This is a genomic window from Oceanicaulis alexandrii DSM 11625, assembly GCF_000420265.1.
Lineage (GTDB): Bacteria > Pseudomonadota > Alphaproteobacteria > Caulobacterales > Maricaulaceae > Oceanicaulis > Oceanicaulis alexandrii.
This window is the reverse complement of sequence record NZ_ATUP01000002.1, coordinates 172,919-369,029: the sequence shown is the minus strand read 5'-3', so window position 1 is coordinate 369,029 and position 196,111 is coordinate 172,919. Positions and strand designations below refer to the sequence as shown.

The following is a 196,111-nucleotide window of genomic DNA, read 5'->3' as shown; positions in this document are numbered from 1 at the left end:
ACAGCAATCGGTGCAGATCGTTTCAGTCCGCCTTGGCCAGATCTTCCAGATGCAGTTCCGCCTTGCGTCCATAGCGATTATCTTCGGCTTTCAGTTTGCCCGCCACGTGCCACAGCCCGTCCGGACCATTCAGCAGCGCCTGCCCCATCGGACCGTCAGCGGTGCGGAAGCTGATCCCGGTCAGACGCCCGCCGCCCGGCGATTCAAAGGTGAAACGCACATGATCGGTCCCGACCCGTTGCGCGTAACTGCGCCGCAAGGATGAGAACGCGAATCGCGGTTCGGGATTGCCGGCCCCATAGGGCGCAGCAGCGGACAGGGCCTCGCAGAACTCAAAACTGACAGCGGAGGGGCTGACGACGGCGTCCACCTGATAGGTGCGCGCTTCATCCGCCCTCGCCCATTCATCCTTGAGTGTTTCAGAGAGAAATTCAGTCAGCTCACCGATTCGCGACGCCTGGATCGTCAGGCCGCAGGCCATGGCGTGACCGCCGCCCGCTTCCAGCAGTCCCGCTTCACGCGCCGCTGCAACCGCGCCGCCCAGATTGACCCCGGCGCAGGATCGGCCGGAGCCTTTCCCAAGACCGGTTTCAGGATCAATGCCGATGACGATGGCGGGACGGTTGAAGCGTTCCTTGATCCGGCCCGCCACAATGCCGATGACGCCGGGATGCCAGTGATCGCCGGACGCGACGAGGATAGACGTGTCATCTGCAATGGATTGCGCTTCGACCTGGGTCTGCGCCTGCTCCAGGACATCGGATTCAATGGCCCGGCGTTCCGCATTGAGGGCATCCAGAGTCTGGGCGATATGAGCGGCTTCCGCTGGATCGGTCGTCATCATCAGGCGCGCGCCGAGATCAGACTGCCCCACGCGACCACCCGCATTGATGCGCGGCCCCAGCAGGAAACCCGCATGATAGGGCGAGGCCGGCCCTGTAACGCCCGCAGCGGCCGCCAAGGCCGCCATGCCGGGACGCGTCCACGCGCTCATCACTTTCAGTCCCTGGGTGACGATCGCCCGGTTCACACCCGTCAGCGGCACCACGTCACAGATCGTTCCAAGCGCGGCCAGGTCGGCAAAATCGAGAATATTGGGTTCAGCTTGATCCTTGAAAGCGCCGCGTTTGCGCCCTTCCCGGTTTAGCGCCGCCAGCAGCACGAACGTCACGCCCGCCGCCGCCAGATGCCCGCATCCGGACGCATCGCCCGGCTGATTGGGGTTCACCAGCGCATCCGCCGGGGGGATCTCGCCGTCCATCAGGTGGTGATCAATCACCACAACGGGCAGATCCATCTTGTGCGCCGCCGTCAACGGCCCGACGGACGCCGCCCCGCAATCGAGCGTGATGACCAGTCGAGCGCCTTGTTCTTTGAGATGTTTCAGCGCCGGAGCGTTCGGGCCATAGCCTTCCTCAATCCGGTCTGGCACGTAGATGATGGGTTCTGCGCCCAAAGCCCGCAGCCAGCCGCCCAGCTGAGCGGCGGAGGTGGCGCCGTCCACGTCATAATCTGCGAACAGCGCGATCCGATCGCCCGCCTCGACAGCGTCCCAGATGCGCACCGCGGCTTCGTCCATGCCTTTCAGGCTGGTCGGATCGGGAAAGCTGTCGCGGAGTTTGGGGGCGAGGAAGGCCGGGGCGGCGTCTGCGGTCAGTCCGCGCGCCGCCATCAGCCGCGCCAGAGCGTCAGAGACGCCCGTAGCGCGGGTGATCGCTTGTATGGCTGCGTCGTCAGCCGCTTTCAACCGCCAGGTCCGCCCGGCCAGAGACTGGCGGACGCCAAAAAGCGGCTCGGCGGACATCGGGCTCAAGACTGATGCGGCCGCCGGGTGGTGATGACGCGGCGCATCCCGGAAGCGGACGAGAAGACGAGAGATTGTGTCTCCACATACCCGGGGCCGAAGGTGACGCCGGAGACCATTTCGCCATGGGTCACGCCCGTGGCGATGAACAGGCAATCCTGAGACGCCAGCTCTTTGAGATCATATTTGCGATCGAGATCAGCGATCCCGACGCGTTTCGCGCGTTCACGTTCGTCGTCCGTTCGGAAGTACAAACGCCCTTGCATCTGACCGCCCAGGCATTTCAGGGCCGCTGCGCTCAAGACGCCTTCAGGCGCGCCGCCGCGACCGATATAAATGTCCGCCTCGCCGTCAGGATCGGCAGCGTTGATGCAACCCGCCACATCACCATCCGTAATGAAGTTGATGCGCGCGCCGGTCGAGCGGATCGACTCGATGATGTCTTCATGGCGTTCGCGATCCAGCACGCATGCGGTCATGTCAGACGGAGCGACGCCCTTGGCTTTCGCCAACGCTTTGACATTGTCCGCCGGGCTGGCGTCCAGATCGATGACGCCTTCAGGATAGCCCGCGCCGATGGCGATCTTGTCCATATAGGTATCTGGCGCGTTCAAGAGGCCGCCTCGCGGAGCCAGCGCCAGAACGGCCAGAGCGTTCGCCATGCCTTTCGCGGTCAGGCTTGTGCCTTCGAGCGGATCCAGGGCGATGTCGATTTCAGGCCCCTCGCCCGTTCCCACTTCCTCGCCGATATACAGCATGGGCGCTTCGTCGCGCTCGCCTTCGCCGATGACGATACGGCCTTTCATCTCGGTCGCATTCAACCCGGTGCGCATGGCGTCCACAGCGGCCTGGTCGGCGGCGATCTTGTCGCCTCGTCCCACAAGGGCGGAGGCGGCGATAGCGGCCATTTCAGCCGCATTCAGCGCGCCGGTGACAAGACGATCGAGGGCGAAACCATCGGACATGGGGAGTCTTCCTTCAGGCAATCCGGAGTAAATCGGTGTTTATTGCGGCGGTTGGGTGCGGGCGCGCTGTTCAGCGGCGTAACGTTCAGAATCAGGGTCGGGACCGCGCAGCGCCTGGCCGGCCTCCAGGACAGCGAGACCGCTTTGCAGCACATCGGCTTCGTGCAGGTGCAAATCGGTGCGTTCATCCTCGGACAGGCGCAGCGTCGGCACGAAAACAGGCGCAGCATGGGCCGGTTGCGCCGCCAAAGCGTCATCGGTCCAGCGAGGATCCTGGTGGGCTGGCGCCATCATGCAGCCGGTGAGCAGCATGGATGACAGAAGAAGAAATGCTTTTTTCAGTGTCATGGCCTTCCAGCGACCTCCTGACCGGTGGACGCGGTCGTGGCTTTCTATACGCTTTGTCCCGTGGCTGTCACCCACTGTAAGGAGTCCGGGCGAATGACAACGCGCAAATCATCTTCCAAGTCCTCTGACGGATCGCAAGCCGAACCGAAAAAGACATCGACTCCGAAAGCGTCCGTCTCGAAGGCGAAAAAGCCGACGACCAAGCGGGCTCCCAAAGCCTCTGCGGCGAAAGCCAAGAGCAAGACTTCAGCCGATGCTCCGAAACCGCCGCAGCCCGATCAGCAGGACGAACTCCTGAGCCATATGCCTCAAGCGTATCTGGAGAAGCTGGACGAAATTTCTCGCAATGTGCTCAAGGCCTCCTTGAGCGGTCAGAAGCTCCTGAGTGAGCGCGTGCGCCGGTCGCTGGAAGGCGATCCGTCCATGATGCCTCAGGCCGACCCGCTTCACGCCAATCCAGAGGTGCTGAACACCTGGGAGCATATCCTGTCTGACCCTGAATTGCTCATGCAGTCCCAGGCAGACCTCTATGCCGGGTATCTGGATCTGTGGTCGAACGCCACACGCCGGATGATGAGCGGTGAAGCGTCGGATCCGGTGATCACGCCTGACCCCGCTGACAAGCGCTGGAAATCTGACGCCTGGCGCGATCATCCGCTGTTTGACGCCATGAAGCAGTCCTATCTGCTCAATCAGAGATTTCTGATGGGTCTGGTGGAAGGCGCCAAAGGGGTTGATGAAGCGACCAAACGCAAGGTCCAGTTTCTCACCCAGCAATTGGTGGACGCCCTCGCCCCGACCAATTTCGCCCTCACCAACCCCGAGGTGCTGGAAGAAATCGTCAAGACAAAGGGCGAAAACCTGACGCGCGGCCTGATGCGTCTGGTGGAAGACCTGGAACGCGGCGACGGCCGCCTGGCGCTCAGCCAGACCGACATGACGGGCTTTGAAGTCGGCAAGGACCTCGCCACGACGCCTGGCCAGGTGGTTTATCGCAACCGGGTGATGGAACTGATCCAGTACGAACCGGTGACGGAGCAGGTTCGCAAGCGACCCTTGCTGATCGCCCCGCCGTGGATCAACAAGTTCTACATTCTCGATCTGCGCCCGCAGAGCTCGATGATCCGTTGGCTGACCGAACAGGGCTTCACGGTTTTCCTGATTTCCTGGGTGAACCCTGATGCGTCCATGAAGGACGTGACGTTCCAGGACTACATCAAAGAAGGCTTGTTTCAGTCGCTCGAAGTGATTGAAGAGGTGACCGGAGAACATCAGGTCGACACGGTCGGGTATTGCATCGGCGGCACCATGCTGGGGACGGCGCTGGCCTGGATGGCGGTCGAGCACGATGACCGCATCGCTTCCGCGACCTTCTTCGCCGCCCAGCATGACTTCAAGCTCGCCGGTGACTTGCTCGTCTTCGCGGATGAAGAATGGATCGCTGAAATCTCACGCCTGATGGACGCTCAGGGCGGCGTTCTGGACGGCCGCACCATGGCGGACACCTTCAACATGCTGCGTTCGAACGATCTTGTGTGGTCGTTCGTGATCAAGAATTATCTCTTGGGCCGAGAGCCGCAAGCCTTTGATCTTCTATACTGGAACGCCGATCAAACCCGCATGCCCAAGGCGCTGCATCTGTTTTATCTGAATGCGTTCTATCGCCAGAACTTGCTCGCGGAGGGCAAGCTGGAGCTGGACGGTCATCTGCTGAACATGAAAGACGTCCAGATCCCGATCTTCATGCAGGCGAGCCAGAAAGACCATATCGCTCCGGCCGACAGCGTGTACCGATCGGCCCGCCTGTTTGGCGGACCGGTTGAATACATGATGGCGGGCTCAGGCCATATCGCCGGCGTGGTGAACCATCCCGACGCCCAGAAATATCAGCACTGGATCAACACCAAGCTGCCTGAAACGCGCGAAGACTGGATGAAGGATGCAGTCGAGTATCCCGGCTCCTGGTGGCCGCACTGGCGAGACTGGCTGCTGGCGCTCAGTGATGAACAGGTTCCCGCCCGGCAACCGGGAGGCGGCGTCAGAGAACCGCTCTGCCCGGCGCCGGGGGAGTACGTGAAGGTTCGAAGCTAGAGCAAAGGCTTGCGGGCGATGACAAACACCGTCGGCGCTTTCGCCGGACGGTGGGTATAGGTGATGTCAAACCCCGCCTGCCGCATTTCGTCGATCAGCCGTGTTTGGCGGAAAATCTGAAAATCTGGCCAGCCGCCAAACAGACGCATGATCGGCTTGATCAGCGCCAGAAACCACATGCCGTCTCCCAGACAGGCCGTGCTGGTGATGAACACCCCGCCCGGCTTGAGCAGATCATAGCTCTGCGTCATCACCTCGCGCCTGTTTGGCAGGAGGTGCAGGACGTTTAGGCCCAGGACGACGTCAAAGCTCTCATTGGGTTCAGCCAGGTCTGCAACGTCGATGGCTTGAAAGCGCACATTCTCCACACCGGCCTCCGCCGCCCGCTCATGAGCGATCTCGATCATCCCGTCAGATAAATCTGTCGCGATGATCTCTTTCACGAAGGGCGCATGAAGCAGCGCGGTGGAGCCGGTTCCGCATCCAAACTCAAGCACGCGCGAGTCTGGCGTGAAGCATTCGCGCGTCTTTTCGAGCTTGTGCTGGTAGGTCGCTTCATCGGCGATGGGATCTGCGGCGTATTTGCGCGCAATGCGGTCCCAGAAGGCTTTGTCGTTCGACATGGGGAGGTCCTGACCGTCTTTATTTTTGTCTTTGTCGTTCGATACCCCGCGCCAGACTATTTGGATATTGTGTAAATAAGCGCATCTGATATACGCAAAACGATGAAGTGGTCAGCGCTCGATTTTGACTGGAACCAGGTTCGGGCCTTTGTCGCTACGGCGCGGGAAGGCTCGTTCTCCGCCGCCTCCAGAGCCTTGGGGCTTACGCAACCCACATTGTCGCGGCAAGTCAGCGGTCTGGAAGCGCGTCTGGGCGTCACCTTGTTTGAGCGCGGCAAACGCTCAATGGCGCTGACCCAGGCCGGAACCGCCATGCTGGAGCCGGCAGAACGGATGCTTGAGGGCGCTTTTGCGCTCTCGCTCGCCGCCGATGGTCACGCGTCCACCTTGAAAGGCGTAGTGACGGTGACCGCCACCAGCCTCTACGCCATGCAGTATCTGCCCCCTGTCGTGGCGCAATTGCGCACGCTGGCGCCGGACCTGCAACTGGATCTGATCGCCTCCAACTCGGTTCAGGATTTACGGCGTCGCGAGGCTGATATCGCCATTCGTCATGTGCGTCCCGAACAGGACGACCTGATAGGAAAGCTGGTCAGCGAGCACTCAGCGGGCTTGTACGCCTCTCCATCCTATCTCGACCGGATGGGGCGTCCGGATACGCTTGCAGACCTTTCAGATCATCATTTCATCGGTTTTGACGACGCGGATCGCTCGTTTGAGTATTATGAGGACATCGGGATTTCGGTGCCCAAAGACCGCATGCAGGTCCGCAGCGGCTATGGTGAAGTGCTGGTGTCCCTGACACGAGAAGGGCTTGGCGTTTGCATTCTGCCTTGCGGGTCATATTGCGAGGGTCTTGAGCGCGTCCTGCCTGATCAGGTGCGCATCAACTTCCCGGTGTGGCTGGTCACGCATCGGGAATTGCAAACCAATCCACGCATCCGGCTGGTTTTCGACCATCTGGCCCGGGCGCTCAAACAGCCTGACGATGAAACGCCAGCGTCACATACCTGGCCTAAGATGCGCTGATTTCATATTTAGCCTGACACTGGTTCGGGAGCCGTCCATGTCTCTGTCACGCCGTCGCTTTCTCGCAAACGCCGCCGCCGTCAGCACGGCGTTCAGCGCCCTGCCGCTTCTGAGCGCTCGCGCTCAGGCCCAAAACACGAGCGGCTATATCAACCAGGTTGAGGGCTATGGCGCGTTACAGGCCGACCCCAACGGCCTGTTCGACCTTCCGGCCGGGTTTGACTATGTGACCCTGTCTGAAACCGGTGAGACCATGGATGACGGCCTGATCGTACCGGGCGACCATGATGGCACGGCGTGTTTTCCAGGCCTTGAAGACGGTCAGGTCATTCTGGTCCGCAACCACGAGCTCTCCCCCGACCAGTTTGATGAGTCGCCCTTCGGCCCGGATGCCGCCGGTCTCTCCCGGATCGACGCCAGCAAGCTCTATGATCATGAAGCGGGCGGCCTGACGCATCTGGGCGGGACCACCACGATCCATGTGGATCTGGCCACACGCCGCGTCGTTCGCCAGTTCCTGTCGCTGGGCGGCACGGAACGTAATTGCGCTGGCGGACCGACGCCCTGGGGCAGCTGGATCACGTGCGAGGAAAGCCTGACGCAAGCCGGCGACGGGTCTGGCCGACGTGATCACGGCTACGCGTTTGAGGTGCCCTCACAAGCCATGGGCCTCGTCAACGCTGAACCGCTGACCGCCATGGGCCGCTTCAACCGTGAAGCCTGCGCCATCGATCCGCGCACCAATATCGTCTACCAGACCGAGGACGCCCGCCCCTCGCTGATCACTCGCTTCCTCCCAGAGGTGGCTGAGGAGTTGCACCGTGGCGGACGTCTGCAGGCGCTGGCCATCACAGGCCGTCCGGGCCTGAACACCCATAATTGGGACGCCAATGCGCAAACAGTCGATGTTGGTGAGACCTTGTCGTGCGAATGGATTGATGTGGATGGCGTCGACAACCCGCACAATGATCTCGCCAGCCGCCTTGTGGAGGCCGGCGCTGCGAATTTCACCCGCGGTGAAGGCATGTGGTTCGGCGATGGCGAAGGCTTTTTCTGCTGCACCGATGGCGGACCTGAGCATATCGGCCAGATCTGGCGCTATCGCCCCTCACCCTCCGAAGGACAATCGGGCGAAACCGATCAGCCCGGTGAGCTGACCTTGCTGGTCCAGACGACGGACCAGCGCATTCTGGAAAAATGCGACAACATTACTGTCGCCCCCTGGGGCGATCTGGTGGTGGTTGAAGATGGCCGCAACGAACAGTTCATTCGTGGCGTCACGCCCGATGGCCGCGTCTATACGATCGGCCGCAACGCCGCCTCTGACGCCGAAGGCGATTACAGTGAGATCACCGGTCCCTGCTTCTCGCCCGACGGCTCAACCCTGTTCTTCAACGTGCAAAATGGTCCGGGGCGGACTTTCGCGGTCAAAGGGCCGTGGGAGACGCGGTCCCTGATGGACGTCTGATCGGGGCGACGCACCCGACGAGACGGGCGGCGCGACATCAGCGTCGCCCGTTTTGATGTGGGCTCAGTAAAGCGTGATGCGGTGCAGTTCGCGGCGATAGCCTTCATAGCCGCCGGTCGCCTTGTGAACGACGCTGCGGTTGTCCCACATCACCAGCATGTCTTTCTCCCACTTTTGGGCGAAGACGAATTCCTCGCGTGACTGCCAGGCGTTGAGCTCCAGGATCAGATCAAGGGCGGTCTTGTCGTCCACGCCCTCAAACCCGATCAGATAACCGATTCCGCTGAGAAAACCGCGTCTCCCAGTTTCGGGATGAATGGGCGCGAGCGGGTGGGTGTAACGAATGTGGGCCGCCTCTTCAGACGGACGGATGTCCATGGCGCCGTTTTTCGTCACATCGCCATACGCGCCTTGCAGCGAATAGCCCATCACCGGGGAATGGATCGCCTTGAGATCAGCGAACCGCGCACGCATTTCTTCGTGCATGGCGTCGAAGGACAGATGCTGGTTGGAAAACAACGTGTCGCCGCCCATGGGCGGAATATCGAGACTGTAGAGCACCGTGCCCTTGGGCGGATGCTCCAGAAAGCTCCAGTCTGAATGCCAGTGCTCGGCGAAGATCGGGTTGGTGTCCGTGGCTTCGCGTTTAACCGCAGCGATATGGGTCCGGCCCGGAATAGGGTTGAAATACGGGTCCTCGCCAAACCGGCCGAACTGAAGCGAAAACGCCTCAAGCTGGTCATCGTCGAGTTTCTGATCGGGAAAGGCCAGCACGTGATGATCCAGCCAGGCCTGATGCACGTCAGCGATCTGGAACTCAGACAGGGGTTTGGACAGGTCCAGTCCGCGAATGCTGGCGCCGCACGCCCCGCCGCTGGGGATGATGTCAATCATGATGGCTCTCCCTGATCATTTTTCTTTGATCAGAGCATGAGCGTCGAAGATCGCAAACCCCTCACTGTCGGCTAACGAAAAAGGGCGGCCCAAACGAGCCGCCCTTCCCCAAAGTCGATTTGAAAACCGTCTTAGCGCTTCGAGAACTGGAAGCTACGACGGGCTTTCTTACGGCCGTATTTCTTACGCTCAACCACACGGGAGTCGCGGGTGAGGAAGCCGCCAGCCTTGAGCACGCCGCGCAGGGAGGGCTCAAAATAGGTCAGCGCACGGGAGATGCCGTGACGAACCGCGCCGGCTTGACCGGACAGGCCGCCGCCTTTGACCGTGCAATACACGTCAAATGCGTCAACGCGTTCAGCCGTTTCAAACGGTTGAGCGATCAGCATGCGCAGAACCGGACGTGCGAAATACACTTCCTGTTCGCGGCCATTGACGATGATCTTGCCGGAGCCCGGCTTGATCCAAACGCGCGCCGTGGCGTCTTTACGACGACCGGTCGCGTAAGCGCGGCCGAATTCGTCGATTTTCGGCTCAGCGAGCACTTGCTCTTCCGGAGCTTCCGGAACGATTTCGGAGCCTGCATCCTGCAAAGCAGACTTCAGGTCTTCCAGGGAACGAGCTTCATCAGCCATGGTCATTAGCCCCGCGCGTTCTTGGTGTTCATGGACTTGAAGTCGATGACTTCAGGATTTTGTGCTTCGTGCGGATGCTCCGCGCCAGCATACACGCGCAGTTTGGTGAACTGCCCTCGCGCCAGGGAGCTATCCTTGGGAAGCATACGCTTGACGGCCATCTCGACCACGCGCTCAGGGAAACGGCCTTCCAGCACTTTACGCGGAGAGGTTTCCTTGATGCCGCCCGGGTGACCGGTGTGGCGATAGTAGCGCTTGTCTTGGAATTTACGGCCCGTGAACACCACCTTGTCAGCGTTGATGACGATCACATGATCGCCGGTGTCAACGTGCGGGGTGAACTCGGGACGGTGCTTACCGCGGAGACGCGTGGCGATGTACGCTGCCAGGCGGCCAACAATGGCGCCCTCTGCGTCGATCACGACCCACTTTTTCTCAACGTCCGCGGGCTTGGCGGTAAAGGTCTTCATCGCTCTGCCTTGGTGTCCGTTCGCCATGACAGGGCCCATCCCCGTCACGAAGGTGAGCGGCTTCTACGCGGGCCAAACAGTCGCGTCAACACCTGTTGTGAAGTTCGCTGTATTTCAGACACTTACGAATACGGTATTGGGCTACCTCATCATTTGGTCCTCACGAACTTCTGACAGGCTGCACGCGTCATGTGACGGCGTCCAGGATTGAATATAGTGTGCGCTCACACACAATTTCGCCTGTTCATCGCAGAGGCCGATCATGACCGTACGCCGCTCCCGCCTACTCCTTACCGCAGCTCTCGCCGGCGGACTGTTCTGGATGGCGGGATGTGAAGCGCCGGACCCGGAAGGTGATGGCGTCGCCCCTTCTCAGCAAACGCGCAGCGCCATGGTCACCGGCGCTTTTGACTCCGCTGGCCGTGCTGAATCGCTCCTGTTTCTTCCCAATGCGGATGCGCCCTGGACGGGCTTGCTGGCGGCGTCGCTGACAGGCGGCGGCTTTGACATCTTCAATGTTGACGGCCAGGTGCTGATCAGCGCTGGCGGTCCGGAACTGCGCGGCCTGGCGGGCGTGCCTGACTTTGCGTTACGCGGCGAGACCTTTCCGATGCTGTTCGGCGTCGATGATCTGGGTGTGTTGCGCAGCTTTGTCGTCGTGCGTGAAACCCGTGAAGTGATCGAGTTGCCGCTTGAGACCGAAGCGACGCTCTCACCTGCTGCTGGCGTCTGTCTTTATGATCAGGGCATCGGCTATGTGGAGCTGGCGCTGTTGGGCGAAGACGCGTCCGCGCAGCTCGTGCGTATTCGGGATGCTGGCGGCGAGGGGCTGACCCTTGAAAGCCGAGACGCCCGAGCCCTGCCCTTCCCGGCCCGATCTTGTGCAGCGGCCAACGAGGACATTCTGGTCGCCGGACCGACCGCCGGGCTCTCGCGCGTGTCTCCCAGCGGTGAACAATCCGCCTTCGCCTCCGGCCTCTCGGTGTCGGATGTGGCTTATACTGAATTGCTGGGACGCCCTGTCGCCCTGATCGCTTCATCACAGACCGGTCTTGTGTCGGTCTATGACGCCCGCACGCTGGATCTGATCACAGACGTGCAGTTTGAAGACGGCTTCAGCGCGCCGGCCTTTGTCAGGCCCACAGCGCTCGCGATCACCGAAAACAATTATGGCGGCATGGCGTTTTCGAGCGGCATCCTGGCGACTTATGACGCGGCGGATTCGCAGATCAAGCTGGTCGCTCGCGAGGTTCTGTCACGGACTGTGGTGAACCCTGAGGACGCCTAGCGCGTCGCTTCGGACTCTACCGGAACCGCACCCCGCGCCGCCGTCCAGGCCAGCCCGCCGCTGGCGAGGAACAGGATGATCGCGCCCGCCTGGTGCATCAGCGACAGCGAGAGCGGCGCGACATGGATCAGGGTGACGATGCCCAGAACCACCTGAACGATCAGGGCTGCGGCCACGACATGCCCCATGCGCTTGAGTTCAGGCGCCGGGCTTTTGATCACTGTCCAGCACAGCCATAACCCGCCCGCCAGCAAGATATAAGCAAACCAGCGATGCTGGAATTGCACAGCCGGACGGCTTTCAAAAATCGCCTGCCAGAACGGCATGCCGCTGAGATAATCGTCGGGGATCAGTTGGCCCTGAAAGCCTGGCCAGGTGTTGAAGATCCGGCCCGCATCGAGCCCCGCGACGAAGGCGCCGAGCGCGATCTGCACCAGCACTGCGGCCCAGAACACCCAGGACCAACGAAACAGCCGGGATCGGGTCAGCGCTTGCGCCTGGCCGTATCGCAACTCCAGTGCGGTCCAGAGCGTCAGCCCCAGAATGACGAAGGCCATGCTCAGATGGGTCGCCAGCCGGTACTGGCTGACGTCAAGCCGGTCCACCAGCCCAGAGGACACCATCCACCAGCCGATAGCCCCCTGAAGCCCGCCCAGGCCGAACAGCACCCAGAGGCGCGGCAACAGACGGCGCGGCGCCTGACGGGTCGCCAGAAAGAACACGAAGGGTGCGAAATAAACGAGACCCAGCGTTCGCCCCAGCTGGCGATGCCCCCACTCCCACCAGTAGATGAACTGAAACTCGGCCATGCTCATGCCGCGGTTCTGTTCCTGGTATTCGGGGATCTGGCGATATTTTTCGAGTTCGGATTCCCAGCCTGCTTCCGTCAGCGGCGGCAGCGCGCCGGTGACCGGTCGCCATTCCGTGATCGACAGGCCCGAATCTGTCAGACGAGTCGCCCCGCCCACAACGATCATGGCGCAAACAAACAGCCCCACCACCACAAGCCACCAGAACATGCCGCGATGCGTGTCGGCGGCGGTGAAAGGCTTGGGCAGAGCGTGCGCAGTCATGTCAGATCCTGATCGAACCAGTCGTCTGCCTAGCTACATATCTGACAGGCGGCCGGGGGCAAGGCGCCCGTGCGGCGAATGGTCAGTGCATGAGGCGTTCGATCAGGACTGGCCAGAAACTGCTTAGCGCCTTACCTTTCTATCAAACGCAAGGGAGGAGCGCATCATGTCGCTTGAGAATTTCCGCAAGGAAACAAAAGATTGGCTCCAGGCCAACTGTCCTGAGAGCATGCGCCAGCCGATCCGGTCCGAAGCCGACATCTGCTGGGGCGGCCGCAATTGGACCTTCGCCAGCGATGATCAGAAACTCTGGCTTGAGCGCATGGCCGAACGCGGCTGGACCGTGCCGACCTGGCCGACCGAATATGGCGGCGGCGGTCTGAGCAAGGACGAAGCCTTCGTGCTGAAAGAGGAATTGAAGGCGATCAACGCCCGTTCGCCGCTCGACAGCTTCGGAATCTGGATGCTTGGCCCGGCGCTTCTGAAATACGGCACGCACGAGCAAAAGCTGAAATTCCTGCCGCCGATCGCCCGCGGTGAAATCCGCTGGTGCCAGGGCTATTCAGAGCCGGGCGCGGGCTCTGATCTGGTCTCCCTGCGGACCAAGGGCGTGCTGGATGGCGACCATTACACCGTCAACGGCCAGAAAGTCTGGACCTCATACGCCGACCAGTCTGACTGGATTTTCGCCTTGGTTCGCACCGAAGCGGATGCGCCGAAATATAACGGCATCTCCTTCCTTCTGATCGACATGGACCAGCCCGGCGTGACCACCAAGCCGATCAAGCTGATCTCGGGCAAGTCGCCCTTCTGCGAGACCTTCTTTGATGACGCCAAGGCTCTGGTGGAGAACCGCGTCGGCGATGCCGGCCAGGGGTGGGAGATCGCCAAATACCTGCTCAGCCACGAACGCGCCGGCATCGTGTCTGAAGCCGCTTTTGGCGGACTGAACCCGGTCAGTGCGGCGCATCAGTCCGGTGAAGTCGAGGCGGACGGCAAAATGTCTGACCCGATCCTGCGCGGCGATGTGGCGCGTCTGACCATTGATGGTCTGGCGTTTGAAGCCACCATGCGCCGGGTCAAGGAAGAAGCCGACCATGGCGAAGGCGTGGGCGCACGCGCGTCCTTGCTCAAATATATGGGCACCGAGCTGAACAAGCGCCGCAATGAGCTGAACATGTCGGCTCTGGGCTCTGACGGCCTGCTTTGGGAAGGCGAGAAAGAGAGCGATGGCGATCCGGCGCGCTCCTGGCTGCGCTCGCGCGCCAACTCCATCGAGGGCGGCACAAGCGAGATCAACCTCAACATCGTCGCCAAGCGCGTATTGAACCTGCCGGGCGCGTAAGCCGCGTCTTTCAGAGTAAGGAATTAATCGATGAGCTTTGTTCTCAACGAAGACGAACAGATGCTGCGCGATTCAGCGCGCGCTTTCCTTGGCGAATCCTCGCCCGTGACCGCCCTTCGCGCCTTGCGTGACGAGAGGAGCCCGACCGGCTTCTCGGCAGAGCTGTGGTCGTCCTTTGCGGAAATGGGCTGGAGCGGCGTTCTGGTCAGCGAAGACCATGGCGGCGTGGATATGGGCTATGCCGCTGCAGGCCTGGTGCTTGAGGAGATGGGCCGCACCCTCGCCTCATCGCCTTTCCTGTCCACGTCGGTTCTGGCGGCCACCGCCTTTAACCTGGCGGGCACGGATGCGCAGAAATCAAGCTGGCTTCCCAAAATCGCCGCCGGTGATACCGTCATTGCGATCGCACTGGACGAACGCGCCCGGCACAATCCCGACCATATCGAGACGCGCGCGAAGAAAGACGGCAACGGCTTTGTTCTGTCAGGCAAAAAGCGATTCGTGAATGAAGGCGCCGGCGCGGATATGCTGATCGTCGTCGCCCGTACGGATGACGACCAGATTGGCTTTTTCCTGGTGGATCCCAAAGCGAACGGCGTCAGCCGCACCGACCGCCGGACACTGGACAGCCATGTGCCTGCCGATTTCGACTTTGACGACGTGAAGCTTGATGGTGACGCCTATCTGTCGGGCGCTGAAGATGCGGACGCGGCTTATCGTCGTCTGCTGGACGCCGGCCGGGCTTGCCAGGCGGCGGAATCCCTGGGCGTCGCCGAACAGGCGTTTGATGACACCATCGCCTATATCTCTGAACGCGAGCAGTTCGGCGTGCCGATCTCAAGCTTTCAGGGCCTGCAGCATCGCGCCGCCCATCTTCTGGGCGAGCTGGAACTGACGCGTTCGCTGGTGCGCCGGGCGCTCACCACGCTCGACACCCAGCCCAGCCAGGCGCCGCTCTGGTGCGTGGCGGCGAAGGCCAAGGCGACGCAAGTGTCACGTCTCGCCGCCGCCGAAGGCATTCAGATGCACGGCGGCGTCGGCATGACCGACGAGTACGATATCGGCCTGTACTACAAGCGTGCGCAAGCGGCTGGCGAATTCATGGGCGATGACGCCTTTAACGCTGGCGAAGTGGCGCGGATGAGCGGCTACTAGGACGCCGCTTGTCTCCAGATCAAGGCGGGGCCGTTTTGCGGCTCCGCCTTTTTTGTTCACGCGGGATCAGAATCTGTCGCCGACTCGGTCTGATCCTGGGCGGCGTCCGTCGCCATTTCGTACAACTGCTTCATTTCGCCCGCCAGCAAGATCGGCGAGGCGTCGATGTCCTCAGCGTCCATCAGCTCCGCCACTCGCTGGACAGAGGCGATCAGCATATGCTGCTCCCAGCTGGGCAGCTGGCGGAACGCGCGCAGAAAGCCTGCCTGCAGGAGTTCCGGCGCAGTGTCGGCCTTTTCGAGCCCCGCTGATGTGAGACCCACCATCACGACCCGGCGGTCGTTTTCGCTACGGCGACGAACAACCCATCCATGATTTTCCAACCGGTCGAGAATGGACGTGATCGTCGCCTGGCTCAACGACACAGCCCGCGCAATCGCGCTTGGGGCCATTTCGCCATCCTTGCGCAAGGCCTGGATGACGACGAGCTGCGGTGCCGTGAGCCCCGAGCTTTTCACCAGGCGTTTGGAGTGAATATCAATCGCGCGCGTAATCCGGCGCAAGGCGATCAGGATTTCATCATAATCAGTCATCGAACCCATCATGAACTTGCGCGAACGCGAGACGACTGCGTCGGCTTACCATGAGTTTGTTCAGAAAGGGAAATGGTCGGAACGGCGAGATTCGAACTCGCGACCCCTGGTCCCCCAGACCAGTGCGCTAACCGGGCTGCGCCACGTTCCGACGTTTCAGTCTCCGAACAGGTCCCGGCGTTCGGAGAGGAGAGACGTATAAGGGCCAAAAAGCGGACAGGCAACCATTCAGCGCGGTCTGTGGCAGACCTGATGCAGCCTTGTGGCGGCGCTGCGCTCAGGCCGTCTTCTCAAGCACTTCAGAGAGCCGCGCCCTCGCCTGCTCCAGACGTGACAGCGCGCTTCGCGCCAAGTCGATCTGACCGCCAGACAAACGCGTCGCGTGTGGCTGCTCCGCACTTTGAAGCGTCACCGGCCTATCATCCGACGGGGCCGCAGCTTCTGTAGCTGCCGGTGAGGCTTTGACATCCAGAGCAGGGTCCGGGCTGGGCGTGCTGGCGTCCGCCAGGGCCGCGACCGACGCGACGCCATGCTCGCGCAGATACTTCTGCGCGCCCTTGATGGTGTATCCGTCATCGTAAAGCAGCCGGCGCAGGCCTTTGAGGAGCTGAACGTCCTGGCGGCGATACATGCGCCGACCACCCGCACGCTTGACCGGTTTGAGCTGGGCGAACTTGCTCTCCCAAAATCGCAAGACGTGAGGGGGCAGCCCCGCCTCCTCCCCGGCTTCGGATATGGTCCGGTAAGCGTCTGGCGATTTGTCGCTCATGGCGTGTCCTATTTGGACAGGGCGGCGTCGACCCGGTCCTTGAGCACCTGGGAGGGTTTGAAGACCAGAACCCGGCGCGGTTCGATCGGCACTTCTTCGCCAGTTTTCGGATTGCGTCCGACACGTCCGGTCTTGTCGCGCAACAGGAATGACCCGAAGGACGACAGCTTGACCGATTCTCCGCCCACAAGCTTGTCGGAGATCATGTCGAGAACGGCTTCCACCAACTCCGCGCTTTCGTGTCGGGACAAGCCGACTTCGCGATGGACGGCATCTGACAGATCTGCGCGCGTGACAGTCTTCGAACCCATGTTGGCCCCCGTTTTAATGTCTGCGATGAAGACGTTACGTCGCAAACCGCTCACTGGTCAACGTTAACCATAGGTCGCACAATGAACGCGCTTAATAACGCACTAACGCGGCGCCCCAGGTGAAGCCTCCGCCAAGCGCTTCCATCAGCACCGTATCGCCGCGTTTGATGCGGCCATCCTTGACCGCGGCGTCAAAGGCGAGCGGGATGGACGCAGCGGAGGTGTTGCCGTGTTCAGCGACGGTGGAGATCACCTGTTCCACTGAAATCCCAAGCTTTTTCGCGACGCCGAGCAGAATGCGCTGATTGGCCTGGTGCGGCACCACCCAGTCAATATCCGCAATGTCGACGCCGGTCTGCGCGCACAAGGTGGTCATGGCGTCCGAGATTTTCGTCACGGCGTGGCGGAACACCTGATTGCCCTGCATGCGCAAATGGCCGACCGTTTTTGTCGCAGAGGGACCGCCATCGACGTAAAGCAGGTCGCAATACTCGCCATCCGAACGAAGATGGGTTTTCAGAACGCCCTTATACTCTTCAGGCTCACCCTCTTCGGCCGTCAGAACCATGGCGCCCGCGCCATCCCCGAAGAGGACGCACGTGGTGCGGTCGGTCCAGTCGAGAATGCGCGAGAATGTCTCGGCGCCGATGACCAGAGCGCATTTTGCCTGGCCGGTGCGAATGAAATTGTCCGCCGTCGCCAGCGCGTAGAGGAAGCCCGAACAGACGGCGTGAACGTCAAAGGCGAAGCCGTTCTTCACGCCGAGCTTGTGCTGAATAATGGTGGCGGTGGCGGGAAAGGTCAGATCGGGCGTGGCCGTGGCCACGATGATCAGATCCACATCCTCCAAAGCCAATCCGGCATGGTCAACCGCCCTGCGTGCGGCGGCTTCGCCCAGGTCAGAAGTCCGTTCGCCATCACCGGCGATATGGCGCTTGTTGATTCCCGTGCGCTCGCGAATCCACTCGTCGCTGGTTTCGACAATCGCTTCCATACCCTTGTTGGTCAGGACTTTCTCAGGCAGGTACGAACCGATCCCGGCGATGCGTGAATAGGTCAAGCCGTTTCCCCCTCGGAAACATTATCCGTTTGCAACTCGGACAGTCTTTCAAGATTGCGTTCGATCTCGGACAGGAACCGGCTGTCCGCCATTTCCAGCGCAATGCGCAAGGACGTGGCGAAGCCGAGCGCGTCCGTGCCGCCATGACTTTTCACCACAACGCCGTTCAGCCCCAGAAACACGCCGCCATTGACGTTGCGCGGATCCATCTTGGCGCGCAGCTGGCCTAACGCGCCCAGGCTCAACAGGCCGGTGGCGATCTTGGCGATGAGAGAGCTGGTCAGCGCTTCGCGCAGCCAGCCGCCCACAAGCCGCGCCGTCCCCTCGGCGGTCTTCAGCGCCACATTGCCTGTGAAGCCGTCGGTGACGACCACATTGGTGGTGCCGGCGGAAATATCATCGCCCTCGATGAAGCCGCGATAATCAAGATCGAGCTCGGCCTGGCGGATCAGGGCGTCCGCATCGCGGATCGTCTGATCACCCTTGAGCTCTTCCTGGCCCACATTGAGCAAGCCGACTGTCGGGTTCTTCTCACCGTGAACAGCACGATGAAACGCTTCGCCCAGAACGGCGAATTCGACGAGTTGAGACGGCGAACAATCCACGTTCGCACCCACATCCAGCACGGTGGAAAAGCCTTGCGGCGCGGGCCAGCTTGCAGCGATGGCGGGACGGTGCACGCCCTTTTTCATGCGCAGGATGACCTTGGAGATCGCCATAAGCGCGCCAGTGTTTCCAGCTGAGACTGCGACCTGGGCCTCGCCCTCCTTCACCGACAGGACGGCGTTCCACATGGAAGAGCCGCGTGCGCGCCGAACCGCTTCGGACGGTTTGGCGGACATATCCACTTCGGTGTCGGAATGGCGGATGTCGCACACCTCGGCCAGGCCTTCATGCCGGGCGAGCAAGGGCTTTATTTGCGCTTCGTCGCCATGAAGGATGAACCGAACCGCACGCTTGCGGCCTTTGAGAAAATGCGCGACGCCGTCAACGACGATTTCCGGCGCATCATCGCCGCCCATGGCGTCGATAGAAAGGACCAGCGCTGAGCTCATAGACAATCCGTCTTAAAATAATTTGTGCGCCGGCAGGCGGCCGACGGCGGGCGAACCTTACCCATTGACCCTCTCATTGCAAGCGACGCACGCCGCAGCTCAAGCCTGAGCAAACTGCGGCGCTTCGCCGGCCAACAGCGCTTCTATCGGTTGCGCGTCGAGTGTCTTGACGCTCTTCAAAGCATATTCCGCAAGGCGTGCGCAAACGTCGGGATTCGGCTCGCTCTCTTCCAGCATGTTGCGTTCAAAGGCCTCGGAGAGCGCTGCTAGGTCCCCGTCCGCGAGCGGCGTCTCATAGGCTTTCGCGCGCCCGTAGAACGCCTCTCCCATTTCCTTGATTTTCTTGCCGACGCTCAGATCTCCGGTGCCCATTTCGCGCAAGGCGGCGTCCATGTCGTCAAACATGACGTCAAACACGCGTTGCGACAGGTCACGGCCGAGATCCCCGCCCTCGCGCAGGCGACGCATCAGCAACACCGCATGCAGGACGATCATGTCATAGCGACCGTCCACGCTGTCCTCCACGCCGTCAGCGCCGTAAAACGCCGGACGCCGCGCTGAGCGCACGAGGGAATCATAAAGACTGCGAGCGATTTGCTTGCCGCGATCTTTCCTGAACAAACGACTGAACATGTATTAACAGGCTCCCCTCACTGAGCGCTTGCAGCTATGGTTCCATCCGGTTACGTCAAGGCGATAGTCCAGCGCAAGCTGGCTGACCACTGACGTTTACGTCTCGAACGCTATCAATGGAGCCCTTATGCGCCTCAGCCGAGTGATCCTCGCCGCCACCGTCGCCCTCAGCGCGACGCTGGTTACGGCCTGCAATCCGACCCTGCGCAGCCATGGCTTCCGCTATCCCGATGGCGAAGTGCCTGAACTGACCGTGGGCGTGGACAGCCAGTCCACCGTGCTCGCCACGCTGGGCAATCCGTCCACTCGCGGCACGTTCGAGCAAGACACCTGGTATTATATCTCTGCAACACGTGAATATCTCGCCTATCTGCGTCCCGACACCCGCGAACGCCGGATCATCGCCGTGCGCTTTGACGAAGACGGCACGGTCAGCGCCGTGGACGAGTTCGGCATGGAAGACGGCCGGGTCGTGGCTTTTGTAGATCGCGAAACCCCGACTCGCGGACGCGAGCTGACCATTCTTGAACAGCTTCTGGGCAATGTGGGGCGTCTGCCGAGCGAACAGTTCGGCGGCGAGCAGAACCTGCCCGGCGGCGCGGGCGGCCCGCGTCCGGGCGGCTAGACGCGTCCATCATCCGAATACAAAAACCCCCGACGCTCGGCGCCGGGGGTTTTCTTTTACCCGGTGGGCGGGACTACAGCCCCGCCAGCACCGCCAGCATGAGCAAGGCCACGATATTGGTGATCTTGATCATCGGGTTCACCGCAGGTCCTGCCGTGTCCTTGTAGGGATCGCCCACCGTATCGCCCGTCACAGCGGCCTTGTGGGCTTCTGAGCCCTTGCCGCCATGATGGCCGTCCTCGATGTATTTCTTGGCGTTGTCCCAAGCCCCGCCGCCGGCGGTCATGGAGATCGCCACATAGAGGCCGGTCACGATCACGCCGAGCAACATGGCCCCGACGCTGGCCAGCGCTTCGGCTCGTCCGGCGATGAAGTTCACCACGATGAACAGCACGATCGGGCTGAGCACCGGCAAAAGCGAGGGAATGATCATCTCCCGGATCGCCGCCTTGGTCAGAAGGTCGACCGCGCGGCCGTAATCAGGCTTCACCTCGCCTTTCATGATGCCGGGGTTTTCGCGGAACTGACGCCGCACCTCCTCGACCACCGCCTGGGCGGCGCGTCCCACGGCCGTCATCGACATGCCGCCGAACAGGAAGGGCAAGAGCCCGCCAAAGAGCAGCCCGACGACCACATAAGGATTGGAGAGCGAGAAGTTCACGCTCAGGCCCGCAAAGAAGGGATAGGTCTCAGGATTTGACGCGAAATACGCCAGATCCTCGGTATAGGCGGCGAAGAGCACCAGAGCGCCCAGCCCCGCCGATCCGATGGCGTAGCCCTTGGTGACGGCCTTGGTGGTGTTGCCGACCGCATCCAGCATGTCGGTGGTGTCGCGCACCGCGCCTTCCAGCCCCGCCATCTCGGCGATGCCGCCGGCGTTGTCGGTCACCGGTCCGAACGCATCCAGCGCCACAACCATGCCCGCCAGCGCCAGCATGGTCGTCACCGCGATTGCGATGCCGAACAGCCCTGCCAGGTTGAAGGTCAGCATGATGGCGCCGATGATCACCAGCGCCGGCAGCGCCGTGGCCTCCATGGAGACGGCGAGCCCCTGGATGACGTTCGCGCCATGGCCGGACTCAGACGCCTTGGCCACGGACTTCACCGGGCCATAGTTCACGCCGGTATAGTATTCCGTTATCCAGACGATCAGGCCCGTGACCGCCAAACCGGTCAGGCCGCAATAAAACAGCGACATGGCCGTGATCGATAGCCCGTTCGCGCTTTCAACGACGCCGTCAAATCCCAGGACGAAGTGCGTGGCGATCGCCAGGCCTGCCGCTGAAAAGATCGCAGCGGCGAAAAACCCTTTGTAGAGCGCGCCCATGACATTGGTTGAGCCCTTGCCGAGACGCACAAAGAACGCGCCCAGGATCGACGCGACCATGCACACGCCGCCAATCGCCAAGGGATAGATCATCATGGCGTCCAGCGTGATCGCGCCCGCCGCATCGCGGAAGTAGATCGAGGCGAGCACCATGGTGGCCACAATCGTCACGGCGTAGGTCTCAAACAGATCCGCCGCCATGCCGGCGCAGTCGCCAACATTATCGCCCACATTATCGGCGATGGTCGCGGCGTTGCGCGGGTCATCCTCGGGGATGCCGGCTTCCACCTTGCCGACCATGTCCCCGCCCACATCGGCGCCCTTGGTGAAGATGCCGCCGCCCAGACGCGCGAAGATCGAGATCAGCGAGGCCCCGAAACCGAGGGCCACCAGCCCGTCAATAATCTGTCTGGGCTCCTCGGCCGAACCGAATGACGTCCCTTGCGTGAGCCACAGATAGTACCCGGTGACCGCCAGTAGCGCCAAACCCGCCACCAGCATCCCGGTGATCGCACCGGCGCGGAAGGCCATGGAGAGCCCCGCCTGAAGCGAGTCCATCGACGCTTGCGTGGTCCGCACATTCGCCCGGACAGACACCAGCATGCCGATGAAACCGGCTGCGCCCGATAACAACGCCCCGATCAGGAAACCCAAGGCGACGACCGGGCCGAGCAAAAACCCGACCAGAATCAAAATCGCCGCCCCAACGGCGGCGATCGTCATGTATTGGCGTTTGAGATAGGCGTTCGCGCCTTCCTGGATGGCGCTGGCGATTTCCTGCATGCGCTCCGAACCCGCGCTCGCCGCGAGAATGGAGCGAATCTGAACCGCACCGTAGAGAACCGCAAGTCCCCCGCAGGCTAAGGAAATCCATAGCCAGATATATACTGATTGCATGACACCCTCCCCGAGCGTCTAAAGGCTTCTTGCAACGCCGCATCGAGTTCTTGGAAGCCTCCAAGACATGGGCGGCTATTGCTTTGACAAAGAAAGCCTAGTCCCGGTTTTCAGGGAGATGCAACAGTAAAGAGAAATGCTGCGGTGCAGCTATATTCTCAAATCAGCGCAGAGGGCGAACGTCAGAGCCTAGAAGATCAAGACGCTCAATCTGCGTCGGATCCACAACTTCACCGATCGCCGCATACAGAATCTGGCGCGTGGATTCGCGGTCGATCTCACCGGCGTCATCCATCATGAACGGATGGCGATGGGCGGATCGGACCATGGTGTCGACCAGGAAGTGCAAGTCTTCGATAAAGCGGGTCGCACTCACGCCGCGCGCCAGACAAATACGTGGCGTTACAAACGCATAGCCATACAAATGGTGGTGAGATTCAATCGGCACCACGATCGAGGGCACGTCCACCCTACGCGGGCAGGTTTCGTCTTCGCCGAACTCCGCCATGAGCGCCTGAGTGGCCTCTTCAACAGAGTTGTAAAGCGGCAAATCCGTGGACGCCACGGCGCCAGGCCCGCTGGAGCCGCCGCCTCCACCGCCTCCTCCGCCACCGCCGCCCGCGGCGAACGCAGGCGTGGAGAGCAGAAAAGCGGTGCAGAGTGCGTATGCGAAATACCGAATCATAAATCCTGCTTAGCAGGCAAGACTCAAAAATGCGTAAACCCAAAAGACGAAGGCGCGATGGGCGCCCCATCCGCTCGAACGATCAGATCGCCGTCTGAGTCGCGTCTGGAAGTGACCTCGCCCATGCATGTCACTGCGACGCCGAGACGGCTAGCCGCGGCGATGAAGTCTGGCGCGGCATCCACCGACACGGTCAGCACCAGCTCATAATCATCACCGCTCGAAGCCAGCTCCAGCAAGGCCTGTGACCGGTCCGGCTGTTGCGCCAGCCAATGGCGCGCAGAGTCCGAGAGAGGGATCGCATCCAGATTCAGCTCGACCGTGCAGCAAGATGCGTCCGCGATGTGCCGGGCGTCGGCCAGTAAACCATCAGAAACATCAATCGCGGCATGCGCATACTGGCGAACAAGCCCTGACAACGCACATCGCGGCTCAGGCAGGGTGAACCGCTGGGCCAGAAATGTCGCATCCGCGTCCGGGGGCGCATAGCCGCCCTGTCTCGCCTTCAGGCCGAGACCCGCATCGCCAATGGTTCCTGTCACCAGAACCTGATCCCCTGGCTGCGCGCCACTGCGCCGGACCGCCTGCCCTATCGGGACCGCGCCAAAGGCGGTGATGGAGATCATCCAAGGTCCGGGCGCGCTGGTGGTGTCGCCCCCGGCCAGATGGACGCCGAAACTGTCCTGATCCAGAGCCAACCCGTCCGCAAAGCCGCTCATGCGCGCTTCGCGTCCAGCCTCAGGCCAGACCACGCATGCCATATAGGCATGCGGATCAGCGCCCATGGAGGCCAGATCAGACAGGTTTGCGCGCAGCGCCTTTCGGGCGGCCAGCGCAGGATCTTCGTCATGTGGAAAATGGCGGCCTTCGATCAGCGTATCCGCCGTCACCGCCCACTCACACCCTTCTGGCGGCGTCAGAATAGCGCCGTCATCTGTCAGCGCGGCGGCGCCAGGCAATCCAAGACTGAGCGGGGCGAGCCGCGTTCGTATGTAGTCAAACTCGCCCGATCCGCTCATATCAATCAGGCGTCACGCACCTGTTTGGACAGGGCGTCCAGCGTCGCGTTGACGAAGCCCGATTCCGAGCCGTCAAAGAAGGCGTGCGCGACATCGACATATTCGTTGATGACGACGGCGGCCGGCACATCCTTGCGCGCGACCAGCTCATAGCCGCCTGCCCGCAAGATCGCGCGCACAGTGGCGTCCAGACGTGAGAGTTTCCAGCCTTCCTTCAGAACGCCGGACACGCGCTTGTCCACATCGGACTGGTGCGAAATGATGCCTGTCACGAGGTCTTCAAAGAACACTTCATCGGTTTCGACAAAATCTCCCGGCTCGCCTTCATAGCCGAACCGGTGATCGCGAAATTCCTTCACGACCGCCGCGGCGCCGGAGCCGGACGTCTCCATCTGGTAGAGCGCCTGCACAGCGCTCAGGCGCGCCGCGCGGCGCAGCCGGGCGCGTCGGTCCGATGACGCTTCCTGTGCCTTGTCGCTCATCAGGCCGCCCCGAATTTCTTCTTGAGGCTCAACAGCGCCAACGCGGCGTTCGCCGCATCACCGCCCTTGTTTTTCTCATGCACATTGGCGCGCACGCGAGCCTGTTTGATGTTTTCGACCGTCAGGATGCCATTGCCGACCGGAACGCCCTTGAGCGTCAGATCCATCAATCCGCGCGCAGATTCCCCGCAGACATAATCAAAATGGCTGGTTTCACCGCGGATGACGCAGCCCAGAGCCACGTAGGCGTCATAGGGGGCCTTACCCAGCTCGGACAGCGCGATCACAGCTGGAATCTCCAGTGCGCCAGGCACTTCAACGACGTCTGCCGTCACACCCGCCGCGTCACAGGCGCCCTGAGCGCCGGAAACCAGCTGCTCGGTGATGTCTTCGTAAAAAGGCGCTGCGATCAGCAGCACTCGGGTTTCAGCGCTCACAAGCGCCTCCTTTAATCAATTTCGCGTTGCTCGACGACTTCAAGACCATAGCCGTCCAGCCCCACAATGTTTTGCGGCGCAGTGGACAAGAGGATCATCTTGCGCACGCCCAGATCCAGCAATATTTGCGCGCCCAGACCATATTCACGCAAGCGGCGTTCTTCACGTGTATCGGGCGGGTCAGACGGCGCAGCGCCAAAACGCTCTGTGATCGCTGCTCGATTGGTCTCACGGATGAACACCATGGCCGCCGGGCCATCATGTTCGGACAGCGCTTTCACACCCTTATCCACCAGACCCGTGCGCCCGCCAAGCGCGCCCAACACGTCATCAGCGAAGCTGACCTTGTGCATGCGCACCAGAGCCGGCGCATCGGCGGTGATTTCGCCTTTATGCAGAGCCACATGCTCCACATTGTCCACCAGGGAGCGAAACACCGTCAGCTTGAACGGGCCGCCCGCTTCAGTGGACACTTCCGTGTCCATGCGGCGCTCGACGAAACGGTCATGCTGGCGGCGATAGGCGATCAGATCGGCGATCGCGCCGATCTTCATATTATGCTCTTTGGCGAACTCGATAAGGTCGGGCAGACGGGCCATAGTCCCGTCATCCTTCATGATCTCACAGATCACGCCAGCGGGATTCACCCCGGCCAGACGGGCGATGTCCACTGCGGCTTCCGTATGGCCGGCGCGCACCAGCACGCCGCCATCGCGCGCCACCAGCGGGAAGACGTGACCCGGCGACACCACGTCTTCCGAGCCTTTGGAGGGGTCGATGGCCGTGGCGACCGTCAACGCCCGGTCATGAGCGGAGATGCCGGTGGAGATGCCTTCGCGCGCTTCGATCGACACCGTGAAATTGGTGGAGTGTCGCGACTGATTGCGCTGGCTCATAAAGGGCAGCTGCAGGGTTTTCGCACGGTCCTGGGTCATCGACAGGCAGATCAGGCCGCGGCCATAGCGCGCCATGAAATTGATGACGTCCGGCGTGGCGAACTGGGCGGGGATGATCAGATCCCCTTCGTTCTCACGGTCCTCGGCGTCCACCAGGATAAACATGCGGCCATTGCGGGCCTCGTCGATGATCTCTTCCACCGGCGACAGCGCGGATTGGGGGGCGGCTTCGCTCACGACTGGACCTCATTATTCGCGGCGCCGTCTGCACGGGCCTCCATTAGACGGGCGGCGTAGCGCGCCATGACGTCAACCTCAAGGTTGACGCGCGTTCCCGCCTGCAAAGATCCCAAAGTTGTGACCTCTGCGGTATGGGGAATGATCATCAGCTCGAACGTGTCGCCCTCGACCCGGTTCACGGTCAGCGAAACGCCGTCCACCGTGATCGAGCCCTTGTAGGCGATGAAGGCGCTCAGATCTGTAGGGGCTTTTACGATAAAGCGGATCCAGCCGTCTTCGTCTGATCGGGAGACCACACGCCCGACGCCGTCCACATGGCCTTGCACGATATGGCCGCCCAGCTCGTCGCCGACTTTCAAGGCGCGCTCAAGATTGACCACATCTCCCGCTGTCCACTCACCGAGCGTGGTTTTGGAAAGCGTTTCAGGTGAGACGTCGAGATCATATTCAGCCCCCTCGCCTACAGCACGTCGCGCCACAACGGTCAGGCAGACCCCGGCATGAGCGATAGACGCCCCAAGGTCGATCGAGGACGCGGGATACGGGCTCGAGATCGTCATCCGGCGCACATCGCCCTCAGACACAGATACGATCCGCCCGAGAGCAGAGACTAGGCCGGTAAACATGGGATCATCCCCGTTGATAGGTTTCCCAAAGATCCGCGCCACAAGCGCGAACAGATGTGCGTTGGAATGTGGGCGCTAGGCTGAGTTCCTCAAGGCCAAGCCCTGCAATACAGGCTCGCCCCTCCGCTCCGATCAGCATGGGCGCGCGGAACCATTCGATATGCGTGACGAGCCCGGAGCGGATCGCCGAGCCTGCGATCTCAGCCCCGGCTTCGATCATGAGGCTTTGAACGCCTCGCTCCAGGAGTGTTTGCAGAACGGCTTTGAAACAGACGTGTCCGAACGCGTCCGCCTCCGTCTGGATCAGCTCAGCTGCGCCTAGACCGATCGAAGCCTCTGCAACATGAAACACCCAGACCGGCGCTCCGGTGAGCATGGCCGCATCGGCAGGCATGCGAAGATGAGAATCAAGCACCACGCGTCGGGGCTGGTCCCCACTCGCAACGCCGTCCGGACGCGCTGTCAGTTGTGGATCATCGGCGAGCACGGTCCCGATCCCGGTCAGGATGGCGTCATGCTCCGCGCGTATGCGATGGACTTGCCCGCGGGCCTCAGGGCCTGTGATCCATTTGGATTGGCCGTTCGCCAATGCGATCCGGCCATCAAGGCTGGTGGCGAGTTTCAGCGTCACGCGCAGGGTTTGCGCCGCGGTCATTGATCTGCGTCCAGATCATCCTCATGCCCGAGTTTTTCGCCCTTGATGAATTCCGAGAAGTCATCAACTTCCTGAAAGTCTTTATAGACTGAGGCGTAGCGCACATAGGCGACGGTATCGAGATTGCGCAATCCATCCATCACCAGCTCGCCGATAACGCTGGCGGGCACGTCTGGATCACCCAGGCTTTCGAGACGCCGGACAATGCCGGAAATCATCTGCTCGACCCGTTCGCGCTCAATGGCGCGTTTCTGGGTCGCCAACAACACCGACCTCGCCATCTTGTCACGATCAAACGCTTCGCGCTTGTTGTCGGACTTGAGCACATGAAGATCGCGCAGCTGCACGCGCTCGAACGTGGTGAAACGGCCGCCGCACGCCGGGCAATGACGACGGCGTCGGATCGCCTGGCTGTCTTCAGCCGGGCGGGAATCCTTCACCTGAGAATCAGGGTTGGCGCAAAACGGACACCGCATGCGCGTATCCTAGCCGAGCGCGGGGTAGATCGGGAAGCGTTCGCACAGCGCGACCACTTCATCACGCACTCGCGCCTCGACCTCGGCGTCACCTTCACGATTGACCGCCAACGCATCCAGCACTTCCGCCATCATCTCGCCCACGCGGCGGAACTCAGCGGCGCCGAAGCCTCGCGTAGTCCCCGCCGGCGCGCCGACGCGCAGGCCCGAGGTTACGGTCGGCTTCTCGGGATCAAACGGCACGCCGTTCTTGTTGCAGGTCATATGCGCGCGTTCGAGCGCGGCTTCGGAAATGTCGCCCGTCAGGGATTTGGGGCGCAGATCCACCAGTGCGAGATGGCTGTCGGTGCCGCCAGAGACAATGTCATAGCCAGCTTCCACCAGCGCGCCAGACATGGCGCGGCAGTTCTCGATCACGGATGCGGCGTAGGCCTTGAACTCGGGGCGCAGCGCTTCGCCGAACGCGACCGCCTTGGCGGCGATCACATGCATCAAGGGTCCGCCCTGAAGGCCCGGGAAGACGGCGGAGTTGAACTTTTTGCCCAAAGCTTCATCGCGGCTGATGATCATGCCGCCGCGCGGGCCGCGCAGGGTCTTGTGCGTGGTGGTGGTGCACACATCGGCCAGCGGAACCGGATTGGGATAAACTCCGCCAGCGACAAGACCCGCAAAGTGCGCCATGTCCACAAGCAGATAAGCGCCGACCTCGTCAGCAATGTCGCGGAACGCCTGAAAATCAATCTCGCGCGGATACGCGGACCCGCCCGCGATGATCATCTGAGGCTGGACCTCTTTGGCCTGCTCGCGCAGCTTGTCATAATCGATCAGCGCATTGTCTTCGCGCACGCCATAGGCGTGGGCTTCGAACCATTTGCCAGACAGGTTCGGGCGAGCGCCGTGGGTCAGGTGCCCCCCCGATGACAGGTCCAGTCCCAGAATTTTATCGCCCGGCTTCAGAAGCGCCAGGAACACCGCCTGGTTGGCCTGGCTGCCTGAATTGGGCTGGACGTTGGCGTACGCGGCGCCGAACAATTGCTTGGCGCGCTCGATCGCAAGCTCTTCTGCTATGTCGACGAATTCGCACCCGCCATAATAGCGCCGGCCCGGATAGCCTTCGGCGTATTTATTGGTCAGCGGCGAGCCCTGCGCTTCCAGAACAGCGCGCGAGACGATGTTCTCGGACGCGATCAGTTCGATCTGCGTCTGCTGACGATGAATTTCCTTGCTGATCGCCGAGGCGAGCTGAGGATCGGCGTCAGCCAGCGACTGGGCAAAGAAAGAGGTGTTCTGGGCGGTCGATTGAACGTCAGCCATCTCGCTCGCACTCCATATAGCGGATCTTGATAGCTACATACGGCTGGATGGGGTCGTGGACAAGGCGCTGATCAGACGTAAATTCATCCGATTGCATCAACAAAGTTTGTTACGTGCATTCAGCAACCTTAAAAAATCTATGGTATCTGCAGATTCTTCAATTCAATACTTGTAGAGCGAATACACTATCATTAAACACAAGACATCTCGTTTTCAGACGCAAACGCCATAATGTTGCGCAAGGATCAGAATATGACTGAAGAGACACTGCTGCCCGTCGATAATGAAGAACTGATGCGGATGACCACTGACATCATCGCATCTTTTCTCTCGCACAACTCTGTGCCGGCGGAAAGCGTCCCGGATATGATCAAATCGGTCTACGCCACCATGAAAGAAATTTCGGGTGAGCCGGCCAAGCCTGAGCCCAAAGCGAAACCGGCTGTGCCTGTCTCTCGTTCGGTCAGCGATGATTACATCGTCTGCCTGGAAGACGGCAAAAAACTGAAAATGCTCAAGCGCTATCTGCGCTCGCAATACGACATGTCGCCGGAAGACTATCGCCGCAAATGGGGCCTGCCGGCTGACTATCCGATGGTGGCGCCGAATTATTCCAAGCGTCGCTCGGAGTTCGCCAAAGAAATCGGTCTGGGCCGCGGCGCTCGCAAGAAATAAGCGCTAGCCCGAACGCCTGCCTATACAATCACGCCCCGACCGCCTGGTCGGGGCGTTTTTGATTCTGGCGTCACGCCCTCTTGCGTCAGACGGCGCATCAGCTTGCGCGCGGCGAGACGCTGCAAATCATCCTGACGGGTTTTGATGGGGCCGAAGACGACCACTTCTATGCCGGTTTCGACATCAACCGCCGCCACCCGGACAGAATCGCCCACGGAAACAAACTCAAAGATAAACTCACGATCCTGACCGGGATCGCCAGACATTATGCGACCTTGAGGCCGACATGCTTGGCGTAGACGGTTTTCACCGCATCCAGCAGCTCGTCCATCATGACGTCGTCATGCATGGGGGTTGGGGTCAAACGCATCCGCTCGGTGCCTTTGGGCACTGTGGGATAGTTGATCGGCTGAACATAGATGCCGTGAACGTCTAGCAGCTCATCGGTCATCCGCTTGCAGAGCACCGGATCTCCCACATGGACGGGCACGATATGGGTGACGGAGTCGAGCACCGGAATGCCTGCCTCATGAAAGCGCGCTTTCAAGGTGGCGGCGCGTTCCTGATGTTGCTCGCGCAGATGATAAGCACTCTTGAGATATTCGACGCTGGCGCGAGCGCCCGCCGCAAGAGCGGGCGCCAATGAGGTGGTGAAGATGAAACCCGGCGCCCAGGATCGGATGGCGTCAACGATCACTTCATCCGCAGCGATATAGCCGCCCATGACGCCGAACGCCTTGCCCAGAGTGCCTTCAATAATGTCGAACCGGTCCAGCAATCCGTCACGCTCGGCGATGCCGGCGCCGCGCAGGCCGTAAAGACCGACCGCGTGCACTTCATCAAGATAAGTCAGAGCGTTGTACTTGTCCGCCAGATCGCAAACGGCTTCGAGCGGACCAATATCGCCGTCCATAGAGTAGACGGATTCAAGCGCGATCAGCTTGGGTGCGTCTTTCGGCGCGGCTTTCAGAAGCTCTTCCAGATGCGCAACGTCATTGTGCCGCCAGACATGCTTCTCGCATTTCGCGCCCTTCACGCCCTCGATCATTGAGGCGTGGTTGAGCTCGTCAGAGAAGATGATCAGGCCGGGCAGTATCTTGCCCAGGGTGGCGAGCGTCGCCTGGTTGGCGATATAGCCCGAGGTAAACAGCAGCGCGCTTTCCTTGTCATGCAGATCAGCGAGGCTGGCTTCGAGCTCCACATGATAGTGAGTCGTGCCGGAGATATTGCGCGTACCGCCTGCGCCAGCGCCCACATCTTCGATCGCTTGTTTCATCGCGCCGGTGACGCACGGGCTTTGCCCCATGCCCAGATAGTCATTGGAGCACCAAACCACCACATCCCGCGTGTCGCCTTCATCGGTGCGCAGGCGGGCCCGAGGGAACTGCCCCTTTACGCGACGCAGATTGGCGAACACACGATAACGGCCCTCGGCACGGACGCGAGCGACGGAGGCTTTGAAAGCGCTGCGGTAATCCATTGTTCTTGCACTCGCATTTCAGCGCGAGCGGCTCTCCCTAAAGGTCAGCATGTCATCAGCACAATGACATAGGATTCTGAGCTTGTCTTATCACCGGTCAGGGACCAAAGGTCGCGGTTTAACTGCTAGCGCCTCGCAAACTCAAGTGTGCTTTTACTTCATCTCTCCAGCGAGCCATTTGATCACGCCTGAGAAGTCCATCTCCTCACCGCCCTGCTCGACAAAAGCGTCATAAATGGTCTGCGCTTTTTCGCCCATGGGCGTGTTCACGCCAGCCGTTTTCGATGTCTGCATGGCAAGGTTTAAATCTTTAAGCATCATCGGCGCAGCGAAGCCGGGCTTGTAATCACGGTTCGAGGGCGCGGTCGGGACCGGTCCCGGCACCGGGCAGTAGCTGGTCAGTGACCAGTTCTGGCCTGACGCCTTGGAGGCGATGTCAAAGAAGTTCTGCGGATCAAGACCCAGCTTGATCGCCAGGTTCATGGCTTCGCATGTGCCGATCATATGAATGCCAAGCAGCATATTGTTGCAGATCTTCGCCGCCTGCCCTGCGCCGGCTTCGCCGGCGCGAATCACCGCCTTGCCCATATTCGACAGGATCGGTTCGGCCTTTGTGAAAGCGCCTTCAGGACCGCCGACCATGAAAGTCAGCGTGCCACCCTCGGCCGCCGCCACACCGCCAGACACAGGCGCGTCTACAAACGCGAAGCCCGCCTCTGCGGCCTTTTCTGCGACAGCGCGTGCGCTGTCCACGTCAATGGTGGAGCAATCAATCAGCACCGCATCCTTGCGCGCCAATGAGAGCACCCCGCCTTCATCCATATAGACGCCGCGCACATGCGGGCCGGCCGGCAGCATGGTCACCACGGCGTCAGCGCCGGTGACAGCATGGGTGAGATCGGAGGCCGCAGTCGCGCCCTTGTCGACCAACGCTGCCACAGCGTCAGCGTTCAGATCAAATGCGCGCACGTCATGGCCAGCCTTCACGAGGTTGGCCGCCATGCCTGAGCCCATATTGCCAAGGCCGATAAATGCAACAACCGCCATGCGGTCCTCCCTTGTCTTCACTAGGGCGAGCGGTTGATCCGCTCTGCCCGGTGTTCCTAATCGAGGAACGTCATTTCCATGTCCGCCGCAAGGGGCTCGAAATATGCCGCGACATCTGCATCAGAGATCGACGCCGACCAGTTCGGCGCATTGTCCTTGTCGATAATGACCGCGCGAACGCCTTCGTAAAAATCCGAGCCGTCTTTGAGAAGGCGGCTCGAAACCCGAAGGTCCTGGACCATGACGTCGCGCAGTGACAGCTCCGCGCCCTTGCGCAGCGCCGCCAGCGTCACCTTCACCGCGGTCGGCGACTTGGACGAGAGGATTTTCAACACAGCCTTCGACCAGGCGTCATCGGCAGCTTCAAGCCGGTTGATGATCGCCTCCACATCATCGCCTTCAAACGCTGCATCGATCAGCGGCTGGACCATGCCCAGATCGGACTGGCCCGGATCACCGGCGAACTTTTCAAGGATGGCGTCGACCTTTTCGCCGTCGTCATCCAGCGTTTCGGTTTCCAGCGCTTCGATAAGGGCGGGATGGGAGTCAGTCGGCACATAATGGGTGGCGACGCCGGCGGCGATGCAGTCCGCCGTTTTCAGGCGGGCGCCGGTCAGGCCCATCCAGACCCCCAGCTCCCCCATGAGGCGGGGCAGGAAATAAGCTCCGCCCACATCGGGGTGAAAGCCGATCCCGGTCTCCGGCATGGCGAACATCGTCCGGTCGCCCGCGACGCGGAACTCGCCATGAATGGAGACGCCGACGCCGCCGCCCATGGTGATGCCGTCGATCAGCGCCACGTAAGGCTTGGGGTATTCCGCGATCAGGGTGTTGAGCTGATATTCGTCACGCCAGAAGGTCCAGGCGCGGTCATCGCCCGCCTGGCCGCTTTCCGCCAGCATGCGAATGTCGCCGCCTGCACAGAAGCCTTTCTCGCCTGCGCCGTCCACGACCACGGCCTTCACGCTGTCATCATTGCGCCAAGCCTGCAGGGCTTCGACCATGGCGGTGACCATGTCCTGATTGAGCGCATTGAGCGCCTTGGGGCGGTTCAGTGTAATGCGACCCACCGAGCCAGCTTTGCGAGTGATGACGTCTTCAGTCATGAGAGGCTTCTCCGGACGGAACTGTGCTCATAGTCCTGCTGAAATGGCAGGGCCAATTGATACTCTTTGTAGGCGCAATCGAGCCTGACGATAACGCGACCTAGCGCAGCACGTCCTTGGCGATGATCACACGCATGATTTCATTGGTGCCTTCAAGGATCTGGTGAACCCGCAAGTCACGCACGATGCGCTCCAGCGGATAATCCTTCAGATACCCGTAGCCGCCATGGATCTGCAATGCGTCATTGGCGATCTTGAACCCCATATCGGTCGAGAACCGCTTGGCCATGGCGCAGTATTTCGCCGCTTGGGGATCCTTGCGATCCACAGCGTCCGCTGCGCGCAACAGCATCATGCGAGAGGCGTCGAGCTCGGTGACCATGTCCGCCAGCTTGAACTGGGTGGCCTGAAAGTCCGCGATATGACGGCCGAACTGGCTGCGTTCCTTGGCGTAGTCGATGGCGAGATCCACCGCTTCCGCAGCGCCGCCCAGCGAACAGGCGCCGATATTGATGCGGCCGCCATTCAGCCCTTGCATCGCAAAGCCGAAGCCCTGGCCTTCTTCGCCTATGCGGTTTTCAACCGGCACGCGGCAGTCTTCAAAGGTGACGACGCGGGTGGGCTGGGAATTCCAGCCCATCTTGCGCTCGTTTGCGCCAAAGCTGAGGCCGGGCGTGTCTTTCTCGACAATGATGGTTGAGATGCCCTTGGGGCCGTCTTCGCCGGTGCGGCACATCACGGCGTAAAGATCGCTGGTTCCCGCGCCGGAAATGAAGGCTTTCGAACCGTTCAGGACGTAATGGTCGCCATCGCGCACAGCCTTGGTGCGCAGATTGGCGGCGTCCGACCCCGCGCCCGGTTCGGTCAGGCAGTAAGATGCGATCGTGTTCATCGCGGTCAGGTCCGGCAGCCAGCGCTGGCGCTGCTCTTCGCTGCCCCAGCTGTCGATCATCCAGCTGACCATGTTGTGGATGGAGATGAAGGCCGCTGTGGACACGCAACCGCGCGAGAGCTGTTCAAAGATCAGCGCTGCGTCGACCCGGCTCATGCCCGATCCGCCCACATCATCGCGGGTGTAGATGCCCGCAAAACCCATCGCCGCGCTTTCCTTCAGCACGTCGACGGGGAAGTGTTTGGTCTCGTCCCACTCCGCCGCATGGGGCTTGAGACGGTCGTCCGCAAATTTGCGTGCGGCGTCTTGTATCAGCGCTTGCTCTTCTGTCAGCTCGAAATGCACGGGGAAACCTCCTAAACAGACCGGGTTGGACCGGTTCCGACCGCATGAAACGCGATGTGTTCTGATTTGCTGCAAGCGAGATAGACCAAGATGGCCGCTTTTCCCACCACCCGTATGCGCCGAATGCGCGCCAATGACTGGTCGCGCCGCCTGATGCGCGAGAACACATTGACGCCCAACGACCTGATCTGGACCCTGGTCGTCTCCGACACAGCCAATCCCACAGAGCCCGTCGCCTCCATGCCGGGCGTGGAGCGTCTCAGCGTCAAGGCCGCTGCCGACGCCGCCCGGCGGGCCCGCGATCTGGGCATTCCCGCCATCGCTGTCTTCCCGCATCTGGACCCGTCGCTCAAAGACGAGAACGGGCGCGAGGCGGACAATCCTGACGGTCTTGTGGCGCAAGCGATCAAGGCGATGAAAGACGCCGCGCCAGAGGTGGGAATCATTTGTGATGTCGCCCTCGACCCGTTCACCGATCACGGCCATGACGGGCTGATGGAGGACGGCGTCATCCTCAATGACGCAACCGTAGAGCGCCTGTGCAGCCAGGCGCTGATGCAGGCCGCGTCAGGCTGCGATGTGGTCGCGCCGTCCGACATGATGGACGGGCGAATCGGCGCGATCCGCGACGCGCTCGATTCCGAAGGCTTTCAGGACACGCTGATCATGTCCTACGCGGCGAAATACGCCTCGGCGTTCTACGGCCCCTATCGCGACGCGATCGGCAGCGCCAAGGCGCTGCAGGGCGACAAGAAGACCTATCAGATGGATCCCGCCAACACAGATGAGGCGATCCGCGAAGTCGCGCTCGACATCGACGAGGGCGCGGACATGATCATGGTCAAACCCGGCCTGCCCTATCTCGACATTGTCGCTCGCCTGAAAGCGACGTTTGAAATGCCCACTTATGCGTTTCAGGTGTCGGGCGAATACGCGATGATCCAGGCCGCCGCGCAGAACGGCTGGATTGATGGCGAACGCGCCATGATGGAAAGCCTGCTGGCGTTCAAACGCGCCGGCGCTGACGGCATTCTCACCTATTTTGCTCCCAAGGCGGCGGAACTGCTCAATGACTAAACGCCTCGAAACCCTCGCCGCCCAGGCCCTGCACCAGACGGACCTCGAAACTGGTGCGGTCATCCCGCCCATCCATCCCGCCACGACTTTCATGCGCGACGAGAAAAACGCGCTCGTCGGCGACATGGATTATCGTCGCCCCAAAGGACCAACCGAAGTGCAGGCCGCGAAGGTGCTGGCGGCGCTCGAAGGCGCGTCGGATGCGCGGCTGTTCAGCTCCGGCCTCGCCGCCATCGCAGCGATTCTGGATACGCTGCAGATTGGCGCACACGTGGTCGCCCAAACCGAGATGTATTATGGCGCGAAGAAACTGCTCCATCATCTCGCCGCCAAAGGGCTGATCTCCCTCACCTTCTTTGAACCCCATGACAAAGCAGGTTTGAAAAAGGCCGTGCAATCAGGGAAGACGGAGCTGGTCTGGATCGAGACGCCCGCCAATCCCAGCTGGGCGGTCGTTGATGTGGCGCATGCAGCCGAAATCGCCCACGGTGCCGGCGCGATTCTGGCGGTGGACGGCACTTGCTCTCCGCCCTGCACCACGCGCGCGATTGATCTGGGCGCAGACCTCGTCATGCATTCGGCGACCAAATATCTCAACGGTCATTCTGATGTTCTGATGGGCGCCGTGGTGACGAAGTCCCAGGACGAACGCTGGGAGAAGCTCTGCGCGGGTCACAGCCTGACAGGCGCGGTTCCAAGCGCGTTCGACAGCTGGTTGATGATGCGCGGCCTGCGCACGCTCTTCGTTCGCTTTGAACGTCAGAGCGCGAACGCCCTCAAAGTCGCCGAGGCTATGAACGCCCATGACGCGGTCAGCCATGTGCTCTACCCGGGACTGGAAGATCATACCGGTCATGCCGTCGCGGCCCGTCAGATGACGAACGGATTCGGCGGCCTGCTGTCTATCCGGCTCAAGGGCGGCCCGGAAGCGGCGCGCAAACTCTGCGCGTCAACCAAGGTGTTCTTGCAAGCCACCTCCATTGGCGGTGTGGAAAGCCTGATCGAGCACAGAAAGCCCATTGAAGGCCCCAGCAGCCCGACGCCGGATAATCTGGTGCGACTGTCTTGTGGGATCGAAGCGGCGGACGACCTGATCGATGATCTCAGCCTTGCTCTGGACCGCGTCGGAAATTAAACTCTGGGGCGAATACAATCGCCTGAGATCGCCTATGTATCGCTGTCCGCACTGTCGAGAACCCTTAGGCGCAACCGCCCTGCTCAACATGAATCCCAACACGCTGTCCGTCTGTAAGCATTGCGGACAGCGTTATGGATGGGACGTATCGGGCTCGATGATGCTGCTGATGATCTTCATGGTCATCGCCAGCGTCATCGCACTGCTGATGACGATCTCGATCATGCCTGTCGTGATGGCGAGCCTCGCTATCCCGATCCTCATCGGAGTGTGCGGCTATCTCGCCTTGTGCGCTTTCCGCCCTGTCGCGCGTTAGTCCACGCGGCCGATCGGCGGGATCGACCATTTGAAGATGATCGCGCAGCCACGCAATATGAACGCCGCCAGCGCCGCGCCAACCGCCGCCGAGCCTGTGGGCACGCCGAACTCCAACGCAGCCACGTACACTGCCGCCCCGAATAAGGCCGCCAGGGCATAAACGTCCGCTCGCAAGATCAGCGGCACGTCATTGACGATGATATCGCGGACCAGACCGCCAAAGGCGGCGCTCATGACGCCGGTGACCAGCGCAATCGACCAGTGCGCTCCAGCCATCAAACCCGCCTGCGCGCCCAGCACGCAGAACACGGCAAGGCCTAGGCTGTCAGCCCAGATCAGGGCGCGATAGCGCGCGCCTTCCTCGCCGCGCACCAGTTCAGAGCCGTAATATCCGATCACGCCGCCTGCGAGCGCCAGGATCAGATAATGCGGCGCATCAATCCAGTAGACAGGAAGACGTCCAAGCAGAACATCGCGCAGCGTGCCGCCGCCCATGCCGGTGACCGCACCGATCACGGCAGCGCCGAACGGATCAAGATGCTTGCGCGCCGACAGAATGCCGCCTGACAGGGCGAAGACAAAGATGCCGATATAATTGAGGATGATGAAGACGAGCGTGACGTTCACAATTGCACGCCCTCACCACCCGTGGCGGCGAAATGGGCGGCGAGCGCCGACAACACCAGGATCATGATGATCCACACCCCGGCGTTCACATAGACCGAGCGCTTGGCCGAGCGTCGTTCCAGCCAGGTCCGCGGTCGCACGCCCTTGAAGTAATAGACCATCAGCGCGCTCAAATTGACCGCCACCACATTGATCGACAGCAAAAGCGTCGCCCGCCCCGCCAGATCCCAGGACCCGCTGCCGGCCAGAAGCCCCGCCGCAGACGCGGGCGGCAAGAGAGCCACCGCCACCATCACGCCCACAAGCGCCGCCGGCAAACCCGTGGCGATAGAGAGCGCCGCCGCGGCTCCGGCCGCCAGCGCAAGGGCGGCGGAGTCGGGCCCCACCACGGTTCGGCTCATCAATTCATTGGAATAGAGGTTCGGTTCATAGAACAGGCCGACCAGAAAGCTCAAAGCCAAACCAAGCGCCAGCCCCGCCACAGCGGTTCTGGCCGCTTTCAGCATCAAGGGCAAATCACCCAAAGCCGAACCGAAGGAGAACGCCAGGATCGGCCCAAGAAGCGGCGCGATCACCATGGCGCCGATGACGGCCGCCACATTGTCAGCCGACAGGCCAAAAACGACCACGACGGTTGAGAGCGCAGTCAGCATCAGGAAATCAGAGTTGATCTCCGCGCCTTTGGCGATGTCCTGGAACATCTCTTCACGCAAAGCCAGGCGACGTTTGACACGCGTCGCTTCATCCGGGTCTTCGTCAATGCGCGGCACGCTGGCTTCAATGGGAATAACGACCAGACGCCAGTTTTGTTCGCCTTCCATAATCGCCTGAACGGCGTCGATGGCCTTCTGGCCGTCGCCGTCGCGAAACGTCAGCCGCAACAAACGTTTGCCCTGAGCGTCCGGCTCGGTCAGGCGATGGTCCAGAGGCTCGGTCTTCAGCGTCGCCTTGAGGATCGGCTGAACCTTGTCTCCATCGGGCAGCGTAACTTCGATCAGACGCATCGCGCTCAGGTCCGATCCGCGTTCTCAAGCCGGGCGATCAGGCTGGACGTGTCCCAGCGACCGCCGCCCATGGCTTCGATCTCGGCGTAGAACTGGTCGACCAACGCTGCCGCGGGCAAGCGCGCGCCATTATTGCGCGCTTCATCCAGCGCTATGCGAAGATCCTTGCGCATCCAGTTGACAGCAAACCCGAAATCAAACTCGCCATCGACCATGGTTCGCCAGCGGTTTTCCATTTGCCAGCTTTGCGCCGCGCCTTTGGAGACGGCAGAAATCACCGTCTCGGGATCAAGTCCGGCGCTCTTGGCGAAGTGCAGCCCCTCGGCCAGCCCCTGCACCAGGCCTGCAATGCAGATCTGGTTGACCATCTTGGTCAATTGTCCGGCGCCGGCCGGCCCGGCATGCACCATGGCCTTGGCGTACGCGTCCATGATCGGCTCGGCTTTGGCGAAAACACTGTCATCACCGCCGCACATGATCGACAGCTGACCATTTTCCGCGCCGGCCTGACCGCCAGACACCGGCGCGTCCAGAAAGCCGATCTGCGAGGCCTTGGCTGTCTCATGAAGCTCGCGCGCCAAAGCCGCTGACGCCGTCGTGTGATCCACCAGCACCGCGCCCGCCTTCATGGCGGGAAGCGCGATCTCGGCGACCGCGCGCACATCCGGGTCATCGCCCAGGCACATCAGGACACAATCGGCGTCCGCCACGGCGTCGGCGATGCCGTGGCTAGCCTGTCCCTGATACTGCTCAGCCCAGGTCTTCGCCTTGGCGGCGGTTCGGTTCCAGACCCTGACCGTGTGACCGGCTTTTGACAAATGCCCGGCCATGGGAAACCCCATCACGCCCAGACCCAAAAACGCGACATTCGCCATATCATGCTCCCCCAAGGCCGCTTCCAGCCAACTGCTCGTCCAGACTGCGCGTCTTCTCCGCCACCACATCGCCGGTGTGCTTGGTGGCGACCGGCTCGACCAGCATCACCCAGCATTCTTCTTCCGCTACCGGATTATGCCTGACGCCCTTCGGCACGACGTGCATGTCGCCTTCAGACAAGGTGACTGAGCCGTCCTCATATTGCATTTCGAGCCGCCCCTTCACGATAAAGAAGAACTCATCTTCATCCGCATGATCATGCCAGACAAACTCGCCCTTGAGCTTGGCCAGTTTGACGTACTGGTCATTGACCCGAGCGACGACCCGCGGCGACCAGTACTCGGAAATCTGGCCAAATTCAGCCTGCAGGCGTTTGACGTCCGCAATCATGTCCGCTGCTCCTCAAATTTTCGAATAGCCTGAGCGCACAAAGACCAGCGCTTCTGCGTCCCTGGGGCGATCCGCGTTCAGAACTTCCCCGAGAATGATCTCATGATCGCCGCCAGCAAAGACCTGATGCCGGCGACATTCAAACCGGGCGATCGCGTCTTCGAGCAAAGGCGCGCCATTGCTGGCGGGCGTCCAGCGTCCGCCATTGGCCTCCAGATCGTCTGAGCGCGCGCACGCTGTCGACAGCTCCGCCTGGTCCGCCGCCAGGATATTCACGGCGAAATCCTGCGCGTTCAGGAAGCGGTCATAGCGATGACTATCCTTGGCCAGCGACCATAAAATAAGAGGGGGATCGAGAGAGACCGACGAAAAGGAATTGATCGTCATCGCTCGCGCAGATCCGCCGTCCATGACCGTGATCAGGGCCACGCCTGTGGGGAATCGTCCCAGGCAATCGCGAAATTCGCGCTCAAAAAGTGACAAAATTCGCTCCTGATTCGTTTTGACAACGCAGATTTAACCCTGTTGCTCCAGAGTGTCCGCCACAAAAGCCGAAGGTGGATGGATATGAGTTCGGATCAACCGATCGTCATCAAGAAAGTCAAGAAGGGCGGCGGCCATGGGCACCATGGCGGCGCCTGGAAAGTCGCCTATGCCGATTTCGTGACGGCCATGATGGCGTTTTTTCTCATGATGTGGCTGATCAATAACACAGAACCTGAACAGCGACAGGGGATCGCGGACTATTTCGCACCTGCCAGCGTCAGCCGCACCACCTCCGGCTCCGGCGGCGTTCTGGGCGGCACCAGCTTTGGCGATGACGGCGCACGCGGCTCCGGTTCTTCCTCTGTCGTCGAACGCCTCGCGCCCCGCTCTGAACAGGATGTGTCTCGCGAACAGGAAGCCGATGAAGCGTCCGGCGCTGCCGGGGGCCAGCCGCAAGCCTCGACCGACGCACTCGCCAGCGCCCTCGCCCGTCGTGAAGCGGCGGAGTTCGCCAGCGCCGAGCAGTCCCTGCGTCAGGCCCTGCAAGACATGCCCGAGCTCGCAGAATTGTCGCGCCACGTCCTGATTGAAGAAACGCCTGAAGGCCTGCGCATCCAGCTGATCGACCAGGAAGGTCGTCCGATGTTTGAACCGGGCGCAATCGAACCCAACAGCCGGGCCCGCGTCTTGCTTCGGACGATCTCGGAGATTGTTCTGCGCTTGCCGAACCGCATCACCCTGTCCGGTCATACGGACGCCAGCCCGGCGCCGGTGGGCGGCCCGTCCAACTGGGAACTCTCAGCGGCCCGCGCCAACGCCGCGCTGAACATCATGGCGAACGCCGGCGTTCCAGATCACCGGATCGCGGAAGTCCGCGGCAAAGCCGGCGCTGAGCCGCTTTTTCCCGATGATCCCTATCTGCCAGGCAATCGCCGTCTGTCGATCACCTTGCTGCGTGAAGCGCCCGCCGTACCGCCCGGCCACTCGCTCTAGCCGAACGCAGAGGCGCTTCTAAAAGAGTCTCTGCGTACAGCGCTTCACGCTCGCATCACGCCGCAAAGGCGTTAATCTGCTCACTTTGGCGCGAATCCGCGCGGGGCATGAGTGACGGGCATGGACGACCTCTCCGTACTATCGGACTGGCGAATGTGGGCGGTTCTCGTCGGTGTTTGCGGGGCCATCGTTTTCTATTGCTGGGAAAAGTTCGCCCTCGAACTGGTCTCGGTGGTGATCCTGTGCGCGGCTTTGGTCTTCTTCGAGCTGTTCGGCGCCGAGGATGCGCCCACAGCAGCGGCTCTGCTGGCCGGATTCGCCAATCCAGCGCTGTTGACGATCATGGCGCTGCTGGTTGTGGGCCAGGGCATTTTCCATACCGGTGCGCTGGACGGCCCGACCCGCACCTTGCTGTCCATGTTCGACGTCCGGCCCAAGCTGACCATCGTGACGCTGTTCGCGCTGGTGTTCGGCGTCTCCGCCTTCATCAACAATACGCCCGTTGTGGTGATGTTCATTCCCATTCTGGGCGCCGTGGCGGCCCGGATGGGCGGCTCGGCTTCAGTGTTCATGATGCCGCTGAGCTTTGTGTGCATCTTCGCCGGCATGACGACGCTGATCGGCTCGTCCACCAATCTTCTGGTGGCTGACAGTCTGCTCGCGAGTACGGGTGAAACGCTGGGGTTTTTCCAACCGGCCAAAATGGGCGCCATGCTCTCGGTCGTTGGCATGATCTATATCGCCTTCATCATGCCCAAGCTGCTGCCTGAGCGTGAAGAATCTGAAGATGACAAGGCGGGCTCTCCAGGCAAGCAATATATCGCCCAAATCGAAGTGACGGCGGGTCATCCGCTGGTCGGGGCCAAGCCGGTGGCGGGCATGTTCACTGAGCTTGGCGACATCACCGTGCGGATGGTTCAGCGCAATGAAGACGCCTTCCTGCCGCCCTTTGACTCCATCGAGCTCAAACAAGGTGATCTGATCATCATCGCCGCCACTCGCAAGAAACTGACAGAGCTGTTGTCCAGCCGTGCGGAATTCGTCGAAGGCGTGCTGCGCTCCGCAGGTCCGGCGGATCTGCCCACGCGTGGCGAACGCCTGGCGTTGACCGAAGCTGTGGTCTCGCCAGGCTCGCGTCTGATTGGACGAACCGTGCGCCAGATCGGGTTCCGTCATGCCGTCGGCGCCATTGTTCTCGGTGTGCAGCGACGCTCGCGCATGATCCGCGCCAAGCTGGGGGAAATCCGTCTGGAGGCGGGCGATGTCTTGCTGCTGTTCGGGGGTGCTGACGCCATGCGCCGCCTGCGGGCGGACCGCGACGTTCTGTTGATGGATTGGGCGACCTCTGACCTGCCCGATATCCGCAAGGCCTCCATAGCGCGATTGATTCTGGGCGGTGTGGTCCTGGCCGCCTCCACAGGCGTATTGCCAATCGTCGCCGCATCACTGATTGGCGCTGCGGCCATGATCGGCGCCGGGTGTCTCAATGTTCGTCAGGCGGCGCGCGCATTTGACCTCAAACTCTATCTGCTGATCGGGTCAGCCTTTGCGCTGGGCACGGCGATGGAGGCCACGGGCGGCGCGACTGTGCTGGCCATGGGCGTTGTGCATGTCTTCTCGCCTCTGGGCACGACAGCGCTGGTCTCGGCCCTGTTCTTCCTGGTGATGGTGCTGACCAATGTGCTGTCCAATAACGCCACCGCCATTCTGTTCACGCCCATCGCTGTGACGGCGGCCAATTCAGTCGGCGCGGATCCAACCTTGTTCGCCCTGACCGTGCTGTTCGCCGCCAACACCTGTTTTGCAACGCCGATCGGCTATCAGACCAATCTTCTGGTCATGGGACCTGGCAAATACCGGTTTGCGGACTTCATCCGCGCCGGCGCGCCCCTCGCCGTTCTGATATGGCTTGCCTTCACCGTTTTGGTGGGCATCAGTTTCGCCCTGGCCTAGCTCAGGTTAGGATGACCGGACTTTAGCGTTTGAGAGGATGCTCGTGACTCGCCCGTTTGCGACCCGTCAATTGCCCTTCTTCCTGACGGCTCCCACTGCCTGCCCCTATCTGGAAGGCCGGATGGAGCGGAAGATCTTCACGCGCGTTGATGGCGACCAGACGGCGCATCTGAACAATATTCTCACTCATGCCGGCTTCAGACGGTCTCAATCCATTCTGTATCGTCCCGCGTGTGAGATGTGCTCGGCGTGCAAATCCGCTCGCATCCCGGTGTCTGAATTCAAACCCTCGCGCACACAGCGCCGCGTTCAGAAGCGAAACGCCGATCTGTTGCGCCTGCCCCGACCTGCTGAAGCTATGCCCGAACAATTCGCGCTGCTCAGCCGGTATCTCAACGCCCGCCACGGCGATGGCGATATGGCCGGCATGGATTTCTTCGACTTCGCGTCCATGATCGAAGACGGGGCCGAGCACACCGAGCTGGTCGAATATCGTGACGCACGCGGCCAGCTGATCGCCTGCGTCCTGGTGGACCGACTGATTGACGGCTTTTCTCTAGTGTACAGTTTTTTCGCGCCCGACCGCGCCAAGGACAGCCTCGGCGCTTTCATCATCCTCGATCACATCGAACGCGCACGCGCCGAAAATTTGCCGTTTGTCTATCTGGGATACTGGGTGCAAGGCAGTCCGAAAATGGACTACAAGGCTCATTATAAACCACTTGAAGTGCTTGAACCTGAAGGCTGGCGACCTTTGCAGCCAGCCTCTGACGCACAAGAGTGATCAAAGCTGACATCACGGACAAGAGCTGAGCCATAATCAGTCTGTCCGGCCTGGGGAGGAATAGATGGATCGTCGCACATTTTTGTCCGGCGCCGCGGTGGTCGCCGCTGGCGCCGCATCGGCCTGTTCACAAGATACTGGTGCAGAAACCGCGCCTGCCGCACCGGCGGTGAACCGTAACCGCACGCGCCGCCTGCGCATGGTCACCACCTGGCCCACAGGGTTTCCGGGTCTTGGCTCTGCCGCCGAGCGCACGGCGCAATTCATCACCGAGATGACCGGCGGCGCGCTTGAAGTCGAAGTCTATGGCGCAGGTGAAATCGTCGGCGCGTTTGAAGTCTTTGACGCGGTCTCCAATGGCGTCGCGGACATGTATCACGGCGCTGAATATTACTGGCAGGGCCGCTCGCCCGCTTTCAACTTCTTCTGCGCCGTGCCTCTAGGCATGACCGCCCATGAAATCATGGCGTGGGTGGAATATGGCGGCGGTCAGCAATTGTGGGAGGAACTCTCCGGTCAGTTCGGCCTGATCGCCTTCCAGGCCGGCAATTCTGGCCATCAGATGGGCGGCTGGTTCAAGCGTGAAGTGAACACGTTGGAGGATTTCCGAGGCCTGCGCATGCGCATTCCGGGCCTGGGCGGCTCTGTCCTGCGCGAGCTGGGCGGCGCGGCGGTGGCCCTGTCAGGCGGCGAGATCTACCAGTCGCTTCAATCCGGCGCAATCGACGCGACCGAATGGGTCGGTCCCTGGAACGATCTCGCCTTCGGCTTCTATCGTGAAGCGCCTTATTATTACGGTCCGGGCTTTCATGAGCCGGGCTCGTCTCTGGCGGTCGGTCTTAATCGCGGCGTCTGGGATTCCCTGCCCGCAGATCAGCAAGCAGTCGTGCGCGCCGCCGCCCGTGCGGCGAACAATCAGTCGCTTGCTGAATTCACCTATCAGAACGGTCTCGCCCTGCGCACGCTGACCGGCGAGCATGGCGTTCAGTTGCGCGAGTTCTCGGACGACATCTGGCGGGAAGTGGGACGCATTTCCGAAGCCGTGGTCGCCGACACCGCCAATGCGGATCCCCTGAGCCGCCGGGTCTATGAAAGCTATCGCGACGCACGGCGTCTGGGTCGGGACTGGGCCAATGTGTCTGAAGCGCCCTATTACCAGAAACGTGAAATGGTGCTTGGCCGCTAGATCATGAAACTCGCAGATCGCCTTCTGCTCGCCGTGATCGCCGTCACGGCTGCGCTGCTTGTCGCCGACGCCCTGTCAGGGGGCGCGGTCGGCGCTGTGATGGATGGTCATATCAGCGCTGTCGCTGCGATCATTGGACGTTTTCTGGGCTGGATCGGATGGGCGATAAGCCCGTTCCTGTTCATCGCCCTGTTGAGCGCGCTCTATGGACGGGTCATGGGCCTGCCAACGCCTGTTTCCAAGCTGTTGCGTCGGGTGATCATGGTCCTGGACGCCATCTCCGTCACGATTGGCGACATGGTGCGATGGGCGGCGCTGGCGCTTGTGCTGGTGACCGGGCTGATCGTGGTGCAGCGCTACGTGTTCGGCGTCTCGCTGACCAAGCTGCAGGAAAGCGTGATCTATCTGCACGCGATCCTCTTCCTGCTGTCGAGCGCGGCGACGCTCTATAATGGCGGGCATGTCCGGGTGGATATCGTCTATTCCAAACTCTCTGATCAAGGCAAAGCCTGGACTGACCTTCTGGGCGTCTATCTCGCCCTCATCCCCATGTGCTGGCTGATCCTGATCACTGCGGAGAGCTATGTGGGGGGCGCCTGGCGAATCCTCGAACGATCCCGCGAAAGTGACGGCCTGCCGCTGGTCTTCTTGCTGAAAACCGCCATTCCCGTCTTCGCTGTCATGATGATCGGCCAGGGGTTCGCCATGGCCTCGCGCGCCGCGCTGACCCTGTCAGGCGAAACGCCGCCGCCATCAGGCCACGATAATGCAGAACATGAGCTATAGAGACTAAATGATGGATTTAATTGTTAGTCTCCTGCCTTTCGCCATGTTTGCGGCGGCCTTTGTCGCCTTGCTGCGCGGCTTTCCGGTGGCGTTCACACTGGCGGGTGTCGGGCTCGCCTTCGCTCTCATCGGACTGGCGCTGGGCCTGTTTGATCCCTTCCATCTGCGCGCTTTCCCGCAGCGGATCTACGGCAACATCATGGAGATGGACAAAGCCATTCTGGTGGCGGTCCCGCTCTTTGTCTTCATGGGCGTGATGCTGGAAAAGTCCCGCATCGCCGAGCAATTGCTCGACGCCATGGGCTCGCTGTTCGGCACATTGCGCGGCGGTCTGGGAATCTCGGTCGTCATCGTCGGAGCGCTGCTGGCCGCGTCCACCGGCATCGTCGGCGCGACCGTGGTGACCATGGGATTACTGTCCCTGCCCACCATGCTCAAGCGCGGGTATTCGCCCTCGCTCGCCGCCGGCTCCATCGCGGCGGCTGGGACGCTGGGTCAGATCATACCGCCCTCCATCGTGCTGGTGTTGCTGGGTGACCAGCTGTCATCCGCCTATGCCGAGGCGCAACGGGCGCAGGGCATTTTCTCGCCTGACATCGTCTCTGTCGGCGACTTGTTCGCCGGCGCACTGATCCCCGGCCTGCTGCTGGTGGCGGTGTATATTCTCTATCAGGTCGGCGTCGCGATCTTACGTCCAAGCGCCTCGCCCGCGATTCCGCCAGAGGAAATCCATGCAGACTGGGGCAAGCTGCTGGGCGCGCTCATTCCCCCGCTCATCCTGATCATCGCCGTGCTCGGCTCGATCCTGGGCGGGCTCGCCACGCCCACCGAAGCGGCGGGCGTAGGGGCGCTGGGCGCGATCTTGCTGGCGGGCTATCGCAATAGCGGCGGTCAGGACAATCCGGCCTTCGGGCAAACCGTGATCGTCATCGGCTCGCTCACGCTGTTCATCTTGCTGTTGTCCCCCTTGGCGTTTGATCTGCGGGCGGGCGACAACCCGCTGGAGATGGGGCTCGCCTATGGGCTTTCCGCGGTCTCCGCCCTGGGCGTTATGATCGCCTGCATCCGCCTCTTCAGAACCGGCGTTCTGGATGAGGTCATGCGCTCCACAGCACAGATCTCGGCCATGGTCTTTGTCATTCTGATCGGCGCCAGCCTGTTCGCCCTGGTCTTCCGCGAGCTGGGCGGCGATCACACGGTGCGCGCTGCGCTCGAGGCCGCCCCCGGCGGCGCGACAGGCGCGCTGATCGTGGTGATGATCGTGATGTTCCTTCTGGGATTCTTCCTCGACTTCATCGAGATCACCTTCGTGGTCGTGCCCATTGTCGCGCCTGTCCTGTTCATGATGGGGGTCGACCCGGTCTGGCTGGGCGTGATGATGGCGCTGAACCTTCAGACCAGCTTCCTGACGCCGCCCTTCGGCTTCGCGCTGTTCTATCTGCGCGGCGTCGCGCCCCCCAGCCTGACCTCGGGCGCGATCTATCGGGGCGCTGCGCCTTTCGTCATAATTCAGCTCCTGATGATCGCTATGGTCGCACTGATGCCATGGTTGGCGACCGCGCTTCCGGGACTGCTGTATGACTGATCAGAATGATACCGACACATCCTCCAAGGGCAGCAATTTTTCCGCCCTGATGTCTGATCGCGAAGCCCTGCAGCGCCTGTTCATCGTGGTGCTTGCGCTCGGCATTTCGGTCATCTTCATCTGGATGATCCGCGGCTTTCTCAGCCCGCTCTTCATGGCGGCTGTGTTTGCGATGTTCCTGCATCCCGTCCACCGCTTCATGAGACGCGTTCTGTTCGGCTCCAGCTCCGCAGCCGCCGGCGTGGTGTTGCTCCTGGCTGTGGTGGTCGTGCTGATCCCGCTGGCCGCCATCCTGGTGATTGTCGCCGATCAAGCCGTGCAGGTGACCGGTGCGGTCGCGCCCTGGCTGCAAGAGCAGATCGCCGCGATCCGTGAAGGCGGTCTTGAAGCCCTGCCCGCCTGGCTGCCCTTCCGCGAAAGCCTCGCGCCCTACCAGCAAGACATCACCAGTCAGGCCGCGCAGTTTGCGTCGAACGCCGGTGGTTGGTTGGTGGACGCCTTGCGCCGGGCGACCTCGGGCACATTCGGCGCCTTTCTCAATCTGGTGGTGATGCTGTTCGCCTTGTTCTTCTTTCTGACCCAGGGGCCCCGCCTCGCAAGTCAGGGGCTGAAACTCATGCCCATGCCGTCTGAAGATCGCGACCTGCTGGTGGAGCGGGCCATGTCCACCATCCGCGCCACAGTGAAAGGCACCTTCGTCATCGCCATCATTCAAGGTGTTCTGACCGGCGCCGCGCTGGCGCTGGCGGAGGTTCCGGGCGCCTTGTTCCTGGCGACGCTCACCGCGGTCCTGTCGGTCATTCCCGGCATCGGCCCGCCGCTTGTCTGGGGGCCGGCGGGTCTGTGGCTGATCGCCAGCGGCCAGTATCTGGAAGGCGGCTTATTGATCGCCTGGGGCGCGCTGGTGGTGGGTTTGATCGACAACCTCTTGCGTCCGCGTCTTGTGGGGCAGGACGCCAAACTCCCCGATCTGATGATCCTGATCTCGACCCTGGGCGGGCTGACGCTGTTTGGCGCGGTCGGGCTGATCGTCGGGCCGATGATCGCGGCGCTCTTCGCCTCGGTCTGGTATCTCTACGCCCAGTCCTATGCGCCCTTGCTGAATGAGGATCACCCCGAAGACCGCGTCGAACCCGATAGTGACTAGACAGACGGGATCGAGGTTTCACGCTGGCGGCGACGCCCGCCCGCATAGGTCTCCAGCGCCTCAATGCGTTTCTCGATCGGCGGATGGGTGGCGAAAAGACCGGCGAAGCTGACCTTGGTCTCATTCTCGATAAACATCTGACGCACCTCTTCGGGCGCGTCCTTGATCTCGCTACGGCCAGAGATTTTCTCCAGCGCCGAAATCATCGCGTCGGGATTTTTCGTCAGCTCCACCGCGCCGGCGTCGGCCATATATTCGCGCGACCGTGACAGCGCAAAGCGGATCACAAACGCCAAAGCATAAGTCACCGCCACGATCAGCGCCGCCACCAGCAAGATCACGCCCGCATTGCCCGATCGTCCGCGTCGTCCGCCGCCTGCGCGCGCCAGCGAGCCATGAAACAGGCCGCGCGCCGCAATCTCCACGGTGAAGGAGATGATCCCAACAAAAATCACCGCGATCACCAAGAGCCGGACATCGCGGTTGATCACATGGCTTAGTTCGTGGGCCAGCACCGCTTCCAGCTCTTGCGCGTTCAGCGTGTTCATCAGGCCGCGCGTAACGGTGATGACGGCTTTCTTTTCGCTCAGCCCGGACGCATAGGCGTTCAGCGCATCGGTCTCGATGATCCGCAAGGACGGCATCGGCATGCCGCGCGAAATCGTCAGGTTTTCAAGAAGATTATAAAGCTCGGGCTCATCAGCGCGGCTGACTTTGCGCGCGCCGGTCGCCGCATCAATCATCGCCTGATGGCCGAGCCAGGCGATGACGAACCAGACCGCCACGCCGATCATCACGAACGGAAAAGCGCGCAAGGTCAGATCCAGCGCCGGCCCCATCGCGCCGGCAGAGGCGCCGGCTTTCACAGGGGCGTCCGCATACCCGCTCCACACCAGAGCGCCCGCGAAGACGATGCCCAGAACAAGAACCGGGAACCCGGCCAGCAGCGCGATGGATTTGAGATTATTGTTCCAGATATGGGTGCGCAGGCCGGCGGCGGCGATCATGATGCGCCCTCCTCCAGCCTGCGCATGGCCCTAGAACTTTACGGACGGGCCGGCGTTGACAGCGGCGCGTTCATTGGCGGCGACTTCAAAGAAGTCCGCCTCGTTAAAGCCAAAGGAATTGGCCAGGATGACCGCCGGGAATTGCTCGCGGGCGGTGTTGTATTCGCTGACCGCATTGTTGAAGAAGCGGCGGGCGGCCGCGATCTTGTTCTCAAGATCAGCCAGTTCGTTCTGCAGCGACAGGAAGTTCTCGTTCGCCTTCAGATCGGGATAGCTTTCAGACAAGGCGAACAGCTGGCGCAGCGCGCCGGACAGCACGTTTTCGGCGGCGGCCAGATCCTTGACCGAGCTGGCGTCCACGGCCTGCTGACGCGCTTTCACGACGCTTTCCAGCGTCTCTTTCTCATGGCTGGCATAGCCTTTGACGGTCTCAACCAGGTTCGGCACCAGATCATGGCGCTGCTTGAGCTGGACGTCGATATCACCCCACGCCTGACGGGTGGTTTGCCGAAGCGCCACCAGCCGGTTGTAGATCGTCATGACGAACAGGCCGATCAGAACGATCACACCGAAAGTAATCAGCAATTCCATGAAACGCTCCTTGATGGCGCTGAAGGGAAACCGGGTAAAGCCTTACTCCGATTGCGGGAGAACGCCAAGTGACAGCGCGGCGAAGGGCTTACGCCTCTTCGCTAGTGGTTACCGACCGCCAAAGCTCTTATTGGCGAAGCCGCGCGGGGCGAGTTTGCCGGCGCTGGCGCGCTTGCCTTCATAATAGCGCCAATCCTCGACCAGATGACGACGGCCGGCCGGATCGACGCGCACCAGGCCCTCTTCGGCGTTAAAGATGCTGATATCGGCCACATCGCCGGACTTGCCGCCGAGCAGGCGCACGCCCTTGCCGCGGACCATTTCGGGGATCTCGTCGGCGTTGAAGACCAGAAGCTTCTTGTTCTCGCCCAGCACCGCGATCCGGTCGCCCGCAACGGGCAGCGCCATCATGGCTTTGTGCCCGTCGATCACATTGAGCACCTGACGCCCTGCGCGCTTGATGGCGGGCAGGTCTTTTTCCGCCACAACAAAGCCATGACCCGAGGTCGAGGCGAGCAGCAGCTTGCGGTCCGCCTTGTATTTGAACAGAGCGACGGGTTCCGCGCTCTCATCCATATCAATGAGCAAGCGCACCGGTTCGCCAAAGCCGCGCCCGCCGGGAAGCTTGGACGCGTCGAGCGTATAAACGCGCCCATCTGTGGTGAGCATCAGGATCTTGTCGGTGGTCTCCGCTTTCAGCGAGAACAACGTCTCGTCGCCATCCTTGTGCTTGATCCCGGTCACATCGTCGGTGTGGCCCTTCAGCGCCCGGATCCAGCCCATGCGCGAGAGAACGATCGTGATCGGTTCGCGCGGGATCAGCGCTTCTTCCACCATGTCGGCGAAGTCTGCGTCCGGCGCGTCGGCGAAAGTCGTGCGGCGCTTGCCCAGCGGCGTGTTCGGGCCGAAGCGCTTTTTGACGTCAGCGACTTCGCTGTCGACTTTTTTCCATTGCAGGTCTTCATCGCCGATCAGGGCGGTCAGCTCATCACGCTCGCCTTCAAGACGGGTCTGTTCGTCGCGGATCTCCATCTCTTCAAGCTTGCGCAAGCTGCGCAGACGCATGTTGAGAATGGCTTCGGCCTGACGGTCGGTCAGCGAGAAGGTCGAGATCAGCTGGTCCTTGGGATGGTCCTCGAACCGGATGATGCGGATCACTTCATCCAGATTGAGATAGGCGACCATGAAGCCCGACAGGACTTCCAGCCGGTCCTCCACCTGCTCCAGTCGGCGGGTGGCGCGACGCACCACCACTTCGCGGCGGTGGTTGAGCCAGATCTGCAGCGCTTCTTTCAGCCCCACCACGCGCGGCGCGCCGGTCGGGTCGAGCACGTTGAGGTTCAGCGCGAAACGGATTTCGAGGTCGGTCAGCTTGAAGACGGATTCCATCAGCAAGGCCGGATCAATCGTCCGCGATTTCGGCTCCAGGATCAGGCGCACATCTTCCGCGCTTTCATCCATCACATCGGCCAGCAGCGGCAGCTTCTTCTGGTCAAGAAGCGAGGCGATGCGCTCGATCAGCTTGGCTTTCTGCACGAGATACGGGATTTCGGTGACCACGATCTGCCATTGACCGCGGCCCAGCTCCTCAACCTCCCAGCGGGCGCGCAGGCGGAAGCCGCCCCGGCCCGTCTCATAGGCGTCGAGGATGTTTTCGCGCGTCTCCACGCATACGCCGCCCGTGGGGAAGTCCGGGCCTTGCACGTAATTGAGCAGGGTTTCAGTGGCGGCGCCGGGCGTCTTGATCAGATGGCGTGCGGCGTCGCACAGCTCAGCGGCGTTATGGGGCGGGATATTGGTCGCCATGCCCACGGCGATGCCCGCCGAGCCATTGGCCAGCAGGTTTGGAAAGGCGGCGGGCAGAACCAGCGGTTCGCGGTCTTCGCCGTCATAGGTCTCGCGAAAATCGACCGTGCCGTCATCGTAATCCTGCAAGATCAGCTGGGCGGCTTCGGTCAGGCGCGCTTCGGTGTATCGCATGGCCGCGGCGCCGTCGCCGTCCACATTGCCGAAATTGCCCTGGCCTTCGACCAGCGGATAGCGCGAAGAGAAATCCTGCGCGAGACGCACCAGCGCTTCATAGACCGCCTGATCGCCATGCGGGTGAAAACGGCCGATCACGTCGCCGACCACACGCGCGCATTTCTTGAAGGCGGTGTCCGGCGCCAGTTTGAGAAGGCGCATGGCGTAGAGCAAGCGCCGGTGAACCGGCTTCAGGCCGTCGCGCGCATCGGGCAGCGCCCGCTGGGTGATGGTGGACAGGGCGTAGGCGAGATAACGCGAGGAGAGCGCGTCATTGAAGCTCTCATCAAAGATACGGCCGCCATCGCCCGGAAATTGCTCGCCCATCCAGATCCCCTCAGGTCACCTTGGTGATTCGATTGGGACCCAGTATGGAGCGGATCGCCTTGTCAGGGCAGGCCATGACGCAGGCTTTTCAACAGTTGAGCCGCAAGAGGTTACAGACGTCCTTCGCCCGCCAGCCGCTCGATCATGCGGGTTCGCGCGTCCGGCAGCATGCGGTCTGTCGGCCAGAGCACGCGGCGCTCGATGAAATGGGCGGTGAGTTTCAATCCCGCGCCCACATCGCCTTCTGAGATCGCGCCGCCACCCTTCATGAAATCGGGCAAAGCCAACATGCGGTCCTTATAGGGCGCGCCCGCCTCTGCGCTGACCGCCCGGCCCGATTTCGGGCTGACATAAACGAGATCGGTTTCAACGCCCGTGGCTGCGCAACGGCGCAAGTCCAGGCCGTATCCAAGATCAGACAGCAGCCCCGCCTCCCACCGCACATAAAGCGCGGGCCAGACATCGGGGTCCTCCAGCGCGGCGATCAGCACTTCAAAGGCGTTCGCGACCGCCGGATGCTCTTCGCGCTCCGGCAGACACAGGGACGCCATCGCGCAGGCGGCGTTGAGGCCTGACAGAGCCAAGGGATCATCCATGACGACGCCGGCTGACAGGTCTTCACCCTCGACCTGAAACCCGCCCAGATGGCTTTCAAGCCGGGCGCGCCAGACGGCCCGCACGCGGTTTCCCGGTTGAAGGATGGGGCGCATGGCGCGGGAGCGCCCGCCGCGCACCAGTCCGGCATGACGCCCATGCTCCGCCGTCAGAACCTCGATCACCGCGCTCGTCTCTCCATGAGGGCGAACGGCGACGATACGGCCTGAGGCGGTCCACTCCATCAGGCGTCGAAATCAAGTCCGAGCGCGTTGAAGCGGGCGCGCTCATCACCCCAGTTCGGACGAATCTTGACGAACAGGAACAGATGCACCTTGCGGCCCAGTTGTTCTTCCAGATCGGTGCGCGCGGCGGTGGACACCCATTTGATGGTCTGTCCGCCCTTGCCCAGGATCATCGGCTTGTGCGCTTCTCGCTCCACATAAACCGTCTGCTCGATCCGAACCGAACCGTCACGCTGGTCCTTCCAGCCTTCTGTCTCCACCGTCAGGGCGTAGGGCAGCTCGTCATGAACGCGCAGATAGAGTTTTTCGCGCGTCACTTCGGCGGCGAGCATGCGCTCAGACAAATCCGCGATCTGGTCTTCAGGATACAGATACGGGCTTTCGGGCATCAAGGTGACCAGGAAGTCCGCCAGATCCTTGATCCGGTCGCCATTGCTGGCGCTGATCATGAAGACGTCGCTGTAAACGCCTGTTTCAAATAGCTTTTGAGACAGGGACAGCAATTCGTCACGCTTGATGAGGTCAATCTTGTTGAGCACCAGAACCGCCTTGAGGTCATGGGCTTTCAGGCCATCGATCACGCGCTCCACATCTTCCACCGTGCGGCGCGCCTTGCTCAGCTGGGCGGCGGCGTCGACCACATGCACGATAGCGTCCGCGTCATCGGCGCCTTCCCAGGCGCTGGCGACCATGGCCCGGTCAAGCCGGCGGCGCGGCGCAAAGACGCCAGGCGTATCCACCAGCACCAGCTGGGCGACGCCATGCATCATGACGCCGCGGACCTGAAAGCGCGTGGTTTGCACCTTGGGGGTGACGATGGAGACCTTGCGGCCCACCAGAGCGTTCACAAGGGTGGATTTGCCAGCGTTCGGCGCGCCGATAATGGCGACAAAGCCTGCACGCGTGGCGTTCTGATCAGCCATCTACGGCCTCCCGTTTAAGCATTTCCGAGGCCGCAGCGCGCTGGGCGTCCTGTTTGGACCCGCCCTCGCCGCGCGCCGGCGCGACACCGTCGAGCCGGACTTCAATTTCAAACATAGGCCGGTGGTCCGGCCCCTTGCGCGCCACAGTCTCATAAATGGGGACGCCATAGCCTTTTTGCGCCGCCCATTCCTGAAGCTGGGATTTGGCGTCCTTGGGGCGGCGGGTCAGTTTATCAAACTCGTCCGCCCAGAACGTCGTGAAGAACATGCGCGCAGCCTCGAGACCGCCATCCAGATAGAGCGCGCCGATCACTGCTTCGCACGCATCCGCGATGATGGATTCCTTCTCGCGTCCGCCCAGACGTTCCTCGGCGGCGGAGAGGCGCAGCCCCTCACCCAGATCACACCGGCGCGCCGCGCGAGCGCAGGCGGACTTGTTCACCACCGCGTTCAAACGCTGGGCCAACCCGCCTTCTTCCAGGTTTGGGAAGGTTTCATAGAGCTTCTGGCTCGCCATCAGGCCCAGAACCCGATCCCCGAGAAACTCCAGGCGTTCATTGGACGACGCCCGCGACCGGCCATCACCGTGCGACGCATGGGTCAGCGCGCGCTCGAGAAGCTCCCGGTCCTTGAACCGGTAGTCGATGCGCGCTTCAAAATCTTTGATCCGATCACTCATGATACGGGGCTTCATTCTCTCAACTGGACCTTGGGTCAACCGCTTCAATCACTACGAAAGCCTGCGCATAGGGCGGCTCATCGCTCATGGTGAGGTGAATGCGTGCGTCCTGCCCGTCAGAACACAGGGCGTCGAGCTGGCTTCTCGCCGCGCCGTAAAGATCAATGCTTGGCTTGCCGCCTTTCAGGTTCATCACCTCGATATCGGTGAAGCTGACCCCGCGCCACAAGCCGCCGCCCAGAGCCTTGGCGCAGGCCTCTTTCGCTGCAAACCGTTTTGCATACGTGTTTATTCGCCCTGGTCTGGCTTCCGCTCGCGCCTGCTCGGCGGGGGTGAAGATCCGGTCCAGAAACCGGCGCTCGAACCGGTTAATCGCCCGCTCGATGCGGCGAATATCGGTCAGGTCTGATCCAATCCCCAGGATCACCGGGCGCGCTCCGCCTGCGCTTCATCCATCAAGGCGCGCATGTGTTTCACGGCCGTGTCGAGACCTGTAAAAATCGCCTCACCGATCAGGAAGTGACCGATATTCAGTTCAGCAATCTCCGAAATGGCGGCGATCGGCTTCACATTGTAAAAGGTCAGGCCATGACCGGCATGGGGCTCGAGCCCGCGTTTGCGCGCCTCGACAGCCGCCAGACGAATACGCTCCAGCTCAGAGGACGCCGCGTCCGCGCCGCCTTCCAGCCACAACTCCGCATAACGCCCGGTATGCAGCTCGATCACCGGCGCCCCCAGCACTTCCGCCACCGCGATCTGGACCGGGTCGGGCTCGATGAATAGCGAAACGCGACAGCCCGCATCCGCCAGTCGCCGCACCATGGGCGCGATCTGGTTATGCAGGCCCGCCACGTCCAGCCCGCCCTCGGTGGTGCGTTCCTCGCGCTTTTCTGGAACGATGCAGGCGGCGTGCGGTTTGAACGCCACCGCGATCTCGGTCATTTCCTCGGTCGCGGCCATTTCAAGATTGATCGGCAGGTCCGAGGCTTCGCGCACCTTTTGCAGATCTGCGTCCTGGATATGACGCCGGTCTTCACGCAGATGGATCGTCAATCCGTCCGCTCCCGCTGCATGGGCCATCGCCGCGGCCCGCGCCGGATCAGGATGAACGCCGCCGCGGGCGTTCCGAATGGTCGCCACATGGTCGATATTCAGTCCCAGGCGCTGGCGCGGCTGTGTCATCAGGCCAGCCCCCGGCTGCCCGGCTTGATCGCAGGAATGCGTTCCAGCTCTTCAGGCAGCGCGTCAGCGGGATAGGCGGGAAAGTTCACTGTGGCGAGCGCCACGAGCGGCACGCCCACATCGGCCTTGCCGCCGGAGCGATCCACGAGACAGCCCTCAGCGACGACTTTTGCGCCGGATTTCTCAATCGCGGTGATGCATTCGCGCGAGCTCAGACCAGTCGTGACGATGTCTTCAATCACCAAGACCCGGTCGGCGGCGGTCAACTCGAACCCGCGACGCAGAGCGAACTCGCCGTTCTCGCGCTCCACGAACATGAAGGGCAAGTGCATGTGACGGCTGGTTTCATAGCCGGGAATGATCCCGCCCATGGCCGGCGAGACGATGGCGGTGAACGGGCCATGACCTGCCGCCTTCAGAGCGTCCGCCAACGCCTTGCACAGGCGTTCGGTGCGCGCCGCATCGCGAAACACCAGCGCCTTTTGCAAAAAGACCGGACTGCGCAGCCCGGACGAGAGAATGAAATGACCTTCAAGAAGCGCACCCGCTTCCTTGAACTCCGCCAGCACGTCCTCGGTGGTCATGCGGTCTCCTTTAACGCAGGGTCTTCGGTGAAACGCGCGCGCTCCGCCGACACCACCCGGTCGCTGGTTTTCAGCGCCGAGACAATATTGGACAGATGTCGCGCATCGAACACCTCGACATCAAACGCCATCTCGAAAAAGTCACGCGTGCGCGACAGTGTTTTCACATCCGTGATGTTGCCGCGCGCATCGCCGACCACGCCAGCGATCTCGGCGAGCACGCCCGGTTCATTGCGGATGGTGGCGTGGATGCGGCCTATGGAGACGCCCCGCGTATCCGCTTCCGGCGTCCATTTGAGATCAATCCAGTTGGCCAGGCTGGCGTCGTCTTCGAATTCGGCGAGCCGTTCGCAGTCAATCACATGGACCACGACGCCGCGCCCCGGCTGCATCACGCCCACAATCCTGTCGCCCGGCATGGGCGAGCAACATTCGGCGAAATGAAGCGAGACGCCCGGCGTCAGGCCGCGCCCGTGAACAAAGAGCGAGCCTTTGCCATCCTCGATCCGCTCGCGATCAGACAGCGTATCGCCGTCATATTCGCGCTGACCTGGAAAGACCGCATCCAGCATTTCAGACGAGCTGACGGTGCCGCGCCCCAAGGCGATCATCAGGGCCTCGACATCGTCCAGCTCCAGCCGTTTGAGCGCGTCGCCCAGAGCGCTGTCGCGGAATTCCTTGCCCTCACGCGCGAAGGCGTGTTCGGCGATGACACGGCCGATCCGGGCGAATTCTTCACTTTCAGATTCGCGGATCAGCTTGCGGATCGCCGCCCGGGCGCGGCCTGTGCTGACCATATCCTCCCAGCCTGCAGGCGGATGGCGTTCGCCGCCTTTGACGATCTCGATGACATCGCCATTGCCCAGGCGGGTGCGCAAGGGACGTTCGCGGCCATTGATCCGGGCGCCAATGGCTGAATAGCCAAGCTCGGTATGCACTGCGAACGCGAAATCAAGCGGCGTCGCGCCATTGGGCAGAGCGATCAGCTGGCCCTTGGGCGTGAAGCAGTAGACCTGGTCTGAGAACATCTCGAGCTTGGCGTGTTCGAGAAATTCGTCCGGATCGCCGCCCTGCTCCAGAATTTCGACGAAGGGCCGCAAACGGTCCAGCGGATCGCCGCCCGCCTCGCGCGCCGCCTTTGGATCATAGGCGTAACCGTCGTCAGTCTTGTAGCGCCAGTGCGCCGCGACGCCGGTATCCGCCACAAGCTCCATCTCTTCGGTGCGGATCTGCAGTTCTATGCGGATATTGCCCGGACCGATGATGGTGGTGTGAAGCGAGCGGTAATTGTTGGGCTTGGGCGTGGAAATATAATCGTGAAACCGCTCAGGCACGCAGCGCCAGGTCCGATGGACGACGCCCAGTGCGGCGTAGCAGGCCTCAGCGTCCTCAGTCAGGATGCGGAAGGCGTAAATGTCGGCGATATCATCAAACGAAACGCCCTTCTTCTCCAGCTTGCGCCAGATCGAATAGGGCCGCTTTTCCCGCCCGAAGACACGACAGTCGATCCCGGCTTCGGTCAACCGTTCCGAGAGTGTCGAGGATACGATGGCGACAGCGTCCGCACGGGTTTCGCGTAGCTCGGTCAGACGCCGGGTGACGGATTCATAGGCCGCTGGATTGACGTTCTGGAAAGAGAGGTTTTCGAGCTCTACGCAAACCCGGTTCACCCCGATCCGCCGCGCCAAAGGCGCATAGATCTCAAGCGTTTCCCGCGCGACCCGCTCACGTTTCTCGGGCTTGGGCACATAATGCAACGTACGCATATTGTGCAGCCGGTCACACAGCTTCACCAGAAGGACGCGAACGTCGCGGGTGATGGCCACGACCAGTTTTTGCAGGTTTTCCGCTTGTTTGGTGCGCTTGGAGCCCAGCTCCATCTGCCCCAGCTTGGTGACCCCGTCCACCAGCTGGGCGACGTCCGCGCCGAACAGGCGCTCGATATCGTCGAGCGTCGCAGGCGTGTCCTCAACCGTGTCGTGCAACAAGCCGGTGCAGATCGTCGCCACGTCCAGACGCAACTCGGCCAGCAACATGGCGACGGCGACGACATGGGAATAGTAAGGATGGCCGGATTGCCGCGACTGCCCTTCATGGCTGTCGCGAGCAAACTCATAGGCGCGCCGGATCAGGTCCGCGTCAGCTTGCGGGTAATAGGCCTGAACGCGCGCGATTAGGTCGTCGGCGCTCGGGATCGCGTCGGCGGAAGCGAGCGCAGACGGGGACGCCAGCGCACTCATGCGAGTTAGAGTCGGCCGTCAGCAGGGCCGTCACGGTCAGACTGCAACGCCTTGAGCATGGCGGTCTCGTCCATTTCAGGCGCAGGCAAGGCCGGAGCGGCGGGCGCTTCGGTTTGCGGCACGCGCTCTTCAATGCCGCCGTCTTCATCATCAGACGGGATGACGCGCTGCAGGCCGGAGACCAGGCTTTCACCCAGCGTATCGAGATCCAGCTTCTCGTCTGCAATCTCACGCAGAGCGACGACCGGGTTCTTGTCGTTGTCACGATCAAGGGTCAGCTCGGCGCCGGCAGAGATGTTCCGAGCGCGGTGCGCGGCCAAAAGAACCAGACGGAACCGGTTGTCGACCTTGTCAATGCAATCTTCGACGGTAACGCGAGCCATGCCGGGGCGCTCCTTGAATACGTAAAACTTGAAAGACTGCTGATAGCTTATGTGGCGCCACGCTTCAACCTGTGCGTCGCAGCATGAAGCACACCCCCCGCAGGACGGCAGTCCTTGCGGTCAGTCCAGCTCAGCCTGCTCATCAGCGTGTCGATAAAGTCTCCGCTGACCGGGCAGCGCCAGTGTGGCGCAATTTCGCGCAGAGGCAAGAGCACAAAGGCGCGGTCATTGACGCGCGGGTGCGGCAACGCCAGATCGTTTCCAGTCTTTGGCGCCCGGACCCTTGTTTTGAAATCAATAAGGTCAAGATCAAGCGTGCGAGGCGCATTCCGAACGGATCGGACGCGTCCGCAGGCCGTTTCAACCTCATGCAGGATCTGCATCAGGGCCGTCGGATCTTCACCTTCCCAAGCAATCTGGGCGACGGCGTTCAAAAAAGGCGGTTGAGACGGATCAGGCCAGGCGGGCGTCCGCCAGGGCCGCGAACACGAAAGGACCGAAACCTCACGTTCAGAGAGCAGTTGCAGCGCATGCTGCAGGTTTTCAAAAGGCGTGTGACGACGATAAGGTCGATTGGCTCCCAGGGCGATGAATATGCCCCGCTGAGCCTCATTCAAACGAATAGATTGTTGGAAAGGCATAGGCATGACCTTCTACCCGAACGAAAAGCTCGGTTTGTTCATTGATGGCGCAAATTTGTATTCCGCCGCTAGAAACCTTGATTTTGACATTGATTACAAACGCCTGCTTGAAGAATTTCGCAAGCGCGGGCGTCTGATCCGGGCCAATTACTATACCGCCTTGATTGAAAGCGAAGAGTATACGCCCATCCGCCCCCTGATCGACTGGCTGGACTATAACGGCTTCAAGGTCATTACGAAGGCGGCCAAGGAATATACCGACGATTCAGGACGTCGCCGCATCAAGGGCGATATGGATGTGGACCTGGCCATCGATGTGATGGAAGCCGCCGACTATCTCGACCATATCGTCCTCTTTTCCGGCGATGGCGATTTTCGCAAAGTGGTCGAAGCAGTCCAGCGCAAGGGCGTTCGGGTCTCTGTCGTCTCGACCCTGAAATCCTCCCCGCCCATGGCGGCCGATGATCTACGCCGTCAGGCGGACACCTTTATCGAGCTGCGCGATCTGGGTCAGCTGGTGGGCCGTGAACGCCGCCAGCGCGAGTTTGACGACAGTGAAAACGGCGATGACGAGTAATCCGGTCCCGGCGGAGCCCGCGCCCGACTGCGCGCTCTGCCCTCGCCTGGTCCAATACCGGCTTGAAAACATCGCGGCAGAACCAGACTGGTTCAACGGCGCCGTGCCCAGCTTTGGCGATCAGAACGCGCGTCTTCTGATCGTCGGGCTGGCGCCCGGTCGCGGCGGAGCGAACCGCACCGCACGCCCCTTCACGGGCGATTGGGCGGGCGACTTGCTGTACCCGACGCTTGAGACGTTCGGCTTTTCCAAGGGACGCTTTGATCCTGACGGCCAGGATGATCTGAAGCTGGTGGACGCCATGATCACCAACGCCGTGCGGTGCGTGCCGCCGCAAAACAAGCCGATCGGCGCGGAAATGAACACTTGCCGCCCGTTCCTGACGGCCCGGATCAAAGCCCTGCCCCGACTGTCGACGCTGATCTGCCTCGGGCGCGTCTCACACGAGAACACGATCAAGGCGCTGGGCTATAAACAATCCGCGTTCACGTTCGGTCATGGCGCGCGTCATTATGTGGAGGGGCCGAACGGGCCTCTGTCCCTTTTCGACAGCTATCATTGCTCGCGTTACAACACGAACACGGGACGGCTGACAGAAGCCATGTTCCACAACGTGTTCCGCGCGGCACGGGCGCATCTGGACACATAACCCGAACGAGGACGCTTAAGCGGTCTCTGCGGCCTTGTGTGCGGAGCGCGGCGCTTCATTGCGGAACAGCGCCGTATGCTTGATCTTTCCACGCTTGTCGGCGCGCACCGCGCGCGCACTAACGCCGGGAAAGACATTGTTGCGCAAATCGGACGCCACGGCCCGGCCGTGGCCGAACGGCGCGATAAAGTTGAAAAACCACAGACGGTCGCCGCCCACCCAGTCCGACTGCATTTCAAGCTCACCGAACGGCGCCGCTTTCATGGTCGCGATGGCGGCCTCTTCATGTTCTTCATGAAGCCACATCCAGCACACGCACGCCAAGGGGGCGTTGTCGCCAGAGCGATAGATGCGAAACTGTTGTGTCGAAATAGCGGATTCAAAGCTCGACACGATATTGCCCAAGGGCATTTGCGCGTAATTTGACGCACGAGACGACAGCCAGAGCATCTGGCCCAGCGCCGTCATCGGATCGAGTGCATTGTCGGTCATAAAGGCCCGCTTGCGATAGTCATGATACGCGCAGCATCAACTGCACAGGAACAGACCGCCGCGAAAAGCACGAGGTTTACGCGGCGGCCTTATCAGCGAGCGTTAGCCGATGAACGGCAGCGCGCTCACCGTGTTGGCCAAATCGATTGATTTGGTCGACAGAACCGCCAGAGCCGCGGCGTCAAACGATGACACAGCGTCGGTCACATACTGAACCGAAGCAGACAGCTCTACGGGCAGCTCGACTGACGCGCCATCGTGGTTCGGTTTGATTCTCATCAAGACCATGGTCGTTCTCCTGAATTCTCCAGCCCACCAATGAGGGTAAAGCTCGATAAAAGTTGCGGGATTTCCGCACGCCACTTTGGATAGCGGCGCTCTTTTCACGGTATCGAAGCCGTGGAATATCGCTATGACTATCCGTGTACAGCGCGTCTCAAATCATCGACATATCGTCCCAAACAGGCGTGAAGGACGAGAATAGTGTTCCGATGACGCTAACTCGCCTTATAGAGGTATTTCAGGCAGCCCCTGACGTGAGCGCCAGAGGGCGAATTGTATGAGCACACTGGACCGGTCAATCTTTGACACCCGCAGCGTCGACCCTCAGGAGCGGTTCGCGGTCTGGCGTGACAGCATCAATGTGGTCTTCGACGCCAAAATCGATATGCGGATCACGCCGACCCGTTTTCATGCGCAGGTTGACGCCACAGCGCTGGGCCAGATCGTTCTGGGCCGCATCACATCAGAAACCCAGTCCTTTGAACGACCGCCACAGAAAATCCTCACCGACGGTCTGGACAGCTATATCGTGCAGGTCTTCACCAAGGGTCATTGTGAAGTCCAGGATGGCCGGACGGTGCGTCAGGTCCGATCCGGCGACATCTACATCATTGACGCCAGCGCGCCCCTACAAGCGGTCGATTACGGATTTCAGACCGTGTCCGCTGTTATCCCGCGCAATCTGCTCAGCCGCAGACTGGTCGCCGCGGACGGTCATCACCGCCGCGTCATCCCCAGGGAAACAGCGCTCGCCAAGTTGCTTTACGGGTTCATCCTGTCACTGGACGCCAATCGCGCCGATATGACCCTTGATGAAGGGCTGGCCTCGATCGAGCCGCTGCTGAGCCTGACCGAAAGCATCCTCAACGCCCGCTCCGAACAAGCATCCGTCAGTCTTGATGACGCCGCCATTGATTTTGCGGTCGTGAACGCCGTCCTGGATTTCATCGACGACAATCTTGGCGACCCCGCCTTGAGTCCGGAGATGATAGCGTCCGCTTTGGGGTTGTCCCGATCGCGGCTTTATCGCCTGTTTCACCATCTGGACGGCATTGCGAGCGAGATCCGGCGCCGCCGTTTGCGCAGAAGCTTGCATGATCTTCTGAACCCCGGTCAGCTCGGATTGCAGATAAGCGAAATCGCTTACCGATGGGGTTTCAGGTCAGATAGCGATTATATCCGAGCCTTTAAACGCCAGTACGGCCTGACGCCCGGTCAAGCCAAAGCCGCGCGCACAGCCGTCCTTTCATCAGAGCCGAAAGCCGAAACAGTCACCCAGCAGAGCTATGACGCCTGGATCCGCGCTTTCTCCAGATAGCTCTTGCCTAGCCGAAATTCTTCATCAGGCGGGATTTCTGGCGCTGCCAGTCGCGTTCTTTCTTGGTCTCGCGCTTGTCCACGGTCTTCTTGCCCTTGGCGAGCGCGATCTGAAGCTTGGCGATGCCGCGTTCGTTGAAATACATGCGCAAGGGCACAACCGTGCGGCCATCGCGCGCGACTGAACCTGCGATCTTGTTGATCTCTTTTTTCTTCAGCAGCAATTTGCGACGCCGACGCGGCGCATGGTTGAAGCGGTTGCCATGGTCGTAGGGCGGGATGTCAGCATTGATCAGATAGATCTCGTTATCTTCAGGACTGACATAGGATTCCGCGATATTGGCCTTGCCCGCACGCAGGGACTTCACCTCGGTGCCCAAGAGCTGGATGCCGGCTTCAAACGTGTCTTCCAGCTCATAGTCGAACCGGGCGCGCCGATTGACCGCCACTACGCCGTTATCGTCTTTTTTCTTGCTCATAGCAGACCACAGCCTTCCATCGCTGCGCGGACTTTCACCTTCACGGTGTCAGGGCACGCAACCAGCGGCAGGCGAACCTCCTCGTCACACAGGCCCAGAAGCGACAGCGCGTATTTGCTCGGCCCCGGACTCGGCGACGCGAACAGCGCCTCATGCAAGGGCTGCAGACGATCATTCAGCGTCCGAGCCTCTTCCCAGCGACCGTCCTGGCAGGCGCTCTGAAACCGGGCGCACAATTCCGGCGCCACATTGGAGGTCACAGAGATCGCGCCGTGTCCCCCATGGGCGTTATAGCCCAGAGCCGAAGCGTCCTCGCCAGACAGCTGGATGAAGTCTTCGCCAATCACATTGCGATGCCGCGTGACACGCTGAATGTCGCCCGTTGCGTCCTTCACGCCCATGATATTGGGATGGCGCGCCAACTCCGCCATGGTCTCCACTGAGATATCAACAATGGACCGGCCCGGAATATTGTAGACGATGATCGGCAGAGCGACGGCGTCCGCAATGGCGGTGAAATGGGCGATGATCCCGTCCTGGGACGGCTTGTTATAATACGGCGCCACGACCAGACCGGCGTCCGCGCCGATCCGCTTGGCGTGTTCCTGCAGCTCGATAGTCGCTGCTGTGGCGTTCACGCCGACCCCTGCGATCACAGGAACCCGTCCCGCAGCAATCTCCACGCACAGCTCGACGCTGCGCAGCCGCTCGGCATGGGTCAGGGTGGGCGTTTCCGCTGTCGTGCCCGCCGGAACAAGCGCAGCCGTTCCGGCCGCGATCTGACGCTCGATCAGGGCTGCGAAGGCTTTCTCGTCAACGGCGCCGTTCTTGAACGGAGTGACGAGCGCTGTCAGGGAGCCTTTGAACATGGGACGGACCTTCATCGGAACTTCAAATTCGGGCGCGGACCATACGCGCCGCACCGATTTGCGCCAAGTGCAGAGGACAATCATGGACAGCGGCTTGCACTTGGCTCACCCTGCTGTTTATCCGGCTCTTACATAGGACATACAGACGTGACCCTGGCCCGCGCCGCGCTGTTCCTGCTCGCCCTCTCCCTGCCGCTGTCTGCTGCGACGGCGCAAACGCCTGCACCGCGGCTGAAACCGCCCGTGCCCAACCATTCCATCTTGCTGTCAGACGCCGATTTTACGGCCTTCAGGCGCGGCATGCGCGCCGCCGATGATGACGATTGGGATGATGTGCGCGCCGCCATCATCACGCTGGACAATCCGGTCGCTGACCATGTCCTGCTGTGGCGGATCGCGGTCAGCGACGCCCGTGCGCCGTTTTCAGACCTTGATCGCGCCATTGACGAGCTTGAAGGCTGGCCGCGCCAGGCTTCAATTCGCCGAGAAGCGGAATGGAAGATCGAGGATTCCGGGCTCAGCCCGGCCCTGATCGTCGCCTGGTTTGAAGATCGCGAACCGGTCACCGGCGAGGGCCGCATCGCCTTGGGCGAATCCCTGATCGCGCTAGGGCGCGAGGATGAAGGCGCCGAGCAAATCCGCACCGCCTGGCGCACCCAGAGCCTGCGTCTGTCAAATCAACGCGATGTGCTGCGCGAGCATGGCGGGCTTCTGACCAATGACGATCACGCCGCCCGCGTCGACTTTCTGCTTTGGGCCGGTCAGCGCACCGCCGCCAGCCGCCTCCTGCCGGAGCTCTCCGCGGGGGAACGCCGCGTCGCGGAAGCGCGCATACGCCTTGCCAGCCGCTCCAGCGGCGTGGATGGCGCGGTTTCAGCTGTCCCTGACTCGCTGAGCGATACGCCGGGCCTGGTGTATGAGCGCGCCCGCTGGCGCCGCCGCAGGGGTCTGGACACTTCACTGGAGCTGCTGCTGGAACTGCCTGACAGCTATGACAATGACGCGGCGCTGGAATCCATGTGGACCGAGCGCAAGCTGATGATCCTGGACCTGATCCGGGACCGCGAATTCGAAACCGCTTATGAGCTCGCCGCCGCGAACGGCATGGAGCGCGGCGTTGAATTCGCTGACGCCGAATTCCTGGCGGGTTGGCTGGCGCTGACGAAACTCGATCAGCCCGGCGTCGCCTTCGCGCATTTTGAGCGGCTTGAAAGCGGCGTCACCACGCCCGTCTCCACCTCACGCGCGCTCTACTGGCAGGGCCGCGCCGCCGAGGCGTCCGGCGAACTGGAACTCGCCTCAGACCGCTTCACCGCGGCGGCCAGATACCCCACCGCCTATTACGGTCAGCTCGCCATCCTGGCGCTCGGGCCGGACGCAGCGGAGCTTGATCTGCCGCCTGACCCCGATCCCAGCGAAGAAGCGCGCGCCGCCTTCAACGCCCGGCCTGAAATTCAGGCCCTGCGTTTGCTCGCGGAAGTGAATGCGGACTATCTGTTCCGGGTCTTCATGTATCATTTTGACGATGAGATGCAGACGCCTGAAGAACAGGCCATGATCACTGACATTGCGCTGGAATACTTCCAGATCCGTCAGGCGGTCCGCGCTGCAAAAGCCGGGCGCCTGCAGGGTATGATCCTGGCGGAACGCGCCTACCCGCTGATCGACCTGCCGGACGCTGCGCCCATGGCGCCTGAAGCGGCCCTGACCTATTCCGTTATTCGTCAGGAGACCGAATTTGATCCCCAGGCCGTGTCCGGCGCCGGCGCGCGCGGTCTCATGCAGATGATGCCCGCCACCGCGCGCCAGACCGCGCGACAGCTGGATATGCCCTATAACTTCCAATGGCTGACTGATGACCCGGGGTACAACCTGACCCTGGGCATGGCCCACCTTCAGGAGGTGGTGACGGATTACGAAGGCTCTCTGGTGATGGCGCTCGCCGCCTATAACGCCGGCGGGCATCGGGTGCGGCGCTGGGTGAACAACTATGGCGATCCGCGCACCGATGACATCGACCCGATTGACTGGGTGGAGTCCATCCCGTTCTCGGAAACGCGCAATTACGTCCAGCGCATCATCGAGAACCTGCAGGTTTATCGCGCGCGTCTGAACAATGGCGAAGCCACGCCGCTTAACATCACACAGGATCTGTCGGGGCAGTTCTCGCGCGACCTTCCGCGGCCCTGCCCGATGATTTCGTCGCCGCCCTGCGGGAAGCTCAGGCTCTTGAGAGAGCGCTAGAAGAGGAGGCGGACGCCGCCGCCCCGGACGCGCCGGTCCTGACTGAGCCGAATGAAGATGCAGAAGGCGGCGCCGAAGGCCGTTAGAGCGCGCTGGACAGCGCTTGTTGAAAGACGGCGCTGTCCACATTCCCGCCCGTCAGCACGACGACTGTCGTTTTGCCCTTCGCATCGATCTTGCCCGACAGAAGCGCCGCCAAAGCCGCCGCTCCGCCCGGCTCAAGCACGAGCTTGAGCGTTTCAAATCCGAAACGCACCGCCTGCATCGCTTCCAGATCGCTCACAACCCCGACGCCTGCAAGGCGCGGCTGATTGATGGCGAACGTCAGATCCCCAGGCGTTTCCGTCAGTAACGCATCACAAAGCGACCCCGCCTTGCGGACATTGCCGACCTTGTGACCGCTCGCAAGCGACCGCGCGTGATCATCGAACTCTTCCGGCTCCGCGCCATAAACCGCAGTTTCAGGCGACAGCGCCTGCGCGGCCAGATTGATGCCGGCGATCAGGCCGCCGCCGCCCACACAGCAGATCAGCTGATCCGCGTGAACGCCGTCAGTCTTGAGCGTTTCAAAGATTTCCAGTCCGCACGTCCCCTGCCCGGCGATGACGTCGGGATGGTCGTAAGACGGAATCAGGGCCGCGCCGCTGGCGTCACACAGCGCCTGTGCGATCTCTTCGCGGCTTTCAGTCGCCCGGTCATAGGCGCGGATCTCGGCGCCGCGCGCCAGAACCCCCGCCTTTTTCACGTCTGGCGCATCTTCAGGCATCACGATGATCGCCTTGATCCCCAGGATGCGCGCGGCTTCTGCGACGCCCTGGGCGTGATTGCCGGACGAAAACGCCACCACGCCCTTGCGCGCTTGTGATTCGCTCAGCTTGGACAATGCGTTATAGGCGCCGCGAAACTTGAAGGTGCCGGTCCGCTGCAAGCATTCCGCTTTTAAAAGAATTCTCCCGCCCACTCTGTCATCCAGCGCCGCATTGGTCAGCAAGGGCGTGCGGACCGCCTGATCTTTCAAGCGTGCGGCGGCTGCACGGACATCATCGAAGTCAGGAAGCGGAGACGTCATGGCTGCAAAGCCTTTCGAACTTTTGTGCGGCTGCAAGAAACTGGTGCGAAAGGGATTGCGTACTGCGCTTCCGGGCCTTTTGATAGGCGTAACAACAAAACGAACCAGCGCTCGGCTCTGCTGAGCGTCAGGTTACAGGGGAGGACTGAGCCTTGCTACGCGGTCAGATGATGAACCGTCCGCTCATGATTGCGGACATTTTACACCATGCAGCTCTCAACCATGGCCAGCGCGAAATCGTGTCGCGCCTGCCCGATACGGGCGAAATTCACCGCTATGGCTATGCCGATTGCTATAAGCGGACCCAACAGCTCGCCAATGTCCTGACAGGACCGCTGAAGGTGAAACCGGGCGACCGGATCACCACCATCGCCTGGAACACCCACCGGCATATGGAGCTCTATTACGCCGTGTCCGGCATTGGCGCAGTCGTACACACCGCCAATCCGCGTCTCAGCCCCGAACAGCTCGCCTGGATCATTGATCACGCCAAGGCCAAGCACGTCTTCTTTGACGTGACCTTCGCGCCGCTGGTCGATGCGGTGGCCAAGCATTGCAAGACGGTCAAGCGCTGGATCGCCATGACAAGCGAAGCGACCAAGCCGCAGACCAAGACCAAGGTCGATATTTACGAGACCCTGCTTGCTAACGCGCATGATGAATTTGATTTCCCCGAGTTCGATGAGAACGCCGCCGCAGGGCTGTGCTACACCTCCGGCACCACGGGCGATCCCAAGGGCGCGCTCTATTCGCACCGCTCAACGGTGCTTCACGCCATGGCCTGCTGCAGCGTGGACGCGATCGGGGTCGGCGCTGACGGCGTGGTGATGCCGGTGGTGCCCATGTTCCACGTCAACGCCTGGGGCGTGCCCTACGCCGCCGCCATGGCGGGCGCGAAACTGGTCATGCCCGGCGCGCAGCTTGACGGTGAGAGCCTGCAGGGCCTGATCGAGGGCGAAGAGGTCAACCAGGTTCTGGGCGTGCCCACGGTCTGGCTGGGCCTGCTTCAGTATCTGCGCGATAGCGGCAAACGGATCGATTGCGTCCAGAAAGTGCTGATGGGCGGCTCGGCCATGCCCGAAGCGCTGATGCGCGCTTACGAAGATGAATACGGCGTCGAGATGCAGCAAGGCTGGGGCATGACCGAAATGAGCCCGCTGGGCACGGTCGGCAAGCTTCTGCCCAAGCATGAAGAGCTGACCGATGACGAGAAAGTCGGCATCAAGCTCAAGCAGGGCCGCCTCCTGTTTGGCGTGGAAATGCGCACCGTGGACGATGACGGCAATGTCCTGCCGCGCGACGGCCAGTCCGCCGGCCATATTCATGTGCGCGGCCCTTGGATCATCGACAGCTATTATCGCGGCGCAGGCCCGGACAGCTTCACCGATGACGGCTGGTTCAAGACCGGTGATGTGGGACATATCGATCAGGATGGCTATATGACCATCACGGACCGCTCCAAGGACGTGATCAAGTCCGGCGGCGAATGGGTCAGCTCGATTGATCTGGAAAACGCCGCCATGGGCCACCCCGATGTGGCGATGGCTGCAGCCGTGGGCATGCCCCACCCCAAATGGCAGGAGCGTCCGCTGCTGATCGTGCAGCCCAAGCCCAACACCACGCCGACGCCGGACTCCATCCGTGAGTATCTGTCGACGCGGGTTCCGAAATGGTGGCTGCCGGATGGCATCGAGTTCATCGACGAAATGCCCCTTGGCGCCACGGGCAAGATCCTCAAGACCAAGCTGCGCGAGATGTTCAAGGACTACACCTTCCCTGAATAAGTCGCGTGCTGACACAGCTTGCTTCTCAAAACCCCGGCGCAGCGCGCCGGGGTTTTTTGTCGCCACCTTACGAGATCGTCACTTGCGGATTGTCGCCACCCTCCCCACATTTATCGACAAACAATAAGGAGGTTGGTCATGGACATTATGATTCTGCTGGCGGTGCTGCATTTCCTGCCCACGCTGATCGCGCTGGTGCGCGGTCACCACAATGGATTTGCGATATTCCTGACCAATCTGCTGTTGGGCTGGACCGTCATCGGCTGGCTGATCGCCCTGATCTGGTCGTGCACAGCGGTTGAGCGACGTATTCGGGCTTAGCCAAGGCTTTGTGAACCCTGCGTTTACCAATCACTGGCTACCCGTAGACCCCTATTCGTATGGGGAAACTTTATGCTCAGTTTTGGACGCAAGGCCGTGTCGAACGTCGCGGATCATCAAGCCGTGGCATCACAAGACTACGCAGAAACGCAGTCTGTGTCCGCGAAGCTCGCTGAGGCTATCACCGCCATCAAGGTGGGGCGCGCTCCCGATCTGAGCGCCTTGCCTCACGAGGCGGCGGAGGCGCTGAACGACCTGCATCAGGAACTGAAACGCCGTAACGCCGCCGAGCTGGAGCGAACGGTGAACGCGTCCATGCAGGATTCCAACGCCATGGCGGCAGTCTCGCGCGCCACTGGCGAAGTCCGGAAAATGGATAAGCACGCCAGCGGCATGTCCAGTGCGGTGGAAGAACTGGACTTCTCCATTCATGAGATCAACAAGCTCGCCAGCCGCGGCGCAGACTCCCTGGGCGCGTGCGTTGAGCAGTCTCAATCCGGTCTTGAAGCGGTTCGGCTGACCCGCTCGGAAAGCGAACAGCTGGGCGGCGCGTTTGAAACGATTACCGGCCGGGTCACCGATCTGGAACAGGCGTCCCGCCAGATCGCCGAGATCGTGGACACGATCGCCGCTATCGCAGATCAGACCAACCTTTTGGCGCTGAACGCCACCATCGAAGCCGCTCGCGCCGGCGAAGCCGGCAAGGGCTTCGCCGTGGTGGCCGGCGAGGTGAAGGCGCTCTCAGGTCAAACCGCCAAAGCGACAGAAGACATTCGCCTGCGCATGGAGCATTTGCAGCGCCAGGTCACCGCCATCACCGAGGCCGTGTCACACTCTTCCAACTCCATTCACGCCGGTATTGACGCCGCCAACTCGTCCGAGCAAGCCGTCAACACGGTCACCGACAAGGTGCGTGAAAGCGCGCAGATCGTGTCCGACATCGCCCGCCTGATCGCAGAACAGTCCAAGGCGACCACCGATCTGTCGCAATCGGTCACCCAGATCGCAGACGGCGCAACAAAGGCGCGCGAGCGGGTCGAAAATGTGGTTGAGGCGAGCGCTGGCACCGAATCCACGATCGGCCAGACCCTCAGCGCGCTCAGCGACCGCCATATCGACAATTTCGTACTGCATTGCGCGAAGTCTGACCATTTGTTGTGGAAGAAACGCCTCAACAGCATGCTGGTAGGCGCGACCAAGCTGTCTGAAAGCGAGCTGTCCGACCACCGGTCATGCCGTCTGGGCAAATGGTATGAAAAGGCGCGCAGCCAGTATGGCTCCATCCCGGCCTTTATCGCGATTGAGCCCCCGCACGCTCGCGCCCACGAATGCGGCAAACGCGCCGCCCGTCTTTGCGCGCAAGGCGATCTCGACGGCGCCGAAGCCGCTGTGGAAGAGATGGAAGCCGCGTCGGAAGATGTGCTGACCGCGCTCGATCGCCTGATGGCGGATCTCAGCAAAAGCTAAGCAAGACAGCGCCAGCGATGCTGTTGCACCGCTGGCGCGTCTTCAGGCCTTATCGAAAATCACTGATCTCAGAGAGCGCTTTCTTCTCCAGCGCATGAAGCGGCACCTGAGCGCCATCCGCCGGATAGCCGCAGACGATCAGCATCATTGGCTTTTCGGTCGCCGGGCGCTCGCAGATCTCGGTCAGGAACCCCATGGGATTGGGCGTATGGGTCAGGGTGGCGAGGCCCGCCTGATGCAGGCTTGCGATCAGCAGCCCGCAGGCGATGCCGACGCTTTCAGAGACATAATAGTTCTTCCGGTCATCCCCCGGCTTCGGCCCGCCGCGACGCTGGGCGAAGACGGCGATGATCCACGGCGCGGTTTCCAGAAACGGCTTGCTGGCGTCGGTGCCCAGAGGCTCCAGAGCCTCAAGCCATTCCGCGCTGGCCTTGCCCTCATAGAAGGCGCGTTCTTCCGCTTCCGCCGCCTCACGCAATTTTGTCCGCAAGGGCCCCTGCCCCAGAACGGTAAAATGCCAGGGCTGGTGATTGGCGCCATTGGGCGCCGTGCCCGCAGTCAGGATCGACGTCTCGATGATCTCGCGCGGCACAGGCCGGTCGGAGAAATCGCGCACCGTGCGCCGCTGGCGCATGATCTCATAAAACGCATTCGCCCTGTCGCGCATCTCGGCTTCGGGCAGTTCGGAGAATTCAAGTTGGGTCACAGGATGGGTGGTCATGGGCGCATTCTGTGACAGAACGCGCCCTGACGCCATTCACGAAGTGACTACACCTGCGTCCAATCCAGGATCACCTTGCCCGCCTTGCCTGAGCGCATGGCGTCAAAACCGGTCTGGTATTCGGTCGCCGGCAGGCGGTGGGTAATGAGCTGGCTGACATCAAGGCCCGATTGCAGCATGGCCAGCATCTTGTGCCAGGTCTCGAACATTTCCCGGCCATAGATCCCCTTGAAGGTGATCGCGCGCATGATCAGGCTGCCCATGTCGAGATTGAACGGCTTGCCGGGCAGGCCCAGCATGGCGATCTTGCCGCCCATCACCATGTTCTCGACCATCTGGTTGAAGGCCGGTTCCGCGCCCGACATTTCAAGGCCCACATCAAAGCCTTCGGTCATCTTCAGACGGGCGCGCACATCGCGCAGATCGTCCTTGGTGGTGTTCACCGGCACAGCGGTCGGGCAGACCTTTTCCAAAAGCGCCAGGCGATCGGGGTTGATGTCGGTCACCGCGATATGACGCGCGCCGCAATGGCGCGCGACCGCAGCGGCCATGATGCCAATGGGTCCCGCGCCGGTGATCAGAACGTCTTCACCTACCAGATCAAAGGCCGTGGCGGTGTGAACGGCGTTGCCCAGCGGATCGAGGAAGGCCGCCTGCTCCATGGAGACGTCGTCAGGCAGCGGCACGGCGTTGAACGCGGGGATCACCAGATATTCGGCGAACGCGCCCGGCATGTTCACGCCCACGCCCTTGGTGTCGGGGTCCAGATGGAATCGCCCGGCGCGTACGGCGCGGGATTTCTCGCCCACCACATGGCCTTCGCCGGACACGCGCATGCCGACGGTCACCCGATGCACGTCGGAACCCACCGCCTCGATCACGCCGCCAAATTCATGGCCGACGACCATGGGCACGGGCACGTTTTTTTGCGCCCAAGCGTCCCAGTTATAGATATGCACGTCAGTGCCGCAGATGGCGGTGTTGTGCACGCGGATCAGGACGTCGTCCGGCCCGATCTCGGGCTTGTCGACATCTTGCAACCACAGGCCTTCTTCGGCTTTGGCTTTGACCAGGGCTTTCATACGGGGGCTCCCAATTGAGAGGTGGACGTCTCAACTCGCTTTGATCACGCCGCGCGTTGAAAGAAAAGAGCGCCCCTCACCGGGGATGCGTCTCACCCCTCATGACCATGCACGGGCGGTGGGATGATCCGGGCGATCAGGCCCGCATTGGGAAAGGGCGCGGTCAGCACGCGCCGCACCGGCGTCCACGCGACCCCGAGCAGCACCACGATCCCGCCCAGCACCAGCAGGGTCGTCGCCACCACGCCCGCGCCGTCCAGGCCCAGCTGGTTCACGAGCACGCCAAGCGCGACGCCCGTCGTCAGCAGGCCTGATACGATCAAGGCGCGTCGGTTGATCAGAAGAGAGACCAGGGCGAACACCGCAATGACCAGCAAGGTGACGACAGCGGCGCGCATGGCGGCGGCGTCTTCTCCCCCTTCGGGAAAATAGATCATGCCGACAAAGCTATCCTGCGGGTCGATCCGCACGCCATTGATCGCCATCGTCAGGGCGGCGGAGAGGAGAACCGGCGCAGCGAAAAAGTGGAGCCAGAACCCTGTGCCCGACAGGCGTGTGGTTCGGGCGGGATCGCGCGCATCAAAGACGATTCCGGCCAGAAACAGCCCAAGCCCCATCAACAGGCTGGCGAGCGGGTTGAAGACCATGAAGCTGTAAGGGTCGATCACCAGCCAGATGCTCGCGGCCAGCGCCGCGATCGCCACGCCCAGAAGCCCGCCTGAGAACGGCAAGCGGAAGCTGGCGTAATACAGACCGACCGCCACCACGAAGAACGCCCCGATCATCACCGGCCAGCTGCGCAACGCCCAGCCGAGCTCGTTCAGCATCGCGCTGACAGTCTCTTCTTGAAAAACGCTCAGATGGTCAAAGGCGACCGCTGGATCAACCTCTGTCAGAAGCGGCAGAATGAAGGAGGTATAGAGCCAGACCAACAGCCCCCCGAAGCAGACCACGAACACCGCGCATAACACGATCCCCGGCAGGATGCGGCGCTGCCGCCCCACCAGCAATGCCGACAATCCCCAGGCGATGAGAGCGATCAGCCCGAGAAGCCCAAGCGAGACGAGTTCGGACGCCACCCCGTCCCGATCCAGATCCAGGGAGTCGTGAAACTGGACCGCCCCCAGGATGAGACCGGCAAACAGGATCAACACGCCTATGGTGGTGAAGATGTCGTGGAAGTTGTTGAGAAAGGGCAGCATTTCATCGCCCGGGCGGGCGCTGCTGGCAGCGCTCTCATCAGCTCCGTTCGCTGCAGTGCGCGTTTCGGTCATGGCGTCCCCCTTGCCAGGATCATGGTATCAAGACAGACACTGGCACGGGTTCGCCTCAAAAGCATGTGAAACCCGGTTCACCCCGCAAAGCATCCAGCGCACGAGTTTACCGGCGCGCTGCGCTCACACCGATACCAGCCAAGCGGGATGCGGGCGCGGCAAGAGCGGCGCCCAAGAGGCTTTAGCGCCGCCTCGCCCCTCCCCGTTTAGCGCGCCTGCAAGCTGTCGCGTGCGATCACCTCGCCGCGCAGGACCACCGTCTCGATGTCCCGCCAGGCGGCGACGCTCTCAAAGGGGTCTGAGCCCAGCAGGACCAGATTGGCGACATAGCCCGGCGCAATCTGGCCATACTCCGCCTCGAGACCGAACTGAGCAGCGATCGTGAGCGTGCCTGAGCGGAAAATCTCCGCCGCGCTCATCCCCGCTTCCGCCATCGCCTCCATCTCAAGCAGCGTGCACAGACCGGGCTGATTGATGGCGGTCGGACTGCCAGGACAGTCGCTCGCCAGCATCACGGGATGGCCCTCACCGTGCAGATAGGCGAGCGCGCGTTGGCCGCGCTGCACGCCGAAGCCGAAAATGTCGGCGATCTCGTCTCTGGGCATATCGGCGGGAAAATCAGACGCCAGCTCATCAGCGAACCAGTCCGCCCCACCCTCACGATAGAACGTCATCAGGGAGGCAGGCGTGACCGGCGCGAGATCGGGATTGTCGAGCGTTCCGGGGCGCACATGATCGGCCAGCCCCGCCATCACGCGCAAGGTGGGCATATATCCGGTCTCACTCTCAATCACCCGATCCAGCGTCTCCACCACGGGCGGTTCGCCCTCGGGCCATTGCCAGTTCCACAAGCCGTGCGCCATGACGCCCACGCCGTGATCGAGCGCGATCTGATACATGTCGATGGCGTTGGCGTGGACCAGAACCGGCATATTGCGCGCTTGGGCTTCGGCCTTGATCGCGTCCAGGGTTTCATCGCTCATCAGCGGCCAGTCGCTGGCCGCGCCGAAACCGTCTTCCAGATAGATTTTCACACAGACAGCGCCGTCCGCCTGCATGCGCGCGATAACGGGCGCCGCCTCGTCCGGCGCAGCGATGTCATAGGGATAGGCGCTTGCAGGATGATCGCCGGACCGCTGGTTGATCGGATAGCCGTCATGCGGTCCGGGAACCTCGCCACAGCGCAGCAGATCAGGATGTTGGGGCTGATCGGTGAAACCCTCCCAGCCTGTCAGCGGGGCCGGATCGAGCACTTGCGTCACGCCATGATAGAGCAGGCTGCGCGGCTGCTGCGTCATATAGGCGGCGACAAGATCAGGATGATCGGTTGCTGGCGGCATGCCTGCAGCGCCCATGCCCGGCACGAAGGAGACATGGTGATGGCTGTCTGTCAGCCCGGGGGCGAGGAACCGGCCCTGCCCGTCCAGCACGGTGTCGCCTTCATGGACCTCTATGGGATTGGCGCTGACCTCGACGATCCGGCCGTCTGTGATGCGCACCCATCGCCCTTCAAGCGCTGCGTCCTGTTCCGGACTGGCGAGGGTGACGTTGCGTATGACGAGATCGTCCGTCGAGGCCGCCGCCAGAGCAGCCATTACGGTGAACGCGAGTGAGGTAAAAGACATGATGCAAACTCCCAGACTGTCGGGTCTTTACATCATGTCAAATCAACCTTGAACCCTGATCCATGTCAGGACTGGCTTAAATTTCGGTCAGACAACACCCAGCTCCTTGCCGACCTTGGTGAAGGCGGCGACGGCGCGGTCAAATAGATATGCAAAAACTTGAAGTACTGAAATAGATTCAGCATGAAAATTAAGATCGAAGTACATCTGAAAAATCGAGTTCAGGAGGCTCTTGCTCCGCTGCAGCATGCCAAAACTCAAGTGCATATTGTGACCAAATCTGAGAAAGGTCCTCTAGCCCCAATGATGTCCTGTAAAATGCACCATATGCGTTATCTGCAACAACAATTCCCTCATCAACAGCATCAATTAAATCACCATATGTCAGAGAATAATCCTCAGGAATGCGATATTTTCTACGATCAGCTGAATGTAAAAGAGAATGAGACAACCGCTCCGATCGATGCGCTCTCACGCGACCATACGCCTCAGATTTCGAAAAGTTTTCAACTCTTTCAATAGCTACTTTAACTTCAAGCATTGCGTTACGCTCTTGCGCTTTCGCTCCTTTTATCCGTTGGCGCAATGTTTCCGCGAAGCTCATCTGGCGGACGCCACTGTCTTCATAGATTGAGTATTCACCTGAAGCACCCCAGCGACGAGCATTCCTTATAAATAGCTTTACTAGAGTGGCATCATTTTTTAGCGCATGCGCCGAAAGGCGAAGTGACCTATCACGCTCTCGCATTGGTCTTTGAATGTTAATCGGAGCGAATAGGCGCGCTAATCCCGCAACCATTTCATTGGTCAAAGAATGAAGTAAAAACTGCGCAACATTTCCCTTATACGTTCCTGAAAAACTTTGGAAAGCCCCGCCCTTCAAGGTTGCTTGCGCGTAGATTGCTCGTGCCTGAACAATACGGATAATATCAATTTCTGTCCGCTTACCAGCCTCAAGAAAATACTCAGGGTACTTTTTTTCAAGGCGACCAGCGTCTCCCATCAGACAACACCAAGCTCTTTACCGACCTTGGTGAAGGCGGCGACGGCGCGGTCGATCATCTCGGGCGTATGCGCGGCGCTCATCTGGGTGCGGATGCGGGCCTTGCCCTTGGGCACCACCGGATAGAAGAAGCCGATCACGTAGACGCCCTCCTCCATCAGCTTGTCCGCCATTTTCTGGCTCAGGGCGGCGTCGCCCAGCATCACCGGAATGATCGGGTGTTCACCCGGCAGCAGATCAAAGCCGGCGTCGGTCATGCCGGCGCGGAAGCGCTTGGCGTTGTCAAACAGCCGGGCGCGCAGATCATCGCCCTCGCGCACCATCTCCAGCGCTTTCAGGCTGGCGCCTGCGATGGCCGGGGCCAGCGAGTTGGAGAACAGATAGGGGCGCGAGCGCTGGCGCAGAATGTCGATCACCGGCTTTTTCGCCGCCGTGAAGCCGCCCATGGCGCCGCCGAGCGCCTTGCCCAGCGTACCGGTGATGATGTCGATCCGCCCCATGACGCCGCAATGCTCGTGGGTGCCGCGGCCCTTCGCGCCCATGAAGCCATGGGCGTGGCAATCATCGACCATGGTCAGGGCGTCATACTTGTCCGCCAGATCGCAAATGGACTTCAGATCCGCGATATAGCCGTCCATGGAGAACACGCCGTCCGTGACGATCAGAATCGTGCGCGCGCCATCCTTGCGGGCCTGTTTGAGCTGGGCTTCCAGATCATTCATGTCCGAATTGGCGTAGCGATAGCGCTTGGCCTTGCACAGACGCACGCCGTCAATGATCGAGGCGTGGTTCAGCGCGTCGGAGATGATCGCGTCTTCCGGGCCCAGAAGCGGTTCGAACAGGCCGCCATTGGCGTCAAACGCCGCTGCGTAGAGAATGGCGTCTTCCTGGCCGGTGAAGTCGGCGATGGCCGCTTCAAGCTCTTTGTGGACCTCCTGCGCGCCGCAGATGAAGCGAACCGACGCCACGCCATAGCCGTAGCGATCAAGCGCAGTCTTGGCGGCGTCGATCAGCTCGGGGCGGTTGGCGAGGCCGAGATAGTTATTCGCGCAGAAATTCAGAACATGGCGCTCGGTCCCGTCTGTCCCGCGCACATCGATCTCGGAATACTGCTGCGAGGTGATGGTGCGCTCGCGCTTGTACAGCCCGTCCGCATCGATCTCGGCGAGGGTTTCAGTCAGGCGGTCATAAAAGCTCTGGGACATGGGGGTGGACTCCCTGAAGGTCGGAAACGGATAGGTCTGACTTAGCTCAGTGTGAGCGTCTTGCCCGGCGCAATGTCAGCCAGGCTCTGTTTGACATGGATCAGGGCGGGCTTGCCCGCGTTCAAAGCCTGATCCAGAGCGTCAGCGAAGTCTTCGGTCCTGTCGACGAAATAGCCCGCGCAGCCGCACGCTTCCGCCATCAGTTTGAAATCAGGATTGGAGAGATCCGTCCCGCTGACCCGGCCCGGATAGGCGCGCTCCTGGTGCATGCGGATGGTGCCATAGGCGCCATTGTCAAAGACACACACCACGATGTTCGCGCCATGCTGGACGGCCGTCGCCAGCTCCGGCGCCGCCATCATGAAATCGCCATCTCCGCACACCGCGATCACCGGACGATCCGGGCAATGCAGCTTCGCGGCGATCGCAGCCGGCAGGCCATAGCCCATGGCGCCCGAAGTCGGCGCGAGCTGGCTGGGGCAGCACCGGTGCACCCAATAGCGATGCAGCCAGGCCGCAAAATTGCCCGCACCATTGGTCATGATCGCCTGACCGCCGAGCTTGTCTGACGTTTCGCGCCAGATGATCGACGGGTTCACATCACCCGTCACCTCAACCGGTTCGATCCAGGCGTCATAGGCGGCGCGGCATTGCTTGACCCAGTCAGCGCGAGCGGCTGCGTTGCCAGACTTGGCCGCGGCGCTGATCGCACTCAGCGCAGGACCGGCCTGGGCGGTGACGGCCAGTTTCGGGCGATACACACGGCCCAGCTCTTCCCCGCCCGGATGAATGTGAACCAGACGATCCGCCACGCCTTCGGGAACGTCGAACAGATCATAGCTCTGCGTGGTCATCTCCCCCAGGCGCGGGCCGACCGCGACGATCAGGTCCGCTTCGCGCAAAGCCGTCACGACGGCCGGGCATGCGCCAATGCCCGCCTCACCGCCATAATGGGAATGAGCATTATCAAACAGGTGCTTGACGCGGAAACTTGTCAGGATGGGGCAATTGGCGCGAACCGCGAAATCATGCAGCGCCTCACGGTCTTCATCGCGCCAGCCCGGCCCGCCCACCATCATCACAGGGCGCTCGGCCGCGTCGATCATCGCGGCGATTTCATGCGCTGTCTCGGCGGAGACTTCGCTGCGCGCCGGAACCAAAGCCGCAGCCTCGGGCGCGTCAGCGATCTCGGTCAGCATATCTTCAGGCAAGCCCACGACGACCGGTCCAGGCCGCCCGTTCATGGCGAGCGCAAAGGCGCGCATCATCATTTCAGGCACACGAGCGGGATCGCGGATCTCGAACGCCGCCTTGGCGAGCCCCGCAAAGGCCTGCGCATAATCGAGCTCCTGAAACGCCTCACGCCCTTCATCCTCACGGCGGACCTGTCCGACCAGCAAGATCATCGGCGTTGAGTCCTGAAGCGCCGTGTGGACCCCGACAGCGGCCTGGGTGGCGCCGGGCCCCCGTGTCACGAAACAAATGCCCGGACGCCCGGTCAGCTTGCCATGGGCTTCAGCCATATTGGCGGCCCCGGCTTCGTGACGGCACTGGATAAAGGGAATATCCACTTCAACCAATGCATCAAGGGCCGCCAGATAACTCTCACCAGGAACACCATAAATTCGCTCAACGCCATTGGCGGACAAAGCGGCGATTAGGTGCTGGGCGCCAGTGCGTGAAGGCATGATCGGGTTCTCCGCAAGAGTGGACCCGATCTGCTAACGCGCACCGGCGGCGCCTGGCAAGCGTCAGGCGGCGCGAACGCCAGAGAGAAAGCGCTCGATGGTCGCCTTCAAACCTTGCGACTCACTGGCGACAGCCACGCTCGCCTGATCCAGATCGCTGGCGCCCTTGTTCGCCTGATCCGCACGCTGCTGGGCCTGGCTCACTTCAGTGCGCACTTCGCCGGTGGCGGCGGCGGCGTTTTGCGCTGAACTCGAGATTTCAGCGGCCGCGGCCCGCTGCTCTTCCATGGCGGCGGAAATGGCGGTGGCGATTTCATAGGTCTCGCCAATGACGGTTGCGATCTTCTCGATGGCGCTCACTGACGCATCCGTCGCGGACTGAATGCCTTTGATCTCCGAAGCGATGCTCTCGGTCGCATGGGCGGTCTGCTCGGCCAGCGCTTTCACTTCGCTGGCCACAACCGCAAACCCCTTGCCCGCCTCACCGGCGCGTGCGGCCTCGATGGTGGCGTTCAGCGCCAGAAGATTGGTCTGCTCGGTGACGCCGGCGATCAGCTGGACAATGCCGTCGATCTTCTGGGCGGCGTCCGCCAGTTTCTGCACGTCCTGACGTGTCGATTCCGCTTGCTCGACCGCGGATTTGGACACTTCAGAGGAACGCAAGGATTGCTGATTGATCTCGCTGATCGCGGCGGTCAGCTCTTCTGCGGCGGCGGCGACCACCTCGACGCTCTCCGCCGAAGTCTGGGCGGCCCCGTCCAAAGTGCGAGCGCCATCCGCGGTGGCGCCAGCGTTGGCTTTCATTCCCTGGGACGACGCACGGAGCTGCTCACCCGCGGCTTCAAACGCGGAGATGGCCTGTGACGCGCTTTGGTCAAACTCCGACACCAGCGCTTCGATCTGCTCGGCGCGCTTGAGTTGCGCCTCCTGAGCGGCATGCGCTTCCGCCTCCAGGCGTTCGCGCTCACGCGCGGAAACCTGAAGAATTTTCACGGACGCCGTCAATGTGGACACTTCCCGGCCGTAGGGCTCAGGCAATTCCGCCGCCGTATCACCTTGGGCCAGACGCTCCACTGCTCCACTCAGGCGCGCGACAGGCCCCTGGATGGATCGGTTGAGCACGTATGCTCCGGCAAACAAAATGGCGATCACAACACCGTTGCCAAGCGCCAGCACTCTGATGATCGACCAGATGCTGGCCTGAACATCGTCATAATAAACGCCGGCGCCAGTGATCAGCCCCCAAGGCTCAAACAACATCACGTAACTGCGTTTGGGCTCAGGAATGTCAGAGCCGGCGCGAGGCCAGCCGTAATCCACAAAACCCTGTCCTTCGGCGCGCGCCACCTGGGTCATCTCGCGAAACAGGAACAGCCCGTTGGGGTCCTGCGTATTGTATACGGACTGCCCATTCAGCTGGGGGCGCACTGCGTGCATGATCATCTGGTGATCAAAATCAATGACGAAGAAATAATTGTCGCCTTCAAAGCGCATGTCGCTGAGCGCCCGCATCGCAGCAGCCTGAGCCGCTTCCTGCGTCATCTCGCCCGCTTCTACTCTGGCGTGATAAGAACTGATCGTGCTTGTGGCGATCTCGACGATCTCAGAGAGCCCCTGATCGACCTCCTGAAGCATAGCGCGCCGCACTTGAAATGCACTGACGACCGTCAGCAACACCAGCATTACGGCCAGCGCGCCACCTGCCAAATACAGTTTTTGACCTATTGATGCATTCTTGAACATGGAGGCCACCCTGAATTGGAGAACTCTCCATAGGTGCCCGTGAGTCTCTTAAGCATGGTTATGCGAAAATTCTTGTTGAAAACTGCTTAGAAAGACCACCCAGCACTGACGCTGATGGTCCGTCCCTCCCCGGGGAAATAGCGATAGCGCCCAAATGCGAAGTCGGCCCGTTCCGCATAGCGTTCGTCGAGAAGATTTCGCACTCCGAGGCTGATCCGGGTCTGGTCATCAATGTCTTTGGAAAGACGCATGTGAAACAGATCATGGCCATCATAAACGGCTGTGTTTCCTGCATCGGCGTAGTATTCGCCCACATGCGCCCATTCGGTTTCCACGAGCACTGACTCGACAGGACGCCACAGCAGGCGAAGACTGGACAGCCATTCTGGCGCCGTGTCGATGCGCGCCCCTTCGCGGATGCGTTCAGAACCTGCGCCTGCCCCGCCATTGAAATCATATTCATGGACCGCCCAGCTGACCGCGCCCGAGAGCATCAGCGTGTCAGTGATAGACCAGCCGCCTTCAAGCTCCACACCCTGATGGCGAGTCTTCGCGCCAGTGACCGTGAGGCCGTCTGAGTCGCGCAAGATCACATTCTCCTTGCGCATGACATATCCGGTCAGCTCGACCTGCGCTGCGCCCCCAAGATCAAGGCGCAGACCCGTTTCCGCGCTATCCAGCGTTTCAGGCTCGATGCCTTCAACGCTTTGCCCCGGTTGCAACCGGTAAAGCTCGGCGGTCTGTGGCGCGCGCACGCCGCGCGCCACACGACCGAACAGCGACAGCGAGTCCGTCACGTCCAAGACCCAGCCCGCATGCGGCGCCAGCGTGTCAAAGCTGTCATCGCGATCCGGCAGACGCAGATAGCGCCCGACCTGACCCTCAGGCGCCCGATTTGAATACGCGTACCGGGTGTTCTCCCACCGCAATCCGGCGTCGAGCCTCAATCTGGACGTCAGCTGATGTTCACCCATGGCGAAGCCGGCGACGGTGCGCGATTGCACCGTGTAGTCATAATGAAGCCCCTGAACGAACGGCCCCACCGTCGGGCGGGTCTGGAACTCTCTGAGCGCGCCCTCGGTGAAGTCCGTATCCAGCCCCACCCGGATGACGCTGTCATCCAGCGTCCAGACCAGTGCGGACTGAAAGCCCAGCGAGTCATGGCCGCTGGTCTCCAGCGCTTCCGAAGGCAGGAAGTGCATGCGGAACTGCATGTCATTGCTGCGCGCGAACAGGGCCGCCTGGGCGCTGAGCGTCTCGGTGATCGGATGGTTCAGATGCAGGGCGGCGCGCAGGGCGTAGGCGTTGCGGAACGCTTCGGGATCTGCGTTGCGACGAGACGCGGCTTCATCCTTATAGGCCTCGAACCCGCCCACATAGGTCGCGGTTTCCTGCTCCAGATCAACGCCAGAGAGGCGCAAGGACCAATCAGTCTGCCCCATCCGCCCGTCCAGTCGGGCCTGAAGCACGCGCCGATCCAGCGACGCATCCTCGCGCCAGCCGTCTTCATGACGCAGGTTCACCCCCAGCCATCCTGCGCCGAACCCGGTCTCGCCCGCCAGGTTCAAGCGCGCTGCCGCCCGGCCATATGAGCCGGCTTCCAGCCGGACCGAGCGCTCCGCGTCCAGCGGGTCAGGCGTGATGATGTTCACGAGACCATGCAGGGCGTTCGAGCCATAAGCCGCAGACCCCGGCCCCCGCACCACCTCGATCCGGTCAGCAAGCCCGTCCGCGCCTTCAAACAGGCCGTTGATATTGGCGAAACCGGCGGCGCGCAGCGGCACGCCATCTTCAAGGTAAAGAAAGCTGCCAGCGCCCTGACCGCCCGTGAACATCGGAGACCGGATCGCCGTGAGGTGCTCCGCGCCATTGCCGCGATTGATATTGACGCCGGGCAAACGATTGAGCGCCTCGCTGACATGATGCGCGCCGACCCGATCAAGAGCCTCAGCCTCCAGAATTGCGGTGGCCAGTGTGCTCTGACGGCGCAGGGTTTCCGCACGCGCCCCCGTCACCACGACAACGTCTCGCACAGCGGGCGCATCCTGTGCGGATGCAGCATGACCGCCGCCGCACAGGCTCAGAAACCCGGTGGCGGAGCTGAGCAAGACATGGCGGAACAAGCGAGACATCAGAGCATTTCCTCAGGTGTTTTTCGCGTTCAAGACGCATATTTATCGGGCGGGATTACAAACATAGAGCGGCGATGTCATCCAGACATGCTTGACCGGAGCGTCGGCCTGCTTACCGTTACAAATTAACAACAATTTGGGGAGCTGCTTTAATGCTGCGCGCGCTTGCACTGTCTCTGGCCCTGGCTTTGCCCACGGCGGGAGCCGCTTCGGCCTATGATCCGAAACCGATCGCTGATCTGCTGGACTTCGACGTTCGATACGACGCCGCCATTCCAACACCTGAGAGTGTGTTGGGCTATCAGTCCGGCGAGATCATTTTCACCCCGGAGATGCACGCCGCCTATATCCGCGCGATCGCCGACGCCTCTGACCGGGTCAGCGTCGAGACCATCGGGCACAGCCATTTCGGCCGTCCCATCCTGCGCGTGACCACCACATCTCCCGCCAACCAGGCCCGGCTTGAAGACATCCGCGCGACCCAGCTGCGTCTCGGCGACGAGGGCGTCGCCGCCCCGGCGGAACACCCGGTGATCGTGCAGCTCACTCATGGCGTTCATGGCTCTGAGTCCTCAGGCTACGATTCTGCGCCTTTGATCCTCTATCATCTGGCCGCCGCGCAAGGCGCCGAGATCGAGGCCCTGCTGAACGAAACCGTCGTCCAGCAAATCGTCATGATCAATCCAGACGGCGCGAACCGTTTCGCCCAGTGGACCAACATGCACCACGCCAATGCGGCTGTGGCCGATCCGCAAAGCCGGGAACATTTCTATGAATGGCCCTGGGGGCGCACCAACCATTACTGGTTCGACCTCAACCGCCAATGGCTGCCTGTCACCCAGCCTGAATCGCGCGCGCTGGTGAGCACCACCCAGGACTGGCGCCCCAATGTGGCGGCCGACCTGCACGAGATGGGGTCAAACTCCACCTTCTTCATTTCGCCGGGCCCCCGCGAGGGCTTTCACCCGCTGCTGAGCCCGGCAGGCTTTGATCTCAATCTGACGATGAACGAGTCGATCAACGCGCACTTTGACGAGGCCGGCGAGGTCTATGTCAGCGAAGAGGTCTTTGACGACTTCTATCTGGGATATGGTTCGAGCTATCCGGGCCTGATCGGCTCCATCCCCTATCTGTTTGAACAGAGCTCGGTGCGCGGCCTTATTCAGGAAACCGAATACGGCATCCAGCGCTATGACGACAAAATCGCCCAGCAAGCGCGCACGGCCGTCGCCCTGATCCAGTCCGCCTACGCCAACCGCGACGCCCTGCACGCGCACATGCGTGACTTCTTCAATGAAAGCCGCCAGATGGCGAATTCAGACCCGGTGCGCGGCTATGTGTTCGGCTCGGCTGATCGTGGACGTCTGGCCGATTTCCTGCAGATGCTGGAAACCCACCGTCTGGAAGTCTACGAGCTGGCGCAGCCCTTCACCCATCAGGGCCAGGATTTCGAGCCGGGCGAAGCCTTCCTCATTCCCCTGCGCCAACAGCAATACCGACTGGTGCGCGGCCTGTTTGAAACCCGCGTGATCGAGGACAAGGTCGAGTTCTATGACGTGTCGGGCTGGACCCAGCCCCTCGCCTATGACCTCGATTACGCCGAATTGCGCGGTGGCCAGTACCGCAGCCAGATCGTCGGCGAGCGCGTCACAGGCTTTGACATGGCCGAAGCCGCGCCGGACGTTAGCGCCATCGGCTATGTGATGGAGTGGGACAGCTATTACGCCCCGCGCGCGCTCTATCGTTTGCTGGACGCCGGCGTGCGAGCCCGCGTCATTCCCGATGAGATCAGCGTTCAGACGACCGCCGGTGAAACCGAACTGGAGCGCGGCTCGCTGATGATCGAGCTGAGCCGTCAACCGGTCAGCGCCGAGGAGATCCACGCCCTGCTGGTCCGGGCTGCTGAAGAAGACGGCGTGAAGGTCCACGCCGTCACATCCAGCAGCACGTCGCGCGGGTCGGACCTGGGCGGTTTCCAACTGAGCAATGTGGAGCAGCCTGAAGTGCTCCTGGTCACGGGTCGCGGAATCAGCATGGGCGATGCGGGCGAGCTTTGGCATCTGCTCGATCATGACATGCACATGCCTGTCAGCATGATCGACCAGTCCGAACTCGGCGGCGCCGATCTCAGCCGCTACACCCATATCATCCTGCCCCATGGTCGTCTGAACCGGATGGGCGATGACATGCCGGAAACCCTGAACGCCTGGGTCCGCGACGGCGGCACGCTGATCGCCACACGCGGCGCGGCCCGCTGGGTGATCGATCAGGAGCTGACCAGCGCTGCGATCGCAGAGCTGGAAACGCCTGAAGCAGACGCCGCCCGGCCTGACAATTATGACGCCCTAGCGGTCTGGGATGCAGAGATGGAGATTTCGGGCGCGATTTTCCAAACCCGGATCGACACCACTCACCCGCTCGCCTTTGGGTATCGCGACGCCCAGCTGCCCAGCCATCGGATTGGCAGCATGGCGTTTGCGGGCGGCGACAACCCTCTCGCCCTGCCCGTGCGTTACGGCGCAGACGACCCGCTGCTCAGCGGCTACGCGTCAGAGGAAGTCCGCCGCGCCCTGTCGGGAACCGGCGCCGTCTTCGCCGAACGCCGCGGCTCGGGCTCGGTCATCCTCTTTGCGGATGATCCCTATTACCGCGCCTATTTCCGCGGACCGGCCAAGCTGATGATGAACGCGATCTTCTTCGGAAACGATTTCCGAAACCCCTCGCGCCGCACCAGCGACTAAGACATGAAAAGGCCCGGTCGAAAGACCGGGCCTTTTTTTACTCTACTGTTCGCGACTAGCCTTTCGCCGCGTGCCTTTGCGCCAGCAGCGCTGTCACGTCCGCCAGCGACAGGCCGCGCGCTTTCAGCGTCACCATCAGGTGGAAGATCAAGTCGGCGGCTTCGCCCAGAAGCGCGTCGTCATCCTCGGCGGCGGCGGCGAGCGCGGTCTCGACCCCCTCCTCGCCCACTTTCTGCGCGCATTTGAGCACGCCTTTGGACAGGAGTTTGGCGGTGTAGCTGCCTTCGGGATCCTCAGACGCGCGCGTATCGATCACGTACTGCAGCTGCCCCAGAAAGCCGATCTCCGGACCCGGCGCCTCGCCAAAACAGCTGTGGCTGCCCGTATGGCAGGTCGGACCGGCCGGGCGCGCGCGCACCAGAATGGCGTCTGAATCGCAATCGGTCGCCACCGAGACCAGTGACAAGGTGTTGCCGGAGCTTTCGCCCTTGGTCCAGAGCCGCTCCTTGGAGCGAGACCAGAAGGTCACAAGACCCCGGGTCTGGGTCTCATCGAGCGCCTTGGCGTTCATATAGCCCAGCATCAGCACTTCGCTCGTGTCGGCGTGCTGCACGATGGCGGGAGCGAGCCCTCCGCCCTTTTTCCAGTCGATCTGAAACAGGCTCATACGCGCATCTCCACACCTTCGCTCGACAGCCAGGACTTGAGTTCCGGAATGGCGATGACGGCTTTATGAAAGACGCTCGCCGCCAGGGCGCCGTCAACATTCGCCTGCTGGAAGACGTCACGGAAATGCTCACGCGCGCCCGCGCCGCCTGACGCGATCAGAGGGACCGGACACACCTCACGCGCAGCGGCGAGCTGGTCAATGTCATAACCTTCGCGCACGCCGTCCTGATCCATGCAATTGAGCACGATCTCGCCTGCGCCGCGGTCTACGACTTCGCGGATCCAGTCCAGCGTCTTGCGGTGCTCGGTGGAGGTCTTGGACGGATCGCCCGTATTCTTGTGGCAGCGCCACTCGCCGTCGATCACCCGGCTGTCGATGCCGACCACCACGCACTGCGAACCGAACTCCGTCGCCAGCGCGTCAATCAGATCGGGGTTTTCGAGCGCCGGGGTGTTGATGGAGATCTTGTCCGCGCCGCCAAACAGACGCGCCCGCGCATGTTCAAGCGAGCGGATGCCGCCTGCGACACAGAACGGAATGTCGATCTGGCGCGCCACGCGGCCCACCCATTCCGGCTCCACCGTGCGGCCCGACGGACTGGCGCTGATATCGTAGAAGACCAGCTCGTCCGCGCCTTCCTGGGCATAGCGACGCGCCAGCTCCTCGATCCCGCCCACATCTTCATGGTTCTGGAATTTCACGCCCTTCACCACACGGCCATCGCGCACGTCCAGGCAGGGAATAATACGGCGCGCTAGCATGCCAGCGCCTCCTCCAGCGTAAAGCGGCCTTCAAACAGCGCCCGCCCGATGATGACGCCGGACAGTTTGTTCGCCTTGAGCGCGCGGAGATCATCCAGCGACGAAACCCCGCCCGACGCCTGCCAGTTCATGTCAGGCCGGATCTGCGCCAGGTCTTCATAAAGCTCCAGGTTCGGACCTTCGAGCATGCCGTCGCGCGCCACATCGGTCGCCAGAGCGTGGCTCAGCCCCGCCAGTCGGTATTCAGACAGAAGATCGGCAAGCGGCGTGACTGACTGCTCGGTCCAGCCCTTGAGCGTGGGATAGGCGACGCCGTCCTCCGCGATCTTCACGTCAAACGCCGCGGCGATCTGTTCGGCGCCGTATTCCGCAATCCAGCCGATCACGGTCTGCGGATCGCTGACCGCCAGACTGCCGATCACCGCGCGGCTGGCGCCGGCGTTCAGAATGGCGTCCACATCCTCACGCGACCGCACGCCGCCGCCGGTCTGAACCTTCAGGCCCACACCCGCAATAGCGCGCACCAGATCCTGCTGACGCCGCGCGCCGTCACGCGCTCCGGACAGGTCCACCAGATGCAACCAGTCCGCGCCGGCGGATTTGAACTGCTCGGCGACGGCCACGGGGTTGTCGCCATACTCGGTCACAGCGTCGAAATCGCCCTTGGCCAGCCGCACTACGCGGCCGTCCAGAACATCGATGGCGGGATAAACGATCATGCCGCGCCCTTTATGAAATTGGTCAGGATTTGCGCGCCGGTTTTGGCCGAACGCTCGGGGTGGAACTGACAACCGGCCACATGGCCCTTGCGGGCGATGGCCGTGACTTCAGGCCCATAGTGTGTGGACGTGACCGTGTGCGCGCCGACAGGCGCGTAAAAGCCATGGACGAAATAGACGTGTGCGTCAGCCTCAACGCCTTCAAGCAAAGGCTCGTCCGCGCGGGTCTGGGACAGCGTGTTCCAGCCCATATGAGGCCACGGCCCGGCATCGCCCGGATCCAGGCGCTCAATGCGCCCCGGGATCAACCCCAGCATCTCGCAATCGCTTTCCTCTGAGTAATCAAAGAGCAATTGCATGCCCAAACACACCCCCAGCAGAGGCCTTTGATCGGTCTGCAGTGCTTTCGCCCAGCCGGTTTCGCGCAAGCGCTTCATGGCCGGTCCCGCCGCGCCCACGCCCGGCAGGATGATGCGATCGCAATCCTGAGCTTCGTCCGGCGTCTCCGTCAGGCGATAGCGCGCATCCAGACGCTCCAGCGCATATCGAACCGAGGCGATATTGGCGGTCGAGGTGTCGATAATCGCCGTGGTCATCACAGAACACCCTTGGTGGACGGCAAGGCGTCGCCCTCAATCCGGGACGCCATACGCAAGGCGCGACCAAAGGCCTTGAAACAGCTTTCGATCATGTGGTGGGCGTTTTCACCCTCCACTTTCACATGCAGCGCCGCTTTCAGGCTTTCCGCGATGGAGCGAAAGGCGTGCGAACACATTTCAACCGGGAAGTCGCCAACCCGTTCGCCGGGAATCTCGCCCTCAAACACTGCATAAGGCCGCCCGGAAAGGTCGATCCAGACGCCCGCGCGCGTTTCGTCCATCGGCACTTCAAACCCGAAGCGCCCAATCCCGCGCTTGTCGCCAAGCGCTTCCTTCAGCCCTTCGCCGAGCGCCAGGCAGACATCTTCGATGGTGTGGTGGGAGTCGACCTCGAGATCGCCTTCGCACGACACGCTCAGGGCCAGGCCGCCATGGCGGGCCACTTGTTCGAGCATGTGATCAAAAAAGGCGATGCCGGTATCAATCTCGGCGCCTTCGCGGTCCAGATTGATGTTCAATGTGATCGACGTTTCCTTGGTGACGCGGCGAACAGTGGCCGTGCGCCGCTGGCTGCGCAGACCCAGAAAATCGCGCAACTCACGCGCCGTCTGCGCGTCACGCACATGGCCCACCAGCCCTTCACCGTCTTCGGCCAGAACCAGGCCCAGACGGCTGAGGGTTTTAAGGTTGGTATGCTCGTAAACCAGACCGCGCGCCGTGACCTGCCCCACTTCACCCAGCTCTTCAGCCAGGGCCTGACCGATATCAGTCAGAATGGCGTCGCGTTCCTCGCGATCCTTGCGAGCGGCGAGACGGGCGCCAGGACTAAGCTGGCGCATACCCTCTTCGAGCAGACAACACGGCACCGCATTGAGCTTGGTGCGCAACAGCGCCGCCTGCTCTTCATCCATGGCCGACAAGACCGTGACAGGCGTCTGCAGGCCGCCGATCCGGTACAAGGTCAGACCGGGTTGCGCCGGCTCATCCAGAGCGATCACCCCGTCCGCGCCAAAATCGCTGACGAGCGTCAGATCACTGCTCCAGACCGCCTGGCGCGCTTCATCCGTGCTAGAGGCCAGAGACAGGTTCGCGGCCGGGATTTCCAGAAGGCTCGCCAAGCGTTCAAGCAACATGGCTTCACCCATGGCGCGCATGTCTTCAGGACGTTTGGAGAGGTCAAATACGCCGCTCATGGCTTCGTCTTTCTATTTCGACGCAGCGCCATTGCGAGGCGGTGCGCGTCCAGTCCTTCAAGCGCCGCCAGGCGTTCAACCACGGGCGCGATAGACTCAAGGCTCTCTTCACTCAGCTCCAGAAGCGTCGTCGTCTTCTGAAACATCTCCACCGTCACGCCGCCATAGGCGCGTGCAGCGCCAGCGGTTGGCAAGGCGTGGTTTGGCCCTGCGGCGTAATCACCCGCCGCCTCGGGCGTCCACGGCCCCAGAAAAATCGATCCGGCATGACGTATACGATCCGAAAAGGCGCGTGGATCTCGGGTCTGAACGATCAGGTGTTCACTGGCGTAGGCGTTGGCCGCCTCAACCGCTTCGTCTTCTGACGCGACGATGACCGCGCGAGAATTGGCCAACGCCGCCCGCGCCGTGTCCGCTCGCGGCAGCTGTTTGAGCAAGACATCGATTTGCGCATCCACCCGAGCGGCGAACTCTTCAGAGAACGCGACCAGCACCACTTGCGCCATGCGGTCGTGCTCGGCCTGGCTGAGCAGGTCGATGGCCACAAGCTCGGGATCGGCGGCGTCATCGGCCACCACCATGACTTCGCTCGGCCCCGCCGGCAAATCCGCCGCGGCCCCGTTCGGGCTTTGCGACAACAGCGCCTTTGCGGCGGCCACATAGGCATTGCCCGGACCGAAAATCTTGTCCGCTTTCGGCAGTCCGGCCACCCCGAGCCCAAGCGCCGCCACGCCGTGCGCGCCGCCAATGGCGTAGACTTCATCAACCCCAAGCAGCTTGGCTGCAGCCAGCACGGTCGGCTCGACGCCCTGCCCCTTACGCGGCGGCGCGATGACCGCGATGCGCGGCACGCCTGCGAGTTGCGCGGGGACCGCCAGCATGATCAAGGTGGAGACCAGCGGCGCCGTGCCGGCCGGCACATAAAGACCCGCCACATCGATCGGGGTCGCCCGACGGCTGGCCAGCGCGCCCGGCCAGGTTTCAATCTGGTAGTCGCGATAGCCCTGCTCGGCGTGAAACGCTCGCACAGCCTCAGCCGCCGCCAGAATGGCGTCACGGTCTTCTGCCGCCAGCGCTTGCTCCGCCTCGGCCAGCTCGCTTTCAGGAACTCGGAACCCCGCTTCAGGCGCCCAATCGTCCAGCGAGAGGGCGTAGTCCCGCACTGCGGCTTCACCGCGCGCCCGCACGGCGTCCAGAATGCCTTGCGCCACTGCGACTGCATCTGAACCAAGCGAGGGCCGCTCGAACAGGCGCTGACGCGTCTGCGCGTCTGACGTTTTCCAATCGATCCGGGTCAGCATGTCAGGCCATCATCTTTTCAATCGGCATAACCAGGATGGAGCGAGCGCCCGCAGCCTTGAGCTGCTCGAGCGTGGACCAGAACACGGCCTCTGTGCAGACGGCATGCACGGCGACCACATCATCGCGCCCGACCACGGGCGCCACGGTTGGCGCATCGGTGCCCGGCAGGATGGCGCGGACTTCCTCCAGCCGGTCCTTGGGGGCGTTCAGAAGGATGTATTTGGTCTGGCGAGACGCGATGACGCCCTTGAAACGTTCAATCAGGCGCTCGGCGGTCTCGGTGACGCCGTCCTTCTGCGCTCCCTTGCGGCGCACAAGAACCGCCTCGCTTTCCAGGACAGTCTCAAACGCGGCCAGGCCGTTGGCTTCAAGGGTGGCCCCCGTGGAGACCAGATCGCAGATCGCATCCGCGACGCCCATGCGCGGCGCGACTTCCACGCTGCCGCCCATTTCGACGATCTCGGCGTTGACGCCGCGTTCCTTGAGATAGGCCGCCGTCAAGGCCGGGTAACTGGTGGCGACGGTCTTGCCCTCAAGGTCGGCCGCCTTGGTGATCGCGCCATCTTTGGGAGCCGCCAGCTTCAACGTGCACCGGGCGAAACCCAGCTTCAGCGCAATCTCAAGATCCGCCATGCGGGCCGTCTTGTTTTGCGCCTCGTAAAGAACGTTTTCGCCCACAATGCCGTAGTCGCACGCGCCGGACGCGACAAAGCTGGGGATGTCGTCATCGCGGATCAGCATCAGGTCGATGGGCTGGTTTTCAGAGCGGCGCAGCAGATCGTCCCGGCCATAGGCCAGCTTCACGCCGGCGCGCTTGAGCAGGTCCAGCCCGCCCTCGGCCAAACGTCCCTTTTTCTGAACAGCCAGGGTCAAACGGTTCTCATTCATTGGCCTTGTTCCTTCAAACGGTCCAGCACGAGCCGGTATCCCTGATGATCTTCCTGACTGAGAAAACGCGCCACGCGCGTGACCGTGGTGGTGCTGACGCCGGTATCCGCGCTGATTTCGCGGTAGGATTTCTTCCCCTCCGACAACAGACGCGCCACACGCCAGCGTTCCGCCAACGCCTGCATCTCGCCTGGCGTCGTCAGGTCGCGCAGAAACCGGCGCATTTCCTCGCCATCTCGCAAGGTCAAAAGCGCCTCGCATAAGGCGCTGACGTCCTCGGGGCCGCCAACGCGGGTTTCAGACATGGGATCAGCCATCGTTCGCCTCCAACTCGGAAGGACGTTATAGCGTGTTAGCGTGATAAAACAATGGTGCGGATGCAGTGTCCGCTATTTGAAGAGAATACTCTGAAAATTCAGGCCTATGCGCTCCGCGCGCTGATAGAAAAATGCCGCCGCTTCCGGGCTTGGCGCCCGCTCTTCCAGGGTTTGACGGAACAAAGACAGCCAGATCGAGAAGTGGTCAGGTCGGATCTTGTCCAGATGCTTGTGGTGGGCCGGGATCGGCCGCCCGCCATATGTGCCCGCATTGAGCGCGATGGACGCCCAGAACTGCTTCATCGTCTTCAGGTGCCCTGTCCAGTCATCACCTATGGCGGCTTCAAACACTGGACCAAGATCCTCATCCGCCTGAACCCGCGCATAAAATGCGTCAACCAGGTCGGAAATGAACGCCTCGTCCACGCCCATGCTTTCGGCCTGGCGAGCAATGTCGGCCTGACGGGCGGAGGCGGTGCGAATGATGGGTTCGGTCATGGCGATCCTTCCGGAGCCTTTGTCCTGCATGCCTCCGCACGCTTAAACAAGCGCGCAAAGCGCGTCCAATCGTCCTGATGGCGCGGGAGCACACGTTTAATTCTTGAAATAAATAAGGATTGAAAAATCGCCCGTAAAAGTAGCGCCAAGACCAATGGACGATCATCTGTAAATTCAAAATCTGTATTTAGGCCCGCACTTCAGGATTATTGATTTTTTAATTTCACAGCCTTTTCTGCGTATAAGCTTGACCAGCACGCACACATTCCTATGTATTATTAGCAACCCCTATTTCGATCATTTAGAGCCGCTGGCAGCGGCAGGAGGACATGTGGCTTTTTCCAAACCGAATGCACGTCAAAATCGAATCGATCTTACGCACCTGGGCGCGTCCGGTGACATCGCGGTCCTCGCGGTTGACGGATTTGACGCCGGTGATCTGACCGATATCGCCGGTTCGGCCGAGCGCGCTGGATACCGGACCGTTATGATCAGCCCCAAGAAAGGCTTGATCACAGGTCGCCCTGAAGGTGGCGACGAAATGAATTTCGTGGTCGACGCCCAGCCGGGTGAAAAGACCGCCAGCGCGTTCACTGGCCTTGTCATTCCGGCAGGCGCCGCCAGCGTTGAACGGCTGCGCAATGACCAGGATGCGCGCCTTCTGATCGCAGACTTCCTGCGCGCCGGCGCCCCGGTTTGCGCTCTTGGCGAAGCCGTGGCTTTGGTCGCGGACATCGCGGAGACCACCACTCCGGACTCGGACGCCGTTCTGGCGCTGAAAGGCGACCTGTTCGCTGCTGACGGTGAAGATGCACGATCGGACGCCCGCAGCCTGTTCATCAAGGCGATGTCGATGACAGCCGCCGCCGCCTGATCGTTCAGGCGCTACCCTGGATACGCAAACGCCCCGGCCGTCGGCCGGGGCGTTTTTCGTTTTAGGGCGTCCGGTGAAGCCTAAGCCTCTTCCCAATCCCGGACGATGGTGCGAGCTGCGATGAGGAACAGCCCGCCAGCCACGAGATACAGCGTCGCGCCGATCATGATCGAATAGCGCAAGGCTTCCTCGCCGAAGCTCGGGGTCAGCAGCGTGGACAACTCACCAAGCGCATACACGCCTACGCCAATTCCGAGCAGATTGTTGATGAGCAGGAAGATCGCTGAAGCCATCGACCGCATGTTGGGCGGGACCAGATGCTGGAAGGCCGAGAGCGTCGGGCCAAGCCAGGCCAGGCCCAGACCGGTTGGGATCATGAACAGCAAGACAGCCAACAGCGCTGACGGGGCCAGCACACCGGCGACATAGAAGGGATAGGTGACGAAGAACGCCACCGCCGGCACGATCGCGTACATGCGCTTGGAGCCCTTGCCCATCAGATCGCCCAGAACGCCGCCCAGGATGATCCCCAGGCTGCCGCCGACGAACAGGATCGCGCCGAACAGCCAGCCTGTGGTGATGATGTCGAGCTGAAAACTGCGCGCGAAAAAGCTCGGGACCCAGAAGAAGACGCCATAGCCCATCATCGAGCTGCACGACGCGCCCAGGGTGAGGAACCAGAAACTGGGCTTTTTCGACAGAATGGCCAACACCTTGAAGATGCCGGGCTTCTCAGGCGCTTTGACAGGCTCGCCAGCAGCGGCGACGTTTTCAGCCAGCTCGGCCTCAACCGCTGGCCGTTGCGGCGCGTCCAGGCCGCCCCGCTTGGGCTCGCGCACGGTCAGTTTGAACAAAGGGGCGATCAGCAGACCCAGAATGCCCACGATAATGAAGGCCGCCCGCCAATCGAGATTATCGCCCATGGCGCCGCCGGCGATCTGCGCGCCTGCGATCACGCCGAAGGCGGAGCCGATGGGGATGCCCAGCGAATAGATGGCGAGCGCCCTCGCCCGGCTTTGCGGCGGGAAATAATCGGCGATCAGCGAATAGGACGGCGCCACGCCGCCCGCTTCGCCCACGCCAACCCCGACACGGGCCAGGAACAGCTGGGTAAAGTTTGTAGCGAGGCCGCACAACGCCGTGAATCCGGACCAGACGGACAGAGAAATCGTGATGATCCAGGTGCGCTTGGTGCGGTCAGCCAGCCAGGCGATCGGCACCCCTAGCGTGGAGTACAAGAGCGCAAAAGCTATGCCGCCCAGAAGACCGAGCTGGCGGTCCGACAAACCCAGCTCCTCCTGGATCGGAATGGCCAGAATGGAAATGATCTGACGGTCCAAGAAATTGAACGCGTAAACGATAAAGAGCATGGCCAGCACCCAGGCGCTATATTTCGCGCTGGGCGGGGTCTCTGGCAGGCCCGTCTCCGTCTCGGTCTGAGTGGTCATATCTCTCCCCTGGTCTTTTCTCAGTGTCTGCACGCCGGGTCGCACCCTTGCATACTGAAGGCGTAAACCATCACTTTGCAAAGAAAAAACGCCGCCAACCCGGAGAGGTTGACGGCGCTTTCTGATCAGACGCGATTAGTAGCGGTAGGTGACCGAGGCGGTCACTGTGCGCGGATCGCCGTAGAAGGCGGTCAGCGTGCCTTCTAGGCCCAGGGTCGGAACGAACGGGCCGCTATTGCTGGAATAGTCAACGAAGTCGTATCCGGCGACCTTGTAACGCTCGTCCGTCAGGTTGCGGCCGTACAGGCCCGCAGACCATGTGCCCTCATCTGACGTCCAGACGGCGCTGGCGTTCCACAATGTGTAGGCGTCCTGATCAATCAGCGGGCTCGCCAGCTCGAACTGCTGGGAGTCGCTGCGATAGGAGACCGTGCTCAGAAGGTTCAGCTCACCAGAGTAAACCGGCATGCTGTAGCCCAGCGACAGAGACGCAGTCGTGTCCGGCGTGTTCTGAATTGACGCCTGGTCAGAGATGTCCTGACCAAAGGCGTTGATGAACTGATCATACTCGCCGTCCAGCAGACCCACGGTCGCGTTCACGCTCATATAATCGCCGTCCACAAAGGCGTTGGTTTCCCAGCCGCCTGAGAGTTCGAACTCCACGCCGCGCAGGGTCGCTTCGCCGGCATTGGTGGTGACGCCGGTGAAGGTGTCGGCCACGCCGTCGCCATCGGTGTCCACACCGACCGAACCGGGGACTTGCACATCGGTGTAATCCATCTGGAACACGGCCAGGGAGTGACGCCAGCCATTGCCCCAATCCGCTTTCCAGCCCAGCTCGTAGCTGTCCACCTCTTCAGGGTCGAACTGCATGAACTGGAAGACTTCGCCGCTGGAGACGGAACCGTCGCCATCAAGATCCGGCGCAGCGCTGGTCTGACCGCGCGGGTCGAAGCCGCCGCCCTTGAAGCCCTGGGAATAGGTCGCATAGACGTTCTGGCCGTCTGCGAAGGACCAGGCCAGAGAGGCGCGCGGGGAGAAGTCGTCAAAATCCGCCGTGCCGTTGAAGTCAGACGTCACCGCAATCGGAATCGCGCTGCCGCCGAACAGGTCGGACGCGCCGCCGATGAAAGTGGTGCGGCGCACCACGGAAGAGCGCTGGTCTTCGGTGTAGCGGGCGCCCAGGGACAGCTCGAGCGTGTCAGTCAGGTCATAGGTGAAGTCTGCAAAGAACGACCAGGTTTCCGTCGACACATCACCAAACGTCTGAGCGTTCAGGCCCGGCAGGCCAATGATGGCGCCCGTGGTGGCCAGGATCACGTCAAAGCCCGTCGAAGCGTTCGCATCCAGATAATATGCGCCGATCACGCCGTTGACGCGCTCGCCGGAGAACAACATCTGGAATTCCTGGGAGAACTGGTCGTTCGTGTAGATCGCCGGCACATCCAGATCCGCCTCGGGCAGCGAATCAAAGTCGATGGGCGTGGTGCTTTCATCTTCACGATACGCGGTGATCGATTTGAGCGTGATGGAATCGTTGACCATCCATTCCGCCGTGATCGAGCCGCCATAGGCTTCAACAGACTGCTCGGGGAAGTCGAGACCGGCGCGCGTATCAAACTCGTCGTCCAGCACCGGATAGGTGAAGGCCGGGAATTGATCGGGGATCAGACGATGGCCCTGACGTGCATTGGACGCGTCATCGGTGTAATCGGCGGCGACGCGGACCTGGAAGTTTTCGGTGAGATCAAACTCGGCCGACACACGGCCAGCCCAGACCGATTTATTGTAGTTATCGATGCCGTTGTAGAGATTGTCGCCATACCCTTCGCGCGACAGGCGCGCCACGGCGCCGCCGACGCGCACCGTGTCGGTGAGCGGGGTGGAGGCGGAAGCGATGACGTCGAGCTGGTTATAGCTGCCCACATTGACGCGCACGCTGGCGGTCGGTTCGTCGGACAGGCCGCGCGTGACGTATTTGACGGCGCCGCCAATGGTGTTTCGGCCGTAAAGCGTGCCTTGCGGGCCGCGCAGAACCTCGATGCGTTCCACGTCGTAGATATCCAGAACCGACGCCTGAGGGCGGTTCAGATAGACGTCATCGAGATAGAGGCCGACGCCGGATTCGAACCCTGCGACCGGATCCTGCTGACCCACGCCGCGGATGAAGGCGCTCAGGGTGGTGTTCGTGCCGCGGGACACTTCCAGGGTCACGTTCGGGGTGACCTGACCCACAGCGGTGATGTCCTGAGCGCCAAGCGCGTCCAGCTGTTCACCCGAGAAGGCGGTGACGGAGACCGGCACATCGGTCAGGGTTTCCTCGCGGCGCCGCGCCGTGACCGTAACCACGTCGCGGATCGGATTGTCAGAAGCGCCGGCTTCCTGGGCGATGGCCGTGGCGGCGAAAGGCAGGGCGGACGCAGAAGCGAGCAATGCGGCCGCACTCAATACGGTGCGTGTCATAGTCATGGGGTTATCCCTCCCTGTGAACAGAAGCCTCTATGAGCTTTTGCATGAGGTAAATTCAACGTTGAATGAAAAGTCAAGAAGGATTAGGACTTCGGTCATAACAAACAGGAGGGCTGAGGCTTCCCAGACACAGGCCCGGACACAGGCAAAGTCTGGTCAATCCTAGTCTCCGGGCTCTAAAAGAGCGCATGGGAGGATCATCATCATGACTGACGCCGGAGGAACGCGCCGGGGCGAGCGCACCCGCACCCGCCTGCTCGACGCTGCAGAGAGCCTGTTCGCTGAAAAGGGCTTTCATGGCGTCACAGTGCGCGCCATCGCTCGCCAGGCGGATAGCGACCCGGCGCTTGTGGCCTATTATTTCGGCGGCAAGCGTGAACTGTTTGACGCCGTCTTGCTGCGTCGCGCGGAAGAGCTCAATACGATTCGCCTGGCGGAGCTGGAAGCGTGCGAGGCCAATGCCGGGCCTGAAGGTCCGACTCTTGAAGCTATCATTCACGCCTTCACCCACCCGCTTCTGGATCGCAGCGCCAATGGGGGCCCAGGCTGGAAAAGTTATTTCGCGCTGGTGGGCCAGGTCACCAACTCGCCTGAATGGGGCGTGGCGATCATGTCCAAATACTTTGACCCGATCGTGCGCCATTTTCTGGACGCGGTCAGACGCGCCCTCCCCGATGCGCCGGAAGAAGAGCTGTTCTGGAGCTATCACTTTCTGTCAGGCGCGCTGGTTCTGACCTTCGCAGACACCGGACGCGTGGACGCCTTGTCCGGCGGCTTGTGCAAATCCAGTGATCTGGAAGCGGTGACCGAGCGCATGCCTGAATTTCTGGCGGCCGGCTTCCAGCGTCTGGCGCAGCGTCAATCGAACAAGAAGCAGGAGGCCGAGACGGTTTCATGACCCCGTTTTCAGAGCATTTTTTCACCGCTCCCGATGGCGTTCGCACCTATTACCGCCGCTATCCGGCGCAAGGCGAGAGCGGCAAGACCCCGGTCATTTGCCTGCATGGCCTGACGCGCAACAGCCGTGATTTCGAGGATTTGGCGCCGATCATCGCCGATATGGGCCGCACGGTCGTGGCGGTGGATGTGCGCGGCCGCGGCCGGTCTGACTATGACGCCCAGATCGAAAACTATAATCCGGCCAAATATGTCGAGGATGTTCAGGGCATTCTGGATGAGCTGGGCTGGGACAAGGTGGTCTCCGTCGGAACCTCCATGGGCGGTTTGATGACGATGATCCTGTCCACCGTTCGCCCCGGCCTTCTGACCGGCGCGGTGATCAACGATATCGGCCCGGAGCTGGACCCGGTCGGCCTGACCCGCATCCAGGGCTATGTGGGCGGGGCCGGACGCTTCGCCAATTGGGAGGAAGCCGGCGAGGCCTTGCGCGCCATCAACGGCGTCGCCTTCCCGAACGAGACAGGCGCGGACTTCTGGATCGCCTTCGCCAAACGCACCTGCCGGTCCATCGATACGGGCGAGATCGTGCTCGATTACGACGCCAACATCTCCAAACCAGTGAAGGATGGCGATGTGGCGCCGCCAGACCTTTGGCCGTTCTTTGAGGGTTTGAAGGGCACGCCGCTCTTGCTGGTGCGCGGCGCCATTTCCGACCTTCTGGCCATGGAGTGTGTCAATGAAATGTCACATCGCCATGGCGACATGGAGCTGGCTCAGGTCCCCGATGTCGGCCATGCTCCCCTCTTGACCGAACCGGCCGCGCTGGAGCCGATCAAGGCCTTCCTGAGCCGTCTGGACTGAGGCATCTGAGAGATGACTGACATGCTGCTGCGTATTCTGGGCGGGCTGATCCTGCTGGCTGTTCTGGTGATCGCCTTTTTCGCCTGGACCTTGCGTCCGCTTGATATGGACGCCGTCAGCCAGCAATGGATGACGGAGCAGGACCGCTTCGTCACAGTGGATGGCGAAGACTGGCGCGTGCGCGAAAGCGGCCCTGAAGACGCGCCGACCCTGGTCCTGATCCACGGCTTCAGTCATTCCCTTGAAGCCTGGGACGCACTGGCGGCCGAGCTGGATACGACCTATCGCATCATCCGGTTCGACCTGCCCGGTCACGGATTAACCGGTCCACGCGCCGATAAGGCCTATTCGGTGACCGACACGGTCGCTCAGGTCAGCGCACTGCTTGACGAGATCGCCCCGGATCGGTTCGCCATTGGCGGCAACTCGCTGGGGGGATTGGTCGCCTGGCGCTATGCGGCGGAGCATGCAGATCGTGTGGATCATCTGGTTCTGATCGATCCGGGCGGCTATCCCAATCTCGGCGTGGCGGACGACCCCGCCCCGGTCCCCGATGCGGTGCGCGCGTATCTCTCTCTGGCGCCGGAAGCGGGCGTCGCCTACGCGACGTCTACCCTGTACGCCGATCCTTCACGCGTCTCGCCCGAACAGCTTGAACGCATCCGCGCCATGATGCGGGTCGAGGGCAATGGTCAGGCGCTGATCGAGCGGATCGAACAGTTCACCCTGCCTGATCCGAACCCCGACCTCGCCCGCATTGCTGCGCCGACCCTGATCGTATGGGGGAGCAATGATGCGATGATCCCGGCCACCCATGGTCCGCGCTTTGACGCCGCCATCCCCAATTCGCGGCTGGTGCTGATGCAGAACACCGGCCATGTGCCCATGGAGGAATGGCCCGTCGAGACCGCAGCGCTGGTGCGCGATTTCCTCAACGACTGATCTGGCGCTTCCTCCAAAAGAAAGGGCGCGCAATCTCTTGCGCGCCCTTTTTGTCTGGAGACTGAGTCCGTCAGCCTTTCAGAACCATCTGTCCGGTGGACGGCTCGATCTGGTAGTAGGCGAGCCCTGACGCTTTCCACGCGCCCATGCCGCCCGCCATGTGCGCCACGACATCAGATCCCGCCGCTGCACAGGCCTGAATCGCCTTGCCCGATCGACCGCCCGCCGCGCAATGGAGCACCAACTTGCGCCCCTGCCCGGTCGGCAGCGCCGCCGGATCAAACGTCGACAGCGGCAAGAGCAGAGCGCCCGGAATTCGCTCGTTTTCGTATTCACCGGGTTCGCGCACATCCACGAGGATGATTTCACCTGCTTTCAGGGCCTTATCGACCTGCTCCGGGGACCAGTTTTCCATTCTCAGCACTCCATAAAGCTCATGCGCGCTTTGCGCTCTGTCATTTATCAAGTTTGACAAGTTTGGAGACGCGGCTCAAGCGCGGCCCGCTGTCACATCTGGGTGAGACTAGTCTTCAAAGACGATTTCGGGCGCGGGCCGGTGCGCGCCTTCAAGCGCATGCAGCATGCCCGATGCAGCCCGGTGAAACGCCTTGGCCACCGGGCCGTCGCCAGACGCGACCAGCCGGCCTTCATCGCTGGCTTCACGCAATTCGGGGTGCAGCGGGATTTCGCCCAGGAACGGCACGCCCAGAAGTTCCGCTTCCGCTCGCGCGCCGCCACGGCCGAAAATCTCGGTTCCCTCGCCGCAGGACGGACACAGGAAAAAGCTCATATTCTCGACAATGCCGAGGATCGGGATCGCCGTGCGATCAAACAGCGCCACAGCCTTGCGCGCATCATCCAGCGCCAGGGTCTGCGGGGTGGAGACGATCACGACGCCTGAAATCGGCGCGCTCTGCGCGATGGCGAGCTGCGCATCGCCCGTGCCGGGCGGCATGTCGATGATCAGCACGTCCAGATCACCCCAGTTCACCTCGGTCAGGAACTGCCGGATCGCTCCGGTCACCATGGGGCCGCGCCAGACCACCGGATCGCGTTCGCCCACTAGGAACCCCATGGACACCAGCTTCACGCCATGCGCTTCCAGCGGCTCGATGCCGCCATCCGTCTTTTGCAGACCAGGCGCGCCGTTCAGGCCAAAAATGCGGGGGGCGCTCGGGCCATAGACGTCGGCGTCCATCAAGCCTACCGACAAGCCCATCTTCACGCAGGCCGCGGCCAGGTTGGCGGCCGTGGTGGATTTACCCACCCCGCCCTTGCCCGACGCCACAGCGATGACCGCCTTGGCCGGCGCTTTGGGAGACGCCGCTTCAGCTTTCGCCGGTTTCGGCGCTTTGGCGCTCAACGACGCCTCTATGATGACCCGCGCCCGTTCGATCTCGGGATGAGCGGTCAACGCCGCCTGGATGGCCTGCCGCAACGCGCCCGCATCTTCATCGGTCCCGCCGGGTTTGAGCACCAGCGTCGCCACGCCGTCGCACAAATCCGCGCCATCAATGCGGCCTGAGCGGTTCAAGGGCGCCCCGGTGGCCGGATCGGCGACGGGGGCGAGAGCGTTGAGCACGATTTCGTTCATGCAGCTGAGATAGGCGAGCCGACGCCCGAACGCAAAGCCAAGCGCTCTTATAGACAGCCCATTGCAGCATAAACTGCAGCTGAGAGGCGCGAGCGACTTGATCGCGCGGTGCAAGCCCGGCTACACCGGTTAGTGGAGACGTGGCCGAGTGGTCGAAGGCGCTCCCCTGCTAAGGGAGTATACCTCAAAAGGGTATCGAGGGTTCGAATCCCTTCGTCTCCGCCAGCCTTCTTGGGTCTGGCCCGAATAGAGCCAACTGATGCTGGCCCGCTCACCAGCCCCCCTCATCGCTTTTGATAATCCGTACACCGGCATGCCAGACACGCCGATTGAGGATCGCCCGCCATGTCCAATAGAGCGCCCTGCAAGCTCATGGCTCCGAGGATATCAGCGGACGTAAATCCTCTTTCAGCGCCTCCCCCAGCCGTCTCGCAAACGACCTGGACAGATGGTGCTTGTCCCAGGTGAAGGGCTCGCCCTCTGCGAAGAGCGGGCAATCATCGCCGTCACACAACGCATCCCGCTTGCTGACATAGATGACACCGTAAGACGCCGCCAACTGCGTGTTCTGGTCTTCATAGAGAAACCGGCTTCGGATTTGACCGCCCAAACTGTCCACACCTTCCAAGCCGTCCCGCTCCCTCAAGAGGTCTGGGAAGTTCGCAGTCAGATGAAAGTAATTGCCGAACCAGATGATTGGGACATCCGTGTTCGCAGTTAGAAACTGCAGATAAGGCTCAAGATCATCCGGACCGTACCAGTCGCCGAGATAGGTGATCACGACCATATCCACGCCTTGCAAGGAAGCGGGATCAAAACGCTCACGATTGATCGTTTCACATTGGGGCAAATCGGGATGAGTGGCGCTGACCAGTGCTCGAATATCCGGTGAAGGCGGGCAACCCGGAAGGGTCGATTGCATGAGATGCGCCCGCGGGAATACAACTTCCAGGGCATTCAATGCGTCCACCGTATGGCTGTCGCCAACGATCAGGATGTTCTGTCGTCCATCCTGAGGCGCGTCACACACCTCCCACCCCAAACGAACACAACGCTGACGCACACCATCGAACCGGGCGTTTCGACCAGATTCGATCTGGGCTTGCGTGTAGGCGTAGTGCGAACCGCCTGGCAGCTTCACTCGTCCATCCAAAATGACGATGGCGCCGTTGATGAAGAGCAACAGCCCCACCAGGAGGCCCGCGAGCGCCGTGAAGCGGTTCAGACTGACCCGTCTCGTATTCCGGAATGGCTTTTCAATCCAGAGATAGCTGAGGCCGGACAGAAGGACCGATCCGGCGATGAGACCGAGGGTCAAACCCAGGCTCAGCTCGCCGAAATGCACGCGCGCCAGGGCGAACATTGGAAAGTGCCAAAGATACAACGAATAGGAAGTGAGCCCGATCCAGACCATCGGCCGCAGACTCAACAGCGTCGTCACCAGGCCACCGGGCCGAGTGAACCAGATCAGCAGTGCGACACCCAGAACTGGAGCCAGCGTCAGGACGGACGGATGCGGCAAACCGTGATGGAAAAACAAGATCGGGCCGCAAACCAGAGACAAACCCAGCCATGGCAGGGTCGACTGCGACACTCGGTGCGATTGACGCCCATACCGCATCTCAAGGCTGGCCAGGATCGCGCCAGCCATCAATTCCCAAGCGCGCATGGGAAGTAGATAGAAATTCGCCTCCGGCGCATGCTGACTGCTCACTTGCGCCGCCAGCAAAGATGAGAGGAAGACCAGCCCGAGTGAGGGCAAGAGCAAGCTTTTACGCAGTTTCAGCACCAGTAGGACCAGCACCGGAAAAATGATGTAGAATTGCTCTTCAACCGACAGCGTCCAGGTGTGCAGCAACGGCTTTAGTCGAGAAGGTTCAGCGGTATAGGCGTCCTGTAGCCAAAACCAGATATTGGATGAAAAGAGCAGGCTTGTGATCGCTGAGCCGGCAAACTCTTTCAACGCACTCGCATGCAACATGGGCACGGCCGCCAGCGTGGTGGCGAGAAGCACCACGACAAGAGCTGGCAACAATCGACGCACCCGCCGCTCATAGAAGCGCAGGAAGCTAAATTCAGCCCCCGCAGCCTCTTTGAGTATGATCGATGTGATCAGATAGCCCGAGATGACGAAGAAGACATCAACGCCGAGGAACCCGCCACGAAAGAGCTGCCGGTCACCGATGAACAGTTCCGCGTGATAAAACACAACGGAAAGCACTGCGATTGTCCTCAGCCCGTCGATCTCCGGACGATACTTGATCATGGATGCCGCTCATCGCTCATTTATGGGCTGACCCTCATAGCCAAAACGATAGGAGCCGCGTCAGATCTGACGCGGCTCCTTGCTAAAGGCGTCAATACGAACCTAGCGTCTTTATCGAAGGCTGCGGGCGACCCCGTCAATCACTTCTGAAAGCGCCGTGATCCGGTGGGCGGCGACGCCGTCTTCAGACGCATCGGGCAAATCCCGACCCAGATCGCGCAGCTCACGCGCCAGTTGACGATCCCGTGCGTCCGCCTCGACAACCTGCGCCGCACGTCCCAACGCGTCATACAGGCTCGTCGCCTGCTCTGACGGCAGAGCCTCGTCACGCATCAGCTGGTCCAGATAGGCCAGGCCCACGACCGGATGGTCAGGCCAGCTGACCGGCAATTGCTGCTGCGGGTTGAAGGTGTCGCCCTGATCGGCCAGCGCCGCGGCGGCGATCTCGTTTTCGCTCAGTTGGTCACTGGGCAGCATCTCGAAGACATCAAGGCCGCGCACGATCTCGGTGCCGTAGATGCGGCCGTCATACCAATAGCTCGACCAGTATCCGCCCAGCACCATCACATCGGGATCGATCGGCCCGCGGTCAAAGAACGCGATCTCGTAGGCATTGGCGGGATCGGTGAAGTCGAGCACGGAAATCCCGCCCTGATACCAGGACTGCACGAAGATATCGCGGCCGGGAACCGGGACGATGGAGCCATTATGCGCGACGCAGTTCTCTTCTTCGGTCTGGGCGGAAGAGATCTTGTAGTAGCCTTCAAACTCAAGCTGGCCGTCATTGATAGCGTAGATCGCATTCGCGCCCCAATCCATGGGGTCTTGGGCGCGGCAACGCGGCCGTCCGCCGCCGCCCCATTCATCAGTGAACAGGATCTTGTCGCCCGCATTGCTGAAGGTGGCCGAGTGCCAGTAGGCGAAGCCCTGGTCGACCACGGCGTCAATGCGCTGCGGCGCACGCGGATCGCTGATGTCGAGCAAGATGCCATTGCCCGAGCACGCCCCCGCGGCGAGGTTCAGCGACGGGAAGACCGTAATGTCATGGCACTGGTCCGTGCGGCGCGTGGACTGGGTGCCCTCGCCATGATCGCCGCCGGTCCAGAGCCCGGCGATCCGGCCCGTCTCGTCATCAGCGAAGACGCGCGGGCTGTCCACAATGCTCGACGCGGCAGGATTGGCGACCGGGATTTCGATCACGTCGATGCTGAACAGCGCCGTTTCTTCATCACCCGGAAAACCCGCGACGCAGCCTGCCATCTCTTCTTCGTCACGAATCGAGCTGGTGCCGGAGTTGTAGACCACAATGGTGTTCTCATCGCTTGAGACCACCGAATGCGTGTGCGAGCCGCGGCAGGTCTGCACCTGGCCGACCTGACGCGGGGCGACCGGATTGCTGATGTCAAATATCCGCAAGCCCCGGAAACGCTCTTCGCTGACGTCTTCGCTCACGCCCTGACGACCGCAATCCACGCGCGCGCGGGTGTCCTGTACGGACACCAGAAGCAGATCGCCCACAATGGACACATCGCCCTGCCCGCCCGGACACACGACCGAGCTGATCAGAACGGGCGCGTCTTCGCCCAAGCGATACAGGTTGAAGCCGTGATAATTGCCGACCGCCATCAAATCGCCGGCGAAGGCCATATCCGTGTTCGAAAAGCTCAGAAACGGCGCGCGCTGACCAAAGCGACGCTCAACCTCTTCATCCGTTTCCTCCGGAGTGATTTCCGGCGGCAGGCCGACCGGGTTCTCGGCGTCGAAAAAGCCGGTGGGCTTGGGCAAGCTGGCCACCAGCTCCAGGTTCGAAATCGCTTCTCCGGCGTCACGGAAGCCCGCCGACAAGCCATTGCGCGGATCTTCGGACAGCGCCGCGAGCACAGCGCTCATCCGGCGGATTTCCGAGTTCTGTTCACTGCGGACATCATTGACGAAGTCAAACAAGACCGGGTCATAGGCCGAGCCCCGTTCGTCCAGCAGCGCATCCACCATCACGATTGCGCCGTCATGGTGAGCGATCATCAGCTCCAGGAACAGAGCGTCAAACTCTGTCCCGCTCGCCTGGGCCAATTCCTCCATCTGCTCTGGCGTCGCCATCCCCGCCATCATGGAGTGTCCGGCATGGCCGCCGCCATGATCCATGCCGTGATGCATCGCATGCGGATCATTGGCGGGATCGGGCGCGTCCTGGCCACGCTCTTCAAGCCAGCCTTGCATGAAGGCGATCTCGTCGGCCTGGCTGGCGTTGATGCGCCCGGCGACGGCGACAATGTCATCGGTGCTGGTGCGCTCTGCGACCAGGTCCGCCATCTGCACCGCCTGATAATGGTGCACGATCATGTCGCGCATGAACTGCACATCGGCCTCGGAAAAGCGGTTCGCGGCGATCTGTACGGCTTCGTCGGCGCTGATCTGGCGCACGTCTTCGCCCGGCGCGCCCGGCTGGACGATGGGCGCGTCTTGCGCAAAGGCGCCTGTCTGCGAAGCCAGTCCCGCCGCTAGAGCAATCGTGGCTGACTGAAGTCGCAATCGTGTGTTGAAGGTCATGGCGTTTCTCCCCGGTTCTATCGTCGACAGAGTAAGTGTCCGGCCCGGTTCGGCAAGGGATTCCGGTATGTTCAGACCTATTGCCGGTTGCCTCTCAGCGGGTTCGCCTGCGCGCTTACGTGGAAAGGCGAGCAACTTGCAGCTTCAGTGCGATGCGCTAGCTTCATCCCACACAACAGTGGGAGCGAGCCGATGCCAAAGTCTGACCCCGAGATCGCGCAAGGCGCGTTCAAGCTCTATGACGCGTACGCCCATGGCGCGATGTCGCGACGCGATTTCCTGGACGGGCTCAAAGCCTACGCCATTGGCGGACTGACGGTCAGCGTGCTCGCCGCCGCCCTGATGCCGAACTACGCCACGGCGCAACAGACCGAAGCCGGCGATTCGCGACTGGTGGAAGACGACGTGCTTTACGCTTCGCCGGACGGCGCTGGCGAGATGAGCGGTTATCTCGTCCGTCCAGCCGGCGCCGAAACGCCGCGCGGCGGCGTTCTGGTCATTCATGAGAACCGCGGTCTGAACCCGCATATCCGGGATGTGGCGAGGCGCGCCGCGCTGGCGGGATATGTCGCCTTCGCTCCGGACGCCCTGCATCCGCTGGGCGGTTATCCGGGCACGGATGACGAAGGCCGCACCCTGCAGCGCCAACGCGATGGACGAGAAATGCTTCAGGACTTCATCGCGGGCGCGCACTATCTGCGTGATCATCCCGCCTGCTCGGGCCAGGTGGCGGCGGTCGGATTTTGCTATGGTGGCGCAGTCGCCAATCAGCTCGCCGTGCGTCTGCACTGGCTGGCGGGATCCGTGCCGTTTTATGGCGGCTGGCCCGACCCTGAAAACGCTGAAGCCGTGCGCGTTCCGCTACAGATCCATCTCGCCGCGCTCGATGACCGGGTCAACGCCGGCTGGCCGGTCTGGCGTGATGCGCTGGATGCAGCCGACGCGCCCTATCAGGTCTTCATGTATGAGGGCGCCCAGCACGGCTTTCACAATGACACCACGGCGCGGTTTGACCCAGAGCAGGCCGAGCTGGCCTGGTCGCGCACCCTGGACTTTTTCGACCGGGTGCTGACCGCTTAGCTTTTCCGGCTCACACCATCCGGGTGTTCGATCCTCGCGTCGCTGCAGGCGACCTTTGGCCTTGGAACTCCGTTAGGCGCGCAATGGAGGCGCCCGCCCCTCAAAGCGCCTGTTTCGCCGCGATGATGCGGTCGGCCAGCGCCTCAAGCGCCGCCGCATCCAGTCGCTCTGTCTCAAATGACAGGGCGCTCGGGGTCAGGCGTTTGCGTCGGGCGCGGTCATAGGCCGGATCGTAATGCGCGGTCATCAGCTCGGCCGCCAGCTGCTCAGGCTGGCCTTGATGAGCCAGCTCGCGCCAGTGCGCGATCTGCTCCTTGGAGTGGAAGGGCGTGATGAGCTCCAGCGCCGCGCACGCCTGGTCGGGATCGTCGACGATATCGGCGTAGGCCGTGGCCAGAAACCGGGCGCGCTCGGCCAGAGGCGCTGCGATCTCAATCCGCGGCGCCTGCTTCATCCTCGTCCACAAGGGTGACGGCAGGCGAACCGACCCGATCCGCGCGGATTCCGCCTCCAGAAAGACCGGGCGGCTGAGGTCGACGCTTTCCAGCGCGCGCCAAAGCGCGGTCTCAAACGCTTTCTGGCTGGGCTGGGGCGCGTTCGCGAAACCTCCGAAGGCGGAACCGCGATGACGGGCCAGCCCTTCCAGATCCACCCCCTGCTCGCCCTTGTCCCGCAACACCTGCAACAAGGCGGTTTTCGCGGTGCCGGTCTGACCATCAATCAGGATCAGTTTCAGATCAGGAGAGGCCGCCTCGATCCCGGCCATCACGGCCCGCCGCCAGGTTTGATAGCCGCCCTCAAGCACCGCGACCGGCCAGCCGACCGCCGACAGGATCGTCGCCATGGAATTGGACCGCATGCCGCCGCGCCAGCAATAGACAAGCGGGCGAAAGCGTTTGGGCTTGTCGGCCAGCGCGGTCTCCAGATGCTTCGCCGCATTGCGCGCCACCAGCGCCGCACCCGCGCGCCGCGCCTCGAACGCAGACACCTGGACATAGGTCGTGCCGATCTCGGCGCGCTCGGCGTCGTCGAGCACGGGCATGTTCACCGCGCCCGGCAAATGGTCCTCGGCGTATTCGCCGGGCGAACGCACGTCGATGATCAGGTCAAAGCGCTGCAATGCGCCGGCGCTGACATCCTTCAGGGTCTCGTATCGCAACATGCGCGCCTTATAGTTCCGTTCTGATCAAGAATCGAACACAGCCGGGTGCGACCATGACCGAGACCTCCTCCGCCACAACGCCGTCCCTGACAAGCCTGGCTCGCGGGGGCGGCTGCGGCTGCAAGCTCGATCCCGCCTTTCTGGACCGCATCCTGGCGGATAGCCCGCCCCTGCCGCTGAACCCGGCCCTGCTTCTGGACGCCGCCACGCGCGATGACGCCGCCGTCTACAAGCTCAATGATGAGACGGCGCTGGTGGCGACGACGGACTTTTTCGCGCCCGTCGTTGATGACCCGTATGATTTCGGACGCATCGCAGCCACCAACGCCCTGTCAGACGTCTACGCCATGGGCGCCAAGCCGATCTTTTGCCTGGCGGTGCTGGGCATGCCGATCAATACGCTGCCGCCTGAAACCATCCGGCAGATTCTTGATGGCGGCCGCTCGGTCGCGGAAAGCGTCGGCGCGCCGGTCGCCGGCGGTCATTCCATTGACGCCGCCGAACCCTTCTACGGGCTTGTGGCGCTTGGTCTGGCGCATCCCGACCAGATCCTGACCAACGCCGGCGCCAAACCCGGCGACGTGCTGATCCTGGGCAAGCCGCTGGGCGTGGGCGTGTTCAGCGCCGCGCAGAAACGCGGGCTGCTGACGCCTGACGACTATGACGCCATGATCGCCACGACCACGCGGCTGAATACGCCCGGCTCCGATCTGGCGGGCATGACGGGCGTGCATGCGGTGACGGACGTCACCGGCTTTGGCCTGCTGGGTCATTTGTCGGAAATGTGCCGCGGTTCAAAACTCGCCGCCAGCATCGACCGCACCGCCCTGCCCGTCTTTGACGGCGCGCGGCGTCTGCTGGACCAGGGCGTGCGCACGGGCGCGTCAGGGCGCAACTGGGCGGCGGTTGAACGCTATGTCACCCAGACGCCTGACTGGTCAGACGCAGATCGCGACATGCTGTGCGATCCCCAGACCAGCGGCGGCCTGCTGGTCGCCTGCGCGCCGGACGCGGCGGCGGACGTGCTCGCGGTTTTCGAGCGCCATGGCCACAGCGCCGCCGTTCAGATCGGGCGCCTGGACGCCGGGAATCCGATGATCAGTTTTTCCGCCTGATCGGGTTTTCAGCGGTCTGCGACCTAGTTTCTCTCATCTGAGAGGATATCCGCATGACCGACAAAGCTGATGATCGCGGCTCCGCCGTCCCCAAAGGCCGTTTAAGTCGGCTGGGGCGCTTCGGACGTCTCGCCGCCGGCACGGCGGGGGAAGCGTTGGGCAACACGGTTCAGGCTCTGGCGAAAGGCGAGCGGCTGGACGCTTCGCGGCTGATCCTCACACCGTCAAACGCCAAACGCATGGCTGATGAGCTGGCGCATTTGCGCGGCGCCGCGATGAAAATGGGACAGATGCTGTCCATGGATTCCGGCGACCTGCTGCCGCCGGAGCTTACCGAGGTGCTGGCGCGGCTGCGCGAAAGCGCGCGGCCCATGCCGCCACACCAGCTCAAACGCGTGCTGACCCAGAACTGGGGACCAAACTGGCTCAGCCGGTTTAAGCGCTTCGAGCCGCGCCCCATGGCCGCCGCCTCCATCGGTCAGGTGCATCGCGCCCTCACCCAGGATGGCCGCGATCTGGCGATCAAGGTGCAGTATCCCGGCGTCCGAGGCAGCATAGACAGCGATGTGGACAACCTCGCCAGCCTCATCGCGCTGTCCGGGCTGGCGCCCAAGGGGCTCGACCTCAAGCCCATCCTTGAGGAAGTCAAACGCCAGCTCAGAGATGAGGCTGATTATGCGCGTGAGGGTAAAAAACTCTCCCAATTTCGGGACTGGCTCTCAGGGTCCGACAGCTTTGCAACGCCAGAACTGGCGTCCGATCTGACCACCGCGAACGTGCTGGCGATGAGCTATCTGCCCGGCGATCCGATCGAAACGCTGGTCGACGCCCTGCCCAGCGAGCGCAACCGGGTGATGGCTGAACTGGCGAATTTGACCTTGCGCGAAGTGTTTGAATTCGGCGCCATTCAGAGCGATCCCAATTTCGCCAATTATCGCTATCAACCCGACACGGGTCGGGTGGGTTTGCTGGATTTCGGCGCCGTGCAGGACATTCCCGAAGCGGTCCAATGCGCCGGACGGCGTTTGTTGAAAGCGGGACTGTCTGGCGACCGGGGCGGCCGCGAACAGGCGCTGACGGAGCTGGGCTATCTGTCAGACGAGACGCCGCCCGATCAGCGCGCTCTGGTGCTGGAGCTGACCGAGTTGGCGCTGACGCCGCTCTTCAGCGCTGAGCCGTATGATTTTGACGCGTCTGCCCTGGTCGAACCTCTGAGAGAGGGCGGATTCAGACTGCGCGCGATGGGGTACGCCCAGACGCCGGCGCCCATGGCGGTCTTCATCCAGCGCAAGGTCGCAGGACTGTATTTGCTCGGCGCGAAGCTCGACGCTCGCCTGGATATCCGAAGCGTCCTTTCAGGTCACATCTAACAAAATTTTTAGTCGGGTTTGCGCCCGGATCAGACCTAGTCTGCTTCAAGATTCATTCGTTGAAGAGTTTATGATGCGAGTTTTCCTGATCGCCGCGTCGGTGCTTGCGCTTGGCGCATCGGGCCTGTCCCCTCTTGCGCAGGCTCAGACGGCGCCCGACTTCACCCAAGCCTTTCGCGGCGCTATCGGCCAAATGCTCACCCATGACTATGAGCAGGCTCGCCTGCTTGCCGAGGAGGCTCAGGCTCTGGCGACCACTCCGTCCGAACGCTACCGCGCCCGCCATATCCTGACCGACATCAGCGCCCGTCTGGGCGATTGGCAGGCGACAGCGACCTATTCGGCCGAAGCCTACGCCATCATCATGGATGACCCCGCCTTGCAAGACGCGTTGATGCTCAACGCCGCCCACATGGCGGCGGAAGAAGCGCGCGCCGCTTACCAGCTCGATGACGCCGAACGTGTTGCGGACGCGAATGCCCGGATGATCCGTCATCACCCCCAGGCCGGCGACGGATGGCGAGCTGTCGCGCCGATGGGCGCCATCCATGTAGATGGCCTGTCATGTCCGTTGATGTCGCAAGGCTTTTTGCGCTTTGACCTTCTGGGCGCAGAGAACGCCCTGCCCGGCTGCGTGTACTGGAATCTGGACGATGTGGGCGTGCGCGTGCTGGACGGCGACGGCTTTGACGCCGAATTGTCCCGTCTGGAAGCGGCGAACGAGACAGTGTCAGAACTTGAGATGGCTCAGGCGCTGACACGTGTGGCGGACCGGGCGCGTTTACTTGATCTGAGGGCGCCGACGCCTGTCAGTGAGCCGCGACGCGCGCTGGTTCTCAGCGTCAATGACCAGTCGCGAACGCTGACTTTGGAATATCCCGCCTCAACGCCAGAGGGGGATCTGGAGCTCTTGACCGAACGGTTCGCGGCTCGCCCCTGAGCCCAAACAAACGGCGCCAGGCCAGAGCCTGACGCCGTTCCGGCCAGTGAGGGAACTGGCCGCCAGATCAATCAATCCGTGTCTAGTTCAGGCTGGTGCGCAGGCTGACGCCCCAGATGCGCGGCTCGTTGACGAAGCCGGTATTGTTGTTGAAATCGATGCCGCCAGCGAGGTTCTCCTCATCAGTGATGTTGCGCACGAACAGCGCCGCTTCCCAATCCCGGCCGTCGGCGTTTCCGGCATAGCCCAGACGTAGGCCGCCCTCGAAATTGCCGTCTGAATAGAACTCTTCGGATTCGTAGAGGAACAGATTGGTGCGGCCTTGCCAGAACCAGTCGGTGTAGACGAACCATTCCCCGCCCCACTGAGAGGGAATGTCATACCGCGCGGTCAGGCTGAGAATGTAGTCCGGCGCCTGCGGGAACGGGTTACCGTCCACTTCCACAAAGCCGTCGCCGTCGGCGTCCGGATCCGTGGGGGTGCACTGGCCCGATCCGCAAGGCCCGACTTCAAGGCCGGCATCCTGAAGCTCGGTTTCGTTCCAGCTGAATCCGGCGGTGAGCAGAAGATTCTCGCCCACCAGGAATTCTGAATCCACTTCAAAGCCATAGCCCACGCCCTGATCTGCGTTCACGAGCTGGACCAGATTGCCGGCGCCGCCCACGGCGGACAGCTGCAGGTCGGACACCTCGTAATAGAACGCGGTGGCGTTCACGCGCGCCCGGCCGTCGGCGAATTCGGATTTGAAACCCGCCTCGTAGGACGTCGAGGTTTCGCTCTCGGCTGTGGAGGGCGGCGAGAAAAAGGCGACGTCGCGCGCCTGGATGGTCGGGCCGCGGAAGCCGCGGGCCACGCGGCCAAACAGGGCGAAATCGTCATTGACGTCATAGAACGCCGACAGATCCCAGCTCACTTCCTCATCAGACACGCTGACCGGGTCAACCGGGAAGGCCGCCAGCGGGACGGTGAGATCTTTCTCGTCGCTCGTATAGCGCAGCCCGGCCGACAGGCGCAGATCATCGGTCACCTGATGGCTGAGCTGACCGAACACCGCCCAGAGCTGGTTCTCGTGACGCACGGTGGTGGTCGGCGGAAAACCGGACGGCGAAGAGGTCGTCACTTCAAACTCGGAGTCAAAATAGTATGCGCCGACCTGCCAGCTGGTGGCGTTGTCCGTGTCTGAGGCCAGACGGAATTCCTGGGTCACCTGCTTGAGATCATCCAGCGCGTCCTGGGTTTCAGACGGGAACGGAATAAAGCCTGGTCCGCTGAGATTGCCGCCGTCGATATCGCCGAGGCTGAACCCGTCCGCGTACTCATAGCCGGTGATCGAGGTCAGGGTCAGGCCGTCGAAATAGCCGTTCATCGTCAGGCTGGCGCCCAGGCCCTCATAGGCTTGGGGGTTGTTGGCCTGGGAATCGAAAAACACCGTATCGCGATCAAAATTCTCGTTCAGGTCGTTGGAGCCGGTGGTCAGGATATTGGCGCGGAAGACCGCGGACGTGCCTTCGAAATCCCGCGCATGCACGTTCAACAACGCGTCAAAGCGGTCGTTCGGCGTGAACAGGAGCTGCACCCGCGCCGCTTGCTCGTCAAAACCGCCAAGCGCATCACGCACGCCCAAGAACCCGTTGTCGATCCAGTCGTCACGATGCTGGCGCAGCACAGAGACACGCCCCGACAACACGCCGTCGATCAGCGCGCCGCCAACGGCGCCTTCCGCATTGGTCGTACCGAGCGAGCCGACGCTGACGCTGACATAGCCGTCAAGCTCCTGGCTCGGACGCACAGAGTCAAAACGCACCAGTCCCGCCGTTGTGTTGCGGCCGAACAGCGTGCCCTGCGGACCACGCGCCACTTCAACCTGCGCGATGTCAAACAGCGGGAAGCTTTTCAGGATGACGTTTTCCTGAACCACGCCGTCCATCAGGATGGAGACGGGCTGGGACGCGGCGAGATCGAAATCCGTATTGCCCAGGCCACGGATGTAGAACCGCGGCGCAACGCGTCCATTCGAGCTCTCGGCGTAAAGACTGGGCGCGCGCGCCGCGAGCTGAAGAATGTCCCCGCCGGCTTCAGTGATCGCATCCAGAGTCGGTTTGGGCGCCGTGGTCACGGACGCAGCCACGTCCTGCACGTTTTCTTCGCGCCGCGTCGCCGTGACGATGATGGTGTCAAGCCGGTCAGGCGCGGCTTCCGCCTCATTGGCCAGAGCGGCGGGCTGAGCGCTGGCCATCAGGGCGAGCACGCTCACGGAACAGGCGGTAAGGCGGGACAGGCGGGTCTTGAACTGGGGCACGAGTTCGACTCCGGAAGAGCGCCGCATGCTGGCGACGCATAGGGTGGAGATCCATCGCCCTCTCAATTGATCTGAAGGGCGGGCTCGTTCCGAGCGTGATACGGAAATTCGTCAGTATGGAAAGAAAAATATGACGCCAGAAGACACCGGGAGGCCTGAAGTGTGCACTTGCAGCAACAGTATTCATTTGATCTGTATACGGCGCTTCACGCTCAGCAGCGCCGCGCTGGGTCAGTCATCCAGATGCAAATCCAGCAACACGCGGTAGCGTCGGATATTGGCCACATAATGCACCGGCTCTCGACCGCGGGCGTAGCCGCGCGGCAAGGTCGTGTAGTATTCGGGGTCTGACAAGAGCGGCAGAACTTTCCGGATATCGCCCCAGCGATTTTTCTCCAGCGACTGACGCTCGGCGAGCCGGCGTGCGTCGTAAAGATGGCCCATGCCCACATTGTACGCAGACAGCGCCAGGAACAGCCGGTCGCGGCCTTGCACCTCTTCGGGCAAGCGCTCCATCAGATTAGCGAGATAGCGCGCGCCGCCCGCGATCGACTGAGCAGGATCGGTGCGGTCCTCCACCCCCAGCTCGTTGGCGGTGGGCAGGGTCAGCATCATGATGCCGCGCACCCCGGTCGCGCTGACCGCATCCGGGTCCCAATGGGATTCCTGATAGGCCTGAGCGGCGAGCCAGCGCCAGTCGATGCCGCTCTCCTCGGCCGCCGCTTCGAAATGAGGGCGCAAGGCCGGCAAACGCTCGTCAATGCGTCGAATGAAGCGAGCCGTGTCCACGTAATCAAACTGATGAGTCACCCCGAACCAGCGCTGATCCAGCCGCTCCAGAAAGCCGCCTTCGTGGCGCGCTTCGGACCAGCGGTTCAAGGGCTGCAACAACTCTGACCCCAGAGGCAGGACGAAAGCCAGCGAGCGTTCTTCGCTCAGCACAAGGGGTGTCAGCAACTCAGGAAACCGCAGCCGGGCATGAGCGACAATCGTGGAATCCGAAACCGTGCAATCCACCTGCTCAGCCTGCACCTGTTCCAACAAAGGCAAGGCGGAAGCGGCGTTCACCGTCCGCCATTCAATGCCGGGATGGTCAACTTTCAGCGCCTGCAGGGTCTCGATATAGCTTGAGCCTTCAAGCACCGCGATCTCGACATCCGCCATATCCTCGATCGTGCGGACCTGGGGGCCGCCGCGGCGACAGACCAGCTGCTCGGTGACGGTTTTATAGGCGGGGCCGAATGTGTTCGCCTCCTGGCGCGCCTCGGTTATCGTCACGCCGCCAGCCGCCAGATGGCCCTGGCCGGCCTCGATATTGGCCATCAGCTGGCCCAGATCGCGCTGGGGTTCGAAGCGAACGCTGACGCCCAGATCCTGCGCGAAGTTCTGGACCAGAGCGACCTCATAGCCCTCAGGCTCGCCATCCTCGTCCAGATGATAGGTGGTCGGGCTTTCAAGCGTGAGAACGATCAGCTCTCCACGCTCGCGGATCTCGTCCAGCGTTTCCACACCAGGCGGATCAGCGCGCCCACAGGACACGGCGCCGGCGAGCGCCAGCGCTGCGACGCACGCATTGCGTACGGATTTTGTCCACAACCCCATGGCGACAAAGATAGGCGCTCAAAGGCCGCATACCAAATCCGGCGACGATTACGGGCTCACAACCCGGTTGAGGGACCAGTCGTAGGCATATGAAACAATGCGAGTATCGCCATCCATGCGCTGCGCCAGACCGGGCTCGGCATATCTCAACACGTGGGCGATCACACCCGCATCGGAGCCGCCGAAATCCTCATTGAACCAGTCATAGATTCGCGAAACCACGAGCCCGTCTTCAGTGACCGTTACGCCGCGGGGATGGTTGATGTAGGCGCGGGCGCCCGCTTCAAGATCCGCATCCAAGCTATCGCTGCGCCAGGCGCGCGCCATCAGATTAGGACAACCGATAGAGGCGCAATTGACGGCGTAATGGACCAGAGGCGCGTCAAATTCCACGCGCATGATCCCATGTTCGATATCGTCCAGCGACAGCGCGCGGCCTTCCACCTCAACCCGGTTCACGCCCCAGGGACCGATAGACCAGGGGCGAGGCCGAATCTGACGAATGGAGTTTTCGGGCGCTTCATCCACGATCAGGCGCACCGTGACGGCGTTGTAGAGATTGGCCCAGAAGGCGAAGCGCGCATCATCGGTCAGAGCACTGACCTGCGTGGCCTCAAGGTCTTCGATATAGGCGGACAAGACTGCGCGATCGTCCGGGTTTGCGCGCAAACCGGCATAATCAAACCGGTTCACCCCGTCATCGCTTTCGACGACATAGGCGCCAAGCACCTGATCCCAAGGCGTGTGCAGATCGGTCTGGGCGTGTGAGAGGGGCATGCCGGCCAGGCTGGCGAGACAGGCGATTGCGATGATGAATGGTTTCATTCCACCCTCCTTGCGGCTGATCAGTAGACTAGACCCGCCATGACCGAAAACCAGTCACGCCCCGGTGAGAATCGGGCAAGCTCAACCGCTTGTGACCGCCTGTGAATGAAAGCCCGCCATGATCGAGCCTGAACGCGCACACTATGAGTTTGAAGATGGGATGATGGCGGCCTGGCGCTGGCCCAATCCCGGCGCGCCGATTTTGGTGTTCGCTCACGCCAACGGGTTTAACGGCGGGGCCTATCGCCAGATGCTGGGGAAAGTGGCCGATCGGTTCGAGATCATCGCGCCCGATCTGCGCGGCCATGGCCGCACCACCCTGCCCGCCGACCCCGCCACCCATAAAAGCTGGAACGTTTACGCCAAGGATCTTCTTGCGCTTTATGACCGGCTGGACCGCCGCCCGGCCTTGCTGGCCGGGCATTCCATGGGCGGATCGAGCACGCTGCTCGCCGCGGCGCAAATGCGGGACGCGCCGCCGCTGGCGCTGGTCGAGCCTGTGGTGTTGCCGCCCGCACTCTATCTGATGGCGCGCTCGCCGCTCTGGCCCTTCATGAAGGGGGCTGCGATCAAGCCTGCCGCAACGGCGCGCAAACGCTCGAACGGCTGGCCGGATCGCGATGCGGTGATCAGCCGGTATCAATCGCGCCCCACCTTCGCCCGCTGGTCGGACGGCGTGCTGGAGGACTATCTGGAAGACGGTCTTGTAGAGCTTGATGACGGCGTCAGACTGGCTTGCGACCCGAACTGGGAGGCCGCCAATTTCGAAGGCCAGGCCCATGACCTGCTCAGGGCGGCGCGCCGGATCGGCGACACAGTACAAGTGCTCAAGGCCAACAAGGGGTCCACGGTGATCAACGCCAGCGGCCTTGTCGCTCGCGGGGTGCGTCTGGAGTCTGTGGAGGGCGGCCATCTGATCCCGATGGAGGCTCCATCCATCGTTGCGAGCTGGCTCGGCAAGGCCGCAGAGAACGCCGGCCTCTGACACTCCACAACAAAAAGGCCGGGCGATGAGCCCGGCCTTTCATGCGTCTGGCGGATCGCCTAGCCCGCCTTGGCGCGGCTGGCTTTCTTGCGTTCGTGCTCGAGCAGGAAGCGCTTGCGGATGCGAATGCTTTCCGGCGTCACTTCCACCAGCTCATCGTCATTGATGAACTCGAGCGCGTATTCCAGCGTCACGCGGACCGGCGTGGTCAGGACCACCGCTTCATCGGTGCCCGAAGCGCGCATATTGGTCAGTTTCTTGCCCTTGAGCGGGTTCACGATCATGTCTTCGTCGCGGGCGTTCTGGCCAATGACCATGCCTTCATAGACTTCCACGCCATGACCGATGAACAGCTTGCCGCGCTCCTGGATGTTCCACAGGGCGAAGGCCAGCGCCTTGCCGGTCTCCATGGAGATGATCGCGCCCTTGGGACGCTGACCGACTTCGCCGGCCGAACGCGGGGCGTAGTGGTCAAAGGTGTGGAACATCAGGCCCGAGCCCTGGGTCAGGGTCAGGAATTCCGAGCGGAAACCGATCAGGCCGCGCGTCGGCGCGACATATTCCAGGCGCACCCGGCCATTGCCGTCCGGTTCCATATTCTTGAGGTCGGCCTTGCGCGACCCCAGGCGCTCCATGACGCCGCCCTGATGCTCTTCCTCGACATCGATGGTCAGCGCCTCATACGGCTCGCACATCTGACCGTCGATTTCGCGGTTGATCACCTGGGGACGTCCCACAGCCAGCTCGAAGCCTTCGCGGCGCATGGTTTCGATCAGCACTGACAGGTGCAGTTCGCCCCGGCCGGACACGAGGAATTTATCCGCGTCATCCTGTTGCTCGACCCGCAGCGCCACATTGTGGATCAGCTCACGGTCCAGACGTTCCTTGATCTGGCGCGAGGTGACGAACTTGCCTTCGCGGCCGGCGAACGGCGAATCGTTCACCTGGAAGATCATCGAGATCGTGGGCTCGTCCACCGTCAGCGGCGGCATCGCCTCCACATGCTCGGGATCACACAGCGTGTCGGAGATGTTGAGCGGGTCAATGCCGTTGAAGGTGATGATGTCGCCAGCGGCGGCCGTCTCACGCTCGACTTTCTCAAGACCGTGGAAGCCGAACACCTGCAGCACTTTCGCGCGGCGCTCCGTCCCGTCAGCGCCGACCACGACGACCTGCTGGTTCTTGCTCAGCTTGCCTCGGCGAATGCGGCCCAGGCCGATCACGCCGGTATAGCTGGAGTAATCCAGAGCCGAGACCTGCAGCTGAAGCGGGGCGTCCTGATCCACGTCCGGGTGCGCCACGCGATCCACAATGGCCTGGAACAGCGGGTTAAGATCACCGCCGCGCTGATCCACATCCAGACTCGCCCAGCCTTCCAGCGCCGAAGCGTAGACGACAGGGAAATCCATCTGCTCATCCGTTGCGCCCAGACGGTCAAACAGGTCAAACGTCTGGTCCACAACCCAGTCGGGACGCGCGCCGGGACGGTCGACCTTGTTGATCACCACGATGGGCTTCAGGCCCAGGGCCAGCGCCTTCTTGGTCACGAAGGTGGTTTGCGGCATGGGGCCGTCCACCGCATCGACCAGCAGAAGCACCGAATCCACCATGGACAGCACGCGCTCGACTTCGCCGCCGAAATCGGCGTGGCCGGGCGTGTCCACGATGTTGATGGCGTAGTCGTTCCAGGTCACCGCCGTGTTCTTGGCGAGAATGGTGATGCCGCGCTCTTTCTCCAGATCATTGGAGTCCATGACGCGTTCGACATTCGCGGCGCGTTCGTCGAACGTCCCTGATTGCCGGAGCAGCTTGTCCACAAGCGTGGTTTTGCCATGGTCGACGTGCGCCACGATGGCGATATTGCGAATGCGCTCAACGGGAGCGGTCATAGATCAGTCCTTAATCTCGCAGATCTCGATGTGTTCGCAGGTGCAAAACCTGCGCTCTTTGCGGCTCTCATACAGGGCGAAATTGAATTCGGCTAGCACTGGTCGCCGCAAGTTTTGCGGCCTAGGTTGCTGAACACTTCACCATCGAGACAAAGACGGGCCGATAAACGGCTCATGGGGAGACATTATGAAGAGCCTTTTGCGTGCGGGATTACTCGCGCTTGGCGCCGCACTGACCAGCTCTGCGGCCGTCGCAGAACCCATTTCCTTCTTCATGCCCGAAGACGTCAGCTATGACGCTTCCATCACGGCGCCTGAAGACAGTTTCGGCTATGAAGTCGGCGCTCGCCCCGTGCGTCACGCCGACATGGTCGCCTATCTGCGCGAGATCGCGGGCCAGTCTGACCGCATCTCGGTCGAGACGATCGGCTACACCCACGAACACCGCCCGATCCTGTTCTTCACCGTCACCTCGTCTGAGAACCAGCAGCGGATCGACTCGATTCGTGACGCGCATCTGGCGCGCATGCGCGGCGAAGACGCCCCGGCGGACACGCCGCTGGTCCTGTGGATCAATTTCGGCGTTCACGGCGCGGAATCCTCGGGCATGGACGCCGCCATTCCGGTTCTTTACCACTTCGCGGCCGCCAGCGAAGCCGATATCGGCGACACGCTCGACGATACGGTTTTGCTGTTCACCGCCGTGTTCAATCCCGACGGCCATTCGCGCCGGGTGAACCATGTGGAGACCTTCTTCTCCCAGGCGCAGAACACCGATCCCGCCGACATCATCCATAATCTGTGGGTGGAAGCGCGCACCAATCACTATTGGTTCGACCTGAACCGGCAGTGGCTGTTGCTGACCCAGCCTGAAGCCCAAGCCTGGATCGGCAAATGGCATGAATGGAAGCCGATGGTCTCGGCGGACTATCACGAAATGGGCTCATCCAGCCCGTTCTACTTCCACCCCGGTGAAGCGCTGCGTCGCAATCCGCTGATCCCGGAGCGGGCGCGCGATCTGACCTACCGGATCGCTCAGCAGCACACCACCGACTTCCTGGATCCCGAAGCGCGGCTCTACACCACCCAGGAAGGCTTTGATAATTTCTATATCGGCAAGGGCTCGACCTATCCCCAGATCAATGGATCCCTGGGCATTCTGTTCGAGATCGGCGCCGCGCGCGGCGGTGAAATCGAGACCGATCGCGGTCTTGTCACCCATGCCGACAATGTGCGCACCCAATTCCGCACCGCCCTGACCACAGTGGAAGGCGCGCGCAATATTCGCGACGAGCTGATCGAGTATCAGACCAGCTATTTTGCGGAATCCGCCCAGATGGCGAGCCGCGACAATCGCCGCGCCTATGTGTTCACCGCGGCCGGCGACCCTGAACGGGCGAACCGTTTCGTGCGTCTTCTGCGCATGCACGATATCGACGTCTACACGCTTGAGGGCGACGTACGCGCCGATGGCCGCACCTATGCAGCGGGCGAATCCTTTGTAGTGCCGATGAACCAGGACCAGCACCGGATGATCCGGGGCGTTTTTGACCAGGTCACCGAGTTCCCCGAAAACATCTTCTATGACGTCTCGGGCTGGACCCTGCCGCTGGCCTATGACCTTGAGTATTCCGCCCTGACCGGCGGTCTGCGCTCGGTCTCCATGTCAGATGAGCTGGCGGATGGCGCCTTTGAGGCCGCTCCCGCCCCGGATGTGGCGCCCTATGGCTATGCGCTGGAATGGTCGCACACCTTCGCCCCGCGCGCGCTGAACCGGATCCTGTCCGCCGAGCTGCTGGCGCGGACGGGTACGGAACCTGTGACCGCCGAAACCACGCGTGGCCGGGTTGAGCTGGGTCGTGGCGCGATCTTCATCCCCTATGCCCGTCAGGATATGAGCCGTGAAGACATTCACGCGCTGATGGAGACCATCGCGTCTGAGGATGGCGTCACCGTCCACGCCCTCACCTCGGGCCTGACCCCTAATGAAGGCGCGGATTTCGGCGCAGCGCGCGTGTTCCGTTCGGTTGAGACGCCCAAGGTGCTGCTGGCCTTCGATGACGGCCTGACGCGCTATGACTCGGGTGAGATGTGGTGGACCCTCGATTTCCGTCACAACATGGAAGTCACCCTTGTGCGCAAGGATGATCTCGGCGGCGTGGACTGGAGCGAATACACCCACCTCATTCTGGTCGGCGGCAATGCTCGCCTGTCAGACAGCATTCAGGAAGAGGTTGACGACTGGATCCGCGGCGATGGCGGCACGCTGATCGCCACTCGCCAGGCGGCCGTCTGGGCGCAGGAGGCCTTCTTTGACCGCAAGGCTGACGATGAGGACGAGGCGAACGGCTCAGAGGCCGACGCCGAAGCCATGACGCGTCTCAACGTCGCCGATATGGCGGTGCGTGAAGCCGAGCATATTATCGGCGGCGCGTTGTTTGAGACGGATCTCGACACGTCTCACCCGCTGGGCTTCGGCTTTGGGGATCGCACGCTGGCGGTTCAGCGCAACATCACCGACGTTCTGATCCGTCCCGAGGACGATCCCTATGCGGTGCCGCTGCAATACACCGACGATCCGCTCTTGAGCGGTTACGCGTCGCAGATGCGCCAGGACGAGATCGCAGGCACGCCTGCCGTCGTCGCCCAGCGTCTGGGCCGCGGCTCGGTGATCATGATGGCGGACAATCCCGTCTTCCGGGCCACCTTCCCCGGTTCGGAGCGTCTGCTGATGAACGCGATTTTCTTCTCCCCCATGATCGACCGCGCCCGCGGCGAATACGAAGAAGAGTAAGACGCTGGATCACTGACTGAGAGCGCCCCGCCAGCAATCTGGCGGGGCGCTTTTTTAATGGGCGCTCAGAACTGGCCGTGCCGGCCCTCGCCTTTTACGAAGCGGGTCGCGCCTTCCACCGTTTCACCGCTGGTCAGGGTTTTGATCCCGAGCCGAACCTCGTTGAGCATGGCGTCCGCTTCATCCAGTCCCCATTGCTCCAGCACGGACTGTCGGTCATGGCGCAGGCAGAGCTGGGGGAAAGCCGCAATCTGATCGGCAAGCTCAAGCGCCGTCTTGAGCGCCTGACCGGGCCCGGACACCCGGTTCGCCAAACCGATTGAGAGCGCTTCGCCTGACTCAACCGTGCGCCCCGTCAGAATCATGTCCATAGCGCGCGACTGACCGATCAGGCGTGGCAGGCGTACCGTGCCGCCATCAATCAACGGCACGCCGAAGCGTCGGCAATAGACGCCGAACACGGCGTCTTCGGCCATGACCCGCAGATCACACCACAGCGCCAGCTCCAGCCCGCCCGCGACCGCGTGGCCTTCAATCGCGGCGATGACTGGTTTGCTCAATCTGAGCCGAGAAGGCCCCATGGGGCCGTCGCCGGTCTCTTCGACCCGGTTGCGCCCCTCGCCCGTACTGACCGCTTTCAGATCCGCGCCGGCGCAGAACGTGCCGCCAGCCCCGGTGAGGATGGCGACGCTCAAGCTTTCGTCGGCGTCAAAACGCCGGAACGCCTCGGCCAGATGGTCAGCGGTGGGACCGTCCACGGCGTTGCGCCGATCCGGCCGGTTGATGGTGATGATGGCGACGGCGCCGCGCGTTTCGTACTGAACGCTCATGACTGTCCTCCCTGAATTCTCATCAGGGTCGGTCAGCACTGACGCACAGACAAGTCCTATTGGGCCGGCGCCTGAAGAGCGGAGTTTTCAAGCGTGTAAAAGCGCAAGGTCAGATCCCGCCCCTTCACCGCGTTATAGCCCTCAAGCGCGGCGAGCTGACGGACACCCGCGCCCTCGAGTCCGGCCTCGAAAGCGGCCTGCTCAGACTGGTCCACAACAGCGAGACCGCATTGCGGGTGCGCCAGCAGGAACGCCGCCGTTTCCGCGCCATCGCGCCCCAAGAGGACATCGGTGCTGAAATTGAAGACGTTGGACGGCTCGCGATAGCCTGCTGTGGCCACATTAAGCGTCTCACAGCCCGTGAAGGTCTCCGCGATGCGGGCGGCGTTATAGGACGGCCACAGCTTGTGGACGCCGGGAATGGCGACGCCAAAAGCGACCACATAGACCGACGCGCTGGCCACGCTGACCGCCAGAAGCCGCGTCAGATCAGGTTTGAACGCCAGCCAGACCAGGCTGATCACCGCCAGAGCGCCCATCACGGCCGTGACCTTGCTGGCGAGGCTGACGGGTTCGCCAAACTCGATCTGGCCGATCCAGGGCACCAGCCCCACGAGCGCGCCCACCACAATGGCCAGCGCTGCGATGACGCCAAACAGCGTCCATTGCTTCCAGCCGCTGAGCAGCGCCTTCGCGTTCACCAGACCCAGACCGATCAGAATGGCGATGGCCGGGAACATGGGCGAGACATAATGAGGCAGCTTGGTCTGGATCAACTCAAACACTAGCCAGGACGGCAAAATCCACACCAGAAGGAACTGGACCGCCGCCTCGCCGCGCCGCGCCCAGGCCGCCAGCCCTGCCAGCCCCAATAGCGCGGACGCCGGCCAGAGCGTCACCGGCATCAGCAAGGTATGATAGCCGAACGGGCCGCCATGGCTGTCGTCCGCCACGCCCACCTTGCCGAACAAGGCATGGCCCACCGCTTCCTGGAAAAAGCCCCAGTCGGTCTGGATATTGATCGCGATGAGCCAGGGCAGGAAGATCGCACAAGCCAGAAGAAGACCCGGCAAAGGCCTGATTTTAAGCAGAAGTTTCAGATCACGCTTCAGCGCGACAAACCCGATCAGGGTCAGCGCCGTGACCATGAAGATGATCGGCCCCTTGATGGCGATCGCAGCTCCGGTCCCCGCCCAAAGCACTGCAGGCCAGCCCCAGAACTTCGGCTTCGCCTCCTGCACTTTCAGCATCAGCATGGCCAACGCGACCTGGGCGAACATGCCCGCCGCCAGCAAGGCGGCGTCAGTCTTGGCGGTGCGCGCCTCGATCTGCATGGCGAGGCCGAGCCCCATCACGATCCCGGCTACCAGCCCCACCGATGGCGAGAACAATCGCGCGCCCAGCCAGGCGGTCAGCGCCACAGCGATCAGGGACCCGAAAAAACTGGGGAGGCGGTGCGCGCCAATGGGGGCGGTCTCACCGCCGAAAGGCTGGGTGGTGATCACCTGCAGCCAGTAAATGCCGCTGGGTTTGACGTGGCGCGGATCGTCCTGAAAGCGGATATCGACGAAGTCGCCGGTTTCCATCATCTGCCGGCTGGCCTGGGCGTAGCGCGCTTCATCGCGATCCATGGCCGGGATCGAGAACAATCCGGGGAAGTGCGCGATCACCGCCAGCAACATCACCACAATCCAGGCGCGGCGAGACAGCCCGCCGCTTTGGCCCGGCTCAGTCAGTGATGAAATAAAACCGGTCATGGTCAGCGATCTCCACCCCGAGCGCCCAGCAGCATGTGCGGATCCGGATAATGCGTACGACGCATCAGCCAGATGACGCCCAACAGGTCAAACAGACCCGCCGCCGCGCGGCCGAGATTGGTGTATTTGCTCTCGCCCGCCGCCCGCGGCCGGTTCACCACGGTGACATTGAGCGTTTCAAAGCCCAGATGCCCGGCCAGAGCGGGCAGATAGCGGTGAATGGCGTCAAAGAAGGGCATCACAAGGAACAGATCACGCGGCAGGATTTTCAGGCCGCAGGCCGTATCCGGACAGTCATCATTGAGGAGCGAGCGGCGCAGACCATTGGCGAAGCGCGACGCGAATTTGCGATTGGCCCCGTCCGTGCGGTTTTGCCGGCACCCGGCCACCACGCCCACCGTGTCCACGGTCGACAGATCAATCGCCTTGCTCATTTCCAGAACCGACCGCGGATCATCCTGTCCGTCGCCATCCATGGTCGCGACCCAGATCGCGCGCGCCGCCAGGAATCCTGTGCGCAGCCCGGCGCTTTTTCCGGAGCGGTTGGGATGACGGATGACGCGCACGCGCGGATCGGCCTCAGAGAGCGGGCCAAGCGCACCAGCGGTGTCATCATCGCTGCCGTCATCGACCACGATGATCTCAAAGCTCTCCAGCCCTTCAGAGAAGACCGAGATCGCCTCCTTGACCACCTCTTCGATGCTGGCCGCTTCGTTAAAGGCGGGAATGACGATGGACAGGGCTGGGATGCTCATGGACGCTCATCTGGCAAAGCCGACCGCAAGACGCGCGGTCTGATGCCAGCGGTTTAGCGCGATCCGCACAAGACGGGCAATCACAACCCGAAGCGCAGGCTGCGATCCGGCCCGATCAAACGCCGTAAAGCGCCGCGATCCGGTCAATCTTGCGAAACGCCTTGCCTGGCGCCCGCGCCAGCGGCCCCAGCGGCAAGGGCTCGGCCGTCTTCTCGATCCGTCCCGCCATCTGGCGGGTCCAGCCCACAAGCCCGGGCTGGGTTATGCAGCCGGTGGCGAGGCCTTCCTGAAACGAGCCCATGGCTTGTTTCTGACGCCCCTCGCCCGGTCCCATATGCACTTCATGCACGCCCGCTTCGGCGCCCGCTTTAAGCATTTCGATCAACAAGGCGTTGCCGGGCGTCAGTTTGACGAAGTCCGGGTCATAGGCCGGAAACCACGAATGCAGCACCTCAGGACCAATCAGGCCGAAGTGCACCGCCGCCAGACGGCCGTCGAGTTCCAGCGTGGACATCAGGCCTGCGCCCTCTGCGCGGTCCTGCCGCCAGAGTTGCTCCAGAAGATCGCGCACCCATTTCAGCGCAAACAGATCCGGAAAGCCGGACTCGCGATACTGCGCGGACTTCCACGCATACAGCGCCTCAAGCGTTTCGGGTCGGCGATCATCAAAGCGGAACGTCAGCGCGCCTTCCTTGGCGAGCTTCTTCGGCGCGCCGATGGCGCTGCGAAACGTATTGCCGCCCAGCTTCTTGCGGCTCGCCACATAGGCGTCAAAGCCCTCGGACACATCGATCACCCAACCGCCTTCAACGCTGTCGGCATGACGGCGGAAAGGCGCCTGCGCCGCAAGGCTGTCGCGGAAGTCGAACACCGCAATATTCGCCTGGGCCAGAACATGCGTCAGCGCGATGTCTTCATCGGGCGCGCAGATGATCCCATGGCAATCATTGACGACGCCGCCCGGGGCGCGAGCGTGACCCATCGGGCCTTTCTGGAAAGCGAAGAAGCCCGCAATGCGCGCGCTCTTGCGGATCACCGCAACACGGATATCGGGTCGCGCCGCCGAGATGGCGTCAAGATAGCCCAGCGTTTGATACGGACTTTTCAGGAGCGGATTGACCGCCGTCATGGCGCGCCAGGCGTTACGCTCGGTGGCGCTCAGCTCTTGAGGTGTTGTCACGTCCACGCTCAGCATCTGCATCCCGGTCCCCGTTTCATTCTGCGACAGTCCTGACAGACAAGACTGAACAAAGGCTTGGCGAACGCCCGATCTGGCCCGCTTCGGCACAAAATCACGCGCGTTTAGCCGTTTTTCAGTGTTGTGAGGCAAGCTTGGGACCGGTCGCGCTCTTGCATGGCGCGCCACATGCTGATCCGGATTCTGAACCGCCCATGTTGAACCGTCATCTTCTGGCTTACCTGCCGGTCTATCTGGCCCAGGCTCTTGTGGGCTTTGGCAGCGTGGTCGTGTTCACCCGACTGCTGACGCCGGACGCCTATGGCCAGTACATGCTGGTGCTGACGGGCTCGGCGCTGATCAGCACCCTGATCTTCACCTGGCTGGACGCCGCCGTGGCGCGTTATCACGCCCGCGCCAGCGCCCGCGGCCGGTTGGGCGGGCATTTGTTCACCGCCCTCACCCTGTTTGCACTGATCGCCGCGCCGGTCGCCATTCTGGGCGGCCTTCTCTTGCTGGCGCTCGACCTGCCGCCCGCATTGAAGACCGCCAGCGCTTATGCGCTCGCCTATCTGCTGTTGCGCGCCGGCGTCATGATCGCGCTCGAAACACGCCGCGCCGCCGGCGAAGCCTGGCGGTATTCGGCGCTTGAAACGTTCTCGCTGGCGGGCGGGTTCGCCTTTGGCGCCGCGTTGACGCTTTTGACCGATCTGGGTTCGGCGGGTCCGCTGGCCGGTCTCGCTCTGGCGTCGGGTCTGGCGCTGGTCTTTGACCTGCCCGCCCTGGCGCGCAAAGCCAAACGCGACCGCGCCCATAGCGTCCGCATCACCGCCTTTTTCGCCTATGGCGGACCCATCGCCTTTTCCTTGATCTTCGAACAGCTTCTGACCAGCGGCGACCGGTTCCTGATCGCCGCCTATCTGGGTGAAGCCGCCACCGGCGCCTATGCGGCGGGTTATGCGCTGGCGGACCGTTCGCTCAGCATCGTGTTCTTGTGGCTGGGCATGACAACCGGGCCCTTGCTGATCTCCGCGCTGGAACATGACGGCCGCAAGGCGGCGCAAGACGTCGCCCGCCGCACCGGCGCGCTGATGGGCGCCATCGGCTTTCCCGCCGCCGCCGGGCTGGCGCTCGTTTCGCCCGATCTGGCGCGGCTGATGATCGGGGAAGAGCTGGCCGAAAGCGCGGCCTCCATCGTGCCGCTGATCGCCTTGTCAGGGCTGATGAACGGCATCATGACCCACTACTTTCATACCGCCTACACGCTGGGCCGCCGCACCGGCTCCATGGCGTTCATCATGACCGGTTCCGCCGTGCTCAACCTGGCTCTGAACGCGCTCCTGATCCCGCTTCTGGGGCTATATGGCGCCGCCTGGGCGACCGTCGCCGCCTACGCCATCGCGCTTGTCGCCTGCGCCATTCACGGACGGAGCATTTTCCCCATGCCAATTCCGTTGCGCGAATGGAGCAAGGCCGCGCTCGCCACGGCGGGCATGGCCGTCGCTCTGGCCTACGCGCCCCCGACCGGATTGGTGATCACCGATCTCGCCGTGCACGTCGCATTTGGGGCGCTTATCTATGCTGTGATCTTGCTGGCGCTGGACGGGCTCGGTGCGCGACGTTGGCTGGGCGCGAGGATCGCAACCCGTCTGGGGCGGAGGGCTGCGGCATGACCGTTCAGGATCTCCAGATGACGCGCTCATCCGCCGCTGACACTCATGCGGTCGCCCTGTCGGTGCTGATCCCGTTTTATGGCGATGATCCCCGCCCCTTGCTTGAGGCTCTTAGCCGTCAGACGGATCTGCAAACCGAGATTATCCTGTTTGACGACGGTGTTCCGGACCCGGCCCTCTCTAACTGTGTGAAAAACGCCGTGCTGGGGTCCGAGGCTGCAATCAGGCTGATCACCAGCCCGAAAAATCTGGGTCGCTCTGCCGCCCGCAATCAGCTCGGCGACGCGGCCCAGGGCGCGTGGCTGCTGTTTCTGGACGCCGACATGGAGGTCGAGCCCGGATTTCTCGCGCGCTGGCGTCACCATCTCGCCGAGACAAGCTGTGACGCCCTGTTCGGCGGATATGCGCCAAGCACGCCCCGGTCTGCTCATGAAACAGTCCACGCCGCGCTCGCCCATGCGTCTGACGCGCCAGACGCGGCCACGCGATCGGCCTTGGGCGCGGCGGCGGTCTGCTCCTCAAATCTCGCAGTTCGCGCCAGCCTGTTCGCCCAATGCCGCTTTGACGAAGGCTATACAGGATGGGGCTGGGAAGATGTGGACTGGGCGCTCAGCGCGTCCAAACGCGGCGAACTGGGCCATGTGGACGCTCCCGCCGCCCATGGCGGCCTTCAGGACGTTTCAACCTTGCTCGACAAGTTTGACCGCGCGGGCGCCAATTTCGCGCGGCTCCTCATCCGTCATCCCGACTATGAGAGCCGTCCCGGCGCGCGGCTGGCCCGTAAAGTGCAAGCGACGGGATTGGCCAAGCTCGCCCGTCTAATGGGCAAGGCGCTGGCGAAAACCGCCTGGGCGCCGCTGAAGATCCGCGTTCTGGCGTTGAAACTCTACCGAGCGGGCGCCGCCGCCCGCGATCTGCCCAAGGGGCGCACATGACCCAGACTGATTATAATCCCGATGACGTCGTCTACCGCCCGCGCGGTGGATTAGCGGGCCGTGTTCAACAACAGATCGCCCGCCGACTGGGCGTGACGCCGCTCAGGATCAATCTCGACCGTCCTGTCGTCACCTTCACCTTTGACGATTTTCCGCGCTCCGCACTGGAGCTGGGCGCCGTGCGGCTGAAAGCACGTGGCTGGCGCGGAACATTCTATGTGAGCGGGGGGCTCGCAGGGATCACCAATCATCATGGCGAACTTTTTGATGCCGAGGACCTTCTGAGCCTCAAATCCGACGGTCATGAGATCGCCTGTCACGGCTACAGTCATCTCGATGCGTCGCGTCTGCCCGCGGAAGCCGTGGCGGCGGACGCCGCGCGCAATCGCGCCTATCTGAAGGCGGCCGGCCTTGATGACGCGCCGACAAGCTACGCTTTCGCCTATGGGGAAGCGACGCCGCACGCCAAGAAGCGTTTGCTTGAGACCTACTCAAGCCTGCGCGGCGTGCAACCCGGCATCAATCGCGGAGTCGCGGATCGCGGTCTGCTCAGATCCGTGCCGCTGGATGGCGGTGAGGAGGGACTGAAACGCGCCGTCGCCGCGGTCAAGGATGCGGCCCGCAATCCGGGCTGGCTTATCTTTTATGGCCACGACATCCAGAAACAGCCCTCTGAATGGGGCTGTACGCCGGAGTTTCTGGACGTAGTCCTGCACGCCGTCGAACAATCGGGCGCCCAGGTGATGACGCAATCAGACGCCCTCGCCGCGATCGAGGCGCGCGCATGAGCGTCGCCGTCCTGATCCCCACCTATCGGCGCAATGACGCGCTGGCGGACGCTGTGCGCAGCGTCTTTGCGCAAACCCGCCTGCCCGATGAAATCGTCATCGTCGACAATGACCCGCAGGCCGGCGCGCAAGAGGCCGTCAACCAGCTGGCTGACGGCGCTCCGGTGCGTTTGTCCTATGTGCATGAACCCAATCCGGGCGTCTCCAATGCCCGCAATACCGGGTTTGCACACACCCGGGCGCGTTTCATCGCCCAGCTGGATGATGACGAAACCGCCAGCCCGCACTGGCTCGCAAGCCTTCTGGACGCTCGCAAAACGCTGAATGCGCCCGTGGTGTTCGGCCCCGTCATCGCACAGCTGCCCGACCCGCTGACCCGCGGCGTCCGCGCCGCCTACACGCAGCGGCTCTATTCAAGGCTGGGCTCATCAGACACTCAAGTGATCGACAAGCCCCATGGCTGCGGCAACGCCCTGTTTGACCGCGAAGCGCTGGATCTGCCCTCGCCCGTCTTTGACCAGGCCGCCAATGAAATCGGCGGCGAGGACGACATGCTGTTTCAGAAACTGCAGGCTCAGAGCGTCCGCTTTGGCTGGGCGGCGCAAGCAGATGTCTATGAGCATGTTCAGGCCCCGCGGCAAAGCTGGGGCAAGCTTTTGCAACGCAGCTTCGCCTATGGTCAGGGGCCAACGCAAACCAGCGCGCAGAGCCCAGGCAACTGGGCGGGAGTCGCGTTCTGGATGGGCGTCGGCGCGGCGCAAGTGCTGGTCTTCGGCGCCTGTGCGCCGCTGGCCCGGCTGATCTCAGCGAAGGCTGCCGCCGAATGTCTGGACAAGGCCGCGCAGGGCCTGGGCAAGCTGATCTGGTTTGAAGCCTGCTCGCCGCGTCTGTACGGCGCAAACGCCTAGTCTTCCCGGCGGGCGCAGAGCTTGCTGAAGGTGAGGCAGAACAGCAGCCAGGTGAAGCCGTTCGTGGTCATGAAAATGCTTTCCGACATGCTGGTCAGCCCCCAGATCGCCATGCCGGGCAGCGCCCAATAGGTCTCGACGCCGGAAAACAGGCGTTTCAGAGACGCGCCCAGCCCCAGAAGATACACGCCGAACGCCAGAGCCGCCCCCGGAACGCCCAGGCCGAGCGCGATCTCCAGCCAGGAATTGTGCGCGGACGGCACCTCCCACTGGGTCGCCTGACGCACCCAGTAAACCGGACCTTCCTCTTCCAGCCAGAACACGCCCCAGCCAAACCCTGTCCAGGGTTTCTCGGCCACGGCGCCGATCAGCCCCGCCCAGATGTCCGTGCGGCCGGTCAGGGTCGGGTCGCGCCCGAGCGCTTCGAGAATGACGCCCGGCCCGATCGCGATCACAAGCGTCAGCGCAAACACGCCCGCCAAACCGCTGAACACCGCAAGCGCGGCCATAACGAAGCCCTGGCGCGCGAAATAGATCATCAGCGGCCCGCCAAAGCCGATCATGCAAGCCATCAACGCCGTCCTGGAGGTCGACATCAGCACCAGGAAGACCGCCAGGATCACCAGAGCGCCCCAATATCGAACCTCGGTGCGATACGGCGTCGTCAAAGCGGCCGCCATGCCGCCCATTGTGGCGATCGCCATCACCGCGCCCAGCCGGTTTTTCTGCTCCCACAGGCCCGCCCAGGCGCCAGGGTGGACCTCGCTCATCACGCCATAGGCAGGAAACGCCACGGCCATGATCAGAGAGCCGACCGCCAGCACGCCCAGCGACAGCGCCAGCAGGCGGATCAGGTCGGTCCAGCAATACCGGCTCGCCAGCCACATCCCGAACACCGCCGGCATCAGAACGCCCAAACCCCGCCGCAGGCTCAACCCGGCGTCCAGCGACCAGAAGGCTGAAATCATGGGCAAAGCAGCGAGGATCAGAAGCGGCCAGGCGCGCACCATCAGGCCGAGCACCGGCATCGGACGCACCACCACAAGGATCAAGGTCAGAAGATAGACCGGCGGCCAGATCAGCCGCAGGATCGGACTGCCCTCTTCATCCCCGCCAAAGATCAGCGAGAACAGGGCGCTTGAAAACATGAAGATCAGAAAGACCGCGAGCCCGGTCTCAAGCGCCAGCGCAAAGCGAAATCGCGGTAGGGATTCGCGCCAGCGATCCGCCAGCGCAAACGCGCTCACGCCCGCGCCGCTGTCCGGGCGCGGTTGACGACCACGCCCCAGACCTGCGCTCCCTGCGCTCGCAAGTGGTCGGCGGCGGCTTCCGTCGCCGCCCGACTATCGGTGCGCGCATCGGCGACCAGAATGACCCCGTCCATGTTCGGCGCGATCAGCGCGATCGCAGCGCTTTGATAGGACGCGTCAACGACGGTCAGGCCGGCGCTGTGGCGTGCGCGGTCCCAATAGTCAGGATTGTCGAGGAATGTCAGGCTGCGAACCTGTCCGGGCGCGCGTTCGAACCGGCTGACATAGATCGGCTGATCCTCGACCCGCCGCAGCGCCACACGCCCGGCATTGTCTGGAACCGTCCGCCAGAAGCGCCGCCCCGACAAAGCCCCGGAATACGCCTGCCCGTTCAGCCGGAAAGCGTCTGACTGGGGGTTGTTCTTGAAATCGAGATCATAGAGCCAGACCGGCTTGACGCCTTGCGCCACAGCGGCGCGCGCCAAACCCGCCGCAATGGTGGAAGCGCCGGCCGAGGCGCTGACGGGCGCGACCATGACGGCGCGCGAGCTCATCCCCTGCGGTGACAACCGCCGGGCCAGCCCCTCAAGTTCACGCTCGATGCTCATACGCGACGACCACGCCTGTTTACTCAACAGACAGATGTATGCGCGAATGGTTAACGGAGCGCTTCCGCGTCAGGGCGCGTCGCTGACCCGCGCCAGTACGGGCAAGGGCTTGCGACGAGGCGCGGTTTCAGCACGATGAGCTGTCTGTTGCGGCTCAGGGTCTTCATCGGGTTGCGGACGGTCTTCAGGCGGCACAGGGCGCTGCGGCGGCGTGTCATCACGCACCGCCGCGACATAACCGCGGATCAACCCCAGCAGCAGCGCGATCCCCCCCGCCAGCACGCCCACCGCCATCACGGCCAGCTTGCGTTTCGATTGCGCCTGCACCGGCGGCGTTGCGCGCGACACGATGCGAATGGCGTCCGCGCCGCCCGGCGGCATGTCGCGTCGCGCCATGGCGTCCGCCGCCTGCACCGAAAGCAGCTCCGCCGCCGTGGAGCGCGCCTGCACGGCTCGTGTCAGGCGCTCATACTCTGGCTGAAGCGCCCGCAAGCGCTCCACATCCGCGCGAGCGGCATTGAGCTGTGCCGCCAATGACGCGGCCAGCCGGGCTTGCCCGGCGGCGTTTGATTCTTGTTGCAGCCGCGATGATTCCAGCTCCTGCCAGATCGGGTTCACACCGGTCCGACGCTGGCCCTGGCCATTGGCGCGGCCCTCTCGCACGAACCGCTCCAGCGCCTCGATTTCACGCTCGACCGCTTGGACCGGCGGGGCGTCAGGCTGGTAACGCGCCAGCAAGTCCGCCTGACGCACCTGCAAATCCAGGAGCCGCCCCGTCACGGAGTTCTCGACATAAAGCTCAATCGTTTGCGGGATATTCGCCAACCGGTCTTCAAGCGCACGCGCCAGGGCGCGGGCCTGGGACGCATCCGCTTCCGCCGCCAGTTTGCGCCCCTGGAGATCGGCCAGCCGCCCCAGGGCGGAATTCATCTCGGTCTCAAAATCAGCGATGCCGTTCTCAGCCCGAAACGCCTGCAGGCTTTGCTGGGCGCTCAGCGCATCGCGCTCGGCGGCGTCGAGGCGGGCTTGCACTCCGCCCTCGAACCCGCCGGTCAGAAGCTCCACCCGATACCGCAAATAAGCGTCGACAATGGCGTTGACCGTATTGGCGGCCACGTCAGCGTCTTCATTCCTGAAGGTCGCGATCAGAAAACTCGCGTTCGGCGCACGGCTGACGCCGAACCCCTCGCCCAGGCTTTTCAGTTGTTCAGGATCTGCAAATCCTGTCAGCTCGATCAGCATGCGGCGACGCACTTCCTCGGACGCCAGAAGATCGGCTTCAGACTGCATGATCTGGTCAAACATGAATTCACCGCCGGCGCCGGCGGCGCCAGGCGTCAGGTCCTCGTCATCCATGATCACCAGCAAACGGCTGCCCGCCGTATAGGTCGGGGTCAGGCTCAGATACGCCATCACCGCCAGCGGGATGAAAACAATGAGCGTAATCAGGATGATGAACAGGCGCTGCGTCCATGCAATCGCGACCAGATCCACAAGATCCAGCTCGCGCCGCGCCCGCCTCTGGGCGGTGGAGTCAGAAGACATTGACGTCATAGGTGCATCTGGCGTGATTGCGCTTAATTTTTCCTTAGCCGCCGCCAATCATGGTGAAGATCTGATTAGGGGAGTCGCGAGCATGAATTCGCCAACACGACGGTCTGTCTTGTCCGGTCTGGGCGTTTTGATGCTGGGCGCGTGCGCGGGATCCCCGCGTCAAACGCCGCAAGCCGGCTTTGAACCGAACCGGTTTCAGAGCTGGGACGAGACCGCGCCCGCCTATCGCCTGTTTCCGGGCGACGAGGTGGAGGTGGTGGTCCACACGGCAGAAGAACTCAATCGCACCCTGCCCGTCGGTCCCGATGGCCGCGTCAGCCTGCCGTTGGCGGGATCGGTGATGGTGGCGCAGATGACGGGCCCCGAAGCGGCGCGCGCCATTGCGGATCGGTATGTGCGTGTTCTGCGTGACCCGATCGTGGAAGTGCGGCCCGTCAGCTATGGCGCGCAGCAGATCCTGGTGGGCGGCGAAGTGCGCAGCCCCGGCGTTTATGAGATGATCAGCGCACGCATGGGCGTGCTGGAAGCCCTGACTCTCGCCGGCGGCGCCAATAATCGCGCGCGGCTGCGTCAGGTGGTCGTTCTGCGCCGCGCGGAAAACGGCGGCGTCATGATGCGGACGGTCAATGTGCGTGACGCCCAACAAGGCGCGCCGGCGGACACCATTCCGCTCGCCCGGCATGACATCGTCTTCGCACCGCGCACTGCAATCGCTGAAATCAACGATTTTACAGAGCTTTACATTCGAAACATCCTGCCGCTCGACAACGCGTTCGCATACGCGTTGGCCGATCAGGTGTTCAATTCGAACTAAAGGGATGCAGACGGATCGAGCCTGTCGCTTCTGACGGCGATCATGGCTCGATCAGTCCTAGTGCCGCGTGGAGAGCCATTCGCGCGCTGCAGTCAGAGCCGCTGCGAGCTGATCGCCATCCATCTCGGCAGCGACTTCGCTGCGATAGTATTTTGCGGTGTCCGAGCCCATCAGAGAGGCCAGGTTGAACCATTTGTGCGCCTCAACGTAATCGATCACGCCGCACTGGCCGGTCGAATACAAAAGGCCCAGCTTGCACAGATCTTCGCCGGTCGGGTCCATCTTGACCGCATCGTGCACTTGCGCCGTTTCCACGTCAGTGAAAGCCATCTTCGTCTTCCCATCGTTGGCGGAGGGCCGGACTTTTCGTCCGTGTCGCCTCCACATCCCACCATGCACCCGAAGCCTTTTCGGTGGCCCGTTGTGCAAGATCAGAATGCGTGTGATGGGTGACCACAGGGTTAAAGAGTCTCAAGAATAACGCTGATTAACCCTTTAATTCCGTTAGACATTCCTACCCAAAATTAACCGGCTGACCTGTCCGTCGAAGCGTTCCAGCGCGCTCGGTGCGCCTCCGGATCGACGTAAGCGCCCTGAAATCAAAACGATTCCCAGAAGCATCAGCGCCAATCCCGCAAGCGCGGCCGCCAGGATGAGGTTCAGATCCTCGCCATCGGGCCAAAAATAATTTTCAGCGCGGTCCAGCACCGTCAGCTCGTCTCCAAGAAGCACGCTGGCGGCGAGCAAACGCCCCTCGCTGATCGCGCTGATCCGCACCAGCGTCTGGACCGCCTCAATCCCCGTCAACGCGTGTGACACCCGGATCGTGACCAGCGCGCCGTCCTGGCGGCGCACCTGATCATAAGCCGCGAACCAGTCTCGCCGGGCGGCGGCGTCATAGCCGGCGCGTGACGCAAACTCCGCCATGGCGCGCGTACACGCCAAGTGGCAGGCCTCAGGCTGGGCGTAATACTGATCGGCCTCAGCCAACACCGGCATCAGCGCGGTCAGAAGCCGCAAGTCACGCTCCGGCGCCGCCGGCCCCAACAACAGGGTTTCAATCCAGTCTCCGTCCAGTCGCCCGGCTGCACGCGCCGCCAGCGCCAGACGCACAGCAGGCGTTTCCAGCTCTCGATCAAATACAGACAAGGCCAAAGCCGTGCGCACCGGGTCTGCTGAGACAGGTGCGGGCCGCGCCCGGGCGCAGGCCGGCACAGTTTGGCCATACGACCGCGCAAGCGCGCATCCGAGCGCAACCACCTCTCGCGCATCGGGCAGAATGACCGGGTCGGTTGCCTGTGCTGAGGCGAGATCCGCGAACGCTGCAAGGTTCAGGGCCTGTGACCCGGGGCGAACGAACCAGTGCTCCGCCGCCTGCAGGCTGGCGCCATACAGGCGCTGTGCGCGAGCATAGCGCTGTTGCACGTCGCTGCTGCTTTCGATCAGCCAGACCGGATCAATTCCCTGTCGCTGCGCGTCTTCGCTGCGGGCGTCCAGAACGCCAGCGACGATCTGCTTGCGCCGCCAGGCCGGCATGGCGACCAGATCCACCTGCATCATGTCAGGGCGACGCTCATGACGCATGAGGTGAAGCGCCAGCGTCTCCTCTCCCATCATGGCGGGCAGGCTGGCGGCGAAGGACTGCGCGCGAAGAAGGTCAGGGCCGCCTGCAGGGCCGGGCCGCAAGGACTGAGCCAGCTCCGTATTCCAACGCGGAAGCACAGGCCCGGCGTCCTCAGAGCGCGCCGCATCATGAAACGCAGCGTCAAACTGATCGCGCACGCTCGGCGGAAATGACAACGCGCCATCAGGCGCCGCCTCCAACCCTCGATAGGCGAACCAGCCCGCAGCAATCAGCAGCGCCAGAAACAGGACGGGGCGCAAGGCCGCGAAAAGGCCGCGCCAGACCAGGTACACACTGGCCCGCACAGGCCCCGCCAACCAAGGCGAGCGGGCGCCATAGCGCTCGCTATAGGTGCGAGACCGGTTTGTCTGCGCCCACATTGGAAATCCCCCTGCCCCTCGCACCCAAAATAAGCGGGATGAAGGACAAGGGGAAGCCGAATTTACAAAGCGTTAAGACTTGGCGCGCTGACCAAACAGCACGGCGCGCGCCTTTTTCATGTCTTCGCTGTCTTCATCGAGGGGTTTGAACAGATCCTTGCCCACTCTCCGTCCGGTTTTCACCGCCTCGCGAGCGCCGACGCGCTCGACCCAGGCTTTCAGCCGCGGGAATTCGTCCAGATCCTGGCCCTGACCTTCTGGCAGGATCCAGGGCCAGGCGGCCATGTCGGCGATGGAATAAAAGTCGCCCGCCAGATAGTCGCGCCCCTCAAGCGCCCGCTCGATCACGCCATACAGACGGTGCACTTCATTGGTGTAGCGGTTCTTGCCGTATTCGAGCTTGCTTTCGTCGGGCTCGATCTTCTTGGCGTAGGTGCGGAAATGGTGCGCCTGGCCGCACATCGGACCCAGTCCGCCCATCTGCCAGAACAGCCATTCCTCGACCGCCGCCTGCTCACGCGGGTTCGAGCCATAGAACTGCCCCGTCTTGCGGGCGAGGTATTGCAAGATCGCGCCGCTCTCAAAGATCGAGATGGGTTCACCGTCAGGCCCGTCCGGATCAACAATGGCCGGCATGCGATTATTGGGACTGATCTTCAGAAAGTCCGGTTCGAACTGTTCGCCCAGGCCGATATTGACCGGCTTGATCTCATAGGGAAGGCCCATCTCCTCAAGCGCGATGGTCACTTTCCATCCGTTCGGGGTCGGCCAGTAATAGAGCTCGATCGGCTGGGTCATTCAGTTCTCCATGCCCTGTACAACAGCTTTGAACGACATATGTCGGCGTCTGCGACCATTCGTGCAAGACATTGCGGCTTCACGAGCTCGCGAGGGAAGGCTAAAGAGCGCGCCATGACCGATATCATTTTGACTGACCAGACCCTCGAACCGGTGTCGTTCACACTCGCCGGTAAGGATCCCGCAGCTTTCGCCCGCGCACTGGGCGCGAGTTTTCGTGAAACCGGCTTCGCCGTCATCAGCGACCATCCTGTCGATCAGGGTGTGATTGATCGCGCGCTGGAGGACGCCAAAGCGTTTTTCGCCCTGCCTGAAGCCGCCAAGCAAAGCTATGTGGTGGAAAACGGCGGCGGGCAGCGCGGCTATACGCCGTTCGGCACAGAGAACGCCAAGGGCATGGCGCAGAAGGACCTCAAGGAATTCTGGCACCATGGCCGGAACCTGCCCGATGGCCATCCCTATTCTGACGTCATGCCTCCCAATGTGCCGGTGAGCGACATTGCACGCTTTGACGACAGCGTGCAGGCGCTGTTCGCGGCGCTCGACGAGATGGGCGCTGTGCTGCTTCAGGCGCTGGCGAAAGATCTGGGGCTTGAAGAAAGTTGGTTCTCCAGAACCGTCAATGACGGCAACTCGATCCTGCGGCTACTGCACTATCCGCCGATCGACGGCGATCCGTCAGGCGTGCGCGCGGGCGCGCATGAAGACATCAACGTGATCACCTTGTTGCTGGGCGCGGAAGAAGCCGGTCTGCAGGTGAAGACCAAGACCGGCGCCTGGTTGCCGGTGCAGCCGCCCGAAGGCGCGCTGGTGGTCAATATCGGCGACATGCTGCAACGCCTGACCAACCATGTGTATCCGTCGACCACCCACCGCGTGGTAAACCCGTCCAAAGAGCGCATGGCGTTCTCGCGCTATTCCACGCCCTTCTTCCTGCACTTCAATCCTGATTTCCTGATCGAGACCCTGCCTGGCTGCATCAGCGACGACAATCCGAACCGGTATCCCGAACCGATGACCGCGCACGCCTACCTGCTCGAGCGTCTGCGTGAGATCGGACTGATGTAAGCGTCACCTTGACGTTACATTCCCGATACGCCATGTTACCTCAAGGTGACATGGCGTATCGGAGTCTTCCATGGACGAGCTTGAAAAGATCAATCTGCGCATGCGCGCCTTCCTGTTGTGCCAGGCCGCAGGCTTCTTCGCCTGGCAGGCGGCGGACGGCATTGGATCTTCGCACCAGACGCCTGACAGCTGGATGGGACCGGGCCTTGTGATCAGCGGAATCGGGTTCGGGCTCTGGCTGGTCACGATCATCTTGTATTTTGGCGACGCATTCCGCGCCTACAAGACCGTCGGCTATGACATCGTCAATGATGAGTGGGCGCGTGATGTCCGCCGCCGCGCCGCAGAAGCCGCGTTCTGGGTCATGACGGTCTCGACGGTGCTCGCCATGACGATCAATCAATTCGGTCTTGATGGTGGCCTTCTGCTCAAGGTCCTCACCGGCCTGTCGGTCTCCAGCTTCTTTGTCGCGGTCGTCCATTATGACCGCCGGGGCGAAACCGGGGCTGAAGAATGAATGACGCAGCGCTCGGCAACGCCATGAAGAGCCTGCGCGCCGAAGCCGGCCTGACCCAAGCCGAGCTGGCCTTGCAGGTGGGCGTGACGCGCAAGACGATCAACACGGTGGAGAACGGGGTTTTCATCCCCTCCGCCCTGCTGGCGCTGAAAATCGCCCGCGCCTTGGGGCAAAAGGTCGAAAATGTGTTCTGGATTCAAGACGAGTCCGACAACAGCTGAACACTGTATCGTGTGAACACATCCGCTTGAGCGCGATTGCTGCACGCCGGGCCCTGCCCTAGCTTCACAAGCAGCTCGCTCTTCTGACCTGGATACGCCTCATGCCCGACGCCTCAGCGCCGCTGATCAAATTCTCAGACCCCCTTGTCACCGCCAAGGGCGAAACCCGCGCCAGCGTGGGGTTTGATACGCTCAAGACGCTGTGGTTCAACACCGGCACGCTGTGCAATATCGAGTGCAAGAACTGCTACATCCTCAGCTCGCCCACCAATGATGCGCTGGTCTACCTGACCGAGGCGGACGTGGTCTCCTATCTCGATGAGATCGACGCGCTTGGCTTCGGCCCGATCGAGATCGGCTTTACGGGCGGAGAGCCCTTCATGAACCCGGAGATGATCCGGTTGATGGAGCTCTCGCTGAAACGCGGGCATGACGTTCTGGTCCTGACCAACGCCATGAAGCCGATGATGCGCCCGCGCGTGCAGGCTGGCCTTCTGGACCTTCAGGCGCGTTTCGGCGACCAGATTGAAATGCGGCTGAGCCTGGATCATTACACCCGCGCCTATCATGACGAAGAACGCGGCGCCGGCGGGTTTGACGCCACGCTGGAGGGTCTGAAATGGCTCTCAGATCACGGTTTCACCCTCAGCGCCGCCGGACGCTCATTGTGGAATGAGACCGACGCCGAAGCGCGGGACGGCTTCAAGGCGCTGTTTGATACAGTCGGCGCGGACATCCCGAGCGAGGATCCGTCCCGCCTGGTGATTTTCCCCGAGATGGACGAAAGCGGCGATCCGCCAGAGATCACGGTGGATTGCTGGGGCATTCTGAACAAGAATCCTGACGACATCATGTGCGCCAGCCAGCGCATGGTGATCCGCCGTCGGGGTGCGACGCGCGCCAGCGTCGTCGCCTGCACCCTGCTGCCCTATGAAGACGAATTCGAGCTGGCGCAAACGCTGGAAGACAGCCTCAAACCGGTGCGCCTGAACCATAAATACTGCGCCCAGTTCTGCGTTCTGGGCGGGGCGAGCTGCTCGGCCTAAGCGTCGTCTGACGGCTCGGCGCGATCCGGCAGGGCTTTCACGTGCAAATCCATCTGCGGGAACGGGATCTCGACGCCCTCTTCATGCAGACGCTCCCACAGGGCGAGATACACGTCCGAGCGCACATTCGCCTGCCCGTTCTGGGGATCGCTGATCCAGAAACGCAGATCGAAATTCACCGAAGAATCGCCAAACTCCATCACATTGCAGACCGGCTCGCGTTCCGAGACCACCCGGTTCACGGTCTTCGCGGCTTCGATGGCGAGGGTCTGCACCGCCTTAAGATCGCGCGTATTGTAAGACACGCCAAACGGCGCGTGCATGCGCACGATATGGTCGGATTTCGACCAGTTGGTGACGCCGTTATTGATGAAATGGTCGTTCGGCAACAGCATTTCGGTGCCGTCGCGCGTGCGGATCGACACATAGCGCGCCTGCATCCCCGTCACCCAGCCGAACTGGCCGTCCACCTCGATGGCGTCGCCGGGTTTGATGGATTTGTCCGCCAGAAGCGTGAAACCGGCGGCGAAGTTCGAGACCGTCTTTTGCAGGCCCAAACCGACGCCGATACCGACGGCGCCGGAGAAAATCGCCAGGGTGGCGAGATTGAAGCCCGTCATCTGCAGTGCGATCAGCAGCGCCAGGATCGGCAGGAGCACGCCCAGAACCTTCGAGATCAGCGCGCTGAGCGCCGGGGAAATCTCGTCGGACTTCTGCAATTGCTTGTCGAGCGTGCGCCCCGCAAAGCTCGCGATCGAGAACAGCAGACCGAAATAGATCATGGTCCGCAGAACATCGAACAGGCTCAGCGAGACCGGTTCGCCCTCGGACGTCTCGCCCAGCGGAATGGACAGCGCCTCAAGCTGCGCAATCACATCGTCCAGAAGACCAAACACATCCAGCGCCGCGATGGGCCAGATGATGTAGAAGGCCAGCCGGGACCAGAACTGCGAGCGGATGACCAGGGTCACCGCCCGGATCAACAGCCAGGCGCTCATCAGGCTGATCGCCGCGCTGACGATGGCGACCGGACGATCCAGCGCCCCCAGGCCGACCCGGATCATGGTCAGCACCAGATACAGCGCCAGCGGGGTCATCAGCGCCAGGGCCGCCGTCAGCAGCCGACGCCAGAGACCGGACTTGATCCGGGTTTTTGTGGCTTCGTGGACCAGATGACGCAAACGCGGCCCGAACAGCAGCGCCGGAATAAACGCCGCCAGGATCAATCCCAATTGCACGGCGTTGTCGACATTGAGCACAGAGACCTGCACCCAATCGAGCAAGGCTTCAGCGCGCGTGCGGATTTCATCGACCGGAACGATGTCAGACAGGGCGGATTCAGGCTGTTGGGTCATGCCGCCAAGGTTAGCGCGTTCGCATGACGTGTCACTAGAGCGCGTGCGGACAGCCGCGAACTTATCCGCCCCCTCCGGATCGTGAGCCATACTGCGTCTCGTTCCTTCCATGACGGGCGGCCGGCGCGTTCAGGCTGGGAGGGACGGGATGTCCCGAGCATAGAGCGTGTGACGCGCGCTCCATGCGAAAAGGCGGGCTCTTACCGGGCGGTCCAGGGCAGCGACGTCTGATGAGGCGGCGACTGCACCGGCGGCGCGACAGCGCAGAAGTCTCCGTGCGGTGGTCCCGACAAAACATCTCCAGCGCGGGAGCCGGGTTTGGCTCTCAAGACTGAACACCATCAACACAAACGGCCCGCTCCCGCGCGACCCGTCATTTGGTTCTCCCCTGCGTTTGCGCGCGGGGCTGTAGGCGCATGGGCCTCCGGATCAAGTCCGAAGGCCGAGAGGGTGAGGCTCTATCCTCTCGGTCCTCGGACTTGATCCGGGGACCCATTTTAAAGCCCAAACAAAAAACCCCGGAGCCTGGCTCCGGGGTTTTGATCTGGAAGACGATAGGCCTAACCCAGAAGTTTCTTGGCGAGGATTTCGTTGACGGCTTGCGGGTTCGCCTTGCCGCCCATTGCCTTCATCACCTGGCCCACGAACCAGCCCATGGTCTTGGGCTTGTCCTTGACCTTTTCGGCCTGTTCGGGGTTCGCCGCGATCAGGTCGTCGATGACTTTCTCGATGGCGCCGGTGTCGGTGACCTGTTTCATGCCGCGATCGTCAACGATCTTGGCCGGGTCGCCGCCTTCCGCCCAGACGATCTCGAACACGTCCTTGGCGATCTTGCCTGAAATGGTCTTGTCGCTGATTAGCGAGACGATGCCGCCCAGCTGTTCAGGGCTGATCGGGCTTTCGGTAATCCCGAGGCCCTCTTTGTTGAGACGGCCGAACAGCTCGTTATTCACCCAGTTGGCGGCGAGCTTGGGATCGCGACCTTCAAGCACCTTCTCGAAATAGTCCGCGCGATCCTTGTCGGCGGCCAGCACAGACGCATCGTATTCCGACAGGCCCAGCTCCTCGACAAAGCGCTTGCGCTTGTCGGCGGGCAGTTCGGGCAGGTTCGCCTTAAGATCGTCGATAAAGCTCTGCTCGAGCACCAGCGGCAGCAGGTCGGGATCAGGGAAATAGCGATAGTCATGCGCTTCTTCTTTCGAGCGCATGGAGCGGGTCACCCCGGCGTTGGCGTCAAACAGGCGCGTTTCCTGATCGATCGTGCCGCCCTCTTCCAGGATATCGACCTGACGCCGGGCCTCGTACTCGATGGCCTGCATTATGAAGCGCAGCGAATTGACGTTCTTGATCTCGCAGCGCGTGCCCAGATGCTCGAACGAGCCGGTCTCGATGAATTTTTCGTACTGGCCGGGGCGGCAGACCGACACGTTCACATCGGCGCGCATCTGGCCCTTTTCCATATCGCCGCCGCAGGTGTCGAGATAGCGCAGGATCGTGCGCAGGGTGCGCACATAGGCCGCCGCATCGGCGGGGGTGCGCAAATGCGGACGCGAGACGATCTCCATCAGCGCAACGCCGGACCGGTTCAGATCCACATAGGTCGCATTGGGATCAAGGTCGTGGATGGATTTACCGGCGTCCTGTTCCAGGTGCAGGCGTTCGATCCCCACGGTGAACAGCGAGCTGTCATCGCGTTCGCACTCGATCTCTCCTTCGCCCACGATCGGATGCGCGAACTGGCTGATCTGATAGCCCTGGGGCAAATCCGGATAGAAATAATTCTTCCGGTCAAAGCGCGAGAAATTATTGATCTGGGCGTTCAGACCCAGACCCGTGCGCACGGCTTGCGCGACGCAGGCCTCATTGATCACCGGCAACATGCCCGGCATGGCGGCGTCGACCAGGCTCACTTGCGTGTTGGGTTCCGCGCCAAAGGCCGTCGCCGCGCCGGAAAACAGTTTGGCGTTGGATTTGACCTGGGCGTGCACCTCAAGCCCCATGACGATTTCCCAATCGCCCGTGGCGCCGTTGATGACGTAGGTGTGCTCGCTGCTCATGGCGGTCTTCTCTATCTCAACTAACAAGGATCATCCTCACACAGGCGTGACGATGACGCTTCCGATTTTCTCTCCGGCTTCCACCCGTTTATGGGCGTCGGCGCACTCTTCCAAGGCGTAACAGCTGTCGATGCGCGGTTTCAGCGCGCCTTCAGACAGCGCACGGCTGACATCGGCCACTGCGCCCGCCCTTTGGGCCGGGGTCAGGGTGTAGACGAATACGCTGTGAAATCCGGCGTTCTTGAACATCAGATCGTAAAACGGCAGTTCGGGCGTCTTCTCGCCCTCGCTGCCATAGCTCGCGATCAGGCCGTGCGGACGGATCAGCGCGACCGACGCCGCCAGATTGCCGCCAAACTCGACCTCGACGATATGGTCCACGCCCTCGCCGTCTGTGGCGGCCTCGACCGCTTCGACCACGTCCTGGTGGCGGTAATTGATCACATCATCCGCGCCGGCCTCGAGCGCCGCTTCCGCCTTTTCAGGGCCAGAGGTCGTCGCGATGACAAAACGCGCGCCCATCCATTTCGCCAGCTGGATCGCCTGCAGCCCCACAGCCCCGGCGCCGCCGGTGACCAGCACCGTCTTGCCCTGCACCGGACCATTGGCCGTCAGCGCGCGATGGGCGGTCAAAGCCGGAATGCCCAGGCTCGCGCCGTCTTCAAAACTCACGGCGTCCGGCAACGCGCCGGTGAACTCGACAGGCACGACGCATATCTCGGCGCAGGTTCCGCCCGCGCGCTTGAACGCCGCGTTGAACACAAATACCCGCTCGCCGATGCGGGCCGGGTCGACGCCCTCGCCCACCGCCTTGATGACGCCCGCGCCGTCTGAATGCGGGATCTGCCGCGCGACGCTCATCGGGCCGCGAAGCCCGGCGCGCGATTTCACGTCTGACGGATTGACGCTGGACGCCTTGATGAACACCGCCACCTCGCCGGGGCCGGGCGCAGGTTCAGGGCGTTCGCCCAGCGTCAGAACGTCTTCGGCTGCGCCCTGATCCTCATACCAGATCGCGCGCATCAATCCGGCTCCCCATCCGGCTCGGGCGCGACGTCGGGCGGGTTTTTCGCCATCTCATCGAGCGAGCGTTTGAGCCGGGTGAAGAAAATGGTGTTCATCACCCCGATGCCGCCGGTCACCAGCAAAGTGATCCCCACCGCCATCTGCACGCCGCCCTCGCCCAGTCGCCCGGACGCGAGAAGCGCGCCGAAAATGGCGACCAGCCCGAAGCCGATCATGAGGAGGCGGGGAAGCGGCATCACCCCCACCACTTCTCCGGCTTCGCGGTGAAGCCTGCGGCCTGTTCCAGCGCGCCGCCGACGGCGAACATGGTTTCCTCGTCCAGCGCCTTGGTGATGACCTGAAGGCCCAGCGGCAGGCCAGATTTGTCGAGCCCCGCCGGAACGCTCATCGCCGGGATGCCGGCGATATTGGCGGTCACGGTGAAGATGTCGTTGAGATACATCTCGATCGGATCGGCGTCCGCTTTCGACCCAATGCCGAAAGCGGCGCTCGGCGTTGTGGGCGTCAGGATGGCGTCCACGCCCTCAAAGGCGGTATTGAAGTCTTCGAGGATTTTCCGGCGAACTTTCAGCGCCTTGAGGTAATAGGCGTCATAATAGCCCGCGCTCAGCACATAGGTGCCGATCAGGATGCGGCGCTGGACTTCATCACCAAAGCCCTGACCGCGCGTCTTCTCATAGGTGTCGGTCAGGTCGTCGCCCTCGACCCGCTGTCCGTAACGCATGCCGTCATAGCGCGCGAGGTTGGACGAGGCCTCCGCCGGCGCGATGATGTAGTACGCCGGCAGGGCGTATTTGGTCATCGGCAGGGAAATCTCGACGATCTCCGCGCCCTGCTCTTTCAGCCATTGGGCGCCCTTCTCCCAGAGCGCATCAATGTCGGACGGCATGCCGTCGACGCGATACTCTTTGGGGATGCCGATGCGCAGGCCCTTCACGCCGCGGCTGACCGCGGAGACCATGTCCGGCACAGGACCGGGATAGGAGGTGGAATCCTTGGGATCATGGCCTGACATCACTTGCGTGAGCAGCGCCGTGTCCTTCACCGTCTTGCCGAACGGACCGGGATGGTCGAGCGAGCTGGCGAACGCCACCACGCCCCAGCGCGAACAGCGGCCATAGGTGGGTTTCGCGCCCACAAGGCCGGTGAACGCCGCCGGCTGACGGATCGAGCCGCCGGTGTCGGTGCCGGTCGCGCCATAGGAAATGCCCGCGGCCAGCGCCGCGGCCGAGCCGCCCGAGCTGCCGCCCGGAACCAGCTTGTCGTCAGAGCCCTTGGCGCGCCAGGGGTTCACCACCGGGCCGGTGGCCGAAGTTTCGTTGGACGAGCCCATGGCGAATTCGTCCATGGAGGTCTTGCCGAAGAACACCGCGCCTGCATCCCAGAGGTTCTGGGTGACGGTGGATTCATAGCGCGGCTTGAAGCCCTTGAGGATGTTGGAGCTGGCGGTCGTCTCCACGCCATACACGCCGAACAGATCCTTGATCGCGATGGGCGCGCCGTCGAGGGCGCCCGCCTTGCCTGCAGCGCGGCGCGCGTCAGAGGCCTGCGCCATCTCACGCGCCTTGTCGCCGTCGATCGAGGTGAAGCAGTTGAGCGCGCCTTGCGCCGCTTCCGCCGCCTTCACGGTCGCGTCAGCGACTTCCACAGCCGAGAAGTCTTTCTTCTCAAGACCGTCGAGCACGTCAAACAGGGAGAGCTGGGTAAACTCGGTCATCGCGCTTACTCCACGCTCTTGGGCACCACGAAGAAGCCTTCTTCGGCTTTCGGGGCGTTGGCCAGAATGTCGTCGCGCTTGCCGCCATCGGTGATCTCGTCCGCGCGCAGGGGCAGCGGGGTCTGCACCGGGGTGGTCATCGGCTCGACGCCTGTGACGTCCACTTCATCAAGCTGCTCGACCCAGTCGAGAATGCCGTTGAGTTCATTGGTGAGCGAATCGAGACGGTCGCTCGGCTCGGCGATGCGGGCCAGACGCGCAATGCGCCGGACATCGTCTTGGGTCACAGACATGGGCAGGTCTCCGGATGGGAGGGCAAGACTAAGCGCTCTGCGTACCAACGCCGGTGCTGCGGCGCAAGATTGTGACGGAGTCAGCCTCTTCCAAAGACAGGCCGACCGGCCTAAACCGGGCGCATGTTGTTTCTAGAACCCGCGCTCCTTCCCAAAGGGCCGCTGATGGCGGTCGATCCCGGCACGAAAACGCTGGGCGTCGCCGTCTCCAACACCGACCGCACGCTGGTCACGCCGCTGACCACCATCCAGCGCGTCAAGTTCACCCCGGACGCCCAGGCGCTGCTGGCGCTCTATGACGAACGCAAATGCGCCGGTCTGATCGTGGGGCTGCCCTTGCACATGGATGGCGGGGATGGCCGCCGGGCGCAGTCCTCGCGCTCCTTCGTGACGAACCTTCTGCGCCTGCGCGATCTTCCGGTGTGCTTCCAGGATGAACGGCTGAGCACCTTCGCGGCGACCGAATCCCTGCTCGAGGCCGGCGTGAAACACGCCCAGCACAAGGATTTTGTGGACGCCCAGGCGGCGGCCGTGATTCTGGAAAGCGCCATCGCCCGGATCAATGAAGGGCTGAGCCAGCCTCTGCCCTCGCCGGACGATCCCTTGTCATGAATGCGGTCGCCAGCGCTCTGATCCCGATTTTTGGCGTCATCGTGCTGGGCTGGGCCCTGCGCCGGTCCGGTCTGGTGCGCAAGGAGCTCTGGCTGGGGGTCAACACGCTCAGCTACCAGGCGCTGCTGCCCGCCTTGCTGTTCTCGACCATTTCGCGCGCTGATTACGCCGGTCTGCCCGCCGGGCCCTTTCTGATCGCGGTCACCCTGGGCTTTCTGGTGATGGGCGTGATCTGCCTGGCGCTCAAACCCCTGCCCGTTGACGGCCCCGCCTATACCAGCCTGTTTCAGGGCGGGGTGCGCTGGAACGGATTTGTCCTGCTGGCGCTGGCCGCCTCAGCCTTCGGCACGGAAGGCGGCGCCCTCGCCGCTCTGGTCTTCGCACCCACCGTGCCTTTGATCAATGTGATGTGCGTGGTGGTGCTGACCCTGTGGGGCGCCAGCGACGTGAAACCTGACGCCCGGCGCGTGGCCATGCGCATCGTCACCAATCCGCTGATCATCGCCTGTCTTCTGGGCGCCCTGGCCAATGCGCTGGGCCTGTTTCAAACCGGCCCCGTCGCGGACACCGCCGCCCTGGCCGGACGCGCCGCCCTGCCGCTGATCCTGATGGCGATCGGGGCCGGGCTTGATTTCTCCGCCCTCAAGGCGCGCCCGCAATTGTTGTCGCTGTCGATCAGTCTCAAGCTGATCCTCGCTCCACTCGTCTTCATCGTGCTGGGACGGTTGTTCGGGGTGGAGGGCGTGCCCTTGATGCTGCTGGCGGCCATCGGTTCGACGCCGGGCGCGGCGGCGTCCTATGTGCTGGCGTCAGAACTGGGCGGGGATACGCGGCTGATGGCGGGCCATGTGACCGCGACCACGCTTCTGGCCTTTCTCGCCATGCCCTTCTGGATCTGGGTCGCCGGATTATGACGCAGATCATCCTGTCCGCCTTTCTGCCGGTCTTTATCGTCATCGCGCTCGGTTATGGCGTGCGCGCCAGCGGCTATATCCCGCGCGAACTGTGGCGGGGCGTGAATGCGCTGAACCATCGCCTGTTGCTGCCGAGTTTTCTCTTCACCCTGCTGGCGCAGGCGCGATTTGACGGCGGCGCTTCTCTGATGATCGGGGGCGTGTCCGCCCTGGGGTCCGCCATCATGATCGTTCTGGCCCTGGGATTGGGCCGTCTGGTCAGCAATTCCGGCCGGATCACCGCGCCGATGATCGCCTCCGCCGTCATGTGGAATATCGTCCTGACGCTGGCGCTCGCAGACCGGCTGCTGGGCGACGCCATCGCCAGCGCAGGCGCAGCCGTGTCGGCGACCGGCGTGATTATCGGCGCTGCGGCCTCAGTGGCGGGTTTCGCGCTGACTTCGGGGCGCGGCCTGAACGCAGCGCTGTCCAAAACCGCGCGCGATCCCGTGGTGCTCGCCTGCGTGCTGGGGCTCCTCGCCAATCTGTCCGGTCTGGGACGGGTCACGTTCCTCACAGCGCCCATCGAGATGATCGGCGCCGGCTCCATGGCGGTGATCCTTCTCTCCATGGGCGCCGGACTCGACTTCAAGACGCTCAAGGGCCGCATCAAGGTCCTGCTGTCCGCCGCCGTGCTGCGCACAGTCATCGGCCCGGTCGTGTATCTGGGACTGGCGCTCGGCTTTGGCCTGACCGGGGATCTGGCGGTGCTGATGGCGATTGCCGGCGCGGCCCCCGCCGCCGCGTTCATCTACGCCGTCGCCGCCGATTTTGACGGCGAGGCCGGACTGACCGCGGGCATGATCACCCTCACCGTTCTGACCAGCCTGATCACGCTTCCCGTTGCGGCCGCGATCGCCCTGTCGCTCTGACAGGCTCTGATTTCTGACACGGGCCAGCTTGCCCGAACCCGTGTGCGCGCCTATACCCCCGCGAACGCTTATCGGGAGACGCCTTCATGGAGCGCACAGGCTTCGCTTATGATTTCCCCCATGACAGCCTGTTGAGCGTCGGGGATCTCAACCCGCTCGACGTGCAGATGATTTTCGAGCGCGCCCGGCATCATTTCGACGCCGCGCGCCGCGGCGACAAACAGGGCGACACCCTCAAGGGCCTCACCCAGATCAATCTCTTCTTTGAGAACTCCACCCGGACGCTGGCGAGTTTCGAAATCGCCGCCAAGCGCCTCGGTGCGGACGTGGTGAACTTCGCGGCGGGCAGCGCCTCGATCTCCAAGGGCGAAAGTCTCGACGACACCGCCCTCACCCTCGCCGCCATGCGTCCCGACGTGCTGGTCGTGCGCCACAAATCAGCCGGCGCCGCCGCGCATTTCGCCCGCGTCACCGGCGTGCCGACGGTGAACGCCGGCGACGGCGCCCATGAACACCCCACCCAGGCCCTGCTGGACGCCTTCACCCTGACCCGGCGCTGGGGCGAGGTTGGCGGTCGCCGCATCCTGATCGTCGGCGACATCCTGCATTCTCGCGTCGCGCGCTCGAACGTGTCGCTTTTGAACCTTCTGAACGCCGAGGTGCGCCTGTGCGGCCCCGCCACCTTGTTGCCTGCGGACGCCGATCGCTGGGGCGTCACGGTGTTTCATGATCTTGAGGAAGCGCTTGAAGGCTGCGACGCGGTGATGGCGCTGCGCATCCAGAAAGAACGCATGACCGGCGGGCTGATCCCGTCGGACCGTGAATATGCGGCGCTCTGGGGGCTCAATGAAGCACGGCTCGAACGCGCCAGCCCTGATTGCCTGGTAATGCATCCCGGCCCGATGAATCGAGGCGTGGAGATCGACGGCGCGCTGGCGGATGATCCCGACCGCGCAGTCATCCTTGATCAGGTGGAAAGCGGCGTCGCCGTGCGCTCCGCCATTCTCGAACTGATCACCGGGCGCGCGCCCAACGGCGCCATCGCCGACATGCGCGCTCATGACATGGACGGGCTGGGAGACGGCGCATGATGCTCTTTGAAAACGCCCGCCTGATCGACCCCGCCACCGGGCGGGACGAATTGGGGTCTCTGCGCATTCGCGACGGCCTGATTATGGAGAGCGGCCCCGCGCTCACCGCGATGGACGATGAAGGTGTGATTGACCTCAAGGGCGCCGCTCTCGCCCCGGCGCTGATCGACATGCGCTGCACGGCCGATCCCGCCTCCACGGGGGCGCGGGGCGTTGACGCTGCAGCGCGCGCGGCGGCGGCGGGCGGCGTGGCGACGCTTGTGCTGTCCCCGGAGAGCGGTGACGGCTTCAAACGCCCTGAAGACATTGCGGCGGTGGACGCTGCGGCGCTGACGAGCGCGGTGCGCCTTTATGCAGCGGGGTTGTGCGTCAGCTCTCAAGAAGACATGGCGGAGATCGGCCTGATGCTGCGCGCCGGCGCGCTCTATCTGGGCGATGGCGGCCAGCCGATCCTCGACACGCGTCTGGCGCGCCGGGTGCTCGCCTACACGGCGGGCTTTGACGCCTGGGTCAGCCTGCGTCCCGAGGACGCCGGGCTCAGCCGCGGCACAATGGCGACGGAAAGCGATCTGTCCATGCGCCTGGGTCTGCTCTCGCGGCCTGCGCAATCAGAAGCCATGGCGCTGAAGCGCGATGCGGCGCTGGCCGCGCTCACCGGCGCCAGGCTGATCTTTGACCGGGTCACCACGCAAGATGCTCTGAAAGCGGCGGCGGACGCCCGCGCCAGCGGTCTGGAAGTCGCGGTGACCGCGCCGCTCACCCATCTCAGCTTCAACGACATGGACACCGGCGGGCTCGATCCGCGCTATCGGTTGGAGCCGCCCCTGCGCAGCGAAGCCGATCGTGAAGCGCTGATTACAGCCCTCGCCGAAGGCCGGATCGACGCCATCGTCTCGGACCATGTGGCCTGCACGAATGAGTCCAAAGCCCACCCCTTCCCCGAAGCCGCGCCCGGCTCGGCCAGCCTGGAAGCCTTGCTGCCGGTTCTGTGCACGCTGGTGCAGGACGGCCAGATGAGCCTTGCGGACGCGCTGCGTCCGGTCACTTGCGGCCCTGCGGACATTCTGGGGCTGGACCAGGGCCGACTGGAGGATGGCGCCCCCGCTGATCTGGTGGTGTTCAACCCCAACGCCCCCTTTGTTTATGGCCGCGGCCCCATGCAGTGCCGCGCCCCAAGCGCCTTCTCCGGCCGCCGATTGTTCGGCAAGGCCTTGATCACGATCGCGGAAGGCGCGATTATCTATCAACTGGAAGACGAGTAGTCATGTTTGATCCCTGGTTCGCGGCGGCGCTGGTCGTCGGCTATGTGTTCGGTTCGATCCCGTTCGGCCTGCTGCTGACCCGGCTGGCGGGGCTCGGGGATATTCGCGCCGTGGGGTCTGGCAATATCGGCGCGACCAATGTGCTGCGCACCGGACGCAAGGATCTGGCGCTCGCCACGTTGATACTGGATTCCGGCAAGGCCGGTTTCGCGTGTCTGTTGTTCACCGCCCTCGCCTCGCCCACAGCGGGTTTGATCGCCGGCGGCGCAGCATTTTTCGGCCATTGTTTCCCGGTCTGGCTGAAGTTTCAGGGCGGCAAGGGCGTCGCGACCTTCCTCGGCGTGCTGCTGGCGGCCTTCTGGCCGGTCGGCGTTCTGACCTGTCTGGTCTGGCTGGGCATGGCGCTCATGATGCGCATGTCCTCGCTCGCAGCGCTCACATCCGCCCTGGCCGCGCCAGTTCTGGCCTACGCCTTCGGCCAGGAGGCCGTTGCGGTGCTCGCGCTGTTCCTGGCCGTGCTGCTGTACTGGCGACACAAGGACAATATCGGCCGCATCCTCACAGGGGATGAACCCAAGATCGGGGCGAAGAAGGCGTGAAGCGACAGGCCCTCTCCCCGAAAGAGCGTGTGGACTGGCTTCGCCTGTCGCGCACATCGGGGGTCGGACCTGTCACCTTCGCCAAACTGATCGAACGGTTCGGGACCGCCTCGGACGCCATCGACAATCTCGCCGATCTGTCAAAACGCGGCGGACGCTCAAAGCCGCTGAAAGCCCTCTCTCGCGAGCAGGCCGAAGCCGAGCTTGAAGATCACGACCAGCTCGGCGCGCGTTTGCTGTGCGCGTGCGAGCCGGACTTCCCCGCTGACCTCGCCGCCATTGATCCGCCGCCGCCGGTCATCAGCGTCAAAGGCGAGCTGGACCTGAAAGACCGTCTGATCTGCGCCATGGTCGGCGCCCGCAACGCGTCTGCGGCGAGCTTGCGCTTTGCAGGCGATCTGGCGCGGGGTCTGGGCGAGCGGGGCGTGATCGTGGCGTCAGGACTGGCGCGCGGCATTGACGGCGCCGCCCATGCCGCCAGCCTTGAGACCGGAACCGTCGCCGTTCTGGCGGGCGGGCTGACCTCGATCTATCCGCCCGAGCACGAAGCGCTCTATCACGCCATCGCCGACCAGGGCCTTCTGGTGAGCGAAACGCCGCTGCGCTATTCCCCACAAGCGCGCGATTTTCCGCGCCGGAACCGGCTGATTTCAGGGCTCTCTCTGGGCGTTCTGGTGGTTGAGGCCGCCGAGCGCTCCGGCTCTCTGATCACGGCTCGTTACGGGCTGGAGCAAAATCGCGAAGTCATGGCCGTGCCCGGCTCTCCCATGGATCCGCGCGCCCGGGGCTCGAACCGCCTGCTGCAGGACGGCGCCGCGCTGGTGCAGGGGGTGGAGGATGTGCTGGCGGTGCTGTCCGGCGCGCGCCGCTCCAGCCTTCAGGAACCGGGCGGGTCGGAGTTTGAAGACGAATTTGACGATGCGGACGCGCTCAATGACGCTGTCGAGGATATCCGCGAACGCATCGCCGCCCTGCTGTCGCCCACGCCGGTCTCACGCGATGAACTGGCGCGCCTGACGCAATCGCCCGCCCGCGTGGTTCTGGCCGCCCTAGTGGAGCTGGAGCTGGCGGGCCGGTGCGAGATCTGGCCCAACGGCATGGTCTGCAGCGCCTATCAGCCCTGACGCGCCCTAATCGCGCGGGCTGCCGTCGGGATGTAAGGGAAACAGCGTATCCGCATCAACGCCCGGGGTCGCCTTGGGCGGGTTCTGCGTCAGATGTCTGCACTCTTGCTCGATCACATGCGCGGCGGTCGCCAGCATGACCGAGGAATTGTTCAGATCCGCCCGGTGCGCCACATGAGACAAGGCGGAGAGCATTTCGATGAGATAGCCCGCCGCTTCTTCGGTCTTGGCGGATTCGGGCTGCGTCTCGTCACTCTTGGATGAGTTTTGCGAGGGAGATTGGGTCATGCGCGCGCTTTGATTGCCCGTGAAACAACTTAATGGCGAGCCGTATACCTGTGCTCGCGCCAAGGCAAGCGGAAGCGCCATGTTGACAGGTTGGGGAACTAACCCCACCTTCCGCCGCCATTGTCCGGGCTTGCTTGACGCCGGTCGCCCCTGTCCTGATATCAGTGCTCCTATGAACGTCGTTGTCGTCGAATCCCCGGCCAAGGCCAAAACCATCAACAAATATCTGGGGAGCGATTACACCGTGCTCGCCAGTTTCGGCCATGTGCGCGACCTGCCGCCCAAGGATGGGTCGGTGCGCCCGGACGAAGACTTTGCGATGGACTGGACCATCGAAGGCAAGGCGAAAGAGCGCATCAAGGCCATTGCTGACGCGTTGAAAGACGCCGACACCCTGATCCTGGCCACTGACCCGGATCGCGAGGGTGAAGCGATTTCCTGGCACCTGCTCGAAGCGCTGCAAAAGCGCCGGGTGCTCAAGGACAAGCAAGTTCAGCGGGTAGCGTTCAACGCCATCACCAAAAAAGCTGTCACCGACGCCATCGCCAATCCGCGCGAGCTCGATATGGAGCTTGTGGAAGCGTATCTGGCGCGCCGGGCGCTCGACTATCTGGTGGGCTTCACCCTGTCGCCGGTGCTGTGGCGCAAGCTGCCCGGCGCCCGCTCTGCCGGCCGCGTGCAATCAGTCGCCCTGCGTCTGATCACCGAGCGCGAAACCGAGATCGAACGCTTCGTCACCCAGGAATACTGGTCGGTGGACGCGGATGTGCGCACCGACGGCGCCGATCAGCTGATCGCGTCGAAACTGACCCGGTTTGAAGGCGAGAAGATCACCCGCCTGACCATTGGCGAGGAAAAACGCGCGCGCGCCGCAGAAGCTGCGATCAAGGCGGCGGACTTCACCGTCGCCTCGGTCGAAGCCAAGCCGACCAAGCGCAATCCGCCGCCGCCCTTCACCACCTCGACGCTGCAGCAAGAGGCCGCGCGCAAGCTGGGCTTTGACGCCCAACGCACCATGCGCACCGCGCAGCGTCTGTATGAAGGCGTGGAGCTGGGCGGTGAGACGGTCGGTCTGATCACCTATATGCGGACCGACGGCGTCTCCATGGATATGGGCGCGATGATGCAGGCCCGCGACGTCATCGGCGAGCGTCATGGCGCCGACTTCGTGCCTGAAAAGCCGCGCTTTTACTCCTCCAAGGCCAAGAACGCCCAGGAAGCGCACGAAGCGATCCGCCCCACCAGCTTCACCCGCCACCCCGATGATCTGCGTCTCGACGCCGACCAGGCGCGGCTCTACGCCCTGATCTGGAAGCGCGCTGTGGCCAGCCAGATGGAAGCGGCGCGTCTTGAGCGCACCACCATCGACTTTGAAAACGCCGATCAGTCCCTCGCCCTGCGCGCCACGGGCTCGGTCGTCACCTTCCCCGGCTTCTTCGCGCTCTATCAGGAAGGCCGCGACGACGAGGAAGACGAAGGCGAAAACCGCCTGCCGCAAGTGACGCAAGGCGCCAAGGCCAAGGCCGAGAAGACGCTGGCCGAGCAGCATTTCACCCAGCCCCCGCCCCGCTTCACCGAGGCCTCGCTGGTCAAGAAGATGGAAGAGCTGGGCATTGGCCGCCCCTCGACCTACGCCTCGACCCTGTCAGTGCTGCGCGATCGCGACTATGTGCGCATGGAAGACAAGCGCTTCATCCCCGAAGACAAGGGCCGCGTGGTCATCGCCTTCCTGGAGAACTTCTTCCAGCGCTATGTCCAGTACGACTTCACCGCGTCGCTGGAAGACCAGCTCGACAAGGTGTCGGCGGGCGATCTGGAATACAAGCAGCTGCTGCGCGACTTCTGGAAGGATTTCCACGCCTCCATCGAGGACATCGCGGATCTGCGCATCGGCGATGTGATCGACGCCATGAACATCGCGCTGGCGCCGCTGATCTTCCCGCCGCGCGAAGACGGCTCGGATCCCAAGATCTGCCCCAAATGCAATGAGGGCGCGCTATCGCTGCGCCTGGGCAAGCATGGCGCCTTCGTGGGCTGCTCGAACTATCCTGACTGCCGCTATACGCGCCCGCTGGGCGGCGGCGATCTGGATGCGGTCGAGGGTGATGGCGAGCTGGGCGAGCATCCTGAAACCGGCGCGATGATCGTGCTGAAGGACGGCCGCTTCGGTCCCTATCTGGAAATGCAGGTCGAGGACGAGGACAAACCGCGCCGCGGCTCCATCCCCAAGGGCTGGAACCCGGCCGACGTGACGCTGGAAAAGGCGGTCGCGCTGATCGATCTGCCGCGCAAGGTGGGCGTCCACCCCGAAGACGGCGAGATCATCGAGGCCGGGATCGGCCGCTATGGTCCCTTCGTCAAGCACGGCAAGACCTATGCGAACCTGTCGAGCGCCGAAGAGGTGTTTGAAGTCGGGCTCAACCGCGCCGTGGACCTGATCGAACAGAAGAAGGCCAATCCGCGCGGTCGCGGCGGCGCTGCGGCGGCTCCGCTCAAGGAACTGGGCGAGCACCCGCAAGAAGGCGGCGCGATCAATGTGATGAGCGGCCGTTATGGTCCTTATGTGAAATTCGGCAAGATCAACGCCACCCTGCCCAAGGACATGACGCCTGAAACCGTCACCCTGGAGCAGGCGCTGGAGCTGATCGCCGCAAAAGCGGCTAAATCGCCTGCCAAGAAAGCGCCGGCGAAGAAAAAAGCGCCCGCCAAGAAAGCGGCGGCCAAAAAGCCAGCCGCGAAAAAGACCGACGGCGAGACCAAGACCGCCGCGAAGAAAGCGCCGGCGAAAAAACCTGCCGCCAAGAAACCCGCGACCAAAAGCACAAAGGCTAAATCTTGAACGACGATCCCTACGCCCAACACGGTTTCACCAAGGACGCCCTGCTAGAGGCGATCCGTCTGGGCGAAGGGCGCTTCACCAAGCGCGAGCTCGCCAAGGCTCTGAGACTGAAGGGGGATCAGCGTTCCGGCCTGAAACTCGCCCTGCGTGAGCTCGAAGATGGCGGCGAGATCCGCAAGAATGAGCAAAAAGCCTATGAGCTGGCCGACCAGCTGCCGACGGTGACCGTGGTCGAAGTGATCGACCGCGATGTGGACGGCGAGTTCATCTGCCAGCCCGTCAAACCCGAGCTGCAAGGGCCGAAGATCATCCTCAAGCCCGGTGAGCGCACGCGCGGCCCGGCGGCGGGGATTGGCGACAAGGTGCTGGCGCGCCTGACGCCCATGACCGATGAAGACGGCTATGAAGCCAGCGTCATCAAGAAACTCGGCCAGTCCGCACACAAGATACTCTGCGTGCTGCGCGACAACACCCGCGGCCCCGCCCGGCTGGTCCCGGTCGACCGTCGGTCGCGGCATGAACTGGTCCCTGCGCGCGGTGAAACCGGCAAGGCCGAAGACGGCGATCTGGTCGTGGTGCGCATCGCCTCTGAACGCCGGCATGGCTTGAAAACCGCCCTGATCGACGAGGTCATCGGCCGGGCGGACAGCGCCCGCGCCGGCTCGATCATCGCCATGGCTGAACATGGCGTGCCCGACGGCTTCCTCGACAGCGAGCTCAAACAGGTCGACGCCATCAAGCCCGTCACCATGGGTGATCGCGAAGACCTGCGCGACATCCCTCTGGTCACCATCGACCCGGTGGACGCCCGCGACCATGACGACGCCGTCTGGGCCGCGCCCGATGACGATCCAAAGAACAAGGATGGTTGGATCGTGATGGTCGCCATCGCTGACGTGGCCGCCTATGTCACCGCCGACAGCCCGCTCGACAAGGGCGCGCGCGCCCGCGGCGTCTCGGTGTATCTGCCTGACCGGGTCGTGCCGATGCTGCCCGAACGGCTGTCCAATGATCTGTGCTCGCTGCGCGAGGGCGAAGAGCGGCCGTGCCTGGCCGTCCGCATGGTCTTTGACCGCAACGGCAATCAGATCGGCCATCGCTTTATCCGCGGCTGGATGAAATCCGCCGCCAAGCTGGCCTATGAAGACGCTCAGGCCGCCATAGACGGCGCCGGGACCGGCAAGGCGGAAACGCTTCTGGAAGACGTGCTCAAGCCGCTCTGGGGCGCCTATGAGGTGCTGCGTCAGGCCCGCAAGCGCCGCGAACCGCTGGAAATCGATGCGCCCGAGCGCAAGGTGATCGTGGGCGAGGATGGCCGGGTTCAGGGCGTGCGCCTGCGCGAACGCTTTGATGCGCACAAGCTGATCGAAGAGATGATGATCCAGGCCAATGTCGCGGCGGCGACGGCGCTGGAAGCCAAGAACACGCCTCTGATCTATCGCATCCACGACGAGCCTGGCTCTGAGAAGCTCGACAATCTCGCCGATTTTCTACCCCATGTGGGCCTGAAATGGACCCGCGGCGAGCGCCCGACGGCGGCGCGTTTCAACACCCTGCTCAAAGCCTCCCAGCCCACAGACCACTATGAAACGGTCAATGAGGTGGTGCTCCGCAGCCAGTCGCAGGCCGTCTATGACACCGATAATATCGGGCACTTTGGCCTGAACCTCGCCAAATACGCGCACTTCACCTCGCCCATCCGGCGCTATGCCGACCTGACCGTGCACCGCGCGCTGATCCGCGCCTATAACCTCGGATCGGACGGGCAAAGCGATTCAGAACGCAGCCAGCTGCAACGCATCGCTGAAGACACCACCCAGAACGAACGCCGCGCCATGGCCGCCGAGCGCGATGCGACAGACCGTTTCATCGCCGCCTGGCTGGCGGACCGGGTCGGGACGGAATTCGCGGGCCGGATCACCGGCGTCACCCGCTTTGGCCTGTTCGTGCGCCTGCATGAAACCGGCGCGGACGGACTGTGCCCGGTCTCTCGCCTGGGGCAGGAATACTATGTCCATGACGAGGCGGCCCACGCCCTTGTGGGCCAAAGCTCGGGCGGGCGCTATCGGCTGGGCATGGCCGTGACGGTGCGTCTGGATGAAGCCACCCCCGTGACGGGCGGGCTGTTATTCGACATTCTTACGCCTCCTGAACCTGGAAAACCGCTAAAAGGTCACGGTCGACCGCGCGACAAATACGAGCGCCGCGGCTCCCCGCGCGCAAAGAAACACAATGCCCGACGCAAAAAACGATAAGAAGACGACGCCCAAGACCAGCCCCCGCCCCAAACTCGCCTCCTCGCTTCTCTTGCGCCGCAAACGCGCGAACGGAGAGATAGAGCTTCTGTTTGGTCGGCGCTCGACCGGGCATGTCTTCATGCCGAAAAAATACGTCTTTCCAGGCGGGCGCGTGGACCCCACGGACGGCTTTGCACCACTGGCTGAAGAGCTGAACGATAAAACACGGTCGGTGATGACGCGTGTTCTGACCGAACGCCGCGCGCGCGCCGCCGCCGCCGCCGCGCTGCGGGAAACGGCAGAAGAAACCGGATTGATCCTGGGTAAGCCCGCCGAAGACGCCTGTAAATTCAAAGCACCCTGGGCGCCCTTTGAAGCGGCTGGGGCCGCGCCGAACGCCGCGCCGCTGGAGGTGATCACGCGCGCCATCACGCCGCCCAAGCGCCCGCGCCGCTTTGACGCCTGGTTCTTCACCTGTGACGCTGAACATGTCCATGGCTCGACCGACCTGACCAGCAATGGCGAGCTGGAAGACCTCAAATGGGTCAGCCTTGACGACCGCGGCACGCTCGACCTGCCCATCGCCACCCAATATGTCATCGGCGAGCTGGAAACCTGGCTCAAGGACCCCGCACGCCCGATCCGCTTTCTCAAGAGCACACGAAGCGGACCGCAGGTGGAAACCCTATGAACGCGCGCCCGATCAACATGGCGGCGCTATTTCTGGCGGACCCGCATTCGCGTCAGATCGCCCTGGTGCGCACCGAGACCGGCTATCGCGCCCCGCAGGCTCGCCCCGTGCGCGGGGATGGCCTGGCGGCGTTCGGCGGTCCGGTGATCTCACGCAAGCGCCTGGGTGCGCCTGAAGCGCAGTCCGGCGCCTTCATGGACGCCGCGATCCGGGCCTTGTCAGAAGAGCTGGGGCAATTGCTGGCGCGCCCCCTGCATCCTGATGTGCGGCCGCCCATGAGCAATCCCTGGGCGCGGCTGGCGCGGCACCACCTGCAGCCGGACCGGGACTCGCTGACGTATCTGGGCCGTGCGCTGGATCCGGCGGACGCCAATATGCGCCGGCATGTGCGCGTGTTCACCGCGCCGGTCGCGCGGATCTCCAACTCGGTCAAACGCCGCAGCGGCGAGCGCGTGGCCTGGGTCAGCCCTGAAAAACTGCCTGATCTGTTGCAAGACCCGGCGCTGAATGTCTTTGGGGAAACCGCCCTCGCCTCTCTGGGCGGACGGCCCCGGCCTCTTTTGGTGTCATTCCGGGCGGGACACAGGCAGCAAGTCCGGCTATAGCCCGGTCGATGATCGCCAGCTTCCTTTCCTCTCCTGACAAAGCGCGGACGCGGTCCCTGATCGCCGCGATAAGCTGCGCCGCGCTCGCCGGGTGCGGGTTCGGCCTGTTGATGCCGCTCGTCGCGCTCAATCTGGAGGCCATGACCGGCTCCGCCGCCGTGGTGGGCGCAAACGCTGCAGCCGCAGCGCTCTCGACCCTTCTGGCGACGCCGCTCATCCCCGCGCTGATGGCGCGCACCGCGCCGCGCCAGACCGTGATCATCTGCGCGATGATCACGGCGGCGGGCTTTGTGCTGTTTCCCGCCATGCCCGACCCTGTGATCTGGTTCGTGCTGCGTTTTGTCATGGGCTTGTCAGTGACGATCATCTTCGTCGCCAGCGAGACCTGGATCAATCAGCTCGCCAAACCTGAAAGCCGCGCCAGCCTGCTCGCCGTCTACGCCACCGTGCTTGCGGGCGGATTCGGCTCGGGCGGCTTGCTGCTCTCGGTGCTGGGGTCGCAAGGCTGGACGCCCTGGATCGCGGGCGGCGTGATCTACGCGCTCGGCGCCCTGCCGATCATGATCTTGCGCGGCCCGCCCATCACACCGCCCTCCATGGAGGAATCCGGGCTCAAAGCCCTGCTGTCGGCGGCCAGGCTGGCGCCCCTGGCCTTGCTGGCGGGATTGGTGTTCGGAGGCCTTGAGACCAATGTCTTCGCGCTGATGCCGGTCTATGCCGAGCGAATCGGCATTGCAGAGCGCGGCGTCGGCCTGCTGGTCGCTATCGGCGCACTGGGCGCGATCGCCTTGCAGATCCCCCTGGGCAAGCTGGCGGACCGGACAGGCCGCGACCGCACCTTGTCGGGCGTCGCGCTCAGCGCGGTGATTCTGTCGGTCGCCATGGGGCTGGCGGGCGCGAATCTGTGGCTGCTGATCCCGATGGTGTTTTTCTTCGTGGGCGCCAGCAGCGCATTTTACACCATCGGTCTGGCGATGATCGGCGAGCGCGTGCAGCCCGGCGCCCTCGCCTCGGCGAACGCCGCCTTCATCTTCGCTTATGGTCTGGGCTCGCTTCTGGGACCGGCCCTGGGCGGCGTCTCCATGGACATTGCAGACCCCTGGGGCCTGATGGTCGCCTTCGCCGCCATGGCCGGACTGTACTTTACGCTGTCACTTGTGAGCAAAGGCCGTTCGAGGCATTGACAGCGTCGCGTGCGCGGGTATGTTCCGCGGCTCGCAGCGCCGGACCGTTTGTCTGGCGCGCCAAGTTTATGTGTACGGGTGCGCGACTATGGCCAAGCCGACTACCATCAAAATCCGCCTGAATTCGACGGCGGGCACGGGCTATTTCTACGTGACCAAGAAAAACGCCCGCACGATGACCGAGAAACTCGTACTGAAAAAGTACGACCCGGTCGCGCGCAAGCACGTCGAATTCAAAGAAGGCAAGATCAAGTAGGTCTGCGCCAAAGCGCGACTTGATCAAAGTCTGACTGGAATAAGAAAAGCCGCCTGTTTGTTCAGGCGGCTTTTCGTTTGGCCTCTATCACCCGGTTCCGGCCCGAGCGCTTGGCTTCATAGAGCGCCGTATCCGCGCGCTCGATCAGGGCTTCCACAGTGTCGTCCATGAAGGCTTCAGCGATGCCGGCGCTCATGGTCACGTCCACCACATCGCCCGTTTCCCGCAAGGTCACCGGCGTGGCGCAGACCGCCAGACGCGCACGCTCCATGGCGTCGGACGCATCCTTCGCGGTCGTGTTTGAAAACACCACCAGGAACTCCTCACCGCCATAACGGCCCGCCACGTCGATGGCGCGCAATTGCTCACCCAGACGCGTGCAGATCTCCTGCAGCACCTGATCGCCGGCGTTATGGCCCCAGGTGTCGTTGATGCGCTTGAAGTGGTCGATGTCGATAAGGCCCACCGCAAGCGGCTCATGGGAGGCGTTCAGCCCATCCAGCGCCTGACGCAGGCGAGACACCGTGTAGCGGCGGTTGAACAGGCCGGTCAGCGCATCCCGCACCGACATTTCAAGGCTTTCATCCAGACGGTCGCGCAGGGCGTCCGCATAGCGCTTGCGCTTGAGCTGGGTGGAGCTGCGCGCGGACAGCTCGCCGGGGTCCAGCGGCCGGCAAATCACATCATTCACGCCCAAATCGAGCGCGCGCACCATGGTGCGCTTGTCCATCTCGTCCACAACGCCCAGAAGCGGCACCTGGCGCGTATCCACATCCGAGCGGATGCGCGCGCACAGCCGCAAGCCGTCAAAGCGCGGAGCGCTGAGATCCACAATGATCAGGTCTGCATGTTCAGCCTGGGAGATCGCCAGTCGCGGATCGCCATAGCCTTGAGCGTCAACGGTGTCAGGCAAGGCCTTGACGATGCGCTGAGCGGCGTTCTGGTCCGCGGCGGCGACAATCACGCGCCCGCCGCCATTGGCCGGCTCGAAAGAGGACATTTCAACGCCGCTGCTTTCGCGCTGGCGCAACTCGTCCATGACGCTGGTCAGGCGCAATAGCGAGCGCACCCGGGCAAACAGGGCGACATCGTCCACAGGTTTGGTCAGAAATTCGTCAGCGCCGGCCTCAAGACCGCGAATCCGGTCCGAGCGCTGGTCCAGCGCCGTCACCATCACCACAGGGATATGCCGGGTCAGCGGGTCCGCTTTCAGCCGGCGACAGGTTTCGAACCCGTCCATGCGCGGCATCATCACATCCAGCAAGATCACGTCAGGCTTCTGGCTGCGGGCGAGTTCGAGACAGCTTGGCCCGTCCTCCGCCATCAGAACATCGAAATACTCGGCCGTCAGCCGCGCTTCCAGCAAACGCCGGTTCGTTTCGATGTCGTCGACAACCAGTATGCGTGCACTCACCGAAGGCTCCTTCTATTCGAGAAAATCCCGAACGGTTTTGATGAAGGACGCAACCGTGATGGGTTTGGACAGATACCCTTCGCATCCGCCTTCACGGATACGTTCCTCATCGCCTTTCATGGCGAAGGCCGTCACCGCGACCACAGGAATGGCGGACAGCTCGGTGTCGTTCTTGATCCACTTGGTGACATCAAGACCGGACACTTCAGGCAGCTGAATATCCATAAGGATCAGATCAGGCTTGTGCTCACGCGCCATATCCAGCGCCTTGAGGCCCTCACTGGTTTGCACGGTCTCATAGCCGTGCGCTTCGAGCAGATCACGAAATAACTTCATGTTCAGCTCGTTGTCTTCAACGATCAGAACTTTTTTGGACATGACCTGCAGCATTATAACCGCGCTTTCCCCAATTCGCTCCGCCGTCTTTGCAACGTGAGCGTTTTGACCATCCACAATGCATTTAACCCCAGTTTCCTTAATCAACAGTGAGTCCCCGCCTTCGCATGGCGATTAGAACAAGATATGAACGTTGAAAGCGGAGAAAAGAGGCGGTCCGTGTTGCGGTTAGGCGTGGATCTCGGCGGTACGAAAATCGAGGCCGCCCTGGTGGATGAGACAGGCGACTGCCTGATTCGGCTCCGCACGCCGACGCCTGCGGCCTATGACGCCAAGCTGGACGCGATTGCCGAACTGGTGGCGCAGGTCGAGCGCGAGGCAGACGTTCCATCTCCCTTGCCCGCAGGAGTCGGCCATCCCGGCTCGCTCAATCCGCGCACGGGCCTGATGCGCAACGCCAACTCCACCGCGCTCAATAGCCATCCGCTTGATCAGGACCTCGCCGCCCGGCTGCGACGCCCGGTGCGCTGCGCCAATGACGCCAATTGCTTTGCGCTGTCCGAAGCGCGCGACGGCGCCGGCGCAGGCTGTTCAAGCGTGTTCGGCGTCATCGCCGGCACTGGCGTGGGCGGCGGCCTGGTGGTCAACGGTGCGCTGATGACGGGCGCGGACGGCAATGCCGGCGAGTGGGGGCATACCGCCCTGCCCTGGCTCACCGCCGATGAACTGGCGGTCAGCCCGCAGTGCTATTGCGGTCAGACCAATTGCGTCGAGGCCTGGTGCTCGGGCCCGGCCCTGTCCGCTGATCATCGGCGAAACACAGGCGAGGATTTGAGCGCCCAGCAGATCGCAAACGCCTCCGCTGAAGGCGATGAGGCGTGTCAGGCAAGTCTTGAGCGCCACGCCCAGCGCTTCGCCCGCGCGCTGGCGAGCGTGGTCAATATCGTTGACCCGCAAATGATCGTTCTGGGCGGCGGCCTGTCGAACATGCCCGGCTTCGCCTCAAAACTTGAAACCTATCTTCAGCACTGGGCCTTCACCGACGAGCTGGTGACGCAGGTGCGCCCCGCCGTGCATGGCGACAGTTCAGGGGTACGCGGCGCGGCGTGGTTATGGCCATGACCGCGCTCGCCTCGTCTCAAAGCTATTGCCGCAGCTGTCTCAATCCCGCCGCGCCCGGCGCGCAATGCCGGCCATGCGGCGGCGGGCCGGTGCTCAGCCATCCAGAGCTTGACGCCCTGTCGATCGCCCATATCGACTGCGACGCGTTTTTCGCCTCGGTGGAAAAGCGCGACAATCCCGAGCTTGAGGACCAGCCCGTCATCATTGGCGGCGGCCAACGCGGCGTGGTGTCCACCGCCTGCTATATCGCGCGTCTGTATGGCGTCCGCTCGGCCATGCCGATGTTCAAGGCGCTGAAAGCCTGCCCCGACGCAGTGGTCGTCCGTCCCCGCATGGCGGTCTATGCCGCCGACGGCAAGCGCATCCGCGAAATGATGGAGGATGTCACCCCGCTGGTGGAGCCGCTGTCCATCGACGAAGCTTTTCTGGACCTGTCAGGGACTGAAAAACTCCACAATGCTTCCCCCGCGCTGACCTTGCTCAAGCTGCAACGGCGCATTCTCAACGAGGTGGGCGTCACGGTTTCAGTGGGGCTGAGCTTTAACAAGTTCCTCGCCAAGACCGCGTCTGATCTCGACAAACCCAACGGCTTCTCGGTGCTGGGCCGGCAGGACGCGACCGCCTTTCTGGCGCAGATGAAAGTGGGTGATGTCTATGGCGTCGGGCCGGTCCTGGGTAAAAAGCTCAACGCCGACGGGCTCTATACCTTGTCAGACGTGCTCAAACGCTCAGACGGCGATCTGGCGCGAAAATACGGCGAGTCCGGATTGCGCCTCGCCCGACTGGCGCGCGGAGAGGATACGCGCAAGGTCAGCCCGGCCCGTGAACGCAAATCGGTGTCGGCGGAGACCACGTTCAATGACGATGTGTCTGACAAGGCGGTTCTCAAAGACCGGCTCTGGCCGCTGTGCGTGAAGGTCGCCGACCGGATGAAAGCCCAGGGCGTAGCGGGGCGTGTGGTGACGCTGAAGATCAAGACCGACCGCTTCAAGACGATCACCCGGCGGCGCACCCTGACCGACGCAGCCCAGCTCGCGGACACGCTCTTTCGGCTCAGCGCTGACATGCTGGACAAGGAACCTGAAGGTGTGCGCTACCGCCTGATTGGCGCAGGCTATTCAGTGCTGGAAACCGCGATCGCGGATGCGGGTGATTTGCTGGATCCCAATGCGCTCAAACGCGCCGCGGCGGAACGCGCCATGGACGCAGCGCGGGCGAAATTCGGCGACGCCGCCATCATCAAGGGCCGCATGTTGAAAAAGGACCGCGATTAGTCTCGGCGTTGCGCCAGATCCGCATCCAGAGACAACCAGCGAAACACTTGCGGCCAGAACACATCCGCCATTTTCGAGCGGAACAAGCCGTCATGGCCCAGGGCGCCGAGCCCGGTATCCTCATGACGCACCAGCTTCATCTCGGTCGGCGCATTTTCATACCGCTCCAGCAGCCAGCGCACGGTCTGGGGATTGGCGATCGGGTCGTCATCGGGCGTCCAGGCGCGGACCGGAGCCGTAAAGCCTTCATAGCGCGAGGTCAGGCCCAGCTCGGCGATGGCGTCTCGGAAGCATTCAGGGTTCACCCCAAACTCGCGCCAGTCCGCAAACACACGCGGCGGCAGCGGTTCGCCCCGCCAGAGCACGCCCTTGGGAATATGCCCGCGCAGCAACAGATAAGCCGGGCCGAACAGGCGCCAGAACGCCCAGGCGAAATATTTCAGCGGCGCGGACTGATCCCCCCAGTATCCTGACGAGGCCGAGAGCATGGCCAGTCGGCGCACGGGCAGCGCCGGATCGACCAGGGCTGCGAACTGCCCGCCGATGGAATGGCCGACAATATCCAGAGGCAAGCCGGGAAAGGCCTGACAGGCGGCGTCGGCGGCGGCGGGAATGTCATAGACCGCCCAGTCGAGCATGCGGGCGGTTTCGCGCCTGGGATGGCAACGCGCGGAGTCTCCCTGTCCGCGATAGTCAAACGTCAGCACCGCCCAGCCGTTCTCTGCGGCGGCCTGGGCGAAAGGCGCATAAAAATCCCTGCGATAGCCCGTGGCCGGGTTCACCACCATGACGGCGCGCGGGTCGTCAGGCACGGTGAAACAGGCCGACAGCAATTTGCCGTCCGCCGTCCGCAACCGGACCGGTCTGAGACTTGTCATGCTGGCTGCGTCGCGCGCCATGTGTTCACCTTGTCGCCAATGCGCACCATGCAGGCCGGCCCCACTGAATTCAACCCGCCCGCCTCATTGCCAGACCGGGCCTCAAGCGCCTAACTGACAGTCTGATTTTCCCCAACGGAGCGCCCCACATGGCTGATATCGAATCCCGGCTGAAAGACCTGGGCCTGACCCTGCCTGAAGCCGCCGCCCCCGTGGCCAATTACGTCCCCTACGCCCAGAGCGGACAGACCGTGCATATTTCCGGACAGATCTCTCTGGGCCCGGACGGCCTCGTGACCGGACGGCTCGGCGACGGCGTCTCTCTGGAAGACGGCCAGGCGGCGGCGCGGCTGTGTGCGCTGAACCTGATCGCGCAGATCAAGGCGGCCTGCGGCGGCGATCTGGGGAAGGTCAAACGCATCGTCAAGCTGGGCGGTTTCGTGAACGCGCATCCTGACTTTTACGACATTCCCAAAGTCATCAATGGCGCGTCCGACCTGATGGTCGAGGTGTTCGGCGACGCCGGCCGGCACGCGCGATCCGCCGTGGGCGTCGCGGTCTTGCCGCTGAACGCAGCGGTCGAAGTGGACGCCGTCGTCGAGATCGCGTGATCGGGCTCGCAGATCAGTCCACCCCACCCTATATCCCGGCTCAGCTGAGTCGTCTGGACAGGGCATGACCGAGATTTCCGTGCGCATGATCAGCCGGATGGCGCAGATTGATCCCGGCCAATGGGATGCCTGCGCCAATCCGGCGGGTCAGCCTTATGACCCGTTTCTGAGCTGGGATTTTCTCGACGCGCTGGAAAGCTCCGGCAGCGCTGTTGAAGAGACCGGCTGGGGGCCGCGTCATCTGATCGCCGAAGATCAGGCCGGTCAGGTCATCGGCGTCCTGCCGCTCTATCTCAAAGGCCATTCCTACGGCGAATACGTCTTCGACCATGCCTGGGCGGATGCGCTGGAGCGGGCGGGCGGACAGTATTATCCCAAGCTGCTGACCGGCGTGCCGTTCACACCAGCGACAGGTCGGCGCGTTCTCTCAAATGATCCCGCTGTCCGACAGGCGCTGATCAACGCCGCCCGTCACGCCGCGCGAGAGCTGGGCGTCTCGAGCTGGCATGTGCTCTTCCCCGATCCGCAGACCCACTCTGAATTGACCGAAGCGGGTTTGCTCGCCCGGCAGGACATCCAGTTCATCTGGGAGGATGACGGGTATGGCGATTATGAGGGCTTCCTCGCCGCCCTCTCCTCTCGCAAGCGCAAGGCGCTGCGCAAGGAACGCAAGGCGGCGCAATCGGGCGTCGTGATCGAACCGCTCACCGGCGAGGCGCTGACCGAGCATCATTGGGACGTGTTCTTCGCCTGTTATCAGGACACGGGAGAGCGAAAATGGGGCACGCCCTATCTCAATCGTGAGTTCTTCGCACTGATCCACGAACGGATGGCGGACAAGGTCTTGCTGGTGATGGCGAAAGACGGCGACCAGTATATCGCCGCCGCCCTGAACTTCATCGGCTCTGACACGCTCTATGGCCGGTATTGGGGCGCGCTCGCCTTCTCAGACCAGCTTCATTTCGAGCTCTGTTATCATCAGGCGATCGACTATGCGCTGAGCTGCGGGCTCAAACGCGTCGAGGCCGGCGCCCAGGGCGGGCACAAGCTGGCGCGCGGCTACCGGCCCCAACTGGTCTATTCCGCCCATGACATCCTGCATGAAGGCCTGAGCGGCGCGGTGGACCGTTTCCTGCGCTCGGAACGCCGGGCGGTGGAGACGGAGCGTCTGGCGCTGGATGCGGAGTCTCCCTATCGCAAGGACGGTTAGCCCTTGGACCCGTTGAAGGTCTGGTCTAGGACTTCAGGGAATAAAGCTGAGCAGGAGCGCGATCCATGAGCCTTCACGGGACCTATGACGACCAGAACATCTTCGCCAAGATCCTGCGCGGGGAAGCGCCGTGCGTGAAGCTCTATGAAGACGAGCACGTGCTGTCCTTCATGGATATTTTCCCGCAAAGCAAAGGCCACACGCTGGTCATCCCCAAGGAAGCCGCGCGCAACCTGCTGGAAATGTCAGACGACGGCGCCGCCGAGGCGATCAAGCGCGTCAAAAAAGTCGCGAAAGCCGTTGAAAGCGCGCTCAAGCCTGACGGCGTCACCATCGCCCAGTTCAACGGCGCGCCGGCGGGCCAGACCGTCTACCACATCCATTTTCACATCATTCCCCGCTGGGAAGGCCAGGACATCGCCGGCCATGGCAGTGCCGGACAAGCGGATATGGATGAGCTGAACGCGCTGGCGGACAAGATCAAGGCCGCGCTCTAGGCCTTATTCGCACCACACGCCCGGCATGTCATAGGGACCATGCCGGGCGGCGGTCGCTCCCTCCGGGTCACGCTCCAGAATTTCAAACTGCGCCGTATCCACCGGCAGGATCGCATCGGCGTCTTCAAGCGGCTCATCACCCAGCCCGCCGCCGGTCCGCGGCCCCAGGACGCCGCTTTCATCCACCGTTTCATGGCCGCCGCTGCTCCAGCGCGGATCGAACGGATAGGTGCGCGCCATAACCTCGCCCTGACAATCATAGGCGATCCACTCAAGCCGGGAATGCGGCGCGCCCATATCGTCTTCGATATAAAAACGCCGACCGCCAAACGCCTCAACGTGCGCGGGCTCTTGCGTGAAATCGACCGCCACCACGCGGCCGGTCACCGCGCTCTGAGACACCGGATGAGCCAGCATGGCCGTCAGCACGCTTGCGGTCGTTAAGAGGCTCATCTGAATTCTCCCAGTCTGATCAGCGGTCAATCAATTCAGGATGCAAGCCATGCATAACCTTGGCTTCACGCTCAAGACCAATCGCCCTAGCGTGGAAAAAATTTTCCAATTGAGATTTGACGCATGACCTCCGCCTTCGCGTTCACCGCCAACTCGACCGCCGCGCTCTTTCCGCGCACCTTCAAGGCGTCCGTGGCTCGCCAGTTCACGCGTCCGCGGGTGAAACAGCAAACCGATCGCGGTCGCGACTGGCTGGAGAGCCTCGACAAGGCGACATTTGACGGGCCGCAAGGCGCCCAGCGGGTCTATCGCGGCGGCGACGGCCCGCTGGTGTTCTTCCAGCATGGCTGGGAGGCGGACAGCGCGGACCTTTCAACGTTGGGGCAAGCGGTGATGGAAGCCGGCTACTCGGTCGCCATGATCGACGGGCCGGCGCATGGCCAGAGCGAGGGCCGTAAAGCCCATATCCTGCTCTTCGCCGAAGGCCTTGGCGCGGCGGCCGCCCAGCTGGGCCAGCCTTACGCCATTCTGGCCCATTCCATGGGTCTGCCAGCGACCGTCCTCGCCAAGGCGCGCCACGGGCTGGATCCGGGCCGCGTGATCGGGCTGGGCGCGCCAGACGCCCTGCCCCGCAATGTGGAGTTCCAAAGCCAGGCGATGGGGCTGTCAAAGCGCGCCGTCCGCCTGATGCTGGAGTCCGTCAGCGAGCAATTTGGCGAACCGGCCGCCAATCTCGACATCACGCTGGATGCGCCGAATTTTGACACGCCCGCCCTGATCCTGCACGGCGCCAATGACCAGATCGCCCCGCCAGAAGCCGCCGAGCGCATCGCCGCCTCCTGGCCGGGCGCGCAATGGGACGTCTTTGACGGCATCGGCCATCGCGGCGTGTTGCGCGATCCGCGGGTGATCGAGCGGGTTCTGCCTTTTCTGTCTGCGGGTCAGAAGGACTGAAGCCGCCCGCCCTATCTCAGCAGCTCCAAAGCCCGTTCAAGCGCCAGATCCTCGCCGTTCGGGCCGCGCCTGTCCGCGCTGTCGAGCACGATGTCGGCGCGATAGGCTTCACGCGGCGTGCCGTCCACATGATACAGCGTTTCGGTCGGCAGCTTCACCGTCCAGCCGGTTTGCGGCAGGTCATAGTCGTAAATCGCCCCCAGTAGCCCTGCCATCGGTGCGGCGATCGTCACGGCGTCCGCGACGGCGTCGAGGCCCAGGGTCAAGCCTTCGCCCATGGACCCGGTCCAACGTCCCGCCAAAACCACGACCGGAACGCCCGCCAGGCTGTCGCCGCGCGGCAGGACCTCTTCGACCCATTGCCGGGCAACGCCGGTGTCGCGCTCGATCTGGGGCAAGGCATGACGCTGATAGGGTTTGGTCTCATCCACCAGGCGCCCCATCAGGGCGCGGGCGTAGAGCGTATCGCCGCCGCTCGGGGTGTCGCGCAGATCGATGATTAACCCATCCGGGCGTGGGCCGGACAAGGCCTCATCAATGGCGGCGATCAGCCCCTCATCGCCCAGCGAGTCGTTAAACCGCAGCACGCGCACGCCGTCACGATCTGTGACGTTGATCAGGGGGCGTTCCGGTGTCTCGACCTGATAGAGATTGGGCAAGGTCAGCGCTTGCGTCTGGCCCTCAGCGTCAAAAAAGACGAATTCGCGCGCCTGATCGCGCGGTCCCGCCGCGAGCACGCGGGCGGCGAAGCCTTTTGCGGCGTCAGTCTCGAAAGGGCCGCCACAGAGGCCTGTGACCGCCTCATCCAGGGATTGACCCGCGACAGAGGCGATCCGCCACCCCGGCTGCACACCCGCTGCCTGGGCGGGAGAACCGGCGCGCACATCTGTGACCACATAGGCGCCCTCGCGCACCTCGACCCAGAGATCATTATAGCTGGGCGTCAGCCCGTAAGAGCGCGGCGAAGAGACGCCCAGAATGGCGTGATGGTCTTGCAGCGCATTCACCGCGCATTCCGCAAAGCGTAACAGGCTGGCCGCATCGGTGACGCTGTCAGGGTCGACGCCCTGCGCGCCACGCGCCGGGTTTCGCCCGTCAAAGCGATGCGCATAGGCGTACTCAGTATCGATCAGCTCAAGCAGATGGATTGCGTCAGCGCGATAATCGGGCGTTTGCGCAGACGCGCTCGCCCCCAGAAAAAACGCGCCGCTGAGAACCAGCGGCGCGTTCAGAAGGCTTAAGCGCTTCACTTGACCGGCTCTTCGGTCTTTTTCTTTTTGCGCTTGGGTTTGGCGTCATTGAGACGGTCGCCCGGAATGATCTCGAAATCGAGACGTTCAGGATCCGCCGCATCCACATCGACCTTCACCACGCCGCCCTTTTTGAGCTGACCAAACAGGATCTCTTCCGCCAGCGGCTTCTTGATATGATCCTGGATGACCCGGCCCAGCGGACGGGCGCCGAACTTCTCGTCATAGCCGCGCTCGCCGAGCCAGCGATTGGCGGCCTCGGTCAGCTCGAACGTGACACCGCGATCGGCCAGTTGCGCCTCAAGCTGCAGGACGAACTTCTCGACCACGCGGCCGATCACATCGAGCTTGAGCCCCGCGAACGGAATGATGGCGTCCAGACGGTTGCGGAATTCCGGCGTGAACAGACGCTCGATGGCGGCCTGATCCTCGCCATCGCGCTTGCCGCGGCCAAAGCCGATGGCTTCCTTGGCGGCGTCGGCGGCGCCCGCGTTCGAGGTCATAATCAGGATGACGTTGCGGCAGTCCACGGACTTGCCGTTGGCGTCGGTCAGCTGACCATTATCCATCACCTGCAACAGGATGTTGAAGATATCCGGGTGCGCCTTCTCGATCTCATCAAGCAGCAGCACCGAGTGCGGATGCTGGTCGATAGCGTCCGTCAACTGGCCGCCCTGATCATAGCCCACATAGCCCGGAGGCGCGCCCAGAAGGCGGCTCACCGTGTGACGTTCCATGTATTCGGACATGTCAAAGCGCAGCAGCTCCACGCCCAGCGTGTCCGCCAGCTGTCGGGCCACTTCGGTCTTGCCCACCCCGGTCGGGCCGGAGAACAGGTAAGAGCCGATGGGCTTGTTGGGTTCACGCAAGCCGGCGCGCGCCAGCTTGATGGCGCTCGCCAGCTTCTCGATGGCGTCGTCCTGGCCAAACACCACGCGCTTCAATGAGGTTTCAAGATCGCGCAGCACGGACTCATCGGACTTGGAGACCGACTTCGGAGGGATGCGGGCGATTTTGGCGACCACCGCTTCGATCTCTTTGACGCCGATCGTTTTCTTGCGTTTGGACTGCGGCACCAGACGCATGGAGGCGCCCGCCTCGTCGATCACGTCGATCGCTTTATCGGGCAGTTTCCGGTCGCCGATATAGCGATCTGACAACTCAACGGCGGTTTTCAGCGCCTCGGCGGTGAAGCGAATATCGTGGAAATCCTCGAAATAAGGCTTCAAACCCGCCAGAATTTTGATGGCGTCAGGAACAGACGGCTCTTTCACGTCGATCTTCTGGAAGCGACGCGCCAGGGCGCGGTCTTTCTCGAAATGCTGACGGTATTCCTTGTAGGTGGTCGAGCCCATGCAGCGCAGGCCGCCTTGTTGAAGGGCCGGCTTCAAAAGATTGGACGCATCCATCGCGCCGCCAGACGTGGCGCCGGCGCCGATGACTGTGTGGATCTCGTCGATGAAGAGCACCGCGTTCGGGCGCGCTTCGAGCGCCTTGACCACCTGTTTGACGCGCTCTTCAAAGTCGCCGCGATAGCGGGTGCCCGCCAGCAGAGCGCCCATGTCGAGCGAATAGATCGTGGCTTCCGCCAGAACCTCAGGCACCTGGTGCTCGACGATCTTGCGCGCCAGACCTTCAGCGATGGCGGTCTTGCCAACGCCGGGATCGCCCACCAGAAGCGGGTTGTTCTTGCGGCGACGGCACAGAACCTGAATGCAGCGCTCGACTTCATGCTCACGCCCGATCAGCGGATCGACGCCGCCCTCGCGAGCCTTTTCGTTCAGATCCACACAATAAGCCGACAGCGCGTCATCCTTCTCCTCGGCGCCCTCGCCCAGCTCGGCGGCGTCCTCGTCCGCGCCCCTGGCGGGTCGCGCTTCGGATTCGCCGGGCTTCTTGGAGATGCCGTGGGAGATGTAATTGACCGCGTCATAGCGGGTCATGTCGCGTTCAGCGAGGAAATAGGCGGCGTGGCTTTCACGCTCGGCGAACAGCGCGACCAGCACGTTTGCGCCTGTCACTTCATCGCGACCGGAATTCTGGACGTGGATGACCGCGCGCTGGATGACGCGCTGGAAGCCGGCTGTGGGCTTGGCGTCCTCGCCATCGTCCACGATGAGACTCGCCAGTTCTTCGTCCACATACTCGTTGAGCGTGTCGCGAAGTTCGTCCACATCCACGTCGCAGGCGCGCATCACCGCGGACGCATCCACGTCTTCACACAGCGAGAGCAGCAGATGCTCCAGAGTTGCGTATTCGTGCTTGCGTTCGGTCGCGGCCGTCAGGGCGCGATGCAGGGAACGTTCGAGAGTGGGTGAGAAAGAGGGCAAGGCCTAATCCTTTTCCATCGTGCACTGTAACGGGTGCTGAGCACGGCGCGCAGCGTCTATGACCTGGGCCACCTTGGTTTCGGCGACCTCGTATGTGAAAACGCCACACACGCCGACTCCATGTTGGTGCACATGGAGCATGATGCGAGTCGCGTCTTCTTGCCCCTTGTGAAAAATACGCACCAGAACCTCGATGACGAACTCCATGGGGGTGTAGTCGTCATTGAGCAGCAAAACCTTGTACATCGACGGACGCTTGGTCCGAGCGCGCGGCTTTACTGTTACGCCGGTCTCCTGATCGGGCAGGTCTGGCTTGTTCGGCTCACTCATGGGCAGTCTGGCGTCTCGCTAGCGTTACGCCCCAGCTTGATCCGGTTTTTCAGCCGCGGCAATCAGTCTTGATATTAAATAAGCGCAGGAAGGTTACAGAGAACCCCCTCAACTGATCACAAGACAGTTCGCAGCCCAAATGTCCGTGGAAAGCGGACAAAAAAATGGTCCGACGCGGACGCCGGACCAGTCAGGGAGGACTTGGGGCCGGGCGACGCGTCGAGGCGACGCCCGGCGATAAGGTGCGCCTAGCGCTGGGACTGCATCAGTTCCAGGGCGGCGGAGAAGCGCTCGTTGATCGGCTTGAAGGAGTCCTTGAACAGGCTCGACATCAGGTCGGAACTCTTGTTCATCTCAGCCAGCAGAGCGTCCATGGACGACTTGGTGTAGTCGGACTGGATCTCGATCAGTTCCTGAACCGATTTCGCGCCAGCCATGGATTTGGCGGCGGTCATGCCGTCTTCCATGGTTTTCTTGGCGAAGGCCAGATTGGCGGCGTTCAGTTCTTCGATGGATTTGGCGGCGGTGGTGCTCGACGCGATCACGGCGTCCACGCTGTCCTTGTGGAACGCGCTGAATTCGTTCACCGCGTTCATGGACTTTTCAAAGCCGTCTTTCAGGGCTTCGTTGGACGCGGTGGTCATGGTTTCGATCGTGTCTTTGGCGGTGTTTTTCGTTGCGGTCATCGACTTGTCTCCAGAATATTTGCGCGGGGGCGAGGGTTTTCGGGCTTTGCTTTGACCCGTCGTCTTCTTGGCGGCCCGTTTCGCCGGCGCTTTTGCGACCGGTTTTGCGGGTTGAGCCGATTGCTTGGCCGGCTCGGCAGCAGCCACAGACTTCGCTTCCGATTGAGCCGCCTCGCCGGTTTTCGCTGTCTCAGCGTCCGTTTGAAGCGTCTCTGACGCAGTAGAATTCGGAGTCGCGTTCGCCATTTTGGGCTCCATGCGTTTCCTGTTGTGTTAGCAGGTGCAGCATATATGCCCCCTGAACAGCGCCCCGTCAAGCATTTATTGTGCGCTGCACAAAACGTCGCACCCCTGCACAGACAGAGAATCCGGCACAGTTAACGCTCGAGCAAGGGGTTAGCGGCGACACTGCCCCTATGGCACGCATTTTCCTCGTCTTGCTTTGCTTCAGCGCCGTCATCGCCCTCGCCCCCCGCGCCGAGGCGAGCGAGCGTTACGCCGCTTTCGTGGCGGATATGCAGACGGGTGAGATTCTGCACGCCCGGCGGGCGGATGCGTTACGGTATCCCGCCTCGCTGACCAAGATGATGACCCTCTACATGCTGTTTGACGCGCTGGAGCGCGGCGAGCTCGCCCTGGATGACCCGATCACTGCGTCGACTGAAGCCGCCAGCCGTCCGGCCTCCCGGCTGGGCCTGCAGGCGGGACAGACGCTGACCGTAGAAACCGCGATCCGCGCCCTGATCATCCAGAGCGCCAATGACGTGGCGGTCGCCGTGGCTGAACATCTGGAGGGCGACGAAGCCCAATTCGCCGCAGTGATGACAGCGCGCGCCCGAGAGCTGGGCATGGCGAACACCGTGTTTCGCAACGCATCAGGACTGCCCGATGCGCGACAGCAGACCACGGCGCGCGACATCGCCCGCCTGGCCTATGCGCTTCACCGTGATTTTCCTCAGTATTACGCGTACTTCAGCGAGACCCGGTTCCGATGGAACGGCGTCACCCATCGCACCCACAATACGCTGGTGGGCGACCAACCCGGCGTGGACGGCCTGAAAACCGGCTATATCCGCGCTTCAGGCTTCAATCTGGCCGCCAGCGCCGAGCGTGACGGTCATCGCATCATCGCTGTGGTGATGGGCGGGGCCTCCGCCTCTGTGCGCGACGCCCATGCGCGCGAGCTGATCGAAGCCGCGTATTCCGCTATCAACGCCCGCTCTGAGAGCCGGATGCTGGCGGCGTTGAACATGCCGCGGCTCAACCCCGTGCGGGAGCAGGAAATTCTGACGGCCGAACTCACCACGCTACCCGCCCAGACGGCGCAGGGCTCCGCGCCTGGCGTCCCGGCGGCGCGGGTCGAGCTTGAGCCGCTCGACGGTCTGCGCACCTTCAGCGCGCCTGAAACGCCTTCAGGCTGGGCTGTGCAAGTTGGCGCCTACACGTCACAAGCCGCCGCCTCCGCTCGCCTTGAAAGCGTTGCGATGATGGGACTGCATACCTTGCTGGGCGATGCGCAAGCGCGTGTGGAGCCGATGCAGCGCAATGGCCGCCAGCTCTGGCGGGCGCGCTATGCCGGCCTTGACGGCTCTCGCGCGCAATCCATCTGCCAGCGCCTGGAAGCGAGCGGGGAATCCTGTTTCGCCGTCCCCCCGGCCGCTTAATCGTCCAACAGAACGTCGCGCGCTTGCTGGACCTTGGCGGCGAGCGCATCTGTACCGCCCTGATCGGGATGGACCTTCTTCATCATGGCGCGGTGCGCCTTGCGGATTTCGGCTTCATCCGCGTCGGGGCCAACACCCAGAATGGCGCGCGCCTCCTCCATACTCATGCCAGTTCGCGAAGGCGCGGAGCCTGTGTTGCCATCGCCACCGCCCTGGCCCGGCTTCCCGCCGCGCATGGCGACGCCCAGAAAGCCCAGGGACGCCCCGATCAGCGGCACGCCCGCCACCGCCAGGCCGCGCACGGTCAGCAAGGCCCCCAGCACAACACCACCAATTCCCAGAACCCAACGCAGCAGCCGCGCCGCATCTTTCGACGGCAGGCGCGTCATCACCACGAGGAACACGATCGCCAGGGCCGCCAGCGCCAAAAGTCCGTAAAGGATCATCAATCGTCCTCAGATCACCATCAGAACGGAAACGGCTTTCCGCTCAGTCCGGGCAGTTTGAGCACGATCAGCAGCTCGCGCAATTCCTGGCGCGCGGCCACATGGCTCATGGTGAAGGTCATGGACGATCCCGCTTCGGTCAGATCCAGCAAGGTCAACCCGGCCGGAAACAGCTCGCGATAGATCACACGCTCGGAAAAGCCCGGCGCGAGGCGGAAACCGACGCGCTCTGACAGGGCTTTCAGACCTTTGCCCACACGGCGCTTGTTGCGGGAATCCAGATTGGAGATGCGGTTGCGCATGACCAGCCAGTCTATGGATTTGCGCTCGCGCATGGCTTTGCGCTTGCGGCATTCCCAGACCATTTCGGAATAGACGCTGGGGCGGCCCACTTCAAAGCTGTCGCCGTCAATCTCCGCCAGCAGGGCGAAGTCCACAAAGCTGTCATTGATGGGCGTGATCAGTGTGTCGGCGCTGGCATGGGCGAGCCGGGCGTAATGCGTGTCGCCGCCGGGTGAATCCACAATGATGAAGTCACAGCCGCGTCTGAGCTGGCCCAGGGTTTCCTCCCAGGCGGCCCGTTCTTCGGATTCCACATCATCAAGAGAGCGCGATTGAGAGATCGGCAAGCGCCCCTGGACCGGCATGGGCAGGGTGACGCCGCGGGCATCGGCCCACCGGCGGCGATTATCCAGATGTCGGGTCAGGCTGGCCTGGCGCAGGTCGAGATCGATCACGCCCACCGTTTGGCCCATGCGCATCAGAGCCACGGCCAGATGAATAGCGACGGTGGACTTGCCCGCGCCGCCCTTCTCATTTCCGACCACGATCACATGCGCGCCCTCAGCGGCGCGACCTGGTGACTCAACGGCGCCAGCAGACACGGTTACGACTCCCCAAACCCTTATTGCCTGCGGCGCTAGCACGCTCCGCAGATATTCGAAAGGTCTGTTATGGACCTAACCGGGCAGCGCTTCACCGGTAAAGTGCGTGGCCTGACACCAAAGCCCGGCCGCTTCCGCCTGCGCACACAGGGCCTGTGCTTCGGACCGGCTGTCAAAGGGCCCCGCTTTCAGGCGCAGGAACTCGCCCTGATCCAGTTGCACGCGCTCAACGCGCGGCTCTGTATCTGACAGGGACGGCAATTGCACGCCCAGTTGTCGCCAGCCGATCTCGGCGTTGCTCAACAGCCGGTAGGACGCCAGATGCGCCGCGTACAGAAGGCTTTGCGCGTCCTCAAGATCCGGCGCAGAGGCGAAAGACATCGGCGGGGTCGTCGTTTGGGGCGTCATGGATACGGTTTGCGGAGGAGTCAGCAGCGCGGCCCGCAAGGCCCCCATTTCGGCGCTGGCTGCCTCTACGCGGTCCGGATGACGGGCGGCTGTCTCTTCCAGAAGCTGCGCCAGTTCAAGCGCAGGCCGGGCGCGTCCCTCGATCGAGGGAGAGCCCATGCTGACACAGCCCGTCAGACCCAGCGTCGCTATCATGATCAAGACCAAGCGCATGCTTTATTCCCTAAACCGAGTCGCACGCTTGCGAGACTGCCACGGCTAAGGCTAGCGTGCAGCCGCTATTTTCGCCCAGGAGGCCGCCGTGACACACGGTCCCGAACTCGCCCTGCCCGCCGCCTATTCCATCGCCGCTGTCAGAGACCAGGTCCGTCAATGGCGTGCCGACGGTCTGCGCATCGGTTTCGTGCCGACCATGGGCGCCTTGCATGCAGGGCATCTTGCGCTTGTAAAGCAAGCGCTGGCCTCGGCGGATCGCGTTGTGGCGAGCGTGTTCGTCAACCCGACCCAGTTTGCGCCCGGCGAGGATTTTGACGCCTATCCGCGAACGCTGGAACAGGATGCGGACAAGCTGGCGGAAACGGGCGCCCATCTGCTCTACGCGCCGGATGCGCGTGAAATGTATCCTGAGGGGTTTGTCACCAGCGTTTCGCTGACCGGTCCGTCGCACGGCATGGAAAGCGTGTCGCGCCCGCATTTCTTCAACGGCGTCGCGACCGTGGTCTGCAAGCTGCTCAACCAGGTCCAGCCGGATGTGGCCGTGTTTGGGGAGAAGGACTACCAGCAGCTCATGGTGATCCGGCGCATGGTCACAGACCTCAATCTGCCCGTCGAGATCCAGGGCGGCGAGACCGTGCGCGAGGCCGACGGCCTCGCCCTCTCCTCGCGCAATGTCTATCTGAACGCCACCGAACGCGAACGCGCTGCGCGGCTGAATGTGATCTTGCGCGAATTCGCGGACGCGTTGTCGAGCGGTGCGAATGTGGCGGACGCCCAGCATCAGTCCCAACTCAAGGCGCAATCGGCGTTTGACGGCGTGGATTATGTGGTGGCGCGTGACGCCGACAGCCTGGAAGCCTTGCCCTCAGGTCCGATTGACCGGGATGCGCGCGTGCTGGCGGCGGTGCGCGTGGGCAAGACGCGCCTGATCGACAATCGCCCAGCTCCGAAAAAGTAGGCTACCAGGCGCCCAGCTCGATCAGCTTGAGACGTAGATCCTCAGGCAGGTCCTCGCCGCCCGCATGTTCTGTCAGGTCCGCAGGCGCATCTTCCGCTTTCAGATACCGCCAGCCCTGAAACGCGCGCCGGGGCGACGGCGCCGTACGCACCAGCTTGTTCTCAAGCCAGATATTGCAGCGCTTGATCCCTTCGGAATCGGTGAACTCTTCCAGATCGAGCACGGTCTGGCGCACCTGGATCACGCGTTTGATCACCCAGTACAGAGACCCGCCCGCCAGGATTTCATCCTTGCGTTTTGGCGTCATGCGCGTGGTGTGCTTTGTGGGCTGTCCGTCATGACGGTCGAGCCAGCCTTGCAGCTGCTCAACCGAGTCCACGCCCACGCACAATTTGACAAGATTCAGCGCCATACCGCCGAATTAGTGCGACTCCGCCGCCTCAACAACCGGTCCGCCTGCAGCCGGCGCAGCCCATTCAATGTCGAGAATCTCGATGGTCATGTTCTCGTCAAAGGACTGGAACGCCGCAGACCCGGCGATGTTGAAGTGCAAGCTCGCAAGCCGCGGGCCGTTCACCGCTTCGTCAAAGACGTAATCCTGCAGGAACTGGAAGCCGTCGATGCGAGCCGCGAAATTGGGCTTCACGCTCTCTTGGAGCCTGAGATGGAACGCCTGCACATGGCCGTTGGCCGCATTGACGTGAACTTCACCCTGCATCGCCTCGAGCATCCGCTGCTCGGTCCGGTCCGGCTCGCCCTCTGAGTCCGGCATGGCGAGCGGCACGAAGCCATAGATCAGGCGACCGTCTTCTTCACGCAGCAGGCTGACATCCTCGCCCATGATCCGGCGCAGCTCTTCAGGATCGAAATCCTCGGCGCTGAAGCCGCCCTCTTCGTCCGCGGTTTCATCTTCGTCGTCATCCAGAAGATCGTCCCACAGCTCCCGCTGGGCTTCATTGAGGGTGTCTTCCGGCGGCGCCAGCAGCGTGTAATCGCTGTCACCGGTCTCGGATTCGACCATACGCACCATGATGCGGTCGTTATTGACGCCAATGCGCATATCTATGCGCGCCGCCTCACGGTCATTGATCGGCGCGGAAAGCGCCTGCTCAAGCGGCTCAGGCAATTGGGCGAAGGCCGTGGCGGAAAACAACGCGGCGCAAGCGCCCAGCATCAGGCTGCGAACCATGGGGGCAAACCCTCTTCTCATCTCGGAAGCGACACTGTCGTCTTCCTAATGCGGCGAGACTAGGGCGGACACCTGACAAAACGCCTCGGGTCGCAGCGCCCGGGTCAGGCAGGGGCGCGATCGGTCAATCCTTCCTTGCGGGCCAGGTCCACGTCGAACGTGGTTTCGCTCTTGGGCGCCGGGCGCGCTTGGGCGCCGAACGCGCCCTGATACGCCTTGAAGGCTTTTGACAGCCCCAGCTTGGCGTAAGCCTGCACGCCGCGGGTCGAGGCTGTACGCGGGGTCCAGCCGGCCTGACGCATGACGCCATTGGCGTGATAGACGCCGTTTTGAAGCGTGGATTGCGGCGTCACCATCTCGACGGTGATCGACACGTTCAGCCCTTCAAGGTTCTCCACCCGGTGCGGCGAATGCAGCGGCCAGGACACGAATGCGCCCGGATCAAGGTCGATCTGGGCGGCCTGCGCGTCCCAGGACGGATCAAACGGCACGTCCTCGGTCTGGGTCTTGTGAAGGATCGCCTCCATGGACTGCTCATCCACGAACGGGGCGCGCGGCGGATAAATCCGGAAGCGCTTCTTACCCTTCACGTGCAGCAGCAGGGTCTCGGAGACGTCGGAATGGTAAAACACCTGGGCGCGCGGGCTGGAAATCAGAATGCCGCCATAGGCGCGCAGCGGGTTGAATCCCGGATTGAGACGCTTGAGCTGAGCGATCAGCGCCTCGAAAATGGGCTTGTAGATCGCGTCCGTATCCATGGCCTGGCGCAGATTGATCCACAGCTTGCCAGCGCGGACGGCGTCAATCAGCTCACGGCCTTTCAGATCGCCGCCCTCTCCCGCTCGCCAGCTTTCGCGGTCGGTCGGGTCATCGCCCATGGTGCAAATATCTGTCAGGTCTTTGGGATGACGGTTCAGAAGCGCGGCCAGCGCCAGCTCGCTGAAGGCCGGATCCATATGAAGCCGATGGCGTGCAGTGACGACGCCAGCACGGAAATCCTTCCGCTTGTCTTCATTCCAGTCGATCAAAACAGGGTCGGTCATCACAAGGCTCCGTCGCAATCTGGGACGCCTTGACGTCCCTGATCACAAGCCGTGCATCAGATGGGCCAACCCCTAACCTGACGGCGTTATTCGTCCGTGAGAGTCACCAGGATCGCGCCATCGCCGACCTGATCGCCCTCTGCGGCGTCCACGCTTTCCACCACGCCATCGCGCGGCGCAGACAGAGCGTGCTCCATCTTCATCGCTTCCAGCACGGCCAGGGTTTGCCCCTTTTTGACAGAGTCTCCGGCTTTGACCGGCACAGACAAGACCTTGCCGGGCATGGGCGCCTTGACCGCGCCGCCCGCCTCCAGCGCATCCGCCAGAGCCGCCGGGTTGAACAGGCTGATCAGATGCGTTTCACCCTGAGTGGCCACAAGCACGCCGCGATGGCGCGTCTCGACGCGCGCCGAAACAGTCCGGCCATCCAACCGGGCGTGCACCTGCTTATCGGTCAGGCACAGATCAGACAGCCCATGGCGCTGTTCGCCCAGCTGAGCGGTCACCCTGCCCCCCTCAGGCGACAGCGAAACAGGCAGACGTGTTTCATCAGCCTGAAACCCCAGCTCGATGACGGCGTCCGAGTTGGCGCGGAAACCGTCCGCGACAGCCCAGGGGTCCGTGTTCGAGGTGAATGCGCCCGCCCCGTCCGTCAGGCTCAAAGCGGCGGCGATATAGCTGAACGCCGGCGGCGATTTGGGGGCCAGCTCTTCCAGTCTCGCGTCGATGAAGCGGGTATCCACCTCGCCGGCGCGGAAATCGGCATGGGTCAGGGCCCGGCGCAGGAAGCCGGCATTGGTCTTGACCGGATAGACGCGCACTTGCGTATCCAGCACATCCACCAGACGGTCGATCGCGTCCTCGCGCGTGTCGGCGAAGGTGATCAGCTTGGCGATCATCGGATCATAATGCAGCGAGACTTCGCCGCCCTGACGCACGCCGGAATCGGTGCGCACGCCATTGGCGAGATCGGTGTCAGGCAGATCAAGATAGTCCAGCGGCCCGATGGAGGGCAGGAAACCGGTGGCGGGATCTTCGGCGTAGAGCCGCGCCTCCATCGCCCAGCCCTTGAGATGGATCTGGTCCTGTTCCGGCACTGAGCCGCCTGACGCGACGCGCAATTGCAGCTCCACCAGGTCGGTGCCGGTCACGGCTTCGGTCACCGGGTGTTCGACCTGAAGACGGGTGTTCATCTCCATGAAGTAGAACCCGTCTTCGCGCAGCGGACCGGAGCCGTCGACGATGAACTCCACCGTGCCGGCGCCGACATAATCCACAGCCTGAGCCGCGCGCACCGCGGCCGAACACATGGCCGCACGCACATTCGGCGTCATGCCCGGCGCAGGGGCTTCCTCGATGACTTTCTGGTGACGGCGCTGCAGCGAGCAATCGCGCTCGAAGAAATGCACCACCCGTCCGCGAGAATCGCCGAACACCTGCACCTCGATATGGCGCGGGCTGGAGATGAATTTCTCGATCAGCACCCGGTCATCGCCAAAACTCGAGGCCGCTTCGCGTTTGCAGCTTTCCAGCGCTTCCAGGAAAGCGTCCGACGCCTCCACTTTGCGCATGCCCTTGCCGCCGCCGCCGGCGACCGCCTTGATCAGCACCGGATAGCCGATCTGATCGGCCTGGGCCTTGAGATGGTCGGGGTCCTGCTCCGCGCCGTGATAGCCCGGCGTCACTGGCACGCCCGCCTTCTCCATCAGCGCCTTGGCGCGGTCTTTCAGACCCATCGCTTCGATGGCTTCCGGAGACGGCCCCACAAAGGTCACGCCCGCCTTGGCGCAGGCACGGGCGAAGTCAGCGTTCTCAGACAGAAAGCCATAGCCGGGATGAATCGCGTCAGCGCCCGTCTTTTTTGCGGCGGCGAGAATCAGGTCTGCTTTCAGATAGCTCTCCCGCGCCGGCGCAGGCCCCAAAAGGACCGCTTCGTCGGCCAGACGCACATGGGGCGCGTCCGCATCGGCTTCGGAATAGACCGCGACAGTGGCGACGCCCAGCTTGTGTGCGGTGCGCATCACGCGGCAGGCGATTTCGCCCCGATTGGCGATCAGAAGCTTTTTCATCATGGGCTGGCATCCATTGCGGTGAAAGCTGTTGGCGCGGTTTTGGGGCAAGCCGTGCCTGTGTGCAAGCTTAGCTCTGTTTATCAGGACGTTCGGCGCCCCGGGTCAGCACCACCAGAACAAAGCTGATTTGCATCAACAAGAACCAGCTGCCCAGCTTGGCCAGCGACACCATTGTCCACTGATGCTCCTGGCCCGGATAGCTCCAGGCGCGCGCATAGGTGCCGATATTCTCGGCGAACCAGATAAACAGCGCCACCAGCACCAGCCCCAGCAATAACGGCATGAACCGATGCTTTCGGTCCGGCCGGAACCAGATCACGCACGGCCCGTAGATCAGCGCGCTGGCGGCGAACAGCGCCCAGCGTACATCGATCACGTAATGATGGCTGAAGAAGTTGATGTAGATGGCGAGCGCCAGCACCGCCTGCGCCCAGACGGGCGGGAACCGGTCAAAGCGGAAATCGAAAATGCGCCAGACCCGGGTCATGTAGCTGCCGACGCTGGCGTACATGAAGCCCGAAAACAACGGCACGCCCCAGATGGCGAACAAAGCCTGATCCGCCCCGGGATAGACCCAGGAGCCCGCATGCACCTTGAAGACTTCCATCGCGGTGCCGACGACGTGAAAGACCGCGATGATGCGCACTTCCGCCCAGCTTTCGAGACGAAACGCAATCATGCCCAGCTGGATGGCCACCGCGCCCAGCGTGATGACGTCAAACCGGTGCAGCGGCGCGCTATCAGGGTAAAACAGATAGACGCCAAGGATGAGCGCCAGCATGAGACCGCCAAACAGGCAGGCCCAGCCCTGCTTGATCCCGAAGCTGAGAAACTCAAAGGCGGCGAGCGACCATGGCCCCCTCACCCAGCGGGCGCGCAAGGCCTCCCGCTCACGGTGAAACCAGGCTTCAAGCTCACGCAGGCTCAAGCGCGTCAGTCCGCCCAGAAGGGTTTGCGCTTTTCGAGGAAGGCGGCGAGGCCTTCGCGGCCTTCCTCGCTCACCCGGCGATCGGCGATCTGATGGGCGGTCTTGCGCAGAAGATCGTCGTTGATCTCGTGACCGGCGACCATGTCCACCAGGTCCTTGGCGTCGCGCACCGCGCCCGGCGCGGTCTGGAAGGCCAGCTTGCCCAGGTATTCCATCATGTCGTCAAGCTCGTCCGCGCTTTCGACCACATACTGGGCGAGGCCCATCTTGTGCGCGTATTCGCCGTCAAAGCCTTCGCCGGTCGCAAAAAGGGCGCGCGCATAGCGCGGACCGATGGCGCGCACCACAAACGGAGAGATCGTGGCGGGCGTCAGCCCCAGGCGGACTTCAGAGAAGCGGATCTTGGCGTCTTTCACCGCCACGGCCACATCACACGCCGCCATCAGGCCGGCGCCGCCGCCCATGGCCGCGCCCTGCACCAGCGCAATGGTGGTTTGGGGCAGATCGTAGAGGCGCTTGAGCATCCGCGCGAGGTTCAGCGCATCGGCCTGATTGTCGTCATGGGTCCAGTCGGCCGCGGCCTTCATCCATTCCAGATCCGCGCCGGCGGAAAAGCTCTTGCCCGCGCCGCGCAGGAACACCACGCGCACTTCATCGGTGTTGGCGCGCAAGGTTTCAAAGATGTCGGACAGGCGGGCGATGATGTCAGCGTTGAACGCATTGTGCTTGTCAGGACGGTTCAGCGTCACGATAGCCGCGCCGCCTGGGGTCACATCGAGCAGAACTTCATTTTCAGCAGCCATCAGACATCGCCTTTTTGTTATCGCCGGTGGAGTTCCCTGATTACAGCGCCGCGCGGTCTGGGCCAAGCCGTCAGCTCTGCGTCCAAATGACGACAGCCCGCCGCCGGGTCCGGCGACGGGCTGTTTTGACCGCAGAAAGCGGACGCGTTAGCGCGGCATTACGATGGACTTGATGATGAACAGCACCGTCAGGCCGACCAGATAGGCCGCGCCCAGAAAGGCGATGTATTGCCAGTACAGCATGTCCGTCACCGGCGGGATCGAGAAGGCGGCCCCGTCGCGCACCATGGGCAGCACCACATCAACGATCACATGCACGATCGCCGCCATCACCGTGAAGATCAGGATTGCAGCATATTCCTGCATCAGCAGGGCCATCACCAGCCCGATCACCCCCATTTGAACGCCCAGGAAGATCCAGTTGATGGATCCGCCGTCGCCATGAATGGAGTATTGCAGGCCGGCCATCAGCCAGGCCCAGACAGGCTCGATATAAGCCCAGATTTGATCGATAAATTCCATAGTCATCCCCTCGCCAGCCAGCCTGATACAGGCCGTCACTGAGTGAAGCGTGCCAAGAAGTTAACAAAAATCAAGCAAAACTCTTGTTGCAGCGCCCAAAAAGCGACACTGCAGACAGGAATCCTCAGGTTTTTTCAGCACACAGGGTTAACGCTTGAAGAGCAGACGTTTGATGATCGCAAAGATTGAAATGACCACCAGATACCCCACCAGCACGACGGCGGAGTAGCGCCAGTACGTGCCTTCCAGGATCGGCGGCAGACGCATGGCCGCTCCGTTGGCGATCACCGGGATCAGAACATCCACCGCCAGATGGATCACCGTGGCCGCCAGAACGATGACAGGCAAGCGCTTGAGATCAGGCAACACAAACGCCGCGATCAGAGCGATCAGCAGCCCCTGCACCGCGTTAATTTCGTTAAAGCCAGCGCGCATGAACGCCAGCACGTCGTTTAGAATGTCCATGATCGTCCCCCAGACCGAATAGAGCTTCAGGACGCCAGTCTGCCCAGCTTGCGCACGGCTTTGAGCATGCGCTCACGTCTTTGCGGGCTGGAGTCGACCAGACCGAAGACACTGTGACGGACGGGTCCGAATCCCGAGATCTTGAACATGCCGGATTCCAGCCCCTTTAGCGAGTGAGCGCCGAATAAAAGCTTATAGGCCGCTCCGGGCATGCCCATGGTCACGATCAGGCGCGCGGACTTGCCTTTCATCTTCTGGGTCGGCCAGCCGGCGCCTTCCTTGTTCTGATCGAGAAAGAAGCCGCCGCGAGCAAGATGCTCCAGCACCGTACGCGACTTGGCCGGCAGGCCGCCCAGCCAGAGCGGGAAGATCATCGTCACATGATCCGCGTCGCGCATTGCATCCCGCAGAGGGTTGAGCATCAGGTCTGGCGGGGTCAGAAAATCCTCCGCCCGGTCGAGCGCCGGCAACTCCAGCTCGCCCAGATTGAAGCGTGAAACCCGGCACCCCGTTTCCAGCGCCGCCTCTTCATAGGCGTCTGTCAGCGCCGAACAGAAGCGCTCCGGCGACGGATCGGGGTGGGCGTTGAGAAGGCAGACTTTGCGGATCATGGCTCTCTCCTCTGTTAAGGAGAGAATACCGCCATTCATTCCGCTCTTGCATGCGACACAGGGCCCGAGTCTGAGCACTTAACTCGCGGCGATTTCCACCCAGACCTCGTTGCGCCGGAACGGTCCCGGTATCCAGGGCGGATCATAAGACGCGTAGGTCGGCGCACTGAGCGGCTCAAGGCCGCGCTCTTGCAGATACGCGTCCAGCGCCTCGCGGCCCCTTTGGGCGCGGGCGTCGTTCATCATGCCGGAAAACTGATAGACGGCCAGGCGCCGCGCCGGTTGTTCGCGCAGGCTGACGTCATCATTCATGGGCTCGGGAAGCGTCTGCATGGTCCATTCAGGCGGCATGATGAAAGCCACTGTCCAGCGCCCCTCCGCGTCGGCTTCCGTGGTCACCGGCGCCGTCATGGCGATCTCCTGCCCCGAACGGGTGGAGGTGACCGGCGCGGTCATCGCGATCTCTTCGCGCGGCTGGTTATCGCCAAAGATATACCCGGCCAACGGACGGAAGCCGCGGCCGCTCGCCTGCCGGCGATCGCCCTCGACCACCACTTCAGCGATGATCTGGGGCGCGTAGTCGCGGATCTCTATGGGGCCATCGCGCTCCACCAGCGTATAGGCGGGTTCTTCAGCGGCCATGGCGGGACTCGCGATGAGCGCTGCAACCAGCCCGGTCAGGCAAGCGAAGAGACGCATGGTGAAGCTCCTTGTGTGTCATGGAGCTCTATACGCGACGCAATCCGGGCTGGATCAGAAGGGGGCAGTTTCCCAATCCTCTCGACCATGGCGAAGGCGCAAAATCAGGACTTCTGCTGGCGGGTCCACAAGATAAATCACGATGTGAGCGCCATGCGCATGACACCTAACAGGGGGGTCGATCTCTGTTCTTTCACGGGCGGCGAAGGGATGGGCCGCCAGAAAATCAAAAGCCTGTTCGAGTTCAGTCAGGTACCGATCAGCCTGTGCAGTCCCGAACTGGCGAATGCCGTCAAGATACAGCGCGATGATGTCGTCTTCAGCGGCGCGGCTGAGCCGATAGCCCATCGCCCCTTACTCGGCAGCGTTCAATTGGCTCAAGGCTGCGGCGCGCAACTCATCGAGAGTGCGTGAGCCCTCCCCGCTCTCCAGCGCTTCAGTCACCAGGGTCTGCATGTGATTAATCTTGGTATGCCTGTCCTGATCCCGACGGATCAGGTCGCGCACATAATCACTGGCGTTGCTGTAGCGCCCGTCCTCGGTTTGCGCTTCGACCCAGGCCTTCATCGCATCAGGCAGAGAGACATTCATCGTCGCCATGGCATGCTCCTTTTGACCAAAGCATGCCATAAATTGGCAAAGATTGCCAAACTACATCCGGAAAACGCCGAATTTCGTGTCCTCGACCGGGGCGTTGAGCGCGGCGGACAGGGCCAGGCTAACCACGCGGCGGGTGTCCTGGGGTTCGATCACGCCGTCATCCCAGATGCGGGCGGTGGAGTAATAGGGCGAGCCCTCTTCCTCGTACTTCTCACGGATCGGCTGCTTGAAGCTTTCCTCGGCTTCAGCGCTCCACTCTTCCCCGCGCAGCTCCATGCCGTCGCGCTTGACGGTGGCGAGCACGCTGGCGGCCTGTTCGCCGCCCATCACCGAGATGCGGGCATTGGGCCACATGAACAGGAAGCGCGGACCGAAGGCCCGGCCGCACATGCCGTAATTTCCCGCGCCATAGGAGCCGCCAATCACCACGGTGATTTTCGGCACTTTCGCGGTGGATACAGCCGTGACGAGCTTGGCGCCGTCCTTGGCGATGCCGCCCGCCTCGTATTTGGAGCCGACCATGAAGCCGGTGATGTTTTGCAGGAACAGAAGCGGGATCTTGCGCTGGCAGCACAGCTCGATGAAGTGCGCGCCCTTCAGCGCGCTTTCAGAGAACAACACGCCATTATTGGCGATGATGCCCACAGGCATGCCGTGAAGCCGGGCAAACCCGGTCACCAGCGTCTCGCCATAGAGCTTCTTGAACTCGTCAAACTCAGAACCGTCCACCAGGCGCGCGATCACTTCGCGCACGTCAAAGGGCTGACGGGTGTCGGCGGGAATGACGCCGCCCAGTTCTTTGGGGTCAAGGCGCGGATCGCGCGGGTCTTCCAGGAAAAGCTGTTTGGGTTTGACGGTGTTGAGCCCGGCGACGATACGGCGCGCGATCTGCAGCGCATGGTCATCATCCGCCGCGTAATGATCCACCACGCCGCTTTCGCGCGCGTGAACGTCGGCGCCGCCGAGATCTTCCGCCGAGATCACCTCACCCGTCGCCGCCTTCACCAGCGGCGGACCGCCCAGGAAGATCGTGCCCTGTTTACGCACGATGACGCTCTCATCCGACATGGCGGGCACATAGGCGCCGCCCGCGGTGCAGCTGCCCATGACGACAGCGATCTGGGGGATGCCTTCAGAGGACAGATTGGCCTGGTTGAAGAAGATGCGGCCGAAATGCTCCTTGTCGGGAAACACCTCCGCCTGATGAGGCAGGTTCGCGCCGCCGCTATCCACCAGATAGATGCACGGCAGGCGGTTTTCGCGCGCGATCTCCTGCGCCCGCAAATGCTTCTTCACCGTCATCGGATAGTAGGTGCCGCCCTTCACGGTGGCGTCATTACACACGATCACGCACTCGCGGCCCGACACCCGGCCAATGCCGGTGATCATGCCCGCGCCGTGCACATCGCCCTCATACATGCCGTGCGCGGCCAGTGCGCTCAGCTCCAGGAAGGGCGAGCCGGGATCGAGCAGGCGCTGCACCCGATCACGAGACAACAGCTTGCCGCGCTTGAGATGCTTTTCGCGCGCTCGCTCATTGCCGCCCTTGGCGGCTTCGGCGGTCTTCTCCCGCAACTCGGCGACCAGCGCGTCCATGGCCTGTGAGTTGGCCTTGAAGCTGTCTGAGGACGTGTCGAGCTGGGTGTGAAGTTCGGTCATGGCGCGATTTTTCCGTCTGGTGGAACAAGACTGACGCGCTGCTTAGCGCGCCGCGCCCCCCTCGCGCAACGCTTTGCATCCGATCGGGCGCCCCGTTGCATCATCCGGACATTAGAAGACTTCAAACTCTGGAAGGTTGTCATGCTTGCTACGCTTTCACTCGCCCTCTCCCTCCTCTCCTCCCCGGTTCAGACCGAATGGATTGAAACTGACGCCGCGCCCATCGAGGTGATGGTTCTGGGCAGTTATCACTTCACCGGCGGCGGTCAGGACCTGCACAACGCCCAGGTCGACGACCATCTGGCGCCTGAGCGCCAGGCCGAGATCGAGCAGGTGATCGAGGCGCTGGCCGGATTCGCGCCGACCAAGGTGATGGTCGAGCTCACCCCTGACTACGAAGACTCGTTCAACGCCGAATATCAGGCCTATCTGGCGGGCGAGCACGCTCTGACGGTCAACGAGCGCCAGCAACTGGGCATGCGTCTGGCCGCTCGACTGGGCCATGAACGCCTGTACGCCATTGATTGGGCGTCCGGTATGGATTTCGAGGGCATGATGACGGCGGCCGATGAGGCGGGCCAGACCCGGCTGCTGGGCGAATTCGGCAATTTCAACGCCGCCATGCCCGACGTGATGGCGCATATGGAGAGCGGCTCGGTCGCCGCGCGCTTGCGGGCGTCCAATGGTCCCTTCGTCCATGACTCCCACGGGCTTTACCTGACACTCGCGCAGATGGGCTCGGCGGACGCTCCCATCGGAGTTCAGGAAATGAGCACCTGGTGGACGCGCAATCTGGCGATCTTCGCCAACGCCGCCCGTCACGCCGAACCCGGCGATCGTCTCCTTCTGATCTACGGCGCTGGTCACAAGCATCTTCTGGAGCAATTCTTTGAAGATGCGCCCGGTTTCCGGGTGGTCGACCCGCTCGACGCGCTGCCGCAATAAGCAAGCGCGCGCAGCTGCAACGCTTGTTCACGCCTTAAGGGCTCGGCATGGTGTCTCCACGGAGGAGACACCATGACCGAGTACACCAGTTTCAAAGTCACACAGGACGGGCCGATCGCCCGCATCACCCTGAACCGGGCGGACAAGCGCAACACCATGACGCCCGCCTTCTGGGCGGAACTGCCCCATGCTGTGGGCGCCCTGTCTGACGCAGGCGAAACCCGCGTGTTGATCCTGGACGCGGAAGGCCCGGTGTTCACCGCCGGCATGGATATCTCGGTCTTCACCGATCCCAATGCGCTGAAAACCGACTCAGCCTCGATGCGCGAAGCCTTCATGACCGCTGCGACAGCGCTGCAAGACAGCTTCACGGCGTTTGAAAAAGCGCGCTTTCCGGTGATCGCCGCCATTCAGGGCCCGTGCGTGGGCGGCGGCGTCGACATGATCTGCGCGGCGGACATGCGCTATGGCACGCAAGACGCCTGGATGCGGATTGAAGAGACCAATATCGGCATGTTCGCCGATGTGGGCACGCTGCAACGCCTGCCGGGCCTGATCCCCGAAGGCGTGGCGCGGGAGCTGGCCTATACCGGTGAAACCCTGAGCGCTGAGCGCGCTGAAAAGCTGGGGCTGTACAATGAAGTCCTTGAAAGCCCTGAAGCGCTGAAGGCCCATGTGGACGCAGTGGCTGAAAAAATCGCCAGCAAGGCGCCGCTGACGATCTCCGGCGTCAAACGCTCCTTCCTCTATGCGCGCGATCACACCGTGGCTGACAGCCTCGAGCACGCCATGACGCTTCAGGCCTCGCTCTGGTGTCCTGAAGACATCATGGAGGCGATCACCGCCCGTGGTGAAAAGCGTGAGGGTCAGTTCCAGGCTTTGACGCCGGTCAGGCGCATGGGGCAGTCTTAACCCTAGGAGGGCTTGAAAGAAGGATCACGGACCATGGCTTTGGGACTGCGCTTTCTTCCATTTTTCAACCGCGTTGAAAAAGCCGCGCTGTCCGCTGTGGAGGCGGAGGTGGAATGGTTCTGCCTGCCCGCCGGCCAGACCCTGTTTGAAGAGGGCGAGGTCGCGGATTCCTTCTATCTGGTCCGCTCCGGCGCCCTCGCCGCCTTTCGCACCGGCGCCGACGCCCGTCCCGAACTGGTCGGGCATATCCGGGCCGGCGAGCCGATTGGCGAGATGGCGCTGGTCGAGGACCGCCCCCATTCAGCCAGCGTCTACGCCCTGCGCGATTCAGAGCTGGTGCGCCTGCCCAAGGCCGCTTTTGACAAGCTGACCAACAAGCATGCCTCGCTGATGCGCGAGCTGAGCAAGATGATGTTGTCGCGCATCCGGACCGGAGATTCCTATCGCCGGTCCGAGCCGCGCGTCTTCGCGCTGATCTCGACCTCGCCGACGATTGATCTCGAATATCGCAGCGATCTTCTGAAGACAGCGCTCAAGGAGATGGGCGTATCCGCGATCGCTTGCGGGCTTGAGTGCGCGGACTGGCCCGGCCCCAAACTCGATATTCTTGAGGCCGAGCATGACATCGTCATCCTTCAGGCCCGGCTGGGCGACACCAACTGGGCGCGTCGCGCCATGGCGCGGGCGGACCGCATCTGGATGCTGGCGCGCGCCGACGCCCGCCCCTCCATTCCGCTCATGCCCGACGATCCTTCGCCGGCCGCCAAACTGAAACTGATCGACGTGGTGATGGTGCACAATGAAGGCGTGCGCAAAGCCGCTGCGCCGTCCGAGTGGATCAGCGCGGCGGACGCCGCCCGGTGTTTTCACTGGCGCCAGCATAACGCCAGCGATGTCCGCCATATGGCGCGCACCATGGCGGGTAAATCGGTGGGACTGGTCCTGTCGGGCGGCGGTTCACGCGCCTATGCTCATGTAGGCGCGATCCGGGCCTTCAAAGAGGCCGGCGTGGAATTTGATTTCTTTGGCGGCGCCTCGATGGGTGGCATTATCGCGGCAGGCGCGGCCTTGGGCTGGGACAATGAAGAGCTGGAGGACCGGATGCGGCGCGCCTTTGTCGCCTCCAACCCGCTCAGCGACTGGGTGATGCCGGTGGTCAGCCTCACGCGCGGCAAGCGCGTGGACCGGCGTCTGAAAGAGCATTTCGGCGATGTGGATATCGCTGAGTTGCCGCGCCCGTTCTTTTGCGTGTCCTCAAACCTGTCGACCGGCGCGACGTGCATTCACCGTTCCGGCTCACTGGCGCGTGCGCTGCGGGCCTCGATCGCGATCCCGGGCCTGTTGCCGCCCATTGTGGACGGCGACGACGTGCTGGTGGACGGCGCGGTCTTCAACAATTTCCCGATCCAGGAGCTCAAAGCCTATCACCGGGGCGTCAATGTCGGCTCGGACGTCACCCGCAATAACGCCATCAACGCCGACGATTTTCGCGACCCGCCCAATTTCGCTGGCTGGGTGGCGCGCCACGGCCTGTCAGATCCACCGCCCATCGCATCGCTGCTGATGCGCGCGGCGACCGCCGGCACGCTGGAGCAGCACGCCCTCACCCGGCGCGCGGCGGATATTCTGGTCCTGCCCGAGCTTGATCTCGACATGCGCGACTGGAAACGGTTCGATGAGGCGGTGGAGGCCGGATACAAGAGCGCC

Annotated in this window: 190 protein-coding genes and 2 tRNA genes (1 of these 192 only partly in view); 70 read left to right on the top strand and 122 right to left on the bottom strand. The window is 62.5% G+C overall.

The genetic code is table 11. The annotated features are described in order from the left end of the window. Positions 1-22: 22 nt before the first annotated feature. From recJ to G405_RS0114415, 3 genes are read right to left on the bottom strand one after another with little or no spacing between them, the layout of a single operon-like run. Positions 23-1,804, bottom strand: a complete 1,782-nt coding sequence (recJ, locus tag G405_RS0114425) for a single-stranded-DNA-specific exonuclease RecJ (protein ID WP_022699445.1) — start codon at positions 1,802-1,804, stop codon at positions 23-25. A gap of 5 nt (positions 1,805-1,809) precedes the next feature. Continuing rightward, positions 1,810-2,769, bottom strand: coding sequence for a class II fructose-bisphosphatase (gene glpX, locus G405_RS0114420; protein ID WP_022699444.1), 960 nt, complete (start codon positions 2,767-2,769; stop codon positions 1,810-1,812). Positions 2,770-2,808: 39 nt separating this feature from the next. Beyond that, on the bottom strand, positions 2,809-3,117 hold the full coding sequence (locus tag G405_RS0114415; RefSeq protein ID WP_022699443.1) for a hypothetical protein: 309 nt from the start codon (positions 3,115-3,117) through the stop codon (positions 2,809-2,811). Positions 3,118-3,210: 93 nt separating this feature from the next. Here G405_RS0114415 and phaC point away from each other — a divergent pair, with 93 nt between their 5' ends. Further along, positions 3,211-5,208, top strand: a complete 1,998-nt coding sequence (gene phaC, locus G405_RS0114410; RefSeq protein ID WP_022699442.1) for a class I poly(R)-hydroxyalkanoic acid synthase — start codon at positions 3,211-3,213, stop codon at positions 5,206-5,208. Here phaC and G405_RS0114405 read toward each other — a convergent pair. Further along, positions 5,205-5,831 (bottom strand): class I SAM-dependent methyltransferase, encoded by a 627-nt coding sequence (locus G405_RS0114405; RefSeq protein WP_022702231.1) that lies wholly within the window; start codon positions 5,829-5,831, stop codon positions 5,205-5,207. The two genes, phaC and G405_RS0114405, sit on opposite strands and share 4 nt — an antisense overlap. A gap of 102 nt (positions 5,832-5,933) precedes the next feature. Here G405_RS0114405 and G405_RS0114400 point away from each other — a divergent pair, with 102 nt between their 5' ends. Beyond that, positions 5,934-6,860 carry a LysR family transcriptional regulator gene (locus tag G405_RS0114400; RefSeq protein ID WP_022702230.1) on the top strand — a complete coding sequence of 309 codons (927 nt, stop codon included), beginning with the start codon at positions 5,934-5,936 and terminating at the stop codon, positions 6,858-6,860. Between the two features lie 37 nt (positions 6,861-6,897). Further along, positions 6,898-8,328 (top strand): alkaline phosphatase PhoX, encoded by a 1,431-nt coding sequence (locus G405_RS0114395; protein WP_022702229.1) that lies wholly within the window; start codon positions 6,898-6,900, stop codon positions 8,326-8,328. Positions 8,329-8,391: 63 nt separating this feature from the next. Here G405_RS0114395 and G405_RS0114390 read toward each other — a convergent pair whose 3' ends face one another. The 3 genes from G405_RS0114390 to rplM all read right to left on the bottom strand — a co-directional run bounded on the left by G405_RS0114390 (position 8,392) and on the right by rplM (position 10,327). After that, positions 8,392-9,222, bottom strand: a complete 831-nt coding sequence (locus G405_RS0114390; protein WP_022702228.1) for a TauD/TfdA dioxygenase family protein — start codon at positions 9,220-9,222, stop codon at positions 8,392-8,394. Between the two features lie 131 nt (positions 9,223-9,353). Next, positions 9,354-9,857: a 30S ribosomal protein S9 gene (gene rpsI / locus G405_RS0114385; protein ID WP_028284845.1), complete on the bottom strand. Its 504-nt coding sequence runs from the start codon at positions 9,855-9,857 to the stop codon at positions 9,354-9,356. A gap of 5 nt (positions 9,858-9,862) precedes the next feature. Next, the gene (gene rplM / locus G405_RS0114380; RefSeq protein WP_022702226.1) at positions 9,863-10,327 is read right to left on the bottom strand and encodes a 50S ribosomal protein L13; all 465 of its coding nucleotides are present in this window, start codon (positions 10,325-10,327) and stop codon (positions 9,863-9,865) included. A 262-nt stretch (positions 10,328-10,589) separates the two neighbouring features. On the opposite strand from rplM, the gene G405_RS0114375 reads away from it, so the two are divergent. Then, a complete protein-coding gene (locus G405_RS0114375) occupies positions 10,590-11,615 on the top strand; it encodes a hypothetical protein (protein ID WP_022702225.1) in 1,026 nt (341 codons plus the stop codon). Here the strand turns inward: G405_RS0114375 and G405_RS0114370 are convergent. Further along, complete coding sequence (locus G405_RS0114370; RefSeq protein WP_022702224.1) at positions 11,612-12,688, bottom strand: COX15/CtaA family protein; 1,077 nt, start codon at positions 12,686-12,688, stop codon at positions 11,612-11,614. The two genes, G405_RS0114375 and G405_RS0114370, sit on opposite strands and share 4 nt — an antisense overlap. Positions 12,689-12,851: 163 nt before the next feature. Here G405_RS0114370 and G405_RS0114365 point away from each other — a divergent pair, with 163 nt between their 5' ends. Further along, positions 12,852-14,033 (top strand): acyl-CoA dehydrogenase family protein, encoded by a 1,182-nt coding sequence (locus tag G405_RS0114365; protein WP_028284844.1) that lies wholly within the window; start codon positions 12,852-12,854, stop codon positions 14,031-14,033. A gap of 30 nt (positions 14,034-14,063) precedes the next feature. Beyond that, a complete protein-coding gene (locus G405_RS0114360) occupies positions 14,064-15,188 on the top strand; it encodes an acyl-CoA dehydrogenase family protein (RefSeq protein WP_022702222.1) in 1,125 nt (374 codons plus the stop codon). 56 nt (positions 15,189-15,244) lie between these two features. Here the strand turns inward: G405_RS0114360 and G405_RS0114355 are convergent, their stop codons facing one another. The 7 genes from G405_RS0114355 to G405_RS0114325 all read right to left on the bottom strand — a co-directional run bounded on the left by G405_RS0114355 (position 15,245) and on the right by G405_RS0114325 (position 19,609). Continuing rightward, on the bottom strand, positions 15,245-15,781 hold the full coding sequence (locus G405_RS0114355; RefSeq protein ID WP_022702221.1) for a MarR family winged helix-turn-helix transcriptional regulator: 537 nt from the start codon (positions 15,779-15,781) through the stop codon (positions 15,245-15,247). 73 nt (positions 15,782-15,854) lie between these two features. Further along, a tRNA-Pro gene (locus G405_RS0114350) sits at positions 15,855-15,932 on the bottom strand. A 126-nt stretch (positions 15,933-16,058) separates the two neighbouring features. Continuing rightward, positions 16,059-16,550, bottom strand: a complete 492-nt coding sequence (locus G405_RS0114345) for a MerR family transcriptional regulator (protein ID WP_022702220.1) — start codon at positions 16,548-16,550, stop codon at positions 16,059-16,061. Positions 16,551-16,558: 8 nt separating this feature from the next. Continuing rightward, the gene (locus G405_RS0114340) at positions 16,559-16,861 is read right to left on the bottom strand and encodes an integration host factor subunit alpha (protein WP_022702219.1); all 303 of its coding nucleotides are present in this window, start codon (positions 16,859-16,861) and stop codon (positions 16,559-16,561) included. 91 nt (positions 16,862-16,952) lie between these two features. Further along, positions 16,953-17,921 (bottom strand): beta-ketoacyl-ACP synthase III, encoded by a 969-nt coding sequence (locus G405_RS0114335; RefSeq protein WP_022702218.1) that lies wholly within the window; start codon positions 17,919-17,921, stop codon positions 16,953-16,955. Beyond that, positions 17,918-18,976, bottom strand: a complete 1,059-nt coding sequence (gene plsX, locus G405_RS0114330; RefSeq protein WP_022702217.1) for a phosphate acyltransferase PlsX — start codon at positions 18,974-18,976, stop codon at positions 17,918-17,920. Before plsX ends, G405_RS0114335 begins: the two co-directional genes overlap by 4 nt. 99 nt (positions 18,977-19,075) lie before the next feature. Next, positions 19,076-19,609 carry a ubiquinol-cytochrome C chaperone family protein gene (locus tag G405_RS0114325; protein WP_022702216.1) on the bottom strand — a complete coding sequence of 178 codons (534 nt, stop codon included), beginning with the start codon at positions 19,607-19,609 and terminating at the stop codon, positions 19,076-19,078. Positions 19,610-19,736: 127 nt separating this feature from the next. Between G405_RS0114325 and G405_RS0114320 the strand changes: the two genes are divergently transcribed. After that, a complete protein-coding gene (locus G405_RS0114320; RefSeq protein WP_022702215.1) occupies positions 19,737-20,234 on the top strand; it encodes an outer membrane protein assembly factor BamE in 498 nt (165 codons plus the stop codon). Between the two features lie 73 nt (positions 20,235-20,307). Here G405_RS0114320 and G405_RS0114315 read toward each other — a convergent pair whose 3' ends face one another. The 10 genes from G405_RS0114315 to glyA all read right to left on the bottom strand — a co-directional run bounded on the left by G405_RS0114315 (position 20,308) and on the right by glyA (position 29,288). Continuing rightward, the gene (locus G405_RS0114315; protein ID WP_022702214.1) at positions 20,308-22,458 is read right to left on the bottom strand and encodes a sodium-translocating pyrophosphatase; all 2,151 of its coding nucleotides are present in this window, start codon (positions 22,456-22,458) and stop codon (positions 20,308-20,310) included. Between the two features lie 163 nt (positions 22,459-22,621). After that, the gene (locus G405_RS0114310; protein WP_022702213.1) at positions 22,622-23,143 is read right to left on the bottom strand and encodes a hypothetical protein; all 522 of its coding nucleotides are present in this window, start codon (positions 23,141-23,143) and stop codon (positions 22,622-22,624) included. 23 nt (positions 23,144-23,166) lie between these two features. After that, entirely contained in the window at positions 23,167-24,162 is a 996-nt protein-coding gene (gene thiL, locus G405_RS16225; RefSeq protein ID WP_022702212.1) for a thiamine-phosphate kinase, read from the bottom strand. 5 nt (positions 24,163-24,167) lie between these two features. Continuing rightward, positions 24,168-24,644 (bottom strand): transcription antitermination factor NusB, encoded by a 477-nt coding sequence (gene nusB, locus G405_RS0114300; protein WP_022702211.1) that lies wholly within the window; start codon positions 24,642-24,644, stop codon positions 24,168-24,170. Continuing rightward, a complete protein-coding gene (gene ribH / locus G405_RS0114295) occupies positions 24,644-25,081 on the bottom strand; it encodes a 6,7-dimethyl-8-ribityllumazine synthase (protein WP_022702210.1) in 438 nt (145 codons plus the stop codon). The genes nusB and ribH overlap by 1 nt, the downstream gene beginning before the upstream one ends. An 11-nt stretch (positions 25,082-25,092) precedes the next feature. Continuing rightward, a complete protein-coding gene (gene ribB / locus G405_RS0114290; RefSeq protein ID WP_022702209.1) occupies positions 25,093-26,214 on the bottom strand; it encodes a 3,4-dihydroxy-2-butanone-4-phosphate synthase in 1,122 nt (373 codons plus the stop codon). Next, positions 26,211-26,843 (bottom strand): riboflavin synthase, encoded by a 633-nt coding sequence (locus G405_RS0114285; protein ID WP_022702208.1) that lies wholly within the window; start codon positions 26,841-26,843, stop codon positions 26,211-26,213. The genes ribB and G405_RS0114285 overlap by 4 nt, the downstream gene beginning before the upstream one ends. Before the next feature lie 4 nt (positions 26,844-26,847). Then, complete coding sequence (locus G405_RS0114280) at positions 26,848-27,498, bottom strand: RibD family protein (RefSeq protein WP_022702207.1); 651 nt, start codon at positions 27,496-27,498, stop codon at positions 26,848-26,850. Next, positions 27,495-27,974, bottom strand: coding sequence for a transcriptional regulator NrdR (gene nrdR / locus G405_RS0114275; protein ID WP_022702206.1), 480 nt, complete (start codon positions 27,972-27,974; stop codon positions 27,495-27,497). The genes G405_RS0114280 and nrdR overlap by 4 nt, the downstream gene beginning before the upstream one ends. Before the next feature lie 9 nt (positions 27,975-27,983). Continuing rightward, positions 27,984-29,288, bottom strand: a complete 1,305-nt coding sequence (gene glyA / locus G405_RS0114270) for a serine hydroxymethyltransferase (protein ID WP_022702205.1) — start codon at positions 29,286-29,288, stop codon at positions 27,984-27,986. Positions 29,289-29,540: 252 nt separating this feature from the next. On the opposite strand from glyA, the gene G405_RS0114265 reads away from it, so the two are divergent. Next, positions 29,541-29,963 (top strand): MucR family transcriptional regulator, encoded by a 423-nt coding sequence (locus G405_RS0114265; RefSeq protein WP_028284842.1) that lies wholly within the window; start codon positions 29,541-29,543, stop codon positions 29,961-29,963. Positions 29,964-29,983: 20 nt separating this feature from the next. Here the strand turns inward: G405_RS0114265 and G405_RS0114260 are convergent, their stop codons facing one another. The 5 genes from G405_RS0114260 to G405_RS0114240 all read right to left on the bottom strand — a co-directional run bounded on the left by G405_RS0114260 (position 29,984) and on the right by G405_RS0114240 (position 34,833). Then, entirely contained in the window at positions 29,984-30,229 is a 246-nt protein-coding gene (locus G405_RS0114260; protein ID WP_022702203.1) for a DUF6898 family protein, read from the bottom strand. Beyond that, positions 30,229-31,443: a 5-aminolevulinate synthase gene (gene hemA, locus G405_RS0114255; protein ID WP_022702202.1), complete on the bottom strand. Its 1,215-nt coding sequence runs from the start codon at positions 31,441-31,443 to the stop codon at positions 30,229-30,231. The genes G405_RS0114260 and hemA overlap by 1 nt, the downstream gene beginning before the upstream one ends. Positions 31,444-31,596: 153 nt before the next feature. Further along, a complete protein-coding gene (gene mmsB / locus G405_RS0114250) occupies positions 31,597-32,490 on the bottom strand; it encodes a 3-hydroxyisobutyrate dehydrogenase (RefSeq protein WP_022702201.1) in 894 nt (297 codons plus the stop codon). Positions 32,491-32,546: 56 nt separating this feature from the next. Further along, entirely contained in the window at positions 32,547-33,596 is a 1,050-nt protein-coding gene (locus G405_RS0114245; RefSeq protein WP_022702200.1) for an enoyl-CoA hydratase/isomerase family protein, read from the bottom strand. A gap of 100 nt (positions 33,597-33,696) precedes the next feature. Continuing rightward, positions 33,697-34,833, bottom strand: coding sequence for an isobutyryl-CoA dehydrogenase (locus G405_RS0114240; protein ID WP_022702199.1), 1,137 nt, complete (start codon positions 34,831-34,833; stop codon positions 33,697-33,699). Positions 34,834-34,923: 90 nt separating this feature from the next. On the opposite strand from G405_RS0114240, the gene hemB reads away from it, so the two are divergent. From hemB to G405_RS17050, 3 genes are all read left to right on the top strand, one after another. Beyond that, positions 34,924-35,910: a porphobilinogen synthase gene (gene hemB / locus G405_RS0114235; RefSeq protein ID WP_022702198.1), complete on the top strand. Its 987-nt coding sequence runs from the start codon at positions 34,924-34,926 to the stop codon at positions 35,908-35,910. Then, on the top strand, positions 35,903-37,045 hold the full coding sequence (locus G405_RS0114230; protein WP_022702197.1) for a trans-sulfuration enzyme family protein: 1,143 nt from the start codon (positions 35,903-35,905) through the stop codon (positions 37,043-37,045). Before hemB ends, G405_RS0114230 begins: the two co-directional genes overlap by 8 nt. Before the next feature lie 157 nt (positions 37,046-37,202). Next, positions 37,203-37,361, top strand: a complete 159-nt coding sequence (locus G405_RS17050; protein WP_022702196.1) for a hypothetical protein — start codon at positions 37,203-37,205, stop codon at positions 37,359-37,361. On the opposite strand, the gene G405_RS0114220 is transcribed toward G405_RS17050, so the two are convergent. Genes G405_RS0114220 through G405_RS0114200 form a run of 5 tightly spaced genes read right to left on the bottom strand, consistent with a single transcriptional unit; the run spans position 37,358 to position 40,743 of the window. Next, positions 37,358-37,990, bottom strand: a complete 633-nt coding sequence (locus G405_RS0114220) for a trimeric intracellular cation channel family protein (RefSeq protein ID WP_022702195.1) — start codon at positions 37,988-37,990, stop codon at positions 37,358-37,360. The two genes, G405_RS17050 and G405_RS0114220, sit on opposite strands and share 4 nt — an antisense overlap. Next, complete coding sequence (locus tag G405_RS0114215) at positions 37,987-38,994, bottom strand: TIGR00341 family protein (protein ID WP_022702194.1); 1,008 nt, start codon at positions 38,992-38,994, stop codon at positions 37,987-37,989. Before G405_RS0114215 ends, G405_RS0114220 begins: the two co-directional genes overlap by 4 nt. Before the next feature lie 5 nt (positions 38,995-38,999). Further along, positions 39,000-39,869, bottom strand: a complete 870-nt coding sequence (locus G405_RS0114210; protein ID WP_022702193.1) for an NAD(P)-dependent oxidoreductase — start codon at positions 39,867-39,869, stop codon at positions 39,000-39,002. Between the two features lies 1 nt (position 39,870). Continuing rightward, the gene (locus tag G405_RS0114205) at positions 39,871-40,260 is read right to left on the bottom strand and encodes a cupin domain-containing protein (protein ID WP_022702192.1); all 390 of its coding nucleotides are present in this window, start codon (positions 40,258-40,260) and stop codon (positions 39,871-39,873) included. 12 nt (positions 40,261-40,272) lie between these two features. After that, positions 40,273-40,743 (bottom strand): flavin reductase family protein, encoded by a 471-nt coding sequence (locus G405_RS0114200; RefSeq protein ID WP_022702191.1) that lies wholly within the window; start codon positions 40,741-40,743, stop codon positions 40,273-40,275. A gap of 78 nt (positions 40,744-40,821) precedes the next feature. Here G405_RS0114200 and G405_RS0114195 point away from each other — a divergent pair, with 78 nt between their 5' ends. The 7 genes from G405_RS0114195 to G405_RS0114165 all read left to right on the top strand — a co-directional run bounded on the left by G405_RS0114195 (position 40,822) and on the right by G405_RS0114165 (position 49,180). After that, positions 40,822-41,739 carry a flagellar motor protein MotB gene (locus tag G405_RS0114195; protein ID WP_022702190.1) on the top strand — a complete coding sequence of 306 codons (918 nt, stop codon included), beginning with the start codon at positions 40,822-40,824 and terminating at the stop codon, positions 41,737-41,739. Between the two features lie 120 nt (positions 41,740-41,859). Next, positions 41,860-43,692, top strand: coding sequence for an SLC13 family permease (locus tag G405_RS0114190; protein ID WP_028284841.1), 1,833 nt, complete (start codon positions 41,860-41,862; stop codon positions 43,690-43,692). Positions 43,693-43,729: 37 nt separating this feature from the next. Then, entirely contained in the window at positions 43,730-44,476 is a 747-nt protein-coding gene (locus G405_RS0114185; protein ID WP_022702188.1) for an arginyltransferase, read from the top strand. Positions 44,477-44,540: 64 nt separating this feature from the next. Further along, positions 44,541-45,662, top strand: coding sequence for a TRAP transporter substrate-binding protein (locus G405_RS0114180; RefSeq protein ID WP_022702187.1), 1,122 nt, complete (start codon positions 44,541-44,543; stop codon positions 45,660-45,662). Positions 45,663-45,665: 3 nt separating this feature from the next. After that, positions 45,666-46,448: a TRAP transporter small permease subunit gene (locus G405_RS0114175; RefSeq protein ID WP_022702186.1), complete on the top strand. Its 783-nt coding sequence runs from the start codon at positions 45,666-45,668 to the stop codon at positions 46,446-46,448. Positions 46,449-46,458: 10 nt separating this feature from the next. Next, complete coding sequence (locus G405_RS0114170) at positions 46,459-48,033, top strand: TRAP transporter large permease (RefSeq protein WP_028284839.1); 1,575 nt, start codon at positions 46,459-46,461, stop codon at positions 48,031-48,033. Continuing rightward, positions 48,026-49,180, top strand: coding sequence for an AI-2E family transporter (locus tag G405_RS0114165; protein ID WP_022702184.1), 1,155 nt, complete (start codon positions 48,026-48,028; stop codon positions 49,178-49,180). Before G405_RS0114170 ends, G405_RS0114165 begins: the two co-directional genes overlap by 8 nt. On the opposite strand, the gene G405_RS0114160 is transcribed toward G405_RS0114165, so the two are convergent. The 12 genes from G405_RS0114160 to folK form a co-directional block, all read right to left on the bottom strand. Next, positions 49,177-50,187: a M48 family metallopeptidase gene (locus G405_RS0114160; RefSeq protein ID WP_022702183.1), complete on the bottom strand. Its 1,011-nt coding sequence runs from the start codon at positions 50,185-50,187 to the stop codon at positions 49,177-49,179. The genes G405_RS0114165 and G405_RS0114160 overlap by 4 nt on opposite strands. A gap of 30 nt (positions 50,188-50,217) precedes the next feature. Continuing rightward, positions 50,218-50,778 carry a LemA family protein gene (locus G405_RS0114155; protein WP_022702182.1) on the bottom strand — a complete coding sequence of 187 codons (561 nt, stop codon included), beginning with the start codon at positions 50,776-50,778 and terminating at the stop codon, positions 50,218-50,220. 108 nt (positions 50,779-50,886) lie between these two features. Next, entirely contained in the window at positions 50,887-53,127 is a 2,241-nt protein-coding gene (gene parC, locus G405_RS0114150) for a DNA topoisomerase IV subunit A (RefSeq protein ID WP_022702181.1), read from the bottom strand. Positions 53,128-53,237: 110 nt separating this feature from the next. Beyond that, positions 53,238-53,966, bottom strand: coding sequence for a DNA repair protein RecO (gene recO, locus G405_RS0114145; protein ID WP_022702180.1), 729 nt, complete (start codon positions 53,964-53,966; stop codon positions 53,238-53,240). Further along, on the bottom strand, positions 53,966-54,889 hold the full coding sequence (era, locus tag G405_RS0114140) for a GTPase Era (RefSeq protein ID WP_022702179.1): 924 nt from the start codon (positions 54,887-54,889) through the stop codon (positions 53,966-53,968). Before era ends, recO begins: the two co-directional genes overlap by 1 nt. Further along, positions 54,882-55,568, bottom strand: coding sequence for a ribonuclease III (gene rnc, locus G405_RS0114135; protein WP_022702178.1), 687 nt, complete (start codon positions 55,566-55,568; stop codon positions 54,882-54,884). Before rnc ends, era begins: the two co-directional genes overlap by 8 nt. Before the next feature lie 19 nt (positions 55,569-55,587). Then, entirely contained in the window at positions 55,588-55,995 is a 408-nt protein-coding gene (gene acpS, locus G405_RS0114130; protein WP_022702177.1) for a holo-ACP synthase, read from the bottom strand. Further along, the gene (locus G405_RS0114125) at positions 55,992-56,750 is read right to left on the bottom strand and encodes a pyridoxine 5'-phosphate synthase (RefSeq protein ID WP_022702176.1); all 759 of its coding nucleotides are present in this window, start codon (positions 56,748-56,750) and stop codon (positions 55,992-55,994) included. The genes acpS and G405_RS0114125 overlap by 4 nt, the downstream gene beginning before the upstream one ends. After that, complete coding sequence (gene pyrE / locus G405_RS0114120) at positions 56,750-57,334, bottom strand: orotate phosphoribosyltransferase (RefSeq protein ID WP_022702175.1); 585 nt, start codon at positions 57,332-57,334, stop codon at positions 56,750-56,752. Before pyrE ends, G405_RS0114125 begins: the two co-directional genes overlap by 1 nt. Next, entirely contained in the window at positions 57,331-59,574 is a 2,244-nt protein-coding gene (locus G405_RS0114115) for a RelA/SpoT family protein (RefSeq protein ID WP_022702174.1), read from the bottom strand. The genes pyrE and G405_RS0114115 overlap by 4 nt, the downstream gene beginning before the upstream one ends. A 5-nt stretch (positions 59,575-59,579) precedes the next feature. After that, positions 59,580-59,957, bottom strand: coding sequence for a DNA-directed RNA polymerase subunit omega (rpoZ, locus tag G405_RS17330; RefSeq protein WP_022702173.1), 378 nt, complete (start codon positions 59,955-59,957; stop codon positions 59,580-59,582). A gap of 47 nt (positions 59,958-60,004) precedes the next feature. Then, positions 60,005-60,598 (bottom strand): 2-amino-4-hydroxy-6-hydroxymethyldihydropteridine diphosphokinase, encoded by a 594-nt coding sequence (gene folK / locus G405_RS17325; protein ID WP_022702172.1) that lies wholly within the window; start codon positions 60,596-60,598, stop codon positions 60,005-60,007. Positions 60,599-60,602: 4 nt separating this feature from the next. On the opposite strand from folK, the gene G405_RS0114100 reads away from it, so the two are divergent. Further along, positions 60,603-61,175 (top strand): LabA-like NYN domain-containing protein, encoded by a 573-nt coding sequence (locus tag G405_RS0114100; protein WP_022702171.1) that lies wholly within the window; start codon positions 60,603-60,605, stop codon positions 61,173-61,175. Beyond that, positions 61,165-61,824 carry a uracil-DNA glycosylase gene (locus tag G405_RS0114095; protein WP_022702170.1) on the top strand — a complete coding sequence of 220 codons (660 nt, stop codon included), beginning with the start codon at positions 61,165-61,167 and terminating at the stop codon, positions 61,822-61,824. Before G405_RS0114100 ends, G405_RS0114095 begins: the two co-directional genes overlap by 11 nt. 15 nt (positions 61,825-61,839) lie before the next feature. Here the strand turns inward: G405_RS0114095 and G405_RS0114090 are convergent, their stop codons facing one another. Together G405_RS0114090 and G405_RS0114085 are read right to left on the bottom strand one after the other, a co-directional pair. Continuing rightward, positions 61,840-62,316 carry a toxin-activating lysine-acyltransferase gene (locus G405_RS0114090; protein WP_022702169.1) on the bottom strand — a complete coding sequence of 159 codons (477 nt, stop codon included), beginning with the start codon at positions 62,314-62,316 and terminating at the stop codon, positions 61,840-61,842. Between the two features lie 102 nt (positions 62,317-62,418). Continuing rightward, entirely contained in the window at positions 62,419-62,604 is a 186-nt protein-coding gene (locus G405_RS0114085; protein ID WP_022702168.1) for a hypothetical protein, read from the bottom strand. Between the two features lie 271 nt (positions 62,605-62,875). Here G405_RS0114085 and G405_RS0114080 point away from each other — a divergent pair, with 271 nt between their 5' ends. After that, positions 62,876-63,916 (top strand): helix-turn-helix domain-containing protein, encoded by a 1,041-nt coding sequence (locus G405_RS0114080; protein WP_022702167.1) that lies wholly within the window; start codon positions 62,876-62,878, stop codon positions 63,914-63,916. Positions 63,917-63,923: 7 nt separating this feature from the next. Here the strand turns inward: G405_RS0114080 and smpB are convergent, their stop codons facing one another. Further along, the gene (gene smpB / locus G405_RS0114075; RefSeq protein WP_022702166.1) at positions 63,924-64,394 is read right to left on the bottom strand and encodes an SsrA-binding protein SmpB; all 471 of its coding nucleotides are present in this window, start codon (positions 64,392-64,394) and stop codon (positions 63,924-63,926) included. Further along, positions 64,391-65,263 carry a 4-hydroxy-tetrahydrodipicolinate synthase gene (gene dapA / locus G405_RS0114070; protein ID WP_022702165.1) on the bottom strand — a complete coding sequence of 291 codons (873 nt, stop codon included), beginning with the start codon at positions 65,261-65,263 and terminating at the stop codon, positions 64,391-64,393. The genes smpB and dapA overlap by 4 nt, the downstream gene beginning before the upstream one ends. Positions 65,264-65,410: 147 nt before the next feature. Between dapA and G405_RS16215 the strand changes: the two genes are divergently transcribed. Further along, the gene (locus G405_RS16215; RefSeq protein ID WP_022702164.1) at positions 65,411-67,507 is read left to right on the top strand and encodes a lytic transglycosylase domain-containing protein; all 2,097 of its coding nucleotides are present in this window, start codon (positions 65,411-65,413) and stop codon (positions 67,505-67,507) included. A gap of 82 nt (positions 67,508-67,589) precedes the next feature. Here the strand turns inward: G405_RS16215 and G405_RS0114060 are convergent, their stop codons facing one another. Then, complete coding sequence (locus tag G405_RS0114060; protein WP_022702163.1) at positions 67,590-68,576, bottom strand: threonine ammonia-lyase; 987 nt, start codon at positions 68,574-68,576, stop codon at positions 67,590-67,592. Positions 68,577-68,728: 152 nt separating this feature from the next. On the opposite strand from G405_RS0114060, the gene G405_RS0114055 reads away from it, so the two are divergent. The 3 genes from G405_RS0114055 to G405_RS16210 all read left to right on the top strand — a co-directional run bounded on the left by G405_RS0114055 (position 68,729) and on the right by G405_RS16210 (position 72,148). Then, on the top strand, positions 68,729-70,360 hold the full coding sequence (locus G405_RS0114055) for a long-chain-fatty-acid--CoA ligase (RefSeq protein WP_028284836.1): 1,632 nt from the start codon (positions 68,729-68,731) through the stop codon (positions 70,358-70,360). Between the two features lie 138 nt (positions 70,361-70,498). After that, positions 70,499-70,681: a superinfection immunity protein gene (locus G405_RS0114050; protein WP_022702161.1), complete on the top strand. Its 183-nt coding sequence runs from the start codon at positions 70,499-70,501 to the stop codon at positions 70,679-70,681. 72 nt (positions 70,682-70,753) lie between these two features. Then, positions 70,754-72,148, top strand: coding sequence for a methyl-accepting chemotaxis protein (locus G405_RS16210; RefSeq protein WP_022702160.1), 1,395 nt, complete (start codon positions 70,754-70,756; stop codon positions 72,146-72,148). Between the two features lie 49 nt (positions 72,149-72,197). Here the strand turns inward: G405_RS16210 and G405_RS0114040 are convergent, their stop codons facing one another. The 9 genes from G405_RS0114040 to G405_RS16200 all read right to left on the bottom strand — a co-directional run bounded on the left by G405_RS0114040 (position 72,198) and on the right by G405_RS16200 (position 84,621). Next, a complete protein-coding gene (locus G405_RS0114040) occupies positions 72,198-72,869 on the bottom strand; it encodes a nitroreductase family protein (protein WP_022702159.1) in 672 nt (223 codons plus the stop codon). A gap of 47 nt (positions 72,870-72,916) precedes the next feature. Further along, entirely contained in the window at positions 72,917-73,951 is a 1,035-nt protein-coding gene (tdh, locus tag G405_RS0114035) for an L-threonine 3-dehydrogenase (RefSeq protein WP_022702158.1), read from the bottom strand. 92 nt (positions 73,952-74,043) lie between these two features. Next, a complete protein-coding gene (locus G405_RS0114030) occupies positions 74,044-75,225 on the bottom strand; it encodes a hypothetical protein (RefSeq protein ID WP_022702157.1) in 1,182 nt (393 codons plus the stop codon). A gap of 206 nt (positions 75,226-75,431) precedes the next feature. Further along, entirely contained in the window at positions 75,432-76,850 is a 1,419-nt protein-coding gene (locus tag G405_RS0114025) for an amidohydrolase family protein (protein ID WP_022702156.1), read from the bottom strand. Positions 76,851-77,040: 190 nt separating this feature from the next. Then, a complete protein-coding gene (locus G405_RS17045) occupies positions 77,041-77,853 on the bottom strand; it encodes a hypothetical protein (protein WP_156861553.1) in 813 nt (270 codons plus the stop codon). Then, a complete protein-coding gene (locus G405_RS0114010) occupies positions 77,853-79,058 on the bottom strand; it encodes a glycine C-acetyltransferase (RefSeq protein ID WP_022702153.1) in 1,206 nt (401 codons plus the stop codon). The genes G405_RS17045 and G405_RS0114010 overlap by 1 nt, the downstream gene beginning before the upstream one ends. Positions 79,059-79,099: 41 nt before the next feature. Beyond that, entirely contained in the window at positions 79,100-80,746 is a 1,647-nt protein-coding gene (locus G405_RS0114005; RefSeq protein ID WP_022702152.1) for a thiamine pyrophosphate-dependent enzyme, read from the bottom strand. 63 nt (positions 80,747-80,809) lie between these two features. Then, complete coding sequence (locus G405_RS0114000; protein WP_169447533.1) at positions 80,810-82,381, bottom strand: methyl-accepting chemotaxis protein; 1,572 nt, start codon at positions 82,379-82,381, stop codon at positions 80,810-80,812. 194 nt (positions 82,382-82,575) lie between these two features. Further along, complete coding sequence (locus tag G405_RS16200; RefSeq protein ID WP_022702150.1) at positions 82,576-84,621, bottom strand: TonB-dependent receptor; 2,046 nt, start codon at positions 84,619-84,621, stop codon at positions 82,576-82,578. Positions 84,622-84,773: 152 nt separating this feature from the next. Between G405_RS16200 and G405_RS0113990 the strand changes: the two genes are divergently transcribed. Continuing rightward, positions 84,774-87,362 carry a M14 family zinc carboxypeptidase gene (locus G405_RS0113990; RefSeq protein ID WP_022702149.1) on the top strand — a complete coding sequence of 863 codons (2,589 nt, stop codon included), beginning with the start codon at positions 84,774-84,776 and terminating at the stop codon, positions 87,360-87,362. A 55-nt stretch (positions 87,363-87,417) separates the two neighbouring features. Here the strand turns inward: G405_RS0113990 and hisIE are convergent, their stop codons facing one another. The 9 genes from hisIE to G405_RS0113945 all read right to left on the bottom strand — a co-directional run bounded on the left by hisIE (position 87,418) and on the right by G405_RS0113945 (position 94,309). Beyond that, positions 87,418-88,029, bottom strand: a complete 612-nt coding sequence (gene hisIE / locus G405_RS0113985; protein ID WP_022702148.1) for a bifunctional phosphoribosyl-AMP cyclohydrolase/phosphoribosyl-ATP diphosphatase HisIE — start codon at positions 88,027-88,029, stop codon at positions 87,418-87,420. Beyond that, positions 88,026-88,793, bottom strand: coding sequence for an imidazole glycerol phosphate synthase subunit HisF (hisF, locus tag G405_RS0113980; RefSeq protein ID WP_022702147.1), 768 nt, complete (start codon positions 88,791-88,793; stop codon positions 88,026-88,028). Before hisF ends, hisIE begins: the two co-directional genes overlap by 4 nt. Beyond that, positions 88,787-89,512, bottom strand: a complete 726-nt coding sequence (gene hisA, locus G405_RS0113975) for a 1-(5-phosphoribosyl)-5-[(5-phosphoribosylamino)methylideneamino]imidazole-4-carboxamide isomerase (protein WP_022702146.1) — start codon at positions 89,510-89,512, stop codon at positions 88,787-88,789. The genes hisF and hisA overlap by 7 nt, the downstream gene beginning before the upstream one ends. After that, positions 89,509-90,111: an imidazole glycerol phosphate synthase subunit HisH gene (hisH, locus tag G405_RS0113970; RefSeq protein ID WP_156861551.1), complete on the bottom strand. Its 603-nt coding sequence runs from the start codon at positions 90,109-90,111 to the stop codon at positions 89,509-89,511. The genes hisA and hisH overlap by 4 nt, the downstream gene beginning before the upstream one ends. After that, positions 90,108-91,304, bottom strand: a complete 1,197-nt coding sequence (gene hisB, locus G405_RS16720) for an imidazoleglycerol-phosphate dehydratase HisB (protein ID WP_022702144.1) — start codon at positions 91,302-91,304, stop codon at positions 90,108-90,110. The genes hisH and hisB overlap by 4 nt, the downstream gene beginning before the upstream one ends. Then, positions 91,301-92,605 carry a histidinol dehydrogenase gene (gene hisD, locus G405_RS0113960; RefSeq protein ID WP_022702143.1) on the bottom strand — a complete coding sequence of 435 codons (1,305 nt, stop codon included), beginning with the start codon at positions 92,603-92,605 and terminating at the stop codon, positions 91,301-91,303. The genes hisB and hisD overlap by 4 nt, the downstream gene beginning before the upstream one ends. Position 92,606: 1 nt before the next feature. Then, the gene (gene hisG / locus G405_RS0113955; protein ID WP_022702142.1) at positions 92,607-93,494 is read right to left on the bottom strand and encodes an ATP phosphoribosyltransferase; all 888 of its coding nucleotides are present in this window, start codon (positions 93,492-93,494) and stop codon (positions 92,607-92,609) included. After that, a complete protein-coding gene (locus G405_RS0113950; RefSeq protein WP_022702141.1) occupies positions 93,491-93,811 on the bottom strand; it encodes a YerC/YecD family TrpR-related protein in 321 nt (106 codons plus the stop codon). Before G405_RS0113950 ends, hisG begins: the two co-directional genes overlap by 4 nt. A 72-nt stretch (positions 93,812-93,883) precedes the next feature. After that, on the bottom strand, positions 93,884-94,309 hold the full coding sequence (locus tag G405_RS0113945; RefSeq protein ID WP_022702140.1) for a group III truncated hemoglobin: 426 nt from the start codon (positions 94,307-94,309) through the stop codon (positions 93,884-93,886). A 331-nt stretch (positions 94,310-94,640) separates the two neighbouring features. On the opposite strand from G405_RS0113945, the gene G405_RS0113940 reads away from it, so the two are divergent. Further along, positions 94,641-95,183, top strand: a complete 543-nt coding sequence (locus G405_RS0113940; RefSeq protein WP_022702139.1) for a DJ-1/PfpI family protein — start codon at positions 94,641-94,643, stop codon at positions 95,181-95,183. Between the two features lie 80 nt (positions 95,184-95,263). Here G405_RS0113940 and G405_RS0113935 read toward each other — a convergent pair whose 3' ends face one another. Beyond that, positions 95,264-96,631 carry a spinster family MFS transporter gene (locus G405_RS0113935; protein ID WP_022702138.1) on the bottom strand — a complete coding sequence of 456 codons (1,368 nt, stop codon included), beginning with the start codon at positions 96,629-96,631 and terminating at the stop codon, positions 95,264-95,266. Between the two features lie 135 nt (positions 96,632-96,766). Next, positions 96,767-99,100: a TonB-dependent receptor gene (locus tag G405_RS0113930; protein ID WP_028284831.1), complete on the bottom strand. Its 2,334-nt coding sequence runs from the start codon at positions 99,098-99,100 to the stop codon at positions 96,767-96,769. Positions 99,101-99,305: 205 nt separating this feature from the next. On the opposite strand from G405_RS0113930, the gene G405_RS0113925 reads away from it, so the two are divergent. From G405_RS0113925 to G405_RS0113915, 3 genes are read left to right on the top strand one after another with little or no spacing between them, the layout of a single operon-like run. Further along, a complete protein-coding gene (locus G405_RS0113925; RefSeq protein WP_022702136.1) occupies positions 99,306-99,998 on the top strand; it encodes a TetR/AcrR family transcriptional regulator in 693 nt (230 codons plus the stop codon). After that, positions 99,995-100,861 carry an alpha/beta fold hydrolase gene (locus G405_RS0113920; RefSeq protein WP_022702135.1) on the top strand — a complete coding sequence of 289 codons (867 nt, stop codon included), beginning with the start codon at positions 99,995-99,997 and terminating at the stop codon, positions 100,859-100,861. The genes G405_RS0113925 and G405_RS0113920 overlap by 4 nt, the downstream gene beginning before the upstream one ends. A 12-nt stretch (positions 100,862-100,873) precedes the next feature. Continuing rightward, positions 100,874-101,803, top strand: coding sequence for an alpha/beta fold hydrolase (locus G405_RS0113915; protein ID WP_022702134.1), 930 nt, complete (start codon positions 100,874-100,876; stop codon positions 101,801-101,803). 70 nt (positions 101,804-101,873) lie between these two features. Here G405_RS0113915 and G405_RS0113910 read toward each other — a convergent pair whose 3' ends face one another. Then, positions 101,874-102,218, bottom strand: coding sequence for a rhodanese-like domain-containing protein (locus tag G405_RS0113910; protein WP_022702133.1), 345 nt, complete (start codon positions 102,216-102,218; stop codon positions 101,874-101,876). Between the two features lie 108 nt (positions 102,219-102,326). Beyond that, complete coding sequence (locus tag G405_RS0113905; protein ID WP_233346058.1) at positions 102,327-103,385, bottom strand: Mrp/NBP35 family ATP-binding protein; 1,059 nt, start codon at positions 103,383-103,385, stop codon at positions 102,327-102,329. Positions 103,386-103,531: 146 nt separating this feature from the next. Between G405_RS0113905 and G405_RS0113900 the strand changes: the two genes are divergently transcribed. After that, positions 103,532-103,622: transfer RNA gene (locus tag G405_RS0113900), tRNA-Ser, on the top strand. Positions 103,623-103,767: 145 nt separating this feature from the next. Here G405_RS0113900 and G405_RS16715 read toward each other — a convergent pair. Further along, the gene (locus G405_RS16715) at positions 103,768-105,663 is read right to left on the bottom strand and encodes an acyltransferase family protein (protein WP_022702131.1); all 1,896 of its coding nucleotides are present in this window, start codon (positions 105,661-105,663) and stop codon (positions 103,768-103,770) included. Between the two features lie 111 nt (positions 105,664-105,774). Further along, complete coding sequence (locus G405_RS0113890; RefSeq protein ID WP_022702130.1) at positions 105,775-108,210, bottom strand: DUF305 domain-containing protein; 2,436 nt, start codon at positions 108,208-108,210, stop codon at positions 105,775-105,777. A gap of 192 nt (positions 108,211-108,402) precedes the next feature. Between G405_RS0113890 and G405_RS0113885 the strand changes: the two genes are divergently transcribed. Next, complete coding sequence (locus G405_RS0113885; protein WP_022702129.1) at positions 108,403-109,290, top strand: dienelactone hydrolase family protein; 888 nt, start codon at positions 108,403-108,405, stop codon at positions 109,288-109,290. 100 nt (positions 109,291-109,390) lie between these two features. Here G405_RS0113885 and mnmH read toward each other — a convergent pair whose 3' ends face one another. Next, positions 109,391-110,452, bottom strand: coding sequence for a tRNA 2-selenouridine(34) synthase MnmH (gene mnmH / locus G405_RS0113880; RefSeq protein WP_022702128.1), 1,062 nt, complete (start codon positions 110,450-110,452; stop codon positions 109,391-109,393). 53 nt (positions 110,453-110,505) lie between these two features. Between mnmH and selD the strand changes: the two genes are divergently transcribed. From selD to G405_RS0113865, 3 genes are all read left to right on the top strand, one after another. Next, complete coding sequence (selD, locus tag G405_RS0113875; RefSeq protein WP_022702127.1) at positions 110,506-111,567, top strand: selenide, water dikinase SelD; 1,062 nt, start codon at positions 110,506-110,508, stop codon at positions 111,565-111,567. 53 nt (positions 111,568-111,620) lie between these two features. Continuing rightward, on the top strand, positions 111,621-112,937 hold the full coding sequence (locus G405_RS0113870) for an ABC1 kinase family protein (protein WP_022702126.1): 1,317 nt from the start codon (positions 111,621-111,623) through the stop codon (positions 112,935-112,937). A gap of 70 nt (positions 112,938-113,007) precedes the next feature. Continuing rightward, complete coding sequence (locus G405_RS0113865) at positions 113,008-113,877, top strand: hypothetical protein (protein ID WP_022702125.1); 870 nt, start codon at positions 113,008-113,010, stop codon at positions 113,875-113,877. An 82-nt stretch (positions 113,878-113,959) separates the two neighbouring features. On the opposite strand, the gene G405_RS0113860 is transcribed toward G405_RS0113865, so the two are convergent. The 3 genes from G405_RS0113860 to G405_RS0113850 all read right to left on the bottom strand — a co-directional run bounded on the left by G405_RS0113860 (position 113,960) and on the right by G405_RS0113850 (position 118,603). After that, positions 113,960-116,203 carry a TonB-dependent receptor gene (locus tag G405_RS0113860; protein WP_022702124.1) on the bottom strand — a complete coding sequence of 748 codons (2,244 nt, stop codon included), beginning with the start codon at positions 116,201-116,203 and terminating at the stop codon, positions 113,960-113,962. A 204-nt stretch (positions 116,204-116,407) separates the two neighbouring features. Further along, positions 116,408-117,778: a membrane-bound lytic murein transglycosylase MltF gene (gene mltF, locus G405_RS0113855; protein ID WP_022702123.1), complete on the bottom strand. Its 1,371-nt coding sequence runs from the start codon at positions 117,776-117,778 to the stop codon at positions 116,408-116,410. 48 nt (positions 117,779-117,826) lie between these two features. Then, positions 117,827-118,603 (bottom strand): DUF547 domain-containing protein, encoded by a 777-nt coding sequence (locus G405_RS0113850; protein WP_022702122.1) that lies wholly within the window; start codon positions 118,601-118,603, stop codon positions 117,827-117,829. 118 nt (positions 118,604-118,721) lie between these two features. On the opposite strand from G405_RS0113850, the gene G405_RS0113845 reads away from it, so the two are divergent. Continuing rightward, the gene (locus G405_RS0113845; protein WP_022702121.1) at positions 118,722-119,588 is read left to right on the top strand and encodes an alpha/beta hydrolase; all 867 of its coding nucleotides are present in this window, start codon (positions 118,722-118,724) and stop codon (positions 119,586-119,588) included. Between the two features lie 59 nt (positions 119,589-119,647). On the opposite strand, the gene typA is transcribed toward G405_RS0113845, so the two are convergent. Beyond that, positions 119,648-121,477 carry a translational GTPase TypA gene (gene typA / locus G405_RS0113840; RefSeq protein WP_022702120.1) on the bottom strand — a complete coding sequence of 610 codons (1,830 nt, stop codon included), beginning with the start codon at positions 121,475-121,477 and terminating at the stop codon, positions 119,648-119,650. 187 nt (positions 121,478-121,664) lie between these two features. Here typA and G405_RS0113835 point away from each other — a divergent pair, with 187 nt between their 5' ends. Beyond that, a complete protein-coding gene (locus G405_RS0113835) occupies positions 121,665-124,271 on the top strand; it encodes a M14 family zinc carboxypeptidase (RefSeq protein WP_022702119.1) in 2,607 nt (868 codons plus the stop codon). 65 nt (positions 124,272-124,336) lie between these two features. Here the strand turns inward: G405_RS0113835 and G405_RS0113830 are convergent, their stop codons facing one another. From G405_RS0113830 to G405_RS0113815, 4 genes are all read right to left on the bottom strand, one after another. After that, on the bottom strand, positions 124,337-125,101 hold the full coding sequence (locus G405_RS0113830; protein WP_022702118.1) for a crotonase/enoyl-CoA hydratase family protein: 765 nt from the start codon (positions 125,099-125,101) through the stop codon (positions 124,337-124,339). A gap of 56 nt (positions 125,102-125,157) precedes the next feature. Beyond that, on the bottom strand, positions 125,158-126,858 hold the full coding sequence (locus tag G405_RS0113825) for an ArnT family glycosyltransferase (protein WP_022702117.1): 1,701 nt from the start codon (positions 126,856-126,858) through the stop codon (positions 125,158-125,160). A 2-nt stretch (positions 126,859-126,860) separates the two neighbouring features. Next, positions 126,861-127,613 carry a glycosyltransferase family 2 protein gene (locus G405_RS16185; protein ID WP_022702116.1) on the bottom strand — a complete coding sequence of 251 codons (753 nt, stop codon included), beginning with the start codon at positions 127,611-127,613 and terminating at the stop codon, positions 126,861-126,863. Between the two features lie 115 nt (positions 127,614-127,728). Then, positions 127,729-128,814 carry a GNAT family N-acetyltransferase gene (locus G405_RS0113815; RefSeq protein WP_022702115.1) on the bottom strand — a complete coding sequence of 362 codons (1,086 nt, stop codon included), beginning with the start codon at positions 128,812-128,814 and terminating at the stop codon, positions 127,729-127,731. Between the two features lie 191 nt (positions 128,815-129,005). Between G405_RS0113815 and G405_RS0113810 the strand changes: the two genes are divergently transcribed. Genes G405_RS0113810 through G405_RS0113795 form a run of 4 tightly spaced genes read left to right on the top strand, consistent with a single transcriptional unit; the run spans position 129,006 to position 133,094 of the window. Then, entirely contained in the window at positions 129,006-130,463 is a 1,458-nt protein-coding gene (locus G405_RS0113810) for a lipopolysaccharide biosynthesis protein (protein WP_028284826.1), read from the top strand. Then, positions 130,460-131,398 carry a glycosyltransferase family 2 protein gene (locus G405_RS16180; protein WP_022702113.1) on the top strand — a complete coding sequence of 313 codons (939 nt, stop codon included), beginning with the start codon at positions 130,460-130,462 and terminating at the stop codon, positions 131,396-131,398. Before G405_RS0113810 ends, G405_RS16180 begins: the two co-directional genes overlap by 4 nt. Then, positions 131,395-132,186, top strand: a complete 792-nt coding sequence (locus G405_RS0113800) for a polysaccharide deacetylase family protein (protein WP_022702112.1) — start codon at positions 131,395-131,397, stop codon at positions 132,184-132,186. Before G405_RS16180 ends, G405_RS0113800 begins: the two co-directional genes overlap by 4 nt. Then, the gene (locus tag G405_RS0113795; protein WP_022702111.1) at positions 132,183-133,094 is read left to right on the top strand and encodes a glycosyltransferase family 2 protein; all 912 of its coding nucleotides are present in this window, start codon (positions 132,183-132,185) and stop codon (positions 133,092-133,094) included. Before G405_RS0113800 ends, G405_RS0113795 begins: the two co-directional genes overlap by 4 nt. On the opposite strand, the gene G405_RS0113790 is transcribed toward G405_RS0113795, so the two are convergent. The 3 genes from G405_RS0113790 to G405_RS0113780 all read right to left on the bottom strand — a co-directional run bounded on the left by G405_RS0113790 (position 133,091) and on the right by G405_RS0113780 (position 136,506). Further along, positions 133,091-134,341 carry an O-antigen ligase family protein gene (locus G405_RS0113790; protein WP_022702110.1) on the bottom strand — a complete coding sequence of 417 codons (1,251 nt, stop codon included), beginning with the start codon at positions 134,339-134,341 and terminating at the stop codon, positions 133,091-133,093. The two genes, G405_RS0113795 and G405_RS0113790, sit on opposite strands and share 4 nt — an antisense overlap. Next, positions 134,338-134,952: a P-loop NTPase family protein gene (locus G405_RS0113785; RefSeq protein WP_022702109.1), complete on the bottom strand. Its 615-nt coding sequence runs from the start codon at positions 134,950-134,952 to the stop codon at positions 134,338-134,340. Before G405_RS0113785 ends, G405_RS0113790 begins: the two co-directional genes overlap by 4 nt. 69 nt (positions 134,953-135,021) lie before the next feature. After that, on the bottom strand, positions 135,022-136,506 hold the full coding sequence (locus G405_RS0113780) for a GumC family protein (protein ID WP_022702108.1): 1,485 nt from the start codon (positions 136,504-136,506) through the stop codon (positions 135,022-135,024). A gap of 82 nt (positions 136,507-136,588) precedes the next feature. On the opposite strand from G405_RS0113780, the gene G405_RS0113775 reads away from it, so the two are divergent. Then, positions 136,589-137,320: a polysaccharide biosynthesis/export family protein gene (locus tag G405_RS0113775; protein ID WP_022702107.1), complete on the top strand. Its 732-nt coding sequence runs from the start codon at positions 136,589-136,591 to the stop codon at positions 137,318-137,320. Positions 137,321-137,377: 57 nt separating this feature from the next. On the opposite strand, the gene G405_RS0113770 is transcribed toward G405_RS0113775, so the two are convergent. From G405_RS0113770 to G405_RS0113760, 3 genes are all read right to left on the bottom strand, one after another. Then, positions 137,378-137,650, bottom strand: a complete 273-nt coding sequence (locus G405_RS0113770) for a hypothetical protein (RefSeq protein WP_022702106.1) — start codon at positions 137,648-137,650, stop codon at positions 137,378-137,380. Positions 137,651-137,824: 174 nt separating this feature from the next. Then, positions 137,825-139,324, bottom strand: coding sequence for a hypothetical protein (locus G405_RS0113765; RefSeq protein WP_022702105.1), 1,500 nt, complete (start codon positions 139,322-139,324; stop codon positions 137,825-137,827). 72 nt (positions 139,325-139,396) lie between these two features. Then, positions 139,397-140,122: a glutathione S-transferase family protein gene (locus G405_RS0113760; protein ID WP_022702104.1), complete on the bottom strand. Its 726-nt coding sequence runs from the start codon at positions 140,120-140,122 to the stop codon at positions 139,397-139,399. A gap of 114 nt (positions 140,123-140,236) precedes the next feature. Between G405_RS0113760 and G405_RS0113755 the strand changes: the two genes are divergently transcribed. From G405_RS0113755 to G405_RS0113740, 4 genes are all read left to right on the top strand, one after another. Beyond that, positions 140,237-141,190: an isopenicillin N synthase family dioxygenase gene (locus G405_RS0113755; protein ID WP_022702103.1), complete on the top strand. Its 954-nt coding sequence runs from the start codon at positions 140,237-140,239 to the stop codon at positions 141,188-141,190. A gap of 70 nt (positions 141,191-141,260) precedes the next feature. Continuing rightward, the gene (locus G405_RS0113750) at positions 141,261-141,707 is read left to right on the top strand and encodes a hypothetical protein (RefSeq protein ID WP_022702102.1); all 447 of its coding nucleotides are present in this window, start codon (positions 141,261-141,263) and stop codon (positions 141,705-141,707) included. After that, a complete protein-coding gene (locus G405_RS0113745; RefSeq protein WP_022702101.1) occupies positions 141,704-141,928 on the top strand; it encodes a helix-turn-helix transcriptional regulator in 225 nt (74 codons plus the stop codon). The genes G405_RS0113750 and G405_RS0113745 overlap by 4 nt, the downstream gene beginning before the upstream one ends. Before the next feature lie 101 nt (positions 141,929-142,029). Further along, positions 142,030-142,974, top strand: a complete 945-nt coding sequence (locus G405_RS0113740; RefSeq protein WP_022702100.1) for a radical SAM protein — start codon at positions 142,030-142,032, stop codon at positions 142,972-142,974. Here G405_RS0113740 and G405_RS16175 read toward each other — a convergent pair. From G405_RS16175 to gatC, 6 genes are all read right to left on the bottom strand, one after another. After that, on the bottom strand, positions 142,971-144,329 hold the full coding sequence (locus tag G405_RS16175; protein WP_022702099.1) for a mechanosensitive ion channel family protein: 1,359 nt from the start codon (positions 144,327-144,329) through the stop codon (positions 142,971-142,973). The two genes, G405_RS0113740 and G405_RS16175, sit on opposite strands and share 4 nt — an antisense overlap. Before the next feature lie 560 nt (positions 144,330-144,889). Beyond that, on the bottom strand, positions 144,890-146,386 hold the full coding sequence (gene gatB / locus G405_RS0113730) for an Asp-tRNA(Asn)/Glu-tRNA(Gln) amidotransferase subunit GatB (protein WP_022702098.1): 1,497 nt from the start codon (positions 146,384-146,386) through the stop codon (positions 144,890-144,892). Between the two features lie 36 nt (positions 146,387-146,422). Further along, positions 146,423-147,409 (bottom strand): NADPH:quinone reductase, encoded by a 987-nt coding sequence (locus G405_RS0113725; protein WP_022702097.1) that lies wholly within the window; start codon positions 147,407-147,409, stop codon positions 146,423-146,425. After that, positions 147,409-147,648 (bottom strand): hypothetical protein, encoded by a 240-nt coding sequence (locus tag G405_RS0113720; protein ID WP_022702096.1) that lies wholly within the window; start codon positions 147,646-147,648, stop codon positions 147,409-147,411. The genes G405_RS0113725 and G405_RS0113720 overlap by 1 nt, the downstream gene beginning before the upstream one ends. Next, positions 147,648-149,129, bottom strand: coding sequence for an Asp-tRNA(Asn)/Glu-tRNA(Gln) amidotransferase subunit GatA (gatA, locus tag G405_RS0113715; protein WP_022702095.1), 1,482 nt, complete (start codon positions 149,127-149,129; stop codon positions 147,648-147,650). The genes G405_RS0113720 and gatA overlap by 1 nt, the downstream gene beginning before the upstream one ends. 5 nt (positions 149,130-149,134) lie before the next feature. Then, positions 149,135-149,422, bottom strand: a complete 288-nt coding sequence (gene gatC / locus G405_RS0113710; protein WP_022702094.1) for an Asp-tRNA(Asn)/Glu-tRNA(Gln) amidotransferase subunit GatC — start codon at positions 149,420-149,422, stop codon at positions 149,135-149,137. A gap of 165 nt (positions 149,423-149,587) precedes the next feature. Here gatC and ruvX point away from each other — a divergent pair, with 165 nt between their 5' ends. The 7 genes from ruvX to dprA all read left to right on the top strand — a co-directional run bounded on the left by ruvX (position 149,588) and on the right by dprA (position 155,935). After that, entirely contained in the window at positions 149,588-150,034 is a 447-nt protein-coding gene (gene ruvX / locus G405_RS0113705; protein ID WP_233346057.1) for a Holliday junction resolvase RuvX, read from the top strand. Further along, a complete protein-coding gene (locus tag G405_RS0113700; RefSeq protein ID WP_022702092.1) occupies positions 150,031-150,948 on the top strand; it encodes an AEC family transporter in 918 nt (305 codons plus the stop codon). Before ruvX ends, G405_RS0113700 begins: the two co-directional genes overlap by 4 nt. Next, positions 150,945-151,859 (top strand): AEC family transporter, encoded by a 915-nt coding sequence (locus G405_RS0113695; protein ID WP_022702091.1) that lies wholly within the window; start codon positions 150,945-150,947, stop codon positions 151,857-151,859. Before G405_RS0113700 ends, G405_RS0113695 begins: the two co-directional genes overlap by 4 nt. 86 nt (positions 151,860-151,945) lie before the next feature. After that, entirely contained in the window at positions 151,946-152,950 is a 1,005-nt protein-coding gene (locus G405_RS0113690) for an aspartate carbamoyltransferase catalytic subunit (RefSeq protein ID WP_022702090.1), read from the top strand. Next, positions 152,947-154,212 carry a dihydroorotase gene (locus tag G405_RS0113685; protein ID WP_028284824.1) on the top strand — a complete coding sequence of 422 codons (1,266 nt, stop codon included), beginning with the start codon at positions 152,947-152,949 and terminating at the stop codon, positions 154,210-154,212. Before G405_RS0113690 ends, G405_RS0113685 begins: the two co-directional genes overlap by 4 nt. A 2-nt stretch (positions 154,213-154,214) precedes the next feature. Continuing rightward, positions 154,215-154,811: a glycerol-3-phosphate 1-O-acyltransferase PlsY gene (gene plsY / locus G405_RS0113680; protein ID WP_022702088.1), complete on the top strand. Its 597-nt coding sequence runs from the start codon at positions 154,215-154,217 to the stop codon at positions 154,809-154,811. Then, a complete protein-coding gene (gene dprA / locus G405_RS0113675) occupies positions 154,808-155,935 on the top strand; it encodes a DNA-processing protein DprA (RefSeq protein ID WP_022702087.1) in 1,128 nt (375 codons plus the stop codon). Before plsY ends, dprA begins: the two co-directional genes overlap by 4 nt. 6 nt (positions 155,936-155,941) lie before the next feature. Here the strand turns inward: dprA and G405_RS0113670 are convergent, their stop codons facing one another. Beyond that, complete coding sequence (locus tag G405_RS0113670) at positions 155,942-156,223, bottom strand: hypothetical protein (RefSeq protein WP_022702086.1); 282 nt, start codon at positions 156,221-156,223, stop codon at positions 155,942-155,944. A 172-nt stretch (positions 156,224-156,395) separates the two neighbouring features. Here G405_RS0113670 and topA point away from each other — a divergent pair, with 172 nt between their 5' ends. The 6 genes from topA (at position 156,396) to rpmG (ending at position 164,035) form a co-directional block, all read left to right on the top strand. Further along, a complete protein-coding gene (gene topA / locus G405_RS0113665; protein WP_022702085.1) occupies positions 156,396-159,062 on the top strand; it encodes a type I DNA topoisomerase in 2,667 nt (888 codons plus the stop codon). Continuing rightward, positions 159,059-161,317 (top strand): ribonuclease R, encoded by a 2,259-nt coding sequence (gene rnr / locus G405_RS0113660; RefSeq protein WP_022702084.1) that lies wholly within the window; start codon positions 159,059-159,061, stop codon positions 161,315-161,317. The genes topA and rnr overlap by 4 nt, the downstream gene beginning before the upstream one ends. Beyond that, positions 161,295-161,990, top strand: coding sequence for an NUDIX domain-containing protein (locus tag G405_RS0113655; protein ID WP_022702083.1), 696 nt, complete (start codon positions 161,295-161,297; stop codon positions 161,988-161,990). The genes rnr and G405_RS0113655 overlap by 23 nt, the downstream gene beginning before the upstream one ends. After that, positions 161,987-162,595, top strand: coding sequence for a hypothetical protein (locus G405_RS0113650; protein ID WP_022702082.1), 609 nt, complete (start codon positions 161,987-161,989; stop codon positions 162,593-162,595). Before G405_RS0113655 ends, G405_RS0113650 begins: the two co-directional genes overlap by 4 nt. Before the next feature lie 8 nt (positions 162,596-162,603). Beyond that, positions 162,604-163,779: an MFS transporter gene (locus tag G405_RS0113645; RefSeq protein WP_022702081.1), complete on the top strand. Its 1,176-nt coding sequence runs from the start codon at positions 162,604-162,606 to the stop codon at positions 163,777-163,779. An 88-nt stretch (positions 163,780-163,867) separates the two neighbouring features. Beyond that, on the top strand, positions 163,868-164,035 hold the full coding sequence (gene rpmG, locus G405_RS0113640; protein ID WP_009800672.1) for a 50S ribosomal protein L33: 168 nt from the start codon (positions 163,868-163,870) through the stop codon (positions 164,033-164,035). Positions 164,036-164,096: 61 nt separating this feature from the next. Here rpmG and G405_RS0113635 read toward each other — a convergent pair whose 3' ends face one another. Together G405_RS0113635 and G405_RS0113630 are read right to left on the bottom strand one after the other, a co-directional pair. Further along, on the bottom strand, positions 164,097-165,449 hold the full coding sequence (locus tag G405_RS0113635) for a PleD family two-component system response regulator (protein WP_022702079.1): 1,353 nt from the start codon (positions 165,447-165,449) through the stop codon (positions 164,097-164,099). Positions 165,450-165,461: 12 nt separating this feature from the next. Beyond that, positions 165,462-165,827 (bottom strand): response regulator, encoded by a 366-nt coding sequence (locus tag G405_RS0113630; protein WP_028284823.1) that lies wholly within the window; start codon positions 165,825-165,827, stop codon positions 165,462-165,464. Positions 165,828-166,004: 177 nt separating this feature from the next. Between G405_RS0113630 and G405_RS0113625 the strand changes: the two genes are divergently transcribed. Continuing rightward, positions 166,005-166,907 (top strand): ROK family protein, encoded by a 903-nt coding sequence (locus G405_RS0113625; protein ID WP_022702077.1) that lies wholly within the window; start codon positions 166,005-166,007, stop codon positions 166,905-166,907. Further along, the gene (locus G405_RS0113620; protein WP_040705844.1) at positions 166,904-168,181 is read left to right on the top strand and encodes a DNA polymerase IV; all 1,278 of its coding nucleotides are present in this window, start codon (positions 166,904-166,906) and stop codon (positions 168,179-168,181) included. The genes G405_RS0113625 and G405_RS0113620 overlap by 4 nt, the downstream gene beginning before the upstream one ends. Here G405_RS0113620 and G405_RS0113615 read toward each other — a convergent pair. Beyond that, on the bottom strand, positions 168,178-169,080 hold the full coding sequence (locus G405_RS0113615) for an alpha/beta hydrolase family protein (RefSeq protein WP_022702075.1): 903 nt from the start codon (positions 169,078-169,080) through the stop codon (positions 168,178-168,180). The two genes, G405_RS0113620 and G405_RS0113615, sit on opposite strands and share 4 nt — an antisense overlap. A gap of 128 nt (positions 169,081-169,208) precedes the next feature. Between G405_RS0113615 and G405_RS0113610 the strand changes: the two genes are divergently transcribed. The 3 genes from G405_RS0113610 to G405_RS0113600 all read left to right on the top strand — a co-directional run bounded on the left by G405_RS0113610 (position 169,209) and on the right by G405_RS0113600 (position 171,377). Next, complete coding sequence (locus tag G405_RS0113610; protein ID WP_022702074.1) at positions 169,209-169,670, top strand: RidA family protein; 462 nt, start codon at positions 169,209-169,211, stop codon at positions 169,668-169,670. A gap of 64 nt (positions 169,671-169,734) precedes the next feature. Continuing rightward, on the top strand, positions 169,735-170,880 hold the full coding sequence (locus G405_RS0113605) for a GNAT family N-acetyltransferase (protein WP_022702073.1): 1,146 nt from the start codon (positions 169,735-169,737) through the stop codon (positions 170,878-170,880). A 65-nt stretch (positions 170,881-170,945) separates the two neighbouring features. After that, positions 170,946-171,377, top strand: a complete 432-nt coding sequence (locus G405_RS0113600; RefSeq protein WP_022702072.1) for an HIT family protein — start codon at positions 170,946-170,948, stop codon at positions 171,375-171,377. A gap of 3 nt (positions 171,378-171,380) precedes the next feature. Here G405_RS0113600 and G405_RS0113595 read toward each other — a convergent pair whose 3' ends face one another. Beyond that, positions 171,381-171,830 (bottom strand): hypothetical protein, encoded by a 450-nt coding sequence (locus tag G405_RS0113595; RefSeq protein WP_022702071.1) that lies wholly within the window; start codon positions 171,828-171,830, stop codon positions 171,381-171,383. A 123-nt stretch (positions 171,831-171,953) separates the two neighbouring features. Here G405_RS0113595 and G405_RS0113590 point away from each other — a divergent pair, with 123 nt between their 5' ends. Continuing rightward, positions 171,954-172,784, top strand: coding sequence for an alpha/beta fold hydrolase (locus G405_RS0113590; protein ID WP_022702070.1), 831 nt, complete (start codon positions 171,954-171,956; stop codon positions 172,782-172,784). An 11-nt stretch (positions 172,785-172,795) separates the two neighbouring features. Here the strand turns inward: G405_RS0113590 and G405_RS16170 are convergent, their stop codons facing one another. From G405_RS16170 to G405_RS0113570, 4 genes are all read right to left on the bottom strand, one after another. Continuing rightward, complete coding sequence (locus G405_RS16170; RefSeq protein WP_022702069.1) at positions 172,796-174,034, bottom strand: S41 family peptidase; 1,239 nt, start codon at positions 174,032-174,034, stop codon at positions 172,796-172,798. Next, positions 174,031-176,364, bottom strand: coding sequence for an ATP-dependent Clp protease ATP-binding subunit ClpA (gene clpA / locus G405_RS0113580; RefSeq protein WP_022702068.1), 2,334 nt, complete (start codon positions 176,362-176,364; stop codon positions 174,031-174,033). The genes G405_RS16170 and clpA overlap by 4 nt, the downstream gene beginning before the upstream one ends. A 3-nt stretch (positions 176,365-176,367) precedes the next feature. Continuing rightward, positions 176,368-176,694, bottom strand: coding sequence for an ATP-dependent Clp protease adapter ClpS (gene clpS, locus G405_RS0113575; protein ID WP_022702067.1), 327 nt, complete (start codon positions 176,692-176,694; stop codon positions 176,368-176,370). A 248-nt stretch (positions 176,695-176,942) separates the two neighbouring features. Further along, a complete protein-coding gene (locus tag G405_RS0113570; RefSeq protein ID WP_028284821.1) occupies positions 176,943-177,380 on the bottom strand; it encodes a phasin family protein in 438 nt (145 codons plus the stop codon). A 416-nt stretch (positions 177,381-177,796) separates the two neighbouring features. Here G405_RS0113570 and G405_RS16165 point away from each other — a divergent pair, with 416 nt between their 5' ends. Further along, entirely contained in the window at positions 177,797-179,044 is a 1,248-nt protein-coding gene (locus G405_RS16165; protein ID WP_022702065.1) for a D-alanyl-D-alanine carboxypeptidase, read from the top strand. Here G405_RS16165 and G405_RS0113560 read toward each other — a convergent pair. From G405_RS0113560 to G405_RS0113550, 3 genes are all read right to left on the bottom strand, one after another. Beyond that, positions 179,041-179,490 (bottom strand): J domain-containing protein, encoded by a 450-nt coding sequence (locus tag G405_RS0113560; protein WP_022702064.1) that lies wholly within the window; start codon positions 179,488-179,490, stop codon positions 179,041-179,043. The two genes, G405_RS16165 and G405_RS0113560, sit on opposite strands and share 4 nt — an antisense overlap. 20 nt (positions 179,491-179,510) lie before the next feature. Next, positions 179,511-180,374, bottom strand: coding sequence for a division plane positioning ATPase MipZ (locus G405_RS0113555; RefSeq protein ID WP_028284820.1), 864 nt, complete (start codon positions 180,372-180,374; stop codon positions 179,511-179,513). Positions 180,375-180,449: 75 nt separating this feature from the next. After that, entirely contained in the window at positions 180,450-180,995 is a 546-nt protein-coding gene (locus tag G405_RS0113550) for an SPOR domain-containing protein (RefSeq protein WP_022702062.1), read from the bottom strand. Positions 180,996-181,083: 88 nt separating this feature from the next. Between G405_RS0113550 and panC the strand changes: the two genes are divergently transcribed. Continuing rightward, complete coding sequence (gene panC, locus G405_RS0113545) at positions 181,084-181,956, top strand: pantoate--beta-alanine ligase (protein ID WP_022702061.1); 873 nt, start codon at positions 181,084-181,086, stop codon at positions 181,954-181,956. Between the two features lies 1 nt (position 181,957). Here panC and G405_RS0113540 read toward each other — a convergent pair whose 3' ends face one another. From G405_RS0113540 to G405_RS0113480, 13 genes are all read right to left on the bottom strand, one after another. Beyond that, a complete protein-coding gene (locus tag G405_RS0113540; protein ID WP_022702060.1) occupies positions 181,958-182,368 on the bottom strand; it encodes a DUF1489 family protein in 411 nt (136 codons plus the stop codon). Positions 182,369-182,377: 9 nt separating this feature from the next. After that, entirely contained in the window at positions 182,378-183,145 is a 768-nt protein-coding gene (locus G405_RS0113535; RefSeq protein ID WP_022702059.1) for a hypothetical protein, read from the bottom strand. Positions 183,146-183,249: 104 nt separating this feature from the next. Beyond that, a complete protein-coding gene (locus G405_RS0113530) occupies positions 183,250-184,188 on the bottom strand; it encodes a cupin-like domain-containing protein (protein ID WP_022702058.1) in 939 nt (312 codons plus the stop codon). A gap of 86 nt (positions 184,189-184,274) precedes the next feature. Continuing rightward, on the bottom strand, positions 184,275-186,260 hold the full coding sequence (locus tag G405_RS0113525; RefSeq protein WP_022702057.1) for an acetyl/propionyl/methylcrotonyl-CoA carboxylase subunit alpha: 1,986 nt from the start codon (positions 186,258-186,260) through the stop codon (positions 184,275-184,277). A gap of 67 nt (positions 186,261-186,327) precedes the next feature. Next, positions 186,328-187,188: a DUF817 domain-containing protein gene (locus G405_RS0113520; RefSeq protein ID WP_022702056.1), complete on the bottom strand. Its 861-nt coding sequence runs from the start codon at positions 187,186-187,188 to the stop codon at positions 186,328-186,330. Positions 187,189-187,193: 5 nt separating this feature from the next. Continuing rightward, positions 187,194-187,991 (bottom strand): enoyl-CoA hydratase-related protein, encoded by a 798-nt coding sequence (locus tag G405_RS0113515; protein ID WP_022702055.1) that lies wholly within the window; start codon positions 187,989-187,991, stop codon positions 187,194-187,196. Positions 187,992-188,138: 147 nt separating this feature from the next. Beyond that, complete coding sequence (locus G405_RS0113510) at positions 188,139-188,513, bottom strand: hypothetical protein (protein WP_022702054.1); 375 nt, start codon at positions 188,511-188,513, stop codon at positions 188,139-188,141. Positions 188,514-188,660: 147 nt separating this feature from the next. Next, the gene (locus tag G405_RS0113505) at positions 188,661-188,978 is read right to left on the bottom strand and encodes a hypothetical protein (RefSeq protein ID WP_022702053.1); all 318 of its coding nucleotides are present in this window, start codon (positions 188,976-188,978) and stop codon (positions 188,661-188,663) included. Positions 188,979-189,004: 26 nt separating this feature from the next. Beyond that, entirely contained in the window at positions 189,005-189,589 is a 585-nt protein-coding gene (locus G405_RS0113500; protein WP_022702052.1) for an NAD(P)H-dependent oxidoreductase, read from the bottom strand. A gap of 78 nt (positions 189,590-189,667) precedes the next feature. Further along, entirely contained in the window at positions 189,668-190,288 is a 621-nt protein-coding gene (locus G405_RS0113495) for an SOUL family heme-binding protein (protein ID WP_022702051.1), read from the bottom strand. A 54-nt stretch (positions 190,289-190,342) separates the two neighbouring features. Then, positions 190,343-190,636 carry a type II toxin-antitoxin system RelE/ParE family toxin gene (locus G405_RS0113490; RefSeq protein WP_022702050.1) on the bottom strand — a complete coding sequence of 98 codons (294 nt, stop codon included), beginning with the start codon at positions 190,634-190,636 and terminating at the stop codon, positions 190,343-190,345. 6 nt (positions 190,637-190,642) lie between these two features. After that, positions 190,643-190,888: a type II toxin-antitoxin system ParD family antitoxin gene (locus G405_RS0113485; protein WP_022702049.1), complete on the bottom strand. Its 246-nt coding sequence runs from the start codon at positions 190,886-190,888 to the stop codon at positions 190,643-190,645. Between the two features lie 51 nt (positions 190,889-190,939). After that, the gene (locus G405_RS0113480; protein WP_022702048.1) at positions 190,940-192,547 is read right to left on the bottom strand and encodes a carboxyl transferase domain-containing protein; all 1,608 of its coding nucleotides are present in this window, start codon (positions 192,545-192,547) and stop codon (positions 190,940-190,942) included. Between the two features lie 141 nt (positions 192,548-192,688). Here G405_RS0113480 and G405_RS0113475 point away from each other — a divergent pair, with 141 nt between their 5' ends. The 3 genes from G405_RS0113475 to G405_RS0113465 all read left to right on the top strand — a co-directional run. Next, positions 192,689-193,492: a DUF5694 domain-containing protein gene (locus G405_RS0113475; protein WP_022702047.1), complete on the top strand. Its 804-nt coding sequence runs from the start codon at positions 192,689-192,691 to the stop codon at positions 193,490-193,492. A 72-nt stretch (positions 193,493-193,564) separates the two neighbouring features. Beyond that, positions 193,565-194,404, top strand: a complete 840-nt coding sequence (locus G405_RS0113470; RefSeq protein ID WP_022702046.1) for an enoyl-CoA hydratase-related protein — start codon at positions 193,565-193,567, stop codon at positions 194,402-194,404. Positions 194,405-194,437: 33 nt separating this feature from the next. Then, positions 194,438-196,111, top strand: partial view of a patatin-like phospholipase family protein gene (locus G405_RS0113465; RefSeq protein WP_022702045.1) — the 5' portion only. 51 nt of this gene lie beyond the right edge of the window; the window shows 1,674 of its 1,725 coding nt (coding positions 1-1,674); its start codon is at positions 194,438-194,440; the stop codon falls past the right edge of the window.

Coding starts and splice junctions, on each gene's coding strand:
- recJ (WP_022699445.1), bottom strand. CDS start 1,804: ATGTCCGCCGAGCCGCTTTTTGGCGTCCGCCAGTCTCTGGCCGGGCGG.
- glpX (WP_022699444.1), bottom strand. CDS start 2,769: ATGTCCGATGGTTTCGCCCTCGATCGTCTTGTCACCGGCGCGCTGAAT.
- G405_RS0114415 (WP_022699443.1), bottom strand. CDS start 3,117: ATGACACTGAAAAAAGCATTTCTTCTTCTGTCATCCATGCTGCTCACC.
- phaC (WP_022699442.1), top strand. CDS start 3,211: ATGACAACGCGCAAATCATCTTCCAAGTCCTCTGACGGATCGCAAGCC.
- G405_RS0114405 (WP_022702231.1), bottom strand. CDS start 5,831: ATGTCGAACGACAAAGCCTTCTGGGACCGCATTGCGCGCAAATACGCC.
- G405_RS0114400 (WP_022702230.1), top strand. CDS start 5,934: ATGAAGTGGTCAGCGCTCGATTTTGACTGGAACCAGGTTCGGGCCTTT.
- G405_RS0114395 (WP_022702229.1), top strand. CDS start 6,898: ATGTCTCTGTCACGCCGTCGCTTTCTCGCAAACGCCGCCGCCGTCAGC.
- G405_RS0114390 (WP_022702228.1), bottom strand. CDS start 9,222: ATGATTGACATCATCCCCAGCGGCGGGGCGTGCGGCGCCAGCATTCGC.
- rpsI (WP_028284845.1), bottom strand. CDS start 9,857: ATGGCTGATGAAGCTCGTTCCCTGGAAGACCTGAAGTCTGCTTTGCAG.
- rplM (WP_022702226.1), bottom strand. CDS start 10,327: ATGAAGACCTTTACCGCCAAGCCCGCGGACGTTGAGAAAAAGTGGGTC.
- G405_RS0114375 (WP_022702225.1), top strand. CDS start 10,590: ATGACCGTACGCCGCTCCCGCCTACTCCTTACCGCAGCTCTCGCCGGC.
- G405_RS0114370 (WP_022702224.1), bottom strand. CDS start 12,688: ATGACTGCGCACGCTCTGCCCAAGCCTTTCACCGCCGCCGACACGCAT.
- G405_RS0114360 (WP_022702222.1), top strand. CDS start 14,064: ATGAGCTTTGTTCTCAACGAAGACGAACAGATGCTGCGCGATTCAGCG.
- G405_RS0114355 (WP_022702221.1), bottom strand. CDS start 15,781: ATGACTGATTATGATGAAATCCTGATCGCCTTGCGCCGGATTACGCGC.
- G405_RS0114345 (WP_022702220.1), bottom strand. CDS start 16,550: ATGAGCGACAAATCGCCAGACGCTTACCGGACCATATCCGAAGCCGGG.
- G405_RS0114340 (WP_022702219.1), bottom strand. CDS start 16,861: ATGGGTTCGAAGACTGTCACGCGCGCAGATCTGTCAGATGCCGTCCAT.
- plsX (WP_022702217.1), bottom strand. CDS start 18,976: ATGAGCTCAGCGCTGGTCCTTTCTATCGACGCCATGGGCGGCGATGAT.
- G405_RS0114325 (WP_022702216.1), bottom strand. CDS start 19,609: ATGTTCAGTCGTTTGTTCAGGAAAGATCGCGGCAAGCAAATCGCTCGC.
- G405_RS0114320 (WP_022702215.1), top strand. CDS start 19,737: ATGCGCCTCAGCCGAGTGATCCTCGCCGCCACCGTCGCCCTCAGCGCG.
- G405_RS0114315 (WP_022702214.1), bottom strand. CDS start 22,458: ATGCAATCAGTATATATCTGGCTATGGATTTCCTTAGCCTGCGGGGGA.
- G405_RS0114310 (WP_022702213.1), bottom strand. CDS start 23,143: ATGATTCGGTATTTCGCATACGCACTCTGCACCGCTTTTCTGCTCTCC.
- thiL (WP_022702212.1), bottom strand. CDS start 24,162: ATGAGCGGATCGGGCGAGTTTGACTACATACGAACGCGGCTCGCCCCG.
- nusB (WP_022702211.1), bottom strand. CDS start 24,644: ATGAGCGACAAGGCACAGGAAGCGTCATCGGACCGACGCGCCCGGCTG.
- G405_RS0114285 (WP_022702208.1), bottom strand. CDS start 26,843: ATGTTTACCGGCCTAGTCTCTGCTCTCGGGCGGATCGTATCTGTGTCT.
- G405_RS0114280 (WP_022702207.1), bottom strand. CDS start 27,498: ATGACCGCGGCGCAAACCCTGCGCGTGACGCTGAAACTCGCCACCAGC.
- nrdR (WP_022702206.1), bottom strand. CDS start 27,974: ATGCGGTGTCCGTTTTGCGCCAACCCTGATTCTCAGGTGAAGGATTCC.
- glyA (WP_022702205.1), bottom strand. CDS start 29,288: ATGGCTGACGTTCAATCGACCGCCCAGAACACCTCTTTCTTTGCCCAG.
- G405_RS0114265 (WP_028284842.1), top strand. CDS start 29,541: ATGACTGAAGAGACACTGCTGCCCGTCGATAATGAAGAACTGATGCGG.
- G405_RS0114260 (WP_022702203.1), bottom strand. CDS start 30,229: ATGTCTGGCGATCCCGGTCAGGATCGTGAGTTTATCTTTGAGTTTGTT.
- hemA (WP_022702202.1), bottom strand. CDS start 31,443: ATGGATTACCGCAGCGCTTTCAAAGCCTCCGTCGCTCGCGTCCGTGCC.
- mmsB (WP_022702201.1), bottom strand. CDS start 32,490: ATGGCGGTTGTTGCATTTATCGGCCTTGGCAATATGGGCTCAGGCATG.
- G405_RS0114245 (WP_022702200.1), bottom strand. CDS start 33,596: ATGACTGAAGACGTCATCACTCGCAAAGCTGGCTCGGTGGGTCGCATT.
- hemB (WP_022702198.1), top strand. CDS start 34,924: ATGGCCGCTTTTCCCACCACCCGTATGCGCCGAATGCGCGCCAATGAC.
- G405_RS0114230 (WP_022702197.1), top strand. CDS start 35,903: ATGACTAAACGCCTCGAAACCCTCGCCGCCCAGGCCCTGCACCAGACG.
- G405_RS17050 (WP_022702196.1), top strand. CDS start 37,203: ATGATGCTGCTGATGATCTTCATGGTCATCGCCAGCGTCATCGCACTG.
- G405_RS0114215 (WP_022702194.1), bottom strand. CDS start 38,994: ATGCGTCTGATCGAAGTTACGCTGCCCGATGGAGACAAGGTTCAGCCG.
- G405_RS0114210 (WP_022702193.1), bottom strand. CDS start 39,869: ATGGCGAATGTCGCGTTTTTGGGTCTGGGCGTGATGGGGTTTCCCATG.
- G405_RS0114205 (WP_022702192.1), bottom strand. CDS start 40,260: ATGATTGCGGACGTCAAACGCCTGCAGGCTGAATTTGGCCAGATTTCC.
- G405_RS0114195 (WP_022702190.1), top strand. CDS start 40,822: ATGGATATGAGTTCGGATCAACCGATCGTCATCAAGAAAGTCAAGAAG.
- G405_RS0114190 (WP_028284841.1), top strand. CDS start 41,860: ATGGACGACCTCTCCGTACTATCGGACTGGCGAATGTGGGCGGTTCTC.
- G405_RS0114185 (WP_022702188.1), top strand. CDS start 43,730: ATGCTCGTGACTCGCCCGTTTGCGACCCGTCAATTGCCCTTCTTCCTG.
- G405_RS0114180 (WP_022702187.1), top strand. CDS start 44,541: ATGGATCGTCGCACATTTTTGTCCGGCGCCGCGGTGGTCGCCGCTGGC.
- G405_RS0114175 (WP_022702186.1), top strand. CDS start 45,666: ATGAAACTCGCAGATCGCCTTCTGCTCGCCGTGATCGCCGTCACGGCT.
- G405_RS0114170 (WP_028284839.1), top strand. CDS start 46,459: ATGGATTTAATTGTTAGTCTCCTGCCTTTCGCCATGTTTGCGGCGGCC.
- G405_RS0114165 (WP_022702184.1), top strand. CDS start 48,026: ATGACTGATCAGAATGATACCGACACATCCTCCAAGGGCAGCAATTTT.
- G405_RS0114160 (WP_022702183.1), bottom strand. CDS start 50,187: ATGATCGCCGCCGCCGGCCTGCGCACCCATATCTGGAACAATAATCTC.
- G405_RS0114155 (WP_022702182.1), bottom strand. CDS start 50,778: ATGGAATTGCTGATTACTTTCGGTGTGATCGTTCTGATCGGCCTGTTC.
- parC (WP_022702181.1), bottom strand. CDS start 53,127: ATGGGCGAGCAATTTCCGGGCGATGGCGGCCGTATCTTTGATGAGAGC.
- recO (WP_022702180.1), bottom strand. CDS start 53,966: ATGGAGTGGACCGCCTCAGGCCGTATCGTCGCCGTTCGCCCTCATGGA.
- era (WP_022702179.1), bottom strand. CDS start 54,889: ATGGCTGATCAGAACGCCACGCGTGCAGGCTTTGTCGCCATTATCGGC.
- rnc (WP_022702178.1), bottom strand. CDS start 55,568: ATGAGTGATCGGATCAAAGATTTTGAAGCGCGCATCGACTACCGGTTC.
- G405_RS0114125 (WP_022702176.1), bottom strand. CDS start 56,750: ATGACACAGCCGCGCCAGCGCCTGGGACTGAATATCGACCATGTGGCG.
- pyrE (WP_022702175.1), bottom strand. CDS start 57,334: ATGACCACCGAGGACGTGCTGGCGGAGTTCAAGGAAGCGGGTGCGCTT.
- G405_RS0114115 (WP_022702174.1), bottom strand. CDS start 59,574: ATGAGTGCGCTGGCGTCCCCGTCTGCGCTCGCTTCCGCCGACGCGATC.
- rpoZ (WP_022702173.1), bottom strand. CDS start 59,957: ATGGCTCGCGTTACCGTCGAAGATTGCATTGACAAGGTCGACAACCGG.
- folK (WP_022702172.1), bottom strand. CDS start 60,598: ATGCCTTTCCAACAATCTATTCGTTTGAATGAGGCTCAGCGGGGCATA.
- G405_RS0114100 (WP_022702171.1), top strand. CDS start 60,603: ATGACCTTCTACCCGAACGAAAAGCTCGGTTTGTTCATTGATGGCGCA.
- G405_RS0114095 (WP_022702170.1), top strand. CDS start 61,165: ATGACGAGTAATCCGGTCCCGGCGGAGCCCGCGCCCGACTGCGCGCTC.
- G405_RS0114090 (WP_022702169.1), bottom strand. CDS start 62,316: ATGACCGACAATGCACTCGATCCGATGACGGCGCTGGGCCAGATGCTC.
- G405_RS0114085 (WP_022702168.1), bottom strand. CDS start 62,604: ATGGTCTTGATGAGAATCAAACCGAACCACGATGGCGCGTCAGTCGAG.
- G405_RS0114080 (WP_022702167.1), top strand. CDS start 62,876: ATGAGCACACTGGACCGGTCAATCTTTGACACCCGCAGCGTCGACCCT.
- smpB (WP_022702166.1), bottom strand. CDS start 64,394: ATGAGCAAGAAAAAAGACGATAACGGCGTAGTGGCGGTCAATCGGCGC.
- dapA (WP_022702165.1), bottom strand. CDS start 65,263: ATGTTCAAAGGCTCCCTGACAGCGCTCGTCACTCCGTTCAAGAACGGC.
- G405_RS0114060 (WP_022702163.1), bottom strand. CDS start 68,576: ATGACGTCTCCGCTTCCTGACTTCGATGATGTCCGTGCAGCCGCCGCA.
- G405_RS0114050 (WP_022702161.1), top strand. CDS start 70,499: ATGGACATTATGATTCTGCTGGCGGTGCTGCATTTCCTGCCCACGCTG.
- G405_RS16210 (WP_022702160.1), top strand. CDS start 70,754: ATGCTCAGTTTTGGACGCAAGGCCGTGTCGAACGTCGCGGATCATCAA.
- G405_RS0114040 (WP_022702159.1), bottom strand. CDS start 72,869: ATGACCACCCATCCTGTGACCCAACTTGAATTCTCCGAACTGCCCGAA.
- tdh (WP_022702158.1), bottom strand. CDS start 73,951: ATGAAAGCCCTGGTCAAAGCCAAAGCCGAAGAAGGCCTGTGGTTGCAA.
- G405_RS0114030 (WP_022702157.1), bottom strand. CDS start 75,225: ATGACCGAAACGCGCACTGCAGCGAACGGAGCTGATGAGAGCGCTGCC.
- G405_RS0114025 (WP_022702156.1), bottom strand. CDS start 76,850: ATGTCTTTTACCTCACTCGCGTTCACCGTAATGGCTGCTCTGGCGGCG.
- G405_RS17045 (WP_156861553.1), bottom strand. CDS start 77,853: ATGGGAGACGCTGGTCGCCTTGAAAAAAAGTACCCTGAGTATTTTCTT.
- G405_RS0114010 (WP_022702153.1), bottom strand. CDS start 79,058: ATGTCCCAGAGCTTTTATGACCGCCTGACTGAAACCCTCGCCGAGATC.
- G405_RS0114005 (WP_022702152.1), bottom strand. CDS start 80,746: ATGCCTTCACGCACTGGCGCCCAGCACCTAATCGCCGCTTTGTCCGCC.
- G405_RS0114000 (WP_169447533.1), bottom strand. CDS start 82,381: ATGCTTCAGGAGGTCGATCAGGGGCTCTCTGAGATCGTCGAGATCGCC.
- G405_RS16200 (WP_022702150.1), bottom strand. CDS start 84,621: ATGTCTCGCTTGTTCCGCCATGTCTTGCTCAGCTCCGCCACCGGGTTT.
- G405_RS0113990 (WP_022702149.1), top strand. CDS start 84,774: ATGCTGCGCGCGCTTGCACTGTCTCTGGCCCTGGCTTTGCCCACGGCG.
- hisIE (WP_022702148.1), bottom strand. CDS start 88,029: ATGAGCCTGTTTCAGATCGACTGGAAAAAGGGCGGAGGGCTCGCTCCC.
- hisF (WP_022702147.1), bottom strand. CDS start 88,793: ATGCTAGCGCGCCGTATTATTCCCTGCCTGGACGTGCGCGATGGCCGT.
- hisA (WP_022702146.1), bottom strand. CDS start 89,512: ATGATCGTTTATCCCGCCATCGATGTTCTGGACGGCCGCGTAGTGCGG.
- hisB (WP_022702144.1), bottom strand. CDS start 91,304: ATGAGCGGCGTATTTGACCTCTCCAAACGTCCTGAAGACATGCGCGCC.
- hisD (WP_022702143.1), bottom strand. CDS start 92,605: ATGCTGACCCGGATCGATTGGAAAACGTCAGACGCGCAGACGCGTCAG.
- hisG (WP_022702142.1), bottom strand. CDS start 93,494: ATGAATGAGAACCGTTTGACCCTGGCTGTTCAGAAAAAGGGACGTTTG.
- G405_RS0113950 (WP_022702141.1), bottom strand. CDS start 93,811: ATGGCTGATCCCATGTCTGAAACCCGCGTTGGCGGCCCCGAGGACGTC.
- G405_RS0113945 (WP_022702140.1), bottom strand. CDS start 94,309: ATGACCGAACCCATCATTCGCACCGCCTCCGCCCGTCAGGCCGACATT.
- G405_RS0113935 (WP_022702138.1), bottom strand. CDS start 96,631: ATGACCACTCAGACCGAGACGGAGACGGGCCTGCCAGAGACCCCGCCC.
- G405_RS0113930 (WP_028284831.1), bottom strand. CDS start 99,100: ATGACTATGACACGCACCGTATTGAGTGCGGCCGCATTGCTCGCTTCT.
- G405_RS0113925 (WP_022702136.1), top strand. CDS start 99,306: ATGACTGACGCCGGAGGAACGCGCCGGGGCGAGCGCACCCGCACCCGC.
- G405_RS0113920 (WP_022702135.1), top strand. CDS start 99,995: ATGACCCCGTTTTCAGAGCATTTTTTCACCGCTCCCGATGGCGTTCGC.
- G405_RS0113915 (WP_022702134.1), top strand. CDS start 100,874: ATGACTGACATGCTGCTGCGTATTCTGGGCGGGCTGATCCTGCTGGCT.
- G405_RS0113910 (WP_022702133.1), bottom strand. CDS start 102,218: ATGGAAAACTGGTCCCCGGAGCAGGTCGATAAGGCCCTGAAAGCAGGT.
- G405_RS16715 (WP_022702131.1), bottom strand. CDS start 105,663: ATGATCAAGTATCGTCCGGAGATCGACGGGCTGAGGACAATCGCAGTG.
- G405_RS0113890 (WP_022702130.1), bottom strand. CDS start 108,210: ATGACCTTCAACACACGATTGCGACTTCAGTCAGCCACGATTGCTCTA.
- G405_RS0113885 (WP_022702129.1), top strand. CDS start 108,403: ATGCCAAAGTCTGACCCCGAGATCGCGCAAGGCGCGTTCAAGCTCTAT.
- mnmH (WP_022702128.1), bottom strand. CDS start 110,452: ATGTTGCGATACGAGACCCTGAAGGATGTCAGCGCCGGCGCATTGCAG.
- selD (WP_022702127.1), top strand. CDS start 110,506: ATGACCGAGACCTCCTCCGCCACAACGCCGTCCCTGACAAGCCTGGCT.
- G405_RS0113870 (WP_022702126.1), top strand. CDS start 111,621: ATGACCGACAAAGCTGATGATCGCGGCTCCGCCGTCCCCAAAGGCCGT.
- G405_RS0113865 (WP_022702125.1), top strand. CDS start 113,008: ATGATGCGAGTTTTCCTGATCGCCGCGTCGGTGCTTGCGCTTGGCGCA.
- G405_RS0113860 (WP_022702124.1), bottom strand. CDS start 116,203: ATGCGGCGCTCTTCCGGAGTCGAACTCGTGCCCCAGTTCAAGACCCGC.
- mltF (WP_022702123.1), bottom strand. CDS start 117,778: ATGGGGTTGTGGACAAAATCCGTACGCAATGCGTGCGTCGCAGCGCTG.
- G405_RS0113850 (WP_022702122.1), bottom strand. CDS start 118,603: ATGAAACCATTCATCATCGCAATCGCCTGTCTCGCCAGCCTGGCCGGC.
- G405_RS0113845 (WP_022702121.1), top strand. CDS start 118,722: ATGATCGAGCCTGAACGCGCACACTATGAGTTTGAAGATGGGATGATG.
- typA (WP_022702120.1), bottom strand. CDS start 121,477: ATGACCGCTCCCGTTGAGCGCATTCGCAATATCGCCATCGTGGCGCAC.
- G405_RS0113835 (WP_022702119.1), top strand. CDS start 121,665: ATGAAGAGCCTTTTGCGTGCGGGATTACTCGCGCTTGGCGCCGCACTG.
- G405_RS0113830 (WP_022702118.1), bottom strand. CDS start 125,101: ATGAGCGTTCAGTACGAAACGCGCGGCGCCGTCGCCATCATCACCATC.
- G405_RS0113825 (WP_022702117.1), bottom strand. CDS start 126,858: ATGACCGGTTTTATTTCATCACTGACTGAGCCGGGCCAAAGCGGCGGG.
- G405_RS16185 (WP_022702116.1), bottom strand. CDS start 127,613: ATGAGCATCCCAGCCCTGTCCATCGTCATTCCCGCCTTTAACGAAGCG.
- G405_RS0113815 (WP_022702115.1), bottom strand. CDS start 128,814: ATGCAGATGCTGAGCGTGGACGTGACAACACCTCAAGAGCTGAGCGCC.
- G405_RS0113810 (WP_028284826.1), top strand. CDS start 129,006: ATGTTGAACCGTCATCTTCTGGCTTACCTGCCGGTCTATCTGGCCCAG.
- G405_RS16180 (WP_022702113.1), top strand. CDS start 130,460: ATGACCGTTCAGGATCTCCAGATGACGCGCTCATCCGCCGCTGACACT.
- G405_RS0113800 (WP_022702112.1), top strand. CDS start 131,395: ATGACCCAGACTGATTATAATCCCGATGACGTCGTCTACCGCCCGCGC.
- G405_RS0113795 (WP_022702111.1), top strand. CDS start 132,183: ATGAGCGTCGCCGTCCTGATCCCCACCTATCGGCGCAATGACGCGCTG.
- G405_RS0113785 (WP_022702109.1), bottom strand. CDS start 134,952: ATGAGCATCGAGCGTGAACTTGAGGGGCTGGCCCGGCGGTTGTCACCG.
- G405_RS0113780 (WP_022702108.1), bottom strand. CDS start 136,506: ATGACGTCAATGTCTTCTGACTCCACCGCCCAGAGGCGGGCGCGGCGC.
- G405_RS0113775 (WP_022702107.1), top strand. CDS start 136,589: ATGAATTCGCCAACACGACGGTCTGTCTTGTCCGGTCTGGGCGTTTTG.
- G405_RS0113770 (WP_022702106.1), bottom strand. CDS start 137,650: ATGGCTTTCACTGACGTGGAAACGGCGCAAGTGCACGATGCGGTCAAG.
- G405_RS0113765 (WP_022702105.1), bottom strand. CDS start 139,324: ATGTGGGCGCAGACAAACCGGTCTCGCACCTATAGCGAGCGCTATGGC.
- G405_RS0113760 (WP_022702104.1), bottom strand. CDS start 140,122: ATGACCCAGCCGATCGAGCTCTATTACTGGCCGACCCCGAACGGATGG.
- G405_RS0113755 (WP_022702103.1), top strand. CDS start 140,237: ATGACCGATATCATTTTGACTGACCAGACCCTCGAACCGGTGTCGTTC.
- G405_RS0113750 (WP_022702102.1), top strand. CDS start 141,261: ATGGACGAGCTTGAAAAGATCAATCTGCGCATGCGCGCCTTCCTGTTG.
- G405_RS0113745 (WP_022702101.1), top strand. CDS start 141,704: ATGAATGACGCAGCGCTCGGCAACGCCATGAAGAGCCTGCGCGCCGAA.
- G405_RS0113740 (WP_022702100.1), top strand. CDS start 142,030: ATGCCCGACGCCTCAGCGCCGCTGATCAAATTCTCAGACCCCCTTGTC.
- G405_RS16175 (WP_022702099.1), bottom strand. CDS start 144,329: ATGACCCAACAGCCTGAATCCGCCCTGTCTGACATCGTTCCGGTCGAT.
- gatB (WP_022702098.1), bottom strand. CDS start 146,386: ATGAGCAGCGAGCACACCTACGTCATCAACGGCGCCACGGGCGATTGG.
- G405_RS0113725 (WP_022702097.1), bottom strand. CDS start 147,409: ATGCGCGCGATCTGGTATGAGGATCAGGGCGCAGCCGAAGACGTTCTG.
- G405_RS0113720 (WP_022702096.1), bottom strand. CDS start 147,648: ATGCCGCTTCCCCGCCTCCTCATGATCGGCTTCGGGCTGGTCGCCATT.
- gatA (WP_022702095.1), bottom strand. CDS start 149,129: ATGACCGAGTTTACCCAGCTCTCCCTGTTTGACGTGCTCGACGGTCTT.
- gatC (WP_022702094.1), bottom strand. CDS start 149,422: ATGTCTGTGACCCAAGACGATGTCCGGCGCATTGCGCGTCTGGCCCGC.
- ruvX (WP_233346057.1), top strand. CDS start 149,588: ATGGCGGTCGATCCCGGCACGAAAACGCTGGGCGTCGCCGTCTCCAAC.
- G405_RS0113700 (WP_022702092.1), top strand. CDS start 150,031: ATGAATGCGGTCGCCAGCGCTCTGATCCCGATTTTTGGCGTCATCGTG.
- G405_RS0113695 (WP_022702091.1), top strand. CDS start 150,945: ATGACGCAGATCATCCTGTCCGCCTTTCTGCCGGTCTTTATCGTCATC.
- G405_RS0113690 (WP_022702090.1), top strand. CDS start 151,946: ATGGAGCGCACAGGCTTCGCTTATGATTTCCCCCATGACAGCCTGTTG.
- G405_RS0113685 (WP_028284824.1), top strand. CDS start 152,947: ATGATGCTCTTTGAAAACGCCCGCCTGATCGACCCCGCCACCGGGCGG.
- plsY (WP_022702088.1), top strand. CDS start 154,215: ATGTTTGATCCCTGGTTCGCGGCGGCGCTGGTCGTCGGCTATGTGTTC.
- G405_RS0113670 (WP_022702086.1), bottom strand. CDS start 156,223: ATGACCCAATCTCCCTCGCAAAACTCATCCAAGAGTGACGAGACGCAG.
- topA (WP_022702085.1), top strand. CDS start 156,396: ATGAACGTCGTTGTCGTCGAATCCCCGGCCAAGGCCAAAACCATCAAC.
- G405_RS0113655 (WP_022702083.1), top strand. CDS start 161,295: ATGCCCGACGCAAAAAACGATAAGAAGACGACGCCCAAGACCAGCCCC.
- G405_RS0113650 (WP_022702082.1), top strand. CDS start 161,987: ATGAACGCGCGCCCGATCAACATGGCGGCGCTATTTCTGGCGGACCCG.
- G405_RS0113645 (WP_022702081.1), top strand. CDS start 162,604: ATGATCGCCAGCTTCCTTTCCTCTCCTGACAAAGCGCGGACGCGGTCC.
- rpmG (WP_009800672.1), top strand. CDS start 163,868: ATGGCCAAGCCGACTACCATCAAAATCCGCCTGAATTCGACGGCGGGC.
- G405_RS0113630 (WP_028284823.1), bottom strand. CDS start 165,827: ATGTCCAAAAAAGTTCTGATCGTTGAAGACAACGAGCTGAACATGAAG.
- G405_RS0113620 (WP_040705844.1), top strand. CDS start 166,904: ATGACCGCGCTCGCCTCGTCTCAAAGCTATTGCCGCAGCTGTCTCAAT.
- G405_RS0113615 (WP_022702075.1), bottom strand. CDS start 169,080: ATGGCGCGCGACGCAGCCAGCATGACAAGTCTCAGACCGGTCCGGTTG.
- G405_RS0113610 (WP_022702074.1), top strand. CDS start 169,209: ATGGCTGATATCGAATCCCGGCTGAAAGACCTGGGCCTGACCCTGCCT.
- G405_RS0113605 (WP_022702073.1), top strand. CDS start 169,735: ATGACCGAGATTTCCGTGCGCATGATCAGCCGGATGGCGCAGATTGAT.
- G405_RS0113600 (WP_022702072.1), top strand. CDS start 170,946: ATGAGCCTTCACGGGACCTATGACGACCAGAACATCTTCGCCAAGATC.
- G405_RS0113595 (WP_022702071.1), bottom strand. CDS start 171,830: ATGAGCCTCTTAACGACCGCAAGCGTGCTGACGGCCATGCTGGCTCAT.
- G405_RS0113590 (WP_022702070.1), top strand. CDS start 171,954: ATGACCTCCGCCTTCGCGTTCACCGCCAACTCGACCGCCGCGCTCTTT.
- clpS (WP_022702067.1), bottom strand. CDS start 176,694: ATGAGTGAGCCGAACAAGCCAGACCTGCCCGATCAGGAGACCGGCGTA.
- G405_RS0113570 (WP_028284821.1), bottom strand. CDS start 177,380: ATGACCGCAACGAAAAACACCGCCAAAGACACGATCGAAACCATGACC.
- G405_RS16165 (WP_022702065.1), top strand. CDS start 177,797: ATGGCACGCATTTTCCTCGTCTTGCTTTGCTTCAGCGCCGTCATCGCC.
- G405_RS0113560 (WP_022702064.1), bottom strand. CDS start 179,490: ATGATCCTTTACGGACTTTTGGCGCTGGCGGCCCTGGCGATCGTGTTC.
- G405_RS0113550 (WP_022702062.1), bottom strand. CDS start 180,995: ATGCGCTTGGTCTTGATCATGATAGCGACGCTGGGTCTGACGGGCTGT.
- G405_RS0113540 (WP_022702060.1), bottom strand. CDS start 182,368: ATGGCGCTGAATCTTGTCAAATTGTGCGTGGGCGTGGACTCGGTTGAG.
- G405_RS0113535 (WP_022702059.1), bottom strand. CDS start 183,145: ATGGTTCGCAGCCTGATGCTGGGCGCTTGCGCCGCGTTGTTTTCCGCC.
- G405_RS0113530 (WP_022702058.1), bottom strand. CDS start 184,188: ATGACCGACCCTGTTTTGATCGACTGGAATGAAGACAAGCGGAAGGAT.
- G405_RS0113525 (WP_022702057.1), bottom strand. CDS start 186,260: ATGATGAAAAAGCTTCTGATCGCCAATCGGGGCGAAATCGCCTGCCGC.
- G405_RS0113515 (WP_022702055.1), bottom strand. CDS start 187,991: ATGGCTGCTGAAAATGAAGTTCTGCTCGATGTGACCCCAGGCGGCGCG.
- G405_RS0113510 (WP_022702054.1), bottom strand. CDS start 188,513: ATGGAATTTATCGATCAAATCTGGGCTTATATCGAGCCTGTCTGGGCC.
- G405_RS0113505 (WP_022702053.1), bottom strand. CDS start 188,978: ATGGACATTCTAAACGACGTGCTGGCGTTCATGCGCGCTGGCTTTAAC.
- G405_RS0113500 (WP_022702052.1), bottom strand. CDS start 189,589: ATGATCCGCAAAGTCTGCCTTCTCAACGCCCACCCCGATCCGTCGCCG.
- G405_RS0113495 (WP_022702051.1), bottom strand. CDS start 190,288: ATGCGTCTCTTCGCTTGCCTGACCGGGCTGGTTGCAGCGCTCATCGCG.
- G405_RS0113490 (WP_022702050.1), bottom strand. CDS start 190,636: ATGGGCTATCGGCTCAGCCGCGCCGCTGAAGACGACATCATCGCGCTG.
- G405_RS0113485 (WP_022702049.1), bottom strand. CDS start 190,888: ATGGCGACGATGAATGTCTCTCTGCCTGATGCGATGAAGGCCTGGGTC.
- G405_RS0113480 (WP_022702048.1), bottom strand. CDS start 192,547: ATGACCGAACTTCACACCCAGCTCGACACGTCCTCAGACAGCTTCAAG.
- G405_RS0113475 (WP_022702047.1), top strand. CDS start 192,689: ATGCTTGCTACGCTTTCACTCGCCCTCTCCCTCCTCTCCTCCCCGGTT.
- G405_RS0113470 (WP_022702046.1), top strand. CDS start 193,565: ATGACCGAGTACACCAGTTTCAAAGTCACACAGGACGGGCCGATCGCC.